This window comes from Ensifer sp. ENS09, from assembly GCF_014852425.1.
Taxonomy (GTDB): Bacteria; Pseudomonadota; Alphaproteobacteria; order Rhizobiales; family Rhizobiaceae; genus Ensifer.
On record NZ_JACVBP010000002.1, the window covers coordinates 734065 to 964750 of the forward strand.

General features: G+C 62.7%; 208 protein-coding genes, 4 tRNA genes, 1 pseudogene and 1 riboswitch (2 of these 214 running past the window's edge). Of the genes and pseudogenes, 75 read left to right on the forward strand and 138 right to left on the reverse strand.

The window, feature by feature from the left end; all coding sequences use genetic code 11:
* On the reverse strand, positions 1-85 hold the start of the coding sequence (locus IB267_RS11725) for an ABC transporter permease subunit (RefSeq protein ID WP_034800844.1). It extends 920 nt beyond the left edge of the window; the window shows 85 of its 1005 coding nt (coding positions 1-85); the start codon lies at positions 83-85; its stop codon lies off the left edge, out of view.
* 204 nt (positions 86-289) lie between these two features.
* Positions 290-1885, reverse strand: a complete 1596-nt coding sequence (locus IB267_RS11730; RefSeq protein ID WP_034800843.1) for an ABC transporter substrate-binding protein — start codon at positions 1883-1885, stop codon at positions 290-292.
* Positions 1886-2532: 647 nt separating this feature from the next.
* Between IB267_RS11730 and IB267_RS11735 the strand changes: the two genes are divergently transcribed.
* Both IB267_RS11735 and IB267_RS11740 read left to right on the forward strand, forming a co-directional pair.
* On the forward strand, positions 2533-3246 hold the full coding sequence (locus IB267_RS11735; protein ID WP_052201830.1) for a helix-turn-helix transcriptional regulator: 714 nt from the start codon (positions 2533-2535) through the stop codon (positions 3244-3246).
* Positions 3247-3322: 76 nt separating this feature from the next.
* Positions 3323-3712, forward strand: coding sequence for a response regulator (locus IB267_RS11740; protein WP_043618400.1), 390 nt, complete (start codon positions 3323-3325; stop codon positions 3710-3712).
* Between the two features lie 63 nt (positions 3713-3775).
* Here IB267_RS11740 and rirA read toward each other — a convergent pair whose 3' ends face one another.
* The gene (rirA, locus tag IB267_RS11745; RefSeq protein WP_034801384.1) at positions 3776-4240 is read right to left on the reverse strand and encodes an iron-responsive transcriptional regulator RirA; all 465 of its coding nucleotides are present in this window, start codon (positions 4238-4240) and stop codon (positions 3776-3778) included.
* A gap of 213 nt (positions 4241-4453) precedes the next feature.
* Between rirA and IB267_RS11750 the strand changes: the two genes are divergently transcribed.
* Positions 4454-5473, forward strand: coding sequence for a Fe(3+) ABC transporter substrate-binding protein (locus tag IB267_RS11750; protein WP_371742539.1), 1020 nt, complete (start codon positions 4454-4456; stop codon positions 5471-5473).
* An 86-nt stretch (positions 5474-5559) separates the two neighbouring features.
* On the opposite strand, the gene IB267_RS11755 is transcribed toward IB267_RS11750, so the two are convergent.
* Both IB267_RS11755 and IB267_RS11760 read right to left on the reverse strand, forming a co-directional pair.
* On the reverse strand, positions 5560-6402 hold the full coding sequence (locus IB267_RS11755; RefSeq protein WP_246810615.1) for a M48 family metallopeptidase: 843 nt from the start codon (positions 6400-6402) through the stop codon (positions 5560-5562).
* Positions 6403-6636: 234 nt separating this feature from the next.
* Positions 6637-8133, reverse strand: a complete 1497-nt coding sequence (locus IB267_RS11760; RefSeq protein WP_034800841.1) for a CoA-acylating methylmalonate-semialdehyde dehydrogenase — start codon at positions 8131-8133, stop codon at positions 6637-6639.
* A 128-nt stretch (positions 8134-8261) separates the two neighbouring features.
* On the opposite strand from IB267_RS11760, the gene IB267_RS11765 reads away from it, so the two are divergent.
* Positions 8262-9143, forward strand: a complete 882-nt coding sequence (locus tag IB267_RS11765; RefSeq protein WP_192447769.1) for a LysR family transcriptional regulator — start codon at positions 8262-8264, stop codon at positions 9141-9143.
* A 31-nt stretch (positions 9144-9174) separates the two neighbouring features.
* On the opposite strand, the gene IB267_RS11770 is transcribed toward IB267_RS11765, so the two are convergent.
* Positions 9175-10938: an adenylate/guanylate cyclase domain-containing protein gene (locus tag IB267_RS11770; protein WP_192447771.1), complete on the reverse strand. Its 1764-nt coding sequence runs from the start codon at positions 10936-10938 to the stop codon at positions 9175-9177.
* Positions 10939-11185: 247 nt separating this feature from the next.
* Between IB267_RS11770 and IB267_RS11775 the strand changes: the two genes are divergently transcribed.
* On the forward strand, positions 11186-11386 hold the full coding sequence (locus IB267_RS11775) for a hypothetical protein (RefSeq protein ID WP_192447772.1): 201 nt from the start codon (positions 11186-11188) through the stop codon (positions 11384-11386).
* Positions 11387-11435: 49 nt separating this feature from the next.
* Here the strand turns inward: IB267_RS11775 and IB267_RS11780 are convergent.
* Positions 11436-11512 (reverse strand) — tRNA-His (locus IB267_RS11780).
* A gap of 188 nt (positions 11513-11700) precedes the next feature.
* Positions 11701-12150, reverse strand: coding sequence for a phasin (locus IB267_RS11785; protein WP_192447774.1), 450 nt, complete (start codon positions 12148-12150; stop codon positions 11701-11703).
* Between the two features lie 229 nt (positions 12151-12379).
* On the opposite strand from IB267_RS11785, the gene IB267_RS11790 reads away from it, so the two are divergent.
* Both IB267_RS11790 and IB267_RS11795 read left to right on the forward strand, forming a co-directional pair.
* On the forward strand, positions 12380-16120 hold the full coding sequence (locus IB267_RS11790; RefSeq protein ID WP_192447775.1) for an ATP-binding protein: 3741 nt from the start codon (positions 12380-12382) through the stop codon (positions 16118-16120).
* A gap of 89 nt (positions 16121-16209) precedes the next feature.
* Positions 16210-17892, forward strand: coding sequence for an iron ABC transporter permease (locus IB267_RS11795; protein WP_192447778.1), 1683 nt, complete (start codon positions 16210-16212; stop codon positions 17890-17892).
* A 290-nt stretch (positions 17893-18182) separates the two neighbouring features.
* Here the strand turns inward: IB267_RS11795 and IB267_RS11800 are convergent, their stop codons facing one another.
* Positions 18183-20135, reverse strand: coding sequence for an acetoacetate--CoA ligase (locus IB267_RS11800; RefSeq protein ID WP_192447780.1), 1953 nt, complete (start codon positions 20133-20135; stop codon positions 18183-18185).
* A gap of 186 nt (positions 20136-20321) precedes the next feature.
* On the opposite strand from IB267_RS11800, the gene IB267_RS11805 reads away from it, so the two are divergent.
* Complete coding sequence (locus tag IB267_RS11805) at positions 20322-22139, forward strand: AsmA-like C-terminal region-containing protein (RefSeq protein ID WP_192447782.1); 1818 nt, start codon at positions 20322-20324, stop codon at positions 22137-22139.
* Between the two features lie 66 nt (positions 22140-22205).
* On the opposite strand, the gene IB267_RS11810 is transcribed toward IB267_RS11805, so the two are convergent.
* The 4 genes from IB267_RS11810 to IB267_RS11825 all read right to left on the reverse strand — a co-directional run bounded on the left by IB267_RS11810 (position 22206) and on the right by IB267_RS11825 (position 26285).
* Positions 22206-23024, reverse strand: coding sequence for an ABC transporter permease subunit (locus IB267_RS11810; RefSeq protein ID WP_192447783.1), 819 nt, complete (start codon positions 23022-23024; stop codon positions 22206-22208).
* Between the two features lie 3 nt (positions 23025-23027).
* The gene (locus tag IB267_RS11815) at positions 23028-23939 is read right to left on the reverse strand and encodes an ABC transporter permease subunit (protein ID WP_192447785.1); all 912 of its coding nucleotides are present in this window, start codon (positions 23937-23939) and stop codon (positions 23028-23030) included.
* Between the two features lie 4 nt (positions 23940-23943).
* Positions 23944-25086, reverse strand: a complete 1143-nt coding sequence (locus IB267_RS11820; protein ID WP_192448307.1) for an ABC transporter ATP-binding protein — start codon at positions 25084-25086, stop codon at positions 23944-23946.
* Between the two features lie 104 nt (positions 25087-25190).
* Positions 25191-26285 carry a polyamine ABC transporter substrate-binding protein gene (locus IB267_RS11825; protein WP_043618210.1) on the reverse strand — a complete coding sequence of 365 codons (1095 nt, stop codon included), beginning with the start codon at positions 26283-26285 and terminating at the stop codon, positions 25191-25193.
* A 335-nt stretch (positions 26286-26620) separates the two neighbouring features.
* Here IB267_RS11825 and IB267_RS11830 point away from each other — a divergent pair, with 335 nt between their 5' ends.
* A complete protein-coding gene (locus IB267_RS11830) occupies positions 26621-27589 on the forward strand; it encodes a fatty acid desaturase family protein (RefSeq protein ID WP_192447787.1) in 969 nt (322 codons plus the stop codon).
* Here the strand turns inward: IB267_RS11830 and IB267_RS11835 are convergent.
* Positions 27583-28992, reverse strand: a complete 1410-nt coding sequence (locus IB267_RS11835) for a short-chain fatty acyl-CoA regulator family protein (protein ID WP_192447789.1) — start codon at positions 28990-28992, stop codon at positions 27583-27585. The genes IB267_RS11830 and IB267_RS11835 overlap by 7 nt on opposite strands.
* 228 nt (positions 28993-29220) lie before the next feature.
* Between IB267_RS11835 and aceA the strand changes: the two genes are divergently transcribed.
* From aceA to IB267_RS11850, 3 genes are all read left to right on the forward strand, one after another.
* The gene (gene aceA, locus IB267_RS11840; RefSeq protein WP_192447791.1) at positions 29221-30510 is read left to right on the forward strand and encodes an isocitrate lyase; all 1290 of its coding nucleotides are present in this window, start codon (positions 29221-29223) and stop codon (positions 30508-30510) included.
* Positions 30511-30631: 121 nt separating this feature from the next.
* Entirely contained in the window at positions 30632-30871 is a 240-nt protein-coding gene (locus tag IB267_RS11845) for a hypothetical protein (RefSeq protein WP_034800815.1), read from the forward strand.
* A gap of 269 nt (positions 30872-31140) precedes the next feature.
* A complete protein-coding gene (locus IB267_RS11850) occupies positions 31141-32250 on the forward strand; it encodes a helix-turn-helix transcriptional regulator (RefSeq protein WP_192447793.1) in 1110 nt (369 codons plus the stop codon).
* A 66-nt stretch (positions 32251-32316) separates the two neighbouring features.
* Here IB267_RS11850 and IB267_RS11855 read toward each other — a convergent pair whose 3' ends face one another.
* Entirely contained in the window at positions 32317-33198 is an 882-nt protein-coding gene (locus IB267_RS11855; protein ID WP_192447794.1) for a LysR family transcriptional regulator, read from the reverse strand.
* A gap of 26 nt (positions 33199-33224) precedes the next feature.
* Between IB267_RS11855 and IB267_RS11860 the strand changes: the two genes are divergently transcribed.
* Positions 33225-33491, forward strand: a complete 267-nt coding sequence (locus IB267_RS11860; RefSeq protein WP_192447796.1) for a hypothetical protein — start codon at positions 33225-33227, stop codon at positions 33489-33491.
* Positions 33492-33581: 90 nt separating this feature from the next.
* Here the strand turns inward: IB267_RS11860 and IB267_RS11865 are convergent, their stop codons facing one another.
* The 3 genes from IB267_RS11865 to IB267_RS11875 form a co-directional block, all read right to left on the reverse strand.
* Entirely contained in the window at positions 33582-36107 is a 2526-nt protein-coding gene (locus tag IB267_RS11865; RefSeq protein WP_192447797.1) for a methyl-accepting chemotaxis protein, read from the reverse strand.
* Between the two features lie 354 nt (positions 36108-36461).
* Positions 36462-36608 (reverse strand): hypothetical protein, encoded by a 147-nt coding sequence (locus IB267_RS11870; protein WP_192447798.1) that lies wholly within the window; start codon positions 36606-36608, stop codon positions 36462-36464.
* Between the two features lie 235 nt (positions 36609-36843).
* Positions 36844-38028, reverse strand: coding sequence for an NAD(P)/FAD-dependent oxidoreductase (locus IB267_RS11875; protein WP_192447800.1), 1185 nt, complete (start codon positions 38026-38028; stop codon positions 36844-36846).
* Between the two features lie 123 nt (positions 38029-38151).
* Here IB267_RS11875 and IB267_RS11880 point away from each other — a divergent pair, with 123 nt between their 5' ends.
* The 5 genes from IB267_RS11880 (at position 38152) to edd (ending at position 45298) form a co-directional block, all read left to right on the forward strand.
* Positions 38152-39588 (forward strand): glutamine synthetase family protein, encoded by a 1437-nt coding sequence (locus IB267_RS11880; RefSeq protein ID WP_192447802.1) that lies wholly within the window; start codon positions 38152-38154, stop codon positions 39586-39588.
* A 15-nt stretch (positions 39589-39603) separates the two neighbouring features.
* Positions 39604-40890, forward strand: coding sequence for an FAD-binding oxidoreductase (locus IB267_RS11885; protein ID WP_192447803.1), 1287 nt, complete (start codon positions 39604-39606; stop codon positions 40888-40890).
* A 209-nt stretch (positions 40891-41099) separates the two neighbouring features.
* Positions 41100-42575 carry a glucose-6-phosphate dehydrogenase gene (zwf, locus tag IB267_RS11890; RefSeq protein WP_043617937.1) on the forward strand — a complete coding sequence of 492 codons (1476 nt, stop codon included), beginning with the start codon at positions 41100-41102 and terminating at the stop codon, positions 42573-42575.
* Between the two features lie 8 nt (positions 42576-42583).
* On the forward strand, positions 42584-43282 hold the full coding sequence (pgl, locus tag IB267_RS11895) for a 6-phosphogluconolactonase (RefSeq protein WP_192447805.1): 699 nt from the start codon (positions 42584-42586) through the stop codon (positions 43280-43282).
* Positions 43283-43477: 195 nt separating this feature from the next.
* Positions 43478-45298 carry a phosphogluconate dehydratase gene (edd, locus tag IB267_RS11900; RefSeq protein ID WP_192447806.1) on the forward strand — a complete coding sequence of 607 codons (1821 nt, stop codon included), beginning with the start codon at positions 43478-43480 and terminating at the stop codon, positions 45296-45298.
* A gap of 57 nt (positions 45299-45355) precedes the next feature.
* Here edd and IB267_RS11905 read toward each other — a convergent pair whose 3' ends face one another.
* The 7 genes from IB267_RS11905 to IB267_RS11935 all read right to left on the reverse strand — a co-directional run bounded on the left by IB267_RS11905 (position 45356) and on the right by IB267_RS11935 (position 52854).
* Positions 45356-45721: a GFA family protein gene (locus IB267_RS11905; protein WP_192447808.1), complete on the reverse strand. Its 366-nt coding sequence runs from the start codon at positions 45719-45721 to the stop codon at positions 45356-45358.
* Positions 45722-45799: 78 nt separating this feature from the next.
* Positions 45800-46210 (reverse strand): hypothetical protein, encoded by a 411-nt coding sequence (locus IB267_RS11910; protein ID WP_192447810.1) that lies wholly within the window; start codon positions 46208-46210, stop codon positions 45800-45802.
* 131 nt (positions 46211-46341) lie between these two features.
* Positions 46342-47430: an ABC transporter ATP-binding protein gene (locus IB267_RS11915; protein ID WP_192447812.1), complete on the reverse strand. Its 1089-nt coding sequence runs from the start codon at positions 47428-47430 to the stop codon at positions 46342-46344.
* A gap of 49 nt (positions 47431-47479) precedes the next feature.
* A complete protein-coding gene (locus IB267_RS11920) occupies positions 47480-49138 on the reverse strand; it encodes an alpha-glucosidase family protein (RefSeq protein ID WP_192447814.1) in 1659 nt (552 codons plus the stop codon).
* Between the two features lie 22 nt (positions 49139-49160).
* A complete protein-coding gene (locus IB267_RS11925; protein WP_192447815.1) occupies positions 49161-50306 on the reverse strand; it encodes a carbohydrate ABC transporter permease in 1146 nt (381 codons plus the stop codon).
* A 1-nt stretch (position 50307) separates the two neighbouring features.
* Positions 50308-51321 (reverse strand): carbohydrate ABC transporter permease, encoded by a 1014-nt coding sequence (locus IB267_RS11930; protein ID WP_113554013.1) that lies wholly within the window; start codon positions 51319-51321, stop codon positions 50308-50310.
* Between the two features lie 174 nt (positions 51322-51495).
* Positions 51496-52854 carry an ABC transporter substrate-binding protein gene (locus IB267_RS11935; protein ID WP_192447817.1) on the reverse strand — a complete coding sequence of 453 codons (1359 nt, stop codon included), beginning with the start codon at positions 52852-52854 and terminating at the stop codon, positions 51496-51498.
* A 292-nt stretch (positions 52855-53146) separates the two neighbouring features.
* Here IB267_RS11935 and IB267_RS11940 point away from each other — a divergent pair, with 292 nt between their 5' ends.
* A complete protein-coding gene (locus IB267_RS11940) occupies positions 53147-54178 on the forward strand; it encodes a LacI family DNA-binding transcriptional regulator (protein ID WP_192447819.1) in 1032 nt (343 codons plus the stop codon).
* A gap of 48 nt (positions 54179-54226) precedes the next feature.
* Here IB267_RS11940 and folD read toward each other — a convergent pair whose 3' ends face one another.
* Together folD and IB267_RS11950 are read right to left on the reverse strand one after the other, a co-directional pair.
* Positions 54227-55126 (reverse strand): bifunctional methylenetetrahydrofolate dehydrogenase/methenyltetrahydrofolate cyclohydrolase FolD, encoded by a 900-nt coding sequence (gene folD / locus IB267_RS11945; protein WP_192447821.1) that lies wholly within the window; start codon positions 55124-55126, stop codon positions 54227-54229.
* A 255-nt stretch (positions 55127-55381) separates the two neighbouring features.
* Positions 55382-57397: a GumC family protein gene (locus IB267_RS11950; RefSeq protein WP_192447823.1), complete on the reverse strand. Its 2016-nt coding sequence runs from the start codon at positions 57395-57397 to the stop codon at positions 55382-55384.
* 258 nt (positions 57398-57655) lie between these two features.
* On the opposite strand from IB267_RS11950, the gene IB267_RS11955 reads away from it, so the two are divergent.
* Positions 57656-58930: a lipopolysaccharide biosynthesis protein gene (locus IB267_RS11955; RefSeq protein ID WP_192447824.1), complete on the forward strand. Its 1275-nt coding sequence runs from the start codon at positions 57656-57658 to the stop codon at positions 58928-58930.
* A gap of 9 nt (positions 58931-58939) precedes the next feature.
* Here the strand turns inward: IB267_RS11955 and IB267_RS11960 are convergent, their stop codons facing one another.
* The 3 genes from IB267_RS11960 to IB267_RS11970 are packed head-to-tail and all read right to left on the reverse strand — an operon-like array spanning position 58940 to position 61889.
* Positions 58940-59818 (reverse strand): DUF6492 family protein, encoded by an 879-nt coding sequence (locus IB267_RS11960; protein WP_192447826.1) that lies wholly within the window; start codon positions 59816-59818, stop codon positions 58940-58942.
* An 11-nt stretch (positions 59819-59829) separates the two neighbouring features.
* A complete protein-coding gene (locus IB267_RS11965; protein ID WP_371742529.1) occupies positions 59830-60645 on the reverse strand; it encodes a WecB/TagA/CpsF family glycosyltransferase in 816 nt (271 codons plus the stop codon).
* Positions 60642-61889: a glycosyltransferase family 4 protein gene (locus IB267_RS11970; protein ID WP_246810616.1), complete on the reverse strand. Its 1248-nt coding sequence runs from the start codon at positions 61887-61889 to the stop codon at positions 60642-60644. The genes IB267_RS11965 and IB267_RS11970 overlap by 4 nt, the downstream gene beginning before the upstream one ends.
* 140 nt (positions 61890-62029) lie before the next feature.
* On the opposite strand from IB267_RS11970, the gene IB267_RS11975 reads away from it, so the two are divergent.
* On the forward strand, positions 62030-63019 hold the full coding sequence (locus IB267_RS11975) for a glycosyltransferase family 2 protein (RefSeq protein ID WP_192447827.1): 990 nt from the start codon (positions 62030-62032) through the stop codon (positions 63017-63019).
* A gap of 66 nt (positions 63020-63085) precedes the next feature.
* Here IB267_RS11975 and IB267_RS11980 read toward each other — a convergent pair whose 3' ends face one another.
* The 22 genes from IB267_RS11980 to IB267_RS12085 all read right to left on the reverse strand — a co-directional run bounded on the left by IB267_RS11980 (position 63086) and on the right by IB267_RS12085 (position 83549).
* Positions 63086-63652 carry a hypothetical protein gene (locus tag IB267_RS11980; RefSeq protein ID WP_192447829.1) on the reverse strand — a complete coding sequence of 189 codons (567 nt, stop codon included), beginning with the start codon at positions 63650-63652 and terminating at the stop codon, positions 63086-63088.
* Positions 63652-64020, reverse strand: a complete 369-nt coding sequence (locus IB267_RS11985; RefSeq protein ID WP_043624961.1) for a hypothetical protein — start codon at positions 64018-64020, stop codon at positions 63652-63654. The genes IB267_RS11980 and IB267_RS11985 overlap by 1 nt, the downstream gene beginning before the upstream one ends.
* Before the next feature lie 123 nt (positions 64021-64143).
* Positions 64144-64698 (reverse strand): rod-binding protein, encoded by a 555-nt coding sequence (locus IB267_RS11990; protein WP_192447831.1) that lies wholly within the window; start codon positions 64696-64698, stop codon positions 64144-64146.
* Between the two features lie 80 nt (positions 64699-64778).
* Positions 64779-65192 carry a hypothetical protein gene (locus tag IB267_RS11995; protein ID WP_192447833.1) on the reverse strand — a complete coding sequence of 138 codons (414 nt, stop codon included), beginning with the start codon at positions 65190-65192 and terminating at the stop codon, positions 64779-64781.
* Between the two features lie 4 nt (positions 65193-65196).
* Complete coding sequence (gene fliR, locus IB267_RS12000; protein WP_043624952.1) at positions 65197-65949, reverse strand: flagellar biosynthetic protein FliR; 753 nt, start codon at positions 65947-65949, stop codon at positions 65197-65199.
* Entirely contained in the window at positions 65946-68033 is a 2088-nt protein-coding gene (gene flhA / locus IB267_RS12005) for a flagellar biosynthesis protein FlhA (RefSeq protein ID WP_192447834.1), read from the reverse strand. The genes fliR and flhA overlap by 4 nt, the downstream gene beginning before the upstream one ends.
* 129 nt (positions 68034-68162) lie before the next feature.
* Complete coding sequence (gene fliQ / locus IB267_RS12010) at positions 68163-68429, reverse strand: flagellar biosynthesis protein FliQ (RefSeq protein WP_043624946.1); 267 nt, start codon at positions 68427-68429, stop codon at positions 68163-68165.
* A 7-nt stretch (positions 68430-68436) separates the two neighbouring features.
* Positions 68437-68847 carry a flagellar hook assembly protein FlgD gene (gene flgD / locus IB267_RS12015; protein WP_034800748.1) on the reverse strand — a complete coding sequence of 137 codons (411 nt, stop codon included), beginning with the start codon at positions 68845-68847 and terminating at the stop codon, positions 68437-68439.
* The gene (gene flbT, locus IB267_RS12020; RefSeq protein ID WP_034800746.1) at positions 68838-69287 is read right to left on the reverse strand and encodes a flagellar biosynthesis repressor FlbT; all 450 of its coding nucleotides are present in this window, start codon (positions 69285-69287) and stop codon (positions 68838-68840) included. Before flbT ends, flgD begins: the two co-directional genes overlap by 10 nt.
* The gene (gene flaF / locus IB267_RS12025; RefSeq protein ID WP_034800744.1) at positions 69284-69631 is read right to left on the reverse strand and encodes a flagellar biosynthesis regulator FlaF; all 348 of its coding nucleotides are present in this window, start codon (positions 69629-69631) and stop codon (positions 69284-69286) included. The genes flbT and flaF overlap by 4 nt, the downstream gene beginning before the upstream one ends.
* Before the next feature lie 34 nt (positions 69632-69665).
* On the reverse strand, positions 69666-70721 hold the full coding sequence (locus IB267_RS12030) for a flagellar hook-associated family protein (RefSeq protein ID WP_192447836.1): 1056 nt from the start codon (positions 70719-70721) through the stop codon (positions 69666-69668).
* Positions 70722-70723: 2 nt separating this feature from the next.
* Positions 70724-72154 (reverse strand): flagellar hook-associated protein FlgK, encoded by a 1431-nt coding sequence (gene flgK, locus IB267_RS12035; RefSeq protein WP_192447837.1) that lies wholly within the window; start codon positions 72152-72154, stop codon positions 70724-70726.
* A gap of 23 nt (positions 72155-72177) precedes the next feature.
* Positions 72178-73389, reverse strand: a complete 1212-nt coding sequence (locus tag IB267_RS12040) for a flagellar hook protein FlgE (RefSeq protein WP_192447839.1) — start codon at positions 73387-73389, stop codon at positions 72178-72180.
* 91 nt (positions 73390-73480) lie between these two features.
* A complete protein-coding gene (gene rem, locus IB267_RS12045; protein WP_192447840.1) occupies positions 73481-74152 on the reverse strand; it encodes a transcriptional activator Rem in 672 nt (223 codons plus the stop codon).
* Positions 74153-74421: 269 nt separating this feature from the next.
* Positions 74422-74979: a transglycosylase SLT domain-containing protein gene (locus tag IB267_RS12050; protein ID WP_192448310.1), complete on the reverse strand. Its 558-nt coding sequence runs from the start codon at positions 74977-74979 to the stop codon at positions 74422-74424.
* A complete protein-coding gene (locus tag IB267_RS12055; protein WP_192447842.1) occupies positions 74930-76345 on the reverse strand; it encodes a flagellar hook-length control protein FliK in 1416 nt (471 codons plus the stop codon). The genes IB267_RS12050 and IB267_RS12055 overlap by 50 nt, the downstream gene beginning before the upstream one ends.
* On the reverse strand, positions 76342-77643 hold the full coding sequence (gene motC / locus IB267_RS12060) for a chemotaxis protein MotC (protein WP_192447844.1): 1302 nt from the start codon (positions 77641-77643) through the stop codon (positions 76342-76344). The genes IB267_RS12055 and motC overlap by 4 nt, the downstream gene beginning before the upstream one ends.
* A gap of 5 nt (positions 77644-77648) precedes the next feature.
* A complete protein-coding gene (locus IB267_RS12065) occupies positions 77649-78911 on the reverse strand; it encodes a MotB family protein (protein WP_192447846.1) in 1263 nt (420 codons plus the stop codon).
* Complete coding sequence (locus IB267_RS12070; RefSeq protein WP_192447848.1) at positions 78908-79561, reverse strand: hypothetical protein; 654 nt, start codon at positions 79559-79561, stop codon at positions 78908-78910. Before IB267_RS12070 ends, IB267_RS12065 begins: the two co-directional genes overlap by 4 nt.
* Positions 79562-80011: 450 nt before the next feature.
* A complete protein-coding gene (locus tag IB267_RS12075; RefSeq protein WP_043624928.1) occupies positions 80012-80986 on the reverse strand; it encodes a flagellin in 975 nt (324 codons plus the stop codon).
* A gap of 367 nt (positions 80987-81353) precedes the next feature.
* Complete coding sequence (locus IB267_RS12080) at positions 81354-82307, reverse strand: flagellin (RefSeq protein ID WP_192447850.1); 954 nt, start codon at positions 82305-82307, stop codon at positions 81354-81356.
* Between the two features lie 288 nt (positions 82308-82595).
* Positions 82596-83549: a flagellin gene (locus tag IB267_RS12085; protein ID WP_192447852.1), complete on the reverse strand. Its 954-nt coding sequence runs from the start codon at positions 83547-83549 to the stop codon at positions 82596-82598.
* Positions 83550-83914: 365 nt separating this feature from the next.
* On the opposite strand from IB267_RS12085, the gene IB267_RS12090 reads away from it, so the two are divergent.
* Positions 83915-85828: a glycosyl transferase gene (locus IB267_RS12090; RefSeq protein ID WP_371742530.1), complete on the forward strand. Its 1914-nt coding sequence runs from the start codon at positions 83915-83917 to the stop codon at positions 85826-85828.
* A 206-nt stretch (positions 85829-86034) separates the two neighbouring features.
* Here IB267_RS12090 and fliP read toward each other — a convergent pair whose 3' ends face one another.
* From fliP to IB267_RS12160, 14 genes are all read right to left on the reverse strand, one after another.
* Positions 86035-86772 carry a flagellar type III secretion system pore protein FliP gene (gene fliP, locus IB267_RS12095; RefSeq protein WP_043613015.1) on the reverse strand — a complete coding sequence of 246 codons (738 nt, stop codon included), beginning with the start codon at positions 86770-86772 and terminating at the stop codon, positions 86035-86037.
* Between the two features lie 8 nt (positions 86773-86780).
* Entirely contained in the window at positions 86781-87275 is a 495-nt protein-coding gene (locus IB267_RS12100) for a flagellar basal body-associated FliL family protein (RefSeq protein ID WP_043613019.1), read from the reverse strand.
* An 18-nt stretch (positions 87276-87293) separates the two neighbouring features.
* Entirely contained in the window at positions 87294-88007 is a 714-nt protein-coding gene (flgH, locus tag IB267_RS12105; RefSeq protein ID WP_192447854.1) for a flagellar basal body L-ring protein FlgH, read from the reverse strand.
* Positions 88004-88543 (reverse strand): MotE family protein, encoded by a 540-nt coding sequence (locus IB267_RS12110; protein WP_192447855.1) that lies wholly within the window; start codon positions 88541-88543, stop codon positions 88004-88006. Before IB267_RS12110 ends, flgH begins: the two co-directional genes overlap by 4 nt.
* Positions 88540-89655, reverse strand: coding sequence for a flagellar basal body P-ring protein FlgI (locus tag IB267_RS12115; RefSeq protein ID WP_043613025.1), 1116 nt, complete (start codon positions 89653-89655; stop codon positions 88540-88542). Before IB267_RS12115 ends, IB267_RS12110 begins: the two co-directional genes overlap by 4 nt.
* Complete coding sequence (gene flgA / locus IB267_RS12120; RefSeq protein ID WP_192447856.1) at positions 89652-90161, reverse strand: flagellar basal body P-ring formation chaperone FlgA; 510 nt, start codon at positions 90159-90161, stop codon at positions 89652-89654. Before flgA ends, IB267_RS12115 begins: the two co-directional genes overlap by 4 nt.
* A 17-nt stretch (positions 90162-90178) precedes the next feature.
* The gene (gene flgG / locus IB267_RS12125; RefSeq protein WP_192447857.1) at positions 90179-90967 is read right to left on the reverse strand and encodes a flagellar basal-body rod protein FlgG; all 789 of its coding nucleotides are present in this window, start codon (positions 90965-90967) and stop codon (positions 90179-90181) included.
* Between the two features lie 11 nt (positions 90968-90978).
* Positions 90979-91320, reverse strand: a complete 342-nt coding sequence (locus IB267_RS12130; RefSeq protein WP_043613027.1) for a flagellar hook-basal body complex protein FliE — start codon at positions 91318-91320, stop codon at positions 90979-90981.
* Positions 91320-91739 (reverse strand): flagellar basal body rod protein FlgC, encoded by a 420-nt coding sequence (gene flgC / locus IB267_RS12135; RefSeq protein WP_034796910.1) that lies wholly within the window; start codon positions 91737-91739, stop codon positions 91320-91322. The genes IB267_RS12130 and flgC overlap by 1 nt, the downstream gene beginning before the upstream one ends.
* A gap of 5 nt (positions 91740-91744) precedes the next feature.
* Positions 91745-92125, reverse strand: a complete 381-nt coding sequence (gene flgB, locus IB267_RS12140) for a flagellar basal body rod protein FlgB (RefSeq protein ID WP_192447858.1) — start codon at positions 92123-92125, stop codon at positions 91745-91747.
* A gap of 180 nt (positions 92126-92305) precedes the next feature.
* Positions 92306-92860, reverse strand: a complete 555-nt coding sequence (locus tag IB267_RS12145; RefSeq protein ID WP_192447859.1) for a flagellar protein — start codon at positions 92858-92860, stop codon at positions 92306-92308.
* Positions 92860-94251: a flagellar protein export ATPase FliI gene (gene fliI / locus IB267_RS12150; RefSeq protein WP_192447860.1), complete on the reverse strand. Its 1392-nt coding sequence runs from the start codon at positions 94249-94251 to the stop codon at positions 92860-92862. The genes IB267_RS12145 and fliI overlap by 1 nt, the downstream gene beginning before the upstream one ends.
* An 18-nt stretch (positions 94252-94269) precedes the next feature.
* Positions 94270-94995 carry a flagellar basal-body rod protein FlgF gene (gene flgF, locus IB267_RS12155; protein ID WP_192447861.1) on the reverse strand — a complete coding sequence of 242 codons (726 nt, stop codon included), beginning with the start codon at positions 94993-94995 and terminating at the stop codon, positions 94270-94272.
* A gap of 2 nt (positions 94996-94997) precedes the next feature.
* Positions 94998-95777, reverse strand: coding sequence for a DUF1217 domain-containing protein (locus IB267_RS12160; RefSeq protein WP_034796919.1), 780 nt, complete (start codon positions 95775-95777; stop codon positions 94998-95000).
* A gap of 182 nt (positions 95778-95959) precedes the next feature.
* Between IB267_RS12160 and motA the strand changes: the two genes are divergently transcribed.
* From motA to IB267_RS12190, 6 genes are all read left to right on the forward strand, one after another.
* Positions 95960-96838 carry a flagellar motor stator protein MotA gene (gene motA / locus IB267_RS12165; protein WP_043613037.1) on the forward strand — a complete coding sequence of 293 codons (879 nt, stop codon included), beginning with the start codon at positions 95960-95962 and terminating at the stop codon, positions 96836-96838.
* A gap of 4 nt (positions 96839-96842) precedes the next feature.
* Positions 96843-97778 carry a FliM/FliN family flagellar motor switch protein gene (locus tag IB267_RS12170; RefSeq protein ID WP_192447862.1) on the forward strand — a complete coding sequence of 312 codons (936 nt, stop codon included), beginning with the start codon at positions 96843-96845 and terminating at the stop codon, positions 97776-97778.
* Between the two features lie 60 nt (positions 97779-97838).
* Positions 97839-98447, forward strand: a complete 609-nt coding sequence (gene fliN, locus IB267_RS12175; protein ID WP_192447863.1) for a flagellar motor switch protein FliN — start codon at positions 97839-97841, stop codon at positions 98445-98447.
* A gap of 29 nt (positions 98448-98476) precedes the next feature.
* A complete protein-coding gene (fliG, locus tag IB267_RS12180; protein WP_034796925.1) occupies positions 98477-99508 on the forward strand; it encodes a flagellar motor switch protein FliG in 1032 nt (343 codons plus the stop codon).
* 198 nt (positions 99509-99706) lie between these two features.
* The gene (gene flhB / locus IB267_RS12185) at positions 99707-100783 is read left to right on the forward strand and encodes a flagellar biosynthesis protein FlhB (protein WP_192447864.1); all 1077 of its coding nucleotides are present in this window, start codon (positions 99707-99709) and stop codon (positions 100781-100783) included.
* Positions 100784-100788: 5 nt separating this feature from the next.
* A complete protein-coding gene (locus tag IB267_RS12190) occupies positions 100789-101229 on the forward strand; it encodes a hypothetical protein (RefSeq protein ID WP_043613045.1) in 441 nt (146 codons plus the stop codon).
* A gap of 106 nt (positions 101230-101335) precedes the next feature.
* On the opposite strand, the gene visR is transcribed toward IB267_RS12190, so the two are convergent.
* The 20 genes from visR to IB267_RS12290 all read right to left on the reverse strand — a co-directional run bounded on the left by visR (position 101336) and on the right by IB267_RS12290 (position 122239).
* A complete protein-coding gene (gene visR, locus IB267_RS12195; protein WP_192447865.1) occupies positions 101336-102082 on the reverse strand; it encodes a transcriptional regulator VisR in 747 nt (248 codons plus the stop codon).
* 12 nt (positions 102083-102094) lie between these two features.
* A complete protein-coding gene (gene visN, locus IB267_RS12200) occupies positions 102095-102835 on the reverse strand; it encodes a transcriptional regulator VisN (protein WP_192447866.1) in 741 nt (246 codons plus the stop codon).
* An 843-nt stretch (positions 102836-103678) separates the two neighbouring features.
* Positions 103679-105355, reverse strand: coding sequence for a flagellar basal-body MS-ring/collar protein FliF (fliF, locus tag IB267_RS12205; protein WP_043613052.1), 1677 nt, complete (start codon positions 105353-105355; stop codon positions 103679-103681).
* A 358-nt stretch (positions 105356-105713) separates the two neighbouring features.
* Positions 105714-106106: a hypothetical protein gene (locus IB267_RS12210; RefSeq protein WP_043613055.1), complete on the reverse strand. Its 393-nt coding sequence runs from the start codon at positions 106104-106106 to the stop codon at positions 105714-105716.
* A gap of 73 nt (positions 106107-106179) precedes the next feature.
* Entirely contained in the window at positions 106180-106734 is a 555-nt protein-coding gene (gene cheD / locus IB267_RS12215) for a chemoreceptor glutamine deamidase CheD (RefSeq protein ID WP_043613058.1), read from the reverse strand.
* Positions 106731-107120: a response regulator gene (locus tag IB267_RS12220; RefSeq protein WP_025425902.1), complete on the reverse strand. Its 390-nt coding sequence runs from the start codon at positions 107118-107120 to the stop codon at positions 106731-106733. The genes cheD and IB267_RS12220 overlap by 4 nt, the downstream gene beginning before the upstream one ends.
* Positions 107120-108178 (reverse strand): chemotaxis response regulator protein-glutamate methylesterase, encoded by a 1059-nt coding sequence (locus IB267_RS12225; protein WP_192447867.1) that lies wholly within the window; start codon positions 108176-108178, stop codon positions 107120-107122. The genes IB267_RS12220 and IB267_RS12225 overlap by 1 nt, the downstream gene beginning before the upstream one ends.
* Positions 108175-109083 (reverse strand): protein-glutamate O-methyltransferase CheR, encoded by a 909-nt coding sequence (gene cheR, locus IB267_RS12230; RefSeq protein WP_043613064.1) that lies wholly within the window; start codon positions 109081-109083, stop codon positions 108175-108177. The genes IB267_RS12225 and cheR overlap by 4 nt, the downstream gene beginning before the upstream one ends.
* Positions 109080-109550 carry a chemotaxis protein CheW gene (locus tag IB267_RS12235; protein WP_043613065.1) on the reverse strand — a complete coding sequence of 157 codons (471 nt, stop codon included), beginning with the start codon at positions 109548-109550 and terminating at the stop codon, positions 109080-109082. The genes cheR and IB267_RS12235 overlap by 4 nt, the downstream gene beginning before the upstream one ends.
* 5 nt (positions 109551-109555) lie before the next feature.
* Positions 109556-111847, reverse strand: coding sequence for a chemotaxis protein CheA (locus IB267_RS12240; protein WP_192447868.1), 2292 nt, complete (start codon positions 111845-111847; stop codon positions 109556-109558).
* A 19-nt stretch (positions 111848-111866) separates the two neighbouring features.
* Positions 111867-112232, reverse strand: coding sequence for a response regulator (locus IB267_RS12245; RefSeq protein WP_025425897.1), 366 nt, complete (start codon positions 112230-112232; stop codon positions 111867-111869).
* A gap of 3 nt (positions 112233-112235) precedes the next feature.
* The gene (locus tag IB267_RS12250) at positions 112236-112529 is read right to left on the reverse strand and encodes an STAS domain-containing protein (RefSeq protein WP_192447869.1); all 294 of its coding nucleotides are present in this window, start codon (positions 112527-112529) and stop codon (positions 112236-112238) included.
* A gap of 41 nt (positions 112530-112570) precedes the next feature.
* Entirely contained in the window at positions 112571-114187 is a 1617-nt protein-coding gene (locus tag IB267_RS12255; RefSeq protein WP_192447870.1) for a globin-coupled sensor protein, read from the reverse strand.
* 687 nt (positions 114188-114874) lie between these two features.
* Positions 114875-116263, reverse strand: a complete 1389-nt coding sequence (locus IB267_RS12260) for an FGGY-family carbohydrate kinase (RefSeq protein WP_192447871.1) — start codon at positions 116261-116263, stop codon at positions 114875-114877.
* Between the two features lie 4 nt (positions 116264-116267).
* Positions 116268-116582, reverse strand: a complete 315-nt coding sequence (rhaM, locus tag IB267_RS12265; RefSeq protein WP_192447872.1) for an L-rhamnose mutarotase — start codon at positions 116580-116582, stop codon at positions 116268-116270.
* Between the two features lie 7 nt (positions 116583-116589).
* On the reverse strand, positions 116590-117594 hold the full coding sequence (locus tag IB267_RS12270) for an ABC transporter permease (protein WP_192447873.1): 1005 nt from the start codon (positions 117592-117594) through the stop codon (positions 116590-116592).
* On the reverse strand, positions 117594-118574 hold the full coding sequence (locus IB267_RS12275; RefSeq protein WP_192447874.1) for an ABC transporter permease: 981 nt from the start codon (positions 118572-118574) through the stop codon (positions 117594-117596). The genes IB267_RS12270 and IB267_RS12275 overlap by 1 nt, the downstream gene beginning before the upstream one ends.
* Positions 118571-120067: a sugar ABC transporter ATP-binding protein gene (locus IB267_RS12280; protein WP_192447875.1), complete on the reverse strand. Its 1497-nt coding sequence runs from the start codon at positions 120065-120067 to the stop codon at positions 118571-118573. Before IB267_RS12280 ends, IB267_RS12275 begins: the two co-directional genes overlap by 4 nt.
* A 254-nt stretch (positions 120068-120321) precedes the next feature.
* Positions 120322-121311, reverse strand: a complete 990-nt coding sequence (rhaS, locus tag IB267_RS12285; protein WP_043613083.1) for a rhamnose ABC transporter substrate-binding protein — start codon at positions 121309-121311, stop codon at positions 120322-120324.
* Positions 121312-121426: 115 nt separating this feature from the next.
* Positions 121427-122239, reverse strand: coding sequence for a DeoR/GlpR family DNA-binding transcription regulator (locus IB267_RS12290; RefSeq protein WP_065774466.1), 813 nt, complete (start codon positions 122237-122239; stop codon positions 121427-121429).
* 202 nt (positions 122240-122441) lie between these two features.
* On the opposite strand from IB267_RS12290, the gene IB267_RS12295 reads away from it, so the two are divergent.
* The 7 genes from IB267_RS12295 (at position 122442) to IB267_RS12325 (ending at position 129339) form a co-directional block, all read left to right on the forward strand.
* Positions 122442-124541: a bifunctional rhamnulose-1-phosphate aldolase/short-chain dehydrogenase gene (locus tag IB267_RS12295; RefSeq protein ID WP_192447876.1), complete on the forward strand. Its 2100-nt coding sequence runs from the start codon at positions 122442-122444 to the stop codon at positions 124539-124541.
* A 14-nt stretch (positions 124542-124555) separates the two neighbouring features.
* Positions 124556-125851 carry an L-rhamnose catabolism isomerase gene (rhaI, locus tag IB267_RS12300; RefSeq protein ID WP_192447877.1) on the forward strand — a complete coding sequence of 432 codons (1296 nt, stop codon included), beginning with the start codon at positions 124556-124558 and terminating at the stop codon, positions 125849-125851.
* Positions 125852-126007: 156 nt separating this feature from the next.
* A complete protein-coding gene (locus tag IB267_RS12305) occupies positions 126008-126262 on the forward strand; it encodes a GlsB/YeaQ/YmgE family stress response membrane protein (protein ID WP_034796969.1) in 255 nt (84 codons plus the stop codon).
* Between the two features lie 127 nt (positions 126263-126389).
* A complete protein-coding gene (locus IB267_RS12310) occupies positions 126390-126578 on the forward strand; it encodes a hypothetical protein (RefSeq protein WP_034796970.1) in 189 nt (62 codons plus the stop codon).
* Positions 126579-126665: 87 nt separating this feature from the next.
* On the forward strand, positions 126666-127127 hold the full coding sequence (locus tag IB267_RS12315) for a YbaK/EbsC family protein (protein WP_043613094.1): 462 nt from the start codon (positions 126666-126668) through the stop codon (positions 127125-127127).
* A 119-nt stretch (positions 127128-127246) separates the two neighbouring features.
* Positions 127247-127633: a DUF930 domain-containing protein gene (locus tag IB267_RS12320; protein ID WP_192447878.1), complete on the forward strand. Its 387-nt coding sequence runs from the start codon at positions 127247-127249 to the stop codon at positions 127631-127633.
* Positions 127634-128091: 458 nt separating this feature from the next.
* Positions 128092-129339 carry a glycosyltransferase family 2 protein gene (locus tag IB267_RS12325; RefSeq protein ID WP_192447879.1) on the forward strand — a complete coding sequence of 416 codons (1248 nt, stop codon included), beginning with the start codon at positions 128092-128094 and terminating at the stop codon, positions 129337-129339.
* Positions 129340-129444: 105 nt separating this feature from the next.
* Here the strand turns inward: IB267_RS12325 and IB267_RS12330 are convergent, their stop codons facing one another.
* From IB267_RS12330 to IB267_RS12345, 4 genes and pseudogenes are all read right to left on the reverse strand, one after another.
* Positions 129445-129666 carry a hypothetical protein gene (locus IB267_RS12330; protein WP_090294984.1) on the reverse strand — a complete coding sequence of 74 codons (222 nt, stop codon included), beginning with the start codon at positions 129664-129666 and terminating at the stop codon, positions 129445-129447.
* 257 nt (positions 129667-129923) lie between these two features.
* Positions 129924-131687 (reverse strand): flagellin, encoded by a 1764-nt coding sequence (locus IB267_RS12335; protein WP_192447880.1) that lies wholly within the window; start codon positions 131685-131687, stop codon positions 129924-129926.
* Positions 131688-131867: 180 nt separating this feature from the next.
* A complete protein-coding gene (locus IB267_RS12340) occupies positions 131868-132914 on the reverse strand; it encodes an acyltransferase (RefSeq protein ID WP_192447881.1) in 1047 nt (348 codons plus the stop codon).
* Positions 132915-133113: 199 nt separating this feature from the next.
* A pseudogene (locus IB267_RS12345) lies at positions 133114-134621 on the reverse strand (tripartite tricarboxylate transporter permease).
* Between the two features lie 36 nt (positions 134622-134657).
* Here IB267_RS12345 and IB267_RS12350 point away from each other — a divergent pair.
* On the forward strand, positions 134658-135119 hold the full coding sequence (locus tag IB267_RS12350) for a tyrosine-type recombinase/integrase (protein ID WP_192447882.1): 462 nt from the start codon (positions 134658-134660) through the stop codon (positions 135117-135119).
* 107 nt (positions 135120-135226) lie between these two features.
* Here IB267_RS12350 and IB267_RS12355 read toward each other — a convergent pair.
* The 10 genes from IB267_RS12355 to IB267_RS12400 all read right to left on the reverse strand — a co-directional run bounded on the left by IB267_RS12355 (position 135227) and on the right by IB267_RS12400 (position 141785).
* Positions 135227-135302: transfer RNA gene (locus IB267_RS12355), tRNA-Phe, on the reverse strand.
* 341 nt (positions 135303-135643) lie between these two features.
* Positions 135644-135856, reverse strand: a complete 213-nt coding sequence (gene yacG / locus IB267_RS12360) for a DNA gyrase inhibitor YacG (protein WP_034797000.1) — start codon at positions 135854-135856, stop codon at positions 135644-135646.
* A gap of 4 nt (positions 135857-135860) precedes the next feature.
* Positions 135861-136481 (reverse strand): Maf-like protein, encoded by a 621-nt coding sequence (locus IB267_RS12365; protein ID WP_034797002.1) that lies wholly within the window; start codon positions 136479-136481, stop codon positions 135861-135863.
* A gap of 147 nt (positions 136482-136628) precedes the next feature.
* On the reverse strand, positions 136629-136847 hold the full coding sequence (infA, locus tag IB267_RS12370; protein ID WP_004435948.1) for a translation initiation factor IF-1: 219 nt from the start codon (positions 136845-136847) through the stop codon (positions 136629-136631).
* A gap of 269 nt (positions 136848-137116) precedes the next feature.
* On the reverse strand, positions 137117-137584 hold the full coding sequence (locus IB267_RS12375) for a low molecular weight phosphatase family protein (protein ID WP_192447883.1): 468 nt from the start codon (positions 137582-137584) through the stop codon (positions 137117-137119).
* 14 nt (positions 137585-137598) lie between these two features.
* The gene (locus IB267_RS12380; RefSeq protein ID WP_192447884.1) at positions 137599-138075 is read right to left on the reverse strand and encodes a UPF0262 family protein; all 477 of its coding nucleotides are present in this window, start codon (positions 138073-138075) and stop codon (positions 137599-137601) included.
* Positions 138072-139376 (reverse strand): histidinol dehydrogenase, encoded by a 1305-nt coding sequence (gene hisD, locus IB267_RS12385; protein ID WP_192447885.1) that lies wholly within the window; start codon positions 139374-139376, stop codon positions 138072-138074. The genes IB267_RS12380 and hisD overlap by 4 nt, the downstream gene beginning before the upstream one ends.
* Before the next feature lie 55 nt (positions 139377-139431).
* The gene (locus IB267_RS12390) at positions 139432-139872 is read right to left on the reverse strand and encodes a DUF2948 family protein (RefSeq protein WP_043613197.1); all 441 of its coding nucleotides are present in this window, start codon (positions 139870-139872) and stop codon (positions 139432-139434) included.
* A 106-nt stretch (positions 139873-139978) separates the two neighbouring features.
* Positions 139979-141271, reverse strand: a complete 1293-nt coding sequence (murA, locus tag IB267_RS12395) for a UDP-N-acetylglucosamine 1-carboxyvinyltransferase (RefSeq protein WP_192447886.1) — start codon at positions 141269-141271, stop codon at positions 139979-139981.
* Positions 141272-141533: 262 nt separating this feature from the next.
* Positions 141534-141785 (reverse strand): hypothetical protein, encoded by a 252-nt coding sequence (locus tag IB267_RS12400; RefSeq protein ID WP_210335871.1) that lies wholly within the window; start codon positions 141783-141785, stop codon positions 141534-141536.
* Between the two features lie 151 nt (positions 141786-141936).
* On the opposite strand from IB267_RS12400, the gene IB267_RS12405 reads away from it, so the two are divergent.
* Positions 141937-142011, forward strand: a tRNA-Thr gene (locus tag IB267_RS12405).
* Positions 142012-142336: 325 nt separating this feature from the next.
* A complete protein-coding gene (locus tag IB267_RS12410) occupies positions 142337-143050 on the forward strand; it encodes a DNA helicase (RefSeq protein ID WP_192447887.1) in 714 nt (237 codons plus the stop codon).
* A gap of 343 nt (positions 143051-143393) precedes the next feature.
* Here the strand turns inward: IB267_RS12410 and pncB are convergent, their stop codons facing one another.
* The 3 genes from pncB to IB267_RS12425 all read right to left on the reverse strand — a co-directional run bounded on the left by pncB (position 143394) and on the right by IB267_RS12425 (position 146710).
* A complete protein-coding gene (gene pncB / locus IB267_RS12415; RefSeq protein ID WP_034797014.1) occupies positions 143394-144698 on the reverse strand; it encodes a nicotinate phosphoribosyltransferase in 1305 nt (434 codons plus the stop codon).
* Between the two features lie 45 nt (positions 144699-144743).
* Entirely contained in the window at positions 144744-145343 is a 600-nt protein-coding gene (gene pncA / locus IB267_RS12420; protein ID WP_192448312.1) for a bifunctional nicotinamidase/pyrazinamidase, read from the reverse strand.
* Between the two features lie 179 nt (positions 145344-145522).
* Positions 145523-146710 (reverse strand): polysaccharide biosynthesis/export family protein, encoded by a 1188-nt coding sequence (locus tag IB267_RS12425; RefSeq protein ID WP_192447888.1) that lies wholly within the window; start codon positions 146708-146710, stop codon positions 145523-145525.
* Between the two features lie 407 nt (positions 146711-147117).
* Here IB267_RS12425 and IB267_RS12430 point away from each other — a divergent pair, with 407 nt between their 5' ends.
* The 5 genes from IB267_RS12430 (at position 147118) to IB267_RS12450 (ending at position 159997) form a co-directional block, all read left to right on the forward strand.
* Positions 147118-154629, forward strand: coding sequence for a type I polyketide synthase (locus IB267_RS12430; RefSeq protein WP_192447889.1), 7512 nt, complete (start codon positions 147118-147120; stop codon positions 154627-154629).
* Positions 154626-156041 (forward strand): aminotransferase class I/II-fold pyridoxal phosphate-dependent enzyme, encoded by a 1416-nt coding sequence (locus tag IB267_RS12435; RefSeq protein ID WP_192447890.1) that lies wholly within the window; start codon positions 154626-154628, stop codon positions 156039-156041. Before IB267_RS12430 ends, IB267_RS12435 begins: the two co-directional genes overlap by 4 nt.
* Positions 156042-156125: 84 nt before the next feature.
* The gene (locus IB267_RS12440) at positions 156126-156965 is read left to right on the forward strand and encodes an SDR family oxidoreductase (RefSeq protein ID WP_192447891.1); all 840 of its coding nucleotides are present in this window, start codon (positions 156126-156128) and stop codon (positions 156963-156965) included.
* A 97-nt stretch (positions 156966-157062) separates the two neighbouring features.
* Positions 157063-158655 carry an LTA synthase family protein gene (locus IB267_RS12445; protein WP_192447892.1) on the forward strand — a complete coding sequence of 531 codons (1593 nt, stop codon included), beginning with the start codon at positions 157063-157065 and terminating at the stop codon, positions 158653-158655.
* A 13-nt stretch (positions 158656-158668) separates the two neighbouring features.
* Positions 158669-159997: a capsule biosynthesis protein gene (locus IB267_RS12450; RefSeq protein WP_192447893.1), complete on the forward strand. Its 1329-nt coding sequence runs from the start codon at positions 158669-158671 to the stop codon at positions 159995-159997.
* A gap of 21 nt (positions 159998-160018) precedes the next feature.
* On the opposite strand, the gene IB267_RS12455 is transcribed toward IB267_RS12450, so the two are convergent.
* The gene (locus tag IB267_RS12455) at positions 160019-161206 is read right to left on the reverse strand and encodes an MFS transporter (protein ID WP_192447894.1); all 1188 of its coding nucleotides are present in this window, start codon (positions 161204-161206) and stop codon (positions 160019-160021) included.
* A 48-nt stretch (positions 161207-161254) separates the two neighbouring features.
* Here IB267_RS12455 and IB267_RS12460 point away from each other — a divergent pair, with 48 nt between their 5' ends.
* Complete coding sequence (locus IB267_RS12460; RefSeq protein WP_192447895.1) at positions 161255-161779, forward strand: Lrp/AsnC family transcriptional regulator; 525 nt, start codon at positions 161255-161257, stop codon at positions 161777-161779.
* A 37-nt stretch (positions 161780-161816) separates the two neighbouring features.
* Here IB267_RS12460 and IB267_RS12465 read toward each other — a convergent pair whose 3' ends face one another.
* From IB267_RS12465 to IB267_RS12500, 8 genes are all read right to left on the reverse strand, one after another.
* Complete coding sequence (locus IB267_RS12465; RefSeq protein WP_192447896.1) at positions 161817-162827, reverse strand: SIS domain-containing protein; 1011 nt, start codon at positions 162825-162827, stop codon at positions 161817-161819.
* A gap of 144 nt (positions 162828-162971) precedes the next feature.
* Positions 162972-163424 carry an Rrf2 family transcriptional regulator gene (locus IB267_RS12470; RefSeq protein WP_034797035.1) on the reverse strand — a complete coding sequence of 151 codons (453 nt, stop codon included), beginning with the start codon at positions 163422-163424 and terminating at the stop codon, positions 162972-162974.
* A 233-nt stretch (positions 163425-163657) separates the two neighbouring features.
* Positions 163658-163870, reverse strand: a complete 213-nt coding sequence (locus IB267_RS12475) for a hypothetical protein (RefSeq protein WP_034797039.1) — start codon at positions 163868-163870, stop codon at positions 163658-163660.
* Positions 163871-164383: 513 nt separating this feature from the next.
* Complete coding sequence (gene secD, locus IB267_RS12480) at positions 164384-166924, reverse strand: protein translocase subunit SecD (RefSeq protein ID WP_192447897.1); 2541 nt, start codon at positions 166922-166924, stop codon at positions 164384-164386.
* Positions 166925-167034: 110 nt separating this feature from the next.
* Positions 167035-167442, reverse strand: coding sequence for a hypothetical protein (locus IB267_RS33260; protein WP_246764908.1), 408 nt, complete (start codon positions 167440-167442; stop codon positions 167035-167037).
* Between the two features lie 165 nt (positions 167443-167607).
* Positions 167608-169215: a 5-guanidino-2-oxopentanoate decarboxylase gene (locus IB267_RS12490; protein ID WP_192447898.1), complete on the reverse strand. Its 1608-nt coding sequence runs from the start codon at positions 169213-169215 to the stop codon at positions 167608-167610.
* Complete coding sequence (locus IB267_RS12495) at positions 169212-170402, reverse strand: pyridoxal phosphate-dependent aminotransferase (RefSeq protein ID WP_192447899.1); 1191 nt, start codon at positions 170400-170402, stop codon at positions 169212-169214. Before IB267_RS12495 ends, IB267_RS12490 begins: the two co-directional genes overlap by 4 nt.
* Positions 170403-170419: 17 nt before the next feature.
* Positions 170420-171043 carry a TetR/AcrR family transcriptional regulator gene (locus IB267_RS12500; RefSeq protein WP_043613143.1) on the reverse strand — a complete coding sequence of 208 codons (624 nt, stop codon included), beginning with the start codon at positions 171041-171043 and terminating at the stop codon, positions 170420-170422.
* Positions 171044-171331: 288 nt separating this feature from the next.
* Here IB267_RS12500 and IB267_RS12505 point away from each other — a divergent pair, with 288 nt between their 5' ends.
* The 10 genes from IB267_RS12505 (at position 171332) to IB267_RS12550 (ending at position 180887) form a co-directional block, all read left to right on the forward strand.
* Positions 171332-172105, forward strand: coding sequence for an ABC transporter ATP-binding protein (locus IB267_RS12505; protein WP_192447900.1), 774 nt, complete (start codon positions 171332-171334; stop codon positions 172103-172105).
* 36 nt (positions 172106-172141) lie between these two features.
* The gene (locus IB267_RS12510) at positions 172142-172924 is read left to right on the forward strand and encodes a transporter substrate-binding domain-containing protein (RefSeq protein WP_192447901.1); all 783 of its coding nucleotides are present in this window, start codon (positions 172142-172144) and stop codon (positions 172922-172924) included.
* Between the two features lie 102 nt (positions 172925-173026).
* Positions 173027-173752, forward strand: coding sequence for an ABC transporter permease (locus IB267_RS12515; protein ID WP_192447902.1), 726 nt, complete (start codon positions 173027-173029; stop codon positions 173750-173752).
* Positions 173749-174573: an ABC transporter permease gene (locus IB267_RS12520; RefSeq protein WP_192447903.1), complete on the forward strand. Its 825-nt coding sequence runs from the start codon at positions 173749-173751 to the stop codon at positions 174571-174573. Before IB267_RS12515 ends, IB267_RS12520 begins: the two co-directional genes overlap by 4 nt.
* Before the next feature lies 1 nt (position 174574).
* A complete protein-coding gene (locus IB267_RS12525; RefSeq protein ID WP_192447904.1) occupies positions 174575-175744 on the forward strand; it encodes a M20 aminoacylase family protein in 1170 nt (389 codons plus the stop codon).
* A 155-nt stretch (positions 175745-175899) separates the two neighbouring features.
* Positions 175900-177024 (forward strand): glycosyltransferase family 39 protein, encoded by a 1125-nt coding sequence (locus IB267_RS12530; RefSeq protein WP_192447905.1) that lies wholly within the window; start codon positions 175900-175902, stop codon positions 177022-177024.
* Positions 176963-177382, forward strand: a complete 420-nt coding sequence (locus IB267_RS12535) for a hypothetical protein (protein ID WP_192447906.1) — start codon at positions 176963-176965, stop codon at positions 177380-177382. Before IB267_RS12530 ends, IB267_RS12535 begins: the two co-directional genes overlap by 62 nt.
* A 323-nt stretch (positions 177383-177705) precedes the next feature.
* On the forward strand, positions 177706-179133 hold the full coding sequence (locus tag IB267_RS12540; RefSeq protein ID WP_192447907.1) for a cytochrome ubiquinol oxidase subunit I: 1428 nt from the start codon (positions 177706-177708) through the stop codon (positions 179131-179133).
* The gene (gene cydB / locus IB267_RS12545) at positions 179123-180127 is read left to right on the forward strand and encodes a cytochrome d ubiquinol oxidase subunit II (RefSeq protein WP_192447908.1); all 1005 of its coding nucleotides are present in this window, start codon (positions 179123-179125) and stop codon (positions 180125-180127) included. Before IB267_RS12540 ends, cydB begins: the two co-directional genes overlap by 11 nt.
* 451 nt (positions 180128-180578) lie before the next feature.
* On the forward strand, positions 180579-180887 hold the full coding sequence (locus IB267_RS12550; RefSeq protein WP_192447909.1) for a chorismate mutase family protein: 309 nt from the start codon (positions 180579-180581) through the stop codon (positions 180885-180887).
* A gap of 33 nt (positions 180888-180920) precedes the next feature.
* On the opposite strand, the gene IB267_RS12555 is transcribed toward IB267_RS12550, so the two are convergent.
* Both IB267_RS12555 and mscL read right to left on the reverse strand, forming a co-directional pair.
* The gene (locus IB267_RS12555) at positions 180921-182087 is read right to left on the reverse strand and encodes a pyridoxal phosphate-dependent aminotransferase (RefSeq protein WP_192447910.1); all 1167 of its coding nucleotides are present in this window, start codon (positions 182085-182087) and stop codon (positions 180921-180923) included.
* Positions 182088-182292: 205 nt separating this feature from the next.
* Positions 182293-182721, reverse strand: coding sequence for a large conductance mechanosensitive channel protein MscL (mscL, locus tag IB267_RS12560; protein WP_043613162.1), 429 nt, complete (start codon positions 182719-182721; stop codon positions 182293-182295).
* 260 nt (positions 182722-182981) lie between these two features.
* Between mscL and IB267_RS12565 the strand changes: the two genes are divergently transcribed.
* Positions 182982-186485: a PAS domain-containing hybrid sensor histidine kinase/response regulator gene (locus IB267_RS12565; protein ID WP_192447911.1), complete on the forward strand. Its 3504-nt coding sequence runs from the start codon at positions 182982-182984 to the stop codon at positions 186483-186485.
* A gap of 63 nt (positions 186486-186548) precedes the next feature.
* Here the strand turns inward: IB267_RS12565 and IB267_RS12570 are convergent, their stop codons facing one another.
* Entirely contained in the window at positions 186549-187199 is a 651-nt protein-coding gene (locus IB267_RS12570; RefSeq protein WP_192447912.1) for a response regulator transcription factor, read from the reverse strand.
* A gap of 81 nt (positions 187200-187280) precedes the next feature.
* Entirely contained in the window at positions 187281-187700 is a 420-nt protein-coding gene (locus IB267_RS12575; protein ID WP_192447913.1) for a hypothetical protein, read from the reverse strand.
* A 169-nt stretch (positions 187701-187869) separates the two neighbouring features.
* Here IB267_RS12575 and IB267_RS12580 point away from each other — a divergent pair, with 169 nt between their 5' ends.
* On the forward strand, positions 187870-188217 hold the full coding sequence (locus IB267_RS12580; RefSeq protein ID WP_192447914.1) for a DUF952 domain-containing protein: 348 nt from the start codon (positions 187870-187872) through the stop codon (positions 188215-188217).
* Complete coding sequence (locus tag IB267_RS12585) at positions 188214-189299, forward strand: quinone-dependent dihydroorotate dehydrogenase (RefSeq protein ID WP_192447915.1); 1086 nt, start codon at positions 188214-188216, stop codon at positions 189297-189299. The genes IB267_RS12580 and IB267_RS12585 overlap by 4 nt, the downstream gene beginning before the upstream one ends.
* On the opposite strand, the gene IB267_RS12590 is transcribed toward IB267_RS12585, so the two are convergent.
* The 3 genes from IB267_RS12590 to IB267_RS12600 form a co-directional block, all read right to left on the reverse strand.
* The gene (locus tag IB267_RS12590) at positions 189275-190630 is read right to left on the reverse strand and encodes an MATE family efflux transporter (protein WP_192447916.1); all 1356 of its coding nucleotides are present in this window, start codon (positions 190628-190630) and stop codon (positions 189275-189277) included. The two genes, IB267_RS12585 and IB267_RS12590, sit on opposite strands and share 25 nt — an antisense overlap.
* Positions 190631-190952: 322 nt before the next feature.
* A complete protein-coding gene (locus IB267_RS12595; protein ID WP_192447917.1) occupies positions 190953-191456 on the reverse strand; it encodes a CAP domain-containing protein in 504 nt (167 codons plus the stop codon).
* Positions 191457-191458: 2 nt separating this feature from the next.
* On the reverse strand, positions 191459-191725 hold the full coding sequence (locus IB267_RS12600) for a DUF6460 domain-containing protein (protein ID WP_034797119.1): 267 nt from the start codon (positions 191723-191725) through the stop codon (positions 191459-191461).
* A gap of 162 nt (positions 191726-191887) precedes the next feature.
* Between IB267_RS12600 and IB267_RS12605 the strand changes: the two genes are divergently transcribed.
* Positions 191888-192826, forward strand: a complete 939-nt coding sequence (locus tag IB267_RS12605) for a methyltransferase (RefSeq protein ID WP_192447918.1) — start codon at positions 191888-191890, stop codon at positions 192824-192826.
* Positions 192827-192932: 106 nt separating this feature from the next.
* A complete protein-coding gene (locus tag IB267_RS12610; RefSeq protein ID WP_034797123.1) occupies positions 192933-193568 on the forward strand; it encodes a YitT family protein in 636 nt (211 codons plus the stop codon).
* A gap of 100 nt (positions 193569-193668) precedes the next feature.
* Here the strand turns inward: IB267_RS12610 and IB267_RS12615 are convergent, their stop codons facing one another.
* Together IB267_RS12615 and IB267_RS12620 are read right to left on the reverse strand one after the other, a co-directional pair.
* Complete coding sequence (locus IB267_RS12615) at positions 193669-194133, reverse strand: carboxymuconolactone decarboxylase family protein (RefSeq protein ID WP_192447919.1); 465 nt, start codon at positions 194131-194133, stop codon at positions 193669-193671.
* A 35-nt stretch (positions 194134-194168) separates the two neighbouring features.
* A complete protein-coding gene (locus tag IB267_RS12620) occupies positions 194169-194672 on the reverse strand; it encodes an Rrf2 family transcriptional regulator (protein ID WP_192447920.1) in 504 nt (167 codons plus the stop codon).
* A 108-nt stretch (positions 194673-194780) separates the two neighbouring features.
* Between IB267_RS12620 and IB267_RS12625 the strand changes: the two genes are divergently transcribed.
* Both IB267_RS12625 and pdeM read left to right on the forward strand, forming a co-directional pair.
* On the forward strand, positions 194781-197327 hold the full coding sequence (locus IB267_RS12625; protein WP_192447921.1) for a ligase-associated DNA damage response DEXH box helicase: 2547 nt from the start codon (positions 194781-194783) through the stop codon (positions 197325-197327).
* A 78-nt stretch (positions 197328-197405) separates the two neighbouring features.
* Entirely contained in the window at positions 197406-198131 is a 726-nt protein-coding gene (gene pdeM / locus IB267_RS12630; RefSeq protein ID WP_192448313.1) for a ligase-associated DNA damage response endonuclease PdeM, read from the forward strand.
* A gap of 51 nt (positions 198132-198182) precedes the next feature.
* On the opposite strand, the gene IB267_RS12635 is transcribed toward pdeM, so the two are convergent.
* The 4 genes from IB267_RS12635 to IB267_RS12650 form a co-directional block, all read right to left on the reverse strand.
* Positions 198183-198419 carry an Lrp/AsnC ligand binding domain-containing protein gene (locus tag IB267_RS12635; RefSeq protein ID WP_034797129.1) on the reverse strand — a complete coding sequence of 79 codons (237 nt, stop codon included), beginning with the start codon at positions 198417-198419 and terminating at the stop codon, positions 198183-198185.
* 113 nt (positions 198420-198532) lie between these two features.
* Entirely contained in the window at positions 198533-199333 is an 801-nt protein-coding gene (locus IB267_RS12640; RefSeq protein ID WP_192447922.1) for a TIGR02186 family protein, read from the reverse strand.
* Positions 199333-200259: a sulfite exporter TauE/SafE family protein gene (locus IB267_RS12645; RefSeq protein WP_192447923.1), complete on the reverse strand. Its 927-nt coding sequence runs from the start codon at positions 200257-200259 to the stop codon at positions 199333-199335. Before IB267_RS12645 ends, IB267_RS12640 begins: the two co-directional genes overlap by 1 nt.
* A 340-nt stretch (positions 200260-200599) precedes the next feature.
* On the reverse strand, positions 200600-204445 hold the full coding sequence (locus tag IB267_RS12650; protein WP_192447924.1) for a peptidoglycan-binding protein: 3846 nt from the start codon (positions 204443-204445) through the stop codon (positions 200600-200602).
* Positions 204446-204921: 476 nt separating this feature from the next.
* Here IB267_RS12650 and IB267_RS12655 point away from each other — a divergent pair, with 476 nt between their 5' ends.
* The 6 genes from IB267_RS12655 to IB267_RS12680 all read left to right on the forward strand — a co-directional run bounded on the left by IB267_RS12655 (position 204922) and on the right by IB267_RS12680 (position 212140).
* Positions 204922-206718, forward strand: a complete 1797-nt coding sequence (locus IB267_RS12655) for an acyl-CoA dehydrogenase C-terminal domain-containing protein (protein WP_192447925.1) — start codon at positions 204922-204924, stop codon at positions 206716-206718.
* Between the two features lie 71 nt (positions 206719-206789).
* Complete coding sequence (locus tag IB267_RS12660; protein ID WP_192447926.1) at positions 206790-207998, forward strand: acetyl-CoA C-acetyltransferase; 1209 nt, start codon at positions 206790-206792, stop codon at positions 207996-207998.
* Between the two features lie 11 nt (positions 207999-208009).
* Complete coding sequence (locus tag IB267_RS12665) at positions 208010-208414, forward strand: YbaY family lipoprotein (RefSeq protein ID WP_192447927.1); 405 nt, start codon at positions 208010-208012, stop codon at positions 208412-208414.
* An 11-nt stretch (positions 208415-208425) separates the two neighbouring features.
* A complete protein-coding gene (locus IB267_RS12670) occupies positions 208426-210642 on the forward strand; it encodes an FAD-dependent oxidoreductase (RefSeq protein ID WP_192447928.1) in 2217 nt (738 codons plus the stop codon).
* A gap of 162 nt (positions 210643-210804) precedes the next feature.
* Entirely contained in the window at positions 210805-211233 is a 429-nt protein-coding gene (locus tag IB267_RS12675; RefSeq protein WP_192447929.1) for a GNAT family N-acetyltransferase, read from the forward strand.
* 73 nt (positions 211234-211306) lie between these two features.
* Complete coding sequence (locus IB267_RS12680; protein WP_192447930.1) at positions 211307-212140, forward strand: methyltransferase domain-containing protein; 834 nt, start codon at positions 211307-211309, stop codon at positions 212138-212140.
* A gap of 22 nt (positions 212141-212162) precedes the next feature.
* Here IB267_RS12680 and IB267_RS12685 read toward each other — a convergent pair whose 3' ends face one another.
* Positions 212163-213047, reverse strand: a complete 885-nt coding sequence (locus tag IB267_RS12685) for a DMT family transporter (RefSeq protein WP_192447931.1) — start codon at positions 213045-213047, stop codon at positions 212163-212165.
* Positions 213048-213266: 219 nt separating this feature from the next.
* Here IB267_RS12685 and IB267_RS12690 point away from each other — a divergent pair, with 219 nt between their 5' ends.
* Positions 213267-213848: a LysE family translocator gene (locus IB267_RS12690; protein WP_192447932.1), complete on the forward strand. Its 582-nt coding sequence runs from the start codon at positions 213267-213269 to the stop codon at positions 213846-213848.
* Between the two features lie 68 nt (positions 213849-213916).
* Here the strand turns inward: IB267_RS12690 and IB267_RS12695 are convergent, their stop codons facing one another.
* Complete coding sequence (locus IB267_RS12695) at positions 213917-214381, reverse strand: SRPBCC family protein (protein ID WP_192447933.1); 465 nt, start codon at positions 214379-214381, stop codon at positions 213917-213919.
* 133 nt (positions 214382-214514) lie between these two features.
* Between IB267_RS12695 and IB267_RS12700 the strand changes: the two genes are divergently transcribed.
* Positions 214515-215024, forward strand: a complete 510-nt coding sequence (locus IB267_RS12700; RefSeq protein WP_043622393.1) for a helix-turn-helix domain-containing protein — start codon at positions 214515-214517, stop codon at positions 215022-215024.
* Positions 215025-215042: 18 nt separating this feature from the next.
* Here IB267_RS12700 and IB267_RS12705 read toward each other — a convergent pair whose 3' ends face one another.
* Complete coding sequence (locus IB267_RS12705; protein WP_192448314.1) at positions 215043-216119, reverse strand: calcium:proton antiporter; 1077 nt, start codon at positions 216117-216119, stop codon at positions 215043-215045.
* A 192-nt stretch (positions 216120-216311) separates the two neighbouring features.
* Here IB267_RS12705 and IB267_RS12710 point away from each other — a divergent pair, with 192 nt between their 5' ends.
* The 3 genes from IB267_RS12710 (at position 216312) to IB267_RS12720 (ending at position 218351) form a co-directional block, all read left to right on the forward strand.
* A complete protein-coding gene (locus IB267_RS12710; RefSeq protein WP_192447934.1) occupies positions 216312-216965 on the forward strand; it encodes a helix-turn-helix transcriptional regulator in 654 nt (217 codons plus the stop codon).
* A 13-nt stretch (positions 216966-216978) separates the two neighbouring features.
* Complete coding sequence (locus tag IB267_RS12715; RefSeq protein ID WP_192447935.1) at positions 216979-217812, forward strand: thermonuclease family protein; 834 nt, start codon at positions 216979-216981, stop codon at positions 217810-217812.
* A 128-nt stretch (positions 217813-217940) separates the two neighbouring features.
* Complete coding sequence (locus IB267_RS12720; RefSeq protein ID WP_192447936.1) at positions 217941-218351, forward strand: tellurite resistance TerB family protein; 411 nt, start codon at positions 217941-217943, stop codon at positions 218349-218351.
* Between the two features lie 34 nt (positions 218352-218385).
* Here IB267_RS12720 and IB267_RS12725 read toward each other — a convergent pair whose 3' ends face one another.
* The 3 genes from IB267_RS12725 to IB267_RS12735 form a co-directional block, all read right to left on the reverse strand.
* Positions 218386-219219, reverse strand: coding sequence for a transporter substrate-binding domain-containing protein (locus IB267_RS12725; RefSeq protein WP_192447937.1), 834 nt, complete (start codon positions 219217-219219; stop codon positions 218386-218388).
* A 139-nt stretch (positions 219220-219358) separates the two neighbouring features.
* Positions 219359-219433 (reverse strand) — tRNA-Gly (locus tag IB267_RS12730).
* 81 nt (positions 219434-219514) lie between these two features.
* Positions 219515-220612 carry a 2'-deoxycytidine 5'-triphosphate deaminase gene (locus IB267_RS12735; protein WP_043622376.1) on the reverse strand — a complete coding sequence of 366 codons (1098 nt, stop codon included), beginning with the start codon at positions 220610-220612 and terminating at the stop codon, positions 219515-219517.
* A gap of 74 nt (positions 220613-220686) precedes the next feature.
* Positions 220687-220765: riboswitch (SAM riboswitch) on the forward strand.
* A 44-nt stretch (positions 220766-220809) separates the two neighbouring features.
* Between IB267_RS12735 and IB267_RS12740 the strand changes: the two genes are divergently transcribed.
* Positions 220810-221994 (forward strand): O-succinylhomoserine sulfhydrylase, encoded by a 1185-nt coding sequence (locus tag IB267_RS12740; RefSeq protein WP_043622374.1) that lies wholly within the window; start codon positions 220810-220812, stop codon positions 221992-221994.
* 227 nt (positions 221995-222221) lie between these two features.
* Complete coding sequence (gene apaG / locus IB267_RS12745; RefSeq protein ID WP_043622371.1) at positions 222222-222614, forward strand: Co2+/Mg2+ efflux protein ApaG; 393 nt, start codon at positions 222222-222224, stop codon at positions 222612-222614.
* A 69-nt stretch (positions 222615-222683) separates the two neighbouring features.
* Here the strand turns inward: apaG and IB267_RS12750 are convergent, their stop codons facing one another.
* From IB267_RS12750 to IB267_RS12760, 3 genes are all read right to left on the reverse strand, one after another.
* On the reverse strand, positions 222684-223673 hold the full coding sequence (locus IB267_RS12750) for an Hsp33 family molecular chaperone (RefSeq protein WP_192447938.1): 990 nt from the start codon (positions 223671-223673) through the stop codon (positions 222684-222686).
* A 299-nt stretch (positions 223674-223972) separates the two neighbouring features.
* A complete protein-coding gene (gene argF / locus IB267_RS12755; RefSeq protein ID WP_043622364.1) occupies positions 223973-224890 on the reverse strand; it encodes an ornithine carbamoyltransferase in 918 nt (305 codons plus the stop codon).
* A gap of 104 nt (positions 224891-224994) precedes the next feature.
* Positions 224995-226194: an aspartate aminotransferase family protein gene (locus IB267_RS12760; protein ID WP_192447939.1), complete on the reverse strand. Its 1200-nt coding sequence runs from the start codon at positions 226192-226194 to the stop codon at positions 224995-224997.
* A 421-nt stretch (positions 226195-226615) separates the two neighbouring features.
* Here IB267_RS12760 and IB267_RS12765 point away from each other — a divergent pair, with 421 nt between their 5' ends.
* Positions 226616-227137: a GcrA family cell cycle regulator gene (locus IB267_RS12765; protein WP_034797167.1), complete on the forward strand. Its 522-nt coding sequence runs from the start codon at positions 226616-226618 to the stop codon at positions 227135-227137.
* Positions 227138-227206: 69 nt separating this feature from the next.
* Here the strand turns inward: IB267_RS12765 and phoB are convergent, their stop codons facing one another.
* The 4 genes from phoB to pstA all read right to left on the reverse strand — a co-directional run.
* A complete protein-coding gene (phoB, locus tag IB267_RS12770; protein ID WP_034797168.1) occupies positions 227207-227890 on the reverse strand; it encodes a phosphate regulon transcriptional regulator PhoB in 684 nt (227 codons plus the stop codon).
* Positions 227891-228092: 202 nt separating this feature from the next.
* On the reverse strand, positions 228093-228806 hold the full coding sequence (phoU, locus tag IB267_RS12775; protein ID WP_089043230.1) for a phosphate signaling complex protein PhoU: 714 nt from the start codon (positions 228804-228806) through the stop codon (positions 228093-228095).
* Between the two features lie 50 nt (positions 228807-228856).
* Complete coding sequence (gene pstB / locus IB267_RS12780) at positions 228857-229672, reverse strand: phosphate ABC transporter ATP-binding protein PstB (protein WP_034797173.1); 816 nt, start codon at positions 229670-229672, stop codon at positions 228857-228859.
* Between the two features lie 13 nt (positions 229673-229685).
* Positions 229686-230686, reverse strand: the 3' portion of a protein-coding gene (pstA, locus tag IB267_RS12785; protein WP_192447940.1) for a phosphate ABC transporter permease PstA. 322 nt of this gene lie beyond the right edge of the window; the window shows 1001 of its 1323 coding nt (coding positions 323-1323); its start codon lies beyond the right edge, outside the window — the gene reads right to left on this strand; it ends in the stop codon at positions 229686-229688.

The following is a 230686-nucleotide window of genomic DNA, read 5'->3' on the forward strand; positions in this document are numbered from 1 at the left end:
GGCGGATGAAGGAGAAGGCGATGATGGAGACACCGACGAAGGTCGGTATCAGGACAGCCAATCGCCCCAAGAGAAATCGGAACATGTTAAACCCCGCGCCATGTTGCCGCGGCATTGTATCCCGCCGCTGGCACCACCGCATGCTTTCCCACTTAGCGGCCAAGCATACAGCAAGTCGAAATGCCACAGCGACCTTTTGCGCTCCAGCAGGAACTCGGGGTCGCTATAGTGGATGCAAAGAGGGGCGTTTGCCCTTGGCAAACGCCCCCTTAAGGATCAGTTAACTAAATTACTCGGTGATGTCCACGCCGTCGAAGGCAAAATCACCAAGCGGGCTCTGAACGAAGCCCTCGACGTTCTTGCGCATCGGCACGACCGAGAGCGAGTGGTCGATCGTTGCCCACGGCGCTTCGCGCTTGAAGACGACCTGCGCCTCTTCGTAGAGCTTGGTGCGCTCTGCCGGATCCGAGGTTTCCTTCGCCTTCTTCACGAGAGCGTCGAATTCCTGGTTGCACCACTGTGCACGGTTGTTGCCGCCGACAGCGTTGCAGCCGAGAAGCGTGTCGAGGAAGTTGTCCGGATCGCCGTTGTCGCCGGTCCAGCCGAGGATGACGGCACCGTCACGATCCTTCGCCTTGGACTTGTCGAGGTATTCGGCCCACTCGTAGGAGACGATCTCGACCTTGACGCCGATCTTGGCGAAGTCCGACTGCATCAGTTCAGCTGCGCGACGGGCGTTCAGCATGTACGGACGCGAAACCGGCATTGCCCAGAGCTTCATCGACAGGTCCTTGACGCCTGCGTCTTCAAGCATCTTCTTGGCGACTTCCGGCTCGTAGGTGTCGTCTTCGATCTTGTCGTTGTACGACCACATCGTCGGCGGGATCGGGTTGACGGCCGGCTGGGCAGCGCCCTGGAAGACGGCATCGACGATCGCCTGCTTGTTGATCGCCTTGTTCAGCGCCTTGCGGACTTCCGGCTTGTCGAACGGAGCCTGCGTGGTGTTGTAGGCGAGGTAGGAGACGTTGAGGCCGGCCTGTTCCATGACCTTCAGGTTCGGGTCGGCCTTCATCTTCGAAACGTCGGCAGCGTTCGGGAACGGCATCAGGTGGCATTCGCCAGCCTGGAGCTTCTGGAAACGAACCGAAGCGTCAGAGGTGATCGCGAAGACGAGGTCGTCGATCTTCTGCTTGCCACCCCAGTAGTCCGGGTTTGCCTTGTAGCGGATGACGGCATCCTGCTGGTAGGCAACGAAAGCGAACGGACCGGTGCCGAGCGGCATCTGGTTCATCTGCTCCATCTTGCCGTCAGCCTGCAGCTTGTCGGCGTATTCCTTCGACAGGATCGAAGCAAACGGCATCGCGATGTTGGCGAGGAACGGAGCTTCCTTGCGCGTCAGGGTGAACTTGACGGTCAGGTCGTCGACCTTTTCAACCGACTTGATGACTTCCGGGAAGCCCATGCCGGCTGCGTATTCCCACGAAGCGCCAGCAATGTACTTGTTCCACGGGTTGTCAGCCTTCAGCTGGCGCTCATAGGAGAACACCACGTCGTCGGCAGTGAAGTCACGCGACGGCGTAAAGAACTCGGTGGTCTGGAACTTGACGCCCGGACGCAGCTTGAAGGTGTAGACCAGACCGTCGTCGGAGATCGTCCAGCTTTCGGCGAGGCCCGGCTCAACTTCGGTCGTGCCCTTCTTGAACTCGAGCAGGCGGTTGTAAACCGTGTGCGCAGCCGCGTCGAAGGTCGTGCCGGCGGTGTACAGGCCCGGGTCAAAACCCTCTGGCGAACCTTCCGAGCAATAGACGAACGTCTTCGACCAGGCGGAGCCGGCCATCAGCGTGGCAAGCGCCGTCGCTGCAAACAGAGTAGTGAGCTTTTTCATGAGCTTTGCTTCCCAGATTTGTTTTTGTTCTCGTGTTTTCCTGACGCGGAATGCCGTTGCCCCCCGGTCAAGGCCGGATGGAACGACATTTGGCGTCGCATTGCAATAAGTCGCCGCAGAAATTTGTCTATGCGAAAAATTCGTCCGCAGGTAGAGCCGGGATATTCGTCCACTGTTTTAGAATCGACTGACAAAACAGTGCGCTGCAGCACCGAAACTCCATGGCGTTTTGGCCGCTTTCGCAGGGTCTGCGGCCCGCCCTGCCCGCCCGTCAGCGGCGCGATGCCGACCCGCGGCAGCCGCCTGCGTTCCTCGGCGAATGCGCGATGGAGAAAGCCGTGGTGATTGGCCGCGCGGACATGCGATTCGGCTTCGACAGCTTTCCGTCAATCCCAAGATACTATGGTAGAAATCCCGAACGGGATTGTGCAATAAAATGTATACAAAACTCGGGGGAGACATTCGACGTGCCCAGACGTCCTTGGGAGGGACCGGCAGCTGCCTTTTATTGCTTTCAGTCGTTCGGCAGGCTTGCCGAGGGTCGGGCATGACGCTGCCTGCCCGCAATACCGGCAACGCACTTTGCCGATTGATCGCTGCGGCGCGCGGGATAAACTGCCGCGCGACGATAAGGGGATAGCCAGTCCGTGGCGGCTTTGCTGGAAAATCACAGGCGATACGACCTTCGCGACGAGCTAGAGAAGGCGCTGAACCGCGTCGATTTCTTCCGCATTTTTCATACGATGGCATTGCGCTTCGGCTTCAGCCATTTCGGCATCCTGCAGCTTGGCAACGAGAACGACGCCTGCATGCTGTCCACCCGCCTGGTGCTGCACGACCTGCCCTCCGGGCTTGCGGAAGAATACGACAAGCGCCATCGCTTCGGCGACTCCGTGTTCTACAAGACACTGCACCGCTCGGCGATCTCGTCGGTCTGGCGGGCGGACGACCCCGGCTGCGACGCTGGGCAGAATCTGCTGGTGCAGCTCGGCTTCGAACTGCTCGTCAGCGTGCCGGTGCACGCAGCCTCGACTGGTGCACGCTACGCCGTGCTCTTTCTCGGAGACGGGGAAGATATCGGCCGGGCCGAGCATGTCGCGCTCGCCTATGACGCGATCGCCGCCTTCGACTATTTCTATCGCATCGCGCTTGCCAACAAGGCCGGGATGGGACTGACGCCGCGCGAAACCGAAATCCTCAAATGGATCTCGCACGGCAAGACGGCAAGCGAGATCGCGCTCATCGTTTCGGTGTCGGAGCACACGGTGAACTCACACACCGCAACGATCCTGAAGAAACTCGACGTCGTCAATCGCACCCAGATGGTGGCGAAGGCAATCCGAGAGCAGATCATCCAGTAGCAGCCGATGCGTGGCCGCGTTTCGCACCGCCACGCCCAACGAACGGGACGCCCGCCATCAGCAAGGGTATTCGGTCATGACGCGAAAAGCACACATCCTGCTCGTTGACGACGACCCGGCAGAAAACCTGATCCTGCGCGCGCTCATCCGCAAGGTGAGCAGCATCGACATCGAGCTGCACTACTGCCAGACGATGGACGATGCGCTTGAATTCCTGCGCTCCGGCAAACCGGTGTCGATGATCCTGCTCGACAACCGCCTGCGGCCGCAGCTCGATTTCCGCGAGACGGTCCCAGCCCTCCGGCACCAGGGCTATATCGGCCCGATCGGTGTGATCTCAGCTTCGCTCGCCGATGCCTATTTTCAGAATCTGGAGGATTACGGTGCCGATTTCCGCATCGACAAGGCTGAAATCGACCCGACTGCGATCGACTTCATATTGCGGGAATATCTACCGCAGGAATAACACCCGGCGGCACTTCAGCCGCCGGGCCATGCCGCGCGATGTGCGCGGCGGTGTTCGGAGATATCAGGCAGCCGAGGTCTGCGGACGCTTGGTTTCTTCCAGGCCAAGCAGGAAGTTGATCTGAGGGCGGGCCTTGACGAGGTCGTCGATCGTGTAGCCCTGCAGCACTTCGAAGAAGGCGTTCAGCGCCTTGCGCAGCGCCGAGTTCAGGCCGCAGCTGTCGACGAGCGGGCATTCGATCTCACCCGCTTCGAAGCACTCCGCCATCGCGAAACTGTCTTCCGTCACCTTGACGACGTCGAACAGCGTGATCGCCGAGGCAGGCTTCGGCAGGCGTACGCCGCCGTTGCGGCCACGCACGGTTTCAACGAGGCCGGCCTTGGTCAGCGGCTGCAAGATCTTGAAGAGAAACAACTCGGAAACGCCATAGGCCCTGGCGATTTCGGGAATGCGGCTGAGCTTTTCCCCGTTGGCGGCGCAGTACATCAACATGCGAACCGCGTAGTTCGTTTGCTTCGTCAGACGCATCATTCACTCCGGCATCGAGAGGTTCACGAACTCATCATATAGGACGGATCGTAGTTTGGAACAATTCCAAAAAGCCAGAAAAGTCACTTCTTGTTGAGCGTTTACGGTTTCCTGATTGACTGATTGCGGCGCCCCGGTCAGAAAGATGAGGAATTTTGTTAACTTAGCGCAAACGAGAAAATGGAGGAAGCGATGTCCGTTTCAAGAGCATCGATGGGCGTCCTGTCCCTGACGGCAACCCTGCTGGCAACGAGCGCCGCCTGGGCCGATGGTGAAGTCAATATCTACTCGTACCGGCAGCCCGACCTGATCAAGCCGCTGCTCGACGCCTTCACCAAGGAAACCGGCATCACCACCAATGTGCTCTTCCTCGACAAGGGTCTCGTCGAGCGCATCCAGGCCGAAGGCGCCAACTCGCCGGCCGACGTGATCCTGACCGTCGACATCAGCCGCCTGACCGAGGCGAAGGATGCGGGCGTCACCCAGCCTGTTGCCAACGAGACGATCAACAAGGACATCCCGGCGCATTTCCGCGATCCTGAGGGCAACTGGTTCGGCCTCACCACCCGCGGCCGCGTCGTCTATGCTTCCAAGGAGCGCGTCGCGCAGGACGACATCACCTATGAAGAGCTTGCCGACCCCAAGTGGAAGGGCAAGATCTGCACCCGCGACGGCCAGCACTCCTACAACATCGGCCTCTTCGCCTCGATGATCGCCCACCATGGCGAAGCCGAGACCGAGAAGTGGCTGACCGGCCTGAAGAACAACCTCGCCAAGAAGCCTGACGGCGGCGACCGCGACCAGGCCAAGGCGATTCTCGCCGGCGAATGCGACCTGGCACTCGGCAACACCTACTATGTCGGTCTGATGATGACCAACGAAAAGGAGCCGGAACAGAAGGATTGGGCAGCGGCCATCAAGGTGCTCTTCCCGAACGCCAAGGACCGCGGCACGCACGTCAACATTTCGGGCATGGCGCTCGCCAAGAACTCCCCGAACAAGGACAACGCGCTGAAGCTGATGGAATTCCTGTCGGAAGGCGAAGCCCAGAAGATCTACGCCGAGCAGGTGTTCGAATATCCGGTTCTGCCGGGCGCCGAGCCGTCTGACGTCGTCAAGTCCTTCGGCACGATCAAGCCGGACGACCTGCCGCTTGCCGACATCGCGGCGAACCGCAAGAAGGCTTCCGAACTGGTCGACAAGGTCGGCTACAACGACGGTCCGCAGGACTGATCACAGACAAGTTGCAAGACAGAAACAGCGGGCCATCGGCCCGCTGTTTTCGTTTCGGGAATAGCGAGACGACACGTCCAGCAGGCTCACTGCGCCTTGGCGCGCAACTCCGCCGCATAGTCGAGGATCGCCTTGCGCCGCTCCGGCGTCCCTGGATGCGTCGACAGGATGCTGGTTTCGCCATGATCGTCGAGCTTTTCCTCGATCAGATCGAAAAAGCGGGCAATCGCCACCGGATCCCTGCCCGCCTTCTGCATCAGCTCCACCGAATGCCTGTCGGCCGCACTTTCCGCCCCGCGCGAATAGGAAAGCGAAAGAAGGCCGGCGCCCTGCACCAGCAAATCTTCAGTTCCAGACCCGATATCGCCGCCGATCATCATGATGAGGCCGGCAACGCCGGCGGCGCGATAGATCTGGCGCAGACTGTGTTCCAGTTCGACGTGGCCGATCTCATGCGCCAGCACGCCGACAGTCACTTCCGTATCGTCGCCGGCAAGCTCGATGAGTTCGTCGGTGACCACCAGCGTGCCGTCCGGGAGCGCAAAGGCGTTCGGCCCGATAATCCGGCCTGTGCGAAAGTTGAGCGTGTAACCGGCTTGGCCCCGGATGGAGAGGGCGGCTATCGCATTGAACCCTTCGCGGATTCTCTCCTGGCGTTCGGTGCATAGCTTGGTCTTGTCGAATACAGTTCGGTCCATCGCCTCGATGGTACTCGCTGACATGATCTTCGGCACGACTGGCGGCGTCACCAGCACCGCGATCTCGACGAGCGCCGGCACCGCGTAACGGTAGACGGCCCAGCCGGAAAGTATCGTGGCAGCGACGACGGCAATCAGCTGAGGACGAAAGCGTTCGAGGTGATGAATGAAGCCATGGCCAACCTCGCGTGTCGGCGCTGCTTGAAACGACGTCGCTTCAGCCACAACCATGATGGTCCCCTCCGTCCATCCGTTGTGCATCGGACACGCCGCAAAAGCGTTCCAACAGCACAGGATCAAACAGAATTCGCCTGGTGCGCCCCCGCCCGCCAGGCTGCCGTTGAAGCAGCGGTCCGTTCACGGCCCTTGCCCACGGTTCGCAAATTAGTTGTGTCGTATCGCCGAATGCAACAAAAAAGGGCCTCCCGAAGGAGGCCCCGAAGCGGGAGGATCTTTATCCCGTTGTTACTTCATCGTCGGCATGACGAACTCGGCACCGTCCTTGATGCCCGAGGGCCAACGCTCGGTGATGGTCTTGGTGCGGGTCCAGAACTTGATCGAGTCCGGGCCGTGCTGGTTGAGGTCGCCGAAGGACGAGGACTTCCAGCCGCCGAACGAGTGGTAGGCGAGCGGAACCGGGATCGGAACGTTGACGCCGACCATGCCGATGTTGATGCGCGACGCGAAATCGCGGGCCGCATCACCATCGCGGGTGTAGATCGCGACGCCGTTGCCGTATTCGTGCTTCATCGGCAGATCGAGGGCTTCCTCGTAGGTCTTGGCGCGGACGACCGAGAGAACCGGGCCGAAGATTTCGGTCTTGTAGATGTCCATGTCCGGGGTGACGTTGTCGAACAGGCAGCCGCCGATGAAGTGGCCTTGCTCGTAGCCCTGGAGCTTGAAGTCGCGGCCGTCGACCACGAGCTTGGCGCCCTGCTCGACACCGCTGTCGATCAGGCTGCGGATACGCTGTTCGGCTTCCTTGGTGACGACAGGGCCCATATCGGCCTTCTCGTCGGTGTAGGGGCCGATGCGCAGGCTTTCGACCATCGGCGTCAGCTTGCTGATCAGGCGGTTGGCGGTTTCCTCACCGACCGGAACGGCAACCGAGATCGCCATGCAGCGCTCGCCGGCCGAGCCGTAGCCGGCGCCCATCAGGGCGTTCGCGGCCTGGTCGAGATCAGCGTCGGGCATGATGATCATGTGGTTCTTTGCGCCGCCGAAGCACTGGGCGCGCTTGCCGTTCATGGCCGCCGTGCCATAGACGTAGCGGGCGATCGGGGTCGAGCCGACGAAGGAGACGGCGGCGATATCCGGATGCGTCAGGATCGCGTCGACCGCACCCTTGTCGCCGTTGACGACGTTGAGGATGCCTGCCGGCAGACCGGCCTCGATCATCAGTTCGGCAAGGCGGATCGGAACGGACGGATCACGCTCGGACGGCTTCAGGATGAAGGCGTTGCCGCAGGCGATGGCCGGGGCGAACATCCACATCGGGATCATGGCCGGAAAGTTGAACGGGGTGATGCCGGCGCCGATGCCGACGGCCTGGCGGATCGAGTACATATCGATGCCGGGGCCAGCGCCTTCGGTGAACTCGCTCTTCTGCAGATGCGGAATGCCGATGACGAATTCGCAGACTTCGAGACCGCGGATGAGGTCACCCTTGGCGTCTTCGATCGTCTTGCCGTGCTCGCGCGACAGGATCTCGGCGAGCTCGTTCATGTTGGCGTTCAGAAGTTCGACGAACTTCATGAAGACGCGGGCGCGGCGCTGCGGGTTGGTGGCCGCCCACTTCGGCTGTGCTGCCTTGGCGCTTTCGACCGCTGCCGAAAGTTCCGCGTCGCTTGCGAGCGCCACGGTGCCCTGCACTTCGCCGGTTGCCGGGTTGAAGATGTTGCTGACGCGACCGCTCTTACCGGCAACGCGCTTGCCATCAATGAAATGACCGAGTTCGTACATGAATGGTTTCCTCCAGATCTTGATTGTGGCGGCATGATCGCACTACGATTTCAACAAATCAATTTCCGATATTCAGCAACCGTTGTGCAAAAACTAAAGCCCAACGACCGCAACCGGGGCTCAACACCATGAACTGGGACGATGTCAGAATGTTTTTGGCCGTGGCGCGGACCGGACAGATCCTGGCCGCATCCAAGCGGTTGGGCGTCAACCATGCCACGCTCAGCCGGAGGGTGACTGCGCTGGAAGAGGCGATGAAAACGCGGCTCCTGGTGCGCCGGCCGAACGGCTGCGAGCTGACCGCCGAGGGTGAAATCTTCCTCAGTGCTGCCGAGCGGATGGAGACAGAGATGCTGGCAGCGCAGTCGCAGATCGGCCGGATCGATACGGCGATCGCCGGCACGGTGCGGATCGGCGCGCCCGACGGCTTCGGCGTCTCTTTCCTCGCCCCTCGGCTCGGCCGGCTGACGGCGCGCTATCCGGAACTGAAGCTGCAGCTGGTGCCGGTGCCTCGGTCCTTCTCGCTGTCGCAGCGCGAGGCCGATATCGCGATCACCATCGAGCGGCCGGAACAGGGCCGGCTCGTTTCTTCGAAACTCACCGACTATACGCTCGGCCTCTACGCCTCGGCCGACTACCTCGAAAGACACGGTACGCCGCAGACGATCGACGACCTGAGGGGACACCGCCGCATCGGCTACGTCGAGGACCTGATCTTCACGCCGTCGCTGAATTTTTCCGCTGAGATCATGCGCAGCTGGGACGCGTCCTTCGAGATATCCAGCGCCACCGGCCAGACGGAGGCGGTGCGCTCCAGCGCCGGTATCGGCATTCTGCACAACTACATTGCCCGCCATGCGCCGGAGCTGAAACGCATCCTGCCGGAAACGACCATCCGCCGCGCCTACTGGACCACCTATCATGAGAGCGCCCGCGATCTCGTACGCGTGCGCACCGTCGTCGCCTTCCTGCAGGAACTGGTGACCGCGGAGCACCAGATCTTCATATGAAGCGCTCCGGTGCCCAACGTCGGCGCCGCAGCTACAGCGAAATCCCGGCCTCCCGTAGGCCGTCGATCAGCCGCGGAATAACGGCCGGATCCTGGTAGGGCATGGCCCGCTTGAAGTGGTCGATGGAAAAGTCCGGATTGACCTCGAAAACCTCGTGCCAATAGCGCCGCGCTTCCTCATGACGTCCGGTACGACCGTAGAGACAGGCGAGATAGAAGCGCGTCATGTCCGAACGCGGCGCCAAGGCCAGGCGCCGCTTGAAGGCGATCTCGGCTTCATCGAAGCGGCCGAGATTGAGCAAGGTCCGGCCAAGGAAATGCAGCGCCAGGTCGAACTGCGGATCGAGCCTGTGGGCGCGGGTGTAGAAGGGCAAGGCCTCCTCGAACTGGCCGAGAAAATCCCTGATCGTGCCAAGCTGCGTGTGGCCGCCGGCGGAGTTCGGGTCGAGTTCGATCGTGCGCTGGGCAGCCCGCTCGGCCTCGTCGAAGCGGCGCTTCCAGCAGAGCGCTATCGCGAGCGCGTGGTGGCCGTGAGGTTCATGCTCGTCGGTCTCGACGGCTTTCTGCGCAAGCTTGAGAGCGCGCTCGATATTGTCGACGGTGCCACCGTTCCACCGATTGATGTAGTCGGTCATCGCGATGATCGCGAGCGACGCGTAGGCTGCGGCAAGCTCCGGGTCGATGACGATCGCCCGTTCGAGCATGCTGCGCGCTTCCGCAGATGACACCGCGTCGAACCGCAGGATCGCCTGGCGCGACCGCACGAGCAGATCGTAGGCCTCCGGGTCGACCTTGCCGCGCCCCTCGCGTCGCTCCGTTTCGCCAGCCGTCAGCTTCACCTTGAGCGCCGTCACGATGGTGCGCGTTACCTCGTCCTGGACTTCAAAGATATCCTCGATGCCGCGATCGTAGCGCTCGGCCCAGAGATGGCCTCCGGTGGTTCCGTCGATCATCTGGGCGTTGATGCGAATGCGGTTGGCGGCGCGGCGCACGCTGCCTTCGAGCACGTAGCGAACGCCGAGATCGCGGCTGACCTGACGGATATCGGCCGACTTGCCCTTGTAGGCGAAGGAGGAGTTGCGGGCGATGACGAAGAGACCCGATACCTTCGAGAGATCCGTGATAATGTCCTCGGTAATGCCGTCGGCGAAATAGCCCTGCTCCGGATCGCCGGACATGTTGTCGAAGGGCAGCACGGCGATCGACGGTCGGCTCGGAAGTTGCGGTGGGGCCTCGGCGGCGACCCTAATCGGCGCGTCGGCATATTCGTCCGGCGACCAGCTCCAGATATGCACCGGCCGCTCGATGTTCTTGACCTCGTGATGGCCGCTGTCGACGAAATCAAGCTCAATGCGGCCGTGCACATATTCGTGCACTCCATCGGAAATCGCCACGCCGCCGGGCCTGGCGAGCGCTTCGATCCGGGCGGCGACATTGACGCCGTCGCCGTAGAGATCGCTGTCGGCGACCATGATGTCGCCCATGTTGATGCCGACGCGCAGCACGATCTGCTGATCATGAGGCACGTCCGCATTGGCTAAGAACATCGCCCGCTGCAAGGCGGCGGCGCATTCGACCGCGTTGACGGCGCTCGAAAACTCCACGAGCACGCCATCGCCCGTGCGCTTGAACACCCGGCCCTGGTGGGTTTCGACGAGCGGTTCCAGCACTTGGCTCCACCGCGCCATCAATTGTGTGTAGGTGGTCTTCTCGTCTCGCTCCATCAGCCGGCTGTAGCCGACGACATCGGCAGCCAGGATGGCGGCAAGCCGCCGTGTGATGGATTCTTTGGCCATGGATTGCGACGCCTTACTGGGAATCCTCTTGGCTAAATTTTACCGGCGGATGGGTCCCGTGTCTATTCGAACCGGATCCGCCCAGCGCCCAAATACTAGCCCGAATTGGGTATCGCGACGACAGGAACCCGGCGCGCTGGTCCGACGTTGCTTTCACAGGGAAGAGAGCTGCTTGCTCAAGGCGATGGCTCCCACACGCCGGTCGCAGTCGGCACGCGCTCCCGCTTCGACAAAGGAGTATGGAAGGATGCTTGTGTCCATTCCGGGCCGGCCGATCCTGCCGGGTGAACTCACCAAGATCGACGATGTCTTCAAGGAAGCGCTGCGCGAGCGAGAACTTTCGCGCCAGTCGGCAGAGGCAACGGCGCTCGCTGCCCGGCTCATCGAACTTTATCAGAACGGCGTCCAAGATATCGTGGCGCTAAGAGCCCTGGCCAAGCTGTTCTGACCAAGCAAGGCGCCCTGCAAGTCTCTATACCGGTGGAACAGGGAAGAAATGGTACGGTTGGTGGGAATCGAACCTACGACCTCAGGTGCCACAAACCTGCGCTCTAACCAACTGAGCTACAACCGCACATAAAGCGACATCAGTCGCTTGGCGGCTCACATACGGAGACTTCCGTCGCTTTGCAAGCCTTAACTTGAGATTATCCTGGAAAAAATCCGGATGGCAAGCCATCCGGATTCTTGGATTTCGGCGCAGTGGCAGAATTGGGCGACAGCAATCTGTCGCCGTTGTTCAGCCGGCGCGGTAGGCTGAGTTCAGACGTTCTTGAAGGACGACATCGCCTTTTCAGCGGCGTCCTTGCCCGGCTTGGCGACGTTTTCGGCAACCTTCTTGGTCGCTTCCTGCATCGACTTCGCCTGCTCGACGGCGAGCTCGGCCTGCTTGCGGACAAAGCTCGTCTGCAGTTCGACGAATTCCGAGAGCGACTTCACGCCGAGCAGCGCTTCCATGTGCGACAGCGAATTTTCAGCATTGGTGCGCAGCGCGTCGATGGCCTTGAGACCGAGTTCGACGGAGCCGGTCTGGGCGCTTTCGAGCGTTGCTTCGACGGTCTTCGTTGCCTCTTCGGCAGCGGTCTTCATCTTGGCATAGGCTTCCTTCGACTGGACGGCACCCTTTTCCGCGAAGTCGCGGAAGCTGTCGGTGAACTTCGCCGGGTCGAAAGAGGAAAGGGAAAATACGTCGTCGGTCTTCTTGGTAGCCATGAAAGCGCTCCTTGGTGTCTGGCCCTCTTCAGAGGCGCCGTTGATTGATGCGCATTATATAAACTACTTGCTTGTGCATTGCAATAAAATTGTGCAGTGCACAAAATCCGGAGAATTAACCTTTCGCGCCGAAAGCCGTGACGAAGCTCCGGCCCTCGCTGGACCCTTGCGGGCCTGCCGGGTATTAATAGAGTGTTAACCCGCAAGCGATCCGTCAATAGGCCCCCTTATGCCCGCGAGACAGTATCCCTTCATCGATATCGCCGTGCATGCGCGGGTGCGGGAGCATTTTGCCCGCGGCGACGCGGCGATCCTGTTTTCGCGGGACTTCGCACGCATTCTCTGGGCCAACGACCAGGGCGCGGCCTTTTTCGGAGCTGGGTCGATCTATGATTTCATCGATGCAGGACCGGACCAGGGCGACCTGTCGCTGCGTCAGCTCAAGGCCGCGGGAGCGCAGCTCGTGCGCGCCGGCGACCGGCGCCAGCTTTCGATCCGCAAGTTCTCGGGCTTCCGCGGCACGCCGCTCAACGTGAGCGTGGAGATGATCCGCGTGCGCCCGGACGAGGACGCCGTACTCTTTACCGCACCGCATTCCGGCGCGCCGTTGACGCTTGAGGATCGCGCTGCACGCATGATCGCCGGCCTCGATGGGCCGGACACCCACATGGCCGTCCTCGACGGCAACGGCGGCATCATCGCGCACTCGCCGGGCTTCATCGATCTCGGCATGTCGGACGAGACGCGCAAGCAGCTCGTCGACGCCGTCGGCCGGGACCACGACTGGCTGATCAAGCGCCCGGTCGCAACGCGGAAAGGGCACCTGCCGGCCGCGGTCGGCAAGATCGCCGACGAGCCGTCGCTGCACCTGCTCTTTGCTGTCGAGACCATTCTCGGCACGCTCGATCCGGACGAAGAGACTGAGGCTGCGCAAGCCTTGCCGATCCTGCCGCCGGCCGGGGAACTGGAGCCGACCGCAGAGACACCGGTCCCCATTACAGCGGTTCCGGAGGCAACGGTTCCTGAGGAGGCGGCGCCAGAGGCAGCGGACACCGTCGAACCGGCCGAAGCGCTGGATGAAAGCGCTGCACCAGCCGAAGACACTGCCCTGGCCGACGCATTCGAACAGGCGGTGCCTGTCGAAGCGGATGCCGCGCAGGACGATGGCGACCTTGAGAACGCAGACGTCGACGTCGCTACAGACCAGGTCGTTCTGCCGGAAGAACCGGAGGCGATTGCCGCAACAGATCCGCAGGCGGTTGCGGCCGCGGATGCGGACACTACGGCGCAGGACGTGGAGCCAACGGAAGAGGAAGGCAAGCAGGCTCCTGCGGTCGCGACCGACGTGACCGCGGCCGAGACGCCGGCCGCCGATGAAATCCGGTTGACGGAAGAGGTCGCTCGCGAGGACGAGACGGTCGAGGCAGCCCAGACCGCCCCGTCCGAACAGGCCGACTTTGCGTTCGTGCCCGGCGCCCGTGCGGTGCGCTTCGTCTGGAAGATCGACGCCGAAGGCCGCTTCAGCGAGATCTCCGAGGAATTCGCCACCGCCGTCGGCCCGCGCGCCGCCGATGTGATCGGCACCACCTTCAATGAAGTGGCGGCACGCTACGGCCTCGATCCTGACCAGAAGATCGGCGCGCTGCTGCAGCGCCGCGACACCTGGTCGGGCAAGACGATTTTCTGGCCCGTGCAGGGCACGAGCCTCAAGGTTCCGGTCGACCTGGCGGCGCTGCCCACCTACTCGCGCTCTCGCGAATTCGACGGCTTCCGCGGTTTCGGCATCGTGCGCCTTGCCGATGCCGTGGAAGACGAAGACGCCAACGGCCTCACATTCGACGCCGCAACGGACATGGCGGAGGAACCGGACGCGGAAGCGACGTTGCCGGAAGACTACGCGCATCTTCCAGCTACCGGCTCCGAGATCGAGGAACGGTCCTCGGACGAGGCGCAGGTCGTTGAACAGCCCTCGTTAGAAGCGGAAGCCGAGCCTGCCGCAACGGTGCAGGATCACGACGCGAACGAAGACCAGGCCCTCTCCACCAGTGTGGATGAGGCAGAGCCGGTCCACGCGGCCGAAGTCGCCTCCGATGAACACGACGCGGCACTTGAGGATCCCTTCCAGGGAGAGCGCCCTGCCCTACAGCTGGTCGATACGACCGAGCCTCCAGCCTCCGACAAGATCGTCGAACTCGAGAAACATCGCGCCGCAACCGCGCTGACGCGTGGCGAACAGGCCGCGTTCCGCGAAATTGCTCGGCAACTGGGCGAGCATTTCGGCAAGCCGACGGAAGCCGCGCCGGTCGAGGAAAGCGACGCGCCGGCCGATGCGAACACCCCCTTGCCGGTGGACGCGCACGAAACCATTTCGTCCTCGACGCCAGAGGCAGAAGAGCAGCCTGGCGCGGAAGAAACCGAAGCGAAGACCGACGACGGCGTCGCCGAGGACAAACAGGCGAACGTGGATCCCCAGCCGCAAGCGGCCGATATCGGCCTAAGCGGCGAGATCCTCGACAGCCTGCCGATCGGCATGCTCGTGCATCGCGGTGAAGAACTGCTGCACGCCAATCCGGAATTCCTGCGGCTCACCGCCTATGGCGACCTCGACGACTTCGTCCAGGAAGGCGGCCTCGACGCGCTTTTTGCCAACGGCGAAGAGGCGACCGACCAGGAACCCGACGGCACGATGATGCTGATCCGCAAGGACGGCCAGATGCGTCCGGTCACCGCACGCCTGCACACGATCCGCTGGGACGGCCGGAGCGCGCTGATGCTGGCGCTGACGCCGGCAGCCGCGAACATGCCATCGAGCAAGCTCGACCAGGCCATCTCCGATGACGACGTCGATCGCCTGAAGACGGAAATCGACGAGCTGAAGTCGATCCTCGAAACCGCGACCGACGGCGTTGTCGTTCTCGGCCATGACGGCGACATCCGCTCGATGAACCGCTCGGCAAGCGCGCTCTTCAACTATGACGAGGGCGAGATCCGCGGCAAACCTTTCGCCGCGCTCTTCGCCCACGAAAGCCAGAAGGCAGTGATCGACTACCTGCACGGGCTTTCCGGCCACGGTGTCGCGAGTGTTCTGAACGACGGACGCGAGGTGATCGGCCGGGAAGCGAACGGCGGCTTCATTCCGCTGTTCATGACCATCGGGCGGCTTTCGGCCTCCAACGGCTTTTGCGCCGTCATCCGCGACATCACCCAGTGGAAGCGCACGGAAGAGGAACTCCGCAACGCCAAGCGCGCGGCCGAAACGGCCAATGCCCACAAGACCGAGTTCCTCGCCCGCGTCAGCCACGAGATCCGCACGCCGCTCAACGCGATCATCGGCTTTTCCGACATGATGGCGAGCGAGCATTTCGGCCCGGTCGGCCACCCGCGCTACATCGAATATGCCGGCGACATCGGCCGCTCCGGTCGCCATGTGCTCGATATCGTCAACGATCTGCTCGACATCTCGAAGATCGAGGCCGGCGAAATGGAGCTCGACTTCGGCGCCGTGGAGATCAATGACGCCGTATCGGAAGCCGTGTCGCTGGTTCAGCCGCAGGCCAACAGCCAGCGCGTCATCATCCGCACCTCGCTGTCGGCGGCCGTGCCCAACGTCGTTGCCGACGGCCGGTCGATCAAGCAGATCGCGCTCAACATTCTGGCGAACGCCATCCGCTTCACGCCCTCGGGCGGCCAGATCGTGGTATCGACCTCCTACGAGGCCAATGGCAGCGTCATGCTGAGGATCCGCGACACCGGCGTCGGCATGACCCGCGGTGAACTGGACCAGGCGATGAAGCCGTTCCGACAGGTGACGACAGGCGCGCGCAAGCGCGGCGACGGCACCGGGCTCGGCCTGCCTCTGACCAAGGCGATGGCAGAGGCGAACCGCGCCCACTTCTCGATCACCTCGGCGCCGAACGAGGGAACGCTGGTGGAAATTTCCTTCCCGTCACAACGCGTCTTGGCGAACTGAGGCCGGATGCTATAAGGAAATGTTGACTCGTGGTGGCCAGTTTGGCCGCCACTGGCCACGTCCTGCCGTTATGCCGCGGAATCGATCGATTGCAGTCCACATCTCAGAGCATCAAGCGCCGCCATGCGCGTGCCGGAACCGGTCTTTCGCATCCCCTGCTGGCGACCTGGGCCGGATTGACATCACTCATCGTGCTGATGCCAATCATCGCGATAGCCTGGCTGGCGATCTCGGGCGGCGGCGGCGACTGGCCGCATCTGATGCAGAACGTCATTCCGCGCGCCACCGGGCGCACGCTGCTCTTGATCTCGCTGACGGGCGCTGCAACCGCCTTCATCGGCATTCTCACCGCCTGGCTCGTTGCAAGCTGCGAGTTTCCGCTGCGGCGCTTCCTGTCGGCCGCTCTGGTGTTGCCGCTGGCGATCCCAGCCTATCTCGCGGCCTATGCATTCGGCGAGCTTTTCACTTTTACCGGGCCAGTGCAGGGGTTGATCCGCCTGGTCTTCGGCTTCAAGACCAGCCGTGACTACTGGTTTCCGGATATCCGCTCGCTCGGCGGCGCCGTGTTGGTGCTGAGCTCGGTTCTCTATCCCTATATCTATCTCGCCTGCCGCTCGATGTTCCTGATGCAGGGGCGCGCCGCCGCCGATGTCGCGCGCACGCTCGGTGCCGGGCCGCTGAAGGTGTTCTTCCGCATCCAGATCCCGATGGCCCGCCCGGCCATCATGATCGGCCTGACGCTGGTGGCGATGGAAACGCTGAACGACATCGGCGCGGTCGAATTCCTCGGCGTGCAGACGCTGACCTTCTCGATCTTCGACACCTGGCTCAACCGCGGCAGCCTCGCGGGCGCTGCACAAATCGCCTGCATCATGCTGGTCTTCGTCATTGGCCTGATGATGATCGAGCGGGCCGCACGGCGGCGCCAGCGCTTCTCCAGCCAGAAGACGACATCCGCCGTCCACGACGCCGCCCGGCTCGTGCTGTCCGGCTGGAAGAAGTGGGCCGCCACGGTCGCCTGCCTGCTGCCGGTGCTTTCAGGCTTTGCCGTTCCCGTGCTGATCCTCGGCAATTTTGCGCTCAAGCGCATCGACCAGTTCATCGAGCCGCGGCTGCTCAACGCGCTCTTTCATAGCATCCTCGTCTCGGGCGCCACCGCAACGGTTACCGTTCTGCTCGGGTTCGTGCTCGCCTATGCGGCGCGCACGGGACATTCGCGGGTGAGCGACATCGCCGGACGCCTCGCCTCCTTCGGCTATGGCGTGCCAGGCACCGTTCTTGCGATCGGCGTGCTCTTCCCGCTGGCCGCTCTCGACAACATCATCGATGCCGGCATGCGCGATACGTTCGGTGTTTCCACTGGGCTGATGATGACCGGCACCGGCTTTGCGATCATCTACGCCTGCAGCGTGCGCTTCCTCACCATGGCCGAGGGTTCGCTCGAAGCCGGTTTCCAGAAGCTTTCGCCGCATCTCGACATGGCAGCGCGCGCGCTCGGCCGCACCGGCGGCCAGACCCTGCGCACCGTCCTTCTGCCGATGATGCGCCCGGCGGTACTGACCGCCGCGCTCCTCGTCTTCATCGAGACGATGAAGGAGCTTTCTGCGACGATCATGCTCAGGCCCTTCAACTTCAACACGCTGGCGACACTCGTCTATGAGGACGCGTCCCGGGCCAAGGTCGAAGATGCTTCAGTCGCCGCGATGATCATCGTCGTCGCCGGCATGATCCCGGTCATCCTCGTGTCGCGGTCGCTTGAGCGCCGCTCCTGAGCCTCGTTCAGCAAGGCCCGAGCAGACGAGAAACACATAAAAAAAAGGTGGCTGGGAGGCCACCTCGATAGTTGAATGCTAAACCAACAATCGCTCGAGAAGTAACGACGTCATGTCTGCGACGGCATCTCTGCCGAACGCCGATGCAACATCGATCGGCCTCAAGTTGGCATGACCATGCGCCCCCAATCCTTAACAAGACCTTACCCGCCGGATCCGCAATTTTAGGGATTTTTCAGCAAGTCTGAAGCCTTGGTTAATTCCAACGACGCGAATCCGTTAACGTGCCCTCAATTTTTAAGGGCATCCAGTCCTGCATAAAGATCGAGCGCTTCCGGGTTGGCGAGCGCCTCCTTGTTCTTCACCGGACGGCCATGCACGACATCGCGGACGGCAAGCTCGACGATCTTGCCGGACTTCGTGCGCGGGATATCGGCGACCGCGATCACCTTTGCCGGCACATGGCGCGGCGAGGCGCCGACGCGGATGCGGTTCTTGATCGCCTTGGTCAGGTCGTCGGTCAGGGCAACGCCGGCGGCGAGACGAACGAAGAGAACGACGCGCACGTCGTCTTCCCAGTCCTGCCCGATGCAGAGCGCCTCTGCGACCTCTTCCATCTGCTCGACCTGATTGTATATCTCCGCCGTGCCGATGCGCACCCCGCCGGGGTTCAAGGTTGCGTCCGAGCGCCCGTGGATGATGATGCCGCCATGCTCTGTCCATTCGGCGAAGTCGCCATGGCACCAGACATTGTCGAAACGCTCGAAATAGGCGGCGCGATACTTGGCACCTTCAGGGTCGTTCCAGAACATCACCGGCATCGACGGGAAGGCCTTGGTGCAGACGAGTTCCCCCTTCTCACCGCGCACCGATTGCCCTGCGTCGTTCCAGACGTCGATCGCGAGACCAAGACCCGGCCCCTGGATTTCGCCGCGCCAGACCGGCTTCAGCGGGTTGCCGAGGACGAAGCAGGAAACGATGTCGGTACCGCCCGAGATCGAGGCAAGCTGAACGTCCGACTTGATGCCCTCGTAGACGAAGGAGAAGCCTTCCGGCGACAGCGGCGAACCGGTCGAGGTCAATAGCCGAAGGGTGGAGAGATTATGCGTGTTGGCCGGGACGAAGCCGCCCTTGCGCACGGCGTCGATGTATTTCGCCGAGGTGCCGAACACCGCGAACTTCTCGGCCGCGGCATAGTCGAAGAGCACGTTGCCGTCGGGATAGAAGGGCGAGCCGTCGAACAGGCAGAGGGTGGCGCCGACGGCCAGGCCCGACACCAGCCAGTTCCACATCATCCAGCCGCAGGTGGTGAAATAGAAGAGCTTTTCGCCGCGACGAAGGCCGCAGTGGAAACGATGCTCCTTAAGGTGCTGCAGAAGCGTGCCGCCTGCCGAATGCACGATGCATTTGGGAACGCCCGTCGTGCCTGAGGAAAACAGCACATAGAGCGGATGGCAGAAAGGCAAGCGTTCGAAGGTCAGGGTTGCTGCCGCAAACGGTGCGATGAAATCGTCGAGCGTCGCGCCACCCTCGATCGAGGCCGCGAGTGCCGCGCTGTCGCCGGCATAGGGAACGATCAGCGCCGGCACGCCAAGGGCCTTGGAGACCGCGCGAACCTTGGCGTCGACGTCCTGGCGCTTGCCATTGTACCAATAGCCGTCGCAGGTGATGAACAGCTTCGGCGTGATCTGGCCGAAACGATCGAGAACGCCCTGCTCGCCGAAATCGGGAGAACAGGACGACCAGATCGCGCCGATCGAGGCGGTCGCCAACATCAAGGCGATGGTCTCGGGCATGTTCGGCATCATCGCTGCAACGCGGTCGCCGGGGCCGATACCTTCAGCCTTCAGCGCCTGCTGCAGGCGCGATACCAGCGCGCGAAGTTCATCCCACGAGAGGCGATAGTCGATCTTGTCTTCACCGCGGAAGACGAGCGCGTCGCCGTCGCCGGTCTCGCGAAGAAGGTTCTCGGCAAAGTTCAGCTTCGCCTCCGGGAAGAAGCGCGCATCGAGCATGCGGTCGCCGTTGACGAGGGCTGTCGCGCCGCGTTCGCCGATGACGCCGCAGTGTTCCCAGACCGCGGTCCAAAAGTCGCCGCGCTCGGCCACCGACCAGGCGTGAAAAGCATCATAATCCGCAAAGGTTCTGCCGAAGCGTTTGCTGCTCCAGGCGATGAATTCGGCCATGGGGCTATGCGCAAGGATTTCCGGACCCGGAACCCACAACGGCTGCTCTGCGTGCATGCTTTCCTCCACTCCTGCTCCATGCCCTCTATACCATGCTGCATCGCAAAATAAACAGCACCGGCAAGCGCCTCGTCATCGCGTGGACGACATTTACCTGTCTGTTGCCTGTCCGTCGCATTTGATTTCTGGAGACCGAAGGCCTATCCAAGCTCACGTGACCCAAGCGACGGCGACCAGGCGGACATGAGACGTAAATTTCTGCATATGATGCGCGACGTACGCCTGTTGTCGCGGCTGCGGCGCCGCCATTTCCTGTGGCCGGCCGCAATCGGCGTCGGGCTTGCAGCCGGCTACAACGCCGTCCTGCCTCTGCTGATTTCAACCACGAACGTGCGTCCGACCGTAGAGCACATGCTGGATGCCTGGTCCGGGGGCAAAAGCCGGATCGCCGGCAATCCCGAGATCAGCTTCTGGCCGGAACCAACGCTGACGCTCCGCTCGGCGACGATCGAAACGACGGACGGATCGTCCCGCAAGCTCGCGCATATCGGCAGCATAACCGCGACGTTCAGCCTGTTCTCGGCGATCGACGGCACGCCGGCGCTGCACGATGTCCGGCTGGTCGAGCCGGTCGTGACGCTCGAGCGGCGCACGGACGGCACACTCAACTGGCAGCGGCCGCACTGGCTGAATACACCGGACGTGCAGGCCGCCGACAAGGATACGCCGTTCGGCGACATCACGGTCGAAAACGGTCGCCTGCAGATCATCGACCTCGTCACCAACCAGACGCGGGAATTTTCCGGCATATCCGGAACAGTCTCCTGGCCGTCGTTCACCAAGCAGCTCAGCGCCCGGCTTTCCGGCACCCTTGCCGGACAGGTGGTGGCCTGGACGCTCGAATGCAACGAACCGCTGATGCTGCTGACCGGCCGCAACGCGGCGCTGAAGACGTCGCTATCCTCGGCGGCGCTCAATCTCTCGTTCGAGGGCAACGGCAATCTCTCCCAGACACCGGCCGTCGCGGGACGGCTGCAGGTTTCGACGGCCTCGCTGCAGGCCCTTGCCGCCTGGTACAGGGGCAAGGCGGCAGGCACCCTGCCGGACACCGGCTTCAGCCTGAGTGCCAACGTCACCAGCGCCAAGGCCTCGCTGAAGCTCGACGAACTTCACCTGACGCTCGGCGGCGCCAACGCGACCGGCATCCTCGACATCTCCACGCCGATCGACGATACCCACCGCGTCGAAGGCACGCTCGCCTTCGACCGCATCGATCTCAACGGACTTCAGCCGTTCATCGACCCGCTGGAGCCGGACGAACTCAGGCAACAACTCGGCGATGCATTCATGCGCAGCTGGCGTGCCGATGTGCGGCTGTCGGCGCAGGAGGCACTGGTCGGCCCGCTGCGGCTCGAAGACCTCGCCGCCGGGGTCATCCTCGATCACGGGCGCGCCTCCGTCAACGTCGCCGACAGCACCTATGCCAATGGCCGGCTCAGCGGGCGGCTCGCCGCTTCGGAAGAGGGTCTGGCCGGCGGCGGCAGGCTGGAACTGGTGCTGAAAAATGCCGACCTTGCTGCAGCCCTTGCAGACTTCGGCTTCACCGGCCCGGTCCCAACCGGCCGGGGCAATGTCAATCTGGATCTTACGACGCAACACCCGTTCTGGCGCACGCAGGTGGCCGAGGCTTCCGGCCGCATCAGGCTTTCACTTGCCAATGGCAGCCTCACCGGCTTCGACACAAATGCCTTTGCGAACCTTGTGCGGGCCGGCGAATTCTTTTCGCTGTCGCAGGCGAGCGACGGCGACTTCGCCTTCCAGACGGCAGACATCGAAGCCAGCTTCGAGGAAGGATCGGCGCGGCTGAACCGGGCGCTCTTTGCCGGCCAGACCGGCAATCTCTCGGTCAACGGCGTCATTCCCTATCGCAGCGGCAGCCTGGCGCTTGCCGGCACCTACATCGACACGCTGAACGCCGGGCAAAGGCTGCGTTTCTTCGTCGGCGGTTCCTGGCCGAATGCGGTGATCTCGCCCCTGTCGGTTCTCGGCGAACCCAACTGAAAACGGCCGGTGTCAGGGACGCCGGCCGTTGGTTTCATAAACCGGCCTTGGCGAAGGCTCAGCGGATCAGGACTGGGCGAAGGCGGCCCGCTCGTCCCGCTCGCGTTGCGCCTCGCGCTGCTTGGTAACAATCGAGGCAACCACCACGCCGATCGCGACCACGCCAATGAGGATGGTGCAGATCGCGTTGATTTCCGGCGTCACGCCCAGCCGCACCTGGCTGTAGATCTTCATCGGCAGCGTCGTGGCGCCCGGTCCCGTGGTGAAGCTCGAGATCACCAGATCGTCCAGCGACAGCGTGAAGGCGAGAACCCAGCCGGAAAACACCGCGGGCGCGATGACCGGAAGGGTGATCGAGAAGAAGGTTGTCACCGGCGTGGCGCCGAGATCGAGAGCCGCCTCTTCGATCGACCGGTCGAAGCTGAGCAAGCGCGACTGCACCACCACGGCAACGAAGCACATGGTGAAGGTGATGTGCGCCAGCGTGATCGTCCAGAAGCCGCGGTCGAGACCGATGGCAACGAACAGCAACAGCAACGACAGGCCGGTGATCACCTCGGGCATGACGAGCGGCGCATAGACCATGCCGGAAAACAGCATGCGGCCACGGAAGCGGGTGTAACGGACGAGCGCCAAAGCCGCGAGCGTACCGAGCACGGTGGCGAAGGTCGCCGAGATCAGCGCGACGCGGATCGTCACCCAGGCGGCATCGAGCAGCGCCTGGTTGTGCCAGAGCTGCGCGTACCACTTGGTCGAAAAGCCGGCCCAGACGGTGACAAGCTTCGATTCATTGAAGGAGAAGATCACCAGAAGCACGATCGGCAGGTAAAGGAAGCCGAAGCCGAGCACGATCGAGGCGATGTTGAAACGTGACCAGTTGCCCATGTCCTACCTCCCCTCGCTGTCGGCTTTGGCCTGGGCGTTCTGGAAGTAGACGATCGGTAGCACCAGGATCAGAAGCAGGATCGTCGCCACGGCCGAGGAAACCGGCCAGTCGCGGTTGGCGTTGAATTCGTTCCAGAGCGTCTTGCCGATCATCAACGTCTCCGAACCGCCGAGCAGGTCGGGGATAACGAATTCGCCGACGGCGGGGATGAAGACCAGCAGGCAGCCGGCGACGACGCCCGCCAGCGACATCGGGAATGTCACGCGCCAGAAGGCGGTAAACGGCGTGCAGCCGAGGTCGAGTGCCGCCTCCGTCAGGGTGTGATCCATCCTCTCGAGCGACGAATAGATCGGCAGCACCATGAACGGCAGATAGGAATAGACGATGCCGATGTAGATCGCCCAATTGGTGTTGAGGATGATCAGCGGCTGGTCGATGACGTTGATGCTCAGCAGGAACTGGTTGAGCAACCCTTCGGGCTTCAGGATCGCGATCCAGGCGTAGACGCGGATCAGGAAGCTCGTCCAGAACGGCAGGATCACGAGCATCAGCAGCGTCGGGCGAATGGTCTTCGGCGCCTTCGCCATGCCGTAGGCGACCGGATAGGCGATCAGCAGCGTCAGCACGGTCGAAACCGCCGCGATGATGACGCTCGACACATAGGCGTTGAAGTAGAGGACATCCTCCGTCAGCCAGACGTAGTTGTCGAACGAGAACTCTTTCGCCTTTTCAAGGATGCCGGACAAGCCACCGAACAGATCGAAGACCGGCGTATAGGGCGGCATCGCCACCGCCGTCTGCGACAGCGAGATGCGGAAGACGATGAAGAACGGGATCAGAAAGAAAAACAGCAGCCAGGCATAGGGGATGATGATGACGAGGCGGCTGAAAAGAGCGGATGCGACACGGGTCATGGCCTCAATCCTTCAGAACGACACCGGCGTCTTCGCCGAAGGAAACCCAGACCTCCTGGTCGTAGCCGAGTGGATCCTCGACCGCGCGCACTGCGTTGAGCGACGACGCCTTGATCACGCGCCCATCCTTCAGGCGCACGTGGAAGACGGTCATGTCGCCGAGATAGCCGATATCCCAGATCTCGCCCTGAACGGCGTTGACGGGCGCGTGCGCCGGCGGCTGACGGCTGACGCGGATCTTTTCCGGGCGGACGGCGACGGCCGACTTGCCGCCGGCAGCCGGCGTCTCGGGCGATGCCATGCGGATGGGGAAACCGTTGGTGCCTTCAAGGCGCACATAGCCGCCCTCGGCTCCGGAGACCGCTCCCTCGAAAATGTTGACGTCGCCGATGAAGTCCGCGACGAAACGCGAGTTCGGCGCCTCGTAGATTTCGGCAGGGGTCGCCACCTGGATGACCTTGCCGTGGCTCATCACCGCGATGCGGTCGGCCATGGTCATCGCCTCTTCCTGGTCGTGGGTGACGACGACGAAGGTGAGGCCGAGTTCCTGCTGCAGATCCATCAGTTCGAACTGGGTTTCCTCGCGCAGCTTCTTGTCGAGCGCGCCGAGCGGTTCGTCGAGGAGCAGCACCTTCGGCCGCTTGGCGAGCGAGCGGGCAAGGGCGACACGTTGGCGCTGACCGCCTGAAAGCTGGTGCGGCTTGCGCTGGGAGAACTTCTCGAGCTTCACCAGCTTCAGCATCTGGGCGACGCGCTCGGCAATATCCGCCTTCGGCATGCCATCCTGCTTCAGGCCGAAGGCGATGTTCTTCTCCACGTTCATATGCGGGAAGAGCGCGTAGGACTGGAACATCATGTTGACCGGACGCCTGTAGGGCGGAATGCCGGCCAGGCTCTGCCCGTCGAGGATGATCTCGCCCGACGTCGGCTGTTCGAAGCCGGCGAGCATGCGCAGAAGCGTCGACTTTCCGCAGCCGGACGCACCCAGAAGCGCAAAGAACTCGCGCGTGTAGATATCCAGCGAAAGGTCGTCGACGGCGGTGAAATCGCCGAACCGCTTGGTCACGTTCTTGAAGGAAATGAATGGCTTGGAAGCGGGATCCGCCCAAGGGGCAAAGGACCGCCGGATACTGCCGAGAGACTTCATCATCTATCCCCGAATGATACAGCCGATGGGCACTCTCGTTTTCCCCGGTGCCCCCTTAAGAAAATTGCCCGGATTTTGAGGTCCGGGCAATTCGTTTTCCGCTCTTACTGGCCGGTTACGACCTTTGTCCAGAGTCGGGTCAATACCCTCTGTTCTTTCGCCTCGAAGGGCGTCACCGTGAACAGTTTCTGCATCACCTCGTCCGACGGATAGATGGCGCTGTCTTCCAAAACAGCCTTGTCAAGAAACTGCTGCGAGGCCTTGTTGCCGTTGGCGTAGAAGACGTAGTTCGATGCCTTGGCCACGACTTCGGGCTTCATCATGTAGTTGAGGAAGGCGTGCGCCTCCTCCACGTGCGGTGCATCAGCCGGGATCGCAAGCATGTCGAACCACATCTGCGCGCCCTGGGACGGGATCGCGTAGTCGACGGTCACACCGGCCTTGGCTTCGGCCGCACGGTCGCGGGCCTGGAAGACGTCGCCGGAAAAGCCGATTGCAAGGCAGATGTCGCCGTTGGCAAGCGCATTGATGTATTCCGACGAATGGAACTTGCGCACATTGGGGCGGATGCTCGCCAGCAGCTCAGCCGCCTTTTCCAGATCGGCCGCCTCGTGGCTATCCGGATTGAGGCCGAGATAGGCGAGCGCCGAAGGCATCACGTCGGTCGGGGAATCGAGGATGTGGATGCCGCAATCCTTGAACTTCGCCGCCAGTTCCGGCTTGAAGATGACGTCCCAGTTGGGCTTCTCGTCGGTACCGAGGATCGCCTTCATCTTGTCGACGTTGTAGCCGATGCCGGTCGTGCCCCACATGTAGTCGATGGCATAGTCGTTGCCCGGATCGTACTTTGCCGTACGCTCCATGATCACGTCCCACATGTTGGAAAGGTTCGGCAGCTTCGACTTGTCGAGCTTCTGGAACACGCCCGCGGCGATCTGCCGCTGCAGGAAGGTTGCCGTCGGCACCACCACGTCGTAGCCGGAGCCCCCGGCAAGCAGCTTCGTCTCCAAGATCTCGTTGCTGTCGAAGACGTCGTAGACGACCTTGATGCCGGTCTCCTTGGTGAAATCTTCCAGAATGCTGCTGTCGATATAGTCCGACCAGTTGTAGACGTTGACCACGCGCTCCTGCGCGGAGGCCAGCATGGTCGAGCCGGCCAGAACGGCTGCCGCCAGGGTTGTGACGATGAGCTTGGACATACAACTCCCCTCTTGGTTTTTTCGTATCGGGCCCGGCACACCGGGACACCGTCCAATCCGCTTCGTTCAGGCCGGAGGTTAGGCATCTTTCTCGATAACCTCAAGCGCTTTCGTGCCGATAAGAAGCGCCGCCCTGTGGCCCCGTCAATTTCACAAGTCGAAGAAAAACGGGCACTTATGGCGGCTGGCTTCCAGCCTGCCGTCCTCGACCCGGCCGCGGCGGCACCGTTAACCATAGCTTTGCCGCCTCTGTACGGACCGCCATTTACGATTGATTAACCATGATCGCCATGCGATTTTCCCGACAGTAGCGGTAAAGGATCTCAGGTGTCGTCATGGGTGAGCAGGTCGTCGGCGGGAAAAGCCGCAGGATCGATCCGAAGCAGTTAAAGCGCCTGTCGGCGCTCGAGCCGCGAAAGGCCCTTGCGGCAATCGCATTCGACTGGGCGTTGATTGCATCAGCCATCGCCGTCAGCGAGTATTTCGGCAACCTCTTCGTCTACCTCGTTGCCGTGGTGTTGATCGCCGGACGCATGCATGCGCTCGGCTGCATGATCCACGAGGCGGCGCACTACCGCATCATCCGCAACCGGAAAATCAGCGACTGGATGAGCGACCTGCTGCTCGCCTGGCCGGTGCTGGCCACCGTCGACGGCTATCGCCAGAACCACCTCGCCCACCATCAGCATGCCAATACCGATGAGGATCCGGACTGGACGGCGAAGCTCGGCATGCCGCAATTCACCTTTCCGCAAAAGGTCGCGCGCGGCATCACGCAACTGCTCGGCTATCTCGTCGCGGTCAATTCGCTGCGCGACATGCTGCACATGGCCAAGCGCATGGGGAAGAACGATCGCTCGACGCTTCAGTACAAGCTGCTGCGCATCGGCTTCTACGTCGCCGCCGCCGCGATCTTCACGTTCTTCGGCATCTGGCGGGAAGTGGCGCTCTACTGGGTGGTGCCGTTCCTCACCTTCTTCTGCCTGTTCCTTTATATACGCAGCGTCGCCGAGCATTTCGGCAGCATGGATTATAGCGATGAACTGACGAGTTCACGCACGGTCTATCCGCATGCCTGGGAGAAGCTGTTCTTCGCACCCCACAACATCAACTACCACCTGGAGCACCATCTCTATCCGGGCGTGCCGTTCTACAATTTGCCGGAACTGCACGCGATTTTGATGCGCAACAAGGCCTATGCCGACAAGGCGCACATCACCCGCGGCTACACAACGGGACTGCCGGCAGAATGCTTCGCGGCGAATGCGCCGCTTCTGCCGAACCAGCACCCCGTCAGCTACTGAAAATCGAAAACGCTGAGTCCCGTCGCCATCTCGTCGAGCCCGAGCGGGCGGGTGACCGGCGGCTCGGCGCGCGCGAGACAGCCTTGGCGCTCGCAGAGCCGACAGGCGGCACCGATCGCGACTGCCGGCGGCAACGCGGATCCATAGACAGTCTCGTCGGCAACCGACGCCTCGCAGCCAAGAAGAAGCGCCGTGCGCCGGACGCGCTCGTGGAACGCCGCCTGCGGCCCTTCCAGGGTGCGCGCCACCGTCAGGAACTCGGCACCGTCGGGCATTTCGACACGATCGACCAGGACCTGCCCCGGCACCGAGAAGGCGGCGTGGATATTGAGCTTCGGACAGCCACCACCGAATTTCGCCTGCGGAAAGCCCGATGCGCCGGCCCGCCGCAACCGGTGGCCAGCACTGTCGATCTCCATGAGGAAGAACGGCAGCCCTTGGGCACCCGGGCGCTGCAGCATGGTCAGCCGGTTGGCGGCCTGCTCGAACGAGACCTGGAAGCGGGCGCGCAGGACATCGATGTCGTACTTCGCCCGCTGTGCGGCGGCAAGGAAAGCGGCATAGGGCATCATCAGGGCGTGCGCGCCGTAGCGCGCCAGCTCGAAGCGAGCGATGCGGCGCGCTTCCGCAGTCGAAAGCCTTAACATCCCAAGCTCCGCCGTGATCGCCTCATGACAGGCAATCGACACGGCCTCCATGGCGATCTCGCGCAACTGGTCGTAGGGCGACAGCCGCTCGGAGACGAAGAGGCGCATGGAGTGCCTGTCGAAGCGACGGCGCAGGTTCGGCATGGCGTGCACCGGCAGGCTGCGCACGACGAGGCCGTGCTCCTTCTTCAGCCAGGTCTTGAGCGCGCCGATCAGATCGTCACCCGGCGACAGCGCCTCGTGGAAGGTTTCCGCCGCCGCCTCGATGCCGGCGAAATAATTCGGCCGCCCCTCGAAGGTCTCGCGCACCTCGTCCATCGGCAGCCGCGTACCCGAAAGCGCCTCCATGTGCCCCTGCCCCGCCAGAAGGTCCGCCAGATCCTTCAGGCGTGAGGCCTGTTCGCGATAGGCGCGATAGAGCTTGACGACGCCGCCGGCGGCATTGGGGGCAGCTTCCGCCACCTCGATCAGCTCCTGCTCCCCCGGCAACTCCGCCGACAGAAGCGGATCGGCGAAAACCTCGCGCAATTGCGTGAGGCTGCCGCCGGTTTCGCCCTGCAATTCGTCGAGATCGACCTTGTAGACCGAGGCAAGCTTCAAAAGCAGTTGCACCGTCAGCGGTCGCTGGTTTCGCTCGATCAGATTGAGGTAGGACGGCGAGATGCCGAGCGCCTCGGCCATGGCCGTCTGGGTCAGCGACAGGCCATTGCGAATGCGCCTGACCCGCGGACCGGCAAAGATCTTGTTCTCGGCCATTTGTAACTACCTTTACAATCCGTGTGACCCAGGGTGCTTTACATTTTTTACAAATTTACTTCGCCACCCTGTCAAAGGCAAGACAAGATAACCCTTTTGATATCGCCAGTTCATTGTTTCCAATAGCCGAATACTGCAGCGCAATGTAAAAACTGTCACATGAACTCGAAACACAAAGCGCCGTACGACAAAAGTCGAATGGGTGTTTGATTTTGACAGGAGGATGTAATGACTGATTTTTACAAGCTCGTTCCCAGCGCACCGCAAGGCCGCTTCGATGGCGTCGATCGACCCTATACCGCAGAGACCGTGAAGCGGCTGCGCGGGTCGGTCGAGATCCGCCATTCGCTGGCCGAAATGGGCGCGAACCGCTTGTGGAAACTCATTCACGAGGACGACTTCGTCAACGCACTGGGCGCACTTTCGGGCAACCAGGCCATGCAGATGGTCCGCGCCGGCCTTAAGGCGATCTATCTCTCCGGCTGGCAGGTCGCGGCCGACGCCAACACCGCTTCGGCCATGTATCCCGACCAGTCGCTCTATCCGGCCAATGCCGCGCCTGAGCTTGCCAAGCGCATCAATCGCACGCTGCAGCGTGCCGACCAGATCGAGACCTCCGAGGGCAAGGGCCTTTCGGTCGACACCTGGTTCGCACCGATTGTCGCCGACGCCGAAGCCGGCTTCGGCGGCCCTCTCAACGCCTTCGAGATCATGAAGGCCTTCATCGAGGCAGGGGCTGCCGGCGTCCACTACGAGGACCAGCTTGCGTCTGAAAAGAAGTGCGGCCATCTCGGCGGCAAGGTGCTGATCCCGACGGCGGCCCATATCCGCAACCTGAACGCGGCCCGGCTTGCCGCCGACGTCATGGGAACGCCGACGCTGGTCATCGCCCGCACCGATGCGGAGGCCGCCAAGCTCTTGACCTCCGATATCGACGAGCGTGACCGCCCCTTCGTCGATTACGATGCCGGCCGTACGGTCGAAGGCTTCTACCAGGTGAAGAACGGGCTTGAGCCCTGCATCGCCCGCGCGGTCGCCTATGCGCCGCATTGCGATCTCATCTGGTGCGAAACCTCGAAGCCAGACCTCGAGCAGGCCCGCAAGTTCGCCGAGGGCGTGCACAAGGTGCATCCGGGCAAGCTGCTTGCCTACAATTGCTCGCCGTCGTTCAACTGGAAAAAGAACCTCGACGACGCGACGATCGCCAAGTTCCAGCGAGAGCTCGGCGCGATGGGCTACAAGTTCCAGTTCATCACGCTGGCCGGCTTCCACCAGCTGAACTTCGGCATGTTCGAACTGGCGCGTGGCTACAAGGCACGGCAGATGGCCGCCTATTCGGAGCTGCAGGAGGCGGAATTCGCCGCCGAGGTCAACGGCTACACCGCCACCAAGCACCAGCGCGAAGTCGGCACCGGCTATTTCGACGCCGTCTCGATGGCGATCACCGGTGGCCAGTCCTCGACAACAGCCATGAAGGAATCGACCGAGCACGATCAGTTCCGCCCGGCCGCAGAGTGAAAGCCCGGCGGGAGCGTGGCAATCCCTGCCCGCTGCGCTCCTGCCGACCCCTCGTAAGTGAAATGGATGCGGGCGGAAAACCGCAAGCACGCTCCAGCCTCGAACCTCAAGGAGAAGTCCAATGACAGTCCAGACACGCGTCAAGGAACGGGCCGAGGAACAGTCTTCGGCGATGACCCCGGACCAGCAGGCGGCAATCCGCATGGTCGCCAACGACCTGCATCGCCTCAACCAGTCCGTGATGAAGGCCGTCGATGCCGGCGTTTCGGTCGAACTCGTGCGCTCGGCTCGCCACCACGGCGGCGAAGGCAACTGGGGCGACTTGCTGATCCCGGTTATCGTCACCCAGGGCCGGCCATGATGCTCGCCACAACGGTGTTTGGGGCGATTCTACTGTCGCCGCTACCGCTCCGCCACAAAGCTGTCGCCGCAGCGACAAAAGCAACCAAGGGTTGATTTTGTCGAAGACGATTGAAAGTGGGAGAAATTGGAATGGCCGGCGCTTTGCCGGCTATTCTGCGTTGTCAGGATGGTATCGCACGCAAGGAATGCTTGTCTCCGCTATTTCAGGTTGATCGAATCTGCGATGCCTGTCTATATTAGACATACCTGTCTTAGGCAAAGGCACGCATGTATCGTTCGACGAAACCTGCAGATACCGCCGAACTGACGGAGCTGATTTACGGCGCCGCCTTTGGCGATTGCGGCTGGCAGGATTTTCTCGACCGGCTGACGACGACCATGCCCAACGGGCGTTCAGCGCTCCATTACCATGACCTCGCGTCGCCATCGGCCTGCGTGCCCTATGTCTCGGGCTTTACCCCCGATGCCATCGACCAGTTCAACGATCACTTTGCGGCCATCAACCCCTGGATACCGAAATCGGTTCTCGTGCCGGTGGGGCGCGGCCTCTCGGGCGAGCATATCGTCTCGCGCGCGGAGCTGATGAAATCGGAATTCTACAATGACTGGCTGAAGCGCCAGACCGGCAGCGAGACCACGGTCGGCGTGACCATCGTGCGCAGCCCGACGCGGACCTTGCTCCTGTCGACCTGCACCTCTTCGACGGACGAGGACCTCAACCAGCAGGCGGCCGACCAGTACACGCTCCTTGCACCCCACCTGAAGCGCGCCTTCGACTTTCTGCGGCGGCGCGACCTGATGATGGCCGAGCAGCACGAAGGCCGGACCCTGCTCGATACGATCGGCGTCGGCGTGATCTATGTGGGCGACAATCTGCGCATCCGCTCGATGAACCACAACGCCGAACGAATGGCGGCGAACGGCTCGCCCTTCCGGATCGCGGTCAACGGCCGCCTGTTCATGGACGAACCGGAAACCAATGCGGCACTCGAGCTTCTGGCCTCGCCGGTCGGCGCCCCGGCGCAGCCGCAGTTGCGCGTCGTCAGGACCGCCGAACACGGCGCCTTCCGCGTCACCCTGGTCCGGCGAAGCGCCAGCATCTTTACCGAGCTTCTCGACGGGCCGACGGTTGCGGTTCTGATCGAGCCTGCGACGTCGCTCATCGGCGATCTCAGGCACGACCATCTGAAGGACCATTACGGCCTGACCCCGGCTGAGATCCGCATTGCCTGCGGCATCGCCGCCGGCCTGACGCTGAAGGAAATGTCGCAGACCCACGGAGTCAGTTACGAGACGACCCGGACACAGCTCAAAAGCATCTATGCCAAGACCCGGGTCAATTCGCAGGCCGCACTCGTCAAGCTGCTGATGCGCTGATCCGTACCCACGAAGCACCTGGCAGCGGCGTTCCCTGCAACCGGAGCCAACAGTGGCTTGCCCGTCTCAGCTGCGGCGTGGTCGCTTTCCGGCAAAGATATCCACGTGACTGCGCAAGAGCTTCGTCATGCGATCGACCACTGTTCGTATCTCCTTGCGGTGCCTGTCCTCGTTGTTCATGACGATCCATTGCCGGTGCCGGAGCGCCGGGATCTCCTCGCCGGCGCGCTCCAGCATCGGATCGAGATCGCCGACAAAGCAGGGAAGCACCGCACAGCCGGCGCCGGCGCGTGCGAGATCAAGCAGCGAGCGCGGCCGCGTGACCGTGGCGACGATCCGTCCCTCCCAGCCCCCCTTCACCTGCTCGTGCGGCCAGCGCAGATAGGCGGAGATCGCCTCCTCCTCGCCGACGGCCACCCATCGCGCGCTCGCGCCCGGCGGCGCGTTCTTCTGACGATAGGCGGCATAGGCGACGTCGCCGACCGGACTTGCCGCCAGATAGGCCTCTTCCGGCTCGAAGGCGCGGATGCCGATGTCGGTCTCGCGATAAGCGAGGCTGGCGCGTGTCTCGCCGACGGTTATCGCCAGGCTGAAGCCGTCCCTTTCGGTGCAGAGCGCCGGAAAGTTTTCCGCCAGCAGCCAGGCGATCCAGGTGCCGACGGTGATGCGGACTGTCGCGCCCTCGCCTTCCTGGCGCCAGCTCTCGACCCGGCGCGCCGCCGATTCCATTTCCTGAAGCTGCTCGAACAGAAGTTCGCCATCGCCGGTGAGCTGGTAGCCGGTCTGGCTGCGCAGAAACAGCGTGCGGCCGGTGCGCTCCTCGAGCTCCAGCATCCGCCGGCCGACGGTCGCCGGGCTCGACCCGAGCGCCTGCGCTGCTCCAGTGAGCCCGCCGGCGCGCGCCACGCTCATGAAACAGCGATAGATATCCCAATCCATGTCTTTCATTTCTGAAAAACATAGAGCGATATCCGATGTATGTAAAACTGGTTTTGCTGCATAAAAAAAGTGATGCCCATCAACTGAGGAGCATCACGATGGAAATGATGGCAATGGTCTACATCGCCGACATGGCCCTGAAAACGCGCCGCTGGGACGAGGATTTCGATCCGAAACCGCCTGGCCTTCTACGTCGGGCGTTCACAACACTCGCGGCCGCAGTCACCAAGCGACGCAAGAGCAGCCTCCACGCCGATAAAAAAAGCACCGCGAAGCCCTGCGGCCACGCGGTGCAATGTTAGCCCCTGCCCTTGTTATGTCGCACGGTATCGGGTGCCGTGCTTTCGGCTGGCGACGTTGCCTGCCGCCAGCGAAACCCTTTGCCGGACGCCTCAGGCTGCCCGGTAGGTGTCGTAGTCTTCCGCCTCCGGCTCCAGCCGGAACTGCTCGACCAGCATCATCAGCGTGTCGGCCTGGTTGGCGAGTGCGCGGCTCGTCGCCGTCGCCTCTTCCACCATCGAGGCGTTCTGCTGCGTCATCTGGTCCATCTGGTTGACCGAGCCATTGACCTCGTTGAGCGCTACGGCCTGATCCCGGCTTGCGGTCGCAATCATCTCGACATGCTGGCTGACGGTGACGATCTGGGCGCTGATCGAGGCCAGCACTTCGCCGGTTTCCTTGACCAGGTGCGAACCGGCATTGACCTCGTTGGTCGACTTGTTGATGAGCCCCTTGATCTCACGCGCGGCCTCCGCCGAGCGCTGCGCCAGTTCGCGCACCTCCTGGGCGACGACGGCAAACCCCTTGCCGGCCTCTCCAGCACGCGCCGCCTCGATACCGGCGTTGAGCGCCAGAAGGTTAGTCTGGAAGGCGATGTCGTCGATCACCTCGATGATCTGCTCGATCTGGCGCGAAGCCTCCTCGATGCGTCCCATGGCGGCGATCGCGTTGGTGACGACGGTCGCCGAACTGTCGGCGCTGCGCTTCGTCTGGATCACCGCACGGTTGGCCTCGCCGGCACGCTCGGCCGAGGAACGGACGGTGACGGTGATCTGATCGACGGCGGCCGCGGTTTCTTCGAGCGAGGCGGCCTGGGCCTCCGTGCGCTTCGACAACGAATCTGCCGCATGATGCATGCTGGAGCCGCTCTCCTGGATCGCCTGCGCATTGGCGCGGATCTGGGCGAGCGTGTCCTGCAGGCGGATCAGCGAACCGTTGAAGTCCTGGCGCAGCTGCTCGAGGCGACCATGGAACGGCACGTCGATCTGGCGCGACAGGTCACCCTGGGCCAGGCGGCCAAGGCCAGCGGCAAGCTCGCTGACGGCGAGATCAATCTGGCGATCGAGCTCGCGCTTTTCCTGGTCGTTGCGGCTGCGCTCCATATCGGCGCGCGTCCGCTGCTCTTCGCTTTCGGCCTCGATGCGGACCTTGGAGAGCGCGTTCTCCTTGAACACGCCAAGGGCACGCGCCATGTCGCCGATTTCGTCGCGGCGGCCGTCGCCGTCGATCGTCGTGTCGAGGCGGCCATCGGCGAGACGACGCATTGCCGCGGTGATCTGGCCGATCGGCTTCTTCAGCGTCAGCGTCAGGGCGATGCCGGCCAAAAGCGCGATGACGACACCGGCAACGGTCGCGGCGACCGAGATCTGGTTCGCCTCGTTACGCTCGGTTCCGGCGGCAACCTTCTGCTGTTCGGCAAATTCGGTGAGGTCGGTCCAGATCTGGTTGATCGATTGTCCGGCGGCGTCGAAGTCTGCGGTGCGCTTGACGGTGATCTCGACGAGCGCCGCGGCATCCTTCTTCATCGCCGTCAGGATCGGCATCAGCGTGTCGGCGATCTTGTCGAAGGAGGCGCCGTCGCTCGCGACACCGCGAAGCGTCGCCATGTTCTGCTGAACGGCGAGCGACTTGTCGAGCAGCTTCTGGCGATTGCTCTCGTTCGTCAGGCCCATGAAGGTGGCGGCGGAAATCTGGATATCGGTGATCGACGACGAAAGCCTGCGGGTGGCGGTCAGAACCGATTCCGTCGTGACGATCTGCTCGTCGAGTTCGGCGAAAATCCGCGTCGCGTCGCGCATCTTGCCGACGGACGCCGCTTCCAGGCGGAAGCTCGCCGTGCGGAAGCGGTCGACATATTTGGAGATCCCGGCAAGCGTTTCCGGTCCGGCCGGCGCCTTCAGGATGGCGCCGATCTCGCTCGAAGCCGAGGTGATGGTCTCGGTGAGCGACTTTTCGTCCTTCGGCAGCAGGCGGAAAATATCACGCTCGGTGCGGCCGATCATCGGGAAGCGTTCCTTGACCGCCTTCAGCTTGTCGTCGACGGTGATCGCCTTGCTCACTTCGGTGCCGAACTCGTTGAAGAAGCGGCTTGCGCGCATCAGCTTTTCGGCTTCGCGCAGCATGGTCTTGGCGGCGTTCTCGCTCTTGCGAACGGCGTATTGCAGGCGGTTCGATTCTTCGTTGATCTTGGCGCGCTCGATCAGCAGGGCGTCGAGGTTCGAGTTCATTGCCATGCGCAGGTCCTGCTCGCCAACGTGCAGCGTCCAAAGGCCGCCGATGCGGGCCTCGATGTCGCTCGTCGCCGCGATCGCCGCCTTCAGTTCGTCCTGGCCGTTCTGGCCTGCGACCTGTGCAGCCGTATCGGCGAGCACGTCCTTCTGCGCCGAAATCGTCGACTGCACGGCATCACGGGTTTCTTCGGTAGTCGAATGCAGGAAGGCGTTCATGCCCGCATAGACATCCTTGAAGCCACTCAAGGTCTGCAACACGCTGTTGGAAATCTCCATGCGTCCCTGAAGCAGGCCGGACGCATAGAGGCCGGTGATACCGACGGCACAGATGCTGACGACGAAGGGCAGGATGAAAAACAGCACCTTCGTCTGGATCTTGAAACGGGCAAGAATTCTATCGATGAACATGGAAAACACCTTGGCTCGCAGCTCGCATTCGCCTCCCCCGACGGCTCGCTAGGTCTCCGCACTCAACGACGGGGCGTGAATGTGCGAACGATCGAGAGCCACCCGATGCGCAAACAGGCTGATGTTTTTCGAAAAATCATGCGGCGCACACCGCCAGTCCGTCGGCAATCATTGCGGATCCACGGCGCCACTCCTCGGCAACGTGAACCTGACGAAACTCACATCGTCGCACTATCTGTTTTGAACGATTAAAATTTGTATAAGCGCATTCAACCCGCGGCAGAAAATCCGTAGGCGTGCGCGGACGCGTCAAATGCGCCCGAGAGGCGGCCGCTTAAGGCCGATCCCCTGAACTCAGAACCAGAGAGCAGGAAGGGCTGCGAGGGCGGCAACGGCAAAGAATGCAATCAAGGCGAGGCGCGTGAGTGCGGCCTTCTGCTGACGGCTTTCATCGGTGCGGGCGATCGCGATGGCGCGGGGACGGCGGCGGATTTGGTTCATGGCATCCTGTCCTTGTCACATTGACCGGCAACGCTGGGTCCGCATGACCCGTATTGCCCGTCACAGTTATATTGCAGCCATGCCGTGGCGGAAGAAAGTCAAAAAATCAGAAACAGTGTTATTTCCGTTTACGCGACATTCCGATCCCACCAACTGCCGGCTGTGCCGACAAGGATAAAGGTTCGGCGAGATATATTAACAATCACTGAAGCTCGACCCGCCAAAACCGGGGAAATCAGGCGTCCTGGCCAGCCGCAAAGCCCGACGCCCAGGCCCATTGGAAATTGTAGCCGCCGAGCCAGCCGGTCACATCGACGCACTCGCCAATAAAATAGAGCCCCGGCACCGCCTTTGCCTGCATCGTCTTGGAGTCGAGCCCGTTGGTATCGACGCCGCCAAGCGTGACTTCTGCAGTGCGGTAGCCTTCCGAACCGGCTGGCTTGATGGTCCAGGCCTGGATCGAGGTGGCAAGCTGATTGATGGTCTTGTCCGAGAGGTCGGCAAGCTGGCGCCCGGTCAGCTTTGCGCCGTCGGCGAAAAACTGTGCCAGCCGCCGCGGCAGGATATCGCCGAGTGCCGTCTGCACCGCCTGCTTACCGTGGGTGCGGCGGATTTCTTTCAGGATCGCGGCGATGTCGATGTCGGGCATCAACCTGAGTACGATCTCCTGCCCCTCGCGCCAATAGGAGGAAATCTGCAGGATGGCCGGACCGCTCAGGCCGCGATGGGTGATCAGCACCGCCTCGCGAAACGCCGTCTTGCCGGACCGCGCTTCCGCATCGGCGGCGACGCCGGCCAGGTCCCCGATCGCTTCGAGCTGCGCCGGATCGAGCGTCAGCGGCACGAGACCGGGACGCGTTTCGATGAGCCGGAGGCCGAACTGCTCGGCGATCCGGTAGGCAAGCCCGGTGGCCCCCATCTTCGGGATCGACTTGCCGCCGCTGGCAACGACCAGTGACTGTGCATCGATCGGTCCCTCGCCCGTCATCACGCGAAAACCGGCGCCGTGGCGCTCGACGCTCTCGATCGTCGTTTCGAGGCGAAGATCGGCATGCACGTCACGCATTTCGGACAGCAGCATCTTGATGATGTCTTTCGCCGAATGGTCGCAGAAGAGTTGGCCGAGGGTCTTTTCGTGCCAGGCGATGCCATGCTTTTCGACAAAAGCGAGGAAATCGCGCGGCGTGTAGCGCGCCAGCGCCGACTTTGCGAAATGCGGATTGGCGGACAGAAAGTTCTTCGGCCCCGCTTGGATATTGGTGAAGTTGCAGCGGCCACCGCCGGAGATGCGGATCTTTTCACCCGGCGCCTTGGCATGGTCGAGCACGGCCACGCGGCGGCCGCGCTTGCCCGCCTCGATGGCGCACATCATGCCGGCGGCACCGGCGCCAATGATCACCACATCTGTCTTTTCAGCCACGAAACACTCCGCTCGTTTGTCCTTCCATTCCGGGGGCAAAGCAGAAAGTCAATGATCAAGCCCATCTAGCCAATTGCCAATCTGTGGTTATGATGCGCTATCCGAAGCCAAAACCGGTGATTTATGCCCTCCAAGAGAAGTGCTGCCCAACAAACAACGAAAATCAGCAAGACTTCGAAAATACCCCCCGCCCTCCACTCCCTCCGCGGTGTGAAGACCTGGAAGGAAGCCACGGACTGGCTCAAGATCCGCGGCATCGAAGACGTCGAATGCATCACGCCCGACCTCGCCGGCGTTCCGCGCGGCAAGATGATGCCGACCTCGAAGTTTACCTCCAACACCTCGCTGGCGCTGCCCTCGGCGGTCTACCGCCACACGATCTCGGGCGAATATCCGGACGAAACCGGCCAGTTCCGCTACGATTCCCGCGACAGCGACATCAAGCTCGTGCCCGATCTTTCGACCCTTTCGGTCGTTCCCTGGGAGACCGACCCGACGGCGCAGGTGATCTGCGACATCGTCGGCTCGCAGGGCGAGCAGATCAGCTACACGCCGCGCAACGTCCTGAAGCGCGTGGTCGATCTCTACAAGCAGAAGGGCTGGAAGCCGGTCGTCGCACCCGAGATCGAATTCTACCTCGTCGCCACCAATGACGATCCCGACTATCCCCTGCATCCGCCGAAAGGCCGCTCCGGTCGCTCGATCCTCGGCGGCCAGGGCTATTCGATCGCCGGCATCAACGAATTCGACGAACTGATCGACGACATCTATCACTTCTCCGAGAAACAGGGTCTCGAGATCGATACGCTGATCCACGAAGAAGGACCGGCGCAGCTCGAAATCAACCTGCGCCATGGCGATCCGATCGAGCTGGCCGACCAGGTCTTCCTGTTCAAGCGGACGATCCGCGAGGCGGCGCTGAAACACGGCATCTACGCCACCTTCATGGCCAAGCCGATGCAGGGCCAGCCGGGCTCGGCGATGCACATTCACCAGTCGGTGGTCGAGACCAACACCGGCCGCAACCTGTTCTCCAACCCGGACGGTTCCGCATCGAAGGAATTCTTCCACTTCATCGGCGGCATGCAGCACTATGTGCCGCGCACGCTGGTGATGATGGCGCCCTATGTGAACTCCTTCCGCCGACTGACGCCCGACATGTCCGCGCCGGTCAACACTGCCTGGGGCTACGACAACCGCACCACCGCCTTCCGCATCCCGGTGTCGGAGCCGGTCGCCCGGCGTATCGAGAACCGGCTGCCGAGTTCGGATGCCAATCCCTATCTGGCGCTCGCGGCCTCGCTCGCCTGCGGCTATCTCGGCATCATAGAACAGCGCGATCCGACGGCGCCGACCGAGGACACGGCGAACGAGGGCGAGATCGACCTGCCCCGCGGCCTGCTCGAAGCCGTTGCGCTGCTGGAGTCGGCACCCTCGCTTGCAGATGTGCTCAGCCCCGAGTTCATCGCCATCTATGCCGGCGTCAAGCGTGGCGAGTTCGAGACCTTCATGCAGGTCATCAGTCCCTGGGAGCGCGAATTCCTGCTTCTCAACGTCTGACCTCAGAGGTTCTCCATGTCCTGGCAAAGCCCGATCTCGCCCGGTTACTCCTGGTATGAGGCGACTGTTCCGGACCGACCGAACTATCCGCCCATGCCAGGATCGCGGAAAGCCAATGTCGCGATCGTTGGCGGCGGCTATACGGGACTTCAGGCGGCTTACAACCTTGCCAGGCAAGGCGTCGACGTCACCCTGATCGACGCCTGCCGCTTCGGCGACGGTGCCTCTGGCCGCAATGGCGGCCAGTTCGGCACAGGTCAGCGCGCCTGGGCGGACGAGACGGAAGAGAGCCTCGGCCACGAACGGGCGCAGGCGCTGTTCGACATGGCCGAGAACGCCAAGCGATATGTGCTCGACTTCGCCAATGCGCACGAGATCGACATCGAATTCGTGCCCGGCCAACTCTCGGTCGGGCACAAGCAAAGCCTCGAAAAAGACTATCGCGACCATGCCGAGGCGATGGCGACACGCTTCGGCTATCCGCACCTGACCTTCATGGAGCGCGAGGAAACCGCAAGCCGGCTCGGATCCGACCATTACCACTTCGGCATTCGCGATGCCGGCACCGGCCACATCCACCCGATGAAGCTGCTGATCGGCCTTGCGAAACAGGCAGCGCTTGCCGGTGCCAACCTCTTCGAGCAAACCAAGGCCCTGAAGATCGATCGCCAGGGCGGCGCGATCGTCATCACCACCGACCGCGGCACGATCACCGCCGACTGTGTGCTCGTCGCCTGCAATGCCTATATCGGCAACCTGGAGCCGGTGAGCGCCAGCCATGTCATGCCGATCCGTTCCTTCATCGGCGCAACGACAGTGCTTTCGGACCACCCTGACGTCATTCCCGGTGGAGAGTCGGTCGACGATTCGCGCTTCGTCGTGCGCTACTTCCGCAAGTCGCGGGATGGACGGCTGCTGTTCGGCGGCCGCGAAGCCTATACCGCCGACAATCCGCGCGACATCTCCACCCATATCCGCCGGCAGATCAGCGAGATCTATCCGCAGCTCGCCAATGTCGAGATCACCCATGCCTGGGGCGGCTCCGTCGGCATCACCATGCCACGCACGCCCTTCTGTCGCGAGGTCATGCCCGGCGTCACCTCGATCGGCGGCTATTCCGGCCACGGTGTGATGCTCTCCAACTATTGCGGCAAGCTCTATGCGGATCTCGTGCTCGGCAAGGACACCGAGCTCGACCTCTTGAAGGCGCTGAAAATCCCTGCTTTTCCGGGCGGAACCCGGTTCCGCTCCGCCCTTCTCTTCTTCGCGCTTAGCTGGTACGCATTACGCGACAGGTTCTGAAGAAGGCTTGCGGCGGCATTTTATTGCGCCGCGCTTGAGATCACGATGATTTTGGGTCGGCTCGACCCAAAATCATAAACGTGTTCGATAGTTAGAAGATAATGCGGGATGCGGGCGGAAAACCGCGCGCACTTTTCCTCATCCCGCACTAGCGCCTTTAAATCGATTAGATTATATGTGCCCCTGACCTGAACAGATCGAGATATCCCATGAGCAGCCAGATCATTCCCGTCGAACCATTTGATTATGTGGTGTTCGGGGGCACCGGCGATCTTGCGGAGCGCAAGCTGTTGCCGGCGCTCTATCACCGGCAACTGGAAGGCCAGATCACCGAGCCGACGCGCATCATCGGCGCCTCGCGCGCGGCACTCAGCCATGAGGATTATCGCAAGTTTGCCGTCGACGCGCTGAAGGAACATCTGAAGCCGGAAGAGTACAAGGAAGAGGAGGTCGCGAAGTTCGCTGCACGCCTGTTCTACGTCTCCGTCGACGCCAAGTCCGACCAGGGTTGGGACGCGCTGAAGAAGATCCTCGAAGAGGGCAAGGAGCGCATTCGCGCCTTCTATCTTGCCGTCGGCCCGGCGATCTTCGGCGACATCTCCGAGCGCATCCGCGACCACAAGCTGATCACCAAGAACACCCGCATCGTCGTCGAAAAGCCGATCGGCCGCGACCTTGCGTCTGCGACCGAACTCAACGACACGATCGGCAAGGTCTTCCGCGAAGAGCAGATCTTCCGTATCGACCATTATCTCGGCAAGGAGACGGTGCAGAACCTGATGGCGCTGCGCTTTGCCAACGCGCTCTATGAGCCGCTGTGGAACTCCGCCCATATCGACCACGTACAGATCACCGTGTCGGAAGCCGTTGGCCTGGAGAACCGCGCCGGCTACTACGACAAGGCCGGCGCGCTACGCGACATGGTGCAGAACCACATCTTGCAGCTCGTCTGCTTCGTCGCCATGGAAGCGCCGACCTCGATGGACGCAGAAGCGGTGCGCGACGAGAAGCTCAAGGTTCTGCGCGCGCTGAAGCCGATCACCTCCTCCAATGTGGAGCAGGTGACGGTGCGCGGCCAGTACCGTGCCGGCGCTTCGGCCGGCGGCCCGGTCAAGGGTTACCTCGAAGAGCTCGAAGGCGGCGTCTCGAACACCGAAACCTTCGTGGCGATCAAGGCCGAGGTCAGCAACTGGCGCTGGGCCGGCGTGCCCTTCTACATTCGTACCGGCAAGCGCCTTGCCGGCCGCATGTCGGAGATCGTCATCACCTTCAAGCAGATCCCGCACTCCATCTTCGACAACAATGCCGGCCGTATCTCGGCCAACCAGCTGGTCATCCGCCTGCAGCCGAACGAAGGCGTGAAGCAGTCGCTGATGATCAAGGACCCGGGCCCGGGCGGAATGCGCCTGCGCAGCGTCTCGCTCGACATGAGCTTCGCCGAGGCCTTTGCGGTGCGCAATGCGGACGCCTATGAGCGGCTGCTCTTCGACGTCATCCGCAACAACCAGACGCTGTTCGTGCGCCGCGACGAAGTCGAGGCCGCATGGAAGTGGGTCGATCCGATCCTGAAGGCCTGGGAAGAGACCGGACAGCAGGTCCAGGGCTACACGGCCGGCACCTGGGGCCCGAGCCAGTCGATCGCGCTGATCGAGCGTGACGGCCGGACCTGGAACGACGCGATATAGGTGCGCCGATGACGTCTACGCTTCATACATTCGAAAACGGCGCAGCACTGGCGCAAGGCCTTGCCGATGCTGTGGGCCAGGCGCTCGCCGCCGGCATCGCCGCACGCGGCTCCGCAAGCATCGCGGTCTCCGGCGGCTCGACGCCCAAGGCATTCTTCCAGGCGCTTTCGAAGAAGGACATCGCCTGGGACAAGGTGACGGTGACGCTGGTCGACGAACGCTTCGTGCCGCCGGAAAGCGACCGCTCCAACCATGGCCTCGTGGCGGCCAACCTGCTTCAGGACAAGGCCGCTTCTGCGACCTTCCTGCCGCTCTACCAGGCGGCCCCGACAGCGGAGGCGGCAGCTGATCTCGCAAGCCGGGAAACGGCAAAGATCGCCGCACCGTTCGACGTGGCGATCCTCGGCATGGGAACGGACGGTCACACCGCATCGTTCTTCCCGGGCGGATCGCAACTCGCGCGCGCCATCGATCCGGCAACGCCGCGCGGCGTGATCACGATGGAAGCCGAGGGTGCCGGTGAAACCCGCCTGACCTTTACCTTTGCCAGCCTCCAGGATGCACGGCTTCTGGTGCTGCACATCGAAGGCGAAGGCAAGAAGACGGTTCTCGCCAAGGCCGAAGAAGCCGGTGACGAGAAGGACATGCCGATCCGCGCGATGCTGCGGCGCGCCGCATCGCCGGTGCAGATCTACTGGGCGCCGTAGATCGGAATGATGTTGGGCCGAACCGGCCCGATAGGAACTTTGGAGACACGTTCAGCCGGTGGCGCGCTCCCGTCGGATTGGACAGGTGTTTCTGAGAAACGCCGGGACGCGGCTTGCGCTCTCCCAAGCTCGCCGCGCTCCGGACGATGACTGGATGAAGATGAGGAGTCCGAAGACTCCGGAACAGGATTTGCCATGTCCGCCGATTCCCGAATTGCCTCGATCACGGCTCGCATCGTCGAGCGCTCGAAACCCCACCGCGAGCCCTATCTCGATCGCGTCCGCCGGGCGGCATCGAGCGGTCCGCATCGCAGCGTGCTCGGCTGCGGCAACCTCGCGCATGGATTTGCCGTCTGTTCCCCCGCCGAGAAGGTGGCGCTTGCGGGCGACCGCGTGGCCAATCTCGGCATCATCACCGCCTACAATGACATGCTGTCGGCGCACCAACCGTTCGAGACTTATCCAGCGCTGATCCGTCAGGCCGCGCACGAGGCAGGCGGCGTCGCGCAGGTTGCCGGCGGCGTGCCCGCGATGTGCGACGGCGTCACCCAGGGGCAGCCGGGCATGGAGCTTTCGCTGTTTTCCCGCGACCTGATCGCGATGGCGGCCGGCGTCGGGCTGTCGCACAACATGTTCGATTCCACCGTCTATCTCGGCGTCTGTGACAAGATCGTGCCGGGCCTCGTGATTGCGGCCCTGACCTTCGGCCACCTGCCGGCGATCTTCGTGCCTGCCGGGCCGATGACCTCGGGCCTGCCGAACGACGAGAAGGCGCGGGTTCGCCAGCTGTTCGCCGAAGGCAAGGTCGGCCGCGACGAACTGCTGGAAGCGGAATCGAAGTCCTACCACGGACCGGGCACCTGCACCTTCTACGGCACCGCCAACTCCAACCAGATGCTGATGGAGATCATGGGCTTCCACCTGCCGGGCGCCTCCTTCATCAATCCGGGCACGCCGCTGCGCGACGCGCTGACCAAGGAAGCCGCCAAGCGGGCGCTGGCGATCACCGCCATGGGCAACGAGTTCACGCCGGCCGGCGAAATGATCGACGAACGCTCGATCGTCAACGGCGTCGTCGGCCTGCATGCGACCGGCGGCTCGACGAACCACACGATGCACCTCGTCGCCATGGCGCGGGCAGCCGGCATCGTGCTGACCTGGCAGGACATCTCCGAGCTCTCGGACATCGTGCCGCTGCTGGCGCGCGTCTATCCGAACGGGCTTGCCGACGTGAACCACTTCCACGCCGCCGGCGGCATGGGCTTCCTGATCAGCCAGCTGCTTCGCGCCGGCCTGCTGCACGACGACGTGCGCACCGTCGTCGGCCAGGGTCTCGACGCCTACAAGATCGACGTACGCCTCGGCGCCGACGGTAATGTCGAGCGCGTGCCGACGCCGAAGGAAAGCGCCGACCCGAAGGTGCTTGCGACCATCGACCAGCCGTTCCAGCACTCGGGTGGTCTCAAGATGCTGACCGGCAATCTCGGCAAGGCCGTCATCAAGATCTCTGCCGTCAAGCCGGATCGCCACATCATCGAGGCGCCTGCCAAGATCTTCCACGACCAGGCCGAACTCAACGCCGCCTTCAAGGCCGGCAAGCTCGAGGGCGACTTCGTCGCCGTCGTGCGCTTCCAGGGCCCGAAGGCCAACGGCATGCCGGAACTGCACAAGCTGACGACTGTGCTCGGCATTCTGCAGGACCGCGGCCAGCGCGTCGCCATCCTGACGGACGGCCGGATGTCCGGCGCCTCCGGCAAGGTGCCGGCGGCGATCCACGTGACGCCGGAAGCGAAGGACGGCGGCCCGATCGCCCGCATCCAGGAAGGCGACATCGTGCGCATCGACGCGGTTGCCGGGACGATCGAGGTGTTGGTCGAGGACATCGCGCTGAAGACACGGGTGCCGGCGCATGCGGATCTGTCGGACAATGACTTCGGCATGGGCCGCGAGCTCTTCGCACCCTTCCGCGCGATCGCCGGTGCGGCCGATCAGGGCGCCAGCGTGCTCTTCCACTGACTTACAAAGGCGCCGCCCCATCGGGGCGGCGCCTTTGCCTCCAGACGATCGGAAAGCTCAGGGCAGCGGCCCGGGGAACATGTCGTTGCGCCCGTCATAGCGCTCGATCTCCAGCGTGAAGACATCGACGCCGTCGATGCAGCGGGCATTGATCGAGATCTTGTTGTTCGGGTAGCCGCTGCGCATGATCGGCGTCGAACAAGTCGGGCAAAAATGGTGCCCCTCGTTAAGGCCGCGCCAGATGTAGCTCGACAGGCGGCGCTTCTCGGTCAAGAGCTTCACCTTGGCGGCGTCCACCTTCCAATGCAGGAAGCCGGAGCGCCGGCAGGTCGAGCAATTGCAGTCGACGAGACCGGTAAGCTCTTCGTCGACTTCGACGGCGATATCGCCGCAATGGCAGGAAAGCCGATACGGTCGCTGCATGGTTCAGGTCCGATCCCGTTGATTGAGACCACAACCATCCATCGAGCGCGGCAGGGCCGTCAAGCGCGGCGCGGCACCTCAGCGATAGATGTCGAGCGTCCGGTTGCGATGGTTCGGATGAGTGCTGTAGACGAAGATGCGATTGAGGTCGCGGTCCGTCAGCATACGCAGGAACCGCGCCTCGATGACGTTGTTGGCATGCACCCGCTTCAAGAGGCAGCCGACCATCTGGATGCGCGCGCTCGGAATATCCAGGTAGAAGTTCTCCGGCAGCTGGTACTGCGTGAGGATGCCGATCAACGCGCCGCTTTTCGACAGCTTGATGATCTCGCAACGGCGCGAGCTCAGCTGGGTCATGCCCTTCTCGGTGTATTCGATGCGGGCTTCGTTCCGCGTGTCCTCCATCGGGAAGTTGGTTTCCCGATCGTACATGAAGGACTCTTCCTTGTTCAAGAAGTGCTGGTACATCACCGGCGCCGCGCCTCTCATCGAAATGCCTTTCCATATCCCCTTTTGAAACAGACTAACGGCAGAGATTTAACAGAGGGTTTGATCCGCAGGGTGCATTGAAAAAACCCGCCCGATTTTACGGGCGGGTTCGACGGGAGAGCCTGTTCGTATCAGCGGCGATAGGTGCGACCGTCGGCGTCGAAAAGGTGCAGCTTGGCCTTGTCGGCTGTGAAGCGCACCTTGTCGCCGCGCTGAACCGGCAGGATGCCGGGGATCTTGGCGATGATCGGCTCCTTGTCGACGAGGCCTTCGATGTAGAGCAGCGTCACTTCGCCGAGCACTTCAACGATCGAGATCGTGCCTTCGAACAGGAAGTTGTCGCTGGTACTGACCTGAAGGTCTTCGGGGCGAACGCCGAAACTCGCAGTCTTGCCGTTCTGCGACGAGTCGGTCGGGATATCGAGCGTCACGCTCTTGCCGCCGGTCAGCTTCACCGTCGTCTGCGCGCCGGTCGCGGTCACCGTCGATGGGATGATGTTCATCGCCGGCGAGCCGATGAAGCGGGCGACGAAGAGATTGGCCGGGCGCTCATAGAGTTCGAGTGGCGCGCCCACCTGTTCGATGTGGCCCTGCGACAACACCACGATGCGGTCGGCGAGCGTCATTGCCTCCACCTGGTCGTGGGTGACGTAGATCATCGTCGTGTCCGCCATCTGCTCACTGAGCTTGGCAATCTCGATGCGGGTGGCGACACGCAAAGCCGCATCCAGGTTCGACAGCGGCTCGTCGAACAGGAATACCTTGGGGTCGCGGCAGATCGCGCGGCCGATGGCAACACGCTGTCTCTGGCCGCCGGAGAGCGCCTTCGGCAGGCGGTCGAGATATTTGGTCAGCTGCAGGATATCGGCGGCGTTGCGCACGCGACGGTCGATCTCCTCCTTGCTTTCCTTGGCGATCCGCATGCCGAAGGCCATGTTGTCGTAGACGGTCATGTGCGGATAGAGCGCATAGGACTGGAACACCATGGCGATGCCGCGCTTCGACGGCGGCACGGTGTTGACCCGTTCGCCGTCGATGAACATGTCGCCGCCGGTGATCTCCTCGAGACCCGCGATCATGCGCAGAAGCGTCGACTTTCCGCAGCCAGACGGGCCGACGAAGACGATGAACTCGCCCTGCTTGATGTCGAGATTGATGCCGTGAATGACATCGACCGCGCCGTAGGACTTGCGGATATCTTTAAGCAGCAGACCCGTCATTGCACGCTCCCCTTCGGTTTTTCCCGTCTATCCCTGTTGTCATCCGCCGTCACACCAGCCGCGCGAAATAGGCGCTCCAGGCCGGCAGATGAACCCTTCCGTTTTTGACCTCGGACACGAAGCCATGGCCTTTCAACGCAGCCACCGGCTCATTCGGCAGCGTGGCTGCAGCCGGTGCGCCGCTCATGTTGAACAGGCAGAAGAGCTTTTCGTTGCCGTGGCTGCGCACGAAAGCAAGCACCGAGCCATCCGTGTTCAGGAATTCGATCTCGCCCTTGGCAAAGGCCGGGTGCGCCTTGCGGAACTGCAGGAAGCGGCGGTAGTGCTCGAGCACCGACGCGTCGTTGCCCTGCTGCACCGACACGGCGCGCGTCAGGTGTTCTGCCGGCACCGGCAGCCAGGGTTTTGCGCTGCCGAAGCCGCCGTTGACAGCAGCACCGTCCCAGACCATCGGCGTGCGGCAACCGTCGCGCCCCTTGAAGTCCGGCCAGAACTGGATGCCATACGGATCCTTCAGATCCTCATAGGCAAGCTCGGCTTCGCTCAGCGCCAGCTCCTCTCCCTGATAGATGCAGACCGAGCCGCGCAGCGACATCAGAAGGCTCGCAAGCAGCTTTGCATGGGCGTCGCGATCGGTAACGCCCGCTCCCCAGCGGCTGACGTGGCGCACGACGTCATGGTTGGAGAAGGCCCAGCAGGCCCAACCTTCAGGTGCCGCCTTCTGGAAGTTCCGGAGAACCTCGGCAACTGTCGCCGGTGTCAGCGGATCTGGCGCCAGGAACTCGAAGGCGTAGCACATCTGCATCTTGTCGCCGCCGGAGGTATATTCGCCGGCGATCTCCAGGCCACGCTGGCTGTCGCCGACTTCACCGACCGCAGCGATCGCCGGAAACTCGTCCATGACCGCGCGGAAGCGCTTCAGGAATTCGAGGTTCTCGGGCTGGTTCTTGTCGTAGAGATGTTCCTGGTAGTTGTAGGGGTTCACCGCCGGCGCGGTCTGGGCGTTGCGGCGCTCCGGCGCCAGCGCCGGGTTGTCGCGCAACTGCTTGTCGTGGAAGTAGAAGTTGATGGTGTCGAGGCGGAAGCCGTCGACGCCGCGCTCCAGCCAGAAACGCTCGACGGCCAGCAGCGCGTCCTGAACCTCGGGATTGTGCAGGTTGAGGTCCGGCTGCGAGGTCAGGAAGTTGTGCATGTAGTACTGCAGGCGCGTCGGATCCCAGGCCCAGGCCGAGCCGCCGAAGATCGACAGCCAGTTGTTGGGCGGGGTGCCGTCCGGCCTGGAATCAGCCCAGACGTACCAATCCGCCTTGGCGCTCTTCCGGCTCGATCGGCTTTCGACGAACCAGGGGTGCTGGTCCGACGTATGGGAGAGAACGAGGTCGATCATCACCCGGATGCCGAGGCGGTGCGCCTCGGCGATGACCGCGTCGAAATCGGCGAGACTGCCGAAGATCTGATCGACATCGGTGTAGTTGGAGACGTCGTAACCGAAGTCCTTCATCGGCGAGGTGAAGAACGGCGAAATCCAGATTGCGTCGGCACCCAGCGCGGCGATATGCGGCAACCGAGCAACGATGCCCTTGAGGTCGCCGATGCCGTCGCCGTTGGAGTCCTGGTAAGAGCGCGGATAGATCTGGTAGATCACCGCGCCGCGCCACCAGTCCTTGTCAGGCTGCATCGTGGATTGGCTCATTTCGGTCATGCTCATTGTCGCAAAAAGTCCTTGATTGTCAGCCGCCCTTGACCGAACCCGCTAGCAGGCCGCGCACGAGATAGCGCTGCAGGCTGAAGAAGACGATCAGCGGAACGATGATGGTAATGAAAGCGGAGGCCGTCAGGATCTCCCAGTTGCCGCCTCGTGAACCGAGGAGGTTGACGAGCCGGCCGGTCAGAACCAGTTCGTCCGGGCCAGCGCCCAGGAACACGATGGCGACCAAGAGGTCGTTCCAGGTCCAGAGGAACTGGAAGATCGCGAAGGAAGCGAGCGCCGGGAAGGACAGCGGCAGGATAATCTTGACAAAGATATCGAAATCGCTGGCGCCATCGACGCGGGCGGATTCCATGATTTCGCGCGGCAGGCCGGCCATGTAGTTGCGAAGCAGGTAGATCGCCAGCGGAAGGCCGAAGCCGGTATGCGCCAGCCAAATGCCGACATAGGTCTTGGCCGGCACGCCGAAGAAGGCGCCGACGCCGTTATAGAGCTTCAAGAGCGGGATCAGCGACATCTGCAGCGGGACGACGAGAAGGCCGACGACGACGGCAATCAGGATTGCCCGCCCCGGGAACGGCATCCAGGCAAGCGCATAGGCTGCGAAGGCGGCGATCATGATCGGGATGATGGTCGCTGGCACGGCGACCGTCAGCGAATTGATGAAGGAGCGGCCGATGCCTTCGGCACTCAAGACTTCGCCGTAGTTTTCGAAAGTGAACCGTGGCGGCGAGGACGCGGTTATGAAGACGCGCTGGCCGCGCGATCCTTCCATCTTCTTCTCGGAGACGATCTCGAAATTGCCGTCGGCCTGCACGGTCAGCTTTTCGCCGTCGTTGAGTTCGGCGGTTTCGCCGGCCTTGAACGCGGTCGGCTCACGGCTGTTAAAGCCGAAGGCCGAGATCTGCCCCGCCTGCCCGTCGAGCAGGTTGCCGGAAATGACGAACTTGCCGTCGCGCTCGACCTGGGCGTCCGGGCCGGGTGCGCGAACGACGATATTCTGCGACGAGGTCGAAAGCGCCGTCCACCAGCCGGAGACGGCGAGCTGATCCTTGTCGCGCAGGGACGAGATCAAGAGGCCGGCGGTCGGCAGCGTCCAGAGTGCGACGATCAAGAAGACCGAGAGGTGGACGACCCACATGAGGGGAGAGCGTGTCGCTGGATTCATCTCAGTGCCCCTTCATTTCCTTGGCCGCATTGCGGATGTTCCAGACCATGATCGGAATGACGAGGATCATGATGACGACGGCGATCGCCGCCCCTCGACCGAAGTCGCCGCCGCCGCGGAACATCCAGTCGAACATGAGGTTGGCAAGCACCTGGCTCTGCCACTGGCCGTTGGTCATTGCGAGAACGATATCGAAGACCTTCAGCACCAGGATGGTGATGGTCGTCCAGACCACGGCGATCGTGCCCCAGATCTGTGGCACCATGATCTTGAAGAAGATCTGCCAGCCATTGGCGCCGTCGATGACGGCCGCCTCGATCGTTTCCTCCGGGATGCCGCGAAGGGCGGCCGACAGGATGACCATGGCAAAACCGGTCTGGATCCAGACGAGGATCGCCATCAGGAAGAAGTTGTTCCAGAAGGGCAGCGTGATCCAGGCCTGCGGGTCGCCGCCGAAGGCAACGACGATGCCGTTCAGCAGACCGATCTGTTCGGCACCCTCGGGGCGAAAATCGTAGATGAACTTCCAGATGACCGCGGCGCCGACAAACGAGATCGCCATCGGCATGAAGACCAAGGTCTTGGCGATATTGCCCCACCAGATGCGATCGGTGAGCGCGGCAATGATCAGGCCGAAGAACGTCGCCAGCGCCGGGACCACCAACAGCCAGAGGAAGTTGTTGTAGATCGATTGGCGGAACTCGCCGTCGTTGACCATCCAGACATAATTGCTGAAGCCGACGAAGTTCTGGCCGGCGCGATCATGAACGCTGTACCAGAGCGACATGAAGACCGGATAGATAAGGTAGATCGTCAGCGCGAACAGCGCCGGGCCCAGGAACAGCCATGGTCGGATGGCGTTGGTGATGCGCAGGTTTCTCGAGGCGACGGCGCCGGATTTCCCTTTCGACGGGAAGATCAGGTCGAGAATGAAGCTGGTTCCCCAGAAGTAGGCGGCGCAGCCAATCACCCCGCCCAACATGAACCCTGCAGCTATTAGAAGCTGAAACAACATGACATGTCCCTCCCCCTCGGTGCACGGTCGCGTGCAGGGCTGGCGATTGTCGCCGTTCTCATTGGGGTGCCCCACCTCTCCCGGGAACGGAAAGCTGATTTCGCATCTCCGTCCTCTCCTGGCAGCGAACCCGCATCGGCAACGGGCGGCATCTCTGCCGCCCGTCATCCGGTGTTACTTGATGGCGTCCCAGGCCTTCTGAACGCCGTCGGCAACGTCAGCCGACGACTTGCCGCCAACGAAATCGACCATGCCGGTCCAGAACGCGCCTGCACCGATCTTGCCCGGCATCAGGTCGGAACCGTCAAAGCGGAAGGTGGTGGCGTTCAGCAGGATCTCGCCCTGCTTCTTCAGCGGCGGGTTGCCGTAGGTGTCGACGTTGACGCTCTTGTAAGGTGTCAGGAAGCTCGTCTGCGCCATCCAGACTTCATGCGCGATCGGCGTCTTCAGGAATTCGATGAAGGCGCGGGCGGCCGGCGAATCCTTGGTGATCATCGCCAGCGTGCCGGCGCCGAGCACCGGATTGCCGAGTTCCTTCTTGCTCTCGTAGGGCGGCATGTAGAAGAAGTCGGCATCTTCGCCGATCTTGGTGCCCTCAGGGAAGAAGGACGGGATGAACGACGCCTGGTGGTGCAGGTAGCACTTCGGCGGCGAGGCGAAGAGGCCCTTCGGGCTGTCGCGGAAGTCGGTGGAAGCAACGGCTGCAGCGCCGCCATCGACGAACTTGTCGTTCTTCGCAAACCAGCCGAACTCGTCGATCGCGCCGACGACGGCCGGATCGGTGAACGGGATCTCGTTCTTGACCCACTTGTCGTAGACATCGGCCGGCTGGGTGCGCAGCATCATGTCCTCGACCCAGTCGGTCGCCGGCCAGCCGGTCGCGCCGCCCGAGCCGAGGCCGATGCACCACGGCTTGCCGCCGTCAGCGGCGATCTTCTCAGTCAGCGCCTTCAGTTCTTCCATGGTCTTCGGCACTTCGTAGCCGGCGTCTTCGAAGTTCTCGGGCGAGTACCAGACGAGCGACTTTACGTCGATCTTGTAGGGAAACGCATAGAGCGCGGCATTGCCGTCCTTGCCCTTGTAGGTCGACAGATCGACCCAGGACTGGCCGGCGGCGTAATTGTCGAGCAGCCACTTCTGGGTGTCGTCGCCGAGCGGCGTCAAATAGCCCTTGGAGGCGAGATCGGCGATCAGACCCGGCTGCGGCAGGATGGAGACTTCGGAGGGGCTTCCGGCCTGGGTATCGATGACGATCTGTTGTTCGTAGTTTTCGGACGAGGAGTACTTGATCTCGGCGCCCGTCGCTTCGGTGAAGTAGGCATAGACGCTCTTGAACAGCGCCTCGTCCTCACCGCGCCAGGGGCCGAAGATCGTCAGCGTCTGGCCCTTGAGGTCGTGGCCCTTCTTGAATTCCTCAAAGCTCGCCCAGTTGAACTTGCTATCTTCGCCCGGCTTGAACTTGAGGTCGGCGGCGCCGGCTGCACCCGCAATCAGGGCAAAGGCGGCCACGCCCAACAGCAATGATCTCTTCACGTCTTTCTCCTCCCAAGATGAACCCGGATCCCCCCGGGCAGACGTCAATGCGCAAAAATTCAAAGCGCTTTGAGTTCGCTAACAAACCATTGCGACACTAAAGGAGTCAAGAGCTTTCCCGGAACCTGCTCTAGCGGCGACATTTTTGTGCTCTGCGGTATCGTTTTGCACCGCGCCATGGTTGAATTCCGCTTTGTTGCTCGAAAAACGGATGCTACACCAACCTTGGGCGCTGGGACCAAATACTAAAAATCATAGGGATATCCAAAGCGCTTTGGGAGGATTCCTGACCATGGCGGTCAATCTCAAGCAACTTGCGGAACTGCTCGGCCTGTCACAGACGACGGTCAGTCGGGCTTTGAACGGCTATCCGGAAGTCAATGCCGAGACCCGCCAGCGCGTGCTTGAGGCCGTACGCGAAACCGGCTACCGGCCGAACCGCGCCGCCCAGCGGCTTGCCACGGGCAAGGCCTATTCGATCGGCATGGTCATGCCGATCGCGCCCGGCATAGATTCCGACGTGCATTTCGGCGAGTTCCTGGCGGGGCTGGCGGAAGAGGCGGTCAAGCACGACTTCCACTTCGTGCTCAATCCGAGCGCGCCGGAGGACGAGGAAGTAACCTTCCGGCGCCTGGCGGCAAGCGGCAATGTCGATGCGCTGTTCCTCGCCTATATGCGTGCCAACGATCCACGCATCGCCATGCTGAAATCGCTGTCGATCCCGTTCGTGGTCCATGGCCGGTCGATCGGCGAAAGCCGCGACTACCCATTCCTCGACATCGACAATACGAGCGCCTTCTACGACGCGACGCGGCTGCTCATACAGCTCGGACACCAGCGGATCGCGCTGATCAACGGCCCGGAATATCTGGCTTTTTCCATTCGCCGGAAAAAGGGCATGCTGCGGGCGCTTGCCGAACACGGCCTTTCGCTCGACGAGGCGCTTGTCCAGCATTCGCTGATGACCGACGAGCACGGCTATCGCAGCATGCAGCCCTTCCTGCAGAATGCGCAGCCGCCGACGGCGGTGCTCTGTTCAAGTACGGTGCTGGCGCTTGGCGCAGTCCGGGCGATCAACCAGGCGGGATTGAAAATCGGCGAAGACATTTCGCTGATCGCCCATGACGACGTGCTCCCGATGCTGAAGCCCGAGAATTTCAGCATCCCGCTGACGACGACGCGCTCGTCGCTCCGGGCCGCCGGCGCCCGAATCGCCACACGACTGATCGGCGGCATCCTGAAGCGCGGCGACTATCCGGATCAGGAACTTTGGCGCGCCGAACTAATCGTGCGCGCCTCGACGGGACCGGCCCCGCAAAAATGAAAACGCGCCGCAATCGCGACGCGTCTCGTCATCCCATGTGACCCGGGATCAGAAGCGCGGCGGCTTGCGGCCGGCCTTGCGATAGGCGGCAATCACGGTGTTGGCCATCAGCATGGCGATGGTCATCGGCCCGACGCCACCCGGCACCGGCGTGATCACGCCTGCAACCTCGGCGGCTTCCGCAAAGGCGACGTCGCCGACGAGCTTGGACTTGCCCTCGCCCTTCTCGGGCGCCGGTACGCGGTTGATGCCGACGTCGATGACCGTCGCGCCCGGTTTTACCCAATCGGCTTTCACCATCTCCGGGCGGCCGACGGCGGCAACGAGAATATCGGCGTTGCGGCAGACGGCGGCCAAGTCCTTGGTGCGCGAGTGTGCGGTCGTGACCGTCGCGTTGGCGGCGAGCAGCAGCGCCGACATCGGCTTGCCGAACAGGTTCGAACGGCCGATGACAACGGCATTCAGGCCGGAGAGATCGTCGCCATGGATCTGGCGCACGAAGACCATGGCGCCGGCAGGCGTGCAGGAGACGAGACCGCCTTCGAGATCGCCGGTCGCGAGCTTGCCGGCATTGACGACGTGCAGGCCGTCGACGTCCTTTTCCGGCAGGATCGACTGGATGATCGGCTCGGAATTCAGATGTTTCGGCAGCGGCAGCTGCACGAGAATGCCGTGGATGGAGGGATCGGCGTTGAGCTTAGCGACGAGTGCCGCGAGCTCTTCCTGGGTGGTTGCCTCGGCCAAGGTATGCTGGACCGACAGGAAGCCGCATTCCTTGGCCATCTTGCTCTTGGAAGAAACATAGGCGTGGCTTGCCGGATCGTCGCCGACGATCACGACGGCGAGACCTGCACGAACGCCGGCATCCGTTTCGAGCGCACGGGTCGCGGCCTTCACGCTTTCGATCACCGAAGCGGCGACCTTCTTGCCATCAATCACAGTCGTCACGGCATGTTCCTCCTGGCTTCCTGTTCACGCGGCATACTCTAGTTCGCCTCAGAAAAGGCGATGGCCTCAACGCGCCCTATGCTGTCCCAAACGCATAAATGCAAGAGGCGGCGGCGCGGTTGGCTGCCGTTTCGGGCGCCTCGACGATATTTCCTCTCAAGACTGAGAGGTGGACGTGGTTTCGTCGAAAGACTTGAGGTCTCAGCCTCACACGATGCAAGGCGAGCGGAGCATGCTCTCCGCCTTCCCGTGGTATCAACGGCGCGCGAGCTTCTGGCGGGAATAGTGCTCGACCCGGGACCTGAGCGCGCGAAGGCCTTCCTGGACCTTGGCGATGTCGGCGTCATCCTCGTCTACGGTCTGCGGCATCGGTTCGGCCGCAGCCGGACCTGCCGTCGCGCTGCGGCGAGCGACGGCATAGGCAGCGTTCAGCGACTGCGCGTGGTGCGCGGCCGGGCTGAACTGCGGCGGCAGTTCGAGCTTGGCCGAAGCCGGATCGGGCTGCGGCTGCGAGCGCCGTGTGGGCTCGGGGCCGCCATCGGGTTCCGGCGGCTCGGGCGCCGGGTCGTCCTCGACCTCTCGGGCCGCGGGGAACAATCCGTTCAGGCTGCGATAGATGCCGAGCAGCACACCGAGGCCGAGGCCGGCAAAGAAACCCGCCATGGTGGCGGCAATCACGATGATCTTGCGGGAGGGCCCCTTTGCCTGCAGCGCCGGCTCGGCCTTGGAGATCACCCGGATGTTCTTTGCGGTCAGCTTTTCCTCTTCGCGCGTTTCGCCGGCGCGCTTCAGGAAGGATTCGTAGATTTCGCGGGTTGCCGCCGCCTTCCGCTGCAGTTCGCGCAGCTCGACGAATTCGGCCGAGGAATCGATCTGCCGCGCCTTCTGCACGGCAAGCTGCTGCACCAGATCCTGTTCCGTTCGCTGGGCGCGGTCGAGTTCGGTCCCGGCCGCGGCCGCGATGCGGCGCAACTCGTTGGCGATCTCGGAGCGCGACGCCTCGAGCGCCTGCTGAACGGCAATGCGTTGCGGGTGGCGCGGACCGAGGCTCGCGTCAAGCGCGCTCAGCTGCGCCTTGGTCGCCGCATATTGCTTGCGCAGTTCGGAGAGTGCCAGCGAGCTGATTTCCTCGGGATAGGCGCCGGTCAGGACATCGTTGAGCTGCACCTTGCCGGAGGCATCGGCCTTGGCTTTTGCTTCGGCGATGCGGTTGCGCGCCGCAGCGACCTGGTCGCTGAGGCTGAGGAGCTGCTTGTCGGCGATCAGCTCACCGCCGGCGCCGACGATATCGTTCGCCGCCTTGTAGTCCTCAACCGCCTTTTCGGCTGCATCGAGCTCGGCCTTCAGTTCCTTGATGCGCGCGTCGAGTGCAACGGTGGTCTTCTGGAAGAAGCCCGACTGCGCAGCCGTCTCCTCACCGAGGAAGGTCTCCACCAGCCGGTTGGCGATCAGGGCCGACTTCTCGGGGTCCCTGGTCTTTGCCTCGACAGTGACGATGAAGGTTTTCGGATCGCGCCAGACCTGAATGGCCTCTCCCAAATTCTTCAGGACGCGCGCGGACGCATCGCCACCGGCCATCCTGCCGGCGAACTCTGCATCCTTTTCCAGTTCGAGACTGGCTGCGACCTTTTCCATGACCGTTCGCGAGCGCAACACTTCGAGTTGGCTGTCGACGATGGCGAGAATGCCTTCGGTTGCCAGCGATTGTTTCGACAGATCGGAATCCGTCAGCCGCACTTCGCGCGGATCGACATAGAGTTTGCTTTCGGAGACGAAGGTGCTCGGCGTTGACAGCGCCAGCAGAACGCCACCGACGGCGCCGAGCGCCGTGGTCGCGAGTATGATCTTGCGAAGCTGCCAGACCGCGCGAACCACGGTCTTGATATCAACGAGCGGGCGGTCGCCTGCCGCTTGCCGGTCGGCAGCCACCGTCGGCACAGCACCCTCGGGCGGACGATCGACCAGCCAGCGCGCAAACTTGTCACGCATGCCGCCGAGGCGTCCTTGGCTGCGGGCAACCGGGGACTTGCCTGAAGCCCGTGCCGTTTCGCCGCGCGCCTGCCGACCTTTCGCGCGGTTTTTATCCGGCGCCGCTGCGTGATTGGTTGATCCACCGGAGCCGGACGGGCGACCAAGCAAGGACGAACCCTCACCCGACGCGTCGTCGGTGCGCCTGTCGCGCACACGCGCGGGATCGCGCGTGTGCTCTGCTGCAAAATCGAGCAACGATGCACGCGGAACCGGGCGTTTCTCGTCGTCGATGTTGAACATGACTGATCCCGCGGCTGCCGAAACGGCGAATTCCGAATAGTGAAGCCAACCTAAGGAAACATGGAAAACAAATCGTTAACTTTAACGGAAACGAGGATGCGAGGGGGCGTGATCTCACGCCTTATTAAGCTTTCCCGTCTATGACGGAAGGACGAGCGCAATTCTAGGCGGCGCTTTGCCAGCCTTGCCCTTGGAACTGCGAGATATCAAGGAGATAGAGCGCTTCCATCGGCATCGAACCGGAGACGCGCTACTGGAATGTCGGCCGTGCCTCATCGCGTCAAAGCGCTTTATCTCCGCCACCGGGCGCTCATCCACGCTTACCTCTCGATGACCGGAGGTTCGGCGGGCCGGCTCGTGCTGTCGCTCGTCTATTTCATCGCCGTTGCCAACACGCTCGCCATCGCCGACTTCGGGTTGTTCGCAACCGCGTCCGCCGCCGGCATCATGATATCGCGCGTGCTCGCCTTCGGCTTCATGTCGCCGCTCTATCGGGTCGCGACCGTCAAGCCGCTGCTGGTCGGCACCTATAGCGCCGGCTTCCTGGTCGGCGCCTTCCTGTCGCTGCCGTTGATCGCAGTAATCGGCGCGGTCACCTTCCTCGCCCTCTTTTCCCGCGACATGGCGGCCGGCACCTTTGCTGCCTTCATGATGGCCGAAATCCTCTGCTGGCGCGGGCTGGAGACCGCCGTCATCGTGCTGAACGGCCTCGGACGCTTCGGGCGCGGCGCCTTGCTCGTGGTGATCGGAACGGCGATCCGCACTGGCGCGGCCCTGCTCCTTGCGTTGCTCCCCTGGAAAACGCTCGAGGCCTGGTCCTACCTCTATCTGCTTGCGAATGCGCTCGGCCTGTTGGTGGCTCTTTTCTGGTTCTATCCGCCTGTGCGGCTGCGCTGGCAGCCCCGGCTCTACTTCCGGCGCTGGGCGGATTCCGTGTCGGTTGCCGGCGCCGAGGTGCTCTTCTACATCCAGTCGGAGTTCGACAAGATTGCGGTACTTGCGATCGGCGGTCCGGCAGTCTCCGGTCTCTATGCCATCCTGATGCGGCTGGCGGACCTGACGGCGCTGCCGGTGCGGTCGTTCAACACCTTGCTCGTTCAGCGTATCATGCGAACACCCGAGGCGATTGCCCGCTGGGGTGTCCGGCTTTCGATCGAACTCCTGGTGGCGCTTGCGTCCTTTGCCGCCATCGCGGCCATGGCATTCTATCTGTGGGTCTTTCCCGATGGCCTCGGACGCAATGTGTCGGCGGCCGCGCCGATCGTCGCGATGATCCTGCTCGTGCCCTCGTTCCGCAACCTGATCGAGTATCATTCCGAACTGCTCTACGCGACCGGCCGCACGGTGCGGCGCATGCTGAACCTGTTGATTGCCGGCATCGTCAAGGTGGGATTGCTGGTGCTGTTGCTGCAGACGACGACCGATGTCGCGACATGGGCGCCGGCACTCAACGGGATCTTCCTGGTCCTCTACGCGCTGTCGTTCGGACTGACCTATTCGGCGCTCAGGAAACCAACCGATCGAGTTATCTAAGCAGGTGCGTCAGGCCGCGAGTTCGAACACCGCCCGGCGAATATCGTCGAGATCGTGGCCAACAAAGGACTGAACGCCGATGCCGATCTGATGCGGCGCCATATCCTTCAAGAACGCCCTGAGACCGGTGAGATCCTGGCGATAGCTGTCTTCGAACCAGAGCACATGGCAGAGCGCGGCATCGGAGGGAACGTGTCCTTCCCCGCCGAGCACCTCGTCGACGAAGCGGCCATAGATCGTGCATTCGGAGAAGGCGCGGGTACGGGTCATCGCCCTCACCCAGTTCCGGCCGTGCAGCGCCTCGATATGTTCGAGCAGCTTGCGGCTGGTATCGGTGCGCCACGCGATCAGCGTGTTGATATAGTCGTTGGCCGGCAGCGTGTAGGGGCCGATCCCGAGAAGCCGATCGGAATGGGCGAGCCATTCGAGGTGGTTGGAGCGCATATGCGCGTTGATCGCCCCGTCCTTGCGGTAGAGCGTCAGCCGTTCTTTCTGCCAGAGGCTGGCGGGATCGAAGGCACGCATGAAGACGACATCGGAATCGACGGCAAACATGGCCGCCTCATCGATATGGCGCGCGAGCGCCAGGCGGCGAAGCTGCTGGGCATGCCAGCCACGCAGCGGCAGGCCGAACGGGCTGAGCCACAGCTTCCGGCGGCCGCCCGACAGCGGGTCGGTGACGGGATGCAACCACCAGGGCAGGAGATCGCGTTCGCTGATCACCTGGCGCCTGGAGCCCTCCAGTTGCCGGAAGAGCTTCACGTCGAAATCGGCAACCAGCAGATAGTGCCTCCAATCGCCCTCAAGCTTGCGATCCATGCTTTCGCACATCAGCCGGCAGCGCTCGAAGTCATTGGCGTAGGACGCTGTGACAATGGCTGTGCGCATGGTCTGACCGTTCACGATGTTCCCGTCCGAAGGCTGGTGTCGGCGACGCTGTCCCGCGCCCGCCCCGACAGCTTGTGCCAGAGGACGTGAAACAGGAAAAGCGGGTTTCCGAGAATGTAGCGACGCCACATGCGCCGCGGCTCGACCGCCAGGCGGAAGAACCATTCCAGCCGCATCCGACGCAGGAACTTCGGCGCCCGCGGAAACGCTTCGGCGACAAAATCGAAGAGCGCGCCGACGGTGATGACCAGCCGGGCGTCCTGTGGCCCCACATAGGCATCGACCCATTTTTCCTGGCCGGGGCTTCCCATCGCCACCAGCAGGATATCGGCATTCAGCGCCCGGACATCGGCAAGCACCTCTTCGGAGCGGTCACGATCGAAGAACCCGTCGGAAACGGGAATGAACTCGTGCCATGGCGCATGCCTGCGAAAGTTCTCGGCCGCGCGCGTCAGCACTTTCCCGCGGGCGCCGATCATCGCGACGCGCAGCGGCCGGTCGATGAAGGTCAGCAGCGCCGGCACGAAATCAGTGCCGTTGAGATTGGCGGGGAACATGCTGCCGTAGAAGAGATAGGAAGCGATATCGACGCCGTGACCGTCGGGAAGCACGACCTGGCGGCCGAGGACCTCGCGGTACGCGCCGTCGCGCATCATCAGATTGGCATTGTTGGCATTGAGGAAGGCGAGCGTCGTTTGCCCGCCTGGGCGCGACAACGCGTCGGCCGCAAAGGCAAAGGCACTCTCCCAGTCGAAATCGATCACCGGCATGCCCAGAATGAGGCGCCTGGACAGGGCGGCGTTCGCGCCGGCGGTCGTCTTGGTCACGACCGCCCCCCGTCATGGACCTTCAGGTCGGGCGGTACCGAAGGTGTTTCGGCCGCGGCACTGGGGGTAAGGCCGGCCAGCACGTTGCGCATGACCCGCATCAGCTTCGCCTTCTGGGCGCGATGGAAGACCGAACCGTCAAGGCGCTGGCGGTCGCCGCCGCGCGCCCGGGTGACCTTGTCGACCAACAGGCGTGCAAACTCAGCCGGATCTTCGGCCGCGGCGCAATTCTCAGGGAGCGCCTCGATGCCGCGCAGCGACGCCTGTGTTGCCACGGATGGCATGCCGAGTTCGAAGGACTCGATGCTCTTCAGCTGGACGCCCGTACCGCCCCGGCTGACGAGCGGTATGACCGCACTTTCCGTGACGAAGGCGCGTGCATCCGGCACCCGTCCGACGAAGCGGACGCCGGGATGGGAAACCGCCGGGGTGCCATCCATCTGGCCGGCAATAGCAATCGAAAGATCCTGCGGCAGATGCGGTACGACCTCGGCGAGAAACCAGTCGAGCCCCAATCGGTTCGGCCGCCAGCTCCAGGTCCCGATCAAGCCAAGGTCCTGTTGGAGTTCGGCTGTTCCTTCCGATGCCGCGGCCGCGTCCCACCCGGTGACCAGCGGCAGCACGAAGGCCCGGTCGCTGACGGCGCGGCCGAAGCCGAAGCGGTCGGCCTCCGCAAACGTCCAGACGGCCACGGCATTTTGCGCCAGTTGCTGCTCGTAGCGTTCGAGATACTGCGCCTCGCGCCGGAAAAGAAACCGTTCGACCGTACCCTTGGCCCGCTCGGCATTCTCAAAGGCAGAATCCGCCTCGACATTGTGCGCGACATAGATCGACGGATAGGGGCGGAAGACCTGCTGGAAAGCGGCCGGCAGTTGTACCGAGTTGAGCACGAGACCGTCGAACGGAGCGAGGCTCTCGAGGATCGACTGGACCCGGCTCGCCGACACCACCAGCATCTTGCCGGATGAGACGGTTGTGCGGTTGAGGAAGGCGGTCGCGAGCCAGCTCAGCTTCTGCAGCGTTCCCACCTTGGCATTGGTGACTTCCAGTTCGCCAAGCAGATGCATGTCGCAATCGGGTGCCGGCACGCGTCCCGGCTGAAGAAAACCGATGACACTGACGCGATGACCGAGCGCGCGCAGACCGTCTAGCACAGCCCGGTTGGCAATGTCGAAACCGGACGCCGGATTGGCGACGGGAACGAGCGAAGAGACCAGGACCAGATGCATTTTGCCACGCGTCATGAATGGAACTGCGGCCTTCATTAGCAGCATGGGATGAAGGAGCGCTTAAAGACCCCTTTCAAAAACTGCCGCCAGGGTTCAGCATCTGTTTAGGAAGATTTGCTGTATTGCGACGCAATTTTGCTTTTACAGGTTTCGCCATGACGACGACCGGCCAGGACATTTCCGTCTACTTCCGGACAGAGCTGGAAGACGCCGGCGACATCGAACTCGTCGTCGTGCTGCCGACGTTCCGTCGGCCGGAGCATGTCGTCAAGACGCTAAAAACCATTGTTTCCCAAAGGCCTGACCTCTCCTTCGCCACTGTCGTCGTGGAAAACGATGCCGACGGGCTGGCCGGGGCTGCGGCGGCCAAGGACTTCTTCCTCGGGCATCCTTCGGAATCGGTCGTGATCGTCGCGCACCAGCGCGGAAACTGCTACGCCTACAATGCCGGCTGGGCGACGGCGCTCGCGACCTATCCGAACCTCAAGGCGATCGCGATCATCGACGACGACGAAGTGGCGGCGCCCGAATGGCTCGATTGCCTCATCGCGGCACAGGAAACGACCGGCGCCGATATGGTCGGCGGCCCTCAGCTTCCGGTTTTCGAAGGCGATGGCGGGCAGAAGTGGAAACGCCATCCGGTCTTCACGCCCCATTATGATACGACCGGGCCGGTTCCCATTCTCTATTCCTCCGGCAACGTGCTCGTCACGCGCGGGGTGCTGGACGCAATGCCGCAACCTTTCCTGGATCCCGCCTTCAACTTTATCGGCGGCGGCGATGCGGATTTCTACAGCCGCTGCAAGGCAAAAGGGTTTTCGTTTTCCTGGGCGGCCGATGCCTGGGTTGCCGAGACGGTTCCAGCCCGCCGCACCAGCGCATCCTGGATCAGGGCGCGCAGCCTCAGGAACGGCGCCATCTCGACGATGCTCGAACATCGGCGAGACCCGAGCTTCAGGGGCCGGCTCAGGACCTTCGGCAAATCGCTGGCGCTGCTTGGCGCATCGATCCCGCGTGGGCTGGAACTGTGGAACAAGAGCGGGCTTGCCGCGGCGGGATTATACCACTTCTATGTGGCGATCGGCCGGCTGATGGCGGAGTTCGGCCTCGTCAACGAGCAGTACCGCACCCCGGAAAAGAACTGACGACGGAAACCGTCTTGCCGATGGCAAGCGGCCGAGCGGAACCCGGCCGGACGTTCTTTGCTCTCGTCAGTGCGAGCTGCTTGCCTTGACGGCGCCTTCCGGCAACTTGTCATCGGCGACATTGCCGTTCTTGTCAACGATCGGGACCGGCTTTTGCAGCGGTACGTTCTGGCTGTTGGCAACGCGCTTGACGTCTTCCTTGGTCAGATATTCGAGCTGCTCGACGAGCACCTCGGTAATCACCTCTCCGCCGAGCTTCTTGTTCAGGCCGTCCTTGACCGTCGTCTTGAACGTCGGCAGGTCGAACGTGCCGGTGTCGGCGATGTCGATGAATTTCGAGCCGACGAGCAAATCGTAAAGCTCATCGGTAACCATCTGACGCAGCGGCGCGCGAAGGTTGTTGATCCCCTCCTTGGTGGCGGAGAAGGAAAGCTTGGTCAGGAAATAGCCCTGAACCGAACCATCCCGGATGACCGGGATGGTGATCATCTCACCGGGAACATATTGCTCCGCTGCACGCCGGGCGGCCTCGCCGTCAGCGACGACGGGCGCGGAGGCGCTTTGCATCGAGAAATAGACCGATCCGAGCGTGACCGCGCAGACCCAGATCCCGGTGAAAACGAGCTTCAGCATCAGAAATCGCTATAGCGGAACTGCGCTTCGGAATAGATGCCGTCCGCATCGGCATCCTGGGCGGCGGTCTTCAGGAGGTCGACGACGGCGCGAACCGCTTCGAGATGGGCTTCGACCTTCTGCGAATTGACCGACAGCTTCTCGCGCAGGTGCAGTGCATGCGAGGAGAAAGCCGAAGAGTTTTCGCCCGGCAGCATGTCACGATGCAGCATCGTCAGTTCGTAGAGGCAACGGCTCTTGTGGGCGTTCGATGTCTTGATATCGAATTCCGGGTCGACGCCGATCCGGCTGTTCTCGTTGTCGAGGATCATTTCCAGGCGGCCGAGCACGTTCTGGATCCGGACGTCATTGGATGCCATGGCTTCCATGAATCAACTCCCAATTGGATCGCGATGATTTCTGGTCGGATCGACCGGATTCTCAAGCGATCTATTCCTATGAATTAGAGCGGAATGCGGATGGAAAACTGCAAGCAGTTCCCTCACCCCGCCCTAGGCTTGCTTGTTCTTGTCGTTGTCGGTCGAGAAGCCGGTCAGCGTCTTGCGCTCGTATTCCTGCACGAGGCTTGCGGCGAGGTTTCGGCTGTTGCCGTCGAGCGATGCCTGAACCCGATCGGTGCCTTCGGCACCTGCGAGCTGCTCGGCAATGCCGATGCCACCGCTCTTGGAGATCACGTCGCCGATCTGCTCGGCCATCATGCTCTTCCAGATGTCACCCGCGTTGCCCTTGCCGAAGACGTTCTCGCTTTCGGTCGGCAGCATCGACTTCACGAAGTTCTGCAGCACCATGGCCTCGAACTTGCGATAGGTTTCCGGAATCTTCTTCTGTTCGACGCGGTTGTTGAGGTCGCCGAGGCCGCTCGAACCATCGGGCGACAGGTTCAGAACGTTGACGGCAGCGGCGAAGCCGTTGCCGTTTTCCGCGAGACTCGTCGCCTTGAACGCGGCACGGTTGGCCTTCAACCGCGCCTGTGCTTCCTGCACTTCGGCGGGGTCGGCGGCGCGCACGACATCCATCACCAGATCGCTGGGCGGAGAGATGGCCATGACGAATCCTCTCAAAATCGAGCCTGGGCATTGGTCGGCCCGGGTTCGCTCCGCCATCGGAGCAAACCGGGAATGACGCACTATCGCCCGTCAAGCTTACCGGAAGCTGGCGCGTTGCCCGTAACGTGTTGATCGATCAGGTCGTAGATGGAATTGTCGGCCTCTTCACGGTCCTCGGACTGGCGGGCCTCCTTCATGTTTTCCTCGAGCCGGTCGGCTTTCGCGCGCTCTCTCAGCATGCGCGCCTCGTGCGTTTGCTGGATGCCGTGCAGCATCTGGTCCTTCTGCACGAGCCTTCCGATCTGCGAGGAATAGTGGCCGGAGAACATGCGGTGCATCGGGTGCGCCGAGCCCATGGCATCGACGACGACGTCGATCGTCTCGGCCAGGACCTCGCGCTGCCGCACCATCTCGACGAAATCCGCCTCCGCCATCTGTTCGAGATGGCGCTGGACGGCGACCAGCCGCTTGAGTTTCTGCGAGCGGGTTTTCATCCGGCTATCCTCCCTGCATGACCAGCGCGAAACCGTCGCCGAACAGGCGCAGCATTGCGGCGATACCGAGATAGAGCAGGAACAAGCCGCCCATGATCAAATAGGGCTGCGAGATGAAGTAGATCGGGATCTGTGGCGCCAGCTTGTTCACCATGCCGATCGCCACATTGAACAGCAGGCCATAGATGATGAAGGGGCTCGCGAGCCTCAACATGATCATGAAGATCTGCGACAGCGAATCCGTGAGCGTGATCAGCACGCCTTGCGGATCGAAGGGCGTGCCGATCGGCATGGCGCGATAGGATTGCACGATTGCCTCGATCATCACATGATGGAAGTCCAGCATGAACAGCACCATCAGGCCGGTGAAGCTGATCAAGCTGGTCACCTGGTTTTCGGGCGTATCTTCGATCACGTCCGACGATGGCGGCGAAGCAAAGCCCATCAGCATGGTGATCGCCGTTCCAGTGAACTGCAGTCCCAGGACATAGTAGCGGGCGACAAGGCCCATGACTGCGCCAACCGCCGTCTCGGCGGCGATCAGGTAGATGTAGCTGTGTCCCTTGCCGGTCACCTGCGGATAGATGTCCGTCCACATGACAGGCAGGATCGCCATGGAAACCGCAACTGCAATGAACAGCCGCACCTGCATCGGAACGCGTGCGCTGGAGAACCCGGGCATGATCATGATGCAGCCGCCGATCCGGCAGAAAGCCGCAAACAGCGCCAGCACCGTGCCCTCCGGGTCGGTGATCATGAAATGGAGCCGATGATCTTGATCTCAAGGCCCTTGGCAAGCTCGACATGCGAGAGCACGGGCAAGGTGGCAAAGAGGCGCTCGATGATCATGCGCACATAAGAACGAGATTCGGGCGAACTTACCAGTACGAAGGGCATGCCGCGATCGAGATGTTCACGGATAACTTTCGTCGCCTGCTCGCTGAACTCTTCGAGGTGACGCGGATCGATATCGAACTCGACAACCTCGCCCTTGGCGTCGCGCTTGAGCGCCTGGTGGAAGACCATGTCCCACTTGTTGCCGAGGCGCAGCACGCGCAGGATGCCGTTGTCGGCAAGGTCGCCGCACAACTGCTGCGACATGCGTACGCGCACGTGTTCGACGATCTGCTCGGTCTTGCGCACATGCGGTGCGAGTTCGGCGACCGCTTCGAGGATCAGGTGCAGGTTGCGGATCGAGACGCGCTCCGCCAGCAGCAGCTTCAGCACCGCCTGCAGGCCGGAATAGGACATGTGCGAGGTGCAGATTTCGTCGGCGAGCTTGCGGTATTCCGGATCGAGCCGCTCAATCAGCACCTTGACGTCCTTATAGGAGAGCAGGTGCGGCAGGTTGTTGCGGATCACTTCGCTCAAATGCGTCAGCACCACCGAGACGTTGTCGATCGGATGGAAGCCTTCGCGCTTCAGGTCCTCGGTGAAGGTTTCGAGGATCGAGACCGCCGGCATCCCGAAGGCGGGTTCGCGGATCTCGTCGCCCGGAACACTCGGCCGGCGGCCGCCGCCGGTGACCACCAGGACTTCGCCGACGCGCACCGTGTTGGACGCGATCGTCGTGCCGTGAATGCGGATATGGTAGGCCTTGTCCGGAATGCTGATGTCGTCGGAAACCTTGATTTCCGGGATGACGAGGCCGTACTGACCGGCGAACTTGCGGCGCATCTTACCGACACGGAAGGCGAGTTCCTGGTGCGCACCGAGGAGGCGGGTCGAGACCTGCTTGCCGAGCAGGAGCTCGATCTCGGCGGTCTTCAGCACCGACTTGACGGAGTCCTGCTCGCCTTCCTTGGTCTGCTGGACCTTGGCGGCCTCTTCGGCGCGACGCGCGGCATTGGCAGCCTCGATCTGGCGCGGCACGAGCCAGCTCAGGAACGCCATGCCGCCGCCGAGCACGGCGAAGGGCAGGAACGGCAGACCGGGAACCACGGCCAAAAGAATGATCAGACCGGAGGCGACCATCAGCGCCTTCGGGTAGCCGCCGAGCTGGCCGACGACGGCTTGGTCAGTGGAGCCGGATGTGCCGCCGCGCGATACCAGAAGGCCGGCAGCGAGCGAGACGATGAGGGCGGGGATCTGCGAGACGAGGCCGTCACCGACCGACAGCTTGACGAAAACGTCGGCCGCTTCGCTGATCTGCATGCCATGACGCAGGTAACCGATGATGATGCCGCCGAAGATGTTGATTGCGGTGATGATCAGGCCGGCGATCGCGTCGCCGCGCACGAACTTCGACGCACCGTCCATGGCCCCGTAGAAGGAGCTTTCCTCTTCGAGTTCACGCCGGCGGCGCTGCGCTTCCTTCTCGTCGATCAGGCCGGCCGACAGGTCGGCGTCGATCGACATCTGCTTGCCGGGGATCGCATCGAGGGTGAAGCGCGCGCCGACTTCGGCGATACGCGTCGCACCCTTGGTGATGACGATGAAGTTTACGGTGATCAAGATCAGGAAGACGATCAAACCGATGACGAAGTCGCCGGACATGACAAGGCTGGCGAAACCGGAGATGACGCCGCCGGCAGCGCCGTGGCCTTCATGACCATGCGAAAGAATGACGCGGGTGGTGGCGATGTTCAGCGCCAGGCGCACCATCGTCGAGATCAGCAGGATGGTCGGGAACGAGGAGAACTCGAGCGGGCGCTGGATCCACAGCGAGACCATCAGGATCAGCACCGAAAAAGCGATCGAGAAGGCCAGTCCCATGTCGATCAGAAATGGCGGGATCGGCAGGAAGAGAATCGACAGGATCGCCACGATCCCGAGCGCGAAGCCGATGTCCCGGCCCTTCGGAGCTACTTTCGGGATGATCAGCGCTGCTTGTTGTGCCATGTCTCTTCCGTCTCATCATGAGATCAAGGCAGCATTCACACGCGCTGCCCCACTATAGAGATGGAGATACCCGTCCAAGCTTGCGCGAGGGTTTCATGGCGTCGCTGGCCGCTGGCCGGCGGTGCGGGATCAGAATCCGGACTGAATGCGCGAGAAGATGATGTCGGTAAAGATGGAAATCTGAGCGCCGATGAAGGGCGCGGACACGGCAACCGTGATCATGACGGCGAGGATCTTCGGGACGAAGGTCAACGTCATTTCCTGGACCTGGGTCAGCGCCTGAATGAAGGCGATGACAACGCCGACGATCATCGCGGCGAGAACGGCGGGCCCCGAGGCCACGATCACGGTCCAGATCGCGGCCTGTACGATATCGAGGGCATCCGCCTCATTCATGGAGTTATCACTTCACCTTGACGCCCGGGCCGATAACAAGCTCCTTGCCGTTATCCAGCACCGCAATGATTCCGTCAGAGTATAGTTTCACTTCCTTAACCACGCCAGTGGTCTTGCCGTCTTCGCTGGTGACAGTGCGCCCGATGACGGCGTCCGCTTCGCTCAGCGACGTGCGCTGCAGCAGGCTTTCAAGGTTCTTGTTGGTCTTGATCGTCTGCTCGACCTGCGAGAAGGTCGCAAGCTGCGCGATCTGCTGCGTCGCATCCATCGGCTGCGTCGGATCCTGATTCTTCATCTGGGCGACGAGCAGCTTCAGGAAGCTCTCGTAGTTGAGCGATGCCTTGGCGGCGTCGCCGCCCGAATCCTGAGCCGAAACGTTCGGGGTGTAGCCGTTGTTGCTGACGCCGCTTACCGCCATGGTGCGATCTCCTTGCGAATCTGCTCGACCGTTGCCGGCGTGATTTCCTGCGTGTTGAGGATGCGGTCTTCGATGGCGTAGAGGCCGCGGATCGCCTTGAGCGCTTCGAAGGCGCGACCGTTGGTCACCAGGCCGTCAACACGCTTCAGCTCGGCAAGGATCTCTTCGTTCTTGAAGCAGTTCAAGAGCATGACGATCGACTTGCGGAACATGGCGGTCGATTGCTCGGCGCCTTCCGGATTGATGAGGATCATCTGCGCGATGAAATAGAGCTGCTTCAGCGGCGTCGTTGCGTCTTCCGGCTGCAGCACGTGGTTTTCGAGCAGGAACGTCACATCGTTCAGGAACTCGACCGCGACCTTCCGGTCCACGCGCAGCACCGCGCCGTTTACAAAAATCCGTTCGCCCGACTTCAGCGAGATACGCAGTGTGCTCTTCATTTCAGTCCATCCCTGATGATGGTGGTAATGTCAATTATGCCCTGGAAGTTGGAGGATTCGCGTTTGCGGATCTTTTCCGTCTCGTTGAGTATCCAGATGGCGATCGAAATCAGATTGGCGCGCAGCTCTTCGTTCAGCTGGTTCTCCGGAGCACGCAGATCTTCGATGAAACGGATCCACAGGCGCCGGGTAAAGTAGATGGCCTCGATGGCCTCTCTCGAATACCCTTTCTGCTGTTTCGCTGCTTCCATGAGCGCGATCGAGCGATCGAGTACCTGCCGTTCCCGATTCTTGGAGTCGGCGACGCCGTCCTCCATGATCTCGGCATAGGAAAATTGGTACATTCAGACATCCTTCATGTTTGTCCGGCTCCTCACACTAGAGGAAATTGAGCAAGCTCATCTGCTGTAGTCGCGACGTTAGTGTATAGGACGTTTCCAACTGCACCTTGAGCGTGTTGATCCGGGTCGATGTCTCGATCGGATCGATGCCTTCGAGATCGGCGACATGCGTGTTGACCAGCTTGAGCTGCGCGTCGATCGAGGTGTTCGCCTTCTTCACGCGCGATTCCGAGATACCGAGCTGGCTGCGTTCGCCGTTGAGCGCGGCGATGCCCTGCTCTGCATAGTCCAGAGCCGCGGTGCCTACGGCGGCACGCGCGTCAGGCGTAATGTTCTTGTCCATCAGCTCGGCCGAGATCACGCTTGCCAGCGCGAACATCCGGAAGCCCTTGGTATTGGCGTTGGTTGAGCTTTCGATCACCTCGCTGGCGCTGATCCGGCTCGTCATGTTCTGGCTGGATGCGTCCGACCAGTTGGTGTCCCAATACCCCCCGGGGGTGGTATCCATGAAGCTCGTTTCCAGACCGGTGATGAACGTCTTCATCTGCGCGGCGGTGATCTGGTCGTCGGACGTGATGCCATTGGCGGACTTGAACGCCGTAAACGCAGTGTCGAAGGCCGTCTTTGCCGCAGACGTAGCGGTGTAGTCGGCGACAGGCTTGGCGTCGGTATTGATGCCCGAAAACAGGAACTCGCCGTTGAAGGACGTGTTGGCAGCCGCAGTGAAGGTCTGCAGCGCGCCCATGATCTCGGTCTTCTGGATCTTCAGCTGGCTCGCGGCATCGTTACCCTTGTAGGTAACGAGCGTGTCGCGCACCTTTTCGGCCGCTTTCGCCATCGTTTCCAGCGCGCCCTGCGAGCCGGAGAGGCGCTGGGTTACGACCGAGTTGGTGCTCTTCATCGAGTTCAGACGGTCGATCTCGCGCTGAAGGTTGAGCGAGCGCGAAGCCGTCGCGCCAAGCGTCAGGCCAACGTCGTAGTGCCGACCGGTCGTCTGTTCCTGGGTTGCCTTCAGCAGATCCATCTGGTTCTGCTGAATCGTCATGCGCATGGCGGTCTGGATCGCCAGATTAGAAACGTAGGACGTCTTCATGATTACCTCACAGCTTCCATCAGGGCCGCCATCATGGCGTCCACGGTGCTCACCAGCTTGGCCGATGCTTTGTAGGATTGTTCGAGATCGAGCAGCAGCGACAGTTCCTCGTCGATGCTGACGCCGGTCTGCTTGCTGAGCGCTTCCTGAGTGCGTGAGAGCATCGCGCGCTTGTTGTCGTCAGCGGCCGAGGCGGTCTTGCGTGTCTCCTCGAGCCAGCCGACCGAACCGGTCGCAAAATTCAGCAGGCTGCTGGTTCCATCGAGACCGGTCGACGGGTCGAACGACATGTTCTCACCCATCTTGTTGATGAAGCCATCGAGCAGGCCCGTGTAGCCGGGGCTCGGATTGCCGGCACCGCCGGGGTTCGAAACCACGCCGTTGAATCCGCCATCACGCAGAAGAAGCGGGTTGGCCTTCGCCAGCGCATTGACCGTGATCTTCGACGCCAGGCCTGGGACGACAGTTCCTGCCGGAGGCACCGCGGCTGTGCCCCAAGTGAAGAGACCGGGCTGGCCGCCCTCCTTGAAGAGCTCGACGAGACCACGGGCGATCTCGTCCAGCTGCGACTGGAACTTCGGCCCAATATCGTCGCGCAGCTGCACGAGGCTCGCAAGCTTGCCCTTGGCGGTCGTATCGGCACCGCTTCCGGGCGCGATCGGCACGCCGTCGACAAAAATCTTGTTGCCGGTCACGGTGGCGTCATACGTCGTTGTCGGCGCAAACGTCACCTGGCGCGGAATGTTCTCGAAAAGCACCGTGCCGTCGGTGGTGAAAATCACCGTATCGTTGTTGCCGCGTGTCACGGTGGAGATGCCGACGATCTCCGAAATCTGCTTCAGGATTTTGTCGCGTTGGTCGAGCGCGTCGTTTGCGTCGCCTCCCGTCGCCGTCGCCGACTTGACCTCGTTGTTCACCCGCTCGAAGTCCGCAAGCAGGCTGTTCAGCTTGTCGACCTCAAGAGCGATTTCCTTGTCGGCATCTTCGCGCATGTTCTGCACGTTGGCAGAAGTCTTGTTCAGGGAGTCGGCGAGGTCCTGGGCGCTGGTGACCGCAGCCGCCGCGATCGTCTTGTTGCCCGGCGTCGACGCCAGCGTCTGCAGGCTGTTGCGAAACTCCGAGAGCAGCTTCGACGGCGCAGTCTCGTAGTTGTTGCCGCCGAGACCCGATTTCAAGAGTTCCAGGCCTTCGCGAAGCCGCGCCTGGCCGGAGGCTTCGCCGATGCTGGCGATGCTCTGCTTGAGCAACGCCTCGTTCTGTGCCCGGTAGATGGATACGACCTGCGCACCGTTGCCGGTGCTGCCCAAGAGGGCAAGGCGACGCGAATAATCCGCATTGCCCGCATTCGCGATGTTCTTCGACACGATCGCGGTCTGCTGCGCCGTGTTGCTGAAGGCCTGCTGTGCGATGGATATTGCGGAGGACAGCGACATGACGCGGACCGTATCTCTTTCAATTACCGTTTCAGGTTGACAAGCACGTCAAGCAGGTCCGAGGCGGTCTGGAACACCTTGGAGTTTGCCGTGTAGTTGCGCTGCGCCTCGATCATCGACGTCAGCTCGTTGGCGATATCGACGTTGGAGTTTTCGAGCGCCTTGGACTGGATGTTGCCGAAAGCGCCAGAGCCCGCAAAACCCGTGACGATAACGCCTGAATCTGCCCCCTGCGAATAGACGTTGCCAGATTGCGGCTGCAGCTTGTCCGGGCTCTGGACGGTCGCAAGCGCGATGCGGAACTTGGGGATCAGGTTGCCGTCGCCGTACTTGACGTAAACGATCCCTTCCTTGTCGATCTCGAAGCCTGACATTTTGCTCGGCTTCGAGCCGTCGATACCGCCGCCGGTGCTGCTGAAGTCGCCGCCGAGCTGCGTGGTCTTGGTGGTGTCGATCGTGATTGCGCCGAGATTGGCGCCGGTGCCGGGCAGGTTGTTGATGGCCGTCGTGGTGAGTGTCGCGGGGACGGCGCCAGTGCGCTTGCCGGCCGCGTCGAACGTCATGGTTTGGGTACCGACCGTCGTGCCCGACGTGCGATCGACAACGTTCAGGCCCCAGGCGTTCGGACCTGTCTTCGTGTAGGTGAAGTCGAGAATGCGGGTGTTGCCTTGACTGTCGTAAACGACCATCGAAGTCTTCGATTGATCGCCGACGGCCGCGCCGGAGGGCAGGTTTGCTTCCATCGTACCCTTGGTCGAGCCGGCCGCAACGAGGCCCTCGTCCTTGAGCTGTACCGGCACAAGGCCGTCAAAGCCGTTGACGACAACGGTCGGATCGACGCCGGCCTTGTACTCGTAGCCCATCAGCGTGAAGCCGGCCGTGTTGACGAGGTTGCCGTTCTTGTCCGGCACGAAGGAGCCGGCGCGCGTCAGGAAGTTCTCGCCGCCATTGCCCGAAACGATGAAGAAGCCGCCGCCGTTGATGGCAAGGTCGCTGGCCGACGTCGTGTAGCTGGTGCCGCCCTGCTGGGAGATGCTGTAGCGCACCTGCGTCTCGACGCCGCCGGAATTGTAGTTGCCGCCGCCCGAAGGCAGGATCATCGACGAAAACTCAGTGGAGGCGCGCTTGTAGCCGGTCGTGTTGGCGTTCGCGATGTTCTCGGCGACGGTACCCAGACGGTTCGACTGGGCGTTCATACCGGACACACCCGTTCTCATGCTGCCATAGAGACTCATATCGGATCCTCATTTCCTTGTTACGGCGACACTAGGAAGCGGGCCTTGCGTGAACCTGTCTTGGTCCAGTGCCCGCCCATTGGCGTGGCACTCAGTTCCAGTCGATGCAGTAGCCAAGGAAACGCTTCGAATCGATCGGGTCGAAACCGAGCTTCTTGCGCAGTTTCTTGCGCAGCTTGCTGATGTGGCTTTCGACGACGTTTTCCTCGACGTCCTCGTCGAAGATCCCGTAGATCGCGTTGAAGATCTGCGACTTGGAGACGCGACGGCCGCGGTTTGCGACCAAATATTCGAGAATGCGGCGCTCGCGGCGCGGCAGGGCGAAGACATCGCCGTTGATTTCCGGATCACGGCCGTCGGCAAAAACGCGGATCGGACCGATGTCGGTAAAGTTGGCGATCGCCTTCAGGCGCCGGCGGATCGCAGCGACCCGGGCGAGGATTTCGCGGGGGTGAATCGGCTTGCGCACGACGTCGTCAACACCGCAATCAAAGAGTGCAAGCGTATTTTCGAGGGACGGTGTGTCGCTCATCGCGATGACCGGCGCCATCGAGCGATCGCGGATGGCCCGCGGCAGCGTGAAGGTGGTATCGCCCTGACCGATCAGGAAGGCTTCCACGGCATCGATATCCGAATCGGCAGCCGCATTTACCCACTCTCCAAATTCCTTGGGATCGAATCCCGTCGAGGGAATACCTTCACGTCCGAAGAGGGACGCATACCCGTCCTTCACCAGCTCTCTTTCATCAACCACTACGATCATTCGCCCGCCTCCGAATCAGTATGGCTCCGCACTGATTGAGAGGTACGAATCGAGGGATTCATGAACAACTAGAGGAAGTTACTGGGTGGAATTAATAATTGATTAACCATGTTTCGCCGATTTGATCTACATCTAGTGGCACCCGCCCCGAGGCGACACTAAAATAATGTGGAAAAGTTAACGGACTACGACAAATCGCTTGCGGTCACATTGTCCGCGCATTGTCGCCACAATGCGACAAACCGGATGCTAATACAATTTTTGGTTGCTTATTGGCAAAACTGCGTGGCGTTCGGCGTCCACTTGCCGTAGCCGGTCGCGACGAGATTCGCGATCACCCGGCAGACATATTTCTTCTGCGCCGGGTCGTTGTTCGGGCCCGCGTGATAGCGCGCAACGGCCATCGTCCAGGTCTCGTGCCTCGCATGGAGATTGGCCAGGAAGCGTGCGGCATATTCGACATTCTTCTGCGGGTCAAGCATCTCCTGCGGCGAGCTGAAATGCTCGCCATGGAAGTAATAGTTGATCTGCATGCAGCCGAGATCGATGAGCTTGGCGCCCTGCGCCCGCGCGTTGCCGAACTGGGTCAGAACGTCCTGTTCGCTGCTGCCGAAATAGGCCTTGCCCTCGATGTTCATCGCGTAGGGTTGAAGCGATCCCTTGCGGCCGGTTTCGGTCAGCCCGACCGAATAGAGGATCCCGGCCGGGATATCGTACTTCGCCGCCGCGCTGATGATCTCGCGCTCGCAGACGCCGGCGTCTGCGCTCGCAAAAGCACTACATGTAGACGTGACCAGTACGAGAGCGCTCAGTGCCGGCAGCCGCATCTTCCGTCCCGCCATTGCCAACCCACCTTTCCGCCGCCGAAGACTGGCTGTCGTCCTGTCGCTGCTGTCGTCCCTGGCCGTTGCCATCGGCGCGATCTCGGCCTTGTTGCCCGGCTTGTGCCTGGGCCTGGGCTTGCGAGCCGCCGCCCGACGACGTGTCGCCACTGGAGTTGAACACGATGTTCACCTGGTCGACCGCAAAGCCCTGAGCGCGCAACGCCTTGACCAGATCGTTCTGGTCGTCGCGCAGCTGCCGGAAGGCGTCGCCGGTCTCGACCTTGAGTTCGACCTGCAGTTCGTCGTCCTTCAGGCGCAGCGTGGCCGTGACGAGGCCAAGCTCGATCGGGTGAAGCTGGATCTTCAGGGTGTTGAGCGTCTTTCCGGCCTGCGTCCACGCACCCGGCTGAGCGAGTGCAGCACTTGGCTGCAGGGAACTGGTGGCCTCGCCAGCAATGGCGTCCGCCACGGCACTGGTGTTCGGGCTCATCGAGATGCCGAGATAACGCCGTGCCTCGAGCACGGTGACGTTCTCGACCTTGGCGGAGCCTTGCGAACGGGCGGCGTCGAACGCCGCGTCACCGTCCTTCGAAAGGCTCATGGAAACGGCCTGTCCCTTGCCGTCGGCCCGGGCGAAACGGAAGAGCCGATCGGGATCGCTCTCGCCTGCCTGTGCCTCGGCTTTCGCGCTATGCTCGCTGCCACCGGCAACCGGCACTGCAGCTTCAATCTGGCTGTCCGCTGCCTGACGCGCGGCCGCCGTCTGTCCCTGAGGCTGTGCCGTCTGGGCACCGCCGAGCAGCGTCAGCAGATCGTCCATCGCCGTCTTTGTCTGCTTGGCTTCTGCGCCCTCGCCGCCAGCGTTGGCGTCGGTATCGACCGCGGGGCGATCTGCCGGCGCCTTGCCAGTGCCCTTCGTCAGCGCAGCGATCCGCTCGGCGAGTTCGTCATCAGCCGCCACTTGCGCCAGATCGTCGGACACGGCAGCCGTCTTGGCCGGATCGGCCTTGTCGACGGCACGTTTGCCGCCGACGCCGCGCTCGGCCATCTGGAAATGGTCGCGCAGCGCGTGCTCGTCGAACTGTTCGTTGCGACCGAGGCTGATGCTGCGTGACGCGGCCCTGCCTGCGGCCTTGGCAATATTGTCCTTGTCGATCAAGGCTCCCGCCTCCGCGCCGCTGCCGGCAGCGGCGTCGTTGCCACCCTTGCCTGAACCCGGCTGGTCGTTGTTTTTCTGTCGCCCGGCACTGGCCACGGCATCTTCAAACGCGCCGGCCGATGCACCACCGGCCTGTTCCTTGCCGCCCGTTCGTCCGTTTCCCGTGCCGACAGGCGCCGGAGGCATGCGCAGAGTGTCCTCAGCCCTCATTTGTCATCTCCCTTGAGGAGAGCGTCGATCTCTTCGATCTTCGATCGTCCTTTCGCAACGAAGCCATCGTGCTCCGGGTCCGCAACCTCGTCAGCGCCGGATGCAGCCACAGTCGTCGGCGATACCGCCGGGGTCTGCGCGCTACCAAAGGGGCTCATACCGCTGCCAGTTTCCTCGCTTGCGGCCGACGCACTCGCTTCGACCGGTCTATCGGGTTTAGACGCAAACGCTTGCGTGAGGCTTTCACCGGCAGGTGGCCGAACGACGGCGTCCGCAACCGCCTTTGCAGCGTCCCGCAAGGCGCGGTCGCGCGGCGAAAGCTCCGCGTCTGAAATCGCCGCCAGGCTCGCCGTCGCGGCGAAGACGTCGTTGGAGGGCACCGAAGCCAATCCGGCATAGAAGCTGGCGAGCAGTTTCGGCTGCGCCGCACCGTCGGCGCCGAGCGCCTCGGCGCGCTCAGAGGCGAGCTTCGCAAGCTCCTGCTTGCCGGCGATCGCCGCGCGGCGAGCGACGCGAAGGAAGACTTCGCGTTGGCGCGGCGCGTCCATGAAGCCGAGGATCTCCGAGATCCGCCCCTGCGCTTCGCCATCGAAATGGGCGACGGCTAGTTCGACGAAGACATCCGCGAACTGACTGGCATAGGGAGACGTCAGGTAGCGGCGGGCATAGGTCAGCGCGTAGCGGAAGCCCTTGTCCGCGTCGCCCGCCTGAACCGCGAGGAAGACCGAGCGGCGCAGGGCAGCCTCTTCGATGATCGTACCCGGGGCCGCGAGACGGGCCCAATCGTAGTACTTCATCGCGCCCACCGGATCCTGCTGCGACGTCGCATTGCCGAGGATGAGGTAGAGATAGGGGCCGATGCGGGCGCTGCGGTATTCAGGCGCGGCCTTTGACAGGTTCTCGACGATCAGGCCGCCCTTGCCGTTCAGATATTGCGTCAGCGCGTCGGTGACGCGGGAATCGAAGTTCCCCGCCACGTCGTGATCAGCTAGGTACTTCAACGTCTCCGGATTGCCGCCGCTCATCGCATAGACCAGCGCCGCATCGACGTTGCGCGGATCACGGAAGACAGTCGCGTCGGCCGCACGCAGGCGCTTGTCGATTGCGCCCAGCATGAAGCGCTGCATTTCGATCGCCGAATGGTCGCCAAGGACGACCGAGTCCTGCACATATTGCAGCGACCGGATCATCTTGAAGGGTGCGAGCTCCTCGATATCGTTCGCCCTGGCAGCCCCTGTTGCAAAGGGGCTCGCCAGCACGCAGCAGGCCATCAGAGCGGTTCGCAGGCGTCTCAGCATGGCGCTTAACCCGGAGCCGATTGCAGGAGGATCTCGATGCGCCGGTTGCCCGGGGCGTAGGGATCGCCGGGGATCTGCAGCCGCCGGTCGGCGAAGCCGCTGATCTGGCTGACGCGATCTTCCTTCAGGCCGCCGCGGACGAGCATGTAATAGGCGCTCTGGGCGCGGGCGGCGGAGAGCCGCCAGTTGTCATAGGTGCCATCCTTGAAGGGGCGGCCGTCGGTATGGCCGCGGATCGCAACCGCACCTGGACGCTCGGCCAGGAGATGGCCAATCTTTTCCATCGCCAGCACCAGCTCCTTTTGCGGCACGGCCGAACCGATGGAAAACATCTGCGCGTCGGTGCGCTCGCTGATCGTCACCATCAGGCCGCCTTCAGCGGGCGTCACGACAAGTCCCTCAGCCAGCTGGCCCGCCTCGCCGGCAAGCTGCTTCTTCAGCTCGGCCTGGAGTTCGGCCGCCTGCGCCTTGGCGTCGGCCTCGGCCTTCGGCTTTTCGCCGGCCGCGGCATCCGCCGTGTCCTTGCCAGCGCCCGTGTTCGTGTCCTTGCCGTCACCGGCCTGTTTGTCGGCCGCGTCGGGCGTCTGTTCCGACGCGTCCGCCTCGGACTTCTTTACAGTCGGCGTCGCACCTGCGGGCTCCGTCGACTTGTCGGCAAGGGCAGCGACGGTTTCGGCCGTGTTGCCGGCGTCCTTGACTTCAACCTGCTTGGTCCAGAAGTCCGGGTCGAACGGGTCACGATAGGCCTCGCCGCCATCGGCGCCGGTGGCCGGGCCGGACTGGGCCGCACCGCCCTCACCCTTGACGCTGATGTTGGCCTGCTGGCCGACCTCGCGCGCGATTTCGGAAAGCACCGAATAGGGGTTTTCGAAGAAGTCCGCGTCGGAATACTTCGTCTCTTCGCCCGACGTGGCCGTCAGCTGATCGCCGGTCTTGGCCGAGCCACCGGACTTGTCCTGCTCGCCATCGACCTTCGAACGCTGCTGCGTTTCTTCGCCCTGCGCATCCTTGGCCGGGTCCTTCAAGCCACGTTCGGCCGGCTTCTGGTCGGTCAATTGCACCGGATTGAAATAGGAAGCGATCGCCGCCTTCGTCTCTTCGTTGGCGGCATTGATCAGCCACATTACGAGAAAGAAGGCCATCATTGCGGTCATGAAGTCGGCATAGGCGATCTTCCAGGAGCCGCCATGGTGGCCGTCATGGCTGCCGCTGTGACGCTTGACGATGATGATCTCGTGCTTGCCGTTGTGGTGGTTTTCGTCGCTCATGCGAGAACTTTCCGAACTGTATCGGCCCAGGCGGCCATGCGCGTCACGAGGATGGTGCCATCCATCTCGACGGCGAGATCGACATCGTCGGATTCGACGTGCCGCAAGGACGGCAAGTCTTCTCCGAGCTGGCGCTTCAGCGCCTCGAAGATAGACGCCGGGCCCTTGACGACGATGGTGCTGCCTTCGCCGGCCACAAGGCCCTGGCGCAGCATCTGCGCCATATCGGCAACGGCGCGCTGCATGAGGGCATCGCCCATGACCGGTGCAAGCACGCGAGCGGCCTGATCGCCGAGTGCGACGGCAAGCCCTTCGGTCATTTCGTCGATGCGCTGCGCCAGACGGTTCGCGGTTTCCTCCTCGAAGCGCCGCGTCAGCGCCTCGAGTTCGGCCGCGTGCGCCGCCTGGAGTTCGGCAATCTGCTTTTCGTGTTCAAACACGAGTTCCGCGGTCGCCTCGGCCCGCCCTTCGGCAAAGGCTCTCCGGCGCTCCGCATCGATATCGATTTCCGGCATGGCGGGTCTCGCGCCGAGGCGCTCGCCATCGGCATAGTCGGCATCCAGATCAGGGAAATATTTCGGCGGCATCAGCGACAGCTCGACTTTCGGCGCGCTGAAGTCCTTGAGATAGCGGGAGAGCATTGCACTCATGGCCGGCCCCCTGCAGCGGACCTGCGGCAATGCGGCGATCCCCATCTGCTTGAGAGGCGGCGCTCCCTGGCGCGGACTTCCATTGCTCCTGGCACTGCTGACATGTCTCCCTCGGGCCCGACCGTCGGATACGGCGAACCCAGCATTCTTGACGTACATCGGCGCGATCCGGGGTCGGTTGGTCCCGGAACGATCCGATGCAGGCGACGGCGCAAAGGTCATTTTGGCCGGCAGTCATCCGACAGGACTGCGAGGGAAGGCTATTCGGTCAAACTTGTGCGAAAATGAATGTGTTGGACCGCGCCAGGGCAATTAGCGCGGTCCAACAGTTTCCACCGGGTGCCGTGACCGACGACGTGGCAGAACTCAAAGTGCCGTCACCCACACCGGGGCGATGGGCTCAGTTTGGCAGATCGGCGGCCGTTTGCAGCCGCGGTCCGCCTTCGCGCCTTACTGCTGGAACAGGCGCAGGATGTTTTCGGAATTGGTGTTGGCGATCGAGAGCGCCTGGATGCCCAGTTGCTGCTGCGTCTGCAGCGCCTTCAGCCGCGTCGATTCCTCGTTCATGTCGGCATCGACCAGACGACCGACGCCCTTGTCGATCGTATCCATCAGGTTGGCGATGAAGCCCTCCTGCAGCTCGATGCGCTTGGTGATGGCGCCGAGCGTGGAGCCGGCATCCGTCAACTGGTTGAGGATACGTTCGACGACGCTGATCATGTCGGACATTTCGGCAGGCGTCGTCGATGCGGTCAGCTTGATTTCCGCCGTCGTGCCGATCGGCGTCGTCGCCGGCGCGCCGATCAGGTGGTACAGGCGTGCGCCCGCCGTGCCGGGAGGAGAGGTGAGCTGGGAGGCGTCGTAGTTCCGGGTCAGGATGCCGCGGCTCGCATTCTGCTTGTCGATCAGCATTGACTGCGAGGTGTCGAAGTCGAGCGTGGTGACCGACACGTTGCCGTTGGCGTCACGGTTGAACGAGGCGACAACCGACTTGGTGCCGACGGGGGCCGTCGCGGCGTTGTAGAGCCAGTTTTCACTGGAGAACGATGCAGACTGTGCGGCCGAGATGAGCTGGTTCTTGAGCTCGGAGATTTCCTTGTCGATCTTCAGCTTGTCGACGCCCGGCTCGCTCGCCGCGACGAGCTTGCTCTTGATCGCGCTGACGACCTCGATCGAGGAATTCATCGCCGCATAGGCCGTGTCGATCTTGGCGGCGCCGAGGCCGAGGGCGTCCTGAACGGTGGAGAGCGCCGCGTTGTCGGAGCGCATGGTGGTTGCGATCGACCAATAGGCGGCGTTGTCCGCGGCTGTCTGCACGCGATAGCCCGAGGAGATGCGGTCCTGGACTTCGGCCATGTCGGAGTTGATCGAACGCAAAGTCTGGAGAGCCGCCATGGCGGCGGTGTTGGTCATGATGCTGGTCATTGGTCACCTGTCCCGATTGAATTCATAAGGACATTCCGGAGTGTTACCGGCAGCGATGGGACTGGCATCATGCGAATCGCCCCTGTTTTGCCCTGGAGGCGACCCTTCGCTCTTAACGAATATGTAACGATCTCATAGTTAACAAACGGTTAACACCGTTAGGAAGTCAGTAACAAAGGTGAACAAAAATAAGGGAAGATGGACGAAACGTTAAGGTGGGCGCGGTTCGCTTGGAACGGACGCCGGCGACGCCTGGTGGCCATGGAATACCGGAGCGCAAAAGGAAAAAGCCGCACGATCCACGGGGGATGTGCGGCTTCTTTTCGAAGTGACGGGCGAAGATCGCCCGTCATGTTCGGCCGATCGATTAACGGAACAGCGACAGGATGTTCTGCGAGTTCGAGTTGGCGATCGTGAGCGCCTGGATGCCGAGCTGCTGCTGCGTCTGCAGAGCCTTCAGGCGGGTCGATTCCTCGTTCATGTCGGCGTCTACGAGGCGGCCAACGCCCTTCTCGATCGAGTCCGAGAGGTTATCGACGAAGCCCTTCTGCAGTTCGACGCGGCTGTTAAGCGCACCGAGGTCAGCGGCAGCGTCGGTCATCTGCGTCAGGATCGAGTCAACACCCGACAGAGCCTGCGACAGAGCGCCGGTCGTCATGTTGGTGATGTCGAGCGACAGAACGCTGAAGGAGAGCGATACGGTCGAGCCGGTGCCACCGCCGCTGGTGTCGGTGTAGGAGATGTTGCTGGAGAGCAGGCCCGTGCCGTTGGTGACGTTGTTGCCAGCCGTGTCGACTTCGATGAGCGAGCTCTTGTTGGTGTCGAACTGCAACGTCGTCAGGCTGACATTGCCCTTGGCGTCGCGGTTGAACGAACCGACGACCGACTTGGTGCCGGCAGCGTTATTGGCGTCGGTGTAGACCCAGTTTTCGCCCGAGAAGGAAGCCGACTTGGCAATGCTCAGAAGCTGGTTCTGCAGCTCCTTGATTTCCTTCTGGATCTTGCTCTTGTCAACGCCCGGCTCGCTGGCGGCAACCAGCTTCTTCTTGATTTCGTCGACGACGTCCTTGGAGCTTTCCATGGCCGTGTAGGCAACGTCGGTCTTGGCAGCGCCGAGGCCGAGGGCGTCCTGAACGGCCGAGAGGGCCTTGTTGTCCGAACGCATGGTGGTCGCGATCGACCAGTAAGCAGCGTTGTCAGCCGCGGAACCGACGCGCAGGCCCGACGAAATGCGCTCCTGGGTGGTTTCCATCGAGGAGTTGATCGAACGCAGGGTGGCGAGTGCGCCCATGGCGGAAGAATTGGTGATGATGCTCGTCATTGGCTGAGTGCCCCTTGTTGGCAAAGATGAAATGGAAAGGGACATTCCGGGATTACCGGGAAACGACGGTCAGCCTCATGCCTGCTGACGCTCTAATCTGTTCGGGTCAACCCGTCGTTTCGATGGTTACAACAAACACCATCGTGGTTAACGAACCCTAAAACCCGGAGAAACTTTTCGAAGTTTTATCAGTGCATTGGCGACAAAGAAAAACCGCGCCTCTTGCGAGGCGCGGTTTCGTATCTTGCTTCGGGTGCGGGCCGTGGCCCGCCCCCTTCAGCCCGTCGATTAACGGAACAGCGACAGAACGTTCTGCGAGTTCGAGTTCGCGATCGACAGTGCCTGGATGCCGAGCTGCTGCTGCGTCTGCAGAGCCTTCAGGCGGGTCGATTCCTCGTTCATGTCGGCGTCTACGAGGCGGCCAACGCCCTTCTCGATCGAGTCCGAGAGGTTATCGACGAAGCCCTTCTGCAGTTCGACGCGGCTGTTAAGCGCACCGAGGTCAGCGGCAGCGTCGGTCATCTGCGTCAGGATCGAGTCAACACCCGACAGAGCCTGCGACAGAGCGCCGGTCGTCATGTTGGTGATGTCGAGCGACAGAACGCTGAAGGAGAGCGATACGGTCGAGCCGGTGCCGCCGCCGCTGGTGTCGGTGTAGGAGATGTTGCTGGAGAGCAGGCCCGTGCCGTTGGTGACGTTGTTGCCAGCCGTGTCGACTTCGATGAGCGAGCTCTTGTTGGTGTCGAACTGCAACGTCGTCAGGCTGACATTGCCCTTGGCGTCGCGGTTGAACGAACCGACGACCGACTTGGTGCCGGCAGCGTTATTGGCGTCGGTGTAGACCCAGTTTTCGCCGGAGAAGGAGGCCGACTTGGCGATGCTCACCAACTGGTTCTGCAGCTCCTTGACTTCCTTCTGGATCTTGCTCTTGTCAACGCCCGGCTCGCTGGCGGCAACCAGCTTCTTCTTGATTTCGTCGACGACGTCCTTGGAGCTTTCCATGGCCGTGTAGGCAACGTCGGTCTTGGCAGCGCCGAGGCCGAGGGCGTCCTGAACGGCCGAGAGGGCCTTGTTGTCCGAACGCATGGTGGTCGCGATCGACCAGTAAGCAGCGTTGTCAGCCGCGGAACCGACGCGCAGGCCCGACGAAATGCGCTCCTGGGTGGTTTCCATCGAGGAGTTGATCGAACGCAGGGTGGCGAGTGCGCCCATGGCGGAAGAATTGGTGATGATGCTCGTCATTAGAGTGTCCCTTGATTACTTTAGACGATTTAGGGGACATACCGGACTTCCCGGTGATGGCGGATCGGCTTCATGCCACTCGGTTCCAACTATCTCGGAAGAAACCAAACCCGTCATGTGAAAGGGACTATCGCGTGCAAAGCTTGCGAATTGATTAAATGCCCAAGGCAACTTTGATCGAGATAATTTATACTTAACAAGACTTTAATGGCGTCCCCAATGCAGGGGACACAGACCCGCCACTGGCGGCCTAGATGTGTCGGTCCTGCGCTCCTGTCTGAGGCAAGCTCCGCCAAGTAAACTCGGCTTCGAACAAGGACTAGCAAGCCGGCGCCGGTCGCCGCGCCTCTTCGACGGAGCTCTTAGTGAACGCCCAAGCCATCTTTTCGACCGCCTCCCGGCAATACCAGAAGGGGCGGTACACGGACGCGCTCAACCAGCTGAATGTGCTGATGGAGATCAACCGCGACACCAAGACCTATGTGCTTCTGGCGAAGGTGCTTGTGAAACTCGGCTTCAAGGCTGAGGCGGCCCGCGCCTACCAGCTCGCCGGTGAAGCCGGCGGCTCGCGGGCGGAGGATTACCTCACCGACGCCATGAAGCTCTACTTCGCAAACGGACAGGAGGACGAGGCGTTGAGCATCGGACTGCCGCTGCTGGAGAAGGCCAAGACCGATCCCGAAATTGCCTTCATCATTTCTTCGATCTTCCTGAAGCGCGGCGAGAAGCAGATCCTTGGCCTGTTCAAGGCTCCGCTGACCTTGAGCACCAACCGCCTGCACAATGCGCTTGCGTTCAAACTGTTGACCGCCGAGATCAACGACCTGCAAGATCGTGACGCGCTGGCCAACCTCTTCCGCAACAACCCGAAGAATGCCACGTTGCGGTCGGCCCATCTGGTCTATGCCCGTGAAGCCAACGACTATGCCGAGGTAGAGAAGCACGAACGCGACATCCAGAACGCGTTGAAGACGGGGCAGACTGAAATCCTCGCATCCGAGGCACCCTACTATCATGCGACCTGGTGTGGCGACGAACGCCTCAATCAGATCGCCGGTGCGATGCACAACGCGTTCCCACCCGAACTCACCAATGTGCGCCGCAGTGCTCCTCATCGCTGGGGCGACCGCATCAGGATTGGCTACGTCTCAGCCGACTTCTGGGACGATCACGCCACGATGAAGCTTCTGAAATCGGTGCTAATGGCCCACGACAAGTCCCGCTTCGACGTGACGCTCTTCTGCCACACGAAAGCCATGCACACTGCGCGCGACATGGGAGCGCGGGAAAAATGGGGGCGGATCATCGAGATTGGCGATCTGCCCGACCAGCAGGTGGCGGAGGTCATCCGCCAGGAAAACATCGATATACTCGTCGACTTGAAGGGGCATACGCTGGAAAGCCGCAGCTCGATTTTCAATCAGGCCGCAGCGCCGGTTCAGGTCGGGTGGCTCGGCTTTCCGGGCACGACCGTCAACGTCGATCTCGACTACATCATCGGCGACCCCTATGTCCTGCCCGAGTCCAGCAAGGCGTTCTACTACGAAAAATACTGCCGACTGCCGGAAAGCTACCAGCCGAACGACCCTTATGAGCGGCCGCGGCCGCAGCCAGTCTGCCGATCGCAGGTCGGGCTGCCGCAAGACGCGTTCGTCTTTGCGTCCTTCAATGCCAACCGAAAGATTTCGCTCCAGACGGTGAACCTCTGGATCGACATCCTCAAGCAGACCCCTAACAGCATGATGTGGATCTTGTGCGAACGCGCGGATGCTCGGGCAAACCTGCTCGCCAAGTTCAAGAGCGCCGGCATCGACACGAAACGCATCGTCGTCTGCCCCAAACTGACGTACCAGCACCATATCAACCGCATTCCGCTCGCCGATATCGGTCTCGACACCTATCCCTATAACGGCCATACGACAACGTCGGAACAGCTTTGGACCGGGCTTCCGGTGCTCACGTTCAAAGGCACGAACTTCGCTTCGCGCGTGAGCGAGAGCCTGCTGAACGCCATCGGCGTGCCGGAGCTCGTGGCCGCCGGACCGGAGGACTACGTCAAGGAAGCTGTCGCGCTCTACAACAACCGTGAGAAGATCGCCGACTATCGGAAGAGGCTGGACGAGAACCGGTTCCGGATGCCGCTGTTCGACGCGGAACGTTTCTGCCAGCACCTGGAAACGGGCTACGAAATGATGGCCGATCGCGCCAAGCGCGGACTTGCGCCCGATCACATCGACGTTCCGGCGTTGCCGCCGCGCAGCGGGTCGTTCGAACGCTGAACGGCGACAATTCCTAAAAAGACAAAAGGCAGCGCCGCGGCGCTGCCTTTTTTGTTGTCCCGTTTCGAAGATCGCGACGCCCGATGACGCGAATGATCCGGAGCGCCATGCGTCAAAGGTGAGCCCATCGCGGTCTGTCGGGCACGCCTTTCCTCTTTGAATTTTTGATCTATCGTTGCCGCGCCGCGCTGGTTTGCGCGGCAGGCTCAACTGAAGGAGCGCACCAGGCTGCCGACGAGCAGGTTCCAGCCGTCGATCAAGACGAAGAAGAGAATCTTGAACGGCAGCGAGATCGCCGTCGGCGGCAGCATCATCATGCCCATGGCCATGGTGATGGTGGCGACGATCAGGTCGATCACCAGGAACGGCAGCATGATCAGGAAGCCGATTTCGAAGCCGCGGCGAATTTCCGAGATCATGAAGGCCGGCACGACGGCGCGCAGGTCGACTTTATCGTCGACGACGACCGTCTGGCCCTTTTCCTTGGCGATGTCGATGAAGAGCTGCAGGTCCTTGTCGCGCGTATTGGCGAGCATGAAGTCGCGGAACGGCTCGGTGATCCGGGGGATCGCCTCCGTCTCGGTGATCTGGTTCTTCATCAGCGGATCGATGCCGTCCCGCCAGGCGCGATCGAAGGTCGGCCCCATGACATAGAAGGTCATGAACAGCGCCAGCGAAACCATGATCATGTTGGACGGCGTCGTTGCCAGGCCCATGCCGGTGCGCAGGATCGCAAAGGCGATCACGAAGCGCGGAAAGCTGGTGACCATGATCAGGATGCCGGGGGCCACCGACAGCACGGTCAGAAGACCGAAAGTGCGGATGATCCACGAAGCGGCAGAGCCGTCGACAGGCGTATTCAGGATATCAGAGGGGAAGCTCTGGGCGCCGGCAATACCGGACATCGCCATCATGGCAACTATAAAGGCGACTAGCCGGACCATTTATCGAATCATTGGATGACGAAGGTTCTGAACATCACATTGGTTACGCGCCCATCGGAGCGGAGGTCAACCCGCTCCTGGATGTCATCCCGGAGATATTGAAAGCCGCGCGGTCCCTGGATCTGCTGCAGGGAGACGGTTTTCAGGTAGGCGGCGATATCCTGGTGGATCTGCTCGGCCAGTTTCGGGTCGGGCACGCCGTCGAACTGCAGCGCCACTTCCAAGCGGATCCAGTTTTCCGAGGGATAGGCAAGGTTCGTGGTGATCGGGTCGAGCTGGACAACGCCGTTCGCTTCGATCGCGACCTTCGGCAACCCCTCTTCGCCGGTCGCATTGGCGGCCGGCTCCTTGGCTGCTTCCACCTGCTCCTTTGGGGGCGGTGGCGCGAGCAGGCCGCCGACCAGCCAGCCGCCACCACCGGCAACCAGCGTCAGCACGGCGATGGCCGCAATGGTCAGCACCTTCGACGGCGGCTTCGGAGCGTTGGAATCGAGTTCTTCCATCTTGCCGTTCCCTGCCGATCAGATCGGCGAAAATAGATCCATTAACTGCTGGCCGTAGGGCGGCTGCTGCACTTCAGTCAGGCGGCCACGGCCACCGTAGGAGATGCGTGCCTCGGCGATGCGGTCGTAGGAAATAACGTTGTCGGCATCGACGTCCCGCGGCCGGACGATGCCGGCGACGTTCAGGATGCGCAGTTCATGGTTGACGCGCACTTCCTGCGAACCGCTGATCAACAGGTTGCCGTTTTCGAGCACGCCGGTCACGACGGCCGCAACGAGCAGGCGCAGCTTTTCCGAGCGCTCGGTCTTGCCGTCGCCTTCGGTCTTGGTGTTCGAGCCGTATTTCAGTTCGCCCGACCAATCGAAATCGCTCGTCTGCGACTTGCCGTTGGCGCCGATGTTGAAGCCGCTCGCATTCTTGCGGCTGCGGTCGGTCTTGTTGTCGAAGGTGGCGCCTTCGTTGATCTTGATGTCGACCGTCAGGATGTCGCCGACATTGATCGCGCGTGCGTCCTTGAAGAGGGCTGCCTGCTGGTCGTTCCACAACGAATAGCCGTTCGTCATCTGGCGCGGCTGCTTCGGGTACATAGCCAGCTGCGGGGTCTGCGAATATTGCAGGCCGCTGCCGATCGGGCTCATCGAAGGCGCGCGGCCGATTTCGTTGAGCGCCTGGTTCTGACATCCCGCAAGGAGGGCGGCCCCGGTCAGTATAGCCGTTAGACGCGTTTTCATGATGGTTCCTTCGAGGTGTTCGGGTCGCTGGCGCTCGAGATGATGTTGGTGAGAACCGCCGCCTTCTCGTCGCTCATTTCGCTCAGGATCAACGACGACTGGCGCGCCGGCAGCTGCATGACGATGGCGGCGGCAATTTCGGGCCTCACCATCTCAAGCTTGCCGGCAGCTGCGTCCGGCTTCATCGTCTTGTAGATGCCGACGAGGTTGAGTTCCGCCTGTTTCAGGAAATCGTTGCGGCGCTTCAGCCAGTCTTCGTATTCGTCGCGGCGCTTTTCCAGCGTTGCGATACGCTCGTCGATGCTGGCCTGCAGCGTTTCGAGATCCTTGCGCTGCAGCACATAGCGCTGGTCGCGCGCGGCATCGGCGATGTTGGTGCAGAACTGCTGGATCTCGTTCTGGGTCGCATCGCTGGCCGGCGGCGCCGTGACGTCCTGAGCGAAGGCGCCGGGCATCGAGAGCATGGACGCGACAGCCGCTGCGGCGAGCAGCAGCTTGGGCGTCAGGCCGAGAGTATGATTGTCGTTTGCCGTCATTGCAGCACGAGCTCCGCCTGGAGGGCACCGGCCGTCTTGATACTCTGCAGGATAGCGATGATGCCGTCCGGCTTGACGCCGATGTTGTTGAGGCCGGCGACGAGCGAGCGAAGGCTCGACCCGTTGAGGATCGCCACCGTGCCGCCGTCGGACTGCGCGTTGATGGTCGTGTTCGGTTCCATCGCCGTCTGTCCGCGCGAGAAGGGCAGCGGCTGCACCACCGTCGGCGTCTCGCTGACTTCCACGGTCAAGGTTCCGTAACTGACGGCCACCTCGTTGACCCGAACATCCTGGCCGATGACGATCGTGCCGGTGCGTTCGTTGATGACGACGCGCGCGGGCACATCGGTCTCGATGACGATGTTTTCGATGTCGGCCATCAGCCGCGCCAGATCCGCCATCTTCGGCTTCTCGACGAGAACGGCCTGGCTATCGCGGGCTTCCGCAATGCGACCGCCATATTGCTGGGCCGCATATTTGTTGATCGCTGCGGCCATGCCGACGGCCGTCGAGAAATCAGGATTGCGCAGCTGCAGCACAAGGTTGAAGCCATCCTTGAACTTCGACGGCAGCTCGCGCTCGATGATGGCGCCGTTCGGCACGCGACCAGACGTCGTGACACCCTGGTTGAGCGTCGCGGCATCGCCCTGTGCATTGAAGCCGGTGACGACGACGGAGCCTTGCGCGACCGCATAGATCTGGCCGTCGGCGCCTGAAAGTGAGGTCATGACCAGTGTGCCGCCGCGTAGCGACGTGCTGTCGCCGAGCGAGCCGACGGTCACGTCGACGCGGCTGCCGGGGCTGGCGAACGGTGGCAGGTTCGCCGTCACCAGCACGGCCGCGACGTTGCGCGTCCGGGACTCGCCACCCTGGGTGGAGATGCCGAGATTCTGCAGCATCGCGCGAATCGACTGGTCGGTGAACGGCGACGAGCGCAGGCTGTCTCCCGTGCCCTGGAGGCCGACGACGAGGCCGTATCCGATGAGCTGGTTGTCACGGCCCGCCTGAAGCGAGGCGACATCCTTGATCCGGGATGCGCCGAAGGCGGGTGTCAGCGCCATGGAAAACGCGACGGCCAGCGACAGGAACCATTTGCATGCAAGCATTTTCATTTCGCCACCACATGGACAGTGCCGTCGGCCATCACCGTTCCGGAAACGATGACGCCGGTATCGATGTTGCGCGCCCGGATCAGTTCGCCGACGGCGGCGTCCTGGAGCGGCGATCCGGCAGCGCTGATGGTCAGGCCGCCATTGCTGAAGACGAGGCGCACGGTCGAACCGCGCTCGACGGCGTACTGCTCGCGCAGCGCGCTCGCGAGGATCACCCGGCCGGGAAGAAGCGTGCGCTTGGTGACCTTGCCGTCGATCTCGCCCAGGGTTCTGATGTAACCGTCGGCGAGATCGGGGTTGGTGACGTCGACGACTTCGACGCGGCTCGCGTCGACGGTTTCGCCCGGATAGATGGTCTGCGTGGGGATTACCGCCGTCAGCCGCTCCGCATAACCTGTCGAAGGCAACAGGAAAGCGGTGGCAAGGAGCGCGCCAGCCGCCAGCCGCCGCGCGCTGGCGCGGCCGGCCTTCGAAGCCTTGATGTCTGCGGATCGGCGAAACGTCATGTTTGCCCCCTCTTTCGTTACCTGAGGTTCTTGCTCACCGTGGCCGCCATTTCGTCGGCGGCCTGAATGATCTTGGAGTTCATCTCGTAGGCGCGCTGCGCCGAGATCAGGTCGGTGATTTCCTTGACCGGATCGACGTTGGACGCTTCGAGATACTTCTGCTTGATCTGCGCGAAGCCCGGATCGGCCGGCGTGCCGACGATCGCGTCGCCGGAGGCCGGCGTCTGCTTGAAGAGGTTTTCGCCCTGCGGCTCGAGGCCCGCCTCGTTGACGAAGTTGGCGATCGTCAGCTGGCCGATTTCCTGCATCGCCGGGTTGTTGCCGATGCGCACCATCACCTGGCCGGAGCTGGTGAAGACGATGTCGGTCGCGTCCTGCGGAACGGTGATACCCGGAACAACGGTGTAGCCGTCGATCGTCACGAGCTGGCCTTGGGCATTCTTGTTGAAGGCGCCGGCGCGGGTATAGACGGTCTCGCCATCGGGCGTTTCGACCTGGAACCAGCCGCGGCCGATCAGCGCCAGGTCGTACTCGTTGCCGGTCGAGACCATGCTGCCCTGGATGTGAAGATTGCGCACGGCTGCCGTCTGCACGCCGAGGCCGATGATCGCGCCTTCGGGAACGATCGCCTGGTTGGAGCGGTTCGGCACGCCCTGGGCGCGTTCGGTCTGGTACAGCAGATCGGAAAACTCGGCACGCGCGCGCTTGTAACCCGTCGTGTTGATGTTCGCGATGTTGTTCGCGATGACTTCGAGGTTCAACTGCTGGGCGTTCATGCCGGTGGCGGCAATGGAAAGGGCCTTCATGTCTCGTTCCTTCAGATCTGCATGCGCGCGATTTCGAGGTAGGCGGTGACCACCTTGTCGCGTATCGCGATCGCGGTCTGCAGCGACTGTTCGGCGCTCATCACCGCATCGACCACCTCACGGGTGTTTGCCTGGCCGCGAATGCCGTCGAGCGACATGCCTTCCGCCTTCTTCATCGCGCCGATGGCGTCGGTCGCCATGTCGCCGAGAACCGAAGCGAAGCTCTGCCCCTGCGGCACGCCCTGGGTGGCGGCCGGCATGCCGAAGATCGACGACGAGGATGACGTAGAGTGGGTGCCATCGGTCTCTTTGGTGACCGAGAACGCGCCGAGGGATTTAACTGCATCGATCATTATTGCGAGGCTCTCAACAGGTCGATTGTCTGGGAAATCAGGTCGCGGGACTGCTTGATGGTCTGCAGGTTCGCCTCATAGGCGCGGTTGGCTTCGCGCATATCGGCCATCTCGACCAGGATGTTGACGTTCGGCAGCTTGACCATGCCCTTTTCGTTGGCGGCCGGATTGCCCGGATCGAACTCGATGTTGAAGTCCGAATCGTCCGTGCCCTGGCGCTCGATCTCAACCAGCGAGGCGCCGCTTGCGCGGTCCACTTCGGCGGCAAAGCTGATGGTCTTGCGCCGATAGGGATCCGCGCCCGGCGTATCGCCGGTGGAGCGGGCGTTGGCGATGTTTTCGGAGACGATGCGCAGGCGGGTCGATTCCGCCTGCAGGCCGGAGGCCGATACCTTGAGGGCCGAGGTCAATGGATCCATGGTTCTTACTTCCGTACCGCCATTAGCATCATTCGGTGAAAGGCCTTCACGAGGCCCGCGGAGAGCTCGTAGTCGCGCTTGATTTCGCCGGTCTTCATCATTTCCTGCTCGATCGCGACGCTGTTGCCCGATTGCTGGATCTGCACACCGTCGACCATGCCGACTTCAGCCACCTGAGAGGCTGCGAGGCCGTCCGTGAAATGCATCTTGTTGGTCGCCGCCATCTGGATGCCGGCGTCCTGCAGAACGCTTTCGAACGGCTTGACGTCCTTGGCCTTGTAGTGCGGCGTGTTCGCATTGGCGATGTTGCCGGCCACCACGTTCTGACGAACGGTCAGCCACTGGGCCTGCCGGGACGCGAGGTCGAAAAGCTGAATCGGTTGCATCAAAAGCTCCATGCTTGGTGATGCGAACTTAGGCCGGTAATCTTGCGTGGGACTTTCGTCGGAAAGCGATGCCCGCGGGATCGGGACCGCGGCCGCCGGAGATTACCTGCAAAAGGCAGAAAAGCCGCGTCATCCGTCAGAGATGGCGCGGCGGTCACGGGAAAGGAATACGGATCTGCGTCAGTTGGCCTGGTACATTTCGCCGGAGGAGGTGATCATCACCCAGTGGCCATCCCGCTGCTCGAGCGTGGCAAGACGCGTGTTGTCGGGCAGAACCGAACCGACGCGCACGATGTACATGCCGCTCGCATCCTCGATCAGTGCGCGACCGTTGGCGACATGCATCAGCTTGAAGCCGGACTTGCCGGGAAAGGGCTGCGACAGCCCCTCTTCCGCGGCTGTCCCTTCCGGTCCCGGACCGGCGCCGATGCCCGGCACCGTCGCCGTCGTCAGCTGGTCGATGGCGGCCAAGGTCTCGCCGTCCGCGTCGGGCATGGCGAGCGGGGAGACAGAGACGACGTTGCGCGCGGCGCGCTCCGGCAGCTCGCGGGTCGAACCCTGCCACAAAGGCGGCATGGTGAACTGGTCCTGGTGGAAGAAGGCATACCAGGGAAAGAAGGTCGCGAACGCGGCAAGCGCCACGCCGGTCGCAGCCAGGAACTTGTCGGTCATCGGCATGCGGCTTCGCTTGCGCTGGTGAACCATCTCGTCCGCATCATAATCGGTCATGGTCATCACCTCGTTCTCGCACCCGGCTGATTGCCCATCGCCGCCGCCTTCAGCGCGTTGGCGAGATCGGAAAAGGCATCCTGCGCCGGGCGCTCACCGGCGGTCTGCGTCAATACCTCGTAGATGACCGGCACCTGCTTGATCGCCATGTCGAGATCCGGATCGCCACCTGGGCGATAGCCACCGATCAGGCGAAGGTCGCGGGTCTCTTCGAAGCGGTGGATCAGCGCCTTCAGGCGCGAGACCAGCTTTTCCTGGTCGGGGGTCCAGGCCTTGCGCGCGAGACGCGAGATCGAGGCGAGCGGATTGATCGGCGGGTACCGCCCCTCCTCCGCAAGGCTGCGCTCGAGCACGATGTGGCCGTCGAGGATGCCGCGCGTCGAGTCGGCAACCGGATCGTTGTGGTTGTCGCCGTCGACGAGGATGGAGATGATCGCCGTGATCGTGCCCGCGCCTTCGGTTCCCGGGCCGGCGCGCTCCAGCAGGCGCGGCAGTTCGGTGAAGACGGAGGCCGGATAGCCGCGCGCGATCGGCGGCTCGCCGGACGCGGTCGCGACCTCGCGGATCGCGTGGGCGAAGCGGGTGACACTGTCGACGATCAACAGAACGTTGTCGCCGTTGTCGCGATAATGCTCAGCAATGGTGACGGCGGTCAGCGGCGCCATCTTGCGCAGCATCGGGCTCTCGTCGCTGGTCGCGACGACTGCGACGGACTTCGCCAGATTGTCGCCCAGCGTATCCTCGATGAATTCGCGCACTTCACGGCCGCGTTCGCCGACCAGCGCGATCACCACCTTGTCGAAGGCATCGGCCCGCGCCAGCATGGAGAGCAGCGTCGATTTGCCGACGCCGGAGCCGGCGAAAATGCCGAGACGCTGGCCAAGGCAGAGCGGAGAAAAGATGTCGATCGCACGCACGCCGGTCAGGAAGCCCTTCTCGACCCTTTTGCGGGTCATCGACGGCGGCGCGGTGTTGGTGATCGAGCGGCGCACGTCGCCCTGCTGCAGAGGACCGAGACCATCGATCGGTTCGCCGAGCGCATTGATCGCACGACCGCACCATTGGTCGGTCGGCGCGACGCGGAAGGCGCCCTTGCGGATGACCGTGTCGTGGATGCCGATCGGGTCGCCGGGCTCGATCGGGCAGACGACCACCCGCTCCGGCTCGACCCGAACGACCTCACCGAGATGGGTTCCGGTGACGCTCTTGTGGGCGACGAAATCGCCGAGCCGGACATGCCGCGACAGGCCGGTCACCGTGTAGTGGCCGGGCGAGATCGTCTGGACGTGACCGCCGGGTGCGATCGAGAATTCGGGTTTGGCATAGCGCTCGACCAGGCCGGCAAGTGCCGCCAGAGATGTCGATCCCGCGCTCGGTTTCAGGCCTTCGCTTTGCATGCCGATGTCCGTCACAGATTAACGACTGCCGCCAAGCGTCTTGACCGCTTCTTCGAGCGATCCTTCGCTGTCACGCAAGAGGGCGGTGATTTGGTCGAAGGCGCGGGTGACCATGATCAGCTGCGACATTTCCTGGATGGCATTGACGTTGGACTCCTCGACGAAACCCTGCATGACGCCCACATCGAACCGGTCGACCACCGGCTCGACCTGCGCTGCCGGTTGAACGGCGCTGTTGTCGAGACGGATGAAGCCCTGGCTGAAATCGGCCTCGTAAAGGCCGAGCGAGGCGACGGCGACGCCGTTCTGATGAAGCGCACCATCGGCGCCGACGGTGATTTCACCGCCATTGCCGTTCAACTGGATCGGCGCGCCGCCGGCGTCGAGCACCGGATAGCCGCGGATGGTGACGAGTTCGCCGGTGTCCGTCAGCGTGAAACGCCCGTCGCGCGTCAGCGCCTGACCGGATGGCGTCTCGATCTGGAACCAGGCGTCGCCCTTGATGGCAAAGTCGAGCGAGGAACCGGTGCGCGAGAGCGAGCCGTTGCTGGTGTTCAGGAACTCCTCGCCCTTGCTGACATAGGAAACCTTCACCGGCTTGGTGTCGCCGAGCATCTGGTTGAACTTCACCTCGGTTCCACGGAAGCCGACGGTGTTAGAGTTCGCGATGTTGTCGGCAAGTGTGTTGAGGCGCTTTTCAAGCGCCATCTGCGACGAGATTGCGACGTAAAGACCGGTTTGCACGCTCAGTTTCCCCCGAGTTTCAGGCTGTTGATGGACAGGAGAAGATCGGAAGAAATGCCGTAGCCGCTCGACGAGCCGAAGACCGCGAGCGGATCATAACCGTCCGTTGAATTTTTGGTTTCCCAGAGCGCGGTGAACCGGTCGAGAAACTCGGCTACCTTGGTCGGGTCCTGGAAGTCCTTGAAATCGAGCGCCTGTTCATAGGTCTCGGCCTGGCGATCGACATTGGTCGCAGCGAATTCGTCGGGCAGCTGCAGGGCCGTGCGCACCACCTGGGCGATCGCCTCGTCGGCGATGATGGCGTAACCGCTGTTGATTGTCGGCGCCATGCGGGAAAAATAGAGCGCAAGCCTGACGCCGGCATTCTCTTCGCCTGCGTCCTGTTCCAGGGTCTGGCGGGTGTATTTTTCTGCGACGCCCTTCTGCGCACGATCGAAGGACGTGGCGGCCGCGCCGTGGGCTGCAAAATTCAGCGATTCGACGAGCTGCTTGTAGCGGTTGTCGGTCAGCTTGTTGGCGAAGGCATCTTCGTTGTCGACGCCTTCCGTCAGCACCTTGCGCATGAAGGCCTTGGCATAGGCCATGTCTTCGAGGCCGTGCGCCTTCATCGCGTAATTGTAGAGACGGGTATCGGCAAAGAAGTCGTCGATCGTTTTGACGTCGCCGATCTTCGACAGATAGTACGCGGTCTCGCGCGCCACATCGGGCTGCTCGGCAACACGGGCCAGCGACTTCGTCAAGTCGGCCGTAATCAGCTTGTAGCTCGTATAGGTCGTGGTCACGATCGCTCCGCCCCTGCCGGAATGAGACAGGCAGCCCCTGAGCCTGTTCTGACAAATCCTGACCGGACAGCCTTGCGCGAACCTGTTCCGCCAGGTGGCCCTGTCGCCAGGACCGGCCAGCCTCACGCAAGGATGAAACCGTATCCCGTTAGCGGAAAATAAGATCGCGACAGGTATCGAATATGAACATCATCATCGGACTTCTTGTGACGTTCGGCTGTATCCTCGGCGGCTATCTGGCGATGGGCGGCCACATGGAAGTCCTCAACCAGCCGTTCGAACTGCTGATCATCGGCGGCGCCGGCGTCGGCGGCTTCATCATGGCCAACTCGATGAAGGTGGTGAAGGATACCGGCAAGGCGCTTGGCGAAGCCTTTCGCCACAAGGTGCCGAAAGAGCGCGAGTATCTCGACACGCTCGGCGTTCTCTATTCGCTGATGCGCGACCTGCGCACCAAGTCGCGCAACGAGATCGAAAGCCACATCGACAACCCCGAGGAATCCACGATCTTCCAGTCGGCGCCGACGGTTCTGAAGAACAAGGAACTGACCGCCTTCATCTGCGACTACGTGCGTCTGATCATCATTGGAAACGCCCGCTCGCACGAGATCGAAGCGCTGATGGACGAGGAAATCCAGACCATCACCCACGACAAGATGAAGTGCTACCACGCGCTGAACACGATGGGCGACGCCTTCCCGGCGATCGGTATCGTCGCGGCCGTTCTCGGCGTCATCAAGGCGATGGGCGCGATCAGCGAGGCGCCCGAAGTTCTCGGCGCCAAGATCGCGGCCGCTCTCGTCGGCACACTGCTCGGCGTGTTTCTCTCCTATTCGATCGTCGCGCCGCTCGTGGCCAACGTCAAATCGGTGCGCGAGAAGCAGAACCGGCTCTACATCATCGTCAAGCAGACACTGCTTGCCTACATGAACGGCTCGGTTCCGCAGGTCGCTCTCGAATATGGTCGCAAGACCATTTCGGCCTACGAGCGTCCGTCGATCGACGCGGTCGAGCAGGAAATGATGAACCCCGGCGGCGGCGGCGAAAGCAAGGCGGCTTGATCTGATGACCTCCAATGTTCACGCATTCGACCGCAAGCTCCTCGCGCGTATGACCGGCGCGCTCGGCGACGACCGGGTGATCGGCCGGCTGGCCCTCGAACTCGGCCAGGTCTTCGGCGAATTCCTGCCGGACATGTGCCGGGCGGAGACGGGTCTCGACATCACCATCGGCTATGCCGGCCACCGGACCGGGATGCGCCGCGACTTGATCTCGTCGATGGGCACGGGCGTGCTGATCAGCGAGGTTTCGCTGCGCAACTGGTGCACGGACTTTCAGATCGGCTGCGACAGCCCGATCATCATCGCTCTGGTGGAGGCGCTGCTCGGCGCCGAGCCCGCCGGCATCGAGGAACCGCAACCGCGCGCCCTTTCCCAGATCGAAATCGACGTGGCCGTGCCGCTGTTCGAGAAGATCGCCGACGTGCTCAGGACCGCCGTCAATGCGCCTGGCAGCTTCGAGCCGATCGTCGAACGCCCGATCAACAGCGTCGCGCGCCCCAAGCCCGATCCGATGATCGAGGACGTTCACGCCGGCGCGATCGACATGACGATCGGCTTCGGCCCCGTGCTTTCCACCTTCTCGATCATCGTTCCGCAAAGCGTGCTTCTGAAGACGACGATCGTCTTCCCCAAGGGAAGCGGACAGCAGCGCAAGGCAAAGGCCGAGTGGACGGAACAGCTGGAGGAGCAGGTTCGCCGTTCGGCGGTGACGATCGAGGCACGTATCCGGCTCGAAAGCCTGACGCTCGACACGATCAGCCGCCTGCAACCAGGCGACGTCATTCCCTTCCTCGACGCCCAGGACGTTCGCGTCGACGTCAACGCCAATGGCCGCGACCTCTATGTCTGCGAATTCGGGCGCGCCGGATCGAAATACACGGTTCGGGTCAAGGATACGCACGGATCCGAACAGGACATCCTTCGCCACATCATGAGTTAAATCGGCCTGCCGCGCGCTCGCAGCATGCCTGAGGCAAGCTTCAACTGGAATAGTTCTCACATGGCACCCAAAAAAGCACCCATCAACGAACAGGCCGAAGTCGCTGTCGGAGATATGGAACTCGACCAGGCGATCAACGACTTGCGCGGTGTCCTGAAGCAGGATTCCGACACGCCTGATGCTTTCGGCTCCGAATTCGGCGGCGAAACGCTTGGCACCACCGATTTCGGCAGTGATTTTGGCGCACCGGCCGCTGGCGGCCTCGACGCATTCGGCGGCGATTTCGGCTCCAGCGACTTCGGCGCCGATCTCGGCGGCGCGGCCGCGACGAGCGATTTCGGCGGCACGGATTTTGCCGCGACGTCCTTCGACAGCGCTGATGCGGCCGTCGATACGCCGCCCGGCAGCGGCATGAACGCCAATCTCGATCTGATCATGGACATTCCGATCGACGTGCAGATCGTGCTCGGCTCGAGCCGGATGCAGGTCTCGGGCCTCATGAACCTCAGCGAAGGCGCAACGATCGCGCTGGATCGCCGCATCGGCGAGCCGGTGGAGATCATGGTCAACGGTCGCGTGATCGGCCGTGGCGAAATTACCGTTCTCGAAGGCGACGATACCCGCTTCGGCGTCAAACTCATCGAGATCAAGGGCAATAAGAAGTCATAGGGCCCAATGATTGGGCGAAGGATGAATCCATGATGGATTTCGAAAGTTTCGAGGCTCAGGCGCTATCAAGGCCGCTCAGCCAGACGGACAAGGCGGCGGCCGTTCTGCTTGCGATGGGCAAGGGCGTCGCCAGCAAGCTGTTGAAGTTCTTCACCCAGAGCGAACTGCAGTCGATCATCGCCTCGGCGCAGTCGCTACGCGCCATTCCGCCGCATGAGCTCGAAGCCCTCGTCAATGAGTTCGAAGACCTCTTCACCGAGGGCGCTGGCCTCATGGACAACGCCAAGGCGATTGAGAGCATTCTCGAGGAAGGCCTGACGCCGGACGAAGTCGACGGCCTTCTCGGCCGACGCGCCACGTTCCAGTCTTACGAAGCCAACATCTGGGATCGCCTGCAGGAATGCGACCCGGTCGCCGTTTCCGTCCAGCTTGCCAAGGAACATGCACAGACGATCGCTTACGTGCTGTCGATGATGCCTTCGAGCTTCGGTGCCAAGGTGCTGCTGCAGCTGTCGGAAGAACAGCGCCCGGACATCCTGAAGCGCGCCGTCAACATGAAGGACGTCAACCCGAAGGCCGCCGCAATCATCGAAAACCGCGTCATGGAAATGATCGGCGAGATGGAAGCGGAGCGCAATTCGGCAGGCCCGGCGAAGATCGCCGAGGTGATGAACGAACTCGACAAGCCGCAGGTCGATACGCTGCTTGCCTCGCTCGAATCGCTCAGCACCGCGTCGGCCAACAAGGTTCGTCCGAAGATCTTTCTCTTCGACGACGTGCTCTACATGCCGCAGCGCAGCCGCGTTCAGCTCTTCAACGACGTGTCGACCGACATCATCACGATGGCGCTGCGCGGCTCGACGTCGGAACTGCGCGAATCGGTGCTTGCTTCCATCGGCGCGCGCCAGCGCCGCATGATCGAGTCCGATCTCGCCATGGGCGATGCCGGCATCAACCCGCGCGATATCGCCATCGCACGGCGTTCGATCACGCAGGAAGCCATCAGGCTGGCTGCGAACGGGCAGCTCGAGCTCAAGGAAAAGGATGTGCAGGCCGCCTGAGGCGTGCCTCCGTCCAACGGGCCGCGCAACGCGGCCAACGGACCGCTCCCCGAAGGGTAATTTCTGTTGAGCCCCGGCGAATGCCGGGGCTCAACTCTTGCCTGGTTCCCGCGCTGGGTCCACTACAGGAGGCGCAATGCAGGGCGTATGTCCGCCGGACGCGCGTCACTGTAGAGGAACTGGGAGCCGTCCTGTCTCATGTCGGACGATCAGGATAAAGACAGCAAAACAGAAGCCCCGTCAGAGAAGAAGATCTCGGACGCCGCCGAGAAGGGTAATGTGCCCTTTTCACGCGAAGCCACGATGTTCGCATCGACGCTCGCGATCTATATTTTCTTCGTCTTCTTCCTGACAGACGGCGTCGCCACCCTCACCGAGGCGCTCAAGGATATCTTCGAGCAACCCGAGGCCTGGCGGCTGGAAAACGCCACCGACGTCGTGGCCCTGATCACCCATCTGATCTGGAAATCGACGGCTCTGGTTGTCCCGGTTTTCGTCCTGCTGATCGTCTTCGGCGTCGGCGCCTCCATCTTCCAGAACTTGCCCCTGCCGGTTCTCGACCGCATCCAGCCCAAGCTCAATCGGGTTTCACCGATGGCGGGGCTCAAGCGGATCTTCGGCATCCAGGGCCTGGTCGAATTCGGCAAGTCGCTGTTCAAGATCATCATCGTGTCGGTCGTCGTCGTTCTGGTGCTTTGGAACGACTATTTCGCCACGCTCGACCTGATGTTTTCCGATCCGGTCACGATGTTCTCGACGATGGCGAGCGACCTCAACCAGATCATGATCGTCATTCTGCTGTCGACCGCAGTGCTGGCGATCGCCGACCTCTTTTGGTCGCGGCACCATTGGTACACCGAACTGATGATGACCAAGCAGGAAGTGAAGGAAGAAATGAAGCAGGCGCAGGGCGACCCGATCGTCAAGTCGCGCCTGCGCTCGATGCAGCGTGATCGGGCGCGCAAGCGCATGATCTCGTCGGTGCCGCGCGCCACGCTGGTCATCGCCAATCCGACCCACTATGCCGTCGCCTTGCGTTATGTCCGCGAGGAGAGCGACGCGCCTATCGTTGTGGCAATGGGCCAGGACCTGGTTGCCCTCAAGATCCGTGAAATCGCAGAGAAAAGCGGCATTCCCGTCTTCGAGGACCCGCCGCTTGCACGCTCCATGTTTGCACAAGTCTCGGTCGATAGTGTGATTCCACCGGTGTTTTACAAGGCTGTTGCCGAACTCATTCACCGCGTGCATGCGTCGCAACCAAAACGGATGACATAACTCCGATGAAAAAGTGCGAATTCTCCGAGAAACGAGAACAGATCGTAGCTGAAGCAATTCGCCCTGTGGCGACCGAACTGCGCCTCATCGACGCCGCCGATTTCATCGCGCTGTTGCGGTTCGAGTCCTATGCCAGCCTCGCTGACCTCGTCGAATCGGCAGCGGAGCTCTATTTTCTGCCCGGCACGGTCAATTTCGGCCTCGGCGGCAACTACAATCTGGATTGGGACAGCGAGCCGGAAATCGTGCTCGACCTCGAACTGAAGCCCCGCGGCGTGACCATCTATGTCCGCCTGTCGCTCGGCAACGAGACGGCCGGGATCGAAATCAGCCACATCAATTTCCAGAACCCGTCGTCCGACCCGGACGAGAACACGGCCTTCCTGGCGCGGAGCCTCGCAGAGGCGAAATTCATCAAGTCCTATGAGTTGCCGCTGGCGAGTTGAAAGCGCCGCTCGGACGGATCTCGTCTTGGCGTGCGATTGACGCTGGCAGGTTAAATTCCCTCGGCTCCGCCGCTCAAAAGGCCGGCGCGGTCCGTCGTGTCCGGAGCTAGCTGATGTAGCCGAGGCGGATCGCCTTGGCGATCGCCTGGATGCGGTTGACCGAATCGAGCTTGGTGGTCGCAGCCCCCAGATAGGCGTTGACCGTGTGGACCGAAAGTCCCATGCGCTCCGCGATCTCTTCGCTGATGTGACCGTCGCCCGCCATCTGCAGGCAGGCGATCTCGCGGTCGCTCAAGGTTTCCGCCGGGGCGACGCGCTTCTCGTCGGCCGCCAGAAGATCGGTCATGATCATGCAGCTGCGGCCGTGCAGATCGACCACCTGTTCCGTGGAGGCGTCGACGTAGCTGCCGGCAAAGACGACGTAACCGTTGCCCTGGGCGCCGAGCCTGACGGGGAAAGCAATGCCAGAATAGGGAAGCTTGCGGCCCTTCAGGCGATGCGCGAAAGGCGCGAGCTCGGAAAGCTCGGCCGCCTGGTGCTCGCCGGCTCCATCCCAAAGGATCGGCAGCAGCGACTGGTCGAGATGCGCGACCAGTTCTTCGCCATAGGCGTTGACGAGATCATGGGCGTTGGCTTCCGCGGCTACGCCCCAGTTGTCGAGGACGCAGGTGAGCTTTCGGGCGCTGCCGGTTCCCTTGCTGTTGAGGCGCAAGACTGCGAAGTGCTTGGCGTTGATCTGACGCTGCATGGCCTGCAGGCGCGTGACCAAGGTGGCCGCTCGCGCGGCGCGGTTGCCGTTTCTTGCGAGCTTCTGCTCGTCCTCGATCCGCCCGCCGCCAAGAAAATGCGTCATCGCGCCCGTTCCTTACACAAGATTATTGCGCACCGCGTAGGCAATCGCTTCGGACCGTGTCCGGGTCGCGGTCTTGCGCATGACGCTGGTGATGTAGTTGTTGATGGTGTTGCGCGAGATGCCGAGGATCACAGCGATCTCTTCGCTCGTCTTGCCTTCGGCAATCCAGAACAGGCACTCCAGTTCGCGCTCGGTCAGCTCGAAATCGCGGTCATGGCGGACTTCGGCGCGCGTGGTGAAGCTTGCCAGATAGCCCGCCAGAAGCGTGACGTCACGCAGGCTCTCCTGCGACAGGATCACGTCGTCCGGGACCAGCAGCATCAGGGAGAAACGCAGGCGCCCGACATTGAAGGTGATCGCGCAGTATTCGCGGCTGATGCCGCGCGGCAACTCGGCATTGTCGGGCAGCGCATGAAAACACGGCTGCAGCACCGCGAGGCATTTTTCCAGTTCCGTCGTCTTGGCATGAAGCGCAGTGATCACGCCGGAAAGCCGCCGGACGACGTCGAACGGCCAATCAGAGCAGACCACGTGGTCGAGTCCGCTGTCCTGCGACAGATCATAACGCGCCAACAGATAATGGCTCGCTCCGACATATTCCGTCAGAGCCGAAAGGCCGCTTCCGAGACCGCCGCGCCCGGCGACTTCGCCCAGTCGTCGCAAAAGCTGCTCGCGCGAAAACCCGCCGCCGCGTGCGCGTGTCGGTGCCGTCGGCAAAGGCCAGACAGCAATGTCTGCTTGCGAAATGTCCATGAGTTCAGCCCCTGTGCCGGATCCACATCCCGGAACTGCATTTGCGCTGCCGCCGCCAACAGCCGGCCGAAGCCGAATATTACCACCAGTCGCAGATCAGGACGCGAATCAACTGCTAAAAATGTACATCGACGCGAGAAAAAAAACATCGCCCTCTTCTGGCTATTTACTTCGCATCGCCGGCATGTCGCGATTCGCAATCGCACGCCCCCTGCCAACACCCGTCTGTTGCGGAAAGGATCGACAAAGAGCCGCAACACCTTGAAAGAAAGAGCTTTTTCTCTTGAAAATCGGCGATTTTCGCGCGGTGAACGAGAAGGAGGGCGGCGTTGCGAGTGGAAAACGATGGGATTTCATCCCAAAAAAGGACGGTTTTTCGCGCACAGAGAATTTCGAATGCGCGCGATATTATACTTTGTTTTCATAGCTGTTGCTCAAATGCACCAGCCTATTTTCAGGTCTCCCTCATTTTACCGATATATAAATTGTGAAACTCAAAGAATAAATTTCGAGAGCAATAATGTTATATTTGCGATGAACTCTGTATAGCTCGAATCCGACATAGTAGATAGCAACGCGGAATGCACGCCATGCGGGCGGGCCGAATCTATAAATTAAGATATCGTTAAAATATTACCATCTTGGTAACCGCCGGGACTCCGCCGGACTCCCTTGGAAACTTGAAGCAATTTCGGCGCCAGATGAAATATGACGGCCGAACTCCGACAATATTTGACCTGAACACCAAAACCCACCGCAGGCCCGATGAGGCGTGGCGGCGACAAGAAAAATCCCGCCACAAGGGCGGGATTTGCAAGAAGTTCCAGGGCCGTTTTCTGTCCGTCAGGCCGCCTTGTCGAGAGCCCACTTGCGCAGGATCTTCGCCGCGCGCTCTTCGCTGATCTCGACCATGCGGGCCAGGCGCCGCTCCGGCCCTTCCTTAACGCGGCGATTGAAGCTGCCGCTGTCGTCGCCCATGCTGAGCAGGTCGTCGGTGCTGTCGAAGCCGAAGTCCGAGCCGAAGCCTTCCATGAGCGCGCCGCCGGCGCCGGCATTGGCCGGAGAGAAGTCGGGAAGCTCGAGGCCAGCGGCTTCGCCCTGGATCTGGCCGGCGCCGCCGCCGAGACCGAGCTGGCGAGCCAGTGGTCGCATGCCCATCCAGACCACCAGGAAGGCGACCACGATGAAGGCGAGCGCGTTGATGATGCCGCCGAGGTTGCGGGTAAGCGTTTCCATGACACCCGGGCCGGCAACCGCCTGGTCGAGCAGCTGCGTCTCGACGAAGTCCATGGCGGTCAAGGTCACGATATCGCCGCGGCTGGTGTCGAGGCCTGCAGCCGAGGCGACGATCTTCTGCATGTCGGCGAGATAGGCGTCGATCTTGGCCTGGTCGGCCGGCTCGCCCACCATCGCTGCCAGGCGACCACGGTTGACGACGACGGCAACGGAGAGCCGCTCGACGGTGTAGCTGTTCTTGACGGTGGCGATCGTCTTGCTGTTGATTTCGTAGTTGGTCTGCTCTTCCTTCTTCTCGGCCTGGTCGCTCGACTGCGGGCCGGCACCGCCCTTCGGGGCGGCCTGAGGAATGTTCTGCTGTACCGTCGCGGCATTGTCCGGCTGCTGCTGGCTGGACTTCTGCTCTTCCTTGGTCACACGGGTCGAGCGCTCGACGCGCGATTCCGGATCGAAGACCGTTTCCTGGATCTGCTGCGTGTCGGTGTTCAGACGTGCCGTGACGCTCGAGCGGAAGTTGTCCATGCCGAGGAACGGAGCAAGCGCATTGTCGATCTTCTTCTCAAGCTCGGTCTGCACGTTCTGGACAACGCCGAGCGACTGGTTGAGGGCGCTGTTGGCCGGGTCGTCGCCGGAGGCGAGAAGCTGCCCGGTCGAATCGAGCACGGTCACGTCATCGACGTCGAGCCCCGGTACGGACGAGGCGACGAGATGACGGATCGAAGCGGCGGCGCTGCGGCCGACCGTGGCGCTGGCGCGGATCATGACCGAGGCGGTGGGGTTCTGGTCTGCCTTGCGGAAGCTGCCGCGCTCCGGCATCACGATGTGGACGCGGGCGGCGGCGATACCGGAAATCTGCTGGATGGTGCGGCCGATTTCGCCTTCGAGGGCACGCACGCGGGTCACTTCCTGCATGAAGGAGGTGAGGCCGAGCGAACCGACATTGTCGAAGAGTTCATAGCCGGCATTGGCGCTGCTCGGCAGGCCACGCTCGGCGAGCAGCAGGCGCGCCTTGCTGGTCATGCCGACCGGAACCTGCAAACTGGCACCGTCAGCCCCGACATTGAAATCGATGTTGGCCTCAGCCAGCGCGATGCTGATCTGGGTGACATCGCTGCGTTCGAGCCCGACATAGAGCGTCTCGAACGAGGGTCTGTTGACGTAAATTCCAGCCCCGAGCACCATGCCGACCGCAACAATGCCAGCCGCCGCCAACGCGATCAGCTTGCCTTGCCCGAGACTGCTCAGGTTCTTCGTGAACGTCGAGAGTTGATCCAACAGACTCATTCTGTTTCCGCACCCAGTATCGCAAGGTCATCGGGCCGATCATCGGCCGAGCGCCCTGCGCAGTTCCAACATTCGGGTTTTCTGGGTATCGACATGCCGAGTATCGACTTCCAATGCAGGCGAATCCACCAGTCCCGATCCGGACCGTAGGAAACGAAACTTGCGCGAACTTGGCTTGATGAGCCCAATCGAAGCGGCGGAAGCCTCGCCACAAAACTTATCCACCGGCGCGAAGCGGGCCGTCGGGCGCAGCCAAGCCTCGCCGCAGAGTTGCGGCGGCATCGGGACACGCTGCAGCAAGCTGCTGAATATAAAAGGATATTCTCAGACGCGCGCCCTGAAGCGCGCTTCGCAAGCGTCAGAACGCTTCGAAATCGCCGGCCGCCTTCGTCAGCGGCTGGGAGTGGCCGTGGCGCAACATGCCGTTGCCAAGTGCCTTTTTCATATCGGCAAGCTTCACCAGATTGACGGCCGTGGTGACGTCGACCATCCAGGCGTCCGGGATCGATGCGGTAATCGTGTCGATGAATTCGGCCAGCCCGCGGGTCTTCTGCACGGCAAGGTCGATGCCCTGCAGCACCATCATCTTGTCGGGATTGGCAAGCGCATCGGCGCCATGGTCGCCGGCAAGCTGCGGCTCGATCCGCTCGATCAGATAGGCGACGTCGTGCAATTCGGTGACGATGCGCATCAGCACTTCGGGGAGCGCTTCTTCCACGTGCGGCATGTGGGCCTGGTAGTCGGTCTGCATGTGTATGTCTCACGTGGCTCGGGGCTGCGGTAGAAGTCGTATTTCGGGCCTGCGAGGCGCCTGCCTCGCAGTATCAGAAGAATTCGATGGAGCTTTCGGCCGGCTTCGGCGCGACGATCGGGCGTTCCTCCAGTTGCACCGTGCGTTGCGTTTCGACGCCGGTCAGGGCATATTGCCGGGCGCGGCCGGACGACGGCCAGTATTCGAGCTTGCGACCGTGCTCGCCGCCGGTGCTCTCGCCGACGATGCGGATGCCCTCGTCGAGCAGGAACTGGCGCGCGAAGGCGGCGTTCTGTTCTCCGACATTGGAAAACCGCGCGATCGTCTTGGCGCCCCCGAAGATCTTGGCTTCGAGACGATCTCGCCGGGCGCCCTGTTTCAGGAGGCCGTTGATGAGCAACTCCATGAGGTGGACCCCGTAGCGGGTCGCGTCGCCGCCGGATGTGGGCGACGTCGCGGAACCTGGCAGCAGGAAGTGATTCATGCCGCCGACGCCGACCACGGGATCGCGCATGCAGGCTGCCACACAGGAGCCGAGAATGGTCGACAGAACGATGTTCGGATCGTTGAAGACCTTGTACTCGCCCTGAATGACATGCACGCGCTTGCCGGCGGCTTCCATGTTCATTTGAGCGCCCCGAATACGGCTTCGATCGCAGCCTTCATCTTTTCGATGGTGAAGGGCTTGGCCAGAACGTTGTTGGCACCGAGGGCCGCTGCCTTCTGAACCAGGGCACGGTCGCCCTGGGCCGTCAGGATGATGAAGGCCGCCTTCTTGGTCGCCGGGTTCGAACGGACAGCCTGCAGCAGGCCGAGCCCGTCCATCTTCGGCATGTTGAAGTCGGAGATCACCAGGTGGTGCGGGTTCTGAGCCATGATCTTCATGCCCTGCTCCCCGTCACCGGCGGCGGTGATCTGCTTGAAGCCGAGTTGCTGCAGGGCGTCACCCAGGAGCAGGCGGCTCGTCACCTGATCGTCGACGATCAGAACTTTGATTTTTTCGGCGATGGACATTATTCGCTTCCTTCCTTGCGGAGCGCCGCTGCTTTCAGGACCTCCTCCCCGATGGATCCGAGGGGGAGCTGGGTTTCAACGGCGCCCAATTCATAGGCGACTCTCGGCATGCCGTAGACGACACATGTCTTTTCGTTCTGGCCGAAGGTCTTTGCTCCGGCATGCCGCATTTTCAGGAGACCGGAGGCGCCGTCGCGCCCCATGCCGGTCAGAATGACACCGATCGCATTGCGTCCGGCAAGCTCGGCGACCGAATCGAACAGCACGTCGACCGAAGGCCGATGTCCGTTGACCGGGTCGCGGTCCACCAGGCGGCAGCAGGGTGCCGTCGGGTTGGCGACCTGCAGATGGCGCTCGCCACCGGGCGCCAGGTAGACCTTGCCGATTTCGAGCCGCGCGCCGTCCGTCGCCTCCTGCACCGCCGGCGCGCAGAGACGGTTCAGCCGCTCCGCGAAGCTCTTGGTGAAGGTGTGCGGCATGTGCTGCGTGATGACCGTCGGCGGGCAATTGGCCGGGAACTTCTGCAGGACCGTGATCAGGGCTTCGACACCACCGGTCGAGGCGCCGATGGCGATGATCTTGCGGCCGGCTCGGTAATCGGACGCCGTATTCGCATTGGCCGGAGCCGGCGCCGCGACCTTATTGCCGGTGATGATGAACTTGCGCTGCGAGCGAGCCGCAGCCTTCACCTTGTCGACGAGGCCGGCAAAGGGATGCGGGTCGCCGGGATGCGGCTTGCCGACACAATCGAAGGCGCCGATTTCGAGTGCTGCGATCGTGGCTTCAGCGCCCTTGTGGGTAAGCGTCGAGACCATGATGACCGGCATTGGCCGCAGCCGCATGATCTTGTCGAGGAATTCGAGGCCGTTCATGTTCGGCATTTCGATGTCGAGGGTGACGACATCGGGATCGAGTTGCTTGATCGCCTGGCGCGCTTCCATGGCGTCGGCCGCCTGGCCGACGACGGTCACGTCTGGATCGGCGTTGAGCACGGCTGTAATCAGGCCACGCATTGTGGCGGAGTCGTCAACGACGAGAACGCGAGCGGGAGTGGTCATGCCCGTCCTCCATGAAATTTGCCGGTGTGGCGGTAGGTGGTGATGCCGATGTTGTCGAAGTGCGCCTTTGCGTCACCGGACACACGTTCGGAATGGCCGATATAAAGGTGACCGTCGGTGTTCAGCATGCCGGCGAAGCGCGACCAGATCTTCATCTGCGTCGGCTCGTCGAAATAGATGACGACGTTGCGGCAGAAGATGACATCGAACGGACCCTTGAACGGCCACTGCGCCATCAGGTTCAGTTCGTTGAAGGTGATCAGCCGCTTGACGCGATCATCGACCTGCCACTTGAAGCGGCCACCGCTGTTGACCTCGGAGAAATATTGCTTGCGCATGGCCGGATTGACGGTTTCGAGCGCGGTCGCGTCGTAGGCACCGGCGCGAGCGAGCGCCAGAATCTTCGGGTCGATGTCGGTCGCAAGGATCCGGAAATCGTAGTCGGCCGCGTTCGGCAGCAGCGACAGGACCGTCAGTGCGATCGAATAGGGCTCCTGCCCGTCCGAGCAGGCGGCCGACCAGATGCGCACCCGGCCACCGGCCTTGGCCCGTGCGATCAGGTCCGGCAGCACGTCGGTCTTCAGGTGCTCGAAGTGATGGTTCTCGCGGAAGAAGCGCGTGAAGTTCGTCGTCAGGTGCGAAAGCATGTCGCGCCGTGCGGCCGCACCGGCGGGCGAAGCGACCAGCTGGCAATACTCGCGGAAGCCTTTGAGCCCGAGATTGCGAATGTGCTTCGACAGCCGCGAATAGACGAGCGACGCCTTGGTCTCGTTGAGGTAGATGCCGGCATCCGCATAGATCATCGCGGCGATCTCGGTAAGATCGCGACGGGTCAACGGATACTCGCCGCTCGCCAGGCACTCGTCCGGCGACAGTTTCTGTTCGGCGATGATCTGGCTTCTCATGCGGCTTCCCTTTCTTCCTGCGGGAAGATCGCTTCCAGTTCAATAAGACAGATCATCCGGCCTTCGATCGCGAGCACGCCGCGCGCAAAGCTCTTTTCGAACTCCGACGAGATGACATCCGGCGTCGGCTGGATCTTGTCGTCTGTGATCGTCAGGATGTCGGAGACAGCGTCGACCAGAAGGCCGACGACCTGGCTCTTGACCTGTGCGACGATGATGACGTGGCGCACGTTCGGTTCGGCCGGTTTCATGCCGAGCCGGGCCGAGAGATCGACGATCGGCAGCACCGCGCCGCGAAGGTTGATGACACCCAGCACATAGGATGGCGCATGCGGCATGGATGTCGCAGGCGTCCAGCCACGGATCTCGCGCACCTGCATGATGTTTACGCAGAATTCCTGATCACCGACGCGGAAAGCGATCAGCTCCCGTCCGTCCGTCGTCAGATTTTTTGCGGCATAGGTCATTGTCATTATCCGACTGCAGCAAGTGACATTTCAGGTTTCAGCGAATGCCCGCGCGAGGCGGCGACGATCGCGTCGACATCGAGGATGAGCGCCACGCGGCCGTCACCGAGAATGGTCGCGGCGGCGATGCCCGGCACGTGGGTGTAGTTGGCTTCCAGGCTCTTGATCACCACCTGGCGCTGCCCCTGGATCGCATCGACCATCAAAGCGCGCTGGCCGCCACCTTCCGATTCCACCAAGAGCGCGACGCCCTCGACCGGGTTCGCCTGGATGGCGCGGAAGTTGAGGATGCGACCGACGTCGACGAGCGGGCAGAACGAGTTGCGGATCGAGATAAGCCGCTGGTTGGAGCCGAAGGAGTGGATCGCCGAGGCTTCCGGCTGCAGCGTTTCGACGATCGCTGTCAGCGGCACAACCAGCGTCTGGTTGGCAACGGTGACCACCATGCCGTCGAGGACGGCGAGCGTCAGCGGCAGGCTCATGGTGAAGACCGAACCGTGGCCCGGTTTCGACGAAATGTTGATGCGACCGCCGAGCGCCTGGATCGAGCGCTTGACCACGTCCATGCCGACGCCGCGGCCGGAAATGTCGGAGATCTTGTCAGCCGTCGAGAAGCCGGCGTGGAAGATCAGGTTGTCGATCTCTTCGTCCGACAGGTTGGCATCGGCGGCGATCAGGTCGTTGTCGATCGCCTTCTGGCGCACCTTCTCGCGGTTGATGCCCGCGCCGTCGTCGGCAAGCTCGATGACGATGCGGCCGGAACGGTGCTTCGCCGTCAGGCGCACGGTGCCTTCGGCGCTCTTGCCAGCGGCGAGGCGCTTTTCCGGGGTTTCGAGGCCGTGGTCGACCGCGTTGCGGATCATGTGGGTCAGCGGCTCCGCGAGCTTGTCGATGACCGTCTTGTCGACTTCGGTGTTCTCGCCTTCGGTGATGAGGCGGACCGACTTGCCGGTCATGTCGGCGATTTCGCGAACGATACGCGACATGCGCTGGAAGACCGGCTTCACCGGCTGGGCGCGGATCGCCATGACCGAATCCTGGATCTCGCGGGTGAGCTGCTGCAGCTCTTCGAGGCCCATGTTGATCGAGGACGTACCGTTGGTGTCGTTCTCGACGACGCTCTGCGAGAGCATCGCCTGGTTGATCACGAGTTCGCCGACAAGGTTGATCAGGCGGTCGACGCGATCGAGATCGACGCGGATGGTCGGCGTTGCAGCCGATGCGGCAGCCTGTTGCGCGGCAGCGCTCTGGGCGGCGGCACTGGCAGCGGGTGCCGCCTTTTCGGCCGGTGCGCGGGCGGCGGACTGCGCCATCTGCAAGACGTTGCTTGCCGTGCCGGCAGCCGAAACCGCGGCGTCGCGATCCTGCTGCTGGGAGGCAAGCTGTTCTTCTTCCTCGACGACACCGACCGATACCGCCGGTTCGTCATCAAGGATCGACAGGTCGAAGGGAACCGGCTGCATCGGCAGCTCTTCGCCCGACTGCGTAGCCTCGTCTTCGATCCGCGAAATCTCCAGGTCGCAATCCCACTCGGCGAATTCGAAGACGGTGCGGATCGCTTCCTCGCCCTTGTCGGTCTTGAGCGAGATCTTCCAGAAGAAGTAAGCGCTTTCCGGGCTCAGCCGATCGAGCGTCGGCAGTGCGCCCATGTCGCAATGGATGCTCATCTCGCCGAGGCGCGAGAGGTCGCGCAGAAGCAGCGTTGCCTCGTTGCCCTTGGCGTAGAGATCGGACTTCGGCTTGAAGACGATCTCGTAGGTGGGCATTTCCATCAGCGGCGGCTCTTCGGCCGCGTCGAAGTCATCGAAGGAGAAGGCGACAGGCTGGAAGCCTTCGTCGTTGACCGGCGGCGGCGCCACGACGGCGACCGGCTTGGAAACCGCTTCAACCGCTGCTGCCGACGCCTGCGGCACTTCGCCGTTTGCGAGTGCCTCGAGTTCCTTGATCAGCTGGCGGCTGCGCGCCTCGTCGACGCTGCCGCCATCGCGCGCAGCATTGGTGAGGTCGGCGAGCACGTCGGCCGACTTCAGCATCACCTTCAGAACTTCCGGACCGGGATCGAGCCTGTTGGAACGAACGCAATCAAGGGTCGTCTCGAACACGTGCGCGAAGGAGACCAGGTCGTCCAGCCCGAAGGCGCCGGCGCCACCCTTGATGGAGTGCACCGCACGGAAAACGGCATTGACCGTTTCCGGGTCGCGGTCGCCATCATTGAGCTTCAGCAGACCCGATTCCAGTTCGGCGAGTTGTTCCTCGCATTCCTGGAAGAAGATCTCTTTGATTTCGTTCATATCCATTGGAGGCTATCCCCGGACTTCAGGCCGTTACGCGCTCGATTGCATCGATGAGTTTGGTCGGGTCGAACGGCTTGACGATCCAGCCGGTTGCACCCGCCTGACGCGCGCGGTTCTTCTTCTCCGCGTCGCTTTCAGTGGTCAGTACCAGAATCGGAATGGCGCGGTAGCGATCGTTCTTGCGCACGCCCTCGATGAAGCCGAAACCGTCGAGACGCGGCATGTTGATGTCGGTGACGATCACGTCCGGATTGGCTTCCTCCAGGACCTCAAGGCCCTCCACGCCGTCCTCGGCCTGGATCGTTTCGAAACCGGCATTGTTCAACGTGACCAGCAGCATGTTTCGGATCGTCCGGGAGTCGTCGACCGTCAGAACTCGCTTCTTCATTTCTCAAATCTCCTTTGCCATCAGGTGGTCGATCTCGACCCCGATGAGCTGTGTCGTTTTGTCGAAAGCGTCCGACACCTTGCTGAAGGTGAAAGACAAATGATCCTCTTCCCAGGTCTTGGCGCCGGCCATCAGCACCTGGACACAAAGCGTCCCGACCCGCTCGACCGCGGAAGCGTCGATCACGATGTGGCTGCCCTTGAGCGCGAGCAGCTTCTCGTGCAGTGCCGTCGCCTCGTTCAGGTCCAAAACCGGAGCGAGGCTAAGCGTCTTCTGAGCGGTCTTCTTGCTGGCCATTCCTGTCTTCCTCGACTGCTAACTCTTTACTGCCCTAAAAATCAGCGCTGCCAACCGGCGAGCTGCCGCTGCAGCCCGTCGTCAAACAGCGGTGCGGCCGGCTCGTCGGTAACGGCGGCCGATGCGTGACGGAAGGGCTCGCGACCGGTGCGTGCCGGCGCAACCGGATGGCGGCGCTCCAGGCGGAACTGGCGGATGGTCTCGCCGAGTTCGACGATGACTGTGTGAAGATCGTCCGACGAGCGGACGGTATCGCAGGCGAGCGCGGCACTTGCCTCGACGCCCCTGGAGATCGTGCCGATCTCGGTCGCGACGCCGCGGAGGTCGCCGACCTGCTGCTCCGCCTCGCGGGCGATGCCGGAGACGGCGGAATTTATCGACGTCACCTGCTCGACGATGCTGCTGATCGCGTCCTGGGTGCGGCCGACAATCTCGACGCCGGTCTCGACCTGCGCCTTGGTGCCGGAAACGAGCTGCTTGATTTCGCGCGCCGCTTCGCCGGAGCGCTGTGCCAGCGCACGCACTTCCTGGGCAACGACGGCAAAACCGCGACCGCTGTCGCCGGCGCGCGCCGCTTCGATGCCGGCGTTGAGCGCCAGGAGATTGGTCTGGAAGGCGATCTCGTCGATGACGCCGATGATCTGGCCGATCTTTTCGGCCGACGCCTCGATGTCGGCCATGGCGGAAATCGCCTGGCCGGCGATCTCGCCGCTGCGCTCGACGGCAATGCGGGTCTCGTTGGCCTTCGTTTCCGTGGCGCTGATCCGGCCCGAACCGGTCGCCATGCGTCCGGCCATGTCGGAGAGCACGGCAAGCTGCCCGGAAAGCGCGTCGGCTTCAACGCTCGCCTTGTCCGTGAAGGCTGTCGCGCCGTCGCGCATGCGGTCGACCAGTACCCCGGCAGCCTGGCTGCGCTGATCGGAGGCCTGAAGACTTTGCTGGATCTGTTCGAGTGCCGCGTTCAGGCTCGCCACGATCGGCTGATAGGCTTCGACCGCCGTTTCCGGCAACCGCGCGCCGAGATCACCCTGGCTCACGCCTTCGGCAAAGTCGCCGAAGAGCGCCTTGACCTCCAGCTCGTCGGCGCTGCGCTGCTCGGCGAGCTGCCGCTGGTGCTGTTGGCGGAGGGCGTTGAAGCGGAGCGAAACGCCGATCTCGCTGTCGACGAAGGTCGTGCGCACCAGAGCGGCGACGAGCTCGCAAAGTTCGCGGCGGCGCGCCTTGCCCATCGGCAGGAAGGATCGCGGCCAGGCGTCTTCGATCAGTCCGACGATGAGATGTTCGAGCACGACGGCATGGCTTGCCATCTGCCAGCGCGGATCGAGGCCCATGCGGCTTGCGGTGTCTGCGAGCACCTTGATGCGCTCGGCATAGAGCCCGTCAAAGCGTGCGTCGGTCAGCACGTTCCAGTGCGACGACTGAAGATCCTGGAGGCGGTCGATCTGGCGGTCGCTGTCGAAATGGCGGGCGGCGTCGGGATAGGTCTGGAGGCGCTGGAAGAGGTCGCGAAGCGCCTGATCGATCCGGGGAGAAAGCTTTTGCCTGTGATCACGGACGCGGTTGCAGCTCTCGTCGTCGAGCCCGGCAAAGCGCAGGCGCTCCAGCAGGCTGCCTGCTTGGCCCTTTTTTGCCTGTTCTGACGATGCTTCCTGCCTCAACGCTGATCCCCGGTGTGCACGTTCGGAACTTGCCTGGGAGCATCAGGGAGGGCCACGGTCCACCGGACGTGCACGCCACATCGATGAGATCAGCCTCCGCCGAAAAGCGTCTGCTGTCGTTCATCCCGCAAGTAAATTCGGTGAAGAATGGATACCGGACCGGAACCGGTACGGCGGGGCGGCATCATGCCTTGAGGAGACTTGTGAATTATCCCATTCCGACGTGTGGGACCATGTTTATGGTTAATTCCTTGCTTGAAGGTTAACGGTCCCTCACCTCTAATCGGAATCACTAAAATTCACAGGGTGTTTTCACGCGCCATTTTTGCGCTGCAACAAAACTGTAATAAACGCCCCTGAAACCAACAGGTTCTCAATCACAAGAGTTTAGAATTGTACTTCGACTTGCGCTCGCGTATCGAAGCGAAAGTGAAGTGGGCGCTGCATGCGCGAAGAAACCTTCGCATCACGCAAAGCGACATCATGACGATGCGCTTACAGGAAACGAACAATGATTGTTCTTGGCATTGGCGCCGCACTCACAGCAATCCTGACAATGATGGCAGTATCGATCGTGCTCAACATCGAGCACAACCGGTCGGCAAAGCGCAGCTCTGTGTTTTGATCGGGCTTTAGCCCATCTCTTACTGACACAACCAGGCATCTCTGCGGCCGGGGACGGATGTTCTACGGCCGCTTTTCTTTGCACACATGGTCCTGCGTCGCCTTTTGCCATGCCTGCGCATAGGCGGCGAGGCTCACCGCGATCTCGCCCGCAAGCGGCTCGACCCCGGTCCTGACCGCGGATCCCTTAACCAGACACGCAGCACCGAGGCTCGTACCCGTGATATTGTGGGGATCGGCAAAGACCGGCCGGCCCGTCGCTGCGGCGAGCATGCGCAGATAGGTCCTGTTGGAAGCAAAGGGCCCTTCGACGACGATATCGCCGCGCGCGCCGATCAGGTCGAGACAGGTGGCTGTCATCAGCGCCAGATGGAACGAGACGACGACAAAGCGTTCGGCGGGGCCAAGCTCCCGTTCGTCCGTCGTCCAGATCGCTTTTGCAGCCGGAAAGGGACCGGATCCCTCGGGAATGGACGGCAGCAGCATGTGGCCGGCCCCGGCCACGGCCTCTTCCGTTTGCGGCGACACAGGGGGCGCCCCCTCCCCCAACAGAAGCTGGAAGGCGCGGCCACCCATGAAGCGGGCGGAGGGTACGGGATCGCCAAGCGCGTTGACGTTTACAAGCGTGTCGCGGTGTTCGTCGAGCGCCTTCGCCTCGGCGCCGACCGCGAGCATCACCACCCAGGTGCCGGTGGAGACCACCGAGAAGGGCGCGGCCCGCGTCAGCAGATGCGGCAGCAGCGAGGCATTGGAATCATGAATGCCGCAATAGACCGGGGTCCCTGATGCGATGCCCGTTGCAGCACAGAGCTCCGGCCGCAGAGCACCTGCGATATCGCCCGCCTTCAACACCGGTGCGAAGAGGGGCGTCCAGCCCTGGCTTTCGACAAGAGACGAGAATGTCCCTGCCCGTGGGTTCCAGAGATCCGTGTGGCAGCCGAGCGAGGTCAGCTCGTTACAGAGCGTACCTGTCAGTCGATAGGTCCAATATTGCGCATAGGTGAGGACCGAGGCGACCCTGGCGAAGTCGTCGGGAAAGGTCTTCTGCTGCCAATGGAGCTGGGCGCCGACATTGAGGCCCATCGGCAGGCGCGCGGAGCCGGTCTCGGAAAAGGGCGGCCTCACTTTATCATACTTGGCGGCGAGGCTGTCGGGGCCGGCGTGCTCATAGTCAAGCACCGGAAGCGCCAGATTGCCTGATGCATCGAGCACGACGGTGGTCGCGCCATGGGTGGTGATCGAGATCGCCTCGAAGGCGTGTTCGGCATGGAGTGCTGCGAGGCTTTCGAGCAGGAAGGCCCAGAGACGTTCGACATCGAAATGCGGATAAGGACCATCGGTCAGCACTGCATTCGCCGTCTTACGGACGGCGATCTCCTCGAAACGGTCGAGATCGACTGCCGCAACCTTGGCATTGGTCTTGCCGATATCGATAACGCCAACAACCCGCATGCGATCATTCCATATGAAAGACGGTCTTGAGCGGCACCGCGACCGGTTCGTTATCGGCCTTGGTTTCCATGATATCAGCCATATGCGCCCACCATCTCTGCATGATGGGATGGGATGGCAGCTCGGCCATGCGATGGTCGTCCGTTCGCCAGAGCACGCCGAAGAGCAGATCGCTCTCCTCGTCCAGATGGATGGAGTAGTCGGAGACGCCGGCCTCCTTCAGCAGGGTGGCCAGTTCCGGCCAGATGGCATCGTGCCGCGCCTTGTATTCGGCGGCCATGCCCGGGTTCAAGCGCATGCGGAAGGCGTATTTATCCATCAGATCCTCAATGTGCGAGACGCTGGCGGGCGCGCCGCCAGACAATGGGGAGCGCGATCACCGAGATCAGCAGCAGGCCGATGAAGATCGACATGACGATGCCCGGCACGTTGAGCAGACCGAAACCGAAGGTCACCATACCCATGATCAGGGCGGCCAGCACGACGCCCGGGATGGTGCCGGAGCCACCGAGAATGTTGACGCCGCCAAGCACCACCATCGTTACCACCTCCAGCTCCCAGCCGAGCGCGATCGATGGGCGCGTCGAGCCGAGGCGCGAGGTCAGGCAGATCGAGGCGAGCCCGGCCATCAACCCGGTGAAAAGGAACAGGATGAACTTGATGCGCGCAACGCGGATGCCGGAGAAGAGCGCTGCCGTCTGGTTGTTGCCGATGGCATAGACCGCACGGCCGAAATTGGTCTTGTGCAGGACGACGCCATAGACGACCGCAAGGGCAACGAAGAGCGTGAACTCGAAGGAGAACACCCACCAGACATAACCCTGGCCGAACCAGGAGAAGCTGTCGGGATAACCGGTGAAAGCCTGGTCACCGAGAATGATGAAGGAGAGCCCGCGGAAAAGGCTCATGGTGCCGATCGTCACCACGATCGACGGCAGCCCGAGACCGGTAATCAACAAGCCGTTGATCGCCCCGCAAATGAGCCCGACTGAGAGGCCGATCAGCACCAGCGCCGGCGTGTCGAAGCCGAGTTGCACGGCATAGCCCATCGCCGTCGAGGCGAGCGCGATGATCGAGGCCACCGACAGATCGATCTCGCCGGAAATGATCACCAGCGCCATGGCGAAGGCAATCATCGCCTTTTCGGTGAAGTTGAAGGTCGCGTCCGAAAGGTTCCACGGGTCGAGGAAGTAGGGCGAGGCCAGCGAGTTGCCGAGAAAGATGAGGCAGGCAACGACAAGCAGCAGGCTTTCCCAGCTCTTCAGCAACCGCGCGCCTCGGCCTTCCAGCCGGTCGGGAATATGGCGTGGGGTAAGGTGGGTCTCGGCCATCAGACAGCCTCCGCCTTTCTCAAGATGACGCGGCCCTTGCGCCGCTCGGCGCGGGCGTTGACGGCAACGGCAATGATGATGACCATGCCCGAAATCGCCAACTGGGCGAAGGGCGAGATGTTGATGACCGGCAAGGCGTTCTTGATCACGCCAAGGAACAGCGCACCGAGCACCGCGCCTGCCACCGTGCCGATACCGCCGGCGATCGAGATCCCGCCGATGACGCAGGCCGCGATGATATCGAGCTCGAAGCCGGCAGCGATATCGACATAGGCGACAGCATAACGCGATACCCAAAGATAACCCGAGAGCCCGGCGAGCGCGCCCGAAAGGCAATAGGCGAAGAAGCGGGTGCGGCCGACATCGATGCCGGTGTAGACCGCCGCATGCGGATTGCCGCCGACCGCATAGAAGGCGCGTCCGAGGGCCGTGCGGCTCATCAACAGGAAGACGAGCGCGATCATCACCAGCGAGAGCCAGGAGAGAACCGGGAAACCAAGGAGTTCGTCGCGCGGCAAGGCCTTGAAGGCGTCGCTCATCTGGTGGGCGTTGATCCACTTGCCGCCACTCAGGAGAAAGATCATGCCGCGATAGATGGTGAGTGTGCCGAGGGTTACGACGATCGGCGGAATGTCGAGCTTCCAGACGAGTGCGCCGTTGATCATGCCGAGCAGCGTGCCGAGCGCGACCGCCGCAAGGATGATCAGCGGGATCGGCAGGCCCGGAAAGGCGGCGTTCAGCATTGCCGCCACCATGCCCGAGAGCGCGAGGTTGGCGGCCATCGAAAGATCGATGCAGCGTGTCAGGATCACCGCCATCTGGCCAAGCGCCAGAATGATCAGGATCGACGTGTCGTTATAGACGCGTGCGAGGTTCGCCGGCACGACGAAGGGCGGGAAACGCCAGGTGATCAGCGCCAGCAGCACGGCGATCGCGCCGACCAGCAACAGTTCGCGGTTCCTGAGGATGTTTGCCATCACGCGGCCTCCTGAATGCCGGCAGCGGCACGCACCAGCTTTTCCGCCGTCAGATCCGCGCGCTCGAAGCGCCCGGCGATCCGCCCCTCGCGCATGACGATGACCCGATCAGACATGCCCATGATCTCCGGGATTTCCGAGGAGACCATGATGACGCTGAGGCCCTGCGCCGCCAGTTCGCTCATGAAGGCGTGGACCGCTGCCTTGGAGCCGATGTCGATGCCCTTGGTCGGCTCGTCGAGGATGATCACCTTCGGCTTCGTCGCCAACCACTTGGCGATGACGACCTTCTGCTGGTTGCCGCCCGAAAGCGTGCCGACGTCCTGATCGAGCGAGGCGGCGCGAAGGTCGAGGCGCGCGGTGTATTCGCGGGCGAGCGCGAACTCGTTGGCGAGTTTCAGAAAGCCTGAGCGCGAGGTGCGCGACAGCGAGGGCAAGGTGACGTTCTGGAAGATCGGCAGGCCGATGATCGCACCCTGGCGGCCGCGCTCTTCCGGCACGTAGACGATACCAGCCCGGATCGCTTCAGACGGGCTGCGGATCACCAGCACCTCGCCATCGAGCCGGACGGCGCCGGCCGACGGCCGGGTGACGCCGATCAGCGACTGCATGAATTCGGAACGGCCGGCGCCGACGAGGCCGTAGAAACCGAGGATCTCGCCGCGGCGAAGCTCGAAGTTGATGTCCTCGAATTCGGTCGGGTGGCGGTAGCCGGAGACCGTGAGCACCGGTTCGCCGATCGCGACGTCCTTCTTCGGGTAGACCGAGCCGACGGCGCGGCCGACCATGAGGCGCACCAGTTCGTCCTGGCTGACATCGGCGATCAGCCCTTCATCGGCCATCGTTCCGTCGCGAAACACCGTGTAGCGGTCGGCGATGCGGAAGATCTCATCGAACTTGTGGCTGATGAACAGGATCGCCTTGCCGTCTGCCTTCAGCCGTTCGACGAGGGCATAGAGTTCGTGGATTTCCTTGTGCGACAGGGCGGCCGTCGGCTCGTCCATGATCACCACCTGCGCATCGATCGACAGCGCGCGGGCGATCGCGACCAGATGTTTCTTGGCGATGCCGAGATCGCGTAGGCGGATGGTCGGATCGAGATCGGCGCCGGCGCGCGCAAGCAGCGCGCGTGCATCGGCATTGAGCTTCTTCCAGTCGATCAGCCCGAAGCGATTGCGCGGAGCGTGGCCGAGAAAGATGTTCTCGGCGACCGAGAGCTCGTCGAAGAGGACGGTTTCCTGGTGGATCGCGGTGACGCCGGCGCGGGCGGCCGCAAGCGCCGTCGGGAAATGAACCTCCTGGTCACTGACGGAGATCGTGCCCTCGTCCGGCTGGTAGATTCCGGTCAGGATCTTCACCAGCGTCGACTTTCCGGCACCGTTTTCGCCGATCAGCGCGGTCACCGATCCCGGATAGAGCGCCAGCGAAACATCGGAGAGCGCCTTCACGCCGGGAAAGGACTTCGAAATCCCCTCGAGCGCAATGGCGGGCTTCATCCGCGATGTGAGCGTATCCTGCAGCAAGAGACAGTCCACCATTCAGTCGTTTCGATTATGCAAAGCTTGTCGAGGCGACGGTTACGCCGCGCGAGGTTGCCCCTCACCCTGCCCTCTCCGCGAACGGAGACAGGGAACGAGTATGCCGCACGCCTCCCACCTCGTCGGGAAGGGGGCAAACCGTTGCCGCTTGTCCCTTCTCCCCGTCGAACGGGGAGAAGGTGCCGGCAGCTGGATGAGGGGCTTTCGCCGGATCAGAAGATCTTGGCGAATTCCTCGACATTCTTGGCATCGTAGACGAACGGGTCGGCCATCGCGCCTTCGTTGTTGTCGTCGAGCTTGACGGCCCCCATGCGGCCCATCTTCAGTTCAGCACCGGGCTTCGCTTCGGCACCGTTGATCAGGTCGTAGGCAATCATCGTTGCGGAGTAGCCGAGATCGATCGGGTTCCAGATCGCGAAGGACTTGGAGGCGCCCGACTTCACGTGGCCTGCCATTTCCGAGGGAAGGCCGAGACCGGTGACGTTGATCTGGCCGATCTTGCCGGCGTCGGTGACGGCCTGGGCGGCTGCGACAATGCCGACAGAGGTCGGCGCGATGATCGCCTTCAGGTTCGGATAGGACTGAATGAGGCCTTGCGTTTCGCGGTAGGACTTGTCGGCGAGGTCGTCGCCGTAGACGGTCGCGACGACATTGATGCCCTTGTAGTTGCCCTCAACCTTCTTCATCTCGGCGATCCAGGTGTTCTGGTTGGTCGAGGTCGCCGTTGCCGACAGCACCGCAACGTCGCCGCCTTCAGGCAGGTTGTCGGCGGCGAGCTTGATAATCATGTTGCCGATCAGCGGGCTCGACGACGGGTTGAGGTGCATCAGGCGACCATCCTTGGCGACGCCCGAGTCCCAGGAGATGACCTTGATGCCGCGATCCATCGCCTTCTTCAGCGCCGGAACGAGGGCGTCGGTGTCGTTGGCGGAAACGGCGATGGCATCAACCTTTTGAGCGATCAGCGAGTTGATCACCTCGATCTGGCCTTCGGCGGTCGTCGTCGTCGGGCCGGTGTAGATCACCTCGACGTCGCCCAGTTCCTTGGCAGCTTCCTGCGCGCCCTTGTTGGCGGCTTCGAAGAAGCCGATGCCGAGCGCCTTGACCACGAGCGCGATCTTCTTGTTTTCCGCATGCGCGGCATTGGCCATCAGCGCCAGCGAAACGGCGGCCGTGACCATCAGTGACTTCAGGATCTTCATGCTCATTTCCTCCCAATGACCGGCACGCAACAAGCGTCACCGGCGCGATTTCCTCCATTGGCGATGCCCCGGCCCCTCCGGTCGTGAGCGTCACCTTCCCCTCTCCTCGCCTGCCTCAGGCGGACGAGGACATGTTCTCCGCATCTGCGCCGGCTCTCGAGCTGGCAACGACCAGCCGCACGCCGGCATTCTCGAGCATCGCGGCATGCCTGTCCTCGATGCCCGAATCCGTGATGACAGTGGCGATCCGCTTCAATCCGCACAGGATCAGGCTGGAACGCTTGTGAAATTTCGAGGAGTCGACCAGCACGACGAGTTCGTCGGCCTGGTCGATCAGTTTCTGCTCCGCCTGGATCAACAGCGGATCCGCCTCCATCAGGCCGAGCGGGCCGAGGCCCTGCGCCCCCATGAACATGCGGCGCGCATAGAAATTGCGCGTCACGTCATTGTCGAAGGGGCTGAGGATGATGTTCTGCTCGCGGTAGATCGTGCCGCCCGACAGCATTACCGTGTTCTTCGAGTGCTTCAGAAGATGCTCGGCGATCGGAAACGAATTGGTGAAAACCTGCATCCGGCGATTGCTGAGGAAATGCACCATCTGAAAGGTGGTGGTGCCACCATTGATGATGATCGGTTCGCCGTCCTCGCAAAGCGCCACTGCTTCCTTGGCGATCGCCTGCTTCTCGCGGGCATGCAGGCCTTCGTTGACCTTGAACGGCCGGCCGGCGAGCCCGACGAATTGCGGCGGGTTGATCGCCTCGGCGCCGCCGCGCACCCGGCGCAGCTTCTTCTGCACGTGGAGGGCTGCAATATCGCGCCGGATCGTCGCCTCGGAACTATCGGTCAGATCGACCAGTTCCTGGACGGTGACGACGGGCTTTTCCTGAACCGCCGACTGAATGATCCGGTGTCTTTCTTTCTCGTGCATGCGTTCCTCCCATGGCGTTCATGCTTCCATCACGATCGACCATTGTCAATCACGAACAATCATATTTTTTCATTGTGCAGCGCAATATGCGCGAACTTGATCGTTTTTGATTGACTTTAACGCTCAAGTCCTGTGATCTGATGCCAACCACATCTCTGCGCGGTCGCCAAGCCGCGCGACATCAGACCGGGAGGAAATCGAGATGCTCGACAAGCAGCAGGGTGCGCGACTTGCAAACCTTTGGGACGAGGCAAAGGCTGCCGGCATGAGCGAATCCGAGCGCTTGCTCTATCGCTCCAACCTGCTCGGCTCCGACAAGCGCATCACCAATTACGGCGGCGGCAACACCTCGGCCAAGGTGATGGAGAAGGACCCGCTTGGAGGCGGCACGGTCGAGGTTCTCTGGGTCAAAGGTTCGGGCGGCGACGTCGGAACGATCAAGCTCGACGGCTTTGCCACGCTCTATATGGACAAGCTCAACGCGCTGAAGTCGATCTATCGCGGCGTCGCGTTCGAAGACGAGATGGTCGGCTACCTGCCGCACTGCACCTTCAACCTCAATCCGCGCGCCGCCTCGATCGACACGCCCCTGCATGCCTATGTGCCGAAGAAGCATGTCGACCACATGCACCCCGACGCGATCATCGCGATTGCCGCAGCCAAGAACAGCCGTGAACTGACGGCAAAGATTTTTGGTGACGACATCGGCTGGCTGCCGTGGAAGCGCCCGGGCTACGAGCTCGGCCTGTGGCTCGAAAAATTCTGCCTGGAAAATCCCCGGGCGCGCGGTGTCGTGCTTGAAAGCCATGGCCTCTTCACCTGGGGCGACACGGCGAAAGAAGCCTACGGGACCACGGTCGAGATCATCAACAAGGCAATCGCCTGGTTCGAGGCCGAGAACACCAAGCCGGCCTTTGGCGGTGCGGTTAAGCCGGCGCTCGACGCGGCGGCCCGCGCCGACGTCGCGCGCAAGCTGATGCCGGTCATCCGCGGCCTGATCAGCGCCGACGAGAAGAAGGTCGGCCATTTCGACGACAGCCAGGCCGTGCTCGATTTCGTCACGTCGATGGATCTGAAGCCGCTGGCCGCCCTCGGCACGAGCTGCCCCGACCACTTCCTGCGCACCAAGATCCGGCCGCTGGTGGTCGATTTCGACCCGGCCAGCCCCGATGTCGACAAGACGTTGGCGGCACTTCCCGACGCGATCGCGGCTTACCGCGCCGACTACGCCGCCTATTACGAGCGCTGCAAACATGCCGACAGCCCGGCGATGCGCGATCCGAATGCAGTGGTCTATCTCGTGCCCGGCGTCGGCATGATAACTTTTGCCAAGGACAAGGCGACCGCCCGCATCTCCGGCGAGTTCTATGTCAACGCCATCAACGTCATGCGCGGCGCCTCCGGCGTCTCAACCTATGTCGGCCTGCCGGAACAGGAAGCCTTCGACATCGAATACTGGCTGCTTGAGGAAGCAAAGCTGCAGCGCATGCCGAAGCCGAAGAGCCTCGCCGGCCGGATCGCGCTCGTCACCGGCGGCGCCGGCGGTATCGGCAAGGCGACGGCCAACCGGCTGATGCAGGAGGGCGCCTGCGTCGTGCTCGCCGATATCGACGAGACCGCGCTTGCGGCGGCCGAAGGCGAACTCTCCAAGCGCTACGGCAAGGATTTCGTCCGCTCCGTCAGCATGAACGTCACCAGAGAGACGGCGGTCGAGGGCGGCTTTGCCGACGCGCTGCTCGCCTTCGGCGGCCTCGATATCCTCGTTTCCAATGCCGGCCTCGCCTCGTCTGCCGCGATCGAAGACACGACGCTGGCGCTCTGGACCAAGAACATCGACATCCTGACGACAGGCTATTTCCTCGTCTCGCGAGAAGCCTTCCGCATCTTCCGCCAGCAGAAGGCCGGCGGCAACGTCGTCTTCGTCGCCTCCAAGAACGGTCTTGCCGCCTCCCCCGGCGCATCGGCCTATTGCACCGCCAAGGCGGCGGAGATCCACCTCGCCCGCTGCCTGGCGCTCGAAGGCGCTTCCGCCCAGATCCGCGTCAACGTCGTTAACCCGGACGCGGTGCTGCGCGGCTCGAAGATTTGGACCGGCGAGTGGAAGGAACAGCGCGCCGCCGCCTACAAGATGGATGTCGACGACCTCGAGGCGCATTATCGCGAGCGCTCGATGCTGAAGCTCAGCGTCTTTCCCGAGGATATCGCCGAGGCGATCTATTTCCTTTCATCCGACATGTCGGCGAAATCGACCGGCAACATCATCAATGTCGACGCGGGCAACGCCCAGTCGTTTACCCGCTGATCGAGGAGAGTTTCATGACGACCACCATGATCAGCCAGGCGACGGTCGAGGCCGAAAATGAAAGCCGGCTCAGCGCACTTCGCCGGGACTATGAAAGCCTCGGCGAGAGGCTTGGCCGGCGCGGCATCGCCATCGACGAGATCAAGCGCAAGGTCGCCGCCTACGGCGTTGCCGTTCCTTCCTGGGGTGTCGGCACCGGCGGCACGCGCTTTGCTCGCTTCCCCGGCAAGGGCGAGCCGCGCAACATCTTCGACAAGCTCGAAGATTGCGCCGTCATCCAGCAACTGACGCGGGCGACGCCGACCGTGTCGCTGCATATCCCCTGGGACAAGGTGAACGACATTTCCGAACTGAAAGAGAAGGGCACGTCGCTCGGCCTCGGTTTCGATGCGATGAACTCCAACACCTTCTCCGATGCGCCGGGCCAGGAACATTCCTACAAGTTCGGCTCGCTGTCGCATGCCGACGCCGCCACGCGCGCCCAAGCGGTAGAGCACAATCTCGAATGCATCGAGATCGGCCGGCAGCTCGGCTCCAAGGCGCTGACGGTCTGGGTCGGCGACGGCTCCAACTTCCCCGGCCAGAGCAACTTCACCCGCGCTTTCGAGCGTTATCTCGATGCGATGAAATCGGTCTATGCGGCGCTGCCGGATGACTGGCGCGTCTACACCGAACACAAGATGTTCGAGCCGGCCTTCTACTCGACCGTCGTCCAGGACTGGGGCAGCAACTACCTGATCGCCCAGGAACTCGGCCCCAAGGCCTTCTGCCTCGTCGATCTTGGCCACCATGCGCCGAACGTTAACATCGAGATGATCGTCGCCCGCCTCATCCAGTTCGGCAAGCTCGGCGGCTTCCACTTCAACGATTCGAAGTACAGTGACGACGATCTCGACACCGGCTCGATCGATCCCTACCGGCTGTTCCTCGTCTTCAACGAACTCGTCGATGCGGAGACCCGCAAGGCCAAGGGGTTCCAGCCGGCGCACATGCTCGACCAGAGCCACAACGTCACCGACCCGATCGAAAGCCTGGTGACGAGCGCCACCGAGGTCTGCCGCGCGTATGCCCAGGCGCTGATCGTCGACCGCCAGGCGCTCGCAGGCTACCAGGACGACAATGATGCGCTGATGGCAAGCGAGACGCTGAAGGTAGCCTTCCGCACCGATGTCGAGCCGATCCTCGCAATGGCGCGGCTCGACAGCGGCGGCGCAATCGCACCTGTTGCAACCTACCGCAAGAGCGGTTACCGCGCAAAAGTCGCGGCTGAGCGCCCGGCCGTTGCCGGCGGCGGGGGCGGTATCGTCTAACCCTGAACCAAGCGGCACCGGGCTGCCATTTGAGGCCCGGCGCCGCATCCCACCCTCGACAGCTCAAAAAATCGCTGCGCGATGAAATTGCCCCCTATCTGATTTTAATTCCTGATCTATCTTTCCCTTGGAGATCCAACGGAAAGGGACCCGTTCATGGGCATTGAAAGCATTCTTGTCTTCCTGATCGTCGGCGCGGTCGCCGGCTGGCTCGCCGGGCTCATCGTCAAGGGCGGCGGTTTCGGCCTCATCGGCAATATGGTCGTCGGCATCATCGGCGCCTTCATCGCCGGTTTCCTCTTCCCGGCGATCGGCATCAGTCTCGGAACCGGCATCCTCTCGGCGATCCTGCACGCGACGATCGGCGCCGTCATCCTTCTGGTGCTGATCCGCATCGTCAAACAAGCCTGACCCATCGCCGGCGGCAGTACCCTTCGCGCCCGGGATGTCCCCGGTCGTTCCATCTGGACGCGCGAAGGGCGCTGTAGCACTGTGATCTGCCGGACGGGACATCGCATTTAGCCAGACGGAGGCGAGCATGAACGCGCTTTACACCGACAAGATCGAAACGGCGCTCAAGTCGTTCATTGCCGATCACCCGGGAATGCAGACACGGGATCAGGCGATTATCGCGATCCTCGAAAACTGGTTCACCAATCACGGCTACCTGCCACCGCAGCAGGAAGGTCTGCGTCCGGAAGACCTTGACGCTTCCAACGACGATTGAGAGATTTGCGCGCCCGGCAACAAGATCATCGCGCTCTCCGCGCCGCGGCCGACCGCCATTGCCTTTCAATAACGTGAACTGTTCGCCATGAGCCTGACCTCCGTCAAAGACTTCTTCTCAGAGCATGCCCCCGACATCGACGTCATCGAGCTTCAGCAAAGCACCGCAACGGTCGCGCTCGCGGCCGAGGGCCATGGTGTCGAGCCGGCGCAAATTGCCAAGACGCTGGCGCTTCGCGTCGGCGACGACGTGATCCTGATCGTCACGCGCGGCGACGCCCGCCTCGACAACAAGAAATACAAGGCCCGCTTCGGCACAAAGGCGCGCATGCTCGGCTTCGATGAGGTGGAGGCCGAAACCGGCCATCCAGTCGGCGGCGTCTGCCCCTTCGGTCTTGCCAAGCCGCACAGCATCTATTGCGACATGTCGCTGAAGGCCTACGACATCGTCGTGCCGGCCGCCGGCGCCACCAATGCGGCTGTGCACATCAGCCCGACCCGCATCGCCGAACTGACCGGCGCCGAGTGGATCGACGTATCCGAAACGTAGTTTGCCGTTTCGGAAACGCGGCCTGCCTTGGAATGGCCACAAAGCCTAACTGAAACCGCTGGCGCGTCCCGGCAGTGATTTGCCGGGTCCGTCCTTCCGTTGCCAGGAGTCCGTCAAGCATGAAGCTACTCGCGTACCCGCTCATCTTCGCCGCCACGTTTTCCCCGGCGCTGGCGATGGATCAGTCCCTGGTACGCCAGTTCAAGAAGCTCGATCCGCAGACCCGTCTGGAGCAGCGCTGTGACACCGAAGCGATGGAGCGCATCAACGCCGACAAGTCGAGCTTCAAACCGGACAAAGTGATTGCCTATACTTTCGCCGAACCGGTCGTGAAGGAAGACAAGATGAAGGCGCCGGGCGCCGTGTTCCGCAGCAAGGGGGAATGGTACAAGCTGAAGTTCAAGTGCCTCACCGACGCCGAGCACCTGGATGTCCTGTCTTTCGAATACAAGATCGGCGAGTTGGTGCCGCACGAGAGCTGGGACGAATTCTACCTCTACCCCTGACGGACGTCGAAGGACGCGGCGGCGTTAAAGGTGGCAGCCCTAAAGGATGGCCACGAGAAAGAGCAGCGAGCCGAACGACAACGCCGCCATGATGCTCATCAGCATTTTCATCATGTGCTCTGCCATATCACCCTTACCTCGCCACCATCGGAACGACCGCGACAGTGTATCCCGTCCGCCGCTTAGATCCGTCGGACAAGGAGCGGCGTGAGCCTGATCCGAGAGTGCGCTCGCATGGTTAACAAAGCGTTAATTCGAGCGATGCCGAGAGAGGTCGGGCACCCCCTATCCAAGACAAGGCTCACACAAGATCGACGCGGAATAAGGAATGGGCAGGGGGAGTTCCCTGCATGCGCGGTTTCCCCGCGTCTTGCGGCAGCCCCAGGGCTGGCAATGCGGGCAACGGGCAACGTCCGAGCGACGAGAAATCGCGCTAAATGAGCACCATGGAGAGGCGCGTGAGCCAGGTTAAGCTGAGCATTTGCATTCCAACCTACAATCGCGCGGCGTTTCTCGAAAAGGCGCTCGCCTATTTCGTCGACCTTTACCAATTCTCGTATAAGTACGAGATCATCATCTCCGACAACGCGTCGACGGACGACACGCGCGACGTGGCCGAGCGCTTCATCGCCAAGGGCTTGCCGATTCGTTATCTCCGGCAGGCGGAAAACTACGGTTCGGGCGCAAACGTCGTCAGCGCCTTCAGCCGCGCGACCGGCGAATATGTGCTCTACCTTGCCGACGACGACATCCTGATCAACGACGGCTTGCGCGAGGCGATCCGCTACCTGGATCTCAATCCGGAAGTCACCGCTTGCTACGCGCCCTGGTACACGCATGACGAAGTCGAGGAGCGCGATGATCCGCCGTTCTACATCGTCGACAAGGACACGAAGTTCAAGAAGCGCGCTTCCGAGGAAGTGTTCGACTTCCTCTGCGAGCGGCACGTGTTTCCGGAAATCGGCATCTACCGGGCGTCGGCGCTACGGTCGGCCTGGGTGCCCAGGAACTTCGCCTACTGGGCCTTCGCCTATCTCGCCCATTTTCTGGAGCAGGGCGCCGTCGCCTTCCTGAGAAAGCCGTTCTACCGACAGGTCACCCGTTCGAAGATTGCCCGCGACCGGCCGCAAGCCGGCCATGCCGACGTGCTCACCGCCTGGGACAGCTACCGCGGCGGCCTTGAATATTTCCTCTATTCCGGCGCCAAGCGCGGCGCCGTGCGGCTGACGCCCGACCGCCGGGCCTATCTCGATGCGCAGGTGCGGGATTTCACCATGCTGCGCATGACGGTCGCGCTGCGCATGTGGATCGCGAAGAAGGACTACATCCGAGCCTATGAGCTTTATACTCGTCTGATGCTCGGCGGCTTCGAACACCATCCCGAACTGCAGCGGTCAAAGGGCGTTCTGCCGCTCATGGTCGCCCTGCAGACGGTGATGTGGCACACGAACGCGGTCGCCGAGATCGATCGTCTGGTGCTTCACGGGGTCGACGACCATGGTGCGCTAGAAGAACTGTTGCGTGACCTTGGCCTGCGCTCCCATATCGCCGTCGTTCCCGGTACAACGGAACTCACGCCGAACGAAATTGCCCGCACCGCCGTCTTCGTCACGGCAGACAGCGACCGCAAGCACTATCTTCGCAAGGGGCATCTGCCGAACCTGGTGGTCAGCGAAAGCGACATCCTCAACCACGTTCTGCTTTAAAATATAAAAGGGCGCCGCTGGCGCCCTCGTTTGTTTCGCAGGTTATGCCGGGTAGCGCGACGGGCAAAAAGGCCGCTTGACCACGCACGCCCCACGGATACCGCATTACTTGCGCATGATGCCCTTGTAATAGGCGCCGTTGCGCGGCGGTGGGCGGTTCACGACCTTGGCCTCAGGGTTGTACTTCTCGCTTTTGTGGCCTTCGTTGATGGGCGTTGTCGATACGCCCTTGTAGTAGCTTCCGCCGGCAAATGCCGGAGCAACGCCGACCACGGCGACCGTCGCAGTCACCAAAGCTGCCAGAGAGAGTGTCGCAAGTTTACGCATGTCTAATCCTCGTTGACCCGGCCGCGCCCCCGTTTTTTCCGGATGTCGCGGCCTAAATTGTGCGGCGACGAACTGCGCCGCTCAGGTCCTCCCGCGCGCCAGAATAGGCAGAAGCTGCGACACGCCTGTAACGCAGGTGACAGCCGGGGAATTTTGGCTGGGTTAAGCCTCGGGGTCAGTCGAAGCCGGATCCGCACGGGGGACGGATTTCTCCCCTCCCTGAATCAACCCCTCCAGATCGGCCGCTGCGACTTGTCTCAGCGGAAAAGCTGCAGAATGTTCTGAGCGTCGGAATTGGCGATCTGCAAAGCCTGGATGCCGAGCTGCTCCTGCGACTGCAGGGCCTTCAGCCGTGTCGACGCTTCATTCATTTCGGCATCCACCAGACGACCGACACCCTTGTCGATCGTCGCCATCAGCGTCTGGGCGAAGGTTGTCTGCATGTCGATGCGCGACAGCATCGAGCCAAGTGCTGCGGCGCCATCGATGGTCCGCTGCAGGACGACCTCGATGTATTGGAGATAGGAATCGACCGATTGCGGGTTCGCCGCGATATCGACGTCAAGGAAGTTTCTGCGGGCGATCGGTTCGATGTTCACATCGATGTTGGTGAAGCCGATGAAGGTTCCGGCACCGGATTTCCGATCGGCGGCCGGATCGGACTTTATCAGGATCCCGCCTGACCCGTTGTTCTGGATGATCGTGTCGGGCCGGGTGATGAGCGACTGAAGCACCATCACCATTTCGTCCACCGTCTCGATCTTGCCCGTATCCTTGCCAAGCAGTGCATTGACCTGGTTGCGATCGAAGGCGTGGGTGCTCGGCGCCTCGCCGTTCACCGAAAAATTGAACGACACGACAACGTCCTTGTAGACCTCGAACTGCTCGAAGGTCAGCGTCATCTCCGATCCGCGCGTTCCGAAACCGGCATTGGGCGAAAGCCCTCCGGCACCTCCGGTCGTCGTGTTGATGACCAAGTTGGAGACCTCGACATAGGATCCGTTAAGCCCGGAATTCTGCAGCGTCTTGAAGCCGATCTGATCGATGATCGGCGGATAGGGCTCATAATCGTGCCGGTACGTCTGCACCGTGGCGCCGGTTCCGGCCTGCTCGACCGCATGTTTCAGGACGGCGGCATACTGCGTGTAGTCCGATATCACGCCGTTGGCGCCGGCTCCGAGCACGGTATCGACCGTCGCCCGATCCACGGTGACGCCGATCGTCTTGCCCGTATGCAGCGGCAGGGACAGGCCCTGGGAGGGGCTATCCTTGTCGACGGTGACGTCGAAGGTGATTGTGTCGCCGGGGCTCGCAAAGCTGATCGGTCCGGCAAAATGGAACACGAATTCGCCGGCCTGGCCCGCCCGGTTGTTGTAGTTGCTGTTGGTCGTGTAACCATCGACATCGACCGAGGTCACGAAGCGGATGCCGCCGACCGTTCTCAGATCCCGCGTATCGGCCTGCAGGATGCCGCCGCCGGTGCTGTTGAACAGCGAGGAGTCCCGCAGGAAAAAGTCGGCCGTGTTCAGCGACACGCCGTTTTGGGCGTCTCTCGAAAACGAGGAGGCGACGGAAGTGCGGTTCAGGTCGCTGTCATTGATGTCGGAGACGCTGGTTCTCAGCCAGTTCTGTCCGCTGAAGCTCGCCGAATCCGCGATGCTCAGGATCTGTTGCTTGAGCTGGTCAAGTTCCTTCTGGAGCTTGCCCTTGTCGACGCCGGGCTCCCTCGCCGTCACCAGCCTGGCCTTGAACTCGCTGAGAATATCGGTAACGGCATCCATCGCCGCATAGGCCGTTTCGACCTTGGCCGCTCCAAGCCCGAGCGCGTCCTGAACCGCGGACACGGCCTTGGCGTCGGAGCGCATGGTTGTCGAAATCGACCAATAGGCGGCGTTGTCCGCCGCTGTCTGAATTCTGAGGCCGGAGTTCAGTTGCCCGCGTACCTCGGCCATGCCGGAATTGATCGTGCGCAGAGTCTGGAGCGCAGAAATCGCCCCAGCGTTCGTGAGAATGCTGACCATATTAGTGACATCTTAAAATTGAAAAATGCCCATCATGGGCCGCTGTGATTGTGGCGATACAATCAAATACGTGGTTAACACGGACTTAAGAAACCCGCCTCGACGCGCAAATATTGCGTCGGCGCTTCTGGTCGTTCGCAAAAATTGCGCCCCCTGCCCCGGCCCGTCCCATAGCCGGGGTCAGGCACGCTCGGCGGCAAGCGGCACCGGCTGGGTTACCGGGAACAGGGCTTTCAGGGCGTCGAAGTGCTTTTCCACCAGATGCCAGGAGATCGTCGCGACGATCACGGTGATGGTGCTCATGACGAGGAATGTCATCGGCCCTGCCTTGTAGAGCGCCGGCCACTGCTCCGCGACCAGCCACCAGAGCGCCATATGGTACACATAGGTGGCGTAGCTGACCCGGCTGAGGAAGCGCGTGACGGGGTTTGCCAGGAGATAGGCCGACACGCCCTTGTATCCGATGTAGGAGCTCAGAACGATTGACGCCAGCGCGTAGATGCAAAGCAACTTATAGGTTTCCGAGTGGCCGAACTTGATACCGACGAAGAGGGGCGACGCGATGATGGCGACCGACGCGAGGTTGTTGAGTTTGCTCGTCAGGACCGCCCGCACGTCGGCATTGTCCTTGACCAGCGCGAGGATGGCCCCGGCCGCCACGGGGTCGAAGGCAAGAACGATGTTTGACCAGGCGAGAAGACCGAGCTCGTCGCTATAGGTCCGCGCGATCACCGACATCGTGAAGATGAGGACATAGGCCACGAATATATGCCGCCGGCTCAGGAAGATGATGATCAGCGGAGCGGTCAGGTAGAACTGCTCGACGATGTTGAGGCTCCAGAGATGCGCGGCAACCCAGGGCTCCCAGTCCTGGGTGATGGCGAAATACAGGCTCGACATCTGAAACGTGTGCCACACAAGGCTGTTGCGTATGCCGTCCATGTTGAACAACGCCGCCACGAACAGCATCAGGAACAGCGCCGGAAGCAGGCGGAGCGATCGGCGAATGTAGAAGTTGGTGACGTTGATCGTCGCCTGGGTGTCTTTTGCCGACAGCAGGATCACCCCGATCAAAAAGCCGCTGATGATGAAGAAGAGTGAAACTCGAACCGATTCAAGTGTGGGATGCTCGTTCCAGTAATGAACGTACAATACCCCCGTCATGGCGATCACGCGAAGCCCGTCAATTTGCTCCCGCCTGTCGCCGCGCGCTCCCGTCGCAGCCATTCCTTTGTCCCCGCAGGATATAATACTTAAATTATTTCTACTTAAGAATATCCTTGGAGATTACGCCGCTTCCGCGCACTTGTGAAGAGGAGCGATGTTCTTGATCGACCAGAGGCGATACCTCTTCCGCCGACCCGAAAACAAAAAAGGCCACGGGCGCGGCACGCCCATGGCCTTTGCCAAGGTTTCAAAGCAAGTCCTAGGCTTCCTTGAAGACCTCGTCGCGGTTTCGCCGCATCGACGGCGAGATAGCGACCACGAGCGCCATGACAGCGATCGCAAGCAGAATGGCCGACAGTGGCGATTGCAGGAAGGTCAGCGGGCTGCCGCCGGAGATGATCAGTGACTGGCGCAGCTTCTCCTCGAGCAAGCGGCCGAGCACGAAGCCGAGCGCCAGCGGCGCAGGCTCGAATTCGAGCTTGTAGAGAGCGTAACCGATGATCCCGAACAGGGCGGCCATCATCACCTGGGCGGCATCGTTGGCGATCGAATAGAGGCCGATGCAGCAGAAGCAGACGATCGCCGGAAACAGCAGGCGATAGGGCACGCGCAGCAGCTTCACCCACAGACCGATCAGCGGCAGGTTAATGATGACCAGCATGAGGTTGCCGATCCACATCGAGGCGATGAGCCCCCAGAACAGTTCCGGATTGCGCTCGATCACCTGTGGCCCGGGCACGATGCCCTGGATCATCATCGCGCCGACCATCAGCGTCATCACCGCATTCGGCGGCAGGCCGAGGGTGAGAAGCGGGATGAAGGAGGTCTGCGCGCCGGCATTGTTGGCGCTTTCCGGGCCGGCGACCGCCGCCGGCGCGCCATGGCCGAAGTCCCGCGGCCGCTTCGACATGCGCTTTTCCACCGCATAGCTGGCAAAGGGGCCGAGGATCGCGCCGTTGCCCGGCAGAACGCCAAGGACCGAGCCGAGAAAGGTGCCGCGCAGGATCGGCGGGAAGTTTTCCTTCAGCTCCCTTGGCGTTGACCACAGGCGGCCGATGCGGCTGCGCACGACATCTTGGGATTCCGGGTCGGCAAGGTTCTTGAAGATCTCGCCGAAGCCGAAGATACCCATGGCCAGCACGACGAATTCGATGCCGTCCTGAAGCATCTCAATGCCGAAGGTCATGCGCCCACGGCCCGTCTCCATGTCGGCGCCGACGCAGGAAAGCAGCACGCCGACGAGGATCATCGACACCGCCTTCAGGAGCGAGCCGTGCGCCAGCACGACGGCGAAGACGAGACCCATGATCATCAGCGAGAAATACTCGGTCGGGCCGAAGAGAAGGCCCATGCGCGTCATCGGAACGCCGAGGGCGGCAATCACGATGTGGCAACCGTGCCGGCAAAGAACGAACCGATCGCCGCCAGGCCGAGCACAAGCCCCGCCTGGCCCTTCTGCGCCATCTTGTGACCGTCGATGGCGGTGACGACCGCTGTCGCTTCGCCGGGAATGTTGACGAGGATGGCCGTGGTCGAGCCGCCGTACTGGGCGCCGTAATAGATGCCGGCGAGCATGATCAGCGAGCCGGTCGGATCGAGCGAGAGGGTGACCGGCAGGAGGATTGCGATGGTGGCGACCGGGCCGACGCCCGGCAACACGCCGACCAGCATGCCGATGAGACAGCCGATAAAGCAGAGCGCGATGTTCTGCGGGGTGAACGCCACGGTCATGCCGAGGCCGAGGTCGCCCAATTTGAGACGCGCCATCCGATCGGCACCAAGGCAAGACTTGCGCTCGCGCTGATGATCTACACGACGCAGAGGCGTAGCGACATCGTGCTCTTTGGCAAGCAGCACATATCCAACGGCTGGTTCAATTTCACCCAGTTCAAGAACCGCCGGCACAAACCCGTAAAACTCGCCATCCCAATCCACCCCATCCTCGCCGACATCATCGAAAAGAGCCCGTGCGGAGACCTGACGTTGTTGGTGACCGAGTTTAACAAGCCCTTCACGTCGAACGGTTTCGGCAACTGGTTCCGCAAACGCTGCAACGAAGCGGGGCTGCTTCATTGCTCTGCGCACGGCTTGCGCAAGGCGGCCGCAGCTCGCCTCGCCGATCGCGGCGCAAGTGAACATCAGATCATGTCGATGACCGGTCACACGACCTCGAAAGAGGTCACGCGACACACGAAAGCCGCCCGCCAGATATTGCTGGCAAAGGCGGCTGTGGCTATCTTCGACAACGATGCAATCGACGACTGACACGCGCTCAAAGCGGGAACAAAAGTTTCCACCTTTTTAAGGTGATGTAGATTTTCTAGACGTTTAGGGCGAGAAACCACAATAAAATCAAAGGTTGATTTTAGTGATGGTGCCCGGAGGCGGATTTGAACCACCGACACGCGGATTTTCAATCCGCTGCTCTACCAACTGAGCTATCCGGGCATCCTGCCGTTTCGGGCATCGGCTCCTTTCGGAACCATCGGGGCGCTTGTGTTTGCCCCGGGAACGAGCGGGGTTATAGCATCTTGTTCGGCGGTGTCCAGCGCCAAATGAAAGTTTTTTGACCGAAATCCTGTGGACAATCGAAACGCCGAAAAAGCGAGGAGTTTCAGAGAGATCGCATCCTCTCCCTGGTCCATTTTTCGTGGAAAGTGGCCGTTGGAAGCCGAAAAAGATGATCGTACGCACTCGGTGACGCGCGAGGATCTTCGAGGCGCCGTTCGCGGCAAAGAGGGTGTGGGGAAGGAAAAGCCGGACCGGCGGGTCCGGCCGCAGCGGTAAGCCTAGCGGTCGTCGCCGTCGTCGGCCTTCGCCTCGTCGTCGGCGACCGGAATGGCGTAGGAGCCGGAGAGCCAGCGATTGAGGTCGACGTTGCGGCAGCGGTCGGAGCAGAAGGGATAGTGTTCCCGATGCGACGGCCGGCCACATTCCGGGCACGGGCGCGGTGCGCGCAGGGGCGCGACGTTCGAAGCGCTTTTCTTCGTTTCGTCGGTCACTCGTTCAGCCTTCCAGCCAACGATTGTGCACGTCATAGCCTTCGCCGACAAGCAGGCTGACGGTTTCGTAGAGCGGCAGGCCGACGACGTTGCTGTAGGAGCCGACGAGCTTGACGACGAAGCTGCCGGCGATGCCCTGGATGCCGTAGCCGCCCGCCTTGCCACGCCATTGGCCCGACGCGAGGTAGCTCTCGATATCGAAGCCGGACAGGCGCTTGAAGCGCACCTTGGTGTCGACGACCTTCTGGCGCACGGTCTTGTCCGGAGTGATCAGGCAGACGCCGGTATAGACGCGATGGCTGCGGCCGGAAAGAAGATGCAGCGCGCTCGAGGCCTCGCTGACAAGTTCCGGCTTCGGCAGGATACGGCGGCCAACACAGACGACCGTATCGGCCGCCAGGATGTAGCTTCCGTCCCAGCCGGCCTCGCCTTTGACCGCAGCAAGCGCCGCCCGCGCCTTTTCGGCCGACAGGCGCCGTGCGAGCGAACGTGGATGTTCGGCACGCTTCGGCGTCTCATCGAGATCCATCGGCATCAGGCGCGCGGGCTCGATGCCGGCCTGCGCCAGAAGCTCGACGCGACGCGGCGAACCGGACGCAAGTATCAATTTCTTGGCCACTGTCATCGGAACGAGCCGTCACTCCAGAGCAATTCCAGCAAAATGCGATAGGCGGTTTACGCCTGGAATTGCAATCCAACCAAAGGTTAGAGCGTTTTCGCGATTCGAAGAAGAAGCGGAAATGCTCCAGGAATTGCTAAGAGCCGGAGCGGCTTACTTGAAGCGGTAGGTGATACGGCCCTTGGTAAGGTCGTACGGGGTCATTTCAACGAGAACCTTGTCGCCGGCAAGCACGCGGATGCGGTTCTTGCGCATACGGCCAGCCGTGTGAGCGATAATCTCATGCTCGTTTTCGAGCTTCACGCGGAAGGTCGCATTCGGAAGCAATTCGGTGACCACGCCCGGAAATTCAAGGACTTCTTCTTTCGCCATGTAGGACTGTTCTTTCTATCTTTGTTTAGGGAACCGTCAGGTATCCCGAAAAATTCGCCGGAAACTACACAATCGACGAGGATTTGTGAACCATCTAAGACCGGCTTTTGCGCTTTTGTGACGGGCTACTGTGCCGCGCGTCGGATCAGAAGCGCGAAGCCGCTATAGCACTTCGTACCGCTCCATGTCTCTAGTCTTAAATCGATCGGGATTTAAGCGGGCATGGAAACGTCTTGGGCTGGAACCGCCCGCGGATTTTCGGCAAAGCCTCAGATGTCTTCCGACTTCTTCGAGCCGACCAACCGATGATTGATCAGCGTCGACAGGTGATCGCGTACGGCGCGATAGGCATCGACGATCTGCTCGCGCGTGCCGGCGGCCACCGTCGGATCCGGTGTCGGCCAGTAGACAACGTCGACGGCCATGGAACGCGTCAATTCGAGCGCCTTGTGATGGGCTTCCGGCGCCAGCGTGACGATGAGGTCGAAGTAGTCGTCCTCCAATTCGTCCAGCGTATGTGGCTGATGGCGACCGAGGCCCAGGCCCACTTCGGCCATGACCACGTCGACAAAGGGATCGCGCTCCCCATGCCGCACGCCCGCTGAGGCAACATAGGTTCCGGCCGGCAGCGCCGCCTTGGCAAGCGCCTCGGCCATCGGCGAGCGGATGGCGTTCATGCCGCACATGAAGAGGACCGAGCGGGGCATTTTCAAGCGCTGAGCCTCGGTTCCCGCCATGCCGGTCGCCGCCCTCACCCGCGCCAGTAGAGCACGCAGACGAGCGTGAACAGGCGGCGGGCGGTGTCGAAATCCAGCCGGATCTTGCCGGAGAGGCGATCCATCAGCGTCTGCGAACCTTCATTATGGATGCCACGGCGCCCCATGTCGATCGCCTCGATCTGGCTCGGCGTCGCCGAGCGGATCGCTTCGTAGTAGCTCTCGCAGATCATGAAGTAGTCCTTCACGATCCGGCGGAACGGGGTCAACGACAGGATATGGGTGGCGACATCGTCGCCTTTCTCGGTCGAGATCGCGAAAACCAGCTTCGCATCGACGAGCGAGAGATTGAGCTTGTAGGGGCCGCCAGGATGGCCGGCGGGCTCGAACAGGTTTTCTTCGAGCAAGTCGAAGATCGCAACCGCGCGCTCATGCTCCACATCAGGGGTCGAGCGGCCGATGGTCTCGTCCAGAACGACATCGCAGAGACGCTGGTTGCGGTCCGCCTTCATCCAGCATCACCGAGATTGAGGCGAATAGCGACGGAGCGCGCATGGGCTTCAAGGCCCTCGGATTTTGCCAGCACGATCGCCGCCGGCCCGAGGATCCGCAACTGTTCGGCGTCAAGCCGCAGGATCGACGTGCGCTTCATATAATCGAGCACGCCGAGGCCGGAGGAGAAGCGCGCCGAGCGGGCGGTCGGCAGCACGTGGTTGGAGCCGCCGACATAGTCGCCGATGACCTCGGGCGTATGGCGGCCAACGAAAATCGCGCCGGCATTGCGGATCTTGGCGACCATCGGTTCGGGGTCGGTAAGCGCCAGCTCGAGATGCTCGGCGGCAATACGGTTCGCGAGCGGCACGGCCTCTGCAAGATCGGGCACGAGGATGACGGCGCCAAAATCGCGCCAGCTTGCCGACGCCGTTTCGGCGCGTGGCAGCGTCTTCAATTGCCGCTCGACCGCGTTCTCGACCGCCTGGCCGAATTCCGCATCGTCGGTGATCAGGATCGACTGGGCGCCGACATCGTGCTCGGCCTGGGCGAGCAAATCAGCGGCGATCCAGTCCGGATCGTTGTGCTTGTCGGCAATAACAAGCACTTCGGAGGGTCCGGCGATCATGTCGATACCGACCGTGCCGAAAACCCGGCGCTTGGCCGCAGCCACATAGGCATTGCCTGGGCCGACGATCTTGGCGACCGGCGCAATCGTCTCGGTGCCATAGGCAAGGGCGGCTACGGCCTGCGCGCCGCCGATGCGATAGATTTCCTCGACGCCGGCAAGCCGTGCCGCAGCCAATACTGCCGGATTGATCGCACCGCCCATTGCCGGCACCACCATGACGATGCGGGGAACGCCCGCCACTTTCGCTGGCAGCGCGTTCATCAGCACCGAGCTTGGATAGCTCGCGGTCCCGCCGGGCACATAGAGGCCAACGGCATCGACCGCCGTCCAGCGCGAACCGAGGCCGACGCCCATGGAGTCCTCGTAAATATCGTCCTTCGGGCGCTGGCGGGCATGGTGCGCCTCGATACGGGTGGCGGCGACCTTAAGCGCGCCGAGAACCTCCGGCTCGACTTCCTGGATCGCCGCATCGATCTCGGCGGCGCTGACGGCCATCGGCGTCACCAAGAAATCGACGCCATCAAAACGCTTGGAGTATTCGGCAAGCGCCGCATCGCCGCGCAGCCGCACGTCGTCGATGATCGCCTTGACCACCGCATTGACGTCCTCGGACACCTCACGCTTGGTCGTCAGGAATGACGCGAACTTTTGTTCGAAGTCACCGTCGAGAAAATTGAGCCTGATTGCCAAAGGGGACGTCCTCGTATGCCAGTGTCACATGCCGGTGTGGGCGGGTCGATCAGCGTCAAGCGCCTTCGGGGTGCTTGGGCTTGAAAGCGGTTTCCCACGCCCCGCCAGTATCCGCAAGCTGCGTTTCGATGCATTCGACGTCAAGCGCGATCGAGGCGTCGCCAGCCAGAACCAGCTCCAGCGTGCCTTCCGGCCCCTCGCCCTCCACCGTGAACTTCAGCGTCAGCAGATCGAGCACCGCTTCGCCGTCACGCCGGTCGAAGCCGACGGAACGCACCGCATTCACACGCTTGAAGAGGAGCAGCGCCCGCCGGCGCTCGAAGGAGCGGCGCTTGCCATCGGCCGTTTCCCAGACGAAGCGGTTGACGATGAGCGAAAACTGCTTGCGGCGCGCGTCGTATTCCAGGCCCGAAACCTTGAACACGGCATCCTGGACATGGGCGGAGACGACAGCGAGATCCTCCTCGTCGAGCGCCAGCAGCTTCAATCCGGTCATGCCATCCATTCCTTTCGTTTCGCCGCACATCTTGCCGTGCCACAATTGAAATGGACATAGGATGTTGCGCCTGAAACCGCAACGGTATCAGGCGCAACCGAAGAAATCAGTCGCTGACGCGCTCCACATGCGCACCGCAACGGGTGAGCTTCTCTTCGAGCCGCTCAAAGCCGCGATCGAGGTGGTAGACGCGCGACACCATGGTTTCGCCTTCGGCGGCAAGGCCGGCGATGACGAGCGAGACGGATGCGCGAAGGTCGGTCGCCATGACCGGCGCACCCTTCAGGCGGCTGACACCCTCGATCTTGGCCGTCTGGCCGGAAAGCGAGATCTTGGCGCCGAGACGGGCGAGTTCCTGCACGTGCATGAAGCGGTTTTCGAAGATCGTCTCGGTGATGTGCGAGGTGCCCTTCGCCATCGTCATCAGGCCCATGAACTGCGCCTGCAGGTCGGTCGGGAAGCCCGGGAAGGGATCGGTGACGATATCCACCGGCTTGATGCCGGCGCCATTGCGTACGATGCGGATGCCGCTGTTGGTCTCGGTGATCTCGGCGCCAGCGCGGCGGATCGCTTCGAGAGCCGTGTCGAGCAGGGCCATGTCGGTGTCTTCGAGGATGACGTCGCCGCCGGTCATGGCAACGGCCATGGCATAGGTGCCGGTCTCGATGCGATCCGGCAAGACGCGGTGGCGCGCGCCGGAAAGCGAACGTACGCCTTCAATCGTGATCGTCGGCGTGCCCTGGCCGGTGATCTTGGCGCCCATGGCGTTGAGGCAGTTGGCAAGGTCGACGACTTCAGGCTCGCGCGCGGCGTTGCCGAGCACCGTGGTACCGTTGGCAAGGGTCGCTGCCATCATCAGCACGTGAGTGGCGCCGACCGACACTTTCGGGAAGGTGTAACGCGCGCCGATCAGACCACCGGCGGGCGCCGTCGCGTTGACGTAGCCGCCATCGATCTCGATGTTGGCGGAAAGCGCCTTGAGGCCCTCGATGAAAAGATCGACCGGACGCGTGCCGATGGCGCAGCCGCCCGGCAGCGAAACCCGCGCCTTGCCTTCACGGGCGAGCAGCGGGCCGATGACCCAGAAGCTGGCACGCATCTTCGAGACCAGCTCGTAAGGGGCGGTCGTGTCGACGATGTTGCGGCAGGTGAAGTGGATGGTGCGGGCGTAGCTCTCGCCCTGGCGCTCGCGGCGGCCGTTGACGGAGATATCCGCGCCATGATTGCCGAGGATGCGGATCAGCTGCTCGACGTCGGCCAGATGCGGCACGTTTTCGAGCGTCAGCGTGTCGTCGGTCAGAAGCGACGCAATCATCAGCGGCAGGGCCGCATTCTTGGCGCCCGAAATCGGGATGACGCCATTGAGCTTGTTGCCGCCTACAATCCTGATGCGATCCATGAGGCCTCTCGAACGGGCTTGGCCCGCCTTTCCAAAATAATCCGATGTTGTCTGAAGGCGCCTCTTTAGTGGAGACGCCGCGAAATTAGAAGTACCTTGAACGCCGCGCATCCGTTCAGACGCCTGGCGCTGTAATATTTAGGTCGCTGCACAGCTTTCCCCCGCGATCGGTCCCGATTTACGGACCTGTGCATTCGAACGGCCGATGGCCATGCCGCCGGCAAATTGAAAACGAAGCGGCGGATACCGCTTCCTGCCGGTACTAATCTTGGGATTCGTCCGTTTTTGCGGCAGGAAGACCGCTGACTTCATCAGCAGCGCCGGATCGGCGCGCCCGCATCTGCTGCTTGCGGCGCATGAGGTTGTCGCGCAAGTTCCTGGCAAGACGCGCCTTTTTCAGGTCCGCCTCGGTCGTATCCTTTATCTTTTTCTGGCGCACCTTGCCGTCCGCCTGCCGCTCGTCAGGCGTGGACACGGCCTTGCCGCTTTCTTCGTCGTCTGTTTGCATGCCCATGCCATAGCGCAAAACCAGGGTCTTCGGAAGCGCCAGCGACTTTTCTCACAGCTCTTCACGAAAAACTTCGAAAACCTGCTTGCACTCCCCGCTCAGCTATGGCAATAGCCCCCTCGCTTGATGCGGCTGACACACGAACCGGCCGCCAGATGCTGCTATAGCTCAGGGGTAGAGCACTCCCTTGGTAAGGGAGAGGCCGAGAGTTCAAATCTCTCTAGCAGCACCAGTTTTCTCTCAAGAGATACAATCAGTTATTCGCGTGCGAAGCGCTTCGCAATGCTCCGTCGGTTGCCATCTGCAAGCCGCCTCATCCGAACATTTGACCGCATCATCCGTGGCGGGTCAGTAGCTCACGCCTTACCCTTTTCGGTCCACCGACAGCCGTTCACCTGGTACGTCCTCTGCGCTACACTTCGATTCGGGCGCGCCCACGCCTCCCCCCTCCGATCGGGAAAGCAGATTTCATGCGGGGCCATCCATCATCGAACCGACTGTTCGAGCATTGCGCATAAGGAGGGATTGCGAAGGTTGCTCGCATCAGGAGGTTACCGATGAAACTGACTGCGCCGATCTACCATCTGAAACGCAAGGCGAAACGCCTATGCCGCGGCGAAGCCATCCCGCTCCATGAAGCGCTTGATCGCATTGCCGTTCAGGAGGGCTACTCCACTTGGAGCCTGCTTGCGGCACGACAAACGACTGCCGGCACCGCGGCGAGTATGCTTGCCCCGCTCGCTCCCGGAGATCTCGTGGTCCTCGGCGCACTCCCCGGCCAGGGCAAGACGCTGAAGAGCCTCGAGCTTGCCGTAGAGGCGATGAGGGCCGGCCATCGCGCCTACTTCTTCACACTGGAATATACCGTGACGGACGTCATAGAGCGTTTTGCGACCATCAGGGCCGACTATGGCCGGTTTGCCCCGCTGTTCGAGATCGATTGCTCCGACACGATCAGCGCCGACCATATCGTCGGTAAGCTGTCCAAGGCCGATCCCGGCACGCTGGTGGTCGTCGATTACCTCCAGCTTCTCGATCAGCGGCGTGAAAACCCCGCGCTTGGCGATCAGGTGCGCAAATTGAGGGCATTCGCGCGGCAACGCGGGCTGATCATCATCTTCATCTCGCAGATCGATCGATCCTTCGAAGCCGCCGTGAAACCACTTCCGGACCTGGACGATATCCGGATGCCGAACCCCGTTGATCTCCGGCTTTTCGACAAGGCCTACTTCTTGAACAAGGGCGAAGCGAGGCTACTGGCGATAAACTGAAACAAGAGCCTGCCTCGCTGACACCCGGAACGTATTTCCCGATGCTGCGTTATCGTTTCAAAGGCAGCAACGCGGAGGCTTCTCAATGAAAGGTATTGTTCTCTGGCTTATGGGCGTGCCGCTCATCGTCATCATCCTTCTCTACATGTTCGTATTCTAGAGAAGAAAAATGCAACGGCAGGTTGGCGCCTTAACGCAACCTTAAGATTCCACTGCCAGATTTGACATTGCGATGATGGACAATCGCAACATCTTTGATCCCCTTTTGAAACCGGCTTCTGCCGGTTTCTTTTTTTGTTCCGCTCAGCACGTGGCGTCGTTTGACTTAGGCGTTACTTGGCGGTCAGACCTTAACCGCCTGCTCAACGAAATCCTGCGAGCCAAAGAACTTGAGGTAGCGCTCGACCTCGGCCGGGTCACCGGTCGCCTTGCGCGGATTGTCGGAGAGTTTTACAGCCGGCCGGCCATCCGCCTCGCTGACCTTGCAAACGATCGAGATCGGACTGAGGCCGCTGATTTCCGTCGGCGCGCAACCGGCAAAATCATTGGTAAGGTTGGTGCCCCAGCCGAAGCTCATGCGCACGCGCCCCTCGAAGTGGCGGTACGTCTCGATGATGGTGTCGACGTCGAGACCATCGGAGAAGATCAGCAGCTTTTCCCGAGGATCCCGTCCCATCTTCTTCCACCAGGCGACGATTTTTTCGCCACCTTCGATCGGCGGCGCGCTGTCCGGCCGAAAGCCCGTCCAGTCCGCCACCCATTTCGGCGCGTCACGCAGGAACGCCGCTGTGCCGAAGGCATCAGGCAGCACGATCAGGAGATTGCCGCCATAGAGTTGGTTCCAGTCCTGCAGCACCTTGTAGGGGGCGGCGGCCAGTTCCTTGTCGTTGCGGGCAAGGGCTGCGGCCACCATCGGCAATTCGTGTGCGTTGGTGCCAAGCGCTTCCAGATCGTTGTCCATGGCGAGCAACACGTTGCTGGTACCGGAGAACGAGCTTCCGATTCCTTCCTTCAGCGCCTCGACGCACCAGCGCTGCCAAAGGAAGCTGTGGCGGCGGCGCGTGCCGAAATCGGAGATCCTGAGGTTAGGATACTGCCGCAGCCGCTCGACTTTGGACCACATCTTGGCCTTGGCGCGGGCATAGAGCACATCGAGGGTAAAGGGACCGAGGCCCTTCATCGCCGAGCGCGAGCGCAGCTCGTTGATGATCGCCAGCGCCGGGATCTCCCACATGGTGGTCTCCGCCCAGCGGCCGCGGAAGGTCAGCTCGAACTGGCCGTCGCTGCGTTTCAGCTCATAATCCGGCAGGCGGAACTTGGCTAGCCAGGCGAGAAACTCCGGCGAGAAGATCTGCTTGCGGCCATAGAAGGTATTACCCGCAAGCCAGATCATTTCCTTCTTGGAAAAACGCAACTCGCGTGCGTGATCGAGCTGCTCGCGCAGTTCCTGCTCGTCGATCTCGTCGGCGAGCCGCACCGTCTTCGTGCGGTTGATCAGCGAGAAGGTCGCATCGACATCCGGATAGAGCTGCCAGATCATCTGCAGCATCAGGAGCTTGTAAAAATCCGTGTCCAGCAGGCTGCGTACGATCGGGTCGAGTTTCCAGGCATGATTGTAGACGCGCCTGGCGATATCGGTCTTCGTCATCGGTGAAATTGCTCCTTCCTCTTAGGCGAGGCTAGATCATCCCGGCTAGTTCAGCTCGACGCCGGCATCACGCATACGCGTCACCATGGCATGAAGCGAGCCGTTGAGGTCGATGCCCCGACAGGCATCGAGAACGACCGTGGTCGAGAATCCCTGCGCCACCGCGTCGAGCGCGGAGAAGGCGACGCAGAAATCGGTCGCGAGCCCGCAGAGCGTCACCTTTTTGATACCGCGGTCCCTGAGATAGCCGGAAAGTCCGGTCGGCGTCCGGCGGTCGTTTTCAAAGAAGGCGGAATAGCTGTCGATTTGCGCGCGGAAACCCTTGCGGATCAAAAGTTCGGCGCGGGTCCATTCGAGCGCCGGATGGAAATCGGCACCGGCGCTGCCCTGTACGCAATGATCCGGCCAGAGCGTCTGCGCACCGTAGGGCATGGCGATCATTTCGAAGGGATTTTTGCCGGCATGGCTGGAGGCGAAGCTCGAGTGGCCGGCCGGATGCCAGTCCTGGGTCAGAACCACATGCTCGAAGCGACCCATCAGGCCGTTGATCATCGGCACGATCTCGTCGCCACCTGCCACACCGAGCGCGCCGCCCGGGCAGAAATCGTTCTGCACATCCACGACGATCAACGCTTTATCCGCCATCATTCACCTCTTGGCCGATCAACTGGTTATCGATCACCAAAATCGATTTAAGTCCAAGATCAATCACAGAATTTGAGCGACGACAAGCCAGTTCCGCAGGCTTCGAGGAACAGGAGGATAGATAAGCAAAAAGGGCGCCGGCATAGCCGGCGCCCTTGAACAAATGCGATTGAAAACAATCAATTTCCGAGATTGTTGATGTTGTCCGCGATCGAGAAGCCGGAATTGGCAATGCCGACCGGCTGGGCGACGAAGTTGAGGAACTTCGAGAAATCGACCGACGGGTGACGCGAGGCATAGATGACGTCGCGATTCTTGACCGGGAAGGTCTGGCCGACGATCAGGCTGTCCGGCTTGCTCATGTCGAAGCGGTAGACGATCGGGTAGCGACCGACGCTGTCGGTCTTCATGCCCTTGCGCAGCATTTCGTTGAAACGCTGCTGACCGAGCAGGCTCATGACCACATCGGGTTCTTCGTAACGGAAGATGAAGTAGCCCTTCATGTCGAGCGTGTAGTCCGAACCACCGCCAGCAAGGCCCATGGCCTCGAGCAGGTTCAGGTCGTTGGCGCCGAATTCGACGCGCTGGTTGGCCTTGACCGCACCGAGGATCGTGAAGCGGCGCGGATCGCGCGTCACGAAGATCTGGTCGCCCGGCTTGACGTGGATATTTTCCGACGGGTTCTCGATGATCGACTTCAGAAGAACCGTTCCGGTCTTCTTGCCGCGCACCAATGTGACGAAGGTTTCATAGGGCTGGGCCACCGGGCCACCGGCCTTGGCGATGACTTCGTTGATCGTTTCGTCGACGAGGCTCAGCGGCACCACCGACGATTTGCCGACGGCACCCGAAACCGTGACGTTGCGCGACGCGGTGCTCATGCTCGTGACGATGACGTCGGGCTCGACGGCCTTCTGCTTCAGCGCTTCCAGGATTTCCTGGCGCGCCTGCTCCAGTGTCAGGCCGGCAAAACTGACCGGGCCGACATAGGGGATGGCAGCCTTGCCATCCGGCTGAACGACGAGATCGATGCTCGTCTGCTTGGAGTCCTGCGTCGAGAACAGGCCGTCGCTGCCGGCTTCGAAGATCGAAACCTTGAGCTGGTCGCCAACTCCGATGACGACCCGGCCGACACCGCCGCCAATGCCGAAACGGCGATTGAGCGTCGAGGAGACATAATCGGAAACAAGACGCGCGGAGCGTCCGTCCACATCGACGATGTCGAAAACCGTTGCATTCTGGCGGCCGATCTCGGCGCCTGACTGGCCGGCATCCTTGACGATCGCCCCAGCCAGCGGTCCCTCACCAGGCACAGCCTGGCATCCGACGAGGGCGGAACAAAGCAGAAGGGCACTGACTCGTTTCAACTACGACACTCCACATTCGGCACAGCCATGATTTTGCTCATGGTTCCGCGCCGCATCATCCCCGGCAGGGAATTTCGCCGGTCTCTGAAAAGCACAATCGCCGTCCCACAACAAGTCACCCCAAGACCAAGACGGGCAATTTATTTGAGCCCGCGTCTTTCTGGTCATACCTTCGATACCTTGAGCGTGGTTTGTCGCCCAATCCGACTTGGACTGGCGTTGACAGCGTGTATATCTTCAGTCTTTGGGGTTGAAAGCTAGGGACTTTAAGTTAAAAGCTGACTAATGAGGCGGAACGAATATAGCTGGGGATAGCCCACAAGCATGACGATTGGCGATTGCATTTCGACCTCCGCCGCGCAATCGCAGGTGCAACTTTAACGGCATTTTAGAGCGTTCGATCATACATGGCTGTTGAGATTATTGGGCGTGCATGCCTCGCCCCTGGAGCAGAATCGCCCTCGGCGTTGTTCAAACTTCTACGTCAGGGCAAGTGCACCGTCACCAGCATTCCATCGGATCGCTGGGATGTCGCGCGATTCTGGCATCCCGTCATTGGCACGCAGGGGAAGACCTATTCCTTCGCGGCCGGCGTGCTGGATCAACTCTATGATTTCGACCCGGCCGTCTTCGGCATGTCGCAGCGCGAGGCCATGTATATGGACCCGCAGCAGCGCGTGCTGCTCCAACTCGCCTGGCGGGCGCTTGAAGACGCCAACATCTCGTCGACGTCGCTGCACGGCGAAAACGTCGGTGTCTATATCGGCGCATCGAGCCTCGACCACGCCAACCTGACGGTCGAGGATCCGGCCGCAGCCGGCCCCTATTTCATGACCGGCAACACGCTGTCGATCGTGTCGAACCGCATCTCGCACATCTTCGGCCTCAGCGGCCCGAGCATGACGGTCGATACCGCCTGTTCCTCCTCGCTGGTCGCACTCGACCAGGCGATGCGGGCACTGACATCGGGCGAGATCGACACGGCGATCGTCGGCGGCGTCAATATTCTTGCCCACCCCCTGCCCTTCGTCGGCTTCGCCCAAGCGCGCATGCTGTCGCCGGAAGGCCTCTGCCGTGCCTATGATAACGACGGCGCCGGCTACGTGCGCGCCGAGGGCGGCGTGGTCTTCGTGCTGCGCCGTTCCGACCGCGCGCGCCGCGAAAAAGACCGCAGCTATGCGCGCATCGTCGCGACCGGCGTGAATTCGGCCGGACGCACCAACGGCATTTCGCTGCCGTCGCGCGAAGCCCAGGCCAATCTGCTGAGAGCGATCTACGAAGGAAACGGCATCGACGCCAATCAGGTGGCCTTCGTCGAGGGCCACGGCACCGGCACCAAGGTCGGCGACCCGGCGGAAGTCTGGTCGATCGGAACGGTCATCGGTGCCAAGCGCCGGGCGCCCGTGCCGATCGGCTCGATCAAGTCGAACATCGGCCACACCGAACCCGCCTCCGGCCTCTTCGGCATGCTGAAGGCCATGATGGCGCTCGAGAACAATTACCTGCCGGCGTCGCTGCACTTCGACACGCCGAACGAGCACATCGATTTCGACGGCCTGAACGTCCGCGTCACGGCAAACCCGATTGAGCTTCTGCGCGGAAAGCGCGCGCGCCTCGCCGGCATCAACTCCTTCGGCTTCGGCGGCGCCAATGCGCACGTCGTTATCAGCGATCCGGAACCGGCGGCCGATGAAAAGGCCGCAAATCCGTCGTCGTCAGGGCATGTGTTCCTGGCAAGCGCCCATACGCAATCGAGCCTGGAAGCCCTTCTCAAGGACTACAAGACGGCTTTCGCGCATGCTTCCAAGAGTGAAGCCCGTGCGATGATCGCGGCATCGGGTGCCAACCGCACCCATATGCGCCATCGGTTTGCCGCACGCAGCGACCAGCCCGAAGATATCGTCCGTGCGATCACCAGCCACCTGGAAAAGCCCGGCTCGGACATCGGCGAGGTCGGCGAGGCCGTCGCTCGCGATGCCAAGGTCGCGTTCGTGTTCTCCGGCAATGGCTCGCAATGGGCCGGCATGGGTTTGGAGGCTTTCCGTGAAAACCTGCATTTCCGCCAGTGTTTCACCTCGGTCAGCGCGCTGTTCAAGTTCCATTCGGATATCGCGCTTACCGATCTCCTGACCGATCCTGATCTCGACAAGAAGCTTGCCGACACGAAGATCGCCCAGCCGCTGCTGTTTGCGGTGCAGGCCGCCCTGTCGGATTCGCTGGTTGCCATGGGCATCAAGCCGGTCGCCGTCTTCGGCCACTCCGTCGGCGAAATCGCCGCCGCCTACGCCGCCGGTGCGCTGTCGCTCGTCGATGCCGTTTCGATCGTTGCCAAGCGCTCGCTGCACCAGGACCTGCTTGCCGGCCATGGCACGATGGCTGCCGTCATGCTCGGTGAAGAGGCTGCTCGCGCTTTCGCCGAGGCTCGCGGCCTGGACGACCTCTGCGTCGCGGCCGTCAACGCCCATAACTCCGTGACGATCTCGGGCCCGGCCGACCAGATCTCGGCCTTCCGCGATGCCGCTCGCAAGGCGAAGATCCCGGTCCAGATCCTCGACATCAACTATCCGTTCCACCATCCGATCATCGACCGGGCGAAGGATGCCTTCCTCTCGGACATCCCCGATATCGCGCCGCGCCGCACCGAGCTCGCCTATCTCTCAACGGTGACGGGTGCCGCCCTCGAGGGCACGCAGCTCGATCCGGAATACTGGTGGAAGAACGTTCGCGAGCCGGTCCGCTTCCAGGCGGCCGCAGAAGCCGCGATCGAAATGGGCTGCCGCCTGTTCATCGAAATCTCGCCGCGCCCGATCCTGTCGTCCTACGTCAAGGAGACGATCAAGCAGGCAGCCGCCCCCGGCATGGTGGTGCCGACGCTGCTCAGAGACGTCGCCGAAAGCGGCCAGGATCCGATTTCGGCCGCGATGGCGCGTGCCGTTGCACATGGCGCCGTGGTCGACACGACCCGGGTCTTCGGCAAGCGCAATGCATCGATCGCCCTGCCAAGCCTCCCGTTCGAGCCCGTCGAGCTGCGGCCGGCGGCGACGACCGATGCCACGGACCTCTTCGGCCGGATTGCCAGACCTTACCGCCTGACCGGCTGGCGCAGCGATCCGAACAGCGGCAGCTGGAAAAACCATATCGACGCCCATCTCTTCCCGGATCTTGCCGAACACGTGGTCGACGGCAAGGCGATCTTGCCGGGCAGCGGCTTCATCGAGATCGCCGTCGCTGCGGCACAGCAGTTCTATGGCAGCGACGAAGTCGAGATCACCAATCTCGAAATCGTCCGGCCGCTGGAACTCAGCGACACGAAAATCATGGAGCTGTCGACCGTCCTCTCGCCAGAGACCGGCGACCTCGAGATCCGTTCGCGCGAACGGCTGTCGGAAGACGACTGGGCCGTGCATGCGGTAGCCCGCTGCCGCAAGCCGCTGCCGGCCGGGGATCGCGCCTATCCGTCGCTTGCGGGCCTTGCCAAGACGGCAACGGTGGCACCGGGCCGCGCCTATGAAACGGCGCGGCAGTTCGGCCTCGACTACGGTCCCCGCTTCCAGCTGCTCGCGAAAGCGGTTGCCTATGGCGACCGCCTGGTCGATGTAGAACTGAAGACGGCAGACGCCACCGGACACCCTCTGGTCAGCTATGCTCTGAACCCGATCTCGGTCGATGCGACCTTCCACGGCCTGGTGGCGCTCTTCGACCGCTTCACCGGCGACAAGAGCGGCGCACCCTATATCCCGGTCCGTTTCGGTTCGGTCCGTGTCGTCAATGGCGGCCTGCCGATCGCGCGCGCCATGATCGAAATCGAACGTGTCAGCGCCAACTCGATCAAGGCGAAGTTCCACTTCTTCGGCCAGTCGGGCGAACCGATCGCGCATTTCGAGGATTGCCGTTTCCGCCGCACCTATCTGCGCAAGCACAAGACGCTCGACGCGCTGTCCTTCCATTACGAGGCAGTACAATCGGAAGCCACCCTGCCGGGCCTTCTGCGCAACAGCCTGGCACCGGTCTCGATCGCCATGCCGACCGCCGGCGAGGCTGGCATCGACAACGCGACGCTGCTCTTCAATGCCGCGATCTACCGCGCCTGCCAAGAGATCGCTCTCAAGCTCGGCAAGGGTCGTTCAACGATCCAGGGCAGCAGCCTGCCCGGCGATTTCGCGTTCCAGTGTTTCCTGACGAGCTGCCTCTACGTGCTCGAAGATGCCGGGCTTTGTGAGCACAAGGATGGTGTCTGGACTGTCGCGCAGGACTTCAACCTGCCGAGCGTGTCTGAAATTCTGAGCGAACTTTACGGCGAACGGCCTGACCGCGCCGTCGAGGCCGTGCTGATCAACAATGCCTATGCGGAAGCGCTTGCCCGCATCGACGCCCTGCATGCGGGCGACGAAGCGGCCTCGGCCTCGAACTTCATCAGCGACGCCACCATCGACCATCAGGCGGTTCACTCGGAGGCAAGCCGTCAGCGCATGTCCTTCTTGCTGGAAGCGCTCGAAACAGCGCTCTCGACACAGTCCGCCGGAGCGCGTCTGCGCATCGTCGAACTCGGCAGCGTATCCGCCGGCTTCACCCGACGCCTGGCGACACTTGCCGAAAAGCATGGTGCAAGCCTCACCGTGTTCGAAGCACGCGACAACGCCCAGCGCGGCCTTGAGCTCTCCTTCGAAAACGACGCCCATGTACACATCCTCAAGAAGGGCGAGCTCGCGACGCTTGCGGCCTTCGATCTTGCCGTCAGCGCTTCCGATGGGTTCTACGGCCTGATCGAGGACGATGTGACGGTTCGCACGGCCTTGCGTACCGCACTTCGTCCTACCGGTGGCATCATCGCCGCGGTCAGCGCGCCGTCGTTGTTCAACGACTTCGCGCTTGGCCTGTCCGAGGGTTGGTTCGCGCGCAGCCAGACGGCGGAGTTTCCGATCGGCAACCTCGCGGCTGCGCCGCACTGGCAGAAATGCCTCGACGATCTTGACTTGCGCGACATCGACATTGCCGACCGCGAATGTGCAAGCGGCAACGTCATCCTGCTCGAAGCGCGTGGCACAGCAACTGCTGCCGCAGACGTGGCGGTACCGGCGTCCAGCCCCTACCTGTTGCTGGAGATCGCCGGGCACGAACAGCGCGAACCGTCTGAGACAGCCGTTCGCGTCAGCCTGACCGGCGATGCGAGTGCGGACAAGGCCGCGCTCCTGCCAGCCTTCGAGGCGCTGGGGGCCCAACCGATTCGGGCAGTCTTCCTCGCCTTGCCGACGGCCGCGTCGCGCGCCGACGATTCTGCCTCTCTGCAAACGCAGATCCTCGCGCTCGGCGCGTTTGCCGAAGCGTTGCGCCAGCATATCGGCGGTGCAGAGCCGGCAGACGACAAGCGGCCCCGTCTGGTGCTTGTTGCGCCTGGCGGCGCACCGATCGCCAGCCGGACGGTCGGCGCAGCGGTCGCAAGCGACGGCGTCAATGCCGGCCTCTGGGCCTTCGCGCGCGTACTCCAGAACGAGTACGAGTTCCTCGACGTCCACTCGCTCGACATCGACGGGTCGCCGGCGACGGCTGCCCAGATGGCTGCGGCATTGCCGCTGCTTGGCGCCGCGGGAGCTAACCGCGAATGGCTGCTCGAAGGTGACGATGGCGCTGCGCTTTCGGAGATCCGCGCCGTGCCTGGGCCGGTTGACAATGCGCACGCAGCAACAGCTGCCTTCAAGGCTGCAACCATCCGCCAGCGCGTCAGCTCCCAGGTCGGCAGCATCGTCTGGGAAGAAAGCGACATCCCCTCGGCAGGCCCGGGTGACGTCGTCGTCGCGGTCGCGGCCACCGGCCTCAACTTCCGCGACGTGATGTGGGCGATGGGCCTTCTGCCGGAAGAGGCGCTCGAAGACGGCTTCGCAGGCGCGACGATCGGCATGGAGCTTTCCGGCCATGTAGTCGCGGTCGGCGCCGGCGTCGATGACCTCGCCGTCGGCGATGCCGTCATGGCGATTGCGTCCTCCGCCTTCTCGACCCACGCGGTCGTTTCGCGCGCCGGTGTCGCCAGGTTGCCGCAATCGGTCAGCCCGGTTGCCGCAGCGACGGTCCCGGTCGCGTTCCTGACCGCCTATTACGCGATGGTCGAGCTTGGGCGGATCCAGCCTGACGAGACGATCCTCATCCACGGGGCCGCCGGCGGTGTCGGCCTTGCCGCTCTGCAGGTCGCTAAGCTGAAGGGCGCCAAGGTCATCGCCACGGCAGGATCGCGCGAGAAGCGTAGCTTCCTGTCGATGCTGGGCGCCGATCACGTCTTCGATTCCCGTTCGCTCGACTTCGTCAACGACGTTCGCGCCGTAACGGACGGCGAAGGCGTCGATCTCGTGCTCAACTCGCTGTTCGCCGAGGCCATGGAGCAGAGCCTGGCGCTGGTGAAGCCGTTCGGCCGCTTCCTTGAGCTTGGCAAGCGCGACTATTACGCCGACAGCAAGATCGGCCTTCGGCCGTTCCGCCGCAATGTCAGCTATTTCGGCATCGACGCCGACCAGTTGCTGGTCAACCAGCCGAAGCTGACCAAGCGGATCTTTACCGAGATCGGTGCGCTGTTCGAAGACGGCAAGCTGACCCCGCTTCCCTATCGCGCCTTCGACTTCGACGAGATCGGCAACGCCTTCCGGCTGATGCAGAATGCCGGGCATATCGGCAAGATCGTCGTGCTTCCTCCGGTCGCCGGCACGCATCGTGTCGCCAAGCGTCCGCATGGCGGCATGAAGGTCGATCCGAACGGCATGCATCTCGTCGTCGGTGGCATCGGCGGCTTCGGCCTCGCTGCCGCCAACTGGCTCGTCGAAAAGGGTGCGACGAAGGTCGCGCTCTGCTCGCGCCGTGGCCAGGCGGATGCCGAGACGACGGCGATGATCGAGCTCTGGGCGAAGGCCGGCGTTGCCGCCACGGTTCATGCCTGCGACGTCACCGATCCGGCAGCGACGGAGCGCCTGCTCAAGACGCTGCGCGCCGTGGCGCCGCTGCGCTCGATCGTCCATGCTGCCATGGTGCTCGACGACGCGCTGATCAGCAACCTCAACCGCGAGCGCAACCGGCCGGTCATCGATACCAAGGCCAAGGGTGCCGCGGTTCTCGATCAACTGACCAGCGGCGACAAGATCGACAACTTCATCCTGTTCTCGTCGGCGACGACCCTCGTCGGCAACCCCGGACAGGCGAATTACGTCGCGGCCAACGGCTATCTCGAAGGTCTCGCCCGCGCCCGTCGCGCCCGCGGCCTTGCGGGTCTCGCCGTCGGCTTCGGCGCGATCGCAGACAAGGGCTACTTGGTCCAGAACACGGATGTGAACGACATCCTTGCCAAGCGTATCGGCAAGACGGCGCTGAAGGCGCAGACGGCGCTCGACATGGTCGAAAGCCACCTGGCCTTCGATCCAGGCACCGTCGATGCGGCAACCGTGATGATCTCGGAGATCGACTGGTCGGCGGCACGCAATCTGCCTGTCGCCCGCAACGCCCTCTTCGAAGTCATCCTGCGCAGTGCCGACCAGCATGCGACGGGCGGCGAAGGCACCAAGATGGACCTCGTCGCGATGATCGAGGGCAAGTCGCCGCAGGAGGCCGAGGACATTCTCTTCGACCTCGTCGCCGGCGAGATCGCCGCAATCCTGCGCGTATCGAAGGATACGGTCACCCGCAGCAAGGTTCTGAAGGAAATCGGCCTCGACAGCCTCATGGCCGTCGAACTCGGCATGAGCTTCCAGCAGAACACCGGCTTCGACATGCCGCTCAGCGGCGTCGCCGACAACACGACGGTTGGCGATGTCGCGCGCAAGCTCTATGAAAAGGTGAGCAAGCGCGACCAGAGCGACGATGCCGAGCCCGCCGACGACAAGATCGTCAGCGAACTTGCGCAGCGGCACGTCGGAACGGCGAAGGAAAAAGCACAAGGCCAATGAGCACGAACGGAAACGGTCCAGGCGCATCCAAGATGACCAGCAGCCTCAAAGAGAACCTGCTGGACCGGATGAGAAACACGCATCAATCCTCCGAGCGCAACCGCATGGCGCGCTCGGAGCGGGAGATGCCGCCGCCGGCACGCCGGCAGCAGGCCCGTTTCGAAGACCTGCCGGAATACAAGCAGGTGATGACGCAGAAGTTCGCAAGCGAGCAGCTCGGCATCGCCAATCCGTTCTATCGTGCCCATCAGACGGCGGCCGGCGCGACCACCGTCATCGACGGCCGGAAGCTGATCAACTTCGCCTCCTATGACTATCTCGGTCTCAACCGCCATGCGGAGGTGCTTGCGCGGGCACGCGACACCATCGGCACCTTCGGCATTTCCGCGTCGGCGAGCCGCCTCGTCGCGGGCGAGCGCCCAGTGCATGTGGCGCTCGAAGAAAAGATTGCCAGCTTCTATGGCGTCGATGCCGCCGTCTGCTTCGTCAGCGGTTATCTCACCAATGTAGCGGCGATCAGCTGCCTGATGGGGCCGAAGGATCTCGTCGTCCACGACGAGTTCATCCACAACAGCGCCCTTGCCGGCGTCAAGCTCTCGGGCGCGACTCGACGCCTGTTCAAGCACAATGACGTCGCCGACCTCGAACACGTGCTACGCACGGTCGCCGGCGACTATCGCCGCATCATGGTCATCGTCGAGGGCATCTACTCGATGGACGGCGATGTCGCCGACCTGCCGGCGCTTCTGAAGCTCCGGGCCGAATACGGCTTCTGGCTGATGGTCGACGAAGCGCACTCGCTCGGAGTTCTCGGCAAGACCGGCCGCGGGCTTGCAGAGCATTTCGGCGTCGATCCCCGCGAGATCGACATCTGGATGGGCACGCTCTCCAAGACCACGTCGAGCTGCGGCGGCTACATCGCCGGCAGCGAAGCGCTGGTCGAAGTGCTAAAGGCCTCGGCCGGCGGCTTCGTCTACAGCGTCGGCCTTGCGCCGGTGCTGGCGGCCGCGGCAACCACAAGCCTGGAGGTGCTGGAACGGGAGCCGACGCGCACGGCGGCGCTGCGCCGCAACGGCGCGCTCTTCCTCAAGCTTGCCAAGGAAGCGGGGCTCGACACCGGCCTCAGCAGCGGATTTTCCGTGGTTCCGGTTCTGGTTGGCGATTCCCTGCGAGCGGTGCAGCTGTCGAACGACCTGCTTGCCGAAGGGGTCAATGCGCTGCCGATCATCCACCCGGCGGTCCCGGAAGGCCTGGCGCGGCTGCGCTTCTTCATCACCAGCGACCACACGGAAGAGCAGATCCGCCGCACGGTAACGCTGACGGCCGAGCGTCTGGCCGACCTTACCGCACGCAACTTCGGCCTCGGCGGCATCGACATCGACCAGATGATGAAGGCGCTCTCGGCGCGCTGACCTGATCGCATTTGCTGCCGGGTCACGCGGTTGCCGAAGCAGAGCCGCTTCGCACCCTTCCGAACTCTGGAGCGGAATACCTGCATGACGCATGTGATCATTACCGGTGGCTCGAGCGGTATCGGATTTGCGGTCGCATCGATCTACGCGGCGCGCGGGGCGCGCCTCTCGTTGATTGCCCGCTCCCGTGGCCTCCTGGAAGACGCCCAAGCGAAACTTGTCTCGTCCAGCGGGGCGAACGCCGACAGCATCCGGATCGAGGCCGCCGACGTCGCGGTGGAGAGCGATGTCGAAGCGGCGATCCGGCGGTGCGAACAGGCTTTCGGCCCCTGCGACATCCTGGTGGCATCGGCCGGCATCGTCGAACCCGGCCGGTTCGAGGAACTCGACAGCGCCTCGTTCCGGCAGCAGATGGACACCAATTTCTCCGGCACGGTGCATGCGGTCCGCGCTGTCTACGACAGCATGAAGCGGCGCCGGCGCGGCCGGATCATGATGATCTCGTCCGGCGCGGGGCTGCTCGGCATCTACGGCTATTCGGCCTACTGCGCCTCCAAGTTCGCCGTGCACGGCTTTGCCCAGGCGCTGCGTTCGGAAGCCCGCCCGCACGGCGTCAGCGTCTCCGTCTGCTTTCCGCCGGATACGGAAACGCCGCAGTTTCAGCGCGAACTCGCGGCCCGACCGCCGGAAGCCGCCACGATCATGGGCACGGTCCGACCCTGGCCAGTTGAAGCGGTGGCCAGGCGGATCGTCAAGGGAACCGATCGCGGCCGGTTCGAAGTCTATTTCGGCACGACATTGTTTCTGCTTGGCCGCTTCGCTCCCGCCGTTCGTCCCTTGCTCAACTGGTGGTTCGACCGGGCGATTGTGCGGTGCGGCAACACGGCGACGCATAATCGTGGAGTGTCCGAGCACCGGACCTGACGGTGCTTGTACCTAGCATCGATAAGATCTAAGTGTCGGGCGGACGCTGTGCCGCATAAAGCGGCATCGGCCGGCATGAAGACATGAAGGTTTCCGCTTGGCGTTGCTTCCCTTTCAGCTGCACGACTACCCGATAACACTGACGCTTAGTTGTTATCTGCTGTCGTGCGCGGTGATCTTCTTCACCGACCGCTTCGCCCTGCCGAAGCGGGAGCGGCGCGCCAATCCTTCGCCTTTCGGACGCACGCAGGACGTGATCGACGTGCTTGCCCGCCTGCCTGTCATCGCTCTGGTCTTTGCCGGTTTCTTCGCCGGATCCTGGCGTCCGCTCTATGCGGCGGCCGGCACGATGAGCTTCTTCATCATCTTCACCGGCATTTCCCGCGCCAAGTTCAAGTTCATCCGTGAACCGCTGATCTTTTCCGACATCGCGCTGGTCGTCGACGTGTTCAAGTACAAGACGATCTTCTATGCGAGCTCGCTGAACGTCGTCTTCTGGACCGTCGCCTTCCTCTACGTCTTTGGCGTTTCCGGCCTCTACATGTATTTCGAGCCGGCCATTCTGCCGGACCGGGGCAAGGCCTTCTGGATCCTGGTGATGCTCGGCATCGCCTATGGTCCCTGGCTCCTGCTCTTCTACGGCCCGGTGAACCGCCCGACGGCCGCGCTGGTACAGCGGCTGCTCAAGGTCCTCGACGTCAAGATGAACACGGTGCGCTTCGGTACCTTCGGCTCGGTCGTCTTCCGTTTCATCATTTGGCTCGGTGTGCGTCGCGAAAAGATCGTCGCGGATCTCTCCAAGATCGTCCGGGCCGCCGTGCAGGATCTGATCGGTGACGACGGCTCGCCGCTGATCGTCGTCTGGCAATCGGAATCCTTCATCGACATGCGGCACTTCGGCGTCAACACGCTGAAACTGCCGACGCTCGACCGGCTGCGGCGCGAGGCGGTGCAGTGGGGCCGGCTCAGCAGCGTGTTCGAAGGCGGCTATACGCTACGCACCGAATTCGCCGTGATCAGCGGCCTGGTGCCCGACGATATTCATGTCGACGCCAGCTATCCCTATCTGCGCGCGTCGCACTATGCCGACGTCGTCTGGCCCGGAAAGATGAAGCGTGCCGGCTGGAATACCCACTTCATCCATCCCTATGACCGGACCTTCTTCCTCAGGCACAAGGCGATGCCGCAGCTCGGCTTCTCCAAGCTGACGATGCTCGACGGTTTCGACCATCGCCCAGAGCGAGACGGACCCTACGTCTCCGACGAGAAGCTCGCGGCGAAGGTGATCGACGCAAGCGAGAAGCTGCCCGAAGACGAAAGCGGCTTCATCTTCGTCGCATCCATGGCCAATCACGGCCCATGGGAGCCGGGCCGCGTCGGAGACCTCACCAATCCCGTCGACATCTATCTGGCCATCCTCGAGCAGTCCGATGCGGCGCTCAACACATTGAGCGAACACCTCGACAAGCTCGACCGTCCAGTCTGGCTCGTCTTTTACGGCGACCATGCGCCGCTGCTCAAATCCTTCGCCGATCCCTTCCCGGATCCGCGCACCGACTATCTGATCGTGCCGCTCGCCAAGGCAAAGCGGTCGTCCCACAAGCCGGCCGAACCGAGCAGCGTCGAGGCCTGGAACCTGATCGAGGCGCTTCTCAACCACGCGAACCTGAGAAAGGATACGCTGCGCTAGCGGCGGTCTGCGGATGGAGAACGCTTCGACGACATCGGCCGGTGGGGCCGCACGGCCGAGACAGCGGGTCTTCCTGTTCCTGCAGGGCCCCTCCTCGCCGATCTTCCGCAAGATCGCTGACCGGCTCGAAGCCCTTGGCCACCGCTGTCTCAGGATCAACCTGAACGTCGGCGACCAGATCTTCTGGCGCCGCAAGGGCGGCTTCAACTATCGCGGCACGGCGGCCGCCTGGCCCGGCTATCTCGAGGCATTCATCGCGGCCCACGGCGTTACGGATATGCTGTTTCTCGGCGAAGAGCGGCCCTACCACAGGGCGGCCACTGCCGTCGCCCATCGCACCGGCGTCAGTGTCGCCATTATCGAGATGGGCTATCTGCGGCCGGACTGGCTGACGCTCGAGCGCAACGGCATGTCGTCGAACTCCCATTTTCCTGTCGATGCCGGTCAGATCCTTTCGGCTGCGTCCAACTTGCCGGAGCCGGACTGGCGCAAGCGCTACAGCCAGACGTTCCTCGCCGATGCGATCTACGATCTGCTCTACAATCTGCCGAACGTCTTTTTCTGGTTCCTGTTTCCACACTACCGCCGTCACGGGATTTTCCATCCGCTCGCCGAATACGCCGGCTGGATACGCCGGCTGCTCTCCGAGAAGCGGCGCAACGCGGCGGCGGTGGCAACGGTTTCGCAGCTCCTTTCGGAGGGTGTGCCCTACTTCGTCTATCCGCTTCAGCTCGAAACCGACTTTCAGCTCAGGGCGCATTCGCCCTTCCACAGCCAGAAGGATGCAATCGCTGACGTCCTGACATCGTTCGGCGCCTTTGCCGCGCCGAATGCACGCCTGGTCTTCAAGGTGCATCCGCTCGACAACGACCTGATCCCGTGGCGCAGCTTCATCGAGCAGCGAGCAGCGGCGCTTGGCTTGAGCGGGCGCGTCTTCTACCTGGACGGCGGAAATCTCGATACGCTTGGCGAGGCGAGCGCCGGCATGGTCACGGTGAATTCGACGGCCGGATTGCACGCCCTGAAGCAGGGGCGGCCGGTCAAGGTGCTCGGCACTGCCGTCTTCGATATTGCCGGTCTGACCGACCAGCAGCCACTCGACGGTTTCTGGCAGGCGCCCCAGGCGCCGGAGCCTGAGCTCAGTGTCGCAATGTTCCGCCTGCTTGCCGCATCGATCCAGGTGCGCGGCAACCTTTATTCCCGCGCCGGAACCGATGCCGGCGCGGAAGCGATTGCCCGGCGGCTGCACGAAAGCAGCCTCAACGAGCCTGGGGCCTTTGTTGACCCCGCACCGCGCCAAAAGCCAGCGAAACGCGCGCCTTCCGCTTCCCGCCAAGGGTAGCCGTTTTCACATCGCGGGGACCTAGCGCGGCGCGAGCGCTGCGGCGATAGCGGCGACCAGCATCAGCCCGGCCGCGACCAAGGGCAGCGCGGAAAAACCAGCCCCGCCATAAACCACGCCGAAACCAAGCGTTCCCAAAAAGAGCGACAGATAGGTGACGCCGCTGTTCAGTCCAATGATCGCGCCACGCCTTGTGGGATCGAGCCCCGTCAGCCTCATGATCAGCACGTTGAGGCCGAAATGGTTGGCAAGGCCCCAGAAAAACACGACGACCAGCATGGCCGTGTAGGAGCCGCTTGCGGTAGCCATCGCCGCATAGACGCCGGCGACGACCAAGAAGATCAAGGGTAGCAACCTGCCAGCACCGAAGCGATCGATCAGGCGGTCGAGCAGTGCCGCCGCACCGAAGCCGAAGCCGTAGGAAACGGCCACGAGGCCATTTGCGCTGAGGGGCAATCCGAGCGCCGCATGCAGGTGTTCGCCGATATAGGCATAAACACCGTAGAAGGCGGCCATGAAAGCGGCACAGGCGATCAGCAGCGGCCCGGCGCCACGCACGACAAGCGCAGCAAGCGGCGACGTCGTGTTGCCGGCCAGACCTTCCCGCACTGGCGCGAGCCTGACGGCAGCGCAGGCAACCAGCGTGGCCGCGGCAACGACGACGTAGACGGCGCGCCATCCCCCGAAGTCGGCGATCGCTGCCGATAGCGGCACACCGGCCACCATGCTGAGCGTCCAGCCGGTCAATACCAGGCCGATCGTCTCGCTCTCCCGTCCGGCCGGCGCGATGACCGAGGCCAGCGTATAGATCGAGGGAAGCGCAATGCCGGTGGCGACGCCGACAACGAGTTGGGCGGCGACCAGGAACGCCAGCATGGGCGCAAGCGCGCTACCGGTGAGCCCGGCGGCCAGAAGCAACAGCGCGGCAGCCAGAATGCGATGAGGGCCGTACCGGTCGATGAAGCGGCCGAGGAAGATGGCGCTGACGGCCGTGCCCAGTCCGAAAGCGGCCGAAGCGACCATCACGGAGGGAACATCCGCGCCGAGGCTCCGCGCCACCTCCGGCGCGATCGGACCCAGCGCCAGAGAATTCGAGCCGATGACGCCGACGCACACGGTCAGGACATAGGCGAAGGGCGGGATGCGCGCCCTGTCGATCGAGGCCCTGTCGATTGGATTTGGCGAAACTTGTTGATCGATGTTCGTCATTCCTTCATTTTTGCAGAATGAAATTCAGCAACAAGAGGAATTCCGGGTATGGACCAAAATACAGATGACATTCGGCGGAAGCGTCCGCCGGAACGCGACCTCGACGCCATGGACCGAAAACTATTAGGCGTCCTCGTCGAGGACGCGACCACGAGTTATGCCGAGCTTGGCGAACGCGTCGGGCTTTCGCCGCCGGCGGCGCATGAACGGGTGAAACGGCTCCGGCGTTCGGGCGCAATCCGCCGCGTGTCGGCGCTCATCGATCCGGACGCGGTCGGAAAGACGCTGCTTGCCTTCGTCCATGTCGACACGACCGGCTGGGGCAAGACGCAGGCACTGCTGGCGATCGAGGAATGCCCTGAGGTGGAGGAGATCCACTCGGTCGCCGGCGACACCTGCATGTTGCTCAAGGTGCGCACCGAAAGCACGCATGCGCTGGAAGGGCTATTGGCGCGGCTCTACGACACGCCAGGCGTCAAGGCGACGCGCAGCTATGTGGTGCTTTCGACCTATCTGGAACGGCCGGTGCAGCCGGGCACGACGAGCGACTGGCCCGCCGTGGTGAAGGGTTAGACCACCTTCGACAGGCGACGGTCCGGCCCTGCCGGTCTCAGACGACGCCGGCGCGCAGCAGGTCGTGAATATGCAGGATGCTGACGGGCGCGCCGCCATCGTCGACGACGAACAGCACGGTCACCTTGTGCTGCTGCATGAATTCCATGGCGCCGCTTGCGAGAACGTCGCCGCGGATCACGCGCGGATTGCGCGACATCACCGCTTCGACCGGCTGCAGCAGCAGGTCGCCGGACATGTGACGACGCAGGTCCCCATCGGTGATCACGCCAGCCAGCTTGCCGCCATCGTCGACGATGCCGACGACACCGAAACCCTTCGACGACATCTCGATCAGCGCCTCGCTCATCGGGCGGCCGACGCTGAGAAGCGGCATCTGGGCGCCGTCATGCGCCAGTTCGCGCACCAGCCGCAGCTGCGCACCGAGCTTGCCGCCCGGATGGAAGGTCTTGAAGTCTTCGGCCGAAAAGCCGCGCCGCTCGAGGAGCGCGATCGCGAGCGCGTCGCCGATGGCAAGCTGCAGCATGGCCGACGTCGTCGGCGCGAGGCCGTGCGGACAGGCTTCCTGGACCTTCGGCAGCACGATCGGCACTTCGGAGTTACGGGCAAGCACGCTGTCGCGGTTGGCGCAGATCGAGACGATCGGCACGTTGAAGCGCTTGGCGTAGGTGAGCATGTTGGCAAGCTCGGCGGTCTCGCCCGACCAGGAAAGCAGAATGAGTACGTCCTGCGAGGTGACCATGCCGAGGTCGCCGTGGCTCGCTTCGGTCGGGTGCACGAAATAAGCGGATGTTCCGGTCGATGCCAGCGTGGCTGCGATCTTGCGGCCGATGTGGCCGCTCTTGCCGACGCCGGAGACGACGACGCGCCCCTTGCTTTCGCCGATCAATTCGACAGCTTCAACGACGCTGCGGGCAAAGATCTCGTCGGCGCCGAATTGATCCGCAAGCGCCTTGATGCCGGCCATCGCGGTCGTCAGCGTCCGGCCGATCGATTCCAAAGCCGCATTTGCGGTGCGATCATCCGCCGATGCATGTCTCAAACCCATGATGACCCCAATTCTGCGAAGACTTAAGCAACAGGCATGAATTTGCCCGCCAGACCATTGACGGCAGATAAGCGCTTTTTCTTGGCAAACCAAGTCTTGGAAGCAGAGTTCGGGGGAAAACTGGCGTGATCCGTGGCGTTTTCGTCAGCCGGCGCGCTTTTCTTCCATTTCGAGCGGCATCGACTTGTCGGCCGCGAATTCTTCGAGCGTCATCGAATCGAGGATCGCGGCAACGGCATCACGCACCGTCGTCATCGACACCCGCACCTGACAGGTCTCGGGATCGTTGCAGTCTTCGCACACCTCATAGGCCGTGCGGCTTGCGCAGCGGATCGGCGCAAGCGGCCCATCGAGCGTACGGATAACGTGACCGATGCGGATTTCGGATGCCGGGCGCGACAGCGAATAACCGCCGCCGGGGCCCTTCTTCGAGCGCAGCATGCCGGCGTTGCGCAGTTCGAGCAGGATGGTGTCCAGGAATTTCTTCGGGATATTGTTGCGCTGCGCGATCTCGGTAATGAAGGCGGTCTCCCCCGGCTCCAGCCGTGCAAGATCGACCAAGGCCTTCAGTCCGTACTTTCCCTTCTTCGTCAGCATTCCGGCACGCTTTCCCTGCGGCGGCACCCCGGGAAACGGGAATCATCCGCGCAAATGCAAATATATCTTGGCATAGCACAAGAAACGTACTGCCAACATATAATTATAGTGGGGAATTGGCCGAAGTCGCGAGCATAGCGTGCCGCCGATGCGGCGAGGATTTGCGAAGGTCTTCGCGGCGGAGGCGGGAGAAAAGCCGAAACCGGCTTTTCTCATCCGCTTCAAGTGTTGCTTCAGGCAGCGGCGCTGTGGTTCTGACGCTTCGCCTGGACGGCCTGGTGGGCCAACAGCTGACGGATCGCGGCACGCGCCTCATCGGCCGAACCGAAGCGCTTCGCGTCCAGATCCCAGACGTGATACTTCACCGCCAGGAACTTGAAGCGATCTTCATCCGGGACAACAACGCCGACGGCTTCGCCGCCAAATTCGATAACCTGCTTGCTCATACAAATAACGCTCCTTCCACGCGGGCGGCGCGGAAACTTTCAATTTCGGCAAAAGATAAAGTTCGAGGGGTTCGAAGGTCACATTCGGCAGAGATTGCGAATGAGCCATTTTTTCTCTGTTGCGCGACAAAGGAGACGCGTGCCGAAGAAGGCGGCGGTCGAGACGGTTTCGGACATGTCACACTCCTTTGGCTGGCCCGGCATCAGCAATGCCGGAGCGTTCGATGAACAACCGTGAGGCGGACTCCCGCGTTCACGTAGTGGCAAACTAGAATAATCTACCAATTCCGTCAATTAAAAAGATGAATACGCAGAAAAAATTTCTTCACCCTTTAAATTCAAGGGGCGATGCACGCAAAATCCATCTACCCGTTCCGGAGCCGGAGACCCACGCTATTTAGGAAGCGAAGAATCAGTCTGCAAGGCACGGGTGGATAAAGACAGCACATTCGGACAAAAAAGGGGCGGCCGTTGCGGCCGCCCCTTCACGTTTTATATCCTGAGAGACGGCGATCAGGCCGCCGGCGTTCCCGCCTGCGGCGTGGTCGTGCCGCTGCGGGACGCTTCGCGATCCTTCCACCAACGATTGAGGAAGAGCAGGATCGGACCGCCGATGTATATCGACGAGGTCGTTGCCACGATCACGCCGAAGATCATCGGCCAGGCGAAGCTCTTGACGGCATCGCCGCCCCAGATCGCCATCGGCACCAGCGAGAAGGCCGTCGCCATCGAGGTGAAGATGCATCGCGCGATCACCTGGTTGATACTCATGTCGATGAGATCCGAGAACGGCATCGACTTGTACTTCCTGAGGTTCTCGCGCATGCGGTCATAGACCACCACCTTGTCGTTGACCGAGTAGCCGATCATCGTCAGCAACGCGGCGATAGCCGTCAGGTTGAAGTCGATGCCTGTCAGCGCGAAGAAGCCGATCGTCTTGGTGATGTCGAGCAAGAGGACCGCGATCGCGCCGACAGCGAAGTGCCATTCGAAGCGGAACCAGATGTAGAGCAGGATCGCCACCATCGCGAGACCGACAGCGAGGAAGCCCGAACGGGCAAGCTCGGTGCTGACGGTTGGGCCGACGACCTCAGTACGCTCGAATGCCGCATCCGGGATCGTCTGGACGACGGCATCCTTGATGCGGTTGAGCGCTACGGTCTGCTCCTGCTCGCCGCCCGGCTGGCGCTGGACGCGGATCAGGACCGATTTGTCCTGGCCGAATTCCTGCAGCGCCACTTCGCCGATGTTGAGCGCTTCGAGATTGTGGCGAAGCGTCGGAAGGTCGAGCGTATTCTTCGAGGTGGTCTCGACCTGGATACCGCCGACGAAGTCGATGCCGTAGTTGAGGCCCGGCGTGAAGAACAGCACGACGGAGCTGACCGACAGGAAGGCGGACATGCCGATGGCGACGAAGCGGCCCTTCATGAAGGAGAAGGACGGAAGCTTCGGAACCTTGCCGAACAGCGACGGGATCTCGAGCTTCTTCATCTTCCGGCGGACGACGACCTCGCGCATCATCAGGCGAACGACGGTGATCGAGGTGAACATCGAGATGATGATGCCGAGCATCATCGTGACGGCGAAGCCCTTGACCGGGCCGGAGCCGAAGGCGAAGAGCAGCACGGTGCCCGAAAGCGTCGTGACGTTACTATCGATGATGGTTGCGTAGGCCTTGTTGAAGCCGATATCGAGCGCCTTCATCGCGCCGGCACCCGCTTCCGTCTCTTCACGGATACGCGCATTGATCAGGATGTTGGCGTCCACGGCCATCCCGATGCCGAGAATGATACCGGCGATACCGGGCAAGGTCAGCGTCGAGCCTAGCATCGCCAGAAGCGCGATCGTCAGGATCGTGTGCAGCACCAGACCGACATTGGCGATCATGCCCCATGCGCCGTAGAGCACGACCATAAGGGCGACGACGAGGGCAAAGCCGGCAAGACCGGTGTAGATGCCCATGCGGATCGAATCCGAGCCGAGGTTCGGACCAACCGAGCGTTCTTCAATGACGGTCAGCGGCGCCGGCAGGGCGCCCGAGCGCAGCAGCGCCGAGAGAACGGTTGCTTCCTTCGAGGTGAAGTTGCCGCTGATCTGCCCCTGACCGCCAATGATCGGTTCGCGGATGACCGGTGCGGTCAGAACCTTGCCGTCGAGAACGATGGCGAAGGGCCGGCCGACTGCGGCCTGAGTGATTTCCGCAAACTGGCGCGCGCCAAGCGCGTCGAAGGTGAAGGAAACGATCGGTTCGTTGGTGCGCTGGTCGAAGCCGGCCTTGGCATCGGCCAGCCGTTCGCCGGAGATCGCGACGCGGCTTTCGACCGCATATTTGTTGGTGTCGTGGGCGCCCGGCAGAATGTCGACGCCGCGCGGCGGCGGCTGGTTTGGATCCACCGTCTGGTCGACCATGTGGAAGCTCATCTGCGCGGTCGAGCCGAGAAGCTGACGCAGAGCCGTCGGATCTTCGAGACCGGGAAGCTGGACGAGAATACGGTCGGAGCCGACGCGCTGGATCAAAGGTTCGGCAACGCCGACGGTATCGACGCGCTGGCGGATGATTTCCAGACTCTGCTCGACCGCCTTGGTCGTGCGGTCGGCAAGGCCGGCTTCGGTCATTGCCAGGGTGATGGTGTCACTATCCTCGGTCACGTCGATATCGGACGCCGAGCTGCCGAAGCCGAGCGTGCCGACGGGGGCAGCGAGTTCCTTCAGCTTCGGCAGAACTTTTTCGCGGTCGGCCGGATCTTCGATCTTCACGGTAACGGTATCACCGGCAATACGTGCCGAAGAGGCCGAAATGCGCTCGGTGCGGAGCGCCCGGCGCGTATCGTCAAGCAGCGTTTCGAGACGAGCTTTGCGAAGGCCGGCGGCATCGACTTCGAGAACGAGGTGCGAACCGCCCTTGAGGTCGAGGCCGAGGGTCACGGGCTTGACCGGCAGCCAGGCTGCAAATTGTTCACGTTGTGCCGGCGTCAGCACGTTCGGAAGCGCCGCGATACATCCGAAGATGATCACGACGACATAGACGAGAATCGCCCATTTCGATGTACGCATGTTGTGGTTCCAGAAGAGCCTGCGCGGGCACGGGGCGCGTCGTCAGGGCATTGTTTCATAAAAGGCAGCTGCAGCCGAAGCTGCCAGCCTGCCAAAATCCGTGTGATGGATCAGACGCGCGGAGGTGCGCGAATATGGGGGCCATGGTTCGCGGCCCCGCCGAGATACGCGGCGGTCTCTCGGAATACCCGCCCGTCCGACGAGCGGGGAAATTCAAATTGGAGCGATGCCGGCAGGAGCGCCGGCAAGCCGTCATCGGCTGCGGACTTGGCGTCCTTGCGCTCGGCCGTAAATCGAAGGTCAGAAAGCGGTGTCGCCCGCGAGAGCTGCCGGGCGGCGGGACGATCGGTCGAACCGGTGTCGGTGACGTTTCCGGCCTGGGCGCCGGATGCCGAACGGGACGGGATGCTCTGTCCGACCGAGATGACCTGCATTGCGAAGGAGGCGCAAAACAGCCACAGCACGGCGAGAAGCCGGCCGGCCTGCATGTTCTTGCTGCCACCACCCATGCGGTCCATCGAGGACGCGGTCCCTTTCCCTGGCGGTCGAACGCCAGCGAGACGAAAATTGAGCCCGAATGCCCGACCTTACCTGGAGAACATGGCCGGAATCGAGCATGGGCGCCTTTAACACCATTCCGGGCCGGAAAAGTCAAATCCGGCCCACTTCGTCGTTGTCGTTGTTCAGGCCGTAAGGCCGCTCGTTTGCCGCTCGTGGATCTCGATGAGCGACGGTCCCTTGCGCTGCGCCGCCTCGGCGAGCGCGTGGGACAAATCACTGGCGGAAGCAAGCCGCCGTCCCTCGACGCCATAGGCCTTCGCCGCCATCAGGAAGTCCGGCGCCGAAGGCTTGACGCCCTCCGGCGTGACGCCGGCATCGACCATGTAGCTTTCGATTTCCTGGTAACCGTCATTGTTCCAGACGAGGAAGATGACCTGCGCCTGCGCATCGACGGCCGAGCCGATTTCGGCCAGCGAAAACTGGAAGCCGCCGTCGCCGACGAGGCAGACGACCGGCCGCGACGGATCGGCAACGGCCGCACCAACGGCTGCCGGCGGCGCGTAACCCAGGGATCCGTAACCGGTCGCCGAATTGAACCAGCTGCGCTGTCGCGGTGCATCGCAATAGAGATTGCCGGCATAGACGGCCTGGGTCGAGTCGCCGACGACAGTGCAATCCGGCAGGACCTTGTAGATGGTGTCGATGATGCCGATCTCGGCCCGCATCTTCGGCGTCAGTTCCTTCAGCGCCGCCCGTCGCGTGGTCTCGGCCCGTCCCGCGCCATCCTTGGCGGCATGGCCCGGCAGGAAGGCGAGGATGCCCGCCGTCGCCGCCTTGGCGCCGGAGAGAATGGAGAGTGCTGCATGCGGCCCGCGCGCGAGCTGCGCCGCATCGATGTCGGTGCGGATCAGGTTGCGCAGGGCCGGAAAGCCGCCATCGGCATACATGTCGTAGTCGGTCTGGCCCATTTCGGTGCCGAGCGCCAGCACCAGGTCGGCCTCCTTCAGCAGCGACCGCACCGCCTTCAGGCTGGGGCTGGCTGGAACCCTCAAGGGACTGCCCGAGAACATGCCACGGGCATTGACGGTGGTGACGACGGGAGCGCCGATCTTTTCGGCAAGCTCGGCCACTTCCGCCTCCGCCGTCAGCGCGCCGCCGCCGCAGATGATGACCGGGCGCGAGGCGTCGGCGCAGAGGATCGCCGCACGCTGCAGTGTCTCGCTGTCGGAGCGCGGCCGGGTGGCCGTTGCAGGGCGCACCGCCTCCGGCGCGATCTTCGCCGACATCACGTCGGTCGGGATCTCGATATGCACCGGTCCCGGCCGGCCGGAGACGAGCACCGAGAAGGCGCGATCGACGACGAAAGGCAGGTCTTCCGGATTGAGGAGCGTGTGCGAATAGAGCGCCAACGTTTTCATCATGCCGTGCTGGTCGGGCAGTTCGTGCAGCAGGCCGCGGCCATGGCCGAGTGAATCGCGGCGATTGACGCCTGAAATCACCAGCATCGGGATCGAATCCTGGCGCGCCTGCGCCATCGCCGTGATCGTGTTCGTGAGGCCGGGCCCGGTGATGACGAGGGCGACGCCCGGCTTGCCGCTGACGCGAGCATAGCCGTCGGCCATGAAACCCGCGCCCTGTTCATGCCGCGGCGTCACGTGGCGGATCTTCGATGCCGCAAGGCCCCGATAGAGCTCGACCGTGTGCACGCCGGGAATGCCGAACACCACCTCGACGCCGTTGGCCTCGAGCAGGTCGACCAGGACTTCTCCAACCGTTTTTTCCGTGGTCATGCGCGGCGCTCCTTGCGCTGGCTGGCCCGCTCGGCAAGGGCTTTGATGCGGCGGCAGGCCTCGTCGATGGCGGCATCGGGCACGGTCAGGCTGACGCGCAGATAGTTCTGTGCTTCGTCGCCAAAGGACGATCCGGGCATGACGGCAACCCCCTCCTCTTCAAGCAGCGCCCAGGCAAACGCATCGCCGTCGAGACCGGTTCCCGAAACATCGATCAAGATGAACATGCCGGCCTCCGGCGCGAACACCTCTATACCGGGTGCCTTGGCAAGGCCCGCGACGATCTGCGCTGCCCGCGACTTGTAGGACAGGCGCATCTGCCGTGCGGTGTCGATGTCATGGGTCAGGGCATAGGCGGTCATGTCGGCGATGAAGGGCTGCGTGCCGAAAAGCATGGTTTCGGAGACCGGCAGCAACCGCTCGGTGAACTCGACCGGGCCGACCGCCCAGCCGCTGCGAAAGCCCGGCGCGGCATGCGACTTCGAGATCGAGGAGACGACGATCGTGCGTTCGGCGAGATCCGGATTGTCGAAGGGCGAGGCGAAGACGGCGCCGAACACCAGCTCCTCATAGACCTCGTCGCAGACGATCCAGAGATCGTGTCGACGTGCGACTTCGCCGATCGCGGCAATTTCTTCCGCCGTCAGCACGGCGCCGGTCGGATTGTGCGGCGTATTCAACAGCAGCACCCGGCTCTCCGGAGTGATCGCCTTTTCGAGATCTTCGGCCTGCATGTGGAAGCCGAATTCAGGCTTCAGCGGCACCAGCACCGGGTGGGCGCCGGTCGAGCGGATCACGCCCTCATAGGTCGCATAGAGCGGATCGCCGACGAGCACGGCATCGCCGGCCTCCGCCAACCCGAGAATCACGGCGAAAAGCGCCGTCTGCGTGCCGGGAAAGCAGAGCACGTTCTCGTTCGTCACATCGGCACGGCGGCGACGGTATTTCTCCGCGACGGCCGCCACGACCGTCGGCTCCCCGCGGCCGTTGGAGTAGCGATAGCGCCCGGCATTCATCGCCCGCTGGCATTCGTCGAGCAGCGCGCGGTCCGGCGGAAGATCCGGTTCGCCGATCGTCAACTCGATGATGTCGGCACCGGCAGCCTTCAACTGGCGGGCACGGATATGCAGCGACCATTTGCCCGAACCAAGATCGGCAAGATGTTCGGTGATGGACGCGTAGCGCATGGTGCTTTCTCCCGTTTTCATTGTTTTGCAGTTCCGATCTTCGTGCCGAGCAACGCTTCGACCGAAGACATGGCGATGGCGACGAGTTCGCCTTCGCGAAAGAGATCGCCGGCAAGGCAGCCCTCGACCCAGAGGCCGTCGACCAATCCGTTGATGGCGATGGCGAAAGCCCGGCAGGTTTCGGCATCGGCCGGCTTGCCCTTGGCCGCAAGGAAATCGGCAAGCAGTTCCTGCAGCGAATTGCGGAAGGCGAGATAGCCTTCGCGATGGATCTCCGACAGCACCGGATCGACCCGGACCTGGCTGATGAAGGCCGCCCAGAGGGAGATGCTGCGGCTGTCGGCCACCGGCTCGGTGAGGTTGATGGCGATGAAATCCCTGAGCCGGGTTTCCGGGTCGCCCTCGACCTTGCTCGCCTTTTCAGTGAGCGAGGCGATGACGGCGCGATAGGCCTCGGCGACCATCTGGTCCTTCGATTCGAAGTAGTGGCGCACCAGCCCGGCGGTCACCCCGGCACGGATCGCGATCTGCCTGACGGTCGCGCCTTTCAGTCCGAATTCCGAGATGCAGTCGAGCGTCGCTTCGATCAATTCCTGGCGGCGCTCGCCTTCCGGCGCACGGTGAAAACTGCGTCTGTTCATGCGGCACTCTGCTCTCGAACCGGCGCGAAACCCTGTTCAGGCGCGGTCAGCAAAGGCTTCGGCCAGAACGGCGGCATGGGCGGCTCCTTCGGGAAATCGAGCGATCGGCGAGCGTCAAAAAATCGACGACGTCCATTATTATACGCTTGAACAATAGCGGCACAAGTGCAACCATACCTGCCAACAAAAACCCGTGACAGGCCAAAAAAGATGCCGCGCGGAAGACGACAGGGGAACTGTTTCGATGCTGACAGACAAAGCTCGCAGAGCCATGGGAGCGGCGCGCCGATGACGGATGCGGCCCAGGCAATCGCGGTCACTGACCTGCACAAGCGTTTCGGGCCATTGGAAGTGCTGAAGGGAGTTTCGCTCACGGCGAAGCAGGGCGACGTGATCGCCATCATCGGCGGCAGCGGCTCCGGCAAATCCACTTTCCTTCGCTGCATCAACCTCCTCGAACTCCCCTCTGCCGGCAGCGTCAGCGTGCATGGCGAAAAGATCCGGATGAAATCCGACGGCCGCGGCGGCCTGGTGCCGGAGGACCGCAAACAGGTCCAGCGCATTCGCAGCCAGCTCGGCATGGTGTTCCAGAGCTTCAATCTCTGGCAGCACATGACCATCCTCGAAAACGTCATCGAAGCCCCGATCCATGTGCTAGGAAAGCCGAAGGCGGAAGCGGTCGCCACCGCCGAAACCCTCCTGAAACGGGTCGGCCTCTACGAGAAACGCGACGCCTACCCGGCCTTCCTTTCCGGCGGCCAGCAGCAGCGCGCCGCGATCGCCCGGGCGCTTGCCATCCAGCCGCTCGTGATGCTCTTCGACGAGCCGACCTCGGCGCTCGATCCCGAACTCGTCGGCGAAGTTCTCTCTGTCATCGGTGACCTCGCGCGTGAAAAGCGCACGATGATCCTCGTCACCCACGAGATGAAGTTCGCGCGCGACGTCGCCAACCACATCGTCTTCCTCCACAACGGCGTGATCGAGGAGCAGGGCCCACCTGAGACCATCTTCGGCGCACCGAAATCGGAAAGGCTCAAGAAGTTCATCAGTTCCATTCACTGAATTCCTGAATGCTAAACAACCAAAAAGGGGAACAGCATGAAGAAGGCATTGAAAGTCCTGGCCGTTGCGGCGGCGATCGCCGTCAGCGGCGGTGTCGCGGCATCGGCGGAAGCGCTGAAGGTCGGCGTCGCAGCGGAACCCTATCCGCCGTTCACGGCGCCTGACGCCAGCGGCAAGTGGGAAGGCTGGGAAGTCGAGTTCATGAACGCCATGTGCGCCGAGGCCAAGCTCGAATGCGTGCTGACGCCGGTCGCCTGGGACGGCATCATCCCGGCGCTGACCTCGAAGAAGATCGACATGATCATCAGTTCGATGTCGATCACCGACGAGCGCCTGAAGACGATCGATTTCTCCGACAAGTACTACAACACCCCGACCGGCATCATCGGCACCAAGGGCGTCGAGATGAACTCCTCGCCGGAAGGGCTGAAGGGCAAGACGCTCGGCGTCCAGGTCTCGACGGTTCACCAGGCCTATGCCGCCAAGCACTTCGCGACGGCCGGCGTCGAGGTCAAGGAATACCAGACGCAGGACGAGGCCAACAACGACCTCGCCGCCGGCCGCCTCGATGCGGTGCAGGCGGATGCCATCGCACTCAAGGCGTTTCTGGCAACCGACCAGGGCAAGGAATGCTGCGAATACAAGGGTGACGTTGCCGAAGACGTCGCCGTGATCGGCCCCGGCGTCGGCGTCGGCCTGCGCAAGGGCGAAACCGAGCTCAAGGACAAGATCAACGCCGCCATCAAGGCGATCCGCGACAACGGCACCTACGATACGTTCTCGAAGAAGTACTTCGACTTCGACATCTACGGCGGATAAGGCGCGATCGGCCGGCGATCGAACCGTCGCAGCGCTGTCGTGTCCGAACGGACCGCAGCACTGTAGCGATCGCCGGCCGGCGCCATCGGAGCTCGACGACGCATGGCTGCGGATTCCCTCATCAATTGGGGCCTGCTCTCGCTTTCAGCACCCGGCTGGGGCGGCGTATTGCTGCAAGGCTTTTTCAATTCCATTCAGATCGCCGTCGGCGGCTTCACGCTCGGCCTGGCACTCGGCATCGGCGGCGCCTTCGGCAAGCTCTACGGCGGCCCGGTCCTGCGCGATCTGCTCGAATGCTACACCACGGTCGTGCGCGCGGTGCCCGAGCTGGTGCTGATCCTCCTGCTCTATTATGCCGGCACCGACCTGCTCAACCAGGTTCTGGCGTTCTTTTCGGTCGGCCCGGTCGACATCAGCGGCCTGATGGCCGGTATCTTCGTCATCGGCGTCGTCCAGGGCGCCTATTCGACCGAGGTGTTGCGTGGCGCGATCAAGGCGGTGCCCGCCGGCCAGATCGAGGCGGCACGCGCCTATGGCATGTCGCCAGCCATGGTCCTGCGGCGGATCACCCTGCCGGCGATGCTGCCCTATGCCATTCCCGGCCTCTCCAATCTCTGGCTGATCGCCACCAAGGATACGGCCCTTCTCGCCGTCGTCGGCTTCAGCGAATTGACGCTGGTCACCCGCCAGGCGGCCGGCACGACCAAGGCCTACCTCCTGTTCTTCCTGGCGGCCGGCGCCCTCTACCTGGCGCTGACGCTGATCTCCAACGTCTTCATCGGCATGCTCGAACGCCATGCCCGACGCGGTTTTGCGGAGAGCCGATGACCGACGAAACCACCCACGCCGTTGCGTTTACGCCCGAAGACCTGCCAACGGCGAGGAGCTTCTTTCAACCGCACCGCATCGTCATGATGCTGGTCTTTGCCGCCTTCGTCGTCGCCGTCGCCGTCTTCATGCGATGGGACTGGCTGCCGCGCTACCTGCCGCGGCTCGGCTGGGGCATTCTCGTCAGCCTGATGATGCTGTTCAGCACCGCCATCCTCGGCTTCCTGCTGGCGGTGCCGATCGGCCTCGTGCAGGTGACCGGCCCCTGGTTCCTGAAATTGCCGGCCAAGGTCTTCTGCACGGTCATCCGCGGCACGCCGTTGCTGTTGCAGCTCTGGCTGCTCTACTACGGTCTCGGCTCGCTGTTCCCGCAGTTTCCGGCAATTCGCCAATCCTTCCTCTGGCCCTATCTGCGCGAGGCCTGGCCCTATGGCGTGGCGGCGCTGACCATTTCCTTTGCCGCCTACGAGGGCGAGGTCATGCGTGGCGCCTTTGCCGGTGTTCCGAACGGCGAGCTCGAGGCGGCCAAGGCCTATGGCATGGGCCGCTGGACAATGTTCCGCCGCATCTGGCTGCCGCGCGCCATCCATCGGGCGCTGCCGACGCTCAACGGCGAAACGGTGCTGCAGCTGAAGTCGACGCCGCTTGTCGCCACCGTCACCGTCGTCGACGTCTATGCGGTCATCTCCAAGGTGCGGCAGGAAACCTTCCTCACCTACGAGCCGCTGCTTTTGCTCGCGCTCATCTACATGTGCCTCACCGGCATCCTGGTGGTGGCTTTCCGCACGTTCGAAAATCGCATCCCAACCCGCGGTGCCTGACATGAAACTTTCCCCCTCGATCACGAACGCCATGCCGGAACTCGTCGCCATTCGCCACGACCTGCATGCCCATCCCGAACTCGGGCTGGCGGAAACGCGCACCTCCGCCTTCATCGCGGAACATCTCAGAAGCCTCGGCTACGAGGTGACGACGGGCCTTGCGAAAACCGGTGTCGTCGGCACGCTCAAGAACGGCAGCGGCAAACGCAGGGTCGGCATCCGCGCCGACATCGATGCACTGCCGATCCTCGAAGAAACCGGACTCGATTATGCCAGCAAGACCTCTGGCCTGATGCACGCCTGCGGCCATGACGGTCACACGACGATGCTGCTCGGTGCTGCCCGCGCCCTTGCCGAGCGGCGTAATTTCGACGGCACTGTTCACCTGATTTTCCAGCCGGCCGAAGAGAATTTCGGCGGCGCCAAGATCATGATGGACGAAGGCCTGTTCGATCAGTTTCCGTGCGACGCGGTGTTTGCGCTTCACAACGAGCCGGGTCTGCCCTTCGGCCAGTTCGCCCTTCGTGAGGGCCCGATCATGGCCGCCGTCGACGAGGCTCGCATCACCGTGCATGGCCGCGGCGGGCATGGCGCCGAGCCGCAGGAGACGGCCGACCCGATCGTCTGCGGCGCGTCGATCGTCATGGCGCTGCAATCGATCGTCTCGCGCAACATCCATCCGATGGATCCGACCGTCGTCACCGTCGGCGCCTTTCATGCCGGCTCAGCCAGCAACATCATTCCCGAGCGCGCCGAGATCGTCGTCGGCATCCGCTCCTTCGAGCCCGATGTGCGCGACGAACTCGAACGGCGCATCCGCATGATCGCCGAGGCGCAAGCGACGAGCTTCGGCATGCGCGCGACCGTGGACTACCAGCGCAGCTACGACGCGACGATCAACCACAAGGCCGAGACCGATTTCGTCCGCGATCTCGCGGTTCGCTTTGCCGGGGCCGACAAGGTGGTCGATCTCGCCCGCCCCTTCATGGGCAGCGAGGATTTCGCCTACATGCTAAAGGAACGGCCGGGGACCTATTTCTTCCTCGGCTCCAAGACCAGCGACGACGATCGGCCGCTGCATCACCCCGGCTATAATTTCAACGACGACCTGCTGCCGATCGGCGCGGCCTTCTGGACCGAATTGGCCGAGACCTATCTCTCCCGAGGCTGATAGGCCGTGAACGGTTACCGCCCTGGTGGAGCGGATCCTGCCCGCGCCACCAGGGCCTGTTTGCTCCTCTCGCTTAAATGTTGGACAGGCGCGAGACAGGTTCTCTCCGCATGGTGCTGCAAGCAAACCGACCGTGATGCGGAGCTTGACACGTCATGCATCTGGCCCTTCCCAAGCCGATAAGGCACCTCTGGCTTCCGCTCGTCGTATTCATCCCGTTTGTCGCGGCAATATGGTTCAGGCCGCTCCTTCCGATCGACGAAACGCGCTACACCAGCGTCGCCTGGGAAATGTTCCTGCGTCGCGACTGGCTTCAGCCGCTGACGATGAATTTCGAGCCTTACCATCACAAGCTGCCGCTGTTGTTCTGGCTCATCAACGCCTCATGGACGGTCTTCGGCGTGACGCGCTGGGCGGCAACGCTGCCGGTCGTCCTGTCTTCGCTCGCAAGCGTCTATCTCACGATCGCGCTCGGCCGCTTGCTCTTTTCCGATTTCGACCGGCAGGCTGACCGCACGGCGATGGTCATGGTCGCGAGCGTGCCCTTTCTCGTTTACAGCACCCTCATCTATTTCGATCTCACCCTCACCGTCTTCGTGTTGCTGTCGCTAATCGGCATCGTGCTTTATGCCCGCAAGCGGGACTGGCGCTCCGTCCTCCTGATCGGACTGTCGCTGGGGTTCGGCGTTCTCGCCAGAGGGCCGGTGGCTTTCCTTCACATCCTGTTCCCGATCGCGCTGGCTCCGCTCTGGGCAGACGATCTCAGGCGACCCGGCCGGTGGTATCTCGGCATCTTCGCAGCGCTTGCCATCGCCGGCCTCATCGTTCTCTGCTGGCTCGTCCCGGTGTTGATGCAGGCGGACGGCAAGTTTACCCATTCGCTGCTCTGGGATCAGACGGTCGGCCGGGCGACGGGCACGCTCAACGCCCATGTCCGACCCTTCTACTTCTACCTGACGCTGCTGCCCGCAATGATGATCCCGTGGGTGTTTTTCCCAAGCTTCTGGAAAGGCGCTGCCGCGCTGCGCCAAGGGTGGCTTAACGAGGAAGGCACGCGGCTCCTGTTTTTGTGGGCAGCACCCACTTTCTTAAGCTTTTCCCCTGATCGGCGAGAAACAGCCGCATTACCTGATGCCACTGGTGCCGGCCGTCGTGCTTGCCGTCGTCCTCTGTCTCAAAAATGTCCCGAGCCGGCGCCTGGTGCTGAACATGGCCGTCATGGTTGCGGCCATCGTCGTCGGGCAGGCGGTCGCGTCGGCGACGTTCCTGAAGCGATATGATCTGGAGCCGACCGCCGCCTATATGCGCGCAAATCGCAACCGGGACTGGGCCTTCGTCGCCAACTATCATGCCGAGTTCGGCTTCCTGGCTCGCCTGGAAAAACCCGTCGACGACGTCGCTCCCCAGCGGCTGGCGCAATGGTTTGCAAGCCACCCCGAGGGCCGCGCGATCGTCGTTGGCCGAAACGCCGACGACTTTTCCGGATATCAGCTGGTCATGGACAGTCCCTACCGCGGCAAGAGGATGGGCGTGCTCGCGGCAAGGCCTCTGGCCGTCCCCTCCAAGGCGGAACCCTGCCACGACAACGGCAGCGACGCGCAAACCCCGGCATGCGACAAAGTGGCGAGCAGCGACTAGTCGCTGCCGGACAGGCCACCGGCCGGGCGTCGTGTTTCCCCGGCGCCCACCGGCGTCCGCGCGGCGCGCTCCAATATGCCGCAGCGCAACATTGCCGCAGTGTGACAACGTGGCGGACGCGCCGTCATTGACGTTTGGCAAATTTGGCGCAGATTCAAGTGCATGCTGAAAAGCCGGCGCAACCCAAGGATTTGCCTCGGCCAGAGGCCAAGATAGGTCCCCTGATCGACGATCGATCACCGGACGAATGATGCAGCAGCCAGAGCATTGCGGCCCACGCGTCAGCGACGCGTCGCGTCCGTATGTCTGAAAGGATTGCGCCCGTGTTTGAGAGCTTCGATGCGACCCTGCTCGCTCGCTTCCAGTTTGCCTTCACCGTTTCCTTCCACATCATCTTCCCCGCCTTTTCCATCGGGCTTGCGAGCTACCTCGCGGTGCTCGAAGGGTTGTGGCTGTGGAAGAAGGACGAGGTCTATCTCGAGCTCTTCAATTTCTGGAAGACGATCTTTGCCGTCGCATTCGGCATGGGCGTCGTCTCCGGCATCGTCATGTCCTACCAGTTCGGCACCAACTGGAGCGTCTTTTCCGACAAGGCCGGGCCGATCATCGGGCCGCTGATGGGCTATGAGGTGCTGACCGCCTTCTTCCTCGAAGCAGGCTTTCTCGGCGTCATGCTGTTCGGCCTCAACCGCGTCGGGCCGAAGCTGCATTTCTTCGCAACCGCCATGGTCGCCATCGGCACGCTGATTTCGGCCACCTGGATCCTTTCGGCGAACTCCTGGATGCAGACGCCGGCGGGCTTTGCGATGAACGAGGCAGGCCAATTCGTCCCGGTCGACTGGTGGGCGATCGTCTTCAACCCGTCCTTCCCCTATCGCCTCACCCACATGGTTTTGGCCGCCTATCTCACGACGGCCTTCGTCGTCGGTGCCTGCGGCGCCTGGCACCTGATCCGCAAGACGGCGCCACGGCGGGCGCGAAAGATGTTCTCGATGGCGATGTGGATGGCGGCGATCGTCGCGCCGATCCAGATCTTTGCCGGCGACATGCACGGGCTCAACACACTGGAACACCAGCCGGCCAAGGTGATGGCGATGGAGGGACACTACCAGAGCCATCCGGACGGTGCGCCGCTCATCCTCTTCGGCATTCCGAACTCGCCTGAAAAGCGCGTCGACTATGCGATCGAGGTCCCGAAGCTTTCGAGCCTGATCCTGAAGCACGACCTCAACGCGCCGCTTGCCGGGCTCGATACGATCCCCGAGGAGCTGCATCCGCCCGTCGGCATCGTGTTCTGGTCGTTCCGGGTGATGGTCGGCCTCGGCTTCACCATGCTCGGCATCGGGCTCTGGTCGCTCTGGTGTCGCTATCGCGGCACGCTCGACAGCAATGTCTGGCTGCACCGTGCCGCGATCGCCATGGGGCCTGCCGGATTCGTCGCCGTGCTCGCCGGGTGGGTCACGACCGAAGTCGGCCGCCAGCCCTATACGGTCTACGGCCACCTGCTGACGGCAAACTCGGTGGCGCCGATCGCGGCACCCGCCGTCGCCGCCTCGCTGATCGCCTTCATCATCGTCTACTTCTTCGTCTTCGGCGCCGGCACCTTCTACATCCTGCGCCTGATGGCGCGGTTGCCGCGCGATCCGATGCCGGAGCTCGGCGAAGGACCATTGCGCAGTTCCGGCATCATGCCGGGCCCCGCCACTCACGCCAGCCATGCAAACATCAAGGGAGGCCATCATGGAGCTTGATCTGCCGTTCATCTGGGCCGGCATCATCGCCTTTGCGGTGCTCGCCTATGTCATTCTCGACGGCTTCGACCTCGGCGTCGGCATTCTCTTCCCGTTTTTTCCAGAGAAGCACGACCGCGACGTGATGATGAATTCCGTCGCTCCGGTCTGGGACGGCAACGAGACCTGGCTGGTACTCGGCGGCGGCGGCCTGATGGCGGTGTTTCCGCTGGCGTACGCGACCATCCTGCCGGCGCTTTACGCCCCCATCATCGCCATGGTCATCGGCCTCATCTTCCGCGGCGTCGCCTTCGAATATCGCTGGCGTACGCGCCGGGCCGAATATCTGTGGAACTGGGCCTTCTCCGGCGGCTCGATGCTGGCGGCCTTTGCGCAAGGCATCACGCTCGGCGCCCTCGTCCAGGGCATTCCGGTCGAGAACCGTGCCTATGTCGGCGGCTGGTGGGACTGGCTGACGCCGTTCTCGATCATGACCGGCATTGCCGTCGTCGTCGGCTATGCGCTGCTCGGCGCCACCTGGCTGGTGATGAAGACCCATGGCGACCTTGCCGATCGGGCTCGCGACCTCGCGCTCAAATGCTCCTTCGCCACCGTGGCCGCGATGGGTATCGTCAGCCTGTGGACGCCGTTCCTGGAGCCGCAATATCTCGACCGCTGGTTCAGCTTTCCGACGGCGATCTTCAGCGTCATCGTGCCGGCGCTCGTTCTCGGCTGCCTCTATGCGCTGATCTCGGGCATCCGCAATCGCCACGACAGCCGGCCGTTCATCTCCGCACTCGGCCTCTTCGTGCTCGGCTATGCCGGTATCGGCATCAGCTTCTACCCCTATATGGTGCCGCCATCGCTGACGATCTGGGATGCGGCGGCCCCTGAGGAGAGCCTCTCCTTCCTGCTTGCCGGCGCTCTGGTGCTGGTGCCGATCATTCTCGCCTATACCGCCTATGCCTATTGGGTGTTCCGCGGCAAGGTCGACCCGGAGGAGGGCTACCATTGACCAGCGAGACGGGTACAGGCCGCAAGCTTCTCTGGTTCGTCGGTCTCTGGTGCGCGGGGGTGGCGGCCGTCACCGTCGTCGGCCTTGCGATCAAGCTGATGATCGGAACATAGTCGATCCATTGGAGTGGGATCCGGGCGGAAAACCGCAGCACTTTTCCGCATCCCGCTCTAAAAAGCCTCGCTCAAGCTTGGCCGGCTAACTTCCCTTTAACACGTCAGCAGGCGATCGCCGCAGACGGAGACAGGACCGCACCCTCCTCCCCTGCAAAGCGATCGCCTGCGGAGGTGACCACCTCGAGGGGTCGCCGGCTGCGACCCTGTTGCCCCTTCCAAGACAGCTCGCCGTTTGTTAGCAGTGCGCCGCAGAAGCGCCCCGCTTGCTGAGAGCCGAGGGACGCTCGAACATCCTGGCCCGCGCTGGCTGCGCCCCAGGCAATTGGACGAGACAGATGCAGAAGACCCCCGCGCAATGCGAAACCATGGCCGACGTGCGAGCGGAGATCGACCGGCTCGACCAGGCGCTGATGGCGCTGTTTGCCGAGCGTTGGGGCTATATCGACCGCGCCGCCGAGATCAAGGCGCCGCTGAAGCTGAAGGCCGACATTCCGGCGCGGGTGATGGAAGTGCGCGAGAATGCCCGCAAGAACGCCGCGCGCGTCAATCTTGATCCTGATTTTTACGAAGACATCTGGGCACGGCTGATTGGCCACGCGATCGCCCACGAGCAGAGGCTGCTCGGCGAAACCGGCGACGAATAACATCGCCGTCGCCGATCTTTCGGCCTACGGCCGTCAGCGCCCGAGAATGTAACCCTGGAGACGGTCCGCCGCTTCCTTCACATGGCCCGGGTCGCGCAGGAAGCAGGCGCGCATGAACAGCGAGCCGCCGTCGCCGAACGCCGTTCCCGGCGCCAGGCCGACACCGGTCTTGTCGACGATGTCGATTGCCGCTGCGCGCGAATCCGTGACGCCGTCAATCTTCAGGAACGCGTAGAGCGCACCGTCGGGCTTCAGCGTTTCCACCCGGTTGGTGGCGATCAGCGCGTCGCAGAAGACGTCACGGTTCTTTGCCGCCTTGGCGACATTGGCATCGACAAAGGCGTCGCCCTCGTCGAGTGCTGCGACAGCACCCCGCTGCAGGAACTGGGCGACGCCCGAGGTCGAATACTGCACCAGGTTTTCGAGCACCTGGCCGATTTCCGGTGGGGCGACGATCCAGCCGACGCGCCAGCCGGTCATCGACCAATTCTTCGAGAAGGAATTGACGAAGAGGATGCGGTCGCCTTCCTCCATCACGTCGAGGAAGGACGGCGCGCGGGCGCCGCCATAATAATAGAGCGCGTAGATCTCGTCGGCGATGATCCAGAGCCCGTGCCTGCGCGCCAGCGCCAGGATCGCGGCCAGTTCCTCGCGGGTCGCGGTCCAGCCGGTCGGGTTCGAGGGGGTGTTGATGAACAGCGCCTTGGTCTTGGGGCCGATCGCCGCCTGCAGCCGATCGAGATCGAGCTGCCACTTGCCGTGTTCGAAGCGCAACTCGACCGAAACCGGCCGGACGCCGGAGAGATCGGCGGCGGCGGCAAAGTTAGGCCAGGCCGGCGTCAACAGCACCATCTCGTCGCCGGGCGAGGCGATCGCCTCGATAGACAGCTTGATCGCCTGCATGCCGGAGCCGACGACGTAGAAATGCTCGGGCGAAAGCGTCTTCTGGAAGCGGCGCTGATAGTAGCGCGACAGCGCCTCGCGCAGCGGCGGGATGCCGCGCTGCCAGGTATAGAAGGTCTCGCCGGCGGCAAGCGCATCGCGTGCGACATCGCTGATGAAGGCAGGGGTCGGCAGGTCGCCCTCGCCCACCCAGAGCGGGATCAGGCCATCGCGCCCGCGGGCATAGTTCACCACCTCGACGATACCGCTTTCGGGCGCGGAAAGCGCGCGGGGGCTGATGGTGGCAAGCGTGGTCATCGGCGGGCTCCGGATGCACGATGGCGCAGGCTGCCGCCTGAATCATCATGAAAGATTCCAATGGACTAGAGCGAAATGGACCGCTCCGGTTTGCCCGTTGCTTCTAGCCGCTTTCGCCGGGGCGATCACGCGACTTTATCTGACCGATTTATCGATTTTTGTGATGTTTCGCGGCCCCGGCAAAGCCGGGGCCGCGAAGAAAAACTCAGGCGCGCTGCTTCAGCAGGTCGCGGATTTCCGAGAGCAGCAGAATGTCTTCCGGCGGCGGTGCGGCCGGCGCTTCGTCCTTCTTCTTTTCCATCGAAGCGCGCATGCGGTTCACCGCCTTGATCATCAGGAAGATGATCCAGGCAAGGATCAGGAAGTTGATCAGCACGGTAATGAAGTTGCCGTAGGCAAACACGGCGCCCTGCTGGCGGGCGGCGGCGAGAGACGTGGCCGTCACGTTGGCCGAAAGCGGCAGGAAGTAATTGGAGAAATCGAAACCGCCACCGGTGAGCGCACCGACGATCGGCATGACCAGGTCTTCGACGACCGACGTCACGATCTTGTTGAAGGCTGCGCCGATGATGACACCGACCGCGAGATCCATCACGTTCCCGCGGGCAATAAACTCCTTGAACTCATTCAGCATAAATCTCTCCGTATTATCCCCGTTTGAAAACGGCCGGCGGCGCTGTCCCGCGCTGCAAGCGTTTACGGAAACTAAACCAAAGCGGGCAGCGAGAAAACCTTTCTTTGCCTTTGATCAATTAGCACCGGATAGAGCAGGAACGGGAAGGCAGCCGGCGCTGCACACCGATTTCTCGTGTCGAGCCTTGAACTTAAGACTCATGCGAGGGCAATTCTCAACCCGGCGGACTTGCCCTATGCTCCGCCCTGGAGGAGTGAGGCATGCTTTCGGGTTCGGTCATCTTTGCCTCGGCCTTCGCCTATCTGCTGCTGCTGTTTGCAGTGGCGAGCTATGGCGACCGGCGGGCCAGGAGGAACAGCGCTGCGCTGAAAGGCAGGCCGCTCGTCTATGCGCTGAGCCTTGCCATCTACTGCACCTCCTGGACCTATTTCGGCGGCATCGGGCTTGCGGCCGAACGCGGGCTCGAATTCACCGGCATCTATATCGGCCCGATCCTGATGTTCACGCTCGGCATGCCGCTGATCCGCAAGATCATACGGCTCGCCAAGACCGAGAAGCTGACATCGGTCGCCGACTTCATTGCCGCGCGTTACGGCAAAAACCCAGCCGTGGCCGCGATCGTCGCGCTGATTTCGCTGGTCGGCGCCATTCCCTATATCGCGCTGCAGCTGAAGGCGATCTCGAGTTCGGTCGCCGCCATGATCAACACCAGCGACTACGGCATCGGCGCCGGGCAAAGCTTCATCGACCTGCCGCTGCTGGTCACGCTCTTCCTCGCCTGCTTTGCCATCGTCTTCGGCACGCGCCATACGGATGCGACCGAGCACCAGGACGGACTGATCCTCGCGATCGCGATGGAATCGCTGGTCAAGCTGGTGGCGCTCGTCACCGCCGGCTTCTACATCGTCTTCGTCATTTTCAACGGCCCGGCTCACCTGTGGTCTCTGGCCGCGCAAAGCCCTGCGGTGCAGTCGGCGCTTTCCTACGAGACCCCGATAGCGCGCTGGGTGCTGTTGATCGTCACGTCCGCCTTTGCGATCATCATGCTGCCCAGGCAGTTCCATGTGACGGTCGTCGAAAACCGCACCGAAGGCGAGCTACGTACCGCCGGCATCCTCTTTCCGTTGTACCTGATCGGCATCAATCTCTTCGTGCTGCCGATCGCCATTGCCGGCATCCTCACATTCTCCGGCTCCGGCGACGCCGACCTCTATCTCTTGACGCTGCCGCTCGCCAACGGTCTGCCGGTGCTGACGCTGATCACCTTCATCGGCGGCTTTTCAGCGGCGACCGCGATGGTGATCGTCGCGTCCGTCGCGCTGTCGATCATGATCTCCAACGACATCGTCATGCCGGTGTTCCTGCGCCGCAACCTCAGCCAGCGCGGCGGCTTGCAGGAAAACCTCGCGGGAACGCTGCTCAACATCCGACGCTCCGCAATCTTCGCCGTGCTTCTGCTCGGCTACGCCTACTATCGCTCCGCCGACATCAGCGCCGGCCTCGCCTCGCTCGGGCTGCTCTCCTTCGTCGCGATCTCGCAGATGGCGCCGGCGCTGCTGGGCGGCCTTGTCTGGCGCCAGGCCAATGCCCGCGGCGCGATCACCGGCATGGTCTCGGGCTTTCTCGTCTGGGCCTATCTGCTCTTCCTTCCGAGCCTCGGCGGACCCGACAATTCCCATGTGGCAACGACGGTGCTGAGCTTCCTTCTGCCGTTCACCGACCTGTTCTCAGGTCCCGATGCGGACCCGCTGGTGAACGCCACGACGCTCAGCCTGCTCGTCAACTGCGCCACCTATGTTCTCGGATCGCTGACCCGCACGCCGAAGCCGATCGAACGCTTCCAGGCCGGCGTATTCATCACCCGGCGGTCGCGCACCGAAGGCGCCTTTCGCGGTCGCAAGACCAAGGTTACCGTGCGTGACCTCAAGGCAACGATCGCGCGCTACATGGGCGCCGAGCGCATGCAGCGCTCCTTCCATACCTATGAGCGCCAGACCGGCCGTTGGCTGGACGACAACGCGCCCGCCGACATGGCGGTCGTGCATTTCTCCGAGCAGTTGCTCGGCAGCGCCATCGGCTCGTCCTCGGCGCGGCTGGTGCTTTCGCTCGCGCTGCAGCGCGGCGACGACACCTCGTCCGAGACGGCCTGGCTGCTCGACCAGGCGAGCGAGGCACTGCAATACAATCAGGATATGCTGCAGACCGCGCTCTCGCAGATGGACCAGGGCATCGCCGTCTTCGACAATGCCAACAACCTGATCATCTGGAACCGGCGCTTCCGCCAGCTTCTCGACCTGCCGGAAGCGGCCGGCCAGGTCGGCTTCCCGCTTGCCGATATCGTCTCGATCCTCACCAAGCGCGGTGACATTCGCAAGGATCAGGAAAAGGGGCTGATCGCCAATTTCCTGACGCTCGACAAACCCTTCCTGCTCGAACTTGGCAACGGCGAGCGGATCATCGAAGTGCGGACCAACGCCATGCCCGACAAGGGCATCGTCACCACCTACACCGACATCACCCAGCGCGTCGCCGCCGACATGGCGTTGAAGCAGGCGAACGAGACGCTGGAACTGCGCGTGGCCGAGCGCACCGGCGAACTGACCCGGGTGAACCGGGAACTCGCCGAGGCGCGCGCGGCCGCGGACGAGGCCAATATCGGCAAGACGCGGTTCTTTGCCGCCGCCGGCCACGACATCCTGCAGCCGCTCAACGCCGCCCGCCTCTACTCCTCGTCGCTCGTCGAGCGGCTCGGTGAATCCGACAACAGCACGCTGGTCGAAAACATCGATTCCTCGCTGGAATCGGTCGAGGCCATTCTTGGCGCCGTGCTCGACATTTCACGCCTCGACACCGGCGCCATGAAGGCGCGGATACAATCCGTCCCGCTCAACGAATTGCTTAGAAGGATCGAGACCGATTTTGCCCCGATGGCGCGAGCCAAGGATCTCGAACTCATCATCATGCCGACATCGCTTGTCGTGCGCAGTGATCCGAACCTGCTGCGCCGCGTCGTCCAGAACCTCGTCTCCAACGCGATCAAGTACACGCTGGCCGGCAAGGTGCTCGTCGGGGTGCGCAGGCATGGCGCCATGGCGACGATCGAGGTGCTCGATTCCGGCATCGGTATTCCCCAGTCGAAGTTCCGCACCGTCTTCAAGGAATTCGCCCGACTGGACGAAGGCGCCCGCACGGCCTCCGGTCTTGGGCTCGGTCTTTCGATCGTCGACCGCATCTCGCGCGTGCTCAACCATCCGGTCAGCCTGCAATCGACGCCCGGCAAGGGCACGGGCTTCAAGGTGACCCTACCGCTCGATGCCAGCGCCGGCGAGCGCGTCGCTGTCCGTCCGGTGCCACAGAGCAAGGCAAGCGAGGCGCTGAACGGCCTGCGGGTGCTGTGCATTGACAACGAGCCGCGGATCCTCGAGGGCATGCGGGTGCTGCTTTCCGGCTGGGGCTGCATCGTCAGCACGGCGGAATCGCTGGCTGCCTGTTCCGAATTCAGTGCCCAACCCGGCGAGAAACCGCATGCCGTCATCGCCGACTACCATCTCGACGACGGGACCGGCATCGAGGCGGTCGCGCGCATCCGGGCATCGACCGGCGAAGCGACGCCGGCGCTGCTGGTGACCGCCGACCGTTCGCCGGAGGTGCGCGCCGCGGCCGAACGCGACGGCATCGCGATCCAGAACAAGCCGGTGCGCCCGGCGGCTATGCGCGCCTGGCTGACGCAGCTTTCGACGGCGGCACGAACCGCTGCGGAATGAACGGCTCCCGCATTTCGGAGCCGCCTGAAACAAGGGGATATCACAAAGTCAAAGCGGGCCGTATCAGGCGGCGGCGACGGTGCCGATCTTCGAAAGCTGAATGACCGCCTGGGTGCGGCTGTCGACATTGAGCTTTAAGAGGATCGCCGAGACATGCGCCTTGATCGTCGCCTCGGAGACGCCGAGTTCGTAAGCGATCTGCTTGTTGAGCAGGCCCTCGCCGAGCATGCTGAGGACGCGGGATTGCTGCGGCGTCAAGGTCTGCAGGCGCTGGAGCAGATCGGCAACTTCAGGCTCGTATTCCTGCGCCTGGTCGTAACCCGCGGGAACGAAGACCTCGCCGGCCATCACCTTCTCGATCCCCTCGCGGATTTCCTCGATGCCAGCCGATTTCGAAAGAAAGCCGGACGCGCCGAGATCGAGCGCGCGATGGATCGTCGCCGGGTCGTCATGGGCCGACACCACCATGACCGGCAGGCTCGGAAATTCGGCGCGAAGAGCGATCAGACCAGAGAGCCCGCTGACGCCGGGCATGGTCAGGTCCAGCAGCATGAGGTCGGCGTCAGGGTTGTCCGCCGCCGCCTTGCGCGCGGCTGCGAAATCGCCAGCTTCGACGATGGCAGGCGCGCCGTCCACGCCGCTCAGCGCCTGGCGCATCGCGCCGCGAAACAGCGGATGGTCGTCCGCGATGATGATGGTCATGTGCGGTGTCATGCTGCTCCCTCCCAAGAGCCCGGGCTGAAATCTGCGCGCCCCCATGCGCCGATCCGCATCCCGCATGGCCGATCCGGCAACTCAGGTCTTCTGCGGCTCCTGAGTGGAGTCGCTGCCTTCGAGATCCTTCACGATATCCATGAACCTACGCATCATTCTTTCCATGATGCCCATTGCGCGGTCAATCTCTTCCTCAGCCTGAAGGTCCTGTTTTGCGACACTTTCACCGGCCTTGGCCGTCTTTTCCAAGGCCTCGACCCGCTTCGTCAGGAGGTCCAATTCCTGTTCGAAGGCGGCCCGCTCGTCGGCGGCCATGCGGCAGACCAACTGGCCGTCCTTCTCCTGGCACAGCGACACCTCGCCGGTCTGGGTATCGAGCCGGGCGATGCCGGTCTCGGACTTCTGCATGCTGTAGCGCCCGGGGGCCGGATCCTGTGCGCTGGCGCCGCCGGCCAGAGCCAATCCGGTGCCGAACAGAAGTATGGCAACAGCGTTTTTCATGACATCTTCTCCGTTACGATCCTTGCCGGGACGTGATCTGTGCGCGAACGAGAAGAGCGAAATCGGTCTTCACCGCGGATTATGCGCGAATCGTCGTCCTTCTGCGATGGACAATCGCCGATATTTACGGCAAGGCCACGACAGAAAATTACGGGGACAGACGGGCACCATGGGTTCCATCATCTACAAAATCGTTCCGGCATCGCTGTGGCAGGAAGCCAAGCGCAGCGGACGCTTCGACGGCGCGCCCGTCGATCTCGCCGACGGTTACGTCCATTTTTCGACCGGCGAACAGGTGGTCGAGACGGCGGCGCGCTATTTCGAGGGACAGGTAGACCTGCTGCTGGTCGCCGTCGACGGCGATGCGCTCGGCGAAGAACTGGTCTATGAACCCTCACGTGGCGGCGCCCTCTTTCCGCATCTCTATGCCCCCCTCTTCCTATCGGCCGTCGTCTGGGAAAAACCACTGCCGCTCGGCGCCGATGGCGCGCATATCTTCCCGGAACTTGATGCATGAACCCGCTGACCAGCCTTGCCCGCCGCGGCCTTTTCCTCTTCGACCCGGAAGCTGCGCACGGCCTTTCGATCAAGGCATTGAAGACCGGGCTTGTACCGAACTGTCCTGCCAAGGCCGACAAGCGGCTCTCTCAGACGGTCGCCGGCATCGTTTTTCCAAACCCGATCGGCATGGCGGCCGGCTACGACAAGAATGCCGAGGTACCGGAAGCGCTTCTGAAGATCGGCTTCGGCTTCACCGAGATCGGCACCGTCACGCCGAAGCCGCAGGCCGGCAACGACAAGCCGCGCATCTTCCGGCTCGTCGAGGATGAGGCGGTGATCAACCGCCTCGGCTTCAACAATGAAGGTCATGGCGCAGCGCTGGCGCGACTGAAGGCCTGTTCGCGCGATGCGCTGATCGGCGTCAACATCGGCGCCAACAAGGACAGCGCCGACCGTATCGCCGACTATGTGGGCGGCATCCATACCTTCTACTCGGTCGCCCGCTATTTCACTGCCAACATCTCCTCGCCGAATACGCCGGGCCTGCGCGACCTGCAGGCGCGCGAAAGCCTCGCCGCCCTGCTGTCAGCCGTGTTGTCGGCGCGCGACGAAGAGGCACTGAGGAGCAATCGGCGCGTGCCGGTCTTCCTGAAGATCGCGCCCGATCTCACCGAAGAAGGAATGGACGACATCGCCGCCGAAGTGCTGGCGCACGATCTCGACGGCCTGATCGTCTCCAACACGACGCTTTCGCGCGACGGTCTCAAGGACCAGGCCCAGGCGAAGGAGTCCGGCGGCCTCTCGGGCAAGCCACTCTTTGATAAGTCGACGGCCGTGCTTGCCCGCATGCGCAAGCGCGTCGGCCCGAAGCTGCCGATCATCGGCGTCGGCGGCGTCAGCTCGGCCGAAACCGCGGCAGAGAAGATCCGCGCCGGCGCCGACCTCGTGCAGCTCTATTCCTGCATGGTCTATGAAGGGCCGGCCCTGCCCGGCCGCATCGTACGTGGCCTCTCGGATCTCTGCGATCGCGAGCGGCTCACCTCGATCCGCGATATCCGCGACAGCCGTCTCGACTACTGGGCCGGCAAGAACGTCTGACGCGCCTTCATCGGGATCCGCGACAACAGCAACAGCCCCCGCATCAGCAGGAACAGGTTGAGCCCCGCCCACAGGCCGTGATTGCCGAAGGCGGGGACCAGCACGGCGAGTGCTGCGGCATAGCCGACAAAGGCCGCCAGCATCATGTTGCGCATCTCGCGCGACCAGGTGGCGCCGATGAAGACGCCGTCCATCAGGAAGGCGAGCGCGCCGGTCATCGCGGTCACCGCCGCCCAGGGCAGATATTCGTAAGCCGCCGCGCGCACATCCGGCGCCGTGGTCAGGAGATCGATGAGCCCGTCACCGAACAGCAGGAAGGCGACGGTCGTCACCAGCGCGAGCCCCAGTGACCAGGCGGCCGTCAGCCGGAGTGCGCGATCGAAGGCCGGGCGGTAACCGGCGCCGATCGAGCGTCCGATGAGCTGTTCCGCCGCATTGGCGAGGCCGTCGAGATAGTAGCCGGCAACGAGGAAAATCGTCATCAACACCGCATTGGCCGCAAGCGTCACCGGCCCGAAGGCAGTGCCGATGCGGGTCATCAGCGTGAAGGCTGCCAGAAGCAGGAACGAGCGGATCATGATGTCGCGGTTGAGGCCGAAGAGCGGCTTCAGTCGTTCGCGGTCGAAGATCTCGGCCCAGCTTGGCGCATCCCTGCTGTCGAAGCGGCCATAGACGATGGCGAAGCCAACGAGCGCGCCGATCACTTCGCCGGTCACGGTCGCCAACGCCACCCCCATCACGCCCCAGCCGAACACCAGGCCGAGCAGGATCGACAGCACGATGTTGATGCCGTTGATCAGCGTCTGCAACATCAGGCCGATGGTGCCCTCGCCGCGGCCGAGCACGAAGCCGAGGATGGCGTAGTTGGCAAGCGCCGCCGGTGCAGAAAGGATGCGACAGAGAAAATAGGTGCTGGTGACGCCGGCTACCTCGGGCTCCGGCCCCATCAACCAGAGGCCGCCGTTCAGAAGCAACGGCGAAAGGAAAAGGCTGACCGTGCCGCAAACGAGCGCGATGATCAGCGATCGCCAAAACACCGCCTGCTGCTCGCGCCGATCGCCGCGGCCATAGGCCTGTGCAACCAAACCCGTGGTCGCTGCCCGCAGGAAGTTGAAGGTGGTGAAGATCAGGTCAAACAGGATGGCCCCAACCGCAAGACCCGCCAGCAAGGTCGCCTGCCCCATGCGTCCGACAACGGCGGTATCGACGAGACCAAGCAGAGGCGTCGTCAGAAAGCCGAGCGTCATCGGCAATGCGATCGTCAGGATCAGCCGATGGGTGACGTGAAAGGGGCCGGCAGCGTCGCTCGGCGAGGCGGAAGAGGCGGTCATCGAACGGTCCGGGCGTGGTCGGTGAGAGATGACCGTTTTAGGGAATGAGCATGGGGGGATGCAAGGTGGCATTTGCCGCTGCCGACCGGGAAACCTTGCGTGTGTTAGCGCATGAGATGGCCCGCCCTCTTTCCGCCTGCGGGGAGAGGGGACGTGCCAATAGAGCAGCGCCGCATCCCCGAGAAAGCGAGAAGCGGTTCGATCGAGTGGTTGATGTAGAGGGTGCCGCGCGTCCCCTTCTCCCGTCATAACGGGAAGAAGGTCCCGGCAGAGGGATCAGCGGCAAATCTCACAGGAGCGGCTGCGAACTGCTGGAAGCCTGTCAGCCCGAAAGCACCATGGCCCAGAAGGGACGGTTGCCGGAGGCGTCGTTCTGGGCGACGGCGACGCCGAGGCCGCGATATTTGCCGAGCATGTTTTCGAGATGCTTGGGCGACCTGTACCAGGCGTCATAGGCGCGCTCGGCGTCGTCCTGGCCCACGGCAATGTTTTCAGCGGCCGGAAGCGTCACGCCCTGGCCCTTCATGCGATCGTAGAAACTGTCGTTCCAGCCGATCAGGTGCTGCATCTTGCCGGCCTTGGCCATGCGCGCCGCCTGGTGCATCGCCGCGACGGACGCCGCATGGTCGGCGACGAGTTCGGTCAGGCCCTTGCCCTTGCGCAGCTTGTTGACATAGCCGAGGCTCGCTGCGGTCTGGTCGCTGCCGGTGCCGCTTTCGGGCATCAGCACCTTGGACGTGTTGCAGCCGGCGAGCGCGCCGAGCGACAGGATGGCGGTCGCGCGGAGCAGGCCGCGGCGTTCGATCAGAAGAAAACGGTCCTGCATCGTCATCGCCGAAAGTTCAGGACGCGCAGGATGACGAAGGCCGGCACGACGATCACCGCGCCAAGCAACAGGTAGTCGCCCACCCGGCCAAGCGCTGCAAAGCCGGTGTACCAGAGGTCGAGCAGGAAGTTGCGGACGGCGAAGTAGATATCGGTCGGATACCAGCCGAACATCCTCATCACGAAGCCGACGAGGATCGACACCACGATGAGCTTGACCAGCACGCGCAGCGGCGAGTCACCCAAGAATCTGTTCATTCCGTCCGACATCAGCGAACTTCTCCTGTTTGTCTTCACATAAGCCGCGATCGGCAGCGTCGCAAGTCGCTGGCCCCGGCGGGCACGGCTCGGGCTGCCGATCGCGCCAGATTCCGCTTGTATTTTGCGGCATCCGGCGTCAGAAGCGCTGATCGCAACCAACATCTCACATTGATGACGCTCAACCAGCTCTCCTCCGGCGACCTGATCGCCGACCGCCGTGCCGACTACGCAAAAATGCTTGCCGAGGGCGGCGAGCCCGCAAGTGCGGCCGAACTCATGGCGCAAGCGCTGGAGCAGGCGCCCAACTGGGCAGCCGGCTGGTTTCGGCTCGCGGACTATGAGGAAAAATCTGGCCGGAAAGAGGCGGCGATCGACGCGCTGAGGAAAACGCTGGCGCTCAGCCCCCAGGATATCTTCGGCGCCGGCCTGAAACTGGCGCTGCTCGGCGCTGCCGCCATGCCCGAACAGCCGCCGAGCCTCTATGTCGAGCGCCTCTTCGACGACTATGCGGACCGCTTCGACAAGGCCCTGGTGGAGAAGCTCGGTTACACAGTGCCGCAGAAGCTCGCGGCGCTGATCCAAAGCCACACCGGGGGCCTCATCTTCGAGCATGTGACGGATCTCGGCTGCGGCACCGGCCTTTTTGGCGAGCGCATCCGGGATCAGGCACAGTTCCTCGAAGGTTTCGACATCTCCATCAATATGCTCGCCAAGGCCGAGGCGAAATCCACCTACGATCGGCTGGCCCGCGCCGACCTTTCTCTTTCTCCTGATGCCTCCGGCATCTTCGGCAACTTCGCGCCCGCCCGGGCCGACCTCGTCAGCGCCGCCGACGTGCTTATGTATCTCGGCAATCTCGACAGTGTTTTCGACATCACCACCCGGCTGCTCGCACCAGATGGCTACTTCGCCTTCTCGGTGGAAGACGCCGGCGATGCCGAGGAGTTCCTGCTGCGGCCGTCGCTGCGCTACGCCCATGGCGAAGCCTATGTCCGCGGCCTCTGTAAGGCACATCGGCTCACTCTGCTGGCGGTGGAGCGCACCGCCATCCGCATGGATGCCGGCGCGCCGGTGTTCGGCATCCTGTTCCTGGCGCGCAAGCCTGCATAAAACGCAAGGCAGAGTCGCAAAAATAGGTCAGCATAACTGACATATTTTTCTTGATTGTTGTTGTGCGTTGCAGCATTGCTCAAGCCATCGCAATCGAGGATTTGCCATGGCCCAGATCAGCAGCGTTTTCGGTCTCTGGAACACCAGCCCGACCCGGCATTCCGCCGTCGAGGATCTGCAGGGCATCTTTACCGGCAGCCTGATCGCAGCGCTCGGCCTCTATTTCCTCGCAAGCGCCGGCCTGCTGACCGGCAGCACGGCCGGCGTCGCCTTCCTCCTGCATTACGCTTTCGGCATCAACTTTGGCCTCGCCTTCTTCCTGCTGAACCTGCCCTTCTTCTATCTTTCGCTGAAACGGCTCGGCCCGGCCTTCACGGTCAAGACCTTCATCGCCATCGGCGTGACCTCGTTCCTGACGGACATCCAGTCGCGCCTCTTCCAGATCGGCACGATCCAGCCGGCCTGGGCGGCGCTACTCGGCGGCCTACTGCTTGGCTACGGCCTCCTGGCGCTCTATCGCCACCGCGCCAGCCTCGGCGGCGTCGGCATTCTCGGCATCTACCTGCAGGAGCGTTTCGGCATTCGCGCCGGCCTCGTGCAGCTTGCGATCGACATGGTCGTGCTCGTCTTCGCCTTCGGCGTGACATCGCCCACGGTCGTCGCCTGGTCGGTGCTCGGCGCAGTCGTCTTGAACCTGTTCGTGGCCATCAACCACCGCGCTGATCGTTACATCGCGCTCTAGAGCGCCGTGCGTTCACCGGAACGCGCAAGGACGCTCTAGGATGCAGAGCAGCTAGCCCCGAAGCGGACCTCGGGGCTAGCTGGAGCTTCCTCACTGGATATCAGGCGGCCTTGACCGGCTGATCGACCGGATGCTGCGAACGCAGGCCGACGGCGACGCGATTCCAGACATTGATGACGCCGATCGCCATCGTGATCTTGGTAATCTCGGCTTCGCTGAAGTGCGCGCGCAGCGGCTCGAAATCCGCGTCGGGCGCGCCGGTCTGGGCAAGGTTGGTCAGCGATTCCGTCCAGGCGAGCACGGCGCGTTCGCGCGCGTCATAGATCGGCGATTCCCGCCAGGCGCAAATCAGGTGGATCCACTGCTCGCTCATGCCGGTGTGTCGCGCTTCCTTCACATGCATGTCGATGCAATAGGCGCAGCCGTTGATCTGCGAGGCGCGCAGCTTGATCAGATGGATCAGGCGCGGCTCCAGGCCCGATTCCTTGATGATGTAGCTGTCGAAGGCGGCCGCGGCCTTGTAGGCATCGGGAGCGGCTTTGACGAAGTTGAAACGCGGCTGCATGGACTTCTCCTTGGGCTGAACAGGATTGATGGAGGTCAGGCGCTGGCGGACGATTTGCGCTCGTTGATCGCCAGAAAGGCTTCGGTTCGTGCCGATACGCTGCCGTCATCCTTGGCGTTGAGGTCATCCAGGATGCTGGCGATGGTCACGCGGCGCAGCTCGTCGCGGTAGGCCTGCTCGGCCTTCAGCATCGCGACATTGATGGTGCAGGGCGCCTTCGGCTTGCAGGCATAGGGATTGGGACCGCGCAGGCGGATCTCATTGCAGCGGAACGCCGGCTCCGGGCCTTCGACCGCAAGCACGATATCGAGCAAAGTGATCCTCTCCGGCGTCTTGGCGAGACGGTAGCCACCCTTGGGGCCCGGCACCGCTTCCAGCAGTCCGGCACCGGACATCGCCTGCAGGTGCTTCAAGAGATAGCTGGTGGAAACACCATGGAACTCGGCAAGCGCTGCCGCCGACAGGGTGCTGCCCGGCTGAAGACAGCTCAGCATCGTCACGCTGTGAATGGCCTGCTCGACCCCGTCACCGAGTTTCATGGGCGCCTCCAAAATCGTGGATAGTTTTTATCTACGATTAAGCCGAGAGTCAATCGTCGTGATTGCACCCATCGGACAGGCTTCTCTTTTGGCGGATTTGATCTACCTTTGTTCTCCGTGAACAGGATCGATTCCAGAGAGCCGCAGGGCGATGCCCTGAGCCTGCCCGCTCCCTTTCTGCGCTGGTTCGGCGAGAAGGGCTGGCGGCCGCGTGCGCACCAGCTGGAGCTGCTCGCCCGCGCCGAGGCCGGGGAAAGCACGCTGCTGATCGCGCCGACCGGCGCCGGCAAGACGCTCGCCGGCTTCCTGCCGTCGCTGGTCGATCTCACCCGCCGTGGCAAAATTCCGCCGGGCTCAGCCTTCGTCGGCATCCACACGCTCTACATCTCGCCTCTGAAGGCGCTCGCCGTCGACATCGAACGCAACCTGATGAAACCGGTCGGCGAAATGGGACTGCCTGTGCGCGTCGAGAACCGCACGGGCGATACGCCCACCGCCAAGCGCCAGCGACAGAAGCTCAATCCGCCCGACATTCTGCTGACGACGCCGGAACAGCTGGCGCTGCTGCTTGCCAACGGCGAGGCGCAGCGCTTCTTCAAGGACCTGCGCTATGTCGTCTTCGACGAGCTGCATTCGCTCGTCACCTCCAAGCGCGGCCATCTGCTTTCCCTTGGCCTTGCGCGACTGCGCCGGCTGGCGCCCGGCCTGCAAACGATAGGCCTTTCGGCGACGGTCGCCGACCCGATGGATCTGCAGCGCTGGCTGGCTCCACAAGAACCGGACGCGAACAATCACGCAGGCCTCGTTCAGGTAGAGGGCGGGGCCCAGCCGCAGATCACCATTTTAAAGACCGAGGAACACGTGCCCTGGGCCGGTCACTCGGCGCGCTACGCGATCCCCGACGTCTACGAAGCGATCAAGGAGCACGGCACGACCCTGCTCTTCGTCAACACCCGCAGCCAGGCTGAGCTTCTGTTCCAGGAACTCTGGACGAACAACGACGACAATCTGCCGATCGCGCTGCATCACGGCTCGCTCGACGTCGCCCAGCGCCGCAAGGTCGAAGCCGCGATGGCGGAGAACCGCCTGCGGGCGGTCGTTGCGACCTCGACGCTCGACCTGGGCATCGACTGGGGCGATGTCGATCTCGTCGTGCATGTGGGCGCGCCGAAGGGGGCGAGCCGCCTCGCCCAGCGCATCGGCCGCGCCAACCACCGCATGGACGAACCGTCGAAGGCGATCCTGGTGCCGGCCAACCGCTTCGAGGTGATGGAATGCCAGGCGGCGCTCGACGCCAACTATATCGGCGCGCAGGATACGCCGCCCGTCGGCAAGGGCGCGCTCGACGTGCTCGCCCAGCATGTGCTCGGCATGGCCTGCGCCGCCCCCTTCGATCCGCTTGCGCTGTTCGACGAAATCACCAGTGCCTCGCCCTACACGACACTCGCCTGGGAGACCTTTGAGCGGGTGATCGATTTCGTCGCGACCGGGGGCTATGCACTGAAGACCTACGAGCGCTATGCCCGCATCCGCAAGACCAAGGACGGGCTCTATCGCGTCTCCAATCCGCTGGTGGCGCAGCAATACCGGTTGAACGTCGGCACCATCGTGGAATCGCCGATGCTGAACGTGCGCATGGTCAAGCGCAACGCCCGCGGCTCGCTCGGCCGCGGCGGCATGCCGCTCGGCAAGGTCGAGGAGTATTTCCTCGAAATGCTGTCCCAGGGCGACACCTTCATGTTCTCCGGCAAGGTGCTGCGCTTCGAGGGCATCCGCGAAAACGAGTGCCTTGTCAGCCAGGCTTTTACTTTCGATCCCAAGGTGCCGAGCTATGCCGGCGGCAAGTTCCCGCTCTCGACCTATCTCGCCGAACAGGTCCGAAAGATGCTTGCCGATCCGGCACGGCGCGCGGCGCTGCCGGAACAGGTACGCGACTGGCTGTCCTTGCAGAAGGACGTCTCGATGCTGCCGCGCGAGGACGAGCTTCTGATCGAGACCTTCCCGCGCGGCAGCCGCCATTACATGGTCATCTATGCCTTCGAAGGGCGGTTGGCGCACCAGACGCTCGGTATGCTGCTGACCCGCAGGCTCGATCGCGCCGGGCTGAAGCCGCTCGGCTTCGTCGCCACCGACTATTCGCTGGCGGTCTGGGCGCTCGACGACCTCGGCGCGACCTTCGAACTCAGGCGCGGCGCGCTTGCCGATCTCTTCGACGAGGACATGCTCGGCGACGACCTCGAAGCCTGGCTCAACGAATCCTTCCTCTTGAAACGCACCTTTCGCAACTGCGCCGTCATTGCCGGGCTGATCGACCAGCGGCATCCCGGCAAGGAAAAGACCGGCCGGCAGGTGACGGTCTCGGCCGACCTCATTTACGACGTATTGCACGCGCACGAGCCGGATCACCTGCTGCTCGAAGCGACCCGCAACGACGCGGCAACGGGGCTTTTGGACATCGCCCGCCTCGGGGATATGCTGAAGCGAATCAAGGGCCACATCACCCACCGACGGCTCGACCATATCTCGCCGCTGGCGGTGCCCGTCATGCTGGAGATCGGCAAGGAAATGGTCCAGGGCGAGGCACAGGACTTCCTGCTTTCGGAAGCCGCCGACGACCTCATCCACGAGGCGATGGGCGGTCTGGATGTGGATTGATAGGAAAATGACCTTGAGAATGAGCAGTCAGTCGATGTCGGCGGGTCACCTCCGCACACAACATGCGAGACCGTGACCATGCACCGCCTCGCCCACGCCTTCTCGGCTCAGACGACCACTCCCCTCCTGCACGCCCAGACAATCGTCAACGGCGTCGTCGCGATGTGCGATCCGCTCGGTAGCCTCTACCTGCCGGAGACGAGCACGCTGGTAGTCTCGGACCTGCATCTGGAGAAGGGCTCCGCCTTTGCCCGACGCGGCACGCTTTTGCCGCCCTACGATACGCTTGCGACGCTGCGCGTGCTCGAGGCGGCGATCGCGCGTCACGACCCGAAGCTCGTCATCAGCCTCGGCGACAACTTCCACGACCGCGTCGGTTCGGCGGCAATGCCGGATGATTTCCGGCATATGATTGCCGCCATGGCCTATGGGCGCGAATGGGTCTGGATCAACGGCAACCACGACCCCGACGGCGCTTTCGGCCTGCCGGGCGCCTCGATGGACGAGCTTAGCCATGCGGGGCTGACCTTCCGGCACGAGCCGAAGCGCAGCGATGCCGTCGGCGAGATCGCCGGGCACCTGCATCCGGCAGCAACGGTGGTAAGACGGGAAAGAGCGGTGCGCCGCGCCTGCTTTGCGACCGATGGCACGCGCCTGCTGATGCCGGCTTTCGGTGTCACCACCGGTGGGCTCGATCTCAGGCACCGGGCCATGACCGGCCTCTTCGACCGTAGCAAACTTGTCGCCCATATGCTCGGGCGCGACCGGATCTACTCGGTTCGCTTTGCCAATCTCATCGCCTGACGCGAGCGGCGAAAACGGCGCGGCTCTCCCGCGCCGGGGCGCCGCGTGCGATCAAAACGCGTTGAAGGTCAGCGTCGTCAGCGAGCGCGAGATGCCCGGCACCGTGGCAATGTTGTCGTTGATGAACTTGCCGATGTCCTGGCCTTCTTCGATATAGACCTTGATGATCAGGTCGTAATCGCCGCTCGTCGAATACATCTCCGAAACGATCTCCTTGCGGTAGATCTCGTCGGCGACCTCGTAGGTCTTGCCGGGAGCGCACTGCAACTGGACAAAAATCGGTTTCATCGAGCTTCCTCTGTTTTTTATTTGCCACGGCATGCGCTGATGAAACGCACGCGGCATGCCTTTCCATAGCGCTCCGGCGCGCAAAAGGAAACGTCGGCGAAGGTCGCCCGTCACTATTCCTTGCGGAAGATCAGGCTGGCGCCCCAGCCGGTGATGACGGCGAGCAGCACGGCCATCAGACCGTAAAGCAGCGGCTGCTGGTGTGCCGCCTGGGTGATGAACTGTTCGAGGCCGGTCTTGACGACACGCAGCGGCAGCGCCTTGGCGGCGACGAAGACGCCGTCACGGAAGAGATAGGCGCGCACCACATGCACGCCGTTCGGCACGTTGGCCGGCAGGCGTACAGACGCCTTGAACAGGCTGGAACTGATGAACTGCACGCCGCCCGGATCGCGCTCATAGACGCCGCTGGTCTCGCGGATACGGCGGAAGGCGTTGCGGAACTCGCCGAGATTGCTGCCGTCACCGACGAAGCCGAGCGGCACCAGCCGCATGTGATCGACGCCGATGCCCATATTGCCCATCTCGCCGGGCGGCGCGATCGTCTCGATATCGCGCGTCGAGGACAGCGAATAGGATTCCGGCACCAGCTCGAAGGTCATGGAGCTGGTGTTGACCCAGATCCCGAAGACACGCTCCTTCTTGCGCACCGTCGCATTGTCCTTGGGGCCCTCGAGGCTGACGACGATGTTGTAGCGGCCCTGGGCCAGCAGGCCCTGGTCGAAGCCGTCGACCGCGCCGAAGATCGTCAGGTCAGCGCCGCGAAAATCGGAGGTGATGGCGATCTCGTCGGTGGAGATGCCGATCTCCAGCTTCTCGGTGAAGTCGGCATTCTCGTCCTGCAGCGCGGCCACAGCCGGAGCGGAGAAGGCGAAAGCCAGGAGCGTCAGAGCTATGCGGGCGAAACGGTGCATCAGAAACCGAACCCCGCGGATACGACCGAATAGACGTCCTTCGGCGGGATGACGAGTTCGATCGCCAGACGGATACCGACGGCGAGAACCAGCAGCGCCAGGAGCGCACGCAATTGTTCGCCGCGCAGCTTCTGGCCCACACGCACGCCGTACTGCGCACCGATGACGCCGGCGATCATCAGCACGAAGGCGAGCACAATATCGACGGTATAGTTGGTCGAGGCCTGGACGATGACGGTATAGGCCGAGACGAAGATGATCTGGAACAGCGACGTTCCGACGACGACGTTGGTCGGGATGCGCAAGAGATAGATCATCGCCGGCACCATGATGAAGCCGCCGCCGACACCCATGACCGAGGTCAGGATGCCGATGCAGAAGCCGAGGGCGATCACCGGAATGACGCTCAGATAGATCTTCGACTTCTTGAAGCGCATCTTCAGGGGCAGGCCATGCACCCAGTTGTGCTGGCCGGGACGGCGCAAGGTCGTCTGCTGGTTCTTGGCCGCCTTGCGCATGGCGACGACGCTCTCCCAGAGCATCAGCCCGCCGACGGTGCCGAGCAGCACGACGTAAAGCAGCGAGATCACCAGGTCGAGCTGGCCGAGGCGGCGCAGCAGCGAGAACAACCAGACGCCGACGGTCGCGCCGGCAAGACCGCCGCACAGAAGTACCGTGCCGAGCTTGATGTCTATGGTGCCTCTTCGGAAATGTGTGATCGCGCCGGAAATCGACGAGGCCACCACCTGGTTGGCACCGGTCGCCACCGCGACGACGGGAGGAATATTGTAGAAGATCAGGAGTGGCGTGATCAGGAACCCGCCACCGACGCCGAACATGCCGGATAGAAACCCGACGGCAGCGCCCATACCGAGAATGATGAGTATGTTCACCGACAACTCTGCGATGGGCAGATAGATCGTCACGCCGGATCCTCGATATGCCAACGGCCCGCGATGCGGGCAAACCAGTTAGTGTGGCAAGCAAATCACCACGATTGAGGGATTATTCGAAGGGCCGGCACCTCCCCCGAGGGCGAGGCGGCCTCCGTCATGCACTCCTGCAGCGTTGCGCTTCCGCCAGGACGTGCCAAGGCCACGAATCGGACCTTGATTGCTGCATCGGTTCTTCCTTAGCCCGATTCCGATTAAGGAATTATGCAGCAGCCCGAGATTTCAACCTTTTCAGCCACATGGCGGATGGCTTCGCCACCCGGAACCCGTGTCGCCCGGCTCTGCGGCTTTATTACGGCGCTGGGCCTGAAGGTCAGGAATTGCGCTTCAGCAATTCCTTGACCAGCTGCTCGGTGATTTCGCCCGTCGGCTCCTGGCCGACCGACTTCTGGAAAGCCTTGATGGCGGCGACGGTCTTCTTGCCCATCTGGCCATCCGGCTTGCCGGCGTCGAAGCCGTTGTTGTTGAGGATCGCCTGGATGTTGCGGACCGCCTTGCTCATGTCGACGCTGGCCGTCTTGTTGGCCGGGCCGACCCATGCATCCGGAACGTCGACGCTGTTTGCCTTGGCGTCGACCGGCTCAGCCTTCCAGGCTTCGGCCTTGGCCTTGGCGCTTTCGAGTTGCTCCGGCTTCATCGCCTTGGCAACTTCGTCGCGCTTGGCGCCGGCATCGAGATCGCCTTCGCGGGCAGCCGCCGAGAACCACTTGTAGGATTCCGTCAGGTCCTGCGGCACGCCGTTGCCGCGGGCATAGAGAACCGCAAGGTTGAACTGGCTGTCGCGGATGCCGAGTTCGGCAGCCTTCGCAAACCACTTCGTCGCTTCGTTAAAGTCAGGCGCGCCATCGCGGCCGCTTGCCAGCATGACTGCGAGGTTATGCATGGCGCTGGCGTTGCCCTGGCCGGCGGAAGCGATATAGAGCGCCTTCGCTTTGGCCGTGTCGCGCGTCACGCCGGTGCCCTTCTCGTAAAGGGTTGCAAGACGGTACTGTGCCGGCACGACGCCGGCATCGGCGGCGCGCTGATACCATTTCGCGGCTTCCGCCATGTTTTCCTGAACGCCCCGGCCCTCGGTGAAGCGCACGGCGATTTCGTAGAAGGCGAGCGGGTCGCCGCCCTTGGCCGCCGTCACCAGGGCGACCGGGCCGAAACCTTCCGGCAATACCACGTCGGTCGCCACGGCTGCGGCGGCAGTGGTCGACGGGGTCATCGCGGCACCATCGGCCGGCGCGCTTGCGACCGAAGCGCTCGCCACCGGCGTCGCTGCAGCCGCTGCCGGCTGGAACTCGGTGACCGGCGTCTTCGTCTCAGCGACAGGCGCAAGCATCGGCGCCTTGCCTTCCGCCGGCGTTGCAAAGGTGGTCGTCGGCACGGTCGTTGCCGTCACCGCGATCGAGGCCTCGGGGGTCTTTGCCGGCGCTTCAACGGAATCGAGCGGTGGCGCAACAGCCGTTTCGGACGCAGCAACCGGTGCTGCCTGTGCCGCAACGGTCGTGCCCTGCACCAGTTGGTCGTCAGCGACCTTGAATTCGGATGCCTGCGGGTTGACCGTCTGCTCGATGACCGCCACCGGTTCGACCGGCATCTCGTCCTTGTTCAGCATCGAGCTGACCAGCGGGTAGGACATGATCGCCAAAAGCACGGCGCCGACGGCCATGAGGATCGGCCGGCGATGACGGGCAAAAGCGCCACCGATGCCGGACGTCGCGGCCTTGTCGCCGGTCTTGTTGAGGGTATCGGCTTCCTCGACGGCGAGCTGGGCGGCGCGGCGAGCGGCGGCGATGAAGTCCGACTTGTCGCCATCGGCCGGCTGAATGCCTGCCTTGTTCATCTGCCCGGCGCGCACGCGCTCCAGGATCTTCTTCACGTCCGGAACGCCGGAGCCCGGCTCGAGCAGCTGGTTTGCTTCTTCCGGCGCCAGCATTTCGGAGGGATCGATCGACGGCGTCGGCTCGACGAGCTTGCGCGCCTGCTCCGGTGCCTGCTCCGAGCGCTTGCCGGAAAAGCGACGGGTGAGGCCGGCGAGCAGGCCGGTGCGGCCAGCGGCTACCGGCTCGCGCTCTTCTTCGAGCTCGACGGTCGAGATCTGCGCATCGTCGGCAAGAGCCGTTACCGGTTCGGCGGCCTCGGCTGCGACGGCCTGGTCCTCCGCTTGGAGGGCGCGGACATTGCGCTGCAGGTCGTCGTAGCGATCATCGAGGTCACCGCCACCGAAAGGGTCGTTGAACTCCGGCTGCGCGGCGCGCGGCATCGGGGCGGCTTCGCGCACCACCGCCATGGCAGGCTGGGCCGCCATTGCCGGCTCGCGGTTTTCGATGCGTTCCAGCTTGTCGGCGATGTGGACGAGGGTTTCGTGCAGCGCCTCGAAAGTGCGCGCAGTCCGCTCCTCGCTGGAGCGGCTCAAGTCCTCAAGCGTCCGCAGATCTTCGGCGAGCGCCGAGATCGCGGCAAGGTCGCCACCGGAGGAGGCCTGCGTTGGGCCGTTCTTGGAATAGGCTTCCATCACCGCTTCGGCCGCCTGGCGGGCGGCTTCGACGATGTATTCGTCGCTGGTCGAGAAATAGTCCTCGAGCGCGGTCATGCGGTTTTCGAAATCGACGGGCATCACGCTCTGGGCGACGTCCGCCCGCGGCTGGCTGACCAGCGTCGACAAGTTGGCGATCTGGGCTTCAAGGTTCTGAAGCGCCGCGCGGTCGTCGAACGGCGCTGCCTGTGTTTCCTCCAGCCGCTGGGCGATACCGGCGAGGCGATCTTCCAGCCGGTCGAAACGCGGATCGGAAACAGGCTGGGCGCCGTGGGCGTCCAGCTCGTCGATCCGGCGGGCGAGATAGTCCAGCCGCTCGGCCAGGGCGTCGTTGACGCTGCCCTGGTCGAGGGCCTCGATCTTGCGGGAGATATCCGACAGGTAATCGTTAAGGTCCGACTGCGCCGTCCTGTTGCTGCGCTCCATCATCAGCGACAGCTGGTCGAGCCGCTCTTCCAGGCGGGCGGCAGCCTTTTCGCTGGCGAGATCCTCGACACGGACGGTCAGGGCTTCCAGACGGGCGCTGAGGCCCGAATCGTTCGGGCGCGACAGGCTGTCGATCTGGTGGAAGAGATCGCCGAGCCGGCTTTCGAGGCGATTGACGAAGCCGGTATCGAGCCCCTGGGTCGTGCGGCTGTTGGCGGCAATGGCGCGGCTGATTTCGTCGAGCCGGCTGTCGAGATCGGCAAACTGCGAGACGAGGCGGCGATCGTCGGGCTGGATCTGCCGGCCGAGCATTTCGATCGCCTGGGCAACGGCAATAAGCTTGTCTTCGAGCACATCGACGGCGGAGCTGCTCTTCAGCGAGCCGATCTGCGACTTGATTTCGTCCAACCGATAGGCGAGCGCGACCAGTTCGTCGTCGCGGCTCTGGTCGAACGCGATCAGCCGGTCCTCGACACCAGTCCAGCGGTTTTCCATGCGGCGCACGCTGTCTTCGCGCGCTAGTCCGTCGATCATCGCGCGCAGGTCGTCGAAATCGCCGCGCAAGGCGTCGGCCTGAGCTGGCGAGGCCTGACGGCCGAGATGCTGGATGCTGTCGGCAAGGCGCTGCATGTCGCCGCGCACGTCTTCGGCGAAGCTGTGATCCTGCGCCTGGGCCTTGATGCCGCGAATTTCGGAGCGCAGCGAATTCATCTCGCGCGTCAGCCCGTCGGTTATGTCGCGCTTCAGGTCCTGGCGCAAACCGACGAGGGCTTCGGCGATATCGTTGACGGCCGCGGAGGCGCGCTGCGGCTGGCTGTGAAGCTGGGGGCGCGGCTCTTCGACGTAGCGGTCCTGGACCGGGCGTTCGGAAATGGGGCGTTCGGAAGCGGGGCGCTCGAGGGCATACCGTTCCGGCCCGCGCTGCGACAGCCGGTCGCTAAGCGCTGGGCGCTCGCGCGCGGCGCTGAGGCTGCGCTGGCGTTGCATGATTTCGGCCACGGCATCGCGGGGCGATGCCGTTTCCCGGACGGGTTCGCGGGCGGGCTGGCGCTCGGGCGGCCTTGGCGCCGGGTCGCGGGCCGTACCGCTCATCAGGCCTTCGATCCGCGCCTCCAATCCTTCGATGGTGCGGTTCAAGGCGTCGAGCGACGGCCGCTCGCTGTAGGACTGGCTGCCTGCGCGCTGAGGATTTGATCGCAATCCACTCATGTTGTTCTTCGCCCCTGTCGTCGGCCATCTCGAAAGTCGTCACGGAAGAAAACTGCTTTCTTCACCCCTGTGGCGCTTCCGACGCGGGCAAAACTACAACAATGCGACGCCAGGACAGGTTGCAGCTTTGACCATCTCAACACGCACCTTTCACGAAACGTGGTAAACAAGCGGTTAACCTGCGGATGATTTTTTAACGATTTGGCAGGATCGTACGAAGTTGAGGCGCTGCGGTGCCGCCGCCCCACACGCCACCAAACTGCACGACACGCAATTTTTGACGTTTACGCAAACGTCAAAATTTTGTAGCATCCGGCCAACGATGCGAGACCGCCCCGGCGGCATCCGCTTTCCCGTGGAAAAACGGGAGGAGAAGATGCCCTGGAAACAATGAGGATGGCGGCGCATCCGGCATCCTGCAACCGGGCGTCGACGACCACAGACGGCGGCCCGAAGCACCATAAGGCGAGGAAAGAATGCCCATCTACAAGGCCCCGGTCGACGATACCCTCTTCATCCTGAACGACGTGCTCGGCATCGAGCGCTACAACAACCTGCCCGGTTTCGCCGACGCGACACCAGACATGATCGAAGCGATCGTCGGTGAGGCCGCCAAGCTTGCCGAGGAAGCGCTGTTCCCGGTCAATCTGTCCGGCGACCAGGAAGGCTGCAAGCGCCGCGAAGACGGTTCGGTCAGCGTGCCGAAGGGCTTCAAGGAAGCCTTCGATCTCTACCGCGAAGGCGGCTGGCTTGGCCTCGCCGTGCCGGAAGAATTCGGCGGCCAGGGCCTGCCCTATACCCTGCACACCGCCGTCGGCGAATACATGTCGTCGGCCAACATGGCGCTGACCATGTATCCGGGCCTGACCCAAGGCGCGATCGCCGCGATCCTGGTTCACGGTACCGACGAGCAGAAGCGGGCCTATCTGCCGAAAATGGTCGCCGGCACCTGGACCGGTACGATGAACCTGACCGAGCCGCATTGCGGCACGGACCTCGGCCTCTTGCGCACCAAAGCGGTGCCCACCGGCAACGGCGCCTACAAGATCTCCGGCCAGAAGATTTTCATCTCGGCCGGGGAACACGACATGTCCGACAACATCATCCACCTGGTGCTCGCCCGCATCGAGGGCGCGCCTGAGGGCGTGAAGGGCATTTCGCTGTTCATCGTGCCGAAGTTCAAGCTGAACGCCGATGGCGAACCGGGCGAACGCAACGGCGTTACCTGCGGCGCGATCGAACACAAGATGGGCATCCACGGCAACTCCACCTGCGTCATGAACTATGACGAGGCCGAGGGCTATCTCATCGGCACGGAGAACAAGGGCCTCAATGCCATGTTCGTGATGATGAACGAGGCTCGCCTGGGTGTCGGCCTGCAGGGTCTCTCGGTTGCCGAAGTCGCCTACCAGAACGCCGCCAACTATGCCCGCGACCGCATCCAGGGCCGCTCGCTTTCCGGCCCGAAGGCGCCTGACAAGAAGGCCGACCCGATCATCGTGCATCCGGACGTCCGCCGCACGCTGATGACGATCAGGGCCTTCAACGAAGCCGGTCGCGCCTTCACGCTCTGGACGGCGCTGAAATCCGACATCGCGCACCGTTCCGACAATGAAGCCGACCGCCAGACAGCCGACGACATTCTCGGCCTGATGACCCCGATCCTCAAGGGCGTCATGACCGACAAGGGCTTCGACCACGCCGTCATGGCGCAGCAGATGTTCGGCGGCCACGGCTATATCGAAGAACATGGCATGAGCCAGTATGTCCGCGATGCCCGCATCGCGATGATCTACGAGGGCGCCAACGGCATCCAGGCGCTCGACCTCGTCGGCCGCAAGCTGGGCCTCAACGGCGGTCGTGCGGTCATGGCGCTGTTCAAGGAAATCGGCGATTTCTGCGAGGAGAACCGCAGCAACGAAAAACTCGCCGCCTATACCAAGGCGCTGAAGAAGGGCCTCAACGACCTGCAGGCGGCCACCATGTGGTTCATGCAGAACGCCATGGCCAAGCCCGACAATGCCGGCGCCGGCTCGACCGACTACATGCACCTCTTCGGTCTCGTCGTGCTTGGCTACATGTGGGCGAAGATCGCCAAGACGGCCGAGGAAAAGCTTGCCTCTGGCGAAACGGCGCGTGCAGACTATCTGAAGAACAAGCTGATCACCGCGACCTTCTTCATGGAAAGGATCCTGCCGGAAACGGCGCTGCGCAAGGCCCGCATCGAAACCGGCGCCGACACGCTGATGGCGCTCGACGCAGCCGCTTTCTAATCTCGTCGCGGAAGCGATCTAACATGTTTGACGGGCAGCACCTGACGGTGCTGCCGAAAGGGAGATGAGACATGACGAAAGTCTTCGTTTACGACCACGTGCGCACGCCGCGCGGCCGTGGCAAGAAGGACGGATCGCTGCACGAAGTGCCGTCCGTCCGGCTCGCCGCCAAGATGCTGGAAGCGGTGCGTGACCGCAACGACCTCGACACGTCGACCGTCGACGACATCATCATGGGTTGCGTCGATCCGGTGATGGACGCAGGCGCGGTGATCCCGAAGGCTGCCGCCTTCGAAGCCGGCTATTCGACCCGTGCACCCGGCATGCAGATCTCGCGCTTCTGCGCTTCCGGCCTCGACGCCGTCAACTTCGGCGCGGCGAAGATCGCGCAAGGCGCCGACGACATCGTCATTGCCGGCGGCGTCGAATCGATGTCGCGCGTCGGCCTCGGCATGTCCGGCGGCGCCTGGTTCATGGACCCCTCGGTCAACCTGCCGGCATTCTTCATGCCGCAGGGCGTTTCGGCCGACCTGATCGCTACCAAGTACGGCTTCAGCCGCGACGACGTCGACGCCTATGCCGTCGAAAGCCAGAAGCGCGCAGCGCATGCCTGGGAAAAGGGCTACTTCAAGAAGTCCGTCGTTCCCTTCAAGGACCAGAACGGTCTGACCATCCTCGACCGCGACGAGCACATGCGCCCGGGCACCGACATGCAGGCGCTCGCCTCGCTCAACCCGTCCTTCCAGATGCCGGGTGAAATGGGCGGCTTCGAAGCGGTTGGCATCCAGGCACACCCCGAAATCGAGAAGATCAACTACGTACACCATGCCGGCAATTCGTCCGGGATCGTCGACGGCGCCGCAGCCGTGCTGCTCGGCTCCAAGGCCGGCGGCGAGAGCATGGGCCTGAAGCCGCGCGCCCGCATTCGCGCCTTCGCCAATATCGGCTCCGACCCGGCACTGATGCTGACCGGCCCGGTCGACGTCACCGAGAAACTGCTGAAACGCGCCGACATGAAGCTGTCGGACATCGATCTCTTCGAGCTCAACGAAGCCTTTGCGGCGGTCGTGCTGCGCTACATGCAGGCCTTCGACATCCCGCACGACAAGATCAACGTCAACGGCGGCGCGATCGCCATGGGCCATCCGCTCGGCGCGACCGGCGCGATGATCCTCGGCACCGTGCTCGACGAACTGGAGCGCCGCGATCTCAACACCGCGCTCGTCACCCTTTGCATCGGCGCCGGCATGGGCACGGCCACGATCATCGAAAGGGTCTGACGATGGACGTGATGCGCCGCACCCTTCTTGGACTGATGGGCCTGGGGCTGCTTGCAGCCGCGGGCTGCGTCTCCGACGAGGAGGAAGGCGGCGACAGCTTCACGCTCACCGGTGCGATCACCAATGTCGCCAGCGGCCCGGTTCCCGTCGGCACCGTCACGATCCGGCTCGAAGAGCAGGGCGTGATGGACGTCGCCGCCAAGCTGATCGCCGAAACGTCTGTCGTCAGCGACGGCAAGGCCACCCGCGTGCCCTTCGTGCTGCAGGTGCCGAAGCCCGAACTCGACAAGGCTGTCGACGCCGGCTTCAGCATCCGTGTCGAGCGCGACGGGCGGCTGATCGCCACCAACACCAGCAAGCAACGTTACAGCGGCGGATCGAACGTCTCGCTGCAGATCGAACCCATTCTCTACTGAGGGGGAGAACCATGACGAATTACACCAATTTCAAGATAGAGACCGACGCCGACGGCATTGCACTCGTCACCTGGGACATGCCCGAGAAGTCGATGAACGTCTTCACCCAGGAGGTGATGGAAGAGCTGAACGCCATCGTCGACCAGACCACTGCCGATGCGGCGGTCAAAGGCGTCGTCTTCACGTCGGGCAAGTCGAGCTTCTCCGGCGGCGCCGATCTCTCGATGATCAAGTCGATGTTCACCTTCCAGCAGGAAGAAAAGAAGAAGGATCCGGATAACGCCGCCCAGAAGCTCTTCGATCTGGTCGGCCGCATGACGGGCCTGTTCCGCAAGCTCGAAACCTCCGGCAAGCCCTGGGTCTCGGCGATCAACGGCACCTGCATGGGCGGGGCCTTCGAGCTTTCGCTTGCCTGCCACGGCCGCGTCGCTTCCAATTCCAAGTCGGTGAAGATCGCTCTGCCGGAAGTCAAGGTCGGCATCTTCCCGGGCGCCGGCGGCACCCAGCGCGTGCCGCGCCTCACCAACGCGCAGGACGCGCTGCAGATGATGACGACGGGCTCGTCGCTGACGGCGGCCCGCGCCAAGGCGATGGGCCTCGTGCATGAAGTCGTCGACGCCGACAAGCTGGTCGATGCTGCCAAGGCGATGATCAAGAACGGCCTGAAGCCGGTGCAGCCCTGGGACGAAAAGGGCTACAAGGTTCCCGGCGGCGGCATCTGGACGCCGGCCTCGGCCCAGCTCTGGCCGGCCGCTTCCGGCATCCTGCGCCGCGAGACCTACGGCAACTATCCGGGCGCCGTCGCGATCCTGAAGTGTGTCTATGAAGGCCTGCAAGTGCCTTTCGACACCGCGCTCAAGATCGAGCAGCGTTACTTCACCGAGATCCTTCAGACGACCGAAGCCTTCTCGATGATCCGCTCGCTGTTCGTCTCGATGCAGGAACTCGGCAAGGGCGCCCGCCGTCCGGTCGGCGTACCGAAGTCGGAGTTCAAGCATGTGGGCGTCGTCGGCGCCGGCTTCATGGGCGCCTCGATCGCCTATGTGACGGCCGCTGCCGGCATTGCCGTGACGCTGATCGACCGCGACATGGAAGCGGCCGAAAAGGGCAAGGCGCATTCGGAAGGCCTGGTGAAGGATTCGGTCGGCAAGGGCCGCCTGACCAAGGAAGAAGGCGAAGCGCTGCTTGCCCGTATCACGCCCTCTGCCGACTACAACGATCTCAAGACCGCCGGCCTCGTCGTCGAAGCGGTGTTCGAGGATCGCCAGGTCAAGAAGGACGTGATCGAGAAGGTGGAAGCGGTGATTGCCGAGGACGCGATCTTTGCGTCCAACACCTCGACGCTGCCGATCACCGGTCTTGCCAAGAACTCCAAGCGCCCGAGCCAGTTCATCGGTGTCCACTTCTTCTCACCGGTCGAGAAGATGATGCTGACGGAAGTGATCCTCGGCAAGGAGAGCGGCGACAGGGCACTCGCCGTGGCACTCGACTATGTGGCCGCGATCAAGAAGACACCGATCGTCGTCAACGACACGCGCGGCTTCTACGTCAACCGCTGCGTCTTCCGCTACATCCATGAAGCCTATGACATGCTGATCGAAGGCGTGCCGCCGGCAATGATCGAGAATGCCGCCAAGATGGCCGGCATGCCGGTCGGACCGCTGTCGCTCAACGACGAAGTGGCGATCGACCTCAGCCAGAAGATCCTCAAGGCCACCGTCGCCGACCTCGGCGAAAAGGCCGTCGATCCCAAGCACCTGGCGCTGATCAACCGGATGGTCGACGATCTCGACCGCCGCGGCCGCAAGAACAGCAAGGGCTTCTACGAGTACCCGGCCAAGCCCGCCAAGAAATATCTGTGGCCGGAACTGAAGACGCTCTATCCGCAGAAGAACGCCGACAAGATCGATGTCGAGGTGCTGAAGCAGCGGCTTCTGGCCACGATCGCGCTCGAGGCGGCGCGCACCATGGAAGAAGGCATCGTCACCGATCCGCGCGAAGCCGACGTCGGCTCGATCCTCGGCTTCGGCTTCGCGCCCTACACAGGCGGCACGCTCTCCTACATCGACGGCATGGGCGTAAAGACCTTCGTCGAGATGTGCGAAAAGCTCGCCAAGGACTATGGCGACCACTTCAAGCCGACGGCGCTCTTGAAGGAAATGGCCGAACGCGGCGAGACCTTCTACGGCCGCTTCGACCCCTACGGCGAGAAGAAGCAGGCGGCGTAAGGCCCGCTCATCGCATTGGAAGCAGGCCCCTCGGGGCCTGTTTTCGTTTGAGCACGGCTCATTCGAGGCCCTTGCCGGCTCAACGCCCGCCCGGCCGCCATCACCCTGTTACAGTTCTGGTGCTAGGGCCGCGCGGATGGAACCGCGACCCACGACGAAGCCATGACGAAAACGACATTCCGCGCCGCCGTCCCTGGGGACGAACCTTATCTGCACTGGCTCGAAGAAGCCTGCATGCGCGACTATGCCGTCGCACTCTGGGGCAGTTGGCGCCCGCGTCCGGCGGATGCACTAATCCTCGATGAACATCGCCTCATCGTTGCAGACGGCGAAGATGCCGGCTGTGTTTCGGTGACGCCGCGCGCGGACCATCTCTGGGTGAACAAGCTCTATGTCGCGCCCGCATATCAGAAGCGTGGCTACGGGGCTTTCGCCCTGAGGCAGGTGCTTGGCGAGGCGGCAGCGTTCGGCCTGCCCTTACGCCTCAGCGTGCTGACAACCAATCCGGCAGTCGCATTTTACCGGCGCGAAGGCCTTGTGATCTATGAGGAAACCGCGGAACGGCGCTTCATGACATCGCGGGCGCGTTAAGCTTATCAGCATCTTCTGATTGACGCCCTCCGTGCGGGGGCGCATCCTCCGCGACTTCAGAGGGGGACACGCCATGAGCGAGCCTGATCTCTATCTGCTTGGGCGCGCCGGGCCCGAAGAAGCACGCCTGAAACGACAAATCGCCAACCTCGCACCCGATTCCGACCAGCAACTCGAAAGGGTCGGCATCAAGCCGGGCGAGCGCGTCGTCGATCTCGGTTGCGGTCCCGGCGGCGTGCTGCATCTCATCGGCAAACGCGTCGGGCCGACCGGCTCGGTGCTTGGCATCGAGCGCGACCCGCATTTCGTTGAGCTTGCCCGCCGTTTCGTTGCCGGTCACGCGCTGCCGCAGGTCGAGGTGCGTGAGGGCGACGCCCATGCCACCGGCCTGCCGCGCCGCTCCTTCGACGGCGCCCATATGCGGCTGGTGCTGGTCAACGTGCCACGGCCGGAACTCATCGTGCTCGAAATGGTGTCTCTGGTGAGGCCCGGCGGCTGGATTGCGAGTTTCGAAGCCGATTTCCTGGCGCATATCTGCGATCCGCCGCTTGCCGCCTGGGACCGGCTGCTGGCAGCCTACTCCGCCTATTCCACTGCCAGAGGCATCGACCTCAACATCGGCCGTCGGCTGCATCGCCTGTTCCGGGACGCCGGTGTCGAGGCGATTTCCGTCGATGCGGTCGAGCACGTCTACCCGCCCGGCCACGACCGCCGATCGATCCTTCGGGATTTCATCAACAATGTCCGTGACAGGCTCGTCGCCGAAGGCTTCATCAGCCAAGTCCAGCTGGATGACGATCTCGCCGCCCTCGACCGCCACCTTGCCGACCCCAACGTGCTCGTGACGTCCCACCTGTTCTTCCGGCTGACCGGTCGCATACCGGAAGCCCTCGTCATCAAGGCTTGAAACGTCCCGTTTCCATTCAGCCTCAGGCTGTGGCGCCCTGGCGGCGATGCGCCAGGCGTTCGCCAACGATGATCAGCAGGCCGGCCGCAAAGATCAGTCCGGCGCCGGCGAAAACGTTCGTGGCCGGCACGTCGCCCCAGATCAGGAAGCCGAGACCGAAAGCCCAGACGAGCGAGGTATATTCGAACGGTGCGATCACCGAGATCGGTGCGCGACGCATGCCCTCGAAAAAGGCGTACTGCGCAATGCCGGCGATGACGCCGGTAGCAGCCATCAGCGCGACGTCGAAGATCGCCGGCGGCGTCCAGAAGAAACCGACAGCAACCCCGGTCATGCCGATGAAGAAGACGTTGGAGATCGTCATCTGCACCAAGGTCGTTTCATGGAGTGCGGTCTTGCGCAGCATCACGGTGCCGATCGCCCAGAAGACGGCGGCAAGCAGAGCCAAGAACACAGGCAACGACAGCTTCATGCCGGTGCCAAGCACATCGCAGGCGACGAGCACGCCGACGAAGCCGATGAAAACCGCGAACCAGCGGATCGGCGGCACGTCCTCCTTCAGGATCGGCACCGCCAGCAGCGTCACGACGATCGGCGCGGCATAATAGAGCGTCGTCATTTCGGCGAGGCTGAGATCACGCGCCGCATTGAAATAGCAAAGCCAGGCGGCAAGCAGCAAAAGATTGCGCACGAAGAGCGGCTTGAGCACCGGCGACACGATGGCATTGCGCACCAGCTGGCCGCGGCCGATAACGAGGCAAAGCACAAGGATGGTGATGCTGCGGGTAAACAGGATCTGCCAGACCGAGTAGCCGACGACCAGCCATTTGACCGACGCATCCTGCAGCGAAAACAGGAAATAGGAAAACGTCGTCATGACGATGCCTGACAGGACGGTCTTGTTCATGGGAGCCTCGATCACGCCGGCGGGAAGAGAAGCGGCGGAGCCCGTCTGATAGCGCGGCGGCGTCGGGCGCGGAAGGGGCATGCCGGGGTGGCGCTGTGGCGATTTCTTGGGGTGGCCTGCGCCACGATCCGGCACCAGGCTTGATGGAGATCAAGAACCGGCGCTTGCACCGCTGCTAGAAGGCGGCGATAACGACCATGAAACCTGGGTCTCAACGACATGCAGCCGCTCGCCTTCGCCCTTGCCGCCCTCATCCTGCTCGCGACACCCGGTCCGACGAACACGCTGCTCTGGCTTTCCGGCGCATCGGCCGGCTTCCGCCGGTCGCTGCCGCTTTTGACCGGCGAGCTCGGCGGCTATCTTGCGGTGATCATTCCCGCCGTCGCGCTGCTCGCCCCGTTCCTCGCCGCCCATCCAAACCTCGGCTTGGCGCTGAGGCTCATTGCCGCCTGCTGGGTGCTCTATCTCGCCTATGCGCTCTGGACGACCGATGCCGAACGCAGCGAAGGCGTTGTCATCTCCACCCGACAAGTCTTCGTCACGACGCTGCTCAATCCGAAAGCCCTGATCGTCGCCCTGGTGCTGTTGCCGCAGACGGGATTGGCAGCCGTCTGGCCCTGGATCGCCGGCTTTTCGCTGCTGGTCGTCGCTGCCGGGTCGACCTGGATCGGGGCCGGCGCCCTGCTGGTGCAGATCTCCAAGGGCCTGTCGGCCTCGCACCTGCCGCGCCGGATCGCCGCCATCTGCCTCACGCTCTTTTCTGTTGGCATCGCCGGCAGCGCGATTGCCGCCATGCACTAGAAAAACCCCGGAGGGCCAGCACGTGCCCTCCGGGATATCGATCGCCAGAAGCGGCCAAACGTTGCGCCTCAAGCGGCAACCGCCTCGCCGAGTTCCTTCGCCAAGGCGCCCATCAACTCTTCCCAGCCTCCGCGCCGGTACTCGAGCTTGTCGAGCCCGTCGAGGAAGGCCACCTGTTCGGTAAAGACGAGGCGCGTGCCGGTGCCCGCGGGCTGGATATCGACCGTGGCGACGGAGGCGGAAATCCGCCTGTCGTTCTGCGTCATCGTATAGGCAAAGATGATCCGGCGGTTCTCGACGATATCCAGATAGACGGTGTCGTCGTAATAGGTCGTCCCGTCGTCTACGCTGAAGCGACCGCTTTCGCGGCCGCCGACGCGGAAGTCGTGGGTGATCTGCGCCCCGGCTTCGACGTTGACGAACCAGCGCTCCTTTGCGGCCGGTTCCGAGAACGCCCTGAACACCTCAACCGGTGTCGCCTTGAAATTGCGCTCAATGGTGAAGCTCGAATGTTCCACGGATCTGTCAGTCATGTCTTGCCTCCTCTGGGTCGGAAACTGATGGTCTATGATTAACTGGTTTCGAATATGAACTGCTATTATATTGAAATCAGTTGAACGTTAGCGTCAGTGATGCGATAATGCAAGCGGTTTTAAAGAGGTGCCAATGAAGGACGACATGCGCTCGGGTTGCCCGATCAATCTTTCGCTCGAAGTGTTCGGCGACAAATGGAGCCTGCTGATCATTCGCGACATGATCTTCGGCGGCAAACGGCACTTCCGGGAGCTGCTGCGATCGCAGGAGGGCATCTCGTCGAACATCCTGGCGGATCGGCTGAAGATGCTGGTCGAACAGGGCATGCTGACGAAGCGTGACGACCCCACGCACAAGCAGAAGGCGATCTACAGCCTGACGGAAATGACGATTGCGCTGGTGCCGATCATGGCCCAGCTTGGCGCCTGGGGGCGACGCTACCTGCCGGTCAGCGAAGAACTCAGCATTCGTGCCGAACTCATGGAGAACGGCGGCCCGGCGCTCTGGGACCGCTTCATGGACGAGTTGCGGCACGACCATCTGGGGACGCCGCTCGACGGTCCGCCCAGGGTGCGCGCAACGCTGCAGGCCGCCTATGAAGAGGTGGTCGCAAGGAAAGCGCGCGAAGAGGCGACGGCCTGACGCTCCCCCATCATCCGCTCAAAGGCCGATCGCCGAGAGCATGACGAAGGTGGCAAACAGCACGAAATGCGTCATGCCCTCAATCGCGTTGGTCTGGCCGTCGTTGAGGTTGATCGCCGCAACGATCAGCGTGATCGTCACCATCACCGTCTGCACCGGCGACATCGCCATCAGGAAGGGCTGGCCAGTATAGAGCGCGATCGCCTCCATCACCGGCACCGTCAGGATGACGGTCGAAAGCGAGGCGCCGAGCGCGATATTGACGACCGCCTGCATGCGGTTGGCGAGTGCGGCGCGCATGGCGGTCATGATCTCCGGCGAGGCGGAAATCGCCGCGACGACGATGGCCGTGACGGCGAGCGGTGCCCCACTCCCCTTCAGGCCAGATGTCAGCAGCGACGACATTACTTCCGCCAGAAAGCCGATCAGCACGATGCCGAGAATAAGGATCATGATCGACGGCAGCACCGGCTGGTCCGGATCGCCTTGTCTCGCACTCCCCTCGCCCTTCGCCTTCGGATAGCTGTAGCTGAAGAAGTAACTGTGCACGCCCACCTGCATGCGCAGGAACAGGGCATAGAGCGTGATCATCGCGCCGATGGTGAAGGCCGAGTAGAGATGCCATTTGGCCGCCGGCACGAATTCCGGCACGACCATCGAAATCCCCATCGCCGTCAGGATCATCACGCTGTAGGTGCGGGCGGAATCGTCGTTATAGGGCTGTTCGCCGTGCTTCAGGCCCCCAAGCAGGGCTGCGAGGCCCAGGATGCCGTTGATATCGAGCATGACGGCCGCATAGATCGTGTCGCGCACCAGCGTCGGAGACGTCTCGCTCGTCATCATGATCGCCAGCACGACGACTTCGACGAGCACCGCCGAGAGCGTCAGGATCATCGTGCCATAGGGATCGCCGACCTTCGACGCCAACACCTCGGCGTGATGCGATACCCGTAGCGACGCAAGTACGATCGCGACCACCAGGCCGCCGGCACCGAGAAGCGTTGCGAGGCGCCCCATCTCAAGCAGGTGATCTTCGAGCGCAAGTCCGGCGACCGCGGCAAGCATGGCGACGATCAGCAGGCGTTCCGCTTTCATGCGCACCAACAAAACGCCCTCCACCGAAAGCCTGCCTGCCCATCACCGGAACTATAGGGGCGACGCCCCGCAAAGCAAATGACGGGACGAGGACTATTTTCCTCCCGATTCTTTACCGCCCTGCAGCGTTTCGGTAGTGTGGCCGGGAACCAAAGCAGCAAGTGGCCGCCTGCCCGGCCTGGATCTCTCGTCATGTTGTCTCACGGCACGATCTGGCACGCTATCGACACCCTGGCCGAGCGCCATCAGCTCTCGCCTTCCGGTCTCGCGCGCCGTGCCGGCCTCGACCCGACTTCCTTCAACAAGTCCAAGCGTCGCTCCGCCGACGGGCGGGAGCGTTGGCCCTCGACGGAATCGATCGCCAAGGTGCTGGAGGCGACCGGCGCCACCATGGACCAGTTCACAAGTCTGCTGCAGCCGGACGGGGCCACAGCGCCTTCAGAACCTGTGGCCGCTGCCACGATCCCGCTGATTGGCTTTGCCCAGGCGGGTGCCGGCGGCTACTTCGACGACGGCGGCTTTCCCGCCGGTCAGGGCTGGGACGTCATCGATTTTCCCACGGATGCGGAAAAGCGCAGCGGCACCTATGCACTCGGGGTACAGGGAGACAGCATGCTACCGCTCTACCGCGACGGCGACATCCTGATCGTCGACCCCGGCGCGCCGATCCGGCGTGGCGATCGCGTCGTGGTGAAGACGCAGGAGGGCGAGGTCATGGCAAAGGTGCTCACGCGCCAGACGCCGCGGGTGATCGAACTTCTGTCGCTCAATCCCGAGCATCCGAACCGCAGCTTCGAGACCAGCCAGATCGAATGGATCGCCCGAATTATCTGGGCCAGCCAATAGGACGTCCTTCCTGATGCGGCAGCATTTCTACACCCTTGCCGGCGGCATCGCCGCAATCGCCCTTTTCACCGGCATCCTCTATGCGGGCGCCGTCGCCATCCGCGACCGCGAGACCGCCGCCACGCCGGAACTCGTTCTCGAAACGCCCGACATGACCGATTTCGAGGCGGCGCCGGATCAGGCCGACGACGAGGTCCCGCTCGACCCCGGCGCGCCATCCGGCGGCGCAGCGACGACGGGCGAACAACCGCAGGGCACCCCCACGACCGAGAATGCGGCGCGCGCTATCGAGCCGCAGCAGTTCGGCCTGCCCGACACCGTCACCAGCGCGCCGCTCGAGCGGGTGGAACCGCGCGCGCCGCTGTCGGAGCCGAAGAAGGAAGCGAAGGCCGCCGGGCCGACCGTGCTCTATCGGCCGGTCGCCGTCGCCGCCGGCGTGATACAGTTCGACAAGCTGACGCTGCAGATCGACGGCATCGAGCCGGAGCAGGCGGAGCGGACCTGCGAAAGCGGCGGCAAGAGCTGGCCCTGCGGCATCGTCGCACGAACCGCCTTCCGAAACTTCCTGCGTGCACGTGCGGTCAGCTGCGATCTGCCCGAAGCAGGTCCCGGCCCTTCGGCCACCGCCTCCTGCACGCTTGGCGGGCAGGATCTTGCCACCTGGCTCGTCGACAATGGCTGGGCGACACCGGTCGCGGGCTCCTCCCTCGAAAAACGCGCCGACGCGGCACGCCAGGCAAAGCTTGGTTTTTACGGTGACGATCCGCGCGACCTCAGCCACACGCCGATGACCTTCGACGATCCGACCCTCGGCCTCGGAGTGGACGCCTCGCAACCGGACTTGTAAACAGCCGCGACAATTCCCAGCTCTCGACCGTCTGCCGAAAGCAACAGACGGCCCAACTCTTTGAAACGACGCAACTCCGGATCAGGAACTACCCTCTCCCTGGAATTGCCCTACCGCCGGAAAGCCCCATGCTGCCAAGCCTCAGCCACCACGAAGCTCTCGTCTATGTCATGGTGATGATGTCGGCGGTCGACCGCGAGATGAGCGACGACGAGTTTGCCCGCATCGGCCGGCTGGTCCAGTTCCTGCCCGTGTTCGACGGCTTCGACGAGGATAGCCTCGTCCATATCGGCCATGAATGTTCGGCGCAGCTGGCGGCGCCCGAGGGGCTCGACATCATGCTCGAGATCGTGCGCGAAGCGCTGTCGGAGAAGTTCCACGAGACGGCCTACGCGCTCGCCGTCGAGATCGCGGCCGCCGACCAGCGCATCCGCAACGAAGAAATCCGCCTGCTGCAGCTGCTGCGAGACCGGCTTGGCCTCGACAAACTGACCTGCGCCGCCATCGAGCGCGGCGCGCTCGCCCGCTTCCGCCGATAGGCCAGCCGACGATCGCACCGGGAAGCCCTGAAGCTCAGTAGATGCCGTTCGGGAAGTAGCGCAGGTAGATTTCCTCCAACCGCCCGCTGCGCGACAACGCCAGCAGCGCGTGATCGATCGCCTGGGTCAGTGCCGGCTCCGACTTGCGGTTCATGATCGTCAGGCCCTCGCCGAGGAAGCGCTGCGAGAAGTAGGCGCCATCGACGAGCGCGCAGCAACCGCCCGCAGCGCTGCCAGAGATCCAGAAGGAAAGCTGCATGCCGTCGGAAAACACCGCCGGCACATCGCCCTTCTGCAGCGCTGTCAGCATGGCCTCGCGGTCGGGAAAGACCTTGGCCTCGATCTTCGGGAAGAACGCCTTGAACATCGCCTCATGCGTGGTTCCGCCAACGACACCGACCGGCTTGCCCTTCAGATCCTTCGGCGCGGCCACTGCGCCCGCCGCCTTGGTGTTGACCGCGAACCGCGCCGGGAGCCGCATGAAGGCGCGCGAAAAGCCGAAGCGCTGGCGCAGTTCCGGACCGACGGCGACGCCGGCGGCCACCGCCTCACCCTGCCCCTGTTCCAGCGCCGGCAGCAGCTCCGCATAGGTCACCGCCTGGATCTGGCACTTGGCTTCGATGTCGAGCTCGCGGCAGATCTCGCGCACGAGATCCACATGAAATCCCGAAAGCTTGCCCGACTGGTCGATGAAGTTGAACGGCGGAAAGTCCACCGTCGTCAGGAAACGCAGGCGCGCGAGGCCCGTGAGGTCCGGTTTGGCGATGCGTTCTCGCGCATCGAAAAGAAGCGGCAGGTCCTTGGGCTGGGCCGCAAGCGGCGTTGCGATCAAGGACGCGCAAAAGGCGAACAGGGAGAAAAGCTTCATGGGCAGCGGGCCGGCACGTCTCGTGTGTCAGATGCGGCCCTTAGAACCGCGGATGATTCATCGCGTCCTAGGTTAGCCGTCCACGGCGCAAGTGGCCATAGGCCTTACGCCATCGAGGCAATGATCGGTCACGAAGGAATGGAGCGGGTGATCGGGATCGAACCGACGACATCCAGCTTGGGAAGCTGGCGTTCTACCGCTGAACTACACCCGCGGCGCCTGCGAAATTTCCCGAACCGGGGCGATCTGTCAAGCACCCTTGCGCCGGATCGCACCAGGGTCGCTTCGAAATCCCCTACTCGGCGCGAAAATGCTTCGAGAGCTTCAGGCCCTGCGCCTGGTAGTTGGAGCCGACGCCGAGGCCGTAGAGACCATCCGGGCGTTCCAGCATGTGTTCGTAAATCAGGCGGCCGACGATCTGGCCGTGTTCGAGGATGAACGGCACCTCGTGGCTGCGCACTTCCAGCACCGCACGGCTGCCCGTGCCGCCGGCAGAGGCATGGCCGAAGCCCGGATCGAAGAAACCGGCGTAATGCACGCGGAACTCGCCGACCAGCGGATCGAACGGCGTCATCTCGGCCGCATAAAGCGGCGGCACATGCACGGCCTCGCGCGAGACGAGAATGTAGAACTCATCCGGATCGAGGATCAGTTCGTCGCGGCCGCGGCTGTAGAGCGGCTCCCAGAAATCGAAGATCGCGTGCTGCGCCTTCTTGTCGACGTCGATAACCGCCGTGTGGTGCTTGCCGCGATAGCCGATCAGGCCTTCGGGCCCGGTGCCCTTCAGATCGATCGACAGCGCGATACCGCCGCCGCTGACATTCGGCTTGTCGCTCGCCACCAGCACGTCGCTATCATGCAGCGCCTGCAATTCCTGCTCCGACAGGATCGATTGGCCCATGCGGAAGCGGATCTGCGACAGGCGCGAGCCGCGGCGCACGACGATCGGGAAGGTGCGCGGGCTGATTTCGAGATAAAGCGGACCGCTGTAGCCGGCCGGGATCTTGTCGAATTCCTGGGCGCGGTCGGTGATGACGCGGGTGAAGATGTCGAGGCGGCCGGTCGAGCTCTTCGGGTTGGCCGAGGCCGACATGCCCTTGGGCAGCGCCAGGCTTTCCATCAGCGGCACGATGTAGACGCAGCCGGTCTCCAGCACCGCACCCTCGGTCAGGTCGACCACGTGCAGCTTCAGCCGGTCGAGCTTGTCGGCAACGAGATGAGACGGACCCGGCATGAAGCTTGCGCGGACGCGAAAAGCCTTGGCGCCGAGGCGCAGGTCGAGGCTTGCCGGCTGGATCTGATCGTCATCCAGCGGCTTCTCGCTCTTCAGGCGTCCCGATTCGAACAGCGCGGCGATCGCGCGATCGGCCAAAATCCCAGTGTCGCGGCCCATTGCAGTCCTCTTTTCAGTTGCGAGACAAAACCAAACTCCGGGAATTGACGCAAGCGTACCCTGGCAGTATTGAAGCTTTATCCCGTGGTGATTTGGCCGGTCGGCTTGCAGCCACGTTAAACAAGTAGCTAAAAAGGCCGGGTGTCAAACCGGCCCTTCACGCGGCCGGTTTTTTTGTTTTTGAAAGTGATCGTCACATGAGCAAAAACTGGCGCCCCGCAACGCAACTGGTCCATGGCGGCACGACCCGCTCCCAGCACGGCGAGACCTCCGAAGCGATCTTCCTCACCCAGGGCTTCGTCTACGAGACTTCGGAAGCCGCCGAGGCGCGCTTCAAGGGCGAGACCGAAGGTTTCATCTACGCCCGCTACGGCAGCCCGACCAACGACATGTTCGAGAAGCGCATGTGCATGCTGGAAGGCGCTGAAGACGCACGCGCCACCGCATCGGGCATGGCCGCGGTCACCGCCGCCATCCTCTGCCAGCTGAAGGCCGGCGATCATATCGTCGCTGCCCGCGCGCTCTTCGGCTCCTGCCGTTGGGTGGTCGAGACGCTGGCGCCGAAATACGGCATCGAATGCACGCTCGTCGACGGACGTGATCTCGCCAACTGGGAAAAGGCGATCCAGAAGAACACCAAGGTCTTCTTCCTCGAAAGCCCGACCAACCCGACGCTCGAAGTCATCGACATTGCCGGCGTCGCCAAGCTCGCCAACCAGATCGGGGCCAAGGTCGTCGTCGACAACGTCTTTGCGACGCCGCTCTTCCAGAAGCCGCTGGAACTCGGCGCGCACATCGTCGTCTATTCCGCCACCAAGCACATCGACGGCCAGGGCCGTTGCCTCGGCGGCGTGGTGCTTTCCGACAAGGAATGGATCAACGAGCACCTGCACGACTACTTCCGCCACACCGGCCCGGCGATGTCACCGTTCAACGCCTGGACGCTGCTGAAGGGCATCGAGACGCTGCCGCTGCGCGTGCGTCAGCAGACGGAAACGGCCCGCCGCGTCGCCGACTTCCTGGCGGAACAGCCGCAGGTCGCCAAGGTCATCTATCCCGGCCGCAAGGACCACCCGCAGGCCGACATCATCGCCAAGCAGATGACCGGCGGCTCGACGCTCGTCGCCTTCGAACTGAAGGGCGGCAAGGACGCTGCCTTCGCGCTGCAAAATGCGCTGGAGATCGTGCGCATCTCCAACAACCTCGGCGACAGCAAGAGCCTGATCACTCATCCGGCCACGACCACGCACAAGAACCTGACCGACGAGGCCCGTACGGAGCTCGGCATGTCCGCCGGCACCGTGCGCTTCTCGGCCGGTATCGAGGACAGCGACGATGTGGTGGAAGATTTCGCCCGCGCGCTGAAGGCCGTGAAGGCCTGATTTACGAAGACGCGGCCGCCGTGACCAACGGCGGCCGACGCCCCTTGCCGGTGGTCACGTAAGGACTTTCCGGCGGCCCAGCGCCAAGGCGCCAAGCCGGCTTCACCCGCCCGATCCCGTCAGCACGACCAACCGTCCCATCGTGGGATCGCACAATCTTGCCGTTATTCTTGACGAAACCATCTTGCTGTAGAATACCCTGAAAGACCTGAAGCAAGGTGATGCCCATGTATCGCGCTTTGACCCGCGACATAGAAGTTACGGTGGAGCCGTACTATCTCGAAGAACAGTCGGATCCCGATGACGGCCGCTATGTTTGGGGCTATCGCATCGTCATCTCAAACCACTCGGACGCGACCGTGCGGTTGATGACGCGCTACTGGCACATTACCGATGAGAATGGGCAAGTCGACGAGGTCAGCGGCCCGGGCGTCATCGGCGAGCAGCCGCTGCTCAATCCCGGCGATACCTATGAGTATTCGTCCGGATGCCCGCTGGATACGCCCTCGGGCGTGATGTTCGGTCACTACAGCATGGAATCGGAAGGCGGAGAGACCTTCAACGTGGCCATCCCCGCCTTCTCGCTCGATTCACCCGGGCTCGTGCGCACCCTGAACTGACGCCATCCGGAACAGCCTGTCCTTCACTGACGTCGCTCTAACTCGCGGCCAGTCGACCGGAGGCGCCCGCTACTGCGGGCGCACCTCGCTAGCTTCGAAGCGATAGGTCGTCGAGCAGAACTCGCAGGTCACCTTGACTTCGCCATCGTCGATGGTGCTTTCGAGGTCGTCCGTGCTCAGGTTGGACAACACCGACTGAAGCTTTTCGCGCGAGCAGCTGCAACGGTCATAGACCGCTTGCGGTTCATAGACGCGAACGCCGCGCTCGTGGAACAGGCGATAAAGCAGCCGCTCGGTTCCGACCATCGGATCGGTCAATTCGTCCATGTCGATCGTTTCGACCATCACCTTGGCTTCGGCCCAGAGATCGTCGTCCTCGAACGTGCTTTCGCCGTCATCGCCGTCGCCGCCCGAGAGGTCGGGCTGGCGCATGCGCTCCGGCGCTTCTGGCAGGAACTGCGCGACCATGCCGCCGGCGCGCCACCGATGGCGCGGCTTGCCGTTTTCGTCGCGATCGAGAAGCTCGGCCACGCCAAGGCGCACCTTGGTCGGGATCTGCTCCGACTGCCGGAAATAGACGCCGGCGATTTCTTCCAGCGTCGCTCCGTCGAGCGCAACGATACCCTGGTAACGCTGGGTATGTGCGCCCTGGTCGATGGTGAAGGCGAGCACGCCCTTTCCGAGCAGCTCGTGCGAAAGGGTTCGGCCGTCCTTTTCGGCAGCCGCGAGCGCTTCCTGATCGTAGCGGGCATAGGCGCGCACGCGATCCGGCGTCGAGAAATCGGCGACGACCAGATCGACCGGGCCATCGCCTTGCGTCTGGACGATCAGCTTGCCTTCGAACTTCAGCGAGGTCCCGAGCAGCACGGTGAGCACGACGGTTTCGGCAACCAGACGTGCGACCGGAAGCGGATAGTTGTGGCGCTCGAGGATTGCGTCCAGCATGGGGCCGAGCTGCACGGCGCGGCCGCGCACGTCGAGGCCTTCCACCTGGAAAGGCACGACGTGATCGTCACCGGCAAAGTCGAACTCACCAAGCCCTGGCGTCATGTCAGTCATGTCTTGCTCCTTGCCTTCAGCCACCAAGTTGCACCAGAGATATTGCTATCCCCGCGCAACGTGCTCGCTGTCTCAGTTGATCCCGCGATAAACGGATTGTCCACCAGGTATGTGCCGCCGCCATAGCAACGCACCACCTCGACGGTTGCGCGCTCACTACATTCAGGAGCGCCCGTATGCCGCCTAAATCGTGTCGCACGTGGACAATGTCAAGTGCGGTGCACACGCCCCTATATGGCGCACGCTCGGCGGAGCGCACCGAAGCCTCTTCGCCGCAGTCGCGCGACCGGGAAGCCGGCTCAGACGAGCCCCATGCACCAGGCGATGACCGACTTCTGCGCGTGCAGGCGGTTTTCCGCCTCATCGAAGACCACCGACTGCGGGCCGTCGATCACGTCGTCGGTGACCTCTTCGCCGCGGTGCGCCGGCAGGCAGTGCATGAACAGCGCATCGGAGGCCGCACGCTTCATCAGCGCCTCGTTGACCTGATAGGGCTGGAAGACGTTGTGGCCGCGGGCGCGGTGTTCCTGGTTCATCGAAATCCACGTGTCGGTCACGACGCAATTGGCGTCGGCGACGGCCTGCTCGGCGTCATGACACAAGAGGACCTCGCCGCCATTGTTGCGCGCCCAATTCAGGAACTTGTCCTGCGGCTCGGAGCCGAGCGGCACGGCCATGTTCATACGGTAGCCGAAACGGGCGGAACCTTCGATCAGCGAATGCAGCACGTTGTTGCCGTCACCGGTCCAGGCAATCGTCTTGCCCTTCACCGGACCGCGATGCTCCTCGAAGGTCAGGATATCGGCCATGATCTGGCAGGGGTGCGTATCGTCGGTCAGGCCGTTGATGACGGGGACCGTCGCATGTTCGGCCAGCTCCAGAAGACGGCGGTGGTCGGTGGTGCGGATCATGATGGCGTCGACATAACGCGACAGGACCTTGGCTGTGTCGCCGATCGTCTCGGCGCGGCCGAGCTGCATTTCGGTACCCGACAGAAACAGGGTTTCGCCGCCGAGCTGGCGCATGCCGACATCGAAGGAAACGCGCGTACGGGTGGAGGGCTTTTCGAAGATCATCGCCAGCATCTTGCCGGCGAGCGGCTTCTCGGCGGTTCCGGCCTTGGTCGCCGCCTTTCGGACGCGCGCATCGTCGATGATCGTCCGGAGGTCGGCGGCCGTCATGGCCGAAAGATCGAGAAAATGTCTGGTGCCTGCCATCGTACTCGGTTCCTGTCTGAAAAATCGGTCCCTGGTGCGGCACGCTATCGACGTGCCCGCACGAAGGTCATTCTAACGCCTTAGTCGGCCCTGGGTCGCTACCTTCAGGCCGCGGCGTTGCCGCTTGCCTTGCGAACCGCCTCGGCGGCGCGTTCGATACGCGCCAGGCCCTCGCGGGCCTCCTCGGCCGTGATCGTTAGCGGCGGCAGCAAACGCAGTACGTTTTCGCCGGCCGGCACGGCCAGAAGCTTCTCCGCGCGAATTTCCTTCAGCAGATCGGCCGAAGGGCCCTTCACCTTGATGCCCAGCATCAGACCGTCGCCGCGGATCTCATCGATGACATCAGGGAAACGGTCCTTGAGCGACGCAAGACCCTGACGGAAGACCAGCGCGACATCGCGCACATGCGTGAGGAACCCGTCGGCCAGAACGACGTCGAGCACGGCGTTGCCGACGGCCATGGCCAGCGGGTTGCCGCCATATGTGGAGCCATGCGTGCCCGCCACCATACCAGATGCGGCTTCCTCGGTCGCCAGGCACGCGCCGAACGGGAAGCCGCCGCCGATACCCTTGGCGACCGCCATGATATCCGGACGGATATCGGCCCATTCATAGGCAAACAGCTTGCCGGTGCGGCCGACGCCGGTTTGAACCTCGTCGAGGATCAGGAGCAGGCCGAACTCGTCGCAGAGCGCGCGCAGTTCCTGCATGAACTCCTTGGTCGCCGGGCGGATGCCGCCCTCGCCCTGGATCGGCTCGATCAGGATCGCTGCAGTTTCCTCTGTGATCGCATTCTTCACGGCAGCGATATCGCCGAACGGGACCTGGTAGAAGCCCGGCGCCTTCGGCCCGAAACCTTCGATGTACTTCTGCTGACCGCCGGCGGCGATCGTCGCGATCGTGCGGCCGTGGAAGGCGCCTTCGAAGGTGATGACATGGAACTTCTCCGGGTGACCCTTGGAGAAGTGGTAACGCCGTGCCGTCTTGATGGCGCATTCCAGCGCTTCCGCACCCGAATTGGTGAAGAACACCTTGTCGGCAAAGGTCACCGCGGTCAGCCGGCGACCGAGGCTTTCCTGGCCCGCAATCTCATAGAGGTTGGACAGATGCCAAACCTTGTCGGCCTGCGCCTTCAGCGCGTCGACGAGGTGGGGATGCGCGTGGCCGAGCGAGTTCACGGCAACGCCGGCACCGAAATCGAGATAACGCGTGCCGTCTTCAGCGATCAGCCAGGCGCCCTCTCCTCGCTCGAAACGCAACGGCGCGCGCATGTAGGTATCGTAAAGCGGCGTTGTTGCAGTCATGCGAGGCTCTCCTTCACTCCAGATCGACATCGATCCCGCGCCTCACGCGGGCCGATAAAAATCAAAAATGCCGCCTTTCGGCGGCGCAGGCACTATTCCCATTTCGCGGTGCAATGTCAACAAAACCAAGCCTTGCAGCGCAACATGAAGGGTCGATTCCTGGCAGCAGAAAAATCGTCCGGGAGGGCTTGCAAAAATGCAACGCTGGCCGAGCAAGTTGGGGAAAACTACGAAATCGATTCGGCCTGATTCCCGGGACTCTTGCCACAGAGTCCAGCGGTCAGTACGTTAACATTCAATTACTAGACGCATGCGGCGGACCTAGTCACCAAAAGAGTTATCGCGTTTGCAACCCCGGGGCTCAGCCGGGGTGCGGTGAGGGATTCTGCCATCCCCAACGCTGAGAACGGAGAGTGCAGAAATGAACTGGACTGACGAGCGGGTGGAGAAACTGAAGAAGCTTTGGTCCGAGGGCCTGAGCGCAAGCCAGATCGCGGCACAGCTCGGCGGCGTCAGCCGTAACGCTGTCATCGGCAAGGTTCACCGCCTGAGCCTGCCGGGTCGCGCCAAGGCCGGTGGCAGCACCACGACGGCGGCCCGTCCGAAGCGCCCGACTTCGGCACCGCGCGCGCCGAACTACGCTTCGCGCGTTTCGACCCGCCCGGTTGCACGCGCGGCCGGCGCTGTCGTTCTCAAGGAAGAAATCGAAGTCGATCTCGTTGCCGAGCAGGATTTCAGCACCCGGACCGACGTTGTCGTGCCGATGTCGCGCCGCCTCGAGCTGACCCAGCTCACCGAGCGCACCTGCAAGTGGCCGATCGGCGACCCGCTGAAGGAAGAGTTTCACTTCTGCGGCAACGATTCCCCGGAAGCCTCGCCTTACTGCACCTTCCATGCGCGGCTGGCCTACCAGCCGTCGGGGGAGCGCCGCAGGGCCCGCTAAGAAGCCGGACAGCATCAACAAAAAAAGGGGCCGATCGGCCCCTTTTTTTGTTGGCGACTTTCAGACCGCTCAGCTTTCGAGCGAATAGCCGGCGCCGCGAACGGTGCGGATGACGTCGGGCATGTTCGAGAAGTTCAGAGCCTTACGCAGACGACCGACATGCACGTCGACGGTGCGCTCGTCGACATAGATGTCATGCCCCCAGACGCCATCCAGAAGCTGCGAGCGAGAGAAGACGCGGCCCGGCGAGGACATCAGGAACTCCAGAAGACGGAACTCGGTCGGGCCGAGGCGCACTTCGCGGCTGCGGCGATGAACGCGGTGGGTCTCGCGGTCGAGTTCGATGTCGCCGCAGCGAAGCAGAGTCGAGAGCACCTCGGGCTTTGCCCGGCGCAGCATCGCCTTGACGCGCGCCATCAGCTCCGGCGTCGAGAAGGGCTTGACCACATAGTCGTCGGCGCCGGTCGCCAAACCCCGGACGCGCTCGCTTTCCTCGCCGCGCGCCGTCAGCATGATGATCGGCAGACGTTCGGTCTCCGGACGCTGGCGCAGCCGACGGCAAAGTTCAATGCCGGAAACACCGGGCAGCATCCAGTCGAGGATAAGCAGGTCGGGCAGCCGCTCCTGAAGCCGGATCTCCGCCTCGTCGCCCCTGAGGATCGTGTCGACGTCGAAGCCTTCGGCTTCCAGATTGTAACGCAGCAGAACGCTCAGCGCCTCTTCGTCTTCGACTACGGCGATTTTTGGCAACATCAGGTAACGTCTCCTTACCGCGGGCGGCCTTTGGGCTCATCGGCCCGGCCGGCGCTCAGACACTCTAAATCTGGAGCACATCCGCCGATTTCAAAGGCGGGGCGAAAACCGCGTGCTTCAGATACAGGAACTCGGGGCCGCGACCGAAGCCGCGACCGGATCAGATTTCAAAGGGCATGCATGCTTGCGGCGCGCTTGGCGCTCAGTCGTTGACCGAGCCCAGCGTCGACGTGGTGTCATCCTTCGGACGCTCGCCTTCCGGCTGGGCGCCCGTCGCCATGTAATAGATCGTCTCAGCGATATTGGTCGCATGGTCGCCGATGCGCTCGATGTTCTTGGCGCAGAACAGAAGATGCGTGCAGGGCGTGATGTTGCGCGGATCTTCCATCATGTAGGTCAAGAGCTCGCGGAACAGCGAGGTGTAGATCGCATCGATCTCCTCGTCGCGCTCGCGGATGCTGTTGGCCTTCTCAGGCGAGCGCGAAGCGTAGACGTCGAGCACCTCCTTGAGCTGGACGAGAGCAAGCTCTGCCAGGTGCTCCAGGCCGCGGGCGAGCTTGCGCGGAATGCCGGATCCGGCAACCGCGATCACGCGCTTGGCGGTGTTCTTGCCAAGGTCGCCGACGCGTTCCAGATCGGAGGCGATGCGGATCGACCCCATGATCTCGCGCAGGTCGGCGGCGACCGGCTGGCGCTTGGCGATGGTGACGATCGCCTTCTCGCCGATCTGGCGCTCGGCGTCGTCGAGAACGGTGTCGTCCGAGATCACCTTCTGTGCGAGAGCGAGGTCGGAATTGACCAGCGCGCGAACGGATTCGGCGACCATCTGCTCGGCGAGACCGCCCATCTCCGAGATGCGGCGCGTCAGGTACTTCAGTTCTTCGTCATAGGCGGACATGATATGCATGGACATGATCGTCGATCCTTACGGGCGCTTTGCAGTTACTGTTGCAGCCTTATGCGGCCTCAGCCGAAGCGGCCCATGATGTAATCCTGGGTGCGCTGGTCATCCGGATTGGTGAACATCTTGTCGGTGTCGTTCTCCTCGACGAGATTGCCGAGGTGGAACATGGCGGTGCGCTGCGAAACGCGGGCGGCCTGCTGCATCGAATGGGTCACGATGACGATCGTGAAGTTCGTGCGCAGTTCGTGGATGAGCTCTTCAACCTTGGCCGTCGCGATCGGATCAAGCGCAGAGCAGGGCTCGTCCATCAGGATGACTTCCGGGCTGACGGCGACCGCACGGGCGATGCAGAGGCGCTGCTGCTGACCACCGGAAAGGCCAGTGCCCGGCTCCTGCAGACGATCCTTTACCTCGTTCCACAGACCGGCCTTCTGCAGGCTGGTCTCGACCACTTCGTCAAAATCGGCCTTGGTGCGGGCAAGTCCGTGGATGCGCGGACCGTAGGCGACGTTGTCGTAGATCGACTTCGGGAACGGGTTCGGCTTCTGGAAGACCATGCCGACGCGGGCGCGCAGTTCGACGACGTCGATCGTCGGGTCATAGATGTCGTCCTCGTCGAGCGTGATCTTGCCGGTGACGCGGCAGTTCTCGATCGTGTCGTTCATGCGGTTCAGCGTGCGCAGGAAGGTCGACTTGCCGCAACCCGAAGGACCGATCAGCGCCGTGACGGTGTTCTCGCGGATGTTGAGGTTGACGTCGAAAAGCGCGCGCTTCTCGCCGTAGTAGACCGACACATCCTTGCCGATCATCTTGTAGGGCACGGTGTTCATTTTCTGATCCAGGGCCTTCTCGACTGCTGCTTCTGACATGATGTTCATAGTAATTACCTCACTACCAGCGGCGCTCAAAGCGACGTCGCAACAGAATGGCTCCAAGGTTCATGACGACCAGGAAGATGAGAAGAATGATGATTGCGCCAGAGGTGCGCTCGACGAAGGCGCGTTCCGCCTCGTTGGCCCACATGTAGATCTGCACCGGCAGCGCCGTCGACGGTTCCATCGGCGAACCGGGAAAATCGACAACGAAGGCAACCATGCCGATCAGGAGCAGCGGCGCCGTTTCGCCAAGCGCATGGGCAAGACCGATGATGGTGCCGGTCAGGATACCGGGCATGGCGAGCGGCAGCACGTGGTGGAAGATGGTCTGCATCTTCGACGCACCGAGACCGAGGGCCGCCGAGCGGATCGACGGCGGGACCGCCTTCAACGCCGCACGGGTGGCGATGATGATCGTCGGCAGGGTCATCAACGTCAGCACGAAGCCGCCGACGACGGCTGCCGAGCGCGGCATGCCGGCGAAGTTGATGAAGACGGCAAGGCCCAGGAGACCGTAGACGATCGACGGAACGGCCGCGAGGTTGTTGATGTTGACCTCGATCAGGTCGGTCAGCCGGTTCTTCGGCGCAAACTCCTCGAGGTAGATCGAGGCGGCGACGCCGATCGGAAGCGACAGCACCAGCACGATCAGCATCATGTAGAGCGAGCCGAGGGCAGCGACGCCGACGCCCGCCGCTTCAGGACGGCTGGAGGCGCCGAAGGTGAAGATGCCGGTGTTGAAGCTCTTCTTCAGGATGCCGGCGCTCGCCAGATCGTTCATCCAGGTGACCTGCTGGTCCTTGACCTTGCGCTTGCCCTCATCGACAGAGAGATCGATCTGGCCCTTGAAGGCGGAGTCGATGTTGGCTTCGGCCAGCAGCGTGACAGGAACCGTCTTGCCGATGATCGACGGGTCGGCGACGACCATGTCGCGCAGCAGCGTGCGGGAGCTGGCGGAAACCATGTCGGTCGCCTGCTTGACCTGCGGCCGCTTGGTGGCGTCGATACCAAGCTGCT

What these genes read in the sequence shown, in the direction of transcription:
- IB267_RS12245 (WP_025425897.1), bottom strand. Translation starts at nt 112,232, where the DNA reads ATGAAGAAGCGAGTTCTGACGGTCGACGACTCCCGGACGATCCGAAAC.
- IB267_RS12430 (WP_192447889.1), top strand. Translation starts at nt 147,118, where the DNA reads ATGGCTGTTGAGATTATTGGGCGTGCATGCCTCGCCCCTGGAGCAGAA.
- IB267_RS12715 (WP_192447935.1), top strand. Translation starts at nt 216,979, where the DNA reads ATGCGGCAGCATTTCTACACCCTTGCCGGCGGCATCGCCGCAATCGCC.
- IB267_RS12705 (WP_192448314.1), bottom strand. Translation starts at nt 216,119, where the DNA reads ATGAAAGCGGAACGCCTGCTGATCGTCGCCATGCTTGCCGCGGTCGCC.
- flgA (WP_192447856.1), bottom strand. Translation starts at nt 90,161, where the DNA reads ATGACGTTTCGCCGATCCGCAGACATCAAGGCTTCGAAGGCCGGCCGC.
- IB267_RS11785 (WP_192447774.1), bottom strand. Translation starts at nt 12,150, where the DNA reads ATGGCTACCAAGAAGACCGACGACGTATTTTCCCTTTCCTCTTTCGAC.
- IB267_RS12115 (WP_043613025.1), bottom strand. Translation starts at nt 89,655, where the DNA reads ATGAAAATGCTTGCATGCAAATGGTTCCTGTCGCTGGCCGTCGCGTTT.
- IB267_RS12460 (WP_192447895.1), top strand. Translation starts at nt 161,255, where the DNA reads ATGGACCAAAATACAGATGACATTCGGCGGAAGCGTCCGCCGGAACGC.
- IB267_RS12490 (WP_192447898.1), bottom strand. Translation starts at nt 169,215, where the DNA reads ATGACCACGGAAAAAACGGTTGGAGAAGTCCTGGTCGACCTGCTCGAG.
- IB267_RS12750 (WP_192447938.1), bottom strand. Translation starts at nt 223,673, where the DNA reads ATGACTGACATGACGCCAGGGCTTGGTGAGTTCGACTTTGCCGGTGAC.
- IB267_RS12340 (WP_192447881.1), bottom strand. Translation starts at nt 132,914, where the DNA reads ATGGCTGCGACGGGAGCGCGCGGCGACAGGCGGGAGCAAATTGACGGG.
- IB267_RS12615 (WP_192447919.1), bottom strand. Translation starts at nt 194,133, where the DNA reads ATGCAGCCGCGTTTCAACTTCGTCAAAGCCGCTCCCGATGCCTACAAG.
- IB267_RS11805 (WP_192447782.1), top strand. Translation starts at nt 20,322, where the DNA reads ATGAGACGTAAATTTCTGCATATGATGCGCGACGTACGCCTGTTGTCG.
- cydB (WP_192447908.1), top strand. Translation starts at nt 179,123, where the DNA reads ATGGAGCTTGATCTGCCGTTCATCTGGGCCGGCATCATCGCCTTTGCG.
- IB267_RS12710 (WP_192447934.1), top strand. Translation starts at nt 216,312, where the DNA reads ATGTTGTCTCACGGCACGATCTGGCACGCTATCGACACCCTGGCCGAG.
- IB267_RS11970 (WP_246810616.1), bottom strand. Translation starts at nt 61,889, where the DNA reads ATGACGCGTGGCAAAATGCATCTGGTCCTGGTCTCTTCGCTCGTTCCC.
- IB267_RS12740 (WP_043622374.1), top strand. Translation starts at nt 220,810, where the DNA reads ATGAGCAAAAACTGGCGCCCCGCAACGCAACTGGTCCATGGCGGCACG.
- IB267_RS12050 (WP_192448310.1), bottom strand. Translation starts at nt 74,979, where the DNA reads ATGCGGCTGCCGGCACTGAGCGCTCTCGTACTGGTCACGTCTACATGT.
- IB267_RS12145 (WP_192447859.1), bottom strand. Translation starts at nt 92,860, where the DNA reads ATGACCATGACCGATTATGATGCGGACGAGATGGTTCACCAGCGCAAG.
- IB267_RS12065 (WP_192447846.1), bottom strand. Translation starts at nt 78,911, where the DNA reads ATGAGCGACGAAAACCACCACAACGGCAAGCACGAGATCATCATCGTC.
- IB267_RS12475 (WP_034797039.1), bottom strand. Translation starts at nt 163,870, where the DNA reads ATGAGCAAGCAGGTTATCGAATTTGGCGGCGAAGCCGTCGGCGTTGTT.
- IB267_RS12190 (WP_043613045.1), top strand. Translation starts at nt 100,789, where the DNA reads ATGAAAAAGTGCGAATTCTCCGAGAAACGAGAACAGATCGTAGCTGAA.
- IB267_RS12515 (WP_192447902.1), top strand. Translation starts at nt 173,027, where the DNA reads ATGGCTGCGGATTCCCTCATCAATTGGGGCCTGCTCTCGCTTTCAGCA.
- IB267_RS12075 (WP_043624928.1), bottom strand. Translation starts at nt 80,986, where the DNA reads ATGACCAGCATCATGACCAACACCGCCGCCATGGCGGCTCTCCAGACT.
- IB267_RS12620 (WP_192447920.1), bottom strand. Translation starts at nt 194,672, where the DNA reads ATGAAACTCGGTGACGGGGTCGAGCAGGCCATTCACAGCGTGACGATG.
- IB267_RS11845 (WP_034800815.1), top strand. Translation starts at nt 30,632, where the DNA reads ATGACAGTCCAGACACGCGTCAAGGAACGGGCCGAGGAACAGTCTTCG.
- pstB (WP_034797173.1), bottom strand. Translation starts at nt 229,672, where the DNA reads ATGAACATCATGTCAGAAGCAGCAGTCGAGAAGGCCCTGGATCAGAAA.
- IB267_RS11750 (WP_371742539.1), top strand. Translation starts at nt 4,454, where the DNA reads ATGGGCGTCCTGTCCCTGACGGCAACCCTGCTGGCAACGAGCGCCGCC.
- IB267_RS12760 (WP_192447939.1), bottom strand. Translation starts at nt 226,194, where the DNA reads ATGACTGCAACAACGCCGCTTTACGATACCTACATGCGCGCGCCGTTG.
- IB267_RS12390 (WP_043613197.1), bottom strand. Translation starts at nt 139,872, where the DNA reads ATGACCGGATTGAAGCTGCTGGCGCTCGACGAGGAGGATCTCGCTGTC.
- flhB (WP_192447864.1), top strand. Translation starts at nt 99,707, where the DNA reads ATGTCGGACGATCAGGATAAAGACAGCAAAACAGAAGCCCCGTCAGAG.
- IB267_RS11730 (WP_034800843.1), bottom strand. Translation starts at nt 1,885, where the DNA reads ATGAAAAAGCTCACTACTCTGTTTGCAGCGACGGCGCTTGCCACGCTG.
- IB267_RS12335 (WP_192447880.1), bottom strand. Translation starts at nt 131,687, where the DNA reads ATGGTCAGCATTCTCACGAACGCTGGGGCGATTTCTGCGCTCCAGACT.
- murA (WP_192447886.1), bottom strand. Translation starts at nt 141,271, where the DNA reads ATGGATCGCATCAGGATTGTAGGCGGCAACAAGCTCAATGGCGTCATC.
- rhaS (WP_043613083.1), bottom strand. Translation starts at nt 121,311, where the DNA reads ATGAAGATCCTGAAGTCACTGATGGTCACGGCCGCCGTTTCGCTGGCG.
- IB267_RS12220 (WP_025425902.1), bottom strand. Translation starts at nt 107,120, where the DNA reads ATGTCCATCGCCGAAAAAATCAAAGTTCTGATCGTCGACGATCAGGTG.
- IB267_RS12500 (WP_043613143.1), bottom strand. Translation starts at nt 171,043, where the DNA reads ATGAACAGACGCAGTTTTCACCGTGCGCCGGAAGGCGAGCGCCGCCAG.
- IB267_RS12680 (WP_192447930.1), top strand. Translation starts at nt 211,307, where the DNA reads ATGAGCGAGCCTGATCTCTATCTGCTTGGGCGCGCCGGGCCCGAAGAA.
- IB267_RS12530 (WP_192447905.1), top strand. Translation starts at nt 175,900, where the DNA reads ATGCATCTGGCCCTTCCCAAGCCGATAAGGCACCTCTGGCTTCCGCTC.
- zwf (WP_043617937.1), top strand. Translation starts at nt 41,100, where the DNA reads ATGAGCAGCCAGATCATTCCCGTCGAACCATTTGATTATGTGGTGTTC.
- IB267_RS12600 (WP_034797119.1), bottom strand. Translation starts at nt 191,725, where the DNA reads ATGTCGGACGGAATGAACAGATTCTTGGGTGACTCGCCGCTGCGCGTG.
- IB267_RS11835 (WP_192447789.1), bottom strand. Translation starts at nt 28,992, where the DNA reads ATGGCCGAGAACAAGATCTTTGCCGGTCCGCGGGTCAGGCGCATTCGC.
- IB267_RS11800 (WP_192447780.1), bottom strand. Translation starts at nt 20,135, where the DNA reads ATGCACGCAGAGCAGCCGTTGTGGGTTCCGGGTCCGGAAATCCTTGCG.
- IB267_RS12030 (WP_192447836.1), bottom strand. Translation starts at nt 70,721, where the DNA reads ATGAAGACGTCCTACGTTTCTAATCTGGCGATCCAGACCGCCATGCGC.
- phoB (WP_034797168.1), bottom strand. Translation starts at nt 227,890, where the DNA reads ATGTTGCCAAAAATCGCCGTAGTCGAAGACGAAGAGGCGCTGAGCGTT.
- IB267_RS12240 (WP_192447868.1), bottom strand. Translation starts at nt 111,847, where the DNA reads ATGGATATGAACGAAATCAAAGAGATCTTCTTCCAGGAATGCGAGGAA.
- IB267_RS12590 (WP_192447916.1), bottom strand. Translation starts at nt 190,630, where the DNA reads ATGACCGCCTCTTCCGCCTCGCCGAGCGACGCTGCCGGCCCCTTTCAC.
- fliG (WP_034796925.1), top strand. Translation starts at nt 98,477, where the DNA reads ATGATGGATTTCGAAAGTTTCGAGGCTCAGGCGCTATCAAGGCCGCTC.
- IB267_RS12085 (WP_192447852.1), bottom strand. Translation starts at nt 83,549, where the DNA reads ATGACGAGCATCATCACCAATTCTTCCGCCATGGGCGCACTCGCCACC.
- infA (WP_004435948.1), bottom strand. Translation starts at nt 136,847, where the DNA reads ATGGCGAAAGAAGAAGTCCTTGAATTTCCGGGCGTGGTCACCGAATTG.
- IB267_RS33260 (WP_246764908.1), bottom strand. Translation starts at nt 167,442, where the DNA reads ATGGACCGCATGGGTGGTGGCAGCAAGAACATGCAGGCCGGCCGGCTT.
- IB267_RS12305 (WP_034796969.1), top strand. Translation starts at nt 126,008, where the DNA reads ATGGGCATTGAAAGCATTCTTGTCTTCCTGATCGTCGGCGCGGTCGCC.
- rhaI (WP_192447877.1), top strand. Translation starts at nt 124,556, where the DNA reads ATGACGACCACCATGATCAGCCAGGCGACGGTCGAGGCCGAAAATGAA.
- IB267_RS12400 (WP_210335871.1), bottom strand. Translation starts at nt 141,785, where the DNA reads ATGGGCATGCAAACAGACGACGAAGAAAGCGGCAAGGCCGTGTCCACG.
- IB267_RS12330 (WP_090294984.1), bottom strand. Translation starts at nt 129,666, where the DNA reads ATGCGTAAACTTGCGACACTCTCTCTGGCAGCTTTGGTGACTGCGACG.
- IB267_RS11925 (WP_192447815.1), bottom strand. Translation starts at nt 50,306, where the DNA reads ATGAATCCAGCGACACGCTCTCCCCTCATGTGGGTCGTCCACCTCTCG.
- IB267_RS12440 (WP_192447891.1), top strand. Translation starts at nt 156,126, where the DNA reads ATGACGCATGTGATCATTACCGGTGGCTCGAGCGGTATCGGATTTGCG.
- IB267_RS11990 (WP_192447831.1), bottom strand. Translation starts at nt 64,698, where the DNA reads ATGGCCATCTCTCCGCCCAGCGATCTGGTGATGGATGTCGTGCGCGCC.
- IB267_RS11960 (WP_192447826.1), bottom strand. Translation starts at nt 59,818, where the DNA reads ATGCGCACAGCCATTGTCACAGCGTCCTACGCCAATGACTTCGAGCGC.
- IB267_RS11980 (WP_192447829.1), bottom strand. Translation starts at nt 63,652, where the DNA reads ATGCTGAAGCTCGTTTTCACCGGGATCTGGGTCTGCGCGGTCACGCTC.
- IB267_RS12575 (WP_192447913.1), bottom strand. Translation starts at nt 187,700, where the DNA reads ATGAAAAACGCTGTTGCCATACTTCTGTTCGGCACCGGATTGGCTCTG.
- IB267_RS11950 (WP_192447823.1), bottom strand. Translation starts at nt 57,397, where the DNA reads ATGTTCAACATCGACGACGAGAAACGCCCGGTTCCGCGTGCATCGTTG.
- IB267_RS11815 (WP_192447785.1), bottom strand. Translation starts at nt 23,939, where the DNA reads ATGACCCGTGTCGCATCCGCTCTTTTCAGCCGCCTCGTCATCATCATC.
- visR (WP_192447865.1), bottom strand. Translation starts at nt 102,082, where the DNA reads ATGACGCATTTTCTTGGCGGCGGGCGGATCGAGGACGAGCAGAAGCTC.
- IB267_RS12505 (WP_192447900.1), top strand. Translation starts at nt 171,332, where the DNA reads ATGACGGATGCGGCCCAGGCAATCGCGGTCACTGACCTGCACAAGCGT.
- IB267_RS11905 (WP_192447808.1), bottom strand. Translation starts at nt 45,721, where the DNA reads ATGCAGCGACCGTATCGGCTTTCCTGCCATTGCGGCGATATCGCCGTC.
- IB267_RS11885 (WP_192447803.1), top strand. Translation starts at nt 39,604, where the DNA reads ATGTCCTGGCAAAGCCCGATCTCGCCCGGTTACTCCTGGTATGAGGCG.
- flgH (WP_192447854.1), bottom strand. Translation starts at nt 88,007, where the DNA reads ATGAAAACGCGTCTAACGGCTATACTGACCGGGGCCGCCCTCCTTGCG.
- IB267_RS12695 (WP_192447933.1), bottom strand. Translation starts at nt 214,381, where the DNA reads ATGACTGACAGATCCGTGGAACATTCGAGCTTCACCATTGAGCGCAAT.
- IB267_RS12235 (WP_043613065.1), bottom strand. Translation starts at nt 109,550, where the DNA reads ATGACCTATGCCGCAAAAAATCTGACGACGGACGGACGGGAGCTGATC.
- IB267_RS11860 (WP_192447796.1), top strand. Translation starts at nt 33,225, where the DNA reads ATGTATGTAAAACTGGTTTTGCTGCATAAAAAAAGTGATGCCCATCAA.
- IB267_RS12110 (WP_192447855.1), bottom strand. Translation starts at nt 88,543, where the DNA reads ATGACGGCAAACGACAATCATACTCTCGGCCTGACGCCCAAGCTGCTG.
- IB267_RS12435 (WP_192447890.1), top strand. Translation starts at nt 154,626, where the DNA reads ATGAGCACGAACGGAAACGGTCCAGGCGCATCCAAGATGACCAGCAGC.
- cheD (WP_043613058.1), bottom strand. Translation starts at nt 106,734, where the DNA reads ATGAACATGGAAGCCGCCGGCAAGCGCGTGCATGTCATTCAGGGCGAG.
- IB267_RS12410 (WP_192447887.1), top strand. Translation starts at nt 142,337, where the DNA reads ATGAAACTGACTGCGCCGATCTACCATCTGAAACGCAAGGCGAAACGC.
- pncB (WP_034797014.1), bottom strand. Translation starts at nt 144,698, where the DNA reads ATGACGAAGACCGATATCGCCAGGCGCGTCTACAATCATGCCTGGAAA.
- IB267_RS12470 (WP_034797035.1), bottom strand. Translation starts at nt 163,424, where the DNA reads ATGCTGACGAAGAAGGGAAAGTACGGACTGAAGGCCTTGGTCGATCTT.
- flgD (WP_034800748.1), bottom strand. Translation starts at nt 68,847, where the DNA reads ATGGCGGTAAGCGGCGTCAGCAACAACGGCTACACCCCGAACGTTTCG.
- IB267_RS11810 (WP_192447783.1), bottom strand. Translation starts at nt 23,024, where the DNA reads ATGGGCAACTGGTCACGTTTCAACATCGCCTCGATCGTGCTCGGCTTC.
- fliF (WP_043613052.1), bottom strand. Translation starts at nt 105,355, where the DNA reads ATGAGTCTGTTGGATCAACTCTCGACGTTCACGAAGAACCTGAGCAGT.
- IB267_RS12070 (WP_192447848.1), bottom strand. Translation starts at nt 79,561, where the DNA reads ATGAGTGCAATGCTCTCCCGCTATCTCAAGGACTTCAGCGCGCCGAAA.
- argF (WP_043622364.1), bottom strand. Translation starts at nt 224,890, where the DNA reads ATGGCAGGCACCAGACATTTTCTCGATCTTTCGGCCATGACGGCCGCC.
- flgC (WP_034796910.1), bottom strand. Translation starts at nt 91,739, where the DNA reads ATGGATCCATTGACCTCGGCCCTCAAGGTATCGGCCTCCGGCCTGCAG.
- IB267_RS12555 (WP_192447910.1), bottom strand. Translation starts at nt 182,087, where the DNA reads ATGACCACGCTTGCCACCATCAGCCCCCGCGCGCTTTCCGCGCCCGAA.
- IB267_RS11930 (WP_113554013.1), bottom strand. Translation starts at nt 51,321, where the DNA reads ATGTTGTTTCAGCTTCTAATAGCTGCAGGGTTCATGTTGGGCGGGGTG.
- IB267_RS11995 (WP_192447833.1), bottom strand. Translation starts at nt 65,192, where the DNA reads ATGAAAACCCGCTCGCAGAAACTCAAGCGGCTGGTCGCCGTCCAGCGC.
- IB267_RS12455 (WP_192447894.1), bottom strand. Translation starts at nt 161,206, where the DNA reads ATGACGAACATCGATCAACAAGTTTCGCCAAATCCAATCGACAGGGCC.
- fliN (WP_192447863.1), top strand. Translation starts at nt 97,839, where the DNA reads ATGGCACCCAAAAAAGCACCCATCAACGAACAGGCCGAAGTCGCTGTC.
- IB267_RS12510 (WP_192447901.1), top strand. Translation starts at nt 172,142, where the DNA reads ATGAAGAAGGCATTGAAAGTCCTGGCCGTTGCGGCGGCGATCGCCGTC.
- IB267_RS12605 (WP_192447918.1), top strand. Translation starts at nt 191,888, where the DNA reads ATGACGCTCAACCAGCTCTCCTCCGGCGACCTGATCGCCGACCGCCGT.
- motC (WP_192447844.1), bottom strand. Translation starts at nt 77,643, where the DNA reads ATGCTGAGACGCCTGCGAACCGCTCTGATGGCCTGCTGCGTGCTGGCG.
- pncA (WP_192448312.1), bottom strand. Translation starts at nt 145,343, where the DNA reads ATGGCGGATAAAGCGTTGATCGTCGTGGATGTGCAGAACGATTTCTGC.
- rhaM (WP_192447872.1), bottom strand. Translation starts at nt 116,582, where the DNA reads ATGGATAAATACGCCTTCCGCATGCGCTTGAACCCGGGCATGGCCGCC.
- IB267_RS12295 (WP_192447876.1), top strand. Translation starts at nt 122,442, where the DNA reads ATGCTCGACAAGCAGCAGGGTGCGCGACTTGCAAACCTTTGGGACGAG.
- IB267_RS12465 (WP_192447896.1), bottom strand. Translation starts at nt 162,827, where the DNA reads ATGGGTTTGAGACATGCATCGGCGGATGATCGCACCGCAAATGCGGCT.
- IB267_RS12610 (WP_034797123.1), top strand. Translation starts at nt 192,933, where the DNA reads ATGGCCCAGATCAGCAGCGTTTTCGGTCTCTGGAACACCAGCCCGACC.
- IB267_RS12055 (WP_192447842.1), bottom strand. Translation starts at nt 76,345, where the DNA reads ATGAGGGCTGAGGACACTCTGCGCATGCCTCCGGCGCCTGTCGGCACG.
- IB267_RS12585 (WP_192447915.1), top strand. Translation starts at nt 188,214, where the DNA reads ATGAACCCGCTGACCAGCCTTGCCCGCCGCGGCCTTTTCCTCTTCGAC.
- IB267_RS11765 (WP_192447769.1), top strand. Translation starts at nt 8,262, where the DNA reads ATGAACTGGGACGATGTCAGAATGTTTTTGGCCGTGGCGCGGACCGGA.
- IB267_RS12640 (WP_192447922.1), bottom strand. Translation starts at nt 199,333, where the DNA reads ATGCACCGTTTCGCCCGCATAGCTCTGACGCTCCTGGCTTTCGCCTTC.
- IB267_RS12525 (WP_192447904.1), top strand. Translation starts at nt 174,575, where the DNA reads ATGAAACTTTCCCCCTCGATCACGAACGCCATGCCGGAACTCGTCGCC.
- IB267_RS12380 (WP_192447884.1), bottom strand. Translation starts at nt 138,075, where the DNA reads ATGAAGGCGGACCGCAACCAGCGTCTCTGCGATGTCGTTCTGGACGAG.
- IB267_RS11825 (WP_043618210.1), bottom strand. Translation starts at nt 26,285, where the DNA reads ATGTCCAAGCTCATCGTCACAACCCTGGCGGCAGCCGTTCTGGCCGGC.
- pgl (WP_192447805.1), top strand. Translation starts at nt 42,584, where the DNA reads ATGACGTCTACGCTTCATACATTCGAAAACGGCGCAGCACTGGCGCAA.
- IB267_RS11770 (WP_192447771.1), bottom strand. Translation starts at nt 10,938, where the DNA reads ATGGCCAAAGAATCCATCACACGGCGGCTTGCCGCCATCCTGGCTGCC.
- IB267_RS12040 (WP_192447839.1), bottom strand. Translation starts at nt 73,389, where the DNA reads ATGAGTCTCTATGGCAGCATGAGAACGGGTGTGTCCGGTATGAACGCC.
- IB267_RS12170 (WP_192447862.1), top strand. Translation starts at nt 96,843, where the DNA reads ATGACCTCCAATGTTCACGCATTCGACCGCAAGCTCCTCGCGCGTATG.
- IB267_RS12535 (WP_192447906.1), top strand. Translation starts at nt 176,963, where the DNA reads ATGGTTGCGGCCATCGTCGTCGGGCAGGCGGTCGCGTCGGCGACGTTC.
- flaF (WP_034800744.1), bottom strand. Translation starts at nt 69,631, where the DNA reads ATGTACCAATTTTCCTATGCCGAGATCATGGAGGACGGCGTCGCCGAC.
- IB267_RS12700 (WP_043622393.1), top strand. Translation starts at nt 214,515, where the DNA reads ATGAAGGACGACATGCGCTCGGGTTGCCCGATCAATCTTTCGCTCGAA.
- IB267_RS12635 (WP_034797129.1), bottom strand. Translation starts at nt 198,419, where the DNA reads ATGAAACCGATTTTTGTCCAGTTGCAGTGCGCTCCCGGCAAGACCTAC.
- IB267_RS12670 (WP_192447928.1), top strand. Translation starts at nt 208,426, where the DNA reads ATGACGAATTACACCAATTTCAAGATAGAGACCGACGCCGACGGCATT.
- mscL (WP_043613162.1), bottom strand. Translation starts at nt 182,721, where the DNA reads ATGCTGAATGAGTTCAAGGAGTTTATTGCCCGCGGGAACGTGATGGAT.
- secD (WP_192447897.1), bottom strand. Translation starts at nt 166,924, where the DNA reads ATGCGTACATCGAAATGGGCGATTCTCGTCTATGTCGTCGTGATCATC.
- flgG (WP_192447857.1), bottom strand. Translation starts at nt 90,967, where the DNA reads ATGAAGGCCCTTTCCATTGCCGCCACCGGCATGAACGCCCAGCAGTTG.
- IB267_RS12320 (WP_192447878.1), top strand. Translation starts at nt 127,247, where the DNA reads ATGAAGCTACTCGCGTACCCGCTCATCTTCGCCGCCACGTTTTCCCCG.
- IB267_RS12665 (WP_192447927.1), top strand. Translation starts at nt 208,010, where the DNA reads ATGCGCCGCACCCTTCTTGGACTGATGGGCCTGGGGCTGCTTGCAGCC.
- flhA (WP_192447834.1), bottom strand. Translation starts at nt 68,033, where the DNA reads ATGGCACAACAAGCAGCGCTGATCATCCCGAAAGTAGCTCCGAAGGGC.
- IB267_RS12690 (WP_192447932.1), top strand. Translation starts at nt 213,267, where the DNA reads ATGCAGCCGCTCGCCTTCGCCCTTGCCGCCCTCATCCTGCTCGCGACA.
- flbT (WP_034800746.1), bottom strand. Translation starts at nt 69,287, where the DNA reads ATGAAGAGCACACTGCGTATCTCGCTGAAGTCGGGCGAACGGATTTTT.
- IB267_RS12495 (WP_192447899.1), bottom strand. Translation starts at nt 170,402, where the DNA reads ATGCGCTACGCGTCCATCACCGAACATCTTGCCGATCTTGGTTCGGGC.
- IB267_RS12350 (WP_192447882.1), top strand. Translation starts at nt 134,658, where the DNA reads ATGATCTACACGACGCAGAGGCGTAGCGACATCGTGCTCTTTGGCAAG.
- IB267_RS12310 (WP_034796970.1), top strand. Translation starts at nt 126,390, where the DNA reads ATGAACGCGCTTTACACCGACAAGATCGAAACGGCGCTCAAGTCGTTC.
- IB267_RS12565 (WP_192447911.1), top strand. Translation starts at nt 182,982, where the DNA reads ATGCTTTCGGGTTCGGTCATCTTTGCCTCGGCCTTCGCCTATCTGCTG.
- IB267_RS11855 (WP_192447794.1), bottom strand. Translation starts at nt 33,198, where the DNA reads ATGAAAGACATGGATTGGGATATCTATCGCTGTTTCATGAGCGTGGCG.
- IB267_RS12685 (WP_192447931.1), bottom strand. Translation starts at nt 213,047, where the DNA reads ATGAACAAGACCGTCCTGTCAGGCATCGTCATGACGACGTTTTCCTAT.
- IB267_RS12570 (WP_192447912.1), bottom strand. Translation starts at nt 187,199, where the DNA reads ATGACACCGCACATGACCATCATCATCGCGGACGACCATCCGCTGTTT.
- IB267_RS11985 (WP_043624961.1), bottom strand. Translation starts at nt 64,020, where the DNA reads ATGGAAGCCATGGCATCCAATGACGTCCGGATCCAGAACGTGCTCGGC.
- fliQ (WP_043624946.1), bottom strand. Translation starts at nt 68,429, where the DNA reads ATGAATGAGGCGGATGCCCTCGATATCGTACAGGCCGCGATCTGGACC.
- IB267_RS11740 (WP_043618400.1), top strand. Translation starts at nt 3,323, where the DNA reads ATGACGCGAAAAGCACACATCCTGCTCGTTGACGACGACCCGGCAGAA.
- IB267_RS11910 (WP_192447810.1), bottom strand. Translation starts at nt 46,210, where the DNA reads ATGAGAGGCGCGGCGCCGGTGATGTACCAGCACTTCTTGAACAAGGAA.
- IB267_RS11820 (WP_192448307.1), bottom strand. Translation starts at nt 25,086, where the DNA reads ATGAAGTCTCTCGGCAGTATCCGGCGGTCCTTTGCCCCTTGGGCGGAT.
- IB267_RS12270 (WP_192447873.1), bottom strand. Translation starts at nt 117,594, where the DNA reads ATGGCCGAGACCCACCTTACCCCACGCCATATTCCCGACCGGCTGGAA.
- IB267_RS12130 (WP_043613027.1), bottom strand. Translation starts at nt 91,320, where the DNA reads ATGATCGATGCAGTTAAATCCCTCGGCGCGTTCTCGGTCACCAAAGAG.
- apaG (WP_043622371.1), top strand. Translation starts at nt 222,222, where the DNA reads ATGTATCGCGCTTTGACCCGCGACATAGAAGTTACGGTGGAGCCGTAC.
- IB267_RS12210 (WP_043613055.1), bottom strand. Translation starts at nt 106,106, where the DNA reads ATGCAGACCGACTACCAGGCCCACATGCCGCACGTGGAAGAAGCGCTC.
- motA (WP_043613037.1), top strand. Translation starts at nt 95,960, where the DNA reads ATGAACATCATCATCGGACTTCTTGTGACGTTCGGCTGTATCCTCGGC.
- IB267_RS12660 (WP_192447926.1), top strand. Translation starts at nt 206,790, where the DNA reads ATGACGAAAGTCTTCGTTTACGACCACGTGCGCACGCCGCGCGGCCGT.
- IB267_RS12365 (WP_034797002.1), bottom strand. Translation starts at nt 136,481, where the DNA reads ATGACAGTGGCCAAGAAATTGATACTTGCGTCCGGTTCGCCGCGTCGC.
- IB267_RS12580 (WP_192447914.1), top strand. Translation starts at nt 187,870, where the DNA reads ATGGGTTCCATCATCTACAAAATCGTTCCGGCATCGCTGTGGCAGGAA.
- IB267_RS11915 (WP_192447812.1), bottom strand. Translation starts at nt 47,430, where the DNA reads ATGACGGGTCTGCTGCTTAAAGATATCCGCAAGTCCTACGGCGCGGTC.
- IB267_RS12100 (WP_043613019.1), bottom strand. Translation starts at nt 87,275, where the DNA reads ATGGAAGAACTCGATTCCAACGCTCCGAAGCCGCCGTCGAAGGTGCTG.
- IB267_RS12375 (WP_192447883.1), bottom strand. Translation starts at nt 137,584, where the DNA reads ATGGCGGGAACCGAGGCTCAGCGCTTGAAAATGCCCCGCTCGGTCCTC.
- IB267_RS12675 (WP_192447929.1), top strand. Translation starts at nt 210,805, where the DNA reads ATGACGAAAACGACATTCCGCGCCGCCGTCCCTGGGGACGAACCTTAT.
- IB267_RS12260 (WP_192447871.1), bottom strand. Translation starts at nt 116,263, where the DNA reads ATGCGGGTTGTTGGCGTTATCGATATCGGCAAGACCAATGCCAAGGTT.
- rirA (WP_034801384.1), bottom strand. Translation starts at nt 4,240, where the DNA reads ATGCGTCTGACGAAGCAAACGAACTACGCGGTTCGCATGTTGATGTAC.
- IB267_RS11880 (WP_192447802.1), top strand. Translation starts at nt 38,152, where the DNA reads ATGCCCTCCAAGAGAAGTGCTGCCCAACAAACAACGAAAATCAGCAAG.
- flgB (WP_192447858.1), bottom strand. Translation starts at nt 92,125, where the DNA reads ATGCAACCGATTCAGCTTTTCGACCTCGCGTCCCGGCAGGCCCAGTGG.
- IB267_RS11920 (WP_192447814.1), bottom strand. Translation starts at nt 49,138, where the DNA reads ATGAGCATGACCGAAATGAGCCAATCCACGATGCAGCCTGACAAGGAC.
- IB267_RS12735 (WP_043622376.1), bottom strand. Translation starts at nt 220,612, where the DNA reads ATGGGCCGCGACACTGGGATTTTGGCCGATCGCGCGATCGCCGCGCTG.
- IB267_RS12290 (WP_065774466.1), bottom strand. Translation starts at nt 122,239, where the DNA reads ATGCACGAGAAAGAAAGACACCGGATCATTCAGTCGGCGGTTCAGGAA.
- IB267_RS12520 (WP_192447903.1), top strand. Translation starts at nt 173,749, where the DNA reads ATGACCGACGAAACCACCCACGCCGTTGCGTTTACGCCCGAAGACCTG.
- IB267_RS11870 (WP_192447798.1), bottom strand. Translation starts at nt 36,608, where the DNA reads ATGAACCAAATCCGCCGCCGTCCCCGCGCCATCGCGATCGCCCGCACC.
- IB267_RS12725 (WP_192447937.1), bottom strand. Translation starts at nt 219,219, where the DNA reads ATGAAGCTTTTCTCCCTGTTCGCCTTTTGCGCGTCCTTGATCGCAACG.
- edd (WP_192447806.1), top strand. Translation starts at nt 43,478, where the DNA reads ATGTCCGCCGATTCCCGAATTGCCTCGATCACGGCTCGCATCGTCGAG.
- visN (WP_192447866.1), bottom strand. Translation starts at nt 102,835, where the DNA reads ATGGACATTTCGCAAGCAGACATTGCTGTCTGGCCTTTGCCGACGGCA.
- IB267_RS12550 (WP_192447909.1), top strand. Translation starts at nt 180,579, where the DNA reads ATGCAGAAGACCCCCGCGCAATGCGAAACCATGGCCGACGTGCGAGCG.
- IB267_RS12280 (WP_192447875.1), bottom strand. Translation starts at nt 120,067, where the DNA reads ATGAAGCCCGCCATTGCGCTCGAGGGGATTTCGAAGTCCTTTCCCGGC.
- IB267_RS12595 (WP_192447917.1), bottom strand. Translation starts at nt 191,456, where the DNA reads ATGCAGGACCGTTTTCTTCTGATCGAACGCCGCGGCCTGCTCCGCGCG.
- aceA (WP_192447791.1), top strand. Translation starts at nt 29,221, where the DNA reads ATGACTGATTTTTACAAGCTCGTTCCCAGCGCACCGCAAGGCCGCTTC.
- IB267_RS11940 (WP_192447819.1), top strand. Translation starts at nt 53,147, where the DNA reads ATGGCGGTCAATCTCAAGCAACTTGCGGAACTGCTCGGCCTGTCACAG.
- IB267_RS12225 (WP_192447867.1), bottom strand. Translation starts at nt 108,178, where the DNA reads ATGACCACTCCCGCTCGCGTTCTCGTCGTTGACGACTCCGCCACAATG.
- IB267_RS12080 (WP_192447850.1), bottom strand. Translation starts at nt 82,307, where the DNA reads ATGACGAGCATCATCACCAATTCTTCCGCCATGGGCGCACTCGCCACC.
- flgK (WP_192447837.1), bottom strand. Translation starts at nt 72,154, where the DNA reads ATGTCGCTGTCCTCCGCAATATCCATCGCACAGCAGGCCTTCAGCAAC.
- IB267_RS12655 (WP_192447925.1), top strand. Translation starts at nt 204,922, where the DNA reads ATGCCCATCTACAAGGCCCCGGTCGACGATACCCTCTTCATCCTGAAC.
- IB267_RS12250 (WP_192447869.1), bottom strand. Translation starts at nt 112,529, where the DNA reads ATGGCCAGCAAGAAGACCGCTCAGAAGACGCTTAGCCTCGCTCCGGTT.
- IB267_RS11830 (WP_192447787.1), top strand. Translation starts at nt 26,621, where the DNA reads ATGGGTGAGCAGGTCGTCGGCGGGAAAAGCCGCAGGATCGATCCGAAG.
- IB267_RS11755 (WP_246810615.1), bottom strand. Translation starts at nt 6,402, where the DNA reads ATGGTTGTGGCTGAAGCGACGTCGTTTCAAGCAGCGCCGACACGCGAG.
- IB267_RS11760 (WP_034800841.1), bottom strand. Translation starts at nt 8,133, where the DNA reads ATGTACGAACTCGGTCATTTCATTGATGGCAAGCGCGTTGCCGGTAAG.
- IB267_RS11975 (WP_192447827.1), top strand. Translation starts at nt 62,030, where the DNA reads ATGACGACGACCGGCCAGGACATTTCCGTCTACTTCCGGACAGAGCTG.
- IB267_RS11790 (WP_192447775.1), top strand. Translation starts at nt 12,380, where the DNA reads ATGCCCGCGAGACAGTATCCCTTCATCGATATCGCCGTGCATGCGCGG.
- rem (WP_192447840.1), bottom strand. Translation starts at nt 74,152, where the DNA reads ATGATCGTAGTGGTTGATGAAAGAGAGCTGGTGAAGGACGGGTATGCG.
- IB267_RS11850 (WP_192447793.1), top strand. Translation starts at nt 31,141, where the DNA reads ATGTATCGTTCGACGAAACCTGCAGATACCGCCGAACTGACGGAGCTG.
- IB267_RS11775 (WP_192447772.1), top strand. Translation starts at nt 11,186, where the DNA reads ATGCTTGTGTCCATTCCGGGCCGGCCGATCCTGCCGGGTGAACTCACC.
- IB267_RS12720 (WP_192447936.1), top strand. Translation starts at nt 217,941, where the DNA reads ATGCTGCCAAGCCTCAGCCACCACGAAGCTCTCGTCTATGTCATGGTG.
- IB267_RS11865 (WP_192447797.1), bottom strand. Translation starts at nt 36,107, where the DNA reads ATGTTCATCGATAGAATTCTTGCCCGTTTCAAGATCCAGACGAAGGTG.
- cheR (WP_043613064.1), bottom strand. Translation starts at nt 109,083, where the DNA reads ATGAGAAGCCAGATCATCGCCGAACAGAAACTGTCGCCGGACGAGTGC.
- pdeM (WP_192448313.1), top strand. Translation starts at nt 197,406, where the DNA reads ATGCACCGCCTCGCCCACGCCTTCTCGGCTCAGACGACCACTCCCCTC.
- IB267_RS12650 (WP_192447924.1), bottom strand. Translation starts at nt 204,445, where the DNA reads ATGAGTGGATTGCGATCAAATCCTCAGCGCGCAGGCAGCCAGTCCTAC.
- IB267_RS12765 (WP_034797167.1), top strand. Translation starts at nt 226,616, where the DNA reads ATGAACTGGACTGACGAGCGGGTGGAGAAACTGAAGAAGCTTTGGTCC.
- IB267_RS12315 (WP_043613094.1), top strand. Translation starts at nt 126,666, where the DNA reads ATGAGCCTGACCTCCGTCAAAGACTTCTTCTCAGAGCATGCCCCCGAC.
- fliR (WP_043624952.1), bottom strand. Translation starts at nt 65,949, where the DNA reads ATGATCACCGACCCGGAGGGCACGGTGCTGGCGCTGTTTGCGGCTTTC.
- IB267_RS12450 (WP_192447893.1), top strand. Translation starts at nt 158,669, where the DNA reads ATGGAGAACGCTTCGACGACATCGGCCGGTGGGGCCGCACGGCCGAGA.
- fliI (WP_192447860.1), bottom strand. Translation starts at nt 94,251, where the DNA reads ATGCAAAGCGAAGGCCTGAAACCGAGCGCGGGATCGACATCTCTGGCG.
- IB267_RS11955 (WP_192447824.1), top strand. Translation starts at nt 57,656, where the DNA reads ATGTCGGCCGTGCCTCATCGCGTCAAAGCGCTTTATCTCCGCCACCGG.
- fliP (WP_043613015.1), bottom strand. Translation starts at nt 86,772, where the DNA reads ATGGTCCGGCTAGTCGCCTTTATAGTTGCCATGATGGCGATGTCCGGT.